Below are 228671 nucleotides of genomic sequence, written 5' to 3'. Positions count from 1 at the left end.
GAGGACGGTGACCGCCGTCAGCAGCAACGGGGTGACCGTGACCGGGCCGGCCTCCGGGCCCCGGGCCAGCGGAGCCCCGTGGCCCAGCAGCCAGAGCCCGAAGGCCAGCCGGGCGGCATCGGCGGCGGTGTCGTCCGAGTACGGGACCAGCACCCAGATCCCGAGCACCGGGACGGCCACCACGGAGAGCGTGAGAAGAGCGGTGCGCGCCCCCATGAGCAGGTCGGCCATGACCGAGCGGGAGCCCAGCTCGCTCGGCAGGCCCAGGATCGGACGGCCCATCAGCTGCGTCATGGGCTTCATGCTCCCAAGCGGGCCCACTACGTCGTGTCAACGCGCAAACCTTCGCCGTGTCCCGGATTATCGGTACATGTGCCTAAATTCGCCCTGGAGCCGGATCGAGGAAACACGGTGAACGCTCCCCCGACCAGCGGAAAGCGGTCCAGGAAGCCCACGCCCGCCACGCCCGACCGCACCCGGGCGCCGCAGGGTGCGCGGCGCGATCCGGCCCGCCTGCTGCGGCTGCTCACCGCCCGTGAGGCGGAGCTGCTGAGCAGGCTGGCGGCCGGCGAGGAGCTGCCCGCCATCGCCGCCGAGCTGCGGCTCTCCCCGTCGCTCGCCCGCACCCGGCTGCACCGGGCGTTGCGGAAGCTGGGCGTGCGGACGACGGCCGAGGCGGCGGCGCTGGTCGGCCGGGCGAGCGCCCCACCCGGCCGCGCGCGCCCGGTGGCACGTACGGCGGACGGGCCGGCCGGGAAACCGGCAGCCCGTCCGGGACGGCGCCCGGGTCCCGCCCGACCCGCGGCCGGACCCACTCCCCCACCCGCGCCCGCCCCCACAGCCCCCGCCATTGCCGGTGCACCCGAAGCACCGCCCGCCGCGACCCCCACCCCCGTCCCCGCACCCGCCGCGTTCGCCGACTTCTGCCTCGCCGTGCACGACCGGCTGGTCCAGCAGACCTTCCTGCTGACCGCCTGCCGGCACCGCGCGGTGCACTGCGCCCACCTGGCACTCGGGACGGCGTCCCGGCAGTGGGAGGAGGTTTCGGCGCTGCCCGACCCGGAGGGCTGGATCCGCGGCCGGGCGTTCGAGGCGGCGCTCTCCCCCTGGCGCCGCGGCGGTCCCCGGCGGGCCCATCTGTTCACCCTGCCGCACCGGCGGATCCGGGTCGGCCCGGCCGGGGTCGGCCCGGAGGATCGGCTGACCCCGCGCGACAAGGCCCTGCTGAAGGCGCTGCGCCGGCTGTCGCGCCCGCGGCGCTGGGCGCTGGTGCTGCACGACGCGCTGGGCGTGCCGGTCGAGGAGGTCGCGGTCGAGGTGGAGGCGAGCACCCCGGCCGCCGCCGGCCGGGTCCGGGCGGCCCGGGCGGCGCTGGCCCGCGAGGTGCCGGACCTGGTGGGTGCGGACCCGGCCGCGCCGGAGTTCGCGGACCGGCTGGGCGAGCTGCTGCACCGGGCGGCCGTGCACGGCTGCGCGACGCCGTGGAAGCCGTCCCCCAAGCTGCTGACCGCCGAGAGCCGGCTGCGGACGGGCGCGGTCACCGGCGGGGCGGCGCTGCTGACGGTGGCGGTGGGCGGCGCGGTGGTCGCCACGCTGCTCGGCAGCGGGCCGGCCGACCTGTTCCGCTCGACGCCGTCGGTGCCGCCGCCGCTGTGTTCGACGGCCGAGAGCGGCAGCGCGGGGCCGGTGCTGCCCGGCGCCGAGGCGGGGCTGCGCAGCCACTGGTGCGAGGTCGCGGGGGCCCGGCCGGTGGTGCTGGTCCGGGCGTCGCTGCGCTCCCCCGCGCCGCCGCCGCAGGCCGTGGTCTCGGCGGCGGCCGCCGCGGAGGTGCTGCCGGTGCCGGTCGGCTGCCCGCCGTTGCGGCCGTGCCCGGCCGGCACGCCGTCGGGTCTGCCGGCCCTCGCCGACCTGCTGCGCTGACGCCCCACCTGCCCCGGCCCGCACAGCCGGGCAGCGCCGGCAGAAACGCCGAGGGCGCCGCGGTCGGATCCCGACCGCGGCGCCCTCGGGCGTGGCTGCCTTACTTGGCGATCAGCTCACGGGCCAGGCGAGCGGTCTCGGACGGCGTCTTGCCGACCTTGACACCGGCGGCCTCGAGGGCCTCCTTCTTCGCCTGCGCGGTGCCCGAGGAGCCCGAGACGATGGCGCCGGCGTGGCCCATGGTCTTGCCCTCGGGGGCGGTGAAGCCCGCGACGTAGCCGACGACCGGCTTGGTGACGTGCTCGGCGATGTAGGCCGCGGCACGCTCCTCGGCGTCGCCGCCGATCTCGCCGATCATCACGATGATCTTGGTCTCCGGGTCCGCCTCGAACGCCGCGAGGGCGTCGATGTGGGTGGTGCCGATGACCGGGTCGCCGCCGATGCCCACGGCCGAGGAGAAGCCCAGGTCGCGCAGCTCGTACATGAGCTGGTAGGTCAGCGTGCCCGACTTGGAGACCAGGCCGATCGGACCGGAGGTCGTGATGTCCGCCGGGATGATGCCCGCGTTGGACTGTCCGGGGGAGATCAGGCCGGGGCAGTTCGGGCCGACGATGCGGGTCTTGTTGCCCTTGGAGCCGGCGTAGGCCCAGAAGGCGGCCGAGTCGTGGACCGGGACACCCTCGGTGATGACGACCGCGAGGCCGATCTCCGCGTCGATCGCCTCGACGACGGCGTCCTTGGTGAACTTCGGCGGCACGAAGATGACGGTGACATCGGCACCGGTCTTCTCCATGGCCTCGGCGACGGTGCCGAAGACGGGCACCTCGGTGCCGTCGACGTCAACGCTGGTGCCGGCCTTGCGCGGGTTCACGCCACCGACGATCTGGGTGCCCGAGGCGAGCATCCGACGGGTGTGCTTCATACCCTCGGAGCCGGTCATGCCCTGGACGATGACCTTGCTGTCCTTGGTGAGGAAGATAGCCATGATTCAGTCCTCTCCCTTACTTGTTGGCCAGCTCGGCGGCGCGGTCGGCCGCACCGTCCATGGTGTCCACCTGCTGAACCAGCGGGTGGTTGGCGTCGGTCAGGATCTTGCGACCCAGCTCGGCGTTGTTGCCGTCCAGGCGGACGACGAGGGGCTTGGTGACGGCCTCGCCCTTCTCCTCGAGGAGGGCCAGGGCCTGCACGATGCCGTTGGCGACCGCGTCGCACGCGGTGATGCCGCCGAAGACGTTGACGAAGACCGACTTGACGTCGGGGTCGCCCAGGATGATCTCCAGGCCGTTCGCCATCACCTCGGCGGACGCGCCGCCGCCGATGTCGAGGAAGTTGGCCGGCTTCACGTTGCCGTGCTGCTCACCGGCGTAGGCGACGACGTCGAGGGTGCTCATGACGAGACCCGCGCCGTTGCCGATGATGCCGACCTCGCCGTCGAGCTTGACGTAGTTGAGGCCCTTGGCCTTGGCCGCGGCCTCCAGCGGGTTCGCGGCGGCCTTGTCCTCGAGCGCCTCGTGCTCCGGCTGGCGGAACTCGGCGTTCTCGTCCAGCGAGACCTTGCCGTCGAGCGCGATGATCTTGCCCTCGCCGGACTTGATCAGCGGGTTGACCTCGACGAGGAGCGCGTCCTCGGCGATGAAGACCTTCCAGAGCTTCTGCAGGACCTCGGCGACCTGGTCGGCCACCTCGGCCGGGAACTTCGCCGCAGCGACGATCTCGGCGGCCTTCTCCGGGGTGCAGCCCTCGTTGGCGTCGACCGGGATCTTGGCCAGCGCGTCCGGGTTCTCCTCGGCGACGACCTCGATCTCCACGCCGCCCTCGACGCTGGCCATGGCCAGGAAGGTGCGGTTGGTGCGGTCCAGCAGGAACGAGACGTAGTACTCGTCCTTGATGTCCGCGGTCTGGGCCAGCATCACCTTGTGAACGGTGTGGCCCTTGATGTCCATCCCGAGGATCGCCTCGGCCTTGGTGACGGCGTCGGCCGGGTCGGCGGCGAGCTTGACGCCACCGGCCTTGCCCCGGCCGCCCACCTTCACCTGAGCCTTGACGACGGCGCGGCCGCCGAAGCGCTCCGCGATGGCGGCAGCGTCTGCGGCGGTCTCGATGACATCGCCGTCAAGCACGGGTACACCGTGCTTGGCGAAGAGGTCCCTCGCCTGGTACTCGAACAGGTCCACGTGTTTGTCCTTGTTCGTGGTCGCGGATTGTGTCTCTACGAGCGTGCCACGGCAGGATCTTCGCTGCGGGTCGTCGGGCTGCGCAGGTACGCAGAGTTACGGCCTTGCGGCCTACACAGCGCCGGGCGCACCGTCAATCAACACGCGCGTCACGTCCGTGTGGCAGGTTATCCCCGTACGACGGGCGTGTTTCGCCCGGGGCCGGGTCGGCTTTGGTGAGAACCGTCACAACAGGCCGTTCCGAGCGTGTCGCAGCACGTTTTCGCAGCCCTCGGGGCCGCGGGCCGGGCGGCGGGGTCGACTCACTCGTTCGGGTGAAGACGCTCACTTGTCGGCGGGCACCGGCAGCGGCCGCTTCTCGATCGCGGCGGCCATGATCTCCGGGAAGGCGTCCGGGGTGCAGGCGAAGGCCGGCGCGCCGAGCGCGGCCAGCGCGGCGGCGTGCGCGTGGTCGTAGGCCGGGGCGCCTTCGTCCGAGAGCGCCAGCACGGCGATGAACTGGACCCCGGAGGCCTTCATCGCGGCCACCCGCTTGAGCATCTCGTGCCGGATGCCGCCCTCGTAGAGGTCGCTGATCAGCACCACGATCGTCTCGGACGGCCGGGTGATCCTCGACTGGCAGTAGGCCAGCGCCCGGTTGATGTCGGTGCCGCCGCCGAGCCGGGTGGCGAACAGGACGTCCACCGGGTCGGTGAGCTGCTCGGTCAGGTCGACCACCGAGGTGTCGAAGACCACCAGCCGGGTGTTCAGGCTGGGCATGGAGGCGAGCACCGCGCCGAACACCGCCGAGTGCACCACCGAGGCGGCCATCGAGCCGGACTGGTCGATGCAGAGGATCACCTCCTTCTTGACCGACCGCTGCGCGCGGGCGTGGCCGATCAGCCGCTCGGGGACGACGGTGCGGTGCTCCGGCAGGTAGTTGGCCAGGTTGGCCCGGATCGTGCGGCCCCAGTCGATGTCGCTGTGGCGCGGCCGGTTCACCTTGGCGCTGCGGTCCAGCGCGCCGCCCACGGTCGAACGGGTGCGGTCGGCCAGCCGCCGCTCCAGCTCGGCCACCACCGCGCCGATCACCGCGCGGGCGCTCTCCCGGGTGCTCTCCGGCAGCGCGTGCTTGAGCGAGAGCAGGGTGCCCACCAGGTGCACGTCCGGCTCGACCGCGGCCAGCATCTCGGGCTCCAGCAGCAGCCGGTCGAGGCCGAGGCGGGTGATCGCGTCCTGCTGCATCAGCTGGACCACGGTGGTCGGGAAGTACGCGCGGATGTCGCCGAGCCAGCGCGCCACCTGCGGGGCGGAGCCGCCGAGGCCGGCGGTGCGGGTGCCGGTGCGCGGCCGGCCCGGGGCCGGTTCGGCGCCGGCGCCCCGGTAGAGCGCGGCCAGCGCGCCGTCCATCGCCGCGTCCCGGCCGGTGAGGGCGCAGCCCGTCCCGTCCGCCTCGCCGCCGAGCACCAGCCGCCAGCGGCGCAGGCGCTCGGCGGCCCGGTCGGCCGGGTCGACCGGGTGCCGGTCGCTCCCGGTGAGGCCGGTGAGGTCGGCGAGGTCGGTGGTGGGCCGGGGCGTGGGCTGGGGCGTGGTCATCTGACGCTCCTTCGAATCCAATTCGGTGCAGTGCGGTGCGTGCGGTCTGCGGGTACGGGGCGCCGGCCGGGTGGACCCCTCCACCACCCGGCCGAACGCCCGGTCTCAGCCGGCCCGGCGGTCCGCCTGGCGGGGGATCCGGGCCGGGGCGGTCGGCAGGCCGAGCAGCAGGGCGAGGATCGGCAGCGCCGCGTCCGCCCTGAGCCCGTCCAGTGCGGTGGTGTCCGCCGCCGCGGGGCCGGCGGGTGAACCGAGCGGGCCGGCCGCGACGCGTTCGCCGACGGTGCGCCGCACCCCCGCCTCCAGTGCGGAGAAGGTGCGCCGGAGCACCGGCAGCAGGTCGGTGAAGGTCCCCGGCCGGACTCCCGCCAGCCAGTCGTCGAGCAGCGCCAGCAGCCGGGTGTCGTGCAGCAGCAGGGCGCCGCCGCCGGCCAGGAAGCCCTCCACCCAGCCCGCCGCGTCGGCCGGGGTGCCGCCGGGCGAGAGCACCAGGCCGAGCCGGCGCCCGGCCTCCTCGGTCCCGAGCCGCCCGTCGTCCAGCAGCAGCCGGACGGCGCGCCCGCGCAGCAGCCCGGGGGCGCCGGTGGCCGGGCCGCCGGCGGGTTCGCGGGCGGCCAGCGCGTGCAGGGTCGAGGCCCAGCGGTCGGCGACCGGGTCCTCGGAGGTGTCCTCGGCGGCCAGCAGGGCGACGGCGGTGTGCACCGCGTCCAGGTGGGAGCGCATCGCGTTGGCGCCGTCCTGGTCCAGGCCGGTGCAGGCGGCCGGCAGGCCGACGCAGATCCGCTCGGCGAGCCCGCGGGCCACGCCGGCCAGGGCGCCGCCGTCGGTGCCGCGGACGTCGCCGTAGCGCAGCGCCCGGACCAACGCGGGCAGCGCGGCGGCGAGCTGCGCGACGTCGGTGTCCAGGGCGGCCCGGTCGGCGAGGGCCCGCATCACGGCGGGGAGGGCGGCCGGCAGGCCGGCGAGCAGGCAGCGTTCGACCAGCGCCGTCAGCTCGGCGAGCTCGCCGGCGCGGGCGGCTTCCGCGACGGCCTTGCCGGTGGCTGCTCCCTCGACGGTGGTGCCCCACTGCGCGGCCTCGACCACCCGGACGGCGTACTCGGGCTCCCACACCAGCCGCCAGGTCTCCCGGAAGGTGCCGGTGGAGTTGACGGCGGAGCGGCTGGGGGTGCCCCAGCCGATGCCGAGCAGGCGCAGCCGGTGCAGCAGGGTGGAGCGCTCGGTGTCGAGCTCCTTGCGCAGGTCGAGGACGAGTTCGCGCTCGGTGGGGTCGGGCTTGAGCCGCAGGCTGCGCTGGAGCCGGGCCAGGTCGCGCTGGAGCGGGACGGCGGGGGCCGAGTCGGGGACCTCGCCGAGCGCGTCGCCGACCACCAGCCGGTCGTGCACCAGGGCGAGGGCCACGTCGGAGCCGTCGCACATGACGGCCCGGACGGCGTCGAGCGTCTCGGTGAGCCCGGCGAGCGGGCGTCCGCGCATCGCCGCGAGCGTCTCGGCCAGCCGGACGGCCTCGATGACGTGCGCGGAGGAGACCGGGTGGTCCTCGGCCCTGAGCAGGTCGGCGACCGTGGTCAGCCAGCGGGCGACGGTGTCGCGCTCGGTGGTGAACAGGTGGTGGTACCAGCCGGGTGAGTCGATGCCGGCGCCGTAGCCGGTGTGCTGGGAGAGCCTGCGGTGGGTCCAGGGGACCCAGGTGAGCTCGGTGCGCACCTTCTTCGGGAGGCCGGCCAGCAGGGCCTTGTCCTGCGCCGCCGTGGGCATCTCGCGCAGGGCCGGGACGTGCCAGGCCCCGCAGACCACGGCGACCCGCCGGTGCCCGGCCCGGCGGGCGGCGCGCAGCTGCTGGCGCATGTACGCCTCGCGCAGCGCGTCGCGGCGGCCGGTCGGGGTGCCTTCGCGCAGGGCGGTCATCGCCTCGGCGACGGCCTCGAACGGCGCGAGCGCGTCGGTGCCGGGGCTGCGGTGCTCGACCACGTCCTCCCACCAGCGTTCGGGGTCGTCGTGGCCGGCGGCCACGGCGAGCGCGGCGATCGGGTCGGTCTCGCCGGCGCGGTCGCGCCCGGTGGCTGCCGGGCCGTCGGGGCCGTCGGGCGCGTCCGGCCCGTCCGCACGGTCCGGTTCGGCGAGGGTGTGGGCGGCGGGCAGGTCGATGAAGCGGACCGGCACCTGGTGCTCGACCGCGTACCGCAGCGCCACCCACTCCGGGGAGAAGACCGCGAACGGCCAGAACGCGGCCCGGGCCGGGTCGTCCACCACGTGGGCGAGCAGGGCCACCGGCGGCACCAGGTCCTTCTCGGCGGCCAGCGCCACCAGCGGGTCGGCCTCCGGGGGCCCTTCGATCAGCACGGCGTCGGGGCGCAGCTGCGCCAGCGCGGCGGCGACGGCGCGGGCCGAGCCGGGCCCGTGGTGCCGGATGCCGAGCAGCGTCGGTCCGTCGGTCATGTCGGCCTCCCTTCTGCGGGGTACGGGGTCGCTGCGGTCAGTTGGAGTGCTCGCGGGCGGCGCGGTAGAAGTCCTTCCAGCCGTCCCGCTCGCGGATCACGCCCTCGACGTACTCCCGCCAGACGGCGCGGTCGGCGACCGGGTCGCGGACGACGGCGCCGAGGATGCCGCCGGCGACGTCGCCGGCGCGCAGCACGCCGTCGCCGAAGTGGGTGGCGAGTGCGAGGCCGTTGGTGACCACCGAGATGGCCTCGGCGGTGGAGAGGGTGCCGCTCGGGGTCTTGACCTTGGTGCGACCGTCGGCGGTGACGCCGGCGCGCAGCTCGCGGAAGACGGTGACCACCCGGCGGATCTCCTCGGCGCCGCCGGGCAGTTCGGGCAGGTCGAGCGAGCGGCCGAGCTGGCCGACCCGGCGGGTGACGATGTCGACCTCCTCGTCCAGGGTGGCGGGCAGCGGCAGCACGACGGTGTTGAAGCGGCGGCGCAGCGCGCTGGACAGCTCGTTGACCCCGCGGTCGCGGTCGTTGGCGGTGGCGATCAGGTTGAAACCGCGCACGGCCTGGGTCTCGGTGCCGAGTTCGGGGATCGGCAGGGTCTTCTCGGACAGGATGGTGATCAGGCTGTCCTGGACGTCGGCGGGGATCCGGGTGAGTTCCTCGACCCGGGCGATCCGGCCGTCGGCCATCGCCCGCATCAGCGGGGAGGGCACCAGGGCGTCCCGGCTGGGGCCGTGGGCGAGCAGCCGGGCGTAGTTCCACCCGTACCGGACGGCCTCCTCGGGGGTTCCGGCGGTGCCCTGGACGAGCAGGGTGGAGTCGCCGCTGATGGCGGCGGCCAGGTGCTCGGAGACCCAGGTCTTGGCGGTGCCGGGCACGCCGAGCAGCAGCAGGGCGCGGTCGGTGGCGAGGGTGGTGACGGCGACCTCGACGATCCGGCGCGGGCCGATGTACTTGGGGGTGATCACGGTGCCGTCGGGCAGTTCGCCGCCCAGCAGGTAGGTGGCGACGGCCCAGGGGGAGAGCAGCCAGCGCTCGGGGCGCGGGCGGTCGTCCTGCGCGGCGAGCGCGGCCAGTTCGGCGGCGAAGGCGTCCTCGGCGTGCTGCCGGAGGACTTCGGTCGACGTTTCGGTGGTCATCATCGGCTCCTGGCGTGCGGGCCGGCCGGGCACGGCGGTGGCAGGGCCCGGGCGGCTCAGAGGGGTGCGGGGACCATCGGCGCAGAGGTCGTACAGGCGTTCTCGTCCTGTGGTGACCACCTTGCACCCGGGCACTGACAACCCGTCGGGACCGGGTGCGGGGCTCCGGCGGAACGGTCGCTTCCGCGGTTCGCCGTGCGCCTGCTGACGCCGTGCCGGTTGTCAGTGGGGGCGCCTAGCGTCCTCGGCATGGAGGAACGCTGGAGCACCGAACACGTCCTTTCCCTCGCCCCCGACCAGGCCTCGCTGAAGGCCGCCGGCAAGCTCTCCGGGCCCGCCCCGTGGTCCGGTGCGGGCTGCGAGCAGGGGGTGCTGTGGGGGCTGTGCAAGGGCAGCGGCAGCACCCCGTACCGGGCGGCGGTCGAGCTGGCCGCGCCCGCGTACAGCTGCAGCTGCCCGAGCCGGAAGTTCCCGTGCAAGCACGTGCTGGGCCTGCTGCTGCTGTGGAGCGCCGGCGCCGCGGAGATCGCCGACGGCGCCGAGCGGCCCGACTGGGTGGCCGAGTGGGTGGCGTCCCGTCAGGCCGCGGTCGAGCAGCGGGCCGCCCGGCAGCAGGCCAAGGCGGAGACCGCCGATCCGGTGGCCGCGCGGCGGCGCCTGGAGCGGCGGGCGGCCCGGGTCTCGGCCGGCGCCCAGGAGTTGCGGCTGCGGCTGGCGGACGGCGTGCGCCGCGGCCTGGCCGACCACGGCGCCGCGGCGGACGGGTGGGAGCAGGTGGCGGCCCGGATGGTGGATGCGCAGGCGCCCGGACTCGCCTCCCGGGTCAAGGAGTTGGCGCACACCCCGCAGCAGGGCCTGCTGACCGGGTACGCGCTGCTGCACCTGCTGGCCGGGGCCTGGGGCCGGGTCGACGAGCTGCCCGAGGAGCTGGCCGCGACGGTCCGCACCCGGGTCGGCTTCACCGCCGACACGGCCGAGCTGCTGGCCGGGCCGACCGTCCGTGACCGGTGGCAGGTGCTCGGCAGCCGGGACACCGCGGACGAGCGGCTGACCACCCGCCGGCTGTGGCTGCGCGGCGCCAAGACCGGCCGCTGCGCCGTCCTGCTGGCCTTCGGCCGGCCCGGTCAGGCGCCGGAACTGGCTTTGCCCGCCGGGCAGTTGCTGGAGGCCGAGCTCGCCTTCCACCCGGGGGCCCGCCCGCTGCGCGCGGTGCTCGGCCACCGCTACGGCGCGCCCGAGGCCGGGCCCGCCGGGCCGCCCGCCGGGCTCTCCCCCGCCGAGGCGGTGGCGGCGTACGGGGCGGCGGTGGCGGACGATCCCTGGCTGGAGTCCTGGCCGGTGGTGCTGAGCGAGGTGGTGCCGGTGCTCGGCCCGGAGGGCTGGCAGCTGACGGACGGCCGCAGCGCGGTGGCGGTGCGCCGGGGTTCGGTGCCGGAGGCGGCGCTGTGGCGGCTGGCCGCGGTCTCGGCCGGGCACCCGGTCACGCTGTTCGGCGAGTGCGGGCCGGCCGGGTTCACGCCGGTGACGGCGTGGTCGGGGCAGGACGCGCCGGTGGGGGTGGGCCAGTGACCGCCGCCCGCACCGGGCCCGACTCGCGCCCGTACCCCCGCCCGGACCCGCACCACCGCCCCCACCCCCACCCCTGCCCCGCAGCACCGACCAGCTCGTCCGCGGACCCGACCGGAGGCCGGCCATGACCATCCCCACCGTCACCCTCGACCCGGCCGCCGACGGCTGGGCCGAGCTGGAGAGTGCCGCGCTGCTGGGCACCGACCGCAGGCCGCTGCCCGAGCCGGCCGGGCCGCCCGCCCTGCTGGCCGCGGCGGCGGCCGTCGACCGCACCGACCCGGCGGTCGCGCTGCTCGACCTGGCCGCGCTGGTCGCGGTCCGGCGCCGGGCCGGGGCCACCGCGCTGCCGGCGCCCGAGCTGCCGCCGGTCGCCGGGCCGGACCCGCGCCCGGAGCTGCCCGAGGCCGCCGCCCGACGGCTGGCGGTGCTGGTCGGCGGGCGCGCCGCCGGCACCGCGCCGGCCAACCTGGCCGAGCTGCTGCCGCAGTGGCTGGAGGCGGCGCTGGCGCACGGGTACCGGCTGCCCGGCGCGCTGGTGCCGCCGCTGCTGGACACCGCCCGGGCCCGCAGCGAACTGCGCGCGCCCGCCGTCGCGCTGGCCGGGCCACTGGGCCGCTGGCTGGCCGACCGGAACCAGGACTGGCGCTTCGTGCACCGGACGGCCACCGAGCCGGTCGCGGCCGGCGCGGGGCCGCAGGTCTGGCAGGAGGGTCTGTTCGCCGAGCGGGTCACCCATCTGTCCCGGCTGCGCCGCGAGCGTCCGCAGGAGGCGCTGGAGCTGCTGGCCTCCACCTGGGCGACCGAGCGGGCCGAGGACCGGGTGCTGTTCCTGGACGCGCTGCAGGAGGGCCTGTCCGCGGCCGACGAACCGTTCCTGGAGGCCGCGCTGACCGACCGGAGCAAGAACGTCCGGGCGACGGCGGCCGAGCTGCTCTCCACCCTGCCCGGCTCCGCATTTGCCACCCGGATGGCGGAGCGCGCCCGAGCGGTCGTACGCCTGGAGGGGCGCCGACTGAGCGTCAGCCCGCCGGCCGCGTGCGACGCCGGGATGCAACGGGACGGCATAGCGGTCAAGTCGCCCACCGGACGCGGGGAACGGGCCTGGTGGTTCGGCGAGATCGTCGCCGCCGCGCCCCTGTCCCGGTGGGCCGCCGACACCGGCCTCGACCCCGAGCAGCTGCTGCGGCTCCCGGTCGGCGACGGCGGTACGGACTGGACGGACGACCTGCGGGAGGCGTGGGCCAGGGCCGCGGTCCGGCAGCAGGACGCCGACTGGGCCCGGGCGCTGCTCGGGCCGGTGCCGCGCCCGGGCCGGGCGGGGCGCGCGGCCGGCTCGCCGGCCCGGCTGCTCTCGGTGCTGCCCGCCGCCGAACGGGCCGCCTGGACGGCCGCGTTCGTGCAGACCCACGGGCTCGGCGACGCCTTCCAGCTGCTCGGCGCCTGCGCCACCCCGTGGACGCCGCCGCTGTCCACCGCCGTGGTCGCCGCCCTGGAGCGGGCCGCCCGTTCCGGTGCGTACCCGTGGAGCCACAGCGGCGTGCTGGGCATGACGGAGCGGGCGCTGGCCCCCGAGGCGGCCCCGGCGGTGGCGGCCCTGGCGGCGGACGCCGCCCCCGACACCGCGTGGGCGGAGACCTTCGACCGGCTCGCCGGGACGCTGCGGTTCCGGGCCGCGATGCTGGCCGAACTGGCCGGCTGAGCGGGGCCGGCCGGGCAGGTCGGGCGGGTCAGGTCGGGCGGGTCAGGCCAGGCGGGGAGCGGCCCGGGGCGCCGTTGCCCCGGGCCGGACCGGTCCTCGCGGGTCAGCCCGCGTGGCGCAGGTTCTCCTGGACCCAGGCCACCACGTCCTGGGTCGGGGTGCCCGGGGTGAAGATGTCGGCCACGCCGAGCGCCTTCAGCTCGACGATGTCCTCCGGCGGCACGATCCCGCCGCAGAACACCTTGATGTCCTCGGCGTCGCGCTCGCGCAGCAGCTCCAGCACCTTGGCGCACAGGGTCATGTGCGCGCCGGACAGGATCGACAGGCCGATGCCGTCGGCGTCCTCCTGGATCGCGGTGTCGACGATCTGCTCGGGAGTCTGGTGCAGGCCGGTGTAGATGACCTCCATCCCGGCGTCGCGCAGCGCCCGGGCGATCACCTTGGCACCCCGGTCGTGCCCGTCCAGCCCCGGCTTGGCGACCACCACACGGATCGGGCCTGACACGCCCATCACTGCCTCCTGGACCTCGTCGTCCACCACCCGGCCGGCTCGGCCGGGCTCGGGTGTGGCGTTAACCACTCTTAACAGACCTGAGGGGAGGGTAGCGCCAACCGCGCCCGGCGTCCGTTTCGCCTGTCGAGAGGAGGGGAAAATCACAGCACCGCCCGCCCGTCACCCCCGCGCCGTCCGCCGCGGGGGCCCCGCGCCACCCTGCCCGGGGGGAGCCGCATGCACCGTTTCCCGCCACCCGAAGGCCTGCCGCCCGATCCGCCGTCCCTCCCGTGCCCCGTCTCCGCCGTCGACCCGGCCGCCGTGCCCGAGCAGTCCCTCGGGTTCGACCGGGCCGCCGCCACCGTCCGGGGCGCCGGCGCGGAGGCCACCGCCCTCGCCCACCACCTGATCCGCTACCCGGCCGGCATCCCGGCCGAGCCGCGCCCGCACAGCTGCCCGGACGCGGCCCCGGGCCGGCCCCCGCGCGACGGCCCGCCGCAGCACGGTCCGGTGCTGCTGCTGCACGGGCTGGCCGACAACCGCGCGGTGTTCGGCCCGCTCCGGCGCGAGCTGCACCGGCAGGGCTGGACCCACCTGCACGCCCTCAACTACTCGCCGCTGACCCGGGACGTCCGGGCCGCCGCCGTCCTGCTGGCCCGTCACGTCGGCTGGGCCGCACGGGCCCACCAGGGCCGCCCGGTCACCCTGGTCGGCCACAGCCTGGGCGGGCTGATCTGCCGGTACTACGTGCAGCGCCTCGGCGGGGACGCCCTCGTGCCCACCGTGGTCACCCTCGGCACGCCGCACGAGGGCACCACCGCCGCGCTGCTGCCGATCCCGCTGCCGATCACCCGTCAGCTGCGGCCCGGCAGCCCCTTGCTGGCCGAGCTCCAACTCCCCGCACCGCGCTGCCGGGCCCGGTTCACCGCCCTGCGCGGCGAGCTGGACGAGGTGGTCCGGCCCGGGCGCAGCGCCCTGCTGCACCACCCCGATCTGCAGACCGACAATCTGACGATCCCGGGCGTCGGGCACATCGGGCTGCCCAGTCATCCGCTCGCCGTCGAGGCGGTCCGCCGCGCACTGGAGGCTACCGGGGACACCGGCCTGACGGAGCGACAGGCCTCCTGAGATGCACACTTTGTCCGAAATCGACTGAGAGGACTACAGTCCAGGCTGTTTCTCCCGATTCCGAGGAGGCGGCAGCGTGACCCTCAACTCCCGTACCGGCGCCCGCGCCCGGCAGCGCGAGCTGGCCCGGCGCGCCACCCGGGCCGCCGTGCTCACGGTGGCGCTGCCGTCCGCGGCCACCCTCGGGGTGTTCAGCGCCGCGGCGGTGGCCGTGCAGCACGAGGCCGGCCCACCCCCGGGGCCGTCCGCCGCCGACGGCACCCCGACGGGCGCCCGCAGTGCGCCGGCCGCTCCCCGGCCGGCCGCCGACACCCGGGCCGACCGCACCGGCCCCAGACCCGACCGGCCCGTGCCCGTCACCTCACCCCCCGCCGCCGCCGGGGAGCAGCAGCCGGCCCCCGACCGCCCGCACCACGTCCTGCCGGTCGCCGCGCACGGCCTGAGCGCCGGCTTCGGCCAGGCGGGCACCCGCTGGGCGGACCGGCACACCGGCATCGACTTCCCCGTCCCCGCCGGCACGCCCGTCCGGGCCGCCACCGACGGCATGGTCAGCACCCGCTGGAGCCCGGCGTACGGCTACCTGGCGACCGTCACCGACCGGGACGGCACCAGCACCTGGTACTGCCACCTGCGTTCGTACCGGATCCGCAAGGGCCCGGTCCGGGCCGGGGAGGTGATCGCCTACTCCGGCAGCACCGGCAACAGCACCGGCCCGCACCTGCACTTCGAGGTCCGCCCGGACGGCGTGGTGCCGGTCGACCCGCTGCCCTGGCTGCTCGCCCACGGCCTCGACCCGCGCTGAGCCCGCGCGCGGGCCGGGCCCGGACAGCGAGCGGCCCGGGACCGCGAGGCGCGATCCCGGGCCGGCCGTCCGACACCCGTCGGGTCAGAGCTTCTCCACCGGCGCGTACCGCAGCAGCAGCTGCTTGCGGCCGGTGGCGGCCCCGAAGTCGACCGTCGCCTGCGCCTTGTCGCCCACCCCCATGGTGGCCACCACCGTGCCGAGCCCGAAGGTGTCGTGGGTGACCCGGTCGCCGACCGCGAGGCTCGGCACGTCGCGCGCCGCCACTTCGCGGGCCGACCGGCCCCAGCCCGCCTTCGGCGAGGCCGCCGCACCGCCGCCCGAGGAGGACAGCCGCGAGGACGAGGAGCCGGACAGCCCGCGGGCGGCCGGCACCGCCGCCGCGCCCGTCCGCTTCCACTCCACCAGCGTCCCCGGGATCTCCTCCAGGAAGCGGGACGCCGGGTTGTACGAGGGCTGGCCCCAGGCGCTGCGCAGCACCGAGCGGGTCAGGTAGAGCCGCTGGCGGGCCCGGGTGAGGCCGACGTAGGCCAGCCGGCGCTCCTCCTCCAGCTCCTTGACCTGGTTGAGCGCCCGCATGTGCGGGAAGATCCCGTCCTCCATGCCGGTCAGGAAGACCACCGGGAACTCCAGGCCCTTGGCGGTGTGCAGGGTCATCATGGTGATGACGCCGCCGCCCTCCTCGTCGTCCGGGATCTGGTCGGAGTCGGCGACCAGCGCCACCCGCTCCAGGAAGTCGGCCAGCGAGCCGACCGGCGGGGTGCCGTCGCCCTCCTCGGCCTCGGGGCGCTCGCCCGGGTCCTTCTCGTACTCCAGGGCCACCGCGGCGAGCTCCTGGAGGTTCTCCACCCGGGTCTCGTCCTGCGGATCGGTGGAGGCCTGCAGCTCGGCCAGGTAGCCGGTCTCCTCCAGCACGGCCTCCAGCACCGCGGCCGGGCCGGCACCGGACTCGACCACCTGCCGCAGCCCCGCCAGCAGCGCGTTGAACTTCTTCACGGCGTTGGCCGAGCGCGCGGCCATCCCGTACGCCTCGTCGACCCGCACCAGCGCCTGGGCGAAGCTGATCCGCTCCCGGGCCGCCAGCGCGTCGATCATCGCCTCGGCACGGTCGCCGATGCCGCGCTTGGGCACGTTGAGGATCCGGCGCAGCGGCACGGTGTCCTCGGGGTTGGAGAGCACCCGCAGGTACGCCAGGACGTCCCGGACCTCCTTGCGCTCGTAGAAGCGCACCCCGCCGACCACCTTGTACGGCAGGCCGACCCGGATGAACACCTCTTCGAAGACGCGGGACTGGGCGTTGGTCCGGTAGAAGATCGCCACGTCGCCGGGGCGGGCGTCGCCCTTGTCGGTCAGCCGGTCGATCTCGTCCGCGATGAACTGCGCCTCGCCGTGCTCGTCGTCGGCGACGTAGCCGACCACCTTCTCGCCCTCGTCGCCGGCCGTCCACAGGTTCTTCTTGCGGCGGTTGGTGTTGCGCTCGATGACCGAGTTGGCGGCGGTGAGGATGGTCTGCGTGGAGCGGTAGTTCTGCTCCAGCAGGATCGTGGTCGCGTTCGGGTAGTCCTCCTCGAACTGGAGGATGTTGCGGATGGTCGCGCCGCGGAAGGCGTAGATCGACTGGTCCGCGTCACCGACCACGCACAGCTCGGCCGGGGAGATCTGCGCCAGCCGGGCGTCCGCCGGGTTGACGAAGTCGCCGTCGGCGGTCATCTTCGGCGCGTGGGCGGCGGCGCCGCCGCTGAGCTCGCGCACCAGCGTGTACTGGGCGTGGTTGGTGTCCTGGTACTCGTCGACCAGGATGTGCCGGAAGCGGCGGCGGTAGTGCTCGGCCACGTCCGGGAAGGCCTGGAGCAGGTTGACGGTGGTCATGATGATGTCGTCGAAGTCCAGCGCGTTCGCCTCGCGCAGGCGCCGCTGGTAGAGGAAGTACGCCTCGGCGAGCTTCTTCTCGGTCGGGTTGGCGGCCTGGTCGGCGTAGGTCTCCTCGTCGATCAGCTCGTTCTTGAGGTTGCTGACCTTCGCGGTGAAGGACTTCGGCGGGTACTGCTTCGGATCCAGGTCCAGATCGCGGCAGACCAGGCCCATCAGGCGCTGCGAATCCGCCGAGTCGTAGATCGAGAAGCTGGAGGTGAAGCCGAGCAGCTTCGACTCCCGGCGCAGGATCCGCACGCAGGCGCTGTGGAAGGTCGACACCCACATCGCCCGGGCCCGCGGGCCGACCAGCTGCTCGACCCGCTCGCGCATCTCGCCGGCGGCCTTGTTGGTGAAGGTGATCGCCAGGATCTCGCCGGGCTGCACCTGCCGGGCGCCCAGCAGGTACGCGATCCGGTGCGTCAGCACCCGGGTCTTGCCGGAGCCGGCGCCGGCCACGATCAGCAGCGGCGAGCCGTGGTGCTCCACCGCCTGGCGCTGCGGGTCGTTCATCCCCTCCAGCAGCTGCACCGGGTCGATCACCGTCCGCGCGGCGCCGTTGCGGTAGTAGGCGTCCCGCTCGGCGTCGGCCGCGTGATCGGTATGGAACAGCCCGTCCGGGATGGCCTCCTCGTACGGGGTGTAGTCGTGCGGAGCCTCCTCGTACGGGGGCTCCTCGTACGGCGGCTCGTCGGCGGCGGGGCGGCTCGACCCGACGGCTGGGTCCTCGAAGCCGGGGAGCGGGAGGTCGTCAAAGAGGCTACTCATGGCCCTCCGAGTGTATGACCCGCCACCGACACCCCGGGCGGCCCGCATCCCGGTACGGGCGCGGACGGCCGGAAACGACCGGGCCGGGCCCGGCCGCCGGGCAGCACGTGCCCGGCGGCCGGACGGACAGGCGTCAGACCAGGCGGCGGGCCGTCGCCCAGCGGGTCAGCTCGTGCCGGTTGCTGAGCTGGAGCTTGCGCAGCACCGCCGAGACGTGGCTCTCCACCGTCTTGACCGAGATGAACAGCTGCTTGGCGATCTCCTTGTACGCGTAGCCGCGCGCGATCAGCCGCAGCACCTCGCGCTCCCGCTGGGTGAGCCGGTCCAGGTCCTCGTCCACCGGCGGGGTGTCGGTGGCGGCGAAGGCGTCCAGCACGAATCCGGCCAGCCGGGGCGAGAAGACCGCGTCGCCGTCGGAGATCCGGAAGATCGCGTTGACCAGGTCGGTCCCGGTGATCGTCTTGGTGACGTAGCCGCGGGCGCCGCCGCGGATCACGCCGATGACGTCCTCGGCCGCGTCGGAGACCGACAGCGCGAGGAAGCGCACGCCGGTCGGGTCGGCCATCAGCGGCGCGGAACGGCGCAGCACCTCGACCCCGCCTCCGCCGGGCAGGTGGACGTCGAGCAGCACCACGTCGGGCCGGGTCTCGGCCACCACCTGCACCGCCGATTCGACGTCGTCGGCCTCGCCGACCACGTCGATGCCGGTGATCTCGGTGCGCCCGATCTCGGCCCGCACCCCCGTGCGGAACATCCGGTGGTCGTCGACCAGGACCACCCGCGCGGTGCGCTCCGGTCCGGCTGCCACGGTCTCGGCCTCAGACATCTGCTCTCTCCATCTCCAGCTCGACCTCGGTGCCGCCGTCCGGCGCCGGGCGCACCTTGGCGGTACCCCCGTTGCGCCGCATCCGGCCGATGATCGACTCCCGTACGCCCATCCGGTCCTCGGGCACGGTGTCGGGGTCGAAGCCTGGCCCGTGGTCGCGGACGAACACGGACACCGTCCGCCCCTCCACCTCCGCGTACACCTGGACCGGTCCTCCGCCACCGTACTTGGCCGCGTTGACCATCGCCTCCCTCGCGGCCTGCATCTGTGCGGAGATCCGCTCGTCCATCGGGCAGTCGCCGACGCAGACCAGCTCGACCGGGACCCCGTGCCGGTCCTCGACCTCGGCGACCACCTGCCGGATCCGCTCGGCCAGGGTGTCGGGGGCGTCCTCGGCGGCGGCCTCGGGCCGGTAGAGCCAGAGCCGCAACTCGCGCTCCTGGGCCCGGGCGAGGCGCAGCACCTCCTTGGCGTCGTCGGCGTTGCGCTGGATCAGGGTCAGCGTGTGGAGGACCGAGTCGTGCACGTGGGCGGCGATCTCGGCGCGTTCCTGGGCGCGGATCCGGGCGGTGCGTTCGGCGCCGAGGTCCTGCCACAGCCGCAGCGCGTACGGGCCGACCAGCACCAGCACGCCGGCCAGCACCGCCACCGAGGCCTCGATCACCGAGCCGAGGGTGGAGCCGCTGCCCTGGAGCACCAGGAAGGCCACGATGCCGGCGACCACCAGCAGCACGCCGCCGACCACCCTGGTGTAGGCGCCGCGCCGCCGGGTGGCCTCCTCCAGGCCGAACCAGCGCTGCCAGCGGGAGTCGTCGGCCTGCCGCCAGACCAGCGCGACCCCGACGCCGATGATCAGCAGCGGCCAGACGTACGGCTTGGCGGTCTGGATGTGCAGGGCGCTGAGCAGCGCCATGATGCCGACCACGAGCAGCAGCAGCGCGAACAGCTGGCCCACCCCGGTCCGGCTGCCGGCCTTGTCCGACGGGGTGCCGGGCAGGCCGCCGGCCGGTGCGGCGGCCGCGGGTTCGCCGTGGAAGGTGCGCTGGAGCAGGTCGCGCAGCCGGCCGAGGCCGGCCCGCCGTTCCTTGCTGATCTCGGCGGCGCCGGCCTGGTCGGCGTCGACCCGCACGAAGGCACCGTCCCGGTAGATCCAGCGGGTGGCGCTGCCGGGGGCCGGCTCGCCGATGCCGATCGGCACCACGAACCAGAAGGCGGCGTACAGCAGCACGCCGATGCCCTGGGCGAAGAAGAGCAGGATGAAGGCGACCCGGACCCAGGCGACCGGCAGCCCGAGGTGCACGGCGAGTCCGTGGGCGACGCCGCCGAGCATCCGGCCGTGCGGGCTGCGGTACAGCCTGCGGTAGGGCGGGCGGCTCCCGTCCGTGGCGGTCGGCTCGGTACCCGCCGGTGACGGGTTGTCAGGGACGGGGGGCTGGGATTCGATGCCGGGGGCTGCCACGCCACGAATGGTCACACGTACGCGGGTCCGGGCGCATCAGGGTAGGGCCCTGAGTGCCCTCTCAGGGACAGTTCAGGGTCGGTCCCGGGCCCCGGGCGGTTGGGCGCGGCCCGCGCAAGCACCAGGATGGTGCCATGACCGACGACCAGAGCACCGGCGCCCCGGACGCCCCTCCCCCGGGCGCGCAGCGGCCCCCGCTGACCCGCAGTGAGCGGCACCGGGTGGTGGCCGGGGTGTGCGGCGGGCTCGGCCGCCACCTGGACATCGATCCGGTGGTGTTCCGGGTGGTGGTGGCCGTGCTCTGCCTGACCGGCGGTCTCGGCCTGTTCCTGTACGGGCTGGCCTGGTTGATCGTCCCGCGCGAGCCGGAGGGGGCGGACGTCGGGCGGACCGAGTTGCAGCGGGTGCTGACCGGGCGGGTGGACGGGCAGTCGATCGGCGCGGTGCTGCTGACGGTGATCGGCACCGGGGTGTTCTTCTCCTCGATGGGCGACGGCGGGCAGCTGTTCCCGCTGCTGCTGCTCGGCGGCCTGGTCTTCCTGGCGGTGCGCTACGACCCGGAGCGCCGCCGCCGGGCGCGCGGGGAGGAGCCGCCGCGCGGGCCGGGCGGCCCGTACGACCGGCTCGTCGAGGAGAAGGAGGAGGAGCCGGGCGAGCGGCTGGACTGGAAGGGCTGGCAGCAGCAGTTCGGCGACGACATGCGGGCGCAGTGGGGGGAGCGCCGGGCGGTGATGCAGCAGCAGTGGCGGGCGGCCCGCGAGGAGCACGCCCGGGCCCGCGAGGCGGGCACAGTGCCCGGTGACACGCCACCGCCGGGGCCGAGCGGCTACCTCTGGGATCCGCGGCATCCGGAGCGCAACCCCTACGGCCAGCAGGCGCCGGGGGGCGCCGCGCAGCCGTGGTGGCAGCGGACGGACCTACCGACCGGGGATCCGCTGCGCAAGGCCGCGCCGCCCGCCGACCAGGTCCCGGTGCCGGTGCCGCCGGCCGCGGTGCCGGTCCGCCGGCACCGGTCCTGCCTCGGTCCGCTGGGCCTGCTGGCGGCGGTCGGCGCGGGTGCGGCGGTCTGGGCCGTCGGGACGCGGCACGGCGACGGGGTCAAGCTCTCGGTGCTGCTGGCGGTGCCGCTGCTGGTGCTCGGCCTGGTCATGCTGGTGGGGGCGAAGTTCGGCCGGGCCAAGGGCCTGGTGGTGCCGGCGCTGCTGCTGACGGTCGCGCTGGCGGGCGCCGGTACGGCGGTGGACACCCGGGTGCGGACCGGTTTCGGGGACCGTACCTGGGCGCCGGCCACGGCCGCCGACCTGCAGCGGGAGTACAGCCTGGGGGCCGGCGACGCCACCTTGGACCTGCGCGGGGTCGACCCGGCGGGCGGCACGCTGAGCACCTCGGTCCGGGTCGGCGCGGGCGACCTGCGGGTGACCGTGCCCCCGGACGTGGAGGTGCGGCTGCGGGTGGACAACCTGGTCGGTGACGTGCGGTTGCCGAACGACGAGCACCTGTCGGGCGGCGACAACAGCCGCGAGCTCGAGTTGCACCCGGTCGGCGGTCAGGCGTCCCGGGGCACGCTGGACCTGGAACTCAAGCTCGGGGTGGGCGACATGAAGGTGGTTCAGGGATGAGGAAGCACCGGCTCGATCCGTTCTCGCTGATCTCGGGTGCGCTGTTCACCGTGATCGCGGCGCTCTACCTGGTCTCCTCGCTCGACAACGACGCGGTGGACGGCCGGATCGTCATCCCGGTGACCTTCATCGTGCTGGGGGTGGCGGGGCTGACCGGTGCGGTGACGGCGATGTCCCGCCGGGGGCGTCCGGCGGCGGTCAAGGCACCGGCGCAGGCACCGGCGCGGGCACCCGAGGACGGGGCCGACGGGGAGCGCTGAACGGCGCGGGGCCGGGTCCGGACGCTCGCCCGGACCCGGCCCCGTCCGGCTCAGCTCTGGACGGGGCCGAGCTCCAGCTGGTCGCCGTTCTTGGTGACGGTGTACTTGGGCAGCGGCTTGGTGGCCGGCCCGTTGACCACGGCGCCGGTGGTGGCGTTGAAGCGCGAGCCGTGGCAGGGGCAGTACAGCTGGCCGTTCTTCGGCGCGTCGACCGCGCAGCCGGAGTGGGTGCAGATCGAGGAGAAGCCGCAGTACTGCCCGGCGGTGGGCTGCACGATGTAGACGGCGTCGCCGCTGGCCGGGTCCTTGACCTGGGCCGAGCCGCCGACCGGGACGGCCGAGGCGGCGACGGTGACCTTGGCGCCGCCGCCGGCGGGCGCGGAGCCCGAGGGCGCCGGGGTGCCGGGCAGCGGGGTGGCGGAGGGCGCCGGCTTGCGGTCCCGGCCGAACGTCGCGGTGAGCGAGCCGGAGAGCAGCCCCGCCCCGCCGATGGCGACGGCCGCGATGCCGCCGTCCAGCAGCGCCCGGCGGCGTACGGCGCCCTCGTCCACGCCCCGGGCGCGGTCCCGCCGGGCCCGGGTGGCGAGGTAGCCGTCGAGGGAGAGCACCGGGGTGCCGGCCAGCAGCAGCGGGGTCCAGGCCATCAGGTAGGCGAGGTCGTTGCCGTAGTAGTACGGCGTGACGTTCCAGCTGACGGTGAGCCAGAGGGTCAGGCTGATCACCGCGCCGCCGGCGGCGGCGAGCCGCCCCCAGAGGCCGAACAGCGTGCCGAGGCCGACGGCCAGCTCGCCGAAGGCGATCAGCAGCGCGAACAGGGTGGGCGCGTCGAGGGCGGGGCCGAGCGCCCAGCCGATCGGGCTGGCCGCCTTGACGGCCTGGGTCTGCGCCACGAAGGAGGCCGGATCGCCGGCGCCCGCCAGGTAGTGGGAGTCGGAGAGTTTGTCGAAAGCGGCGTACACGAAGGTGACGCCGAGGAAGAGGCGCAGCGGCAGCGTCGCGAAGCGCGTGCCGGTCTCCTTCCACCGGGCCAGCTGTGCCGATCTGCCCGACCGCTCCGGTCCGCCATGCCCCGCCGTCATGCCGATGCCTCCCGCTCGTGTCCTGCCAACTACTGACAGGTCCGGTCCGATTCTGCCCGTTGTTGCCCGCGTTCCGTCGCAAGGCCCACCTGTGGGACTGCCGCGTGGCCTTCACGGCAGACGGCCGCGCCGCCACTCCCTTGGATACGGAAGCAGCGGCGCGGCCGTTCAGCTCAGCGGGAGATTACTCCCACTCGATGGTGCCCGGGGGCTTGCTGGTGCAGTCCAGCACCACCCGGTTGACGTCCTTGACCTCGTTGGTGATCCGGGTCGAGATCTTGGCCAGCACCTCGTACGGCAGTCGCGACCAGTCCGCGGTCATGGCGTCCTCGGAGGAGACCGGGCGCAGCACGATCGGGTGGCCGTAGGTGCGGCCGTCGCCCTGCACGCCGACGCTGCGGACGTCGGCCAGCAGCACCACCGGGCACTGCCAGATCTCACGGTCCAGGCCGGCCAGGGTGAGCTCCTCGCGGGCGATGGCGTCGGCCTCGCGCAGCAGGTCCAGGCGCTCCTTGGTGACCTCGCCGACGATCCGGATGCCCAGGCCCGGGCCGGGGAACGGCTGGCGCTGGACGATCTCCTCGGGCAGGCCGAGCTCCTGGCCGACCATCCGGACCTCGTCCTTGAACAGCTTGCGCAGCGGCTCGACCAGCGAGAACTGCAGGTCCTCGGGGAGGCCGCCGACGTTGTGGTGGGACTTGATGTTGGCGGTGCCGGTGCCGCCGCCGGACTCCACCACGTCCGGGTACAGGGTGCCCTGGACCAGGAAGTCGACCGACTCGCCGCTCTCGCCGGCCTCGGCCACGATCTCTGCCTGGGCCTGCTCGAAGACCCGGATGAACTCCCGACCGATGATCTTGCGCTTCTGCTCCGGGTCGCTGACGCCCTTCAGCGCGTCCAGGAAGCGCTGCTCGGCGTCCACGACCTTGAGCTTGACGCCGGTCGCGGCCACGAAGTCCTTCTCGACCTGCTCGGTCTCGCCCTTGCGCATCAGGCCGTGGTCGACGTAGACGCAGGTCAGCCGGTCGCCGATGGCGCGCTGCACCAGGGCGGCGGCGACCGCGGAGTCCACGCCGCCGGACAGGCCGCAGATCGCGCGCTTGTCGCCGACCTGCTCGCGGATCAGCGCGACCTGCTCCTCGACCACGTTGACGGTGGTCCAGTCCGGGGCGATGCCCGCGCCGCGGTAGAGGAAGTGCTCCAGGATCTGCTGGCCGTGCGTGGAGTGCAGCACCTCGGGGTGGTACTGCACGCCGTACAGGCGGCGCTCGTCGTCCTCGAAGGCGGCGACCGGCACCACGTCGGTGGAGGCGGTGACGGTGAAGCCCTCCGGCGCGGCCGAGCAGGCGTCGCCGTGCGACATCCACACCGACTGCTCGGCGGGGGTGCCCTCGAACAGGGTCGAGCCGGTGCGGCTGACGTGCAGCTGGGTGCGGCCGTACTCGCGGGCGCCGCTGTTGTCGACGGTGCCGCCGAGGGTGATCGCCATCAGCTGGAAGCCGTAGCACATGCCGAAGACCGGCACCCCGGCCTCGAAGATCGCGCGGTCGAGCCGCGGGGCGCCGTCCTCGTAGACCGATGACGGGCCGCCGGACAGGATGATCGCCTTCGGGTTCTTGGCGAGCATCTCGGCCACCGGCATGGTGCTCGGCACGATCTCGCTGTAGACCCGGGCCTCACGCACCCGACGGGCGATGAGCTGGGCGTACTGGGCGCCGAAGTCGACCACCAGGACGGTGTCGTTCTCGGCTACGGACTGGTCGGGAAGAGCAGAGGACACGGACGGCCTTCCGGCATCGGTATCAGAAGGTGTCGCGCGCCACACGCCCCTGGCAGGGTGGCGACGGCGACCGGCGGGGGTATGCCCCGAGTCTACCGGGCTGCTCGAACGCCCCCGGTTCACCCGCTTGCCGCCCGGCCGTCCCGTGACCCGGCGCGCCGGCGGATCGTTGCACCCGACGACCGTCCGAGCGCTTGCGCACCTCCCAGGTGCGGCGGCGCCCGCCGGTCGGCAGGACCACGCGTGGAACTCTCGTCCAGTCCACCGGCGCGCGTGGCGGGCCCGGCCCGCCGTGGGACCGCGCCCCGGTGCTGTGGCCGGAACAGCAGGGGACAGCGGACCCGGCCACGACTGACCGGCCAGGGGGTGGCGGAGCGGGGTCCGGGGACGCCCGGGCGCCGCCCGCCGCTCCCTCGGCAGGCCGCTCCACCCCGGCGCGCTCCCCCGTGCGCCCCCGGCTTGCAACTACTACGCAGAGTAGTCGACGGCGCGGCCGGCGAACCGCGCCGCCGGGCGTCCCGACCGCTCCCCCGGCGTCCCCGCCGCACGGAGCCGCGCGAAATTGGACTGTGCCGAACTGTGTCGAATCGGTTGCACAGTAAGGGCTCCGTCCAGCACGATGCTGGTTGTGGGGGTTGGCCTGGTCGCCGTCGAAGGCGGTGCCGGGCCGGCGGTCCGCAGCCATGGTCCGCCCTGCGGCGGTGCCGCCCGGTGGATCACGCTCCGTGAGATCGGGTGCCACGCCGAGCCGTACGCCTTCGTCGGCGCCCCGGCGCCTCCCTGAGCCATTCGACCCGACGGCGCTCTTCCCCCGGCGCCGTCACCCCAGCACCGGTGCCGCCCTGACGCCGCGTGCTGAACGACAAAGGGCCCCGTTCCCCCGCGGGGCCCTTTGCCCTGTCCCGGGGCGGAAGGAGCGAGGCGGGAGGAGTGGGGCGGCGCGCGGCGTACGGCCCGGCGCACCCGCCAGCCTCACGCCCCGGCCGGCCGCCGGTACGCCTCGTGCGGGTCCGCCACCCCGGCACCCGCCGGCGCCGGGGCCGGGGGCAGCGATTCGGGCGCGGGCGCAGGTGCGGGCACCAGCGGCGGAGCGCTCGGCCGCGCGGGCGGCACGGGTGGAGCGGGCAGCACGGGCGGCGCGGGTGAAACAGGCAGCACGGGCCCCACCGGACCCACCGGCCGCACCGCGCCCAGCAGCGGCGGCAGCGCCAGCGCCCCGAGCGCCGCCCAGAGCAGGTTCGCCACCACCACCCCGGCCAGCGCCGGCCCGACCGCGGTGTGCGTCGTGCCGCCCAGGTCGATCCCCTGCCCGGCGAGCACCCCCGAGCCGCGCCCGGAGCGCCGCACCGCCACGTCCGTGCTCAGCCCGGCCACCGCCGTCGCGGCCGTGAGCAGCGCCGCGTGCACCACCGCCAGCCGGGTCCGGTCCGCCGCACCGAGCCCCCGGCGGTACGCCGACCACCCGAGCGCACCGGCCGAGACCAGCGCGAGCAGCACGGCCCAACGCCACCCGCCGCCGTGGCCCTGGAGGTCGAACAGCGAGGCCCGCAGCCCCTCCGACCGTTCGCCGCCGAAGCTGGTCAGGCCCTCGACCGCGGCGCCCGAGCCGAAGCCCAGCAGCACCAGCCCCGCGTTCGGGACGACCAGCAGCCACAGCGGCTCCACCGGGCCGGTGTCCAGCGCCGGCACCAGCACCGCGGCGGCCAGTGAGGCCACGCCGACCGGGACGGCCAGCGCCCGCGCGGCGACCCGGACGGCGAGTGCCCAGCCGCGCAGCGCGCGCCGGCGCCGGACGAGGTCACGGATCGCGCCCGCGCCGAGCACCGCGAACGCGAGCAGGAAGGCGAGCAGCACCGTCCCGGCCACCGACCGTCCGAGCGAGACGCCGAAGGTCTCCCGGGCGCCGATGGTCAGCCCGTACGGGCTCGCCCCACCGGGTGCGCCATTGCCGAAGTCGTCCGGCCGCAGCGCGGGCGCGTCCCCGGTGGTGGTGCCGGCGAGCAGCCCGAGCAGCGCGGTGGCCGCCCCCGCCAGGACCGCCACCCGGGCCGCCGCGACCAGCGCCGGCCGGAGCGCCGGCGGGTCACCGGCTCGGGGGTCACGGGCCCCGCGGCCACGGCGGGCCGGCCTCAGCCCCAGCCCCAGTCGCAGCGCGATCAGCCAGAGCACCAGGACGGTCATCGGCAGCAGCCGCAGGTCCGTGGCGAAGGTGTAGGCGGCCTGCCCGTCGGAGGTGCTGTGCAGCGGGCCGCCGAACGCCGCCAGGGTCAGGGCCAGCACGGCCCCGTACCGGTCGCCGAACGGGAAGCCGCCGCCGACCCAGTCCTCCGGCGCCGCGAACAGCAGCGGCAGCAGCACCAGCACGGCGGTGGCCGGAGCCAGCGCCCGCAGGGCGGGCAGCCAGTCCCGGGTCAGCAGCAGGCCCCACAGCGCGGAGCGGCCCGCCGAGGGGTCGTAGGGCACGCCGCGGCCCCAGCGGCCGAGCGGCGGGCGGGCGGCCGTCGCCGGCGGGGCGACGAACCCGGGTGCGGCACCGAGGCCGGCGTACGCACCGGAGCCGCCGACCTCGACCACCTCGCTGATCGCGGCGGCCGAGTCGTCCCAGGGGCGCCCGCAGGCGGCGCAGCGCCGGGCCCCGCCAGCAGAACTCGCGCCGCAGGCCGTGCAGATCGCCACCCGTAACCCCCCGGTCCTCGTCCGAAGGCCCTTTGTCCCACCGGCGCTCCGGCGGTGTCAAACGCTTCCGGTGCCGGGTGCGGCAGCGGCGCTCAGGCGCCCGACCCGTCGTCCGCCGCCCGCTTGGCCGGCACCTGCGGCACCGGCAGCAGCAGCGCGCCGAACGCCGTCGCCGGGACGGCGGGACGGTGCGGGGCGACCGCCGCCACCGGGCGGTACGGCTCCTGCTGGTCGGGGCGCCCGTCCGGCTCGCCCTTGTTCGGCCACATCGACAGGGCCCGCTCGGCCTGCGCGGTGATGGTGAGCGAGGGGTTGACGCCGAGGTTCGCGGAGATGGTCGAGCCGTCCACCACGCTGATCCCGGGGTGGCCGAACAGGCGGTGGTACGGGTCGACCACGCCGGTCGCGGCGGAGTCGCCGATCACGCAGCCGCCGATGAAGTGGGCGGTCAGCGGGATGTCGAAGATCTCGCCGGCGCTGCTGCCGGCGAAGCCGTTGATCGACTCGGCGAGCGCCTTGGCGGCCTGCTCGGCGGCCGGGATCCAGGTCGGGTTGGGGGCGCCGTGGCCCTGCCGGGAGGTGAGCTTGCCCTTGCCGAGGCCGGACTTCTTCAGCGAGACCGTGAGCGAGTTGTCCAGCGACTGCATGACCAGGCCGATGATGGTCTTCTCGGACCAGCGGTGCTTGTTCATCGACTGCGCGAAGACCACCGGGTGCTTGGCCGCGGTGAGCGCGTAGCGCAGCCAGCGCGGGCCCCGGCCGACCCCCGGCACCTGCTGGACGCTGAGCGCGCCCATCGCGTTGGAGCCCTTGCCGTAGCGGACCGGCTCGATGTGGGTGTTCTCGTCCGGGTGGATCGAGGAGGTGATCGCCACGCCCTTGGTGAAGTCGACCCGCCCGCTGTCGCCGGCCCGTGAGCCGGCCGCCGCGTACCGCCGGTCGGTGGTCGAAGCACCGACCAGCGCCTCGGAGTTGGTCCGGGTGAGCTCGCCGAGCCGGGCCGAGAGGCCGGGCAGGTGGCCGCCGTCGCGCATCCGGTGCAGCAGGGTCTGGGTGCCGTAGGTGCCGGCCGCGACCACCACCCGGGCGGCGGTGATGGTCCGGGCGCCGGCCTTGGCCGGGTCCTTGGACCGCGAGTCGGTGCGGCGCACGTCCACCGCGAAGGTGTCGCCGACGGGGCGGATGCGGGCCACCGTGGTGAGCGGGTGGATCTCGGCACCGCCCTGCTCGGCGAGGTGCAGGTAGTTCTCCACCAGGGTGTTCTTGGCGCCGTGCCGGCAGCCGGTCATGCACTCGCCGCACTCGATGCAGGCCTTGCGGCGCGGCCCGGCCCCGCCGAAGTACGGGTCCTCGACCTCCGTGCCGGGGGCGGCCTTGACCGAGCCGTCGCCGTCGCTGCCGTCGCCGAAGAACACGCCGACCGGCGCGAGGTGGAAGGTGTCGCCGACGCCCATGGTCTCGGCGGCGGCCTTGAGGTGGACGTCGGAGGGCGTCACGGTCGGGTTGGTGCGCACCCCGAGCATCCGCTGCGCCTGGTCGTAGAAGGGCGCCAGCTCCTGCTGCCAGTCGGTGATGTGCTGCCACTGGCGGTCCTCGAAGAACGCCTTCGGCGGCACGTACAGGGTGTTGGCGTAGTTCAGCGAGCCGCCGCCGACGCCGGCGCCGCCCAGCACCAGCACGTTGGCCAGCAGGTGGATCCGCTGGATGCCGTACATGCCGAGGGCGGGGGCCCAGAGGTAGTTCCGGGTGTCCCAGGAGTTCTTCGGCAGCTCGCCGGGCCCGAACCGGCGGCCGGCCTCCAGCACCGCGACCCGGTAGCCCTTCTCGGTGAGCCGCAGGGCAGCGACCGAGCCGCCGAAGCCCGAGCCCACCACGACCACGTCGTAGTCGAGACCGCTGTCCGCCATCTGCCCTTGCTCCTTCGAAACGTCGTGGGGGGTGCGCCGCGCGGGCGGAGAACCAGGCCGGCCGGCTTCCTGGGCCGGCCGGACCGGTCGGCTACTTCAGCCGGAACGCCTTCATCGCCTTCAGGCCGGAGGTCATCAGCGCCGCGAACCGCGCGTCGTCCAGCCCCATCGAGGGCGCCAGCGGGAGCACGGTCTGGGTGGCGATGGTCTGCGCCTCGGTGTAGCGCAGGATGCCCTCCGCCCCGTGCCGCCGGCCGAGGCCGGAGTCGCCCATGCCGCCCATCGGGGAGGCCACCGAGCCGTACGCGGCCGCGTAGGCCTCGTTCACGTTCACCGTGCCGGTGTGCAGCCGGGCGGCGACCGTCCGGCCGCGCCGCAGGTCCTTGGTCCAGACGCTGGAGTTGAGACCGTACGGGGTCGCGTTGGCGGCGGTGACGGCCTCGTCCTCGGTGTCGAAGCGGTAGATCGAGACGACCGGGCCGAAGGTCTCCTCGGCGCAGACCGCCATCGCGTCGGTGACGCCGTCCAGGATGGTCGGCTCGTGGAAGAGCGGGCCGAGGTCCGGCCGGGCCCGGCCGCCGGCCACCACCGTGGCGCCGGCCTTGACCGCCTCCTCGATGTGCCGGGTGACGGTCTCCAGCTGCCGATCGGAGACCAGCGAGCCCATGTCGGAGCCGTACGCCAGGCCGCCACCGAGCCGCAGCGCGGAGGTGCGCTCGGCGAACCGGGCCAGGAAGCGGTCGGCGATCGAGCGGTGCACGAAGAGCCGCTCGATCGAGATGCAGAGCTGTCCGGCCGAGGAGAAGCAGGCCCGGACGGCGCCCTCGACGGCCTTCTCCACGTCCGCGTCGGCCAGCACCAGCATGGCGTTCTTGCCGCCGAGCTCCAGCGAGGCGCCGACCAGCCGGCCGGCGGCCTGCTGGGCGACCTGGCGGCCGGTGCGGGTGGAGCCGGTGAACGAGACGTAGTCGGCGTGCTCCACCACGGCGGGGCCGATCACCGGGCCGTCGCCGATCACGATCTGCCAGCAGTCGGCCGGCAGCCCGGCCTCCACCAGCAGCTCGCGGGCCCACAGCGCGGTCAGCGCGGTCTGCGTGTCGGGCTTGTTGACCACCGCGTTGCCGGCCACGAAGGCGGGCAGGGCGTCGCCGACGGAGAGCTCCAGCGGGTAGTTCCACGGGGAGATCTGGCCGATCACGCCCTTGGGGCGGCGGGCCTCCACCGCCCGGGTGAGCACCGGGATGGCGCCGGAGCGGTGTCGGTCGCGCAGGTAGGACGGCGCCTTGCGGCCGTAGTGGCGGGCGGCCATGGCGGCCGCCATCACCTCTTCGAAGGCGTGCAGCCGGGCCTTGCCGGTCTCCGCCTGGATGAGGTCCAGCACCTCGTCCTGGCGGCGCAGCAGCAGGTCGTGGAAGCGCAGCAGCACGGCGGCGCGCCGGCGCACCGGCAGCGCGGCCCAGGCCTGCTGGGCCCGCCGGGCGAGCCGGTAGGCGACCTCGACGTCGGCCGGGGTGGACTGCGGGAGGCTGGCCAGCCGCTCGCCGGTGAGCGGCGCGGTGGTGTGCACCAGCTCCGGTTCGCCGGTCGCGGTGACGCCCTTGGCGAGCCGGGCCACCACGGCGGGCGTGACCGCCGAGGCGACCGTGCGCGCCGCGCCCGGAGCTGCGGGGTTGCGCCCGGGGCCGGCGGGGGAACCGGTCTGTGCGTCTGCCGTGATGTCCGTCATGAGCGCAGCCTAGGGCCTCGGCCGCCGGTTCGGTACCCGCCGGTAACAGGAAACTGTCGGTGGCAGAACCTTCCCCGCCGGCGCCCCGGAGCAGCCCTCAGCCCAGCACCGTGAAGTGGTTCAGCACGGTGGTGAAGCGCTTCTGGCTGTCGATGCGGTCCTTGTCCGGCCCGGCCGACAGCACGTCGTACGAGGTGCCGCTGCCGGTCTTGAACTCGGCCTCCTTCAGGTACCGGCGGGTGCCCGAGTTGTCGGCCGTGGTGTAGCTGAACTCCCAGACCGCGCCGGGGAAGCCGTTCACCTTGATCTCGGCCAGCTGCTCGCGCTTGTAGCCCTGCCGGTTCTTGTTGACGCTCTGCTCCATCTCCTGGAAGTGCTGGAGCGGGCTCAGCGACTGGCCGACGGTGACCGCGAACTGCAGGTAGTGCACCTTGGCGTCCGGGCTGTAGTAGATCTCGCTGTTGTCCACGCTGCGCACCCAGGTGCCCCCGGTGGAGGGCAGCAGGAAGCGGAAGCCCGCCGGGTCGTCCACCCACTGGTAGCCGGCCGGCGCCGGGTCGGGCGCGGCCAGCCCGGTCGGCGTGGGGTCGGGGCCGGACGGGGTGTCCTCGCCGGCGCCCTGGTGCTCCAGCACCACGTACGCGCCGCCGCCCACCAGCGCGGCGGTGACCAGCGCGATCAGGACGAAGCGCAGCCGGCGACGGCGGCGCGGTGCGGCGGGCGCCACCGGGGCCGACGCCACCGGGGTCGGCGCGGCGGCCTGGTGCTGCACCGGGACGGTCGGACCGGTCGGGCCGGTCGGATCCACCGGGGCCGGTGGCCCGTCCTGCGTGCGGTCGACCACCGGCACCAGTCCGGTGGGGATCTGCTCGGGCACCCGGGCCCGGATCCCCACGGTGTGCCCGGCGACCACCTCGGTCAGCATCCGCAGCGCCTCGTCCGCGCCGGGCCGCTGCTCCGGGTCCTTGGCCATCAGCGCGGCCAGCACCGGGCCGAGCGCGCCGGCCTTGGCGGACTCCGGCAGCGGCTCCTCGACCACGGCGGTCAGGGTGCTCAGCGGGCTGTCCCGGCGGAACGGCGACTTGCCCTCCACCGCGGCCCAGAGCGTCGCGCCCAGCGCCCACAGGTCGGAGGCCGGTCCCGGCCGCTCGCCCTGGGCGCGCTCCGGCGCCAGGTAGTCGGGGGAGCCCACCAGGTCGCCGGGGCGGGTGAGTTCGACCGCGCCCGCGCCCTCGAACTTGGCGATCCCGAAGTCCAGCAGCACCACCCGGCCGGTGTTGTGCTCCAGCAGCACGTTGGCCGGCTTGACGTCCCGGTGCAGCACCCCGAGCTGGTGGCCGCGGTGCAGCGCGGCCAGCACCTGGACGCCGACCTCGGCGGCCTCCTGCGGGCGCAGCTCGCCGTCCTGGCTGATCACGTCGGCCAGCGAGCGCCCGTCGACCAGCTCCATCACGATCCAGGGCCGGCCGTCCTGCTCGAGCACGTCGTGGATGGTGATCACACCCGGGTGCTTGATCCGGGCCGCGGCCCGCGCCTCACGCTTCATCCGGGTCTGCAGGATCTCCAGATCCTCCTCGGACAGGTGGCTGACGGTCAGCTCCTTGACCGCGACGTCGCGGTCCAACATCTCGTCCCTGGCCCGCCAGACGGTGCCCATCCCGCCGCGACCCAGGCGCTCCCCCAGCGCGTACCGCCCGGCCAGCAGCCGGCCCGTCCCCACCCCTGCCGACTGGTCCTGTCCGCCCATGGCGACCGCTCCCCCTCCTCAGTCCACCGTCACCCTGACGGAGGTTCCGGGGCACCGCAGACTCACCGCCCGGACATCTTCCGGGCCCAGCCTAGGCGTACCCCGGCAGGGCCGGAATCCCCGACCCGGCCCGGCCTGTCGATCGGCGGCCGGCGGCCGCTCAGCCCGCCACCAGTACCACCGCGGCGAGCGCCGCCACCAGCGCCACCAGCACGCCCCCCAGCAGCAGCGGTCCGAGCAGCGCCGGCGGTACCAGGGAGGCGCGGTGACGGTGCGTCAGCTCCTTCGACGGCTCCCCCTCGGCCCGCCGCCGGCCGCCCCCGCGCCGGTACGGCACCACCGGACCGTCCGGCCGGCGGACCGGGAGCAGCGGCGCCGCCGCCGCCGATTCGGGCCCGAACGGTTCGGGTGCGCCCGCCAGCAGCTCGCGCAGCTCACGCTGCACCTGCGCGGCGTCCGGCCGCCGGGCCGGATCGACCGCCAGCAGCCGCTCCACCAGGGGCCGCAGCGGGCCGCAGCCGTCCGACGGGTGCCGGCGGCCGTCCCGGACGGCGGCCAGCAGGGTCGGCAGGTCGTCCTCGGGGTAGGGCCCGTACCCGGTGAGCAGCCGGTGGAGCAGCACGCCGAGCGCCCAGCAGTCCGCGGCCGGCCCGCCGTCCGGCGGCCAGCGCTCGGCCTGCGGGCCGAGCAGCACCGCCCTGGCCTCGTACACCCGGCGCGGCACCGGCCCGCCGAGCGCCGAGCACAGCGTCTCCTCGGCCACCCCGAGCAGCAGGCCGCCGAGGAGGGCGGCGCCGTCCTCGCAGACCAGCACCGAGGCGGCGGTGACGTTTCCGTGCGGGATCCCGGCCTCGTGCAGCGCGCGCAGGGCGCCGGCCAGGTCCGCGGCCAGCTCCGCCACCCGGTACGGCGGCACCGGCCCGTCCTGCGCCAGCTCGGACAGCCGGGCGCCGGGCAGCCGCTCCTCGGCCACCCAGAGCGACTCGCCCTCCGCCACCGCCTCGACGCCGGCCAGCAGCCGCGGGTGGCGGGGCGCCCCGGCCACCTCCTGCGCCACCCGGAGGGCTATTCGCGGGCCGTACTCCGGGTCGGGTTCGGCGCCCGGCCGGCCGGGGACCAGCAGTTCCGGCAGCTCCAGCGCGTGCAGCAGCACCTGGCCCCCGGTCCGCAGGTCCTGCGCGGCCACGCCGACCTCCGGACGGTCCGTCACCCGGTACCGCCCGGCCACCACCTGCCCCGGGGCCGCTCGCATCGCATGTTCCTCTGGAAGGGGTCGGGCTGCTCGTACCGGCCAGGGTACGTGGCCCCGCCGCCGGTGGCCCGGCCCGCGGGCCGGGCGGCCACGTCGGCGCCGGCCCCGGTCTCCCCGGCACCGGCCGCCGGTGACTCCTCATCGAGGACGGCCTGCCCCCGCCGACGGTTGCGCCCCGCGCCGCCGCGCCGGGCCGCCGCCGGAGCGCCGTCAAGGCGCTGTCGGGGCGCGGGCCGTCAGGGCGCGGGCTGGAAGCTCTCGAAGCCGACCCGGCGGGCGTCCGCGTTGGCGGCCGATCCCCAGTCGGCGTCCGGGGTGGTCCAGTAGAGCGCGTAGCCGTACTTGCCGTCGCCGGTGACGAAGCCGCGGTTCAGCGAGTGCATCCGGGTCTTGCTGCCGAAGGTCCACTCCCAGTCGGCCGCGTTGGTCCACTGCCGGTAGGTGATCGCCTTCAGGTCCACCCGCTGGTAGTTGCTGCCGCCGTTGCCGTCCTTCTCGCTGCTCACCCAGTCGTCGTAGGCGCTGCCGTGCGCCGGCGTCGTCCAGTCGACCATCAGCTTGACGCCGTTGCCCTTGAACTGGCGGCTGGTCGCGTCGTAGTCGGGGCCCTGGTCGGTGAGCCAGTCCGGCAGGTTGATGCTGAAGCCGGACGGGTCGCGGTAGGTCTTGTAGCCGGCCGGAGCGGCCGGGGCTCCGCCGGTGCCGCTCCCACCACCGCTCCCGGAGCCCGTCCCGGTCCCGGTGCCGGTGCCCGCCGCGGAGTTGGACTGGCCGGTCGAGGGGGTGGCCGCGCTCGGCGCACCCGCGCCGGCGGCCGGGGACCCGGCGGTCGACGGGGTCGCGGCGCCCTGGCCGGCGGCGCCCGCGTCGGGGCTCTGGGCGGCCGGGCTCTGCGGGGCGGCCGAGGCGTCCGGGGCGGCGCCGGCCGGGGTGCCGGGGCCGCTCTGCGCGGTCGCGCCGTCGGTGCCCTTGCCACCGCCGTGCAGGGCCAGCGCCACCACGGCGATCAGCGCCAGCACGAACACCAGTGCGCCGACCACCATGCCGAGCCGGCGACGGTCGGGCCGGCGCGCCGCGACGGGCGGCAGGACGGCGGTGGCGGGTGCCGGGGCCGGCGCGGGGGCGGCGGGCACGGTCAGCGGCGGCGCGGGGATCGGTGCGTGCGCGGGCGTCGAGCGGCTTCCCACCCGGACGGTGCCGAGCAGCCCCATCGCCCCGCCCCGGCCGGCCTTCGCCGGGTCCTCGGCCGCGGGCTGCGCCGCCGTAGCGGGCTTCGCCCCGCCCTTCGGCTCGGGCTTCGAATCGGGCTTCGCAGCGTTCGCGGCCTCGGCGGCCTTCGCGGTCTTGGCGCCCGACTGCTGCGCGGGCACGGCCGGCTTCGCGGCCTTCGCCCCGGCCGCAGCCCCCGCCGCCTCAGCCGCCACACCCTTCGCAGCGGCCCGCTCCGGCTCCGCCGCCGCTGCCGGCGCGTTCGCGGCCTTCACCGGCACCGCCTGCTGCGTGGTGGCCTCGGCCCGGGCCACTCCCGCGGCGACGATCCGCTTGAGCTTGGAGCGGGTCTCGGAAGCGTCCAGCCGCAGCGCCGGGTCCTTCTCCATCAGCCCCTCGATCACCGGCCAGAGCGGCCCGGCCTTCTCGGAGGCGGGCAGGTCCTCGGTCATCACGGCGGTCAGGGTGGCCAGCGCCGAGCCCCGGTCGTACGGCGGCTTGCCCTCGACCATCGCGTACAGCGTGCCGCCCAGCGACCAGAGGTCGGACGGCGGCCCGGGCTTGTGGCCCTTGGCGCGCTCCGGCGCGATGTACGAGGGGGCGCCGACCAGCATCCCGGTGGAGGTGATCGAGGTGTCGCCCTCGACGCTGGCTATGCCGAAGTCGGTGAGCACCACCCGGCCGTCCTCGCCGATCAGCACGTTGGACGGCTTGACGTCGCGGTGCAGGATCCCGTGGCTGTGCGCCGCGCCCAGCACGCCCAGCAGGTCGAGCGCGATCTCGGCGGCGCGGACCGGGGTGAGCGGCCCGTCCTCCTTGATCACCTCGGCCAGCGAGCGGGACTCGACCAGCTCCATCACGATCCAGGGCCGCTCGTCCTCCTCGACCACGTCGAAGACGGTGACGGCGGCGGTGTGCCGGATCCGGGCGGTCGCCTTGGCCTCGCGCAGGGTCCGGACGATCAGACGGTGCTTCTCGTCCTCGTCCACCCCGCCGTGCATGCGCAGTTCCTTGACGGCGACGATCCGGCCGAGCATCTCGTCCTCGGCCCGCCAGACCGTGCCCATGCCGCCGCTGCCGAGCACCGCCTTGAGCCGGTAGCGCCCGGCCAGCAGTCGGCCGGTGGACTCCTGCGCCTGGGTCATCGGTGCGCTCCCCCATGTGTTGCTGGCCCGCGTGCAGCTGCCGGTCGAAGTGACGGCGCATCGGCCCGCGCGGGCACAACCCGGGGACGTCGCCCGCGCACCCGGCGCCCGGATCCAAGACGCCAAGTCTCCATCATCCCCTGTTCCTTCGGTCGCCGACCACCCGCCCCGGGGGTTGACCATGAAGATCCTTACCGGAGGCGGGCATTCCGTACCCGACCCGAGACCGGAAACGGCTGGTCAGAGCCGGCGCCGCGCACAGAGTCTCCCCCGTGCGGGCACCATCACCTCACCTGACGGCCGGTCGGACCGGCGCCCGGGAACGGCGCAGGGCCCCCGCCGGAGCAGGGGCCCTGTGCGTCGTCGTACGGACCGTCAGCCGTGGTGCAGCGCCGGGTTCACCGTCACCTCGACGCGCTGGAACTCCTTGAGCTCCGAGTAGCCGGTGGTGGCCATCGCGCGGCGCAGCGCACCGAACAGGTTCATGGTGCCGTCCGGGGTGTGCGACGGGCCGGTGAGGATCTCCTCGGTGGTGCCCACGGTGCCGAGGTCGACCCGCTTGCCACGCGGCAGCTCCTCGTGCACGGCCTCCATGCCCCAGTGGAAGCCCTTGCCGGGCGCGTCGGTGGCCCGGGCCAGCGCGGCGCCGATCATCACCGCGTCCGCGCCGCAGGCGATCGCCTTGGCCAGGTCGCCGCTGTAGCCGACGCCGCCGTCCGCGATCACGTGCACGTAGCGGCCGCCCGACTCGTCCATGTAGTCCCGGCGGGCCGCGGCAACGTCGGCCACGGCGGTCGCCATCGGGACCTGGATGCCGAGCACGGTGCGGGTGGTGTGCGCGGCGCCGCCGCCGAAGCCGACCAGCACGCCGGCCGCGCCGCTGCGCATCAGGTGCAGGGCCGCGGTGTAGGTGGCGCAGCCGCCGACGATCACCGGCACGTCCAGCTCGTAGATGAACTGCTTGAGGTTGAGCGGCTCGGCCGCGCCCGAGACGTGCTCGGCGGAGACGGTGGTGCCGCGGATCACGAAGACGTCCACGCCCGCGTCGACCACGGCCTTGGAGAACTCGGCGGTGCGCTGCGGGGAGAGCGCGGCGGCGGTCACCACGCCGGAGTCGCGGACCTCCTTGATCCGCTGCTTGATCAGCTCGGCCTTGATCGGCTCGGCGTAGATCTCCTGGAGGCGGCGGGTCGCGGCGGCCTCGTCGGGCAGCGCGGCGATCTCGTCCAGCAGCGGCTGCGGGTCCTCGTAGCGGGTCCACAGGCCTTCGAGGTTCAGCACCCCGAGGCCGCCCAGGTTGCCGATGGCGATGGCCTGCGCGGGCGAGACCACGCTGTCCATCGGGGCCGCCAGGAAGGGCAGCTCGAAGCGGTAGGCGTCGATCTGCCAGGCGATCGAGACCTCCTTCGGGTCACGGGTACGGCGGCTGGGGACGACGGCGATGTCGTCGAATGCGTACGCCCGGCGGCCGCGCTTGCCACGCCCGATCTCGATCTCAGTCACTTCGAGCCCTTCTGCTGCTTGCATCTGCCTGCCGGGTCACCCCGGCCGCCCCCCAGTATCCCGTACCGGCCCGCCGGGGCGCGGCACCCGGCCGAGGGGCGGACCGCGGGGCGGACCGGCAGCACGCCGAGGGGCCCGCCGCCGCTCGCGCGGTGACGGGCCCCGGATCCGGCCGGCCGGGTCAGCGGCTGTTGTAGTTCGGCGCCTCGACGGTCATCTGGATGTCGTGCGGGTGGCTCTCCTTGAGGCCCGCGGAGGTGATCCGGACGAACCGGCCCTTGCTCTCCATCTCCGCGACGCTGGCGGCGCCGACGTAGCCCATGGTCTGGCGCAGGCCGCCGACCAGCTGGTGCAGCACGGCGGCGAGCGGACCGCGGTAGGGCACCTGGCCCTCGATGCCCTCGGGGACGAGCTTGTCGTCCGAGGCGACCTCGGCCTGGAAGTAACGGTCCTTGGAGTACGAGCGGCCCTGGCCGCGGGACTGCATGGCGCCCAGCGAGCCCATGCCGCGGTAGGACTTGAACTGCTTGCCGTTGATGAACTGCAGCTCGCCCGGGGACTCCTCGCAGCCGGCCAGCAGCGAGCCCAGCATCACGGTGTCGGCGCCGGCGGCCAGCGCCTTGCCGATGTCGCCGGAGTACTGCAGGCCGCCGTCGCCGATCACCGGCACGCCGGCCGCCTGGCAGGCGAGCGCGGCCTCGTAGATCGCGGTGACCTGGGGGACGCCGATGCCGGCGACCACGCGGGTGGTGCAGATGGAGCCGGGGCCGACGCCGACCTTGACGCCGTCCACGCCGGCGTCGATCAGCGCCTGGGCGCCGTCGCGGGTGGCGACGTTGCCGCCGACCACGTCGACCGCCACGGCGGACTTGATCTTCTCGATCCAGGCCAGCGCGTTGTGGCTGTGGCCGTGCGAGGTGTCCACGACCAGGAAGTCCACGCCGGCGGCGACCAGGGCCTGGGCCCGGTCGAAGGCCTCGGCGCTGGCGCCGACGGCGGCGCCGACCAGCAGCCGGCCCTCGACGTCCTTGGCCGCGTTCGGGTACTTCTCGGCCTTGACGAAGTCCTTGACGGTGATCAGGCCCTTGATCCGACCCTCGTCGTCGACCAGCGGCAGCTTCTCGATCTTGTGGCGGCGCAGCAGCCCGATCGCGTCCTCGCCGGAGATCCCGACCTTGCCGGTGATCAGCGGCATCGGGGTCATGATCTCGCGGACCTTGCGGGCCCGGTCCGACTCGAAGGCCATGTCGCGGTTGGTGACGATGCCCAGCAGCTTGCCGTCGGGGTCCGCGATCGGCACGCCGCTGATCCGGAACTTGGCACAGAGCGCGTCCGCCTCGGCCAGCGTGGTCTCCGGGCCGACCGTGATCGGGTCGGTGACCATGCCGGACTCGGAGCGCTTCACCAGGTCGACCTGGTTGGCCTGGTCCTCGATCGACAGGTTGCGGTGCAGCACGCCGACGCCGCCCTGGCGGGCCATCGCGATCGCCATCCGGGACTCGGTGACCTTGTCCATCGCGGCGGAGAGCAGCGGGATGTTCACCCGGACGTTGCGGGACACCCGAGAGGAGGTGTCGACCTGGTTCGGCAGCACCTCGGAGGCCCCGGGCAGCAGCAGGACGTCGTCGTACGTGAGCCCGAGCATCGCGAACTTCTCGGGTACGCCTGCGGCGTTGTAAGACATCTGAAGGGACCTTCCGTGGCGTGGCCGTCGATCTCGGGCACGACCGGCGAGGGGTTACCGGCCGGGTGGCTCTCTCAGCTGGGCGGACGACCGCGGTACGGCCACGTCCCACCCGCGCGCACCGGCACAGGGCTTGGCCACCAAGACGCCGGGCGGCTGGAGGAACCTCCAAGGGATCCCCGAGCGCACCCACGGAACTTTGGCAACCTGACCAGGTGCCGATACCCCATGGTACTAGTGTCACGAGCCATCGACTCGCGCCCCCTTGACAACAAGGGGATCAGGAGGACTCTTCCGCCAGTGCCCGGAGCCGGCTGAGCGCCCGGTGCTGGGCCACCCGGACGGCGCCCGGCGACATGCCCAGCACCTCGCCGGTCTCCTCCGCGGACAGCCCCGCGGCCACCCGCAGCAGCACCAGCTCGCGCTGGCGGGCCGGCAGGTTGGAGAGCAGCTCGCGGATCCAGGCGGCGTCGCTGCTGAGCAGCGCCCGCTCCTCCGGGCCGAGCGACTCGTCCGGGGTCTCGGGCAGGTCGTCCTGCGGGATGACCGTGGAGCCGGGACCGCGCATCGCGGCCCGCTGCAGGTCGGCGATCTTGTGGGCGGCGATGCCGTAGACGAAGGCCTCGAACGGCCGCCCGGTGTCGCGGTAGCGCGGCAGCGCGCAGAGCACGGCCACGCAGACCTCCTGGACCACGTCGTCCACGTGGTGGCGGGCACCGCCCGGCAGCCGGACCAACCGGCCGCGGCAGTAGCGCAGCGCGAGCGGGTGGACGTAGGCGAGCAGCGCGTCGATCGCCGGGCCCTCACCGCGCACGGCGGCCGCGACCAGCGACGCGACCACCGGGGAGGTGCCGGCGCCGAGCACCGGGGCCCTGACCTCGGCGACCTCGGCCACGTCTACCTCGGCCGCATCGGCGTACGACGGGTCGACACCCTGGCCGTCGGGGACGGCCTCGTCGGCCTGGGCCGGCTCGGGCTGGGCCTCGCCCGAAGCGGTGCCCTCGTCGTCACGCATCGGTCCATGGTGCCTGGTCGGAGCGGAAAACGCGGCACCGCGTCCGGACTTGTGCATCGGAACGTTATGCGTCGCCACTGTGCGCACCGTGCCGCCTCCCGCCCCACTGGCTGCCGCCCGCTGCGGCAACTCTCGCTTCCGCAGCACCTGTCCGCTGGTCCCCGAGGTGCTCCACTCCTCCATGGTGCAGCCTCGGGACGACAACGTCACACGCCCGTACGGTTACCGTGTCGGATACCCAGCCGCCCGGGGCTCAGCGGACCAGGCCCCAGCGGAAGCCGAGGGCCACCGCGTGCGCCCGGTCCGAGGCGCCGAGCTTCTTGAACAGCCGGCGCGCGTGGGTCTTCACGGTGTCCTCGGAGAGGAACAGCTCGCGGCCGATCTCGGCGTTGCTCCGGCCGTGGCTCATCCCCTCCAGCACCTGGATCTCACGTGCCGTCAGGGTCGGGGCCGCCCCCATGTCGGGGCTGCGCAGCCGCCTGGGGGCGAGCCGCCAGGTCGGGTCGGCGAGCGCCTGGGTGACGGTGGCCCGCAGCTCGGCGCGCGAGGCGTCCTTGTGCAGGTAGCCGCGGGCACCGGCGGCCACGGCGAGCGCGACACCGTCCAGGTCCTCCGCGACGGTGAGCATGATGATGCGCGCGCCCGGGTCGGCGGACAGCAGCCGCCGGACCGTCTCCACCCCGCCGAGGCCGGGCATCCGGACGTCCATCAGGACGAGGTCGGAACGGTCGGCCACCCAGCGGCGGAGGACCTCCTCACCGTTCGTCGCAGTGGTCACCCGGTCGACACCGGGCACGGTCGCGACCGCCCGGCGAAGCGCCTCCCGGGCGAGCGGGGAATCGTCGCAGACGAGTACGGATGTCATGACCGTCCTCCGCAGCAGATCCGCGTCACGTTGAGCCTCCTGGCTGGTACGAACACTCTCCGACACGGCCGATTGGCGACGGACCTCGTACGGATCGCCGGGTGTCCCCGCGATCGTTCCCGACGTCCAGCGCCCGCTAACCGCCTCCGCACATCCAACGACCGTCACTCGAATGAGTTACGGCCTTCAGGGCCATCTCCACCACTGTACGTGGCCGGACCGTTACCGATCAGCCACCTCGCGGTGCACACGCCGCACTTTTGTGCTGATCGCGCGCGGTCCACGCGCCGCGCGCGCCACGGAGCGGAGGACGGCGCACCCGGGGCCACCCGGTTGTCAGAGCACGACCACTCAAACGTCCTGCCCCTTTTGCCCGTATTTATAGCTTCTAGAGGGTCATTGACTGTTGTGCCGGACTGTGGATGACTTGTTCCAGTAGGTGCCGTAAGTCATATTTCCAGGTGTCCGTACCGGTCCATCGCCGCCTCGCCGAACCGACGGGTCCGAGTCCTTGAAGGGAATGAGCCATGGCAGATTTCTCCCGCCTCCCCGGCCCCAACGCAGACCTCTGGGACTGGCAGCTCTCCGCCGCCTGCCGCGGCGTCGACAGCTCGCTCTTCTTCCACCCCGAGGGTGAGCGCGGGGCCGCCCGCAGCTCGCGCGAGGCCAGCGCCAAGGAGGTCTGCATGAGGTGCCCGGTACGCGCGCAGTGCGCGGCGCACGCCCTGGCCGTCCGCGAGCCGTACGGGGTCTGGGGCGGTCTGACCGAGGACGAGCGCGAGGAGCTGCTCGGCCGCGCCCGCCACCGGCTGGCCGAGGTCCAGCTGACCAGGCCGGCGGGCCTGCGGCACTGAGCGCGCCCTTCGAGGATTGAAGAAACGTTTCTGCACTGGATCCGGGCACGACGAGGCCTGCGAGGAGGCCCTGCGAGGCAGCCAGGCACGGCGAGGCGGCCCGGCACGACTCCCCGAACCGACCGGCGGGCCGGGCGGGCCGGGCGGACGTGTGCTCAGCGCTCGGCGGCGGCGCCGGTGAGCCGGTCCAGCATCAGCGCGACCGCCGGCACCTCGGCCAGGTCGGGCAGGGTCAGCGCGACCACCTGCCGCACCGCGGGCCCGCCCGTGGCCGCCCGGACCGGCACCGCCGCCACCCCGGGGTGGCGCACCGAGTCCAGCGCGAGCCGGGGCAGCACGGCGACCCCGAGGCCGGCCGCGACCAGGCCCACCACCGCGGGGTAGTCGTCGGTCGCGAAGTCGATCCGCGGCGAGAAGCCCGCCGCCTCGCACAGCTCCACCAGGTGGCCGCGGCACTGCGGGCAGCCCGCGATCCACTGCTCGTCGGAGAGTTCCGCGAGGTCGACCGGGCGGTCGGCCGCCGCCAGCGGGTGGGTGATCGGCAGCAGCCCGACCAGCGGGTCGTCCAGCAGCGGGCGGACCACCAGGTCCGACCAGTCGGTCGCGGCGGCCGAGGCGGCGGCCTCCAGGGTCGCCTCGGCGCGGGCCTCGCGGGCGGTGGCGTGCGGGGAGGCCTGCGGCACCCCGCCCTGCGAGTCGGGGTAGCGGAAGGCGAGCGCCACCTCGCACTCGCCGCCGCGCAGCATCGCCAGCGACTCCGGCGGCTCGGCCTCCACCAGCGACACCCGGACCCCCGGATGGGCGGCGCGCAACTGGGCGACCGAGGGCGGCACCAGGGTGGAACTCGCGGTCGGGAAGGACACCAGACGCACCCGCCCGGCCCGCAGGCCGGCGATCGCAGCCAGCTCCTCCTCCGCGGCGGACAACCCCGCGAGGATCCCGGTGGCGTGCTTGACCAGCACCCGGCCGGCCTCGCTGAGCTGCATCCCGCGGCCCGAGCGGACCACCAGGGGGGTCGCCACCGCCTTCTCCAGCGCCTTCATCTGCTGGCTCACCGCCGGCTGGGTGCAGCCCAGTTCGCGGGCGGCGGCGGAGAAGGAGCCGGTCCGGGCGACGGCGCGCAGGACGCGGAGGTGGCGAGCTTCGATCATGCCTCAGTTATAAGGCAGGCTTTGCCCCAGGTAAAGCTGCGCTGATGAGAGCCGGGCCGCCGAGACCCACCGTACCGGCGCCGGCGGGGTGCGCGGCGCCGGCGGCCGGACGGGAGCGGCCCGGGGAACGCCGGAGGCCCGGGCGCGCCGAAGGGCGCGACCGGGCCTCGGAGGCTACCGACCGGGGTCAGTGGGAGTGGCCGTGGCCGCCGTGCGAGTGCCCGTGGCCGTTGCCCTCCTCCTCTTCCTTCTTCTCCACCACGAGGGTCTCGGTGGTGAGCAGCAGGGAGGCGATGGAGGCGGCGTTCTCCAGGGCGGAGCGGGTGACCTTGACCGGGTCGATGACGCCGGCCTTCACCAGGTCGCCGTACTCGCCGGTGGCGGCGTTGTAGCCGAAGCCGGCCTCCAGGTCGGCGACCTTGGAGGTGATGACGTAGCCCTCCAGGCCGGCGTTCTGGGCGATCCAGCGCAGCGGCTCGGCCAGCGCCTTGCGGACGACCGCGACACCGGTGGCCTCGTCGCCGGAGAGGCCGAGGCCGTCCTCCAGCACCTTGGCGGCGTGCACCAGGGAGGCGCCACCGCCGGCGACGATGCCCTCCTCGACGGCCGCGCGGGTCGCCGAGATGGCGTCCTCGAGGCGGTGCTTGCGCTCCTTGAGCTCCACCTCGGTGGCGGCGCCGACCTTGATGACGCAGACGCCGCCGGCCAGCTTGGCCAGGCGCTCCTGCAGCTTCTCGCGGTCCCAGTCGGAGTCGCTGGCGGCGATCTCGGCCTTGATCTGGCCGACCCGGCCGGTCACGGCGTCGTGGTCGCCGGCGCCGTCGACCAGGATGGTCTCGTCCTTGGTGACGGTGACGCGGCGGGCGGTGCCGAGCACCTCGAGGCCGACCTGGTCGAGCTTGAGGCCGACCTCCTCGGAGATGACGGTGCCGCCGGTGAGGACGGCGATGTCGCCGAGGATCGCCTTGCGGCGGTCGCCGAAGCCGGGGGCCTTCACCGCGACGGCGTTGAAGGTGCCGCGGATCTTGTTGACCACCAGGGTCGACAGCGCCTCGCCGTCGACGTCCTCGGCGATGATCAGCAGCGGCTTGGAGGTTCCGCCCTGCAGGATCTTCTCGAGCAGCGGCAGGAGCTCCTGGATGGAGGAGATCTTGCCCTGGTTGATCAGGATGTACGGGTCGTCGAGGATCGCCTCCTGGCGCTCGGCGTCCGTGACGAAGTACGGCGACAGGTAGCCCTTGTCGAACTGCATGCCCTCGGTGAACTCGAGCTCGACGCCGAAGGTGTTGGACTCCTCGACGGTGATCACACCGTCCTTGCCGACCTTGTCGATCGCCTCGGCGATCAGCTCGCCGACCTGGGCGTCCTGGGCCGAGAGGCCGGCGACGGCGGCGACGTCGTCCTTGCCCTCGATCTCGCGGGCGATGGAGAGCAGGTGCTCCGACACGGCGGCGACGGCCTTGTCGATGCCCTTCTTCAGGGCGGCCGGGCCGGCGCCCGCGGCGACGTTGCGCAGGCCCTCGTTGACCAGGGCCTGGGCCAGCACGGTGGCGGTGGTGGTGCCGTCACCCGCGACGTCGTTGGTCTTGGTGGCGACCTCCTTGACCAGCTGCGCGCCGAGGTTCTCGTACGGGTCGTCGAGCTCGACCTCGCGGGCGATGGTCACACCGTCGTTGGTGATGGTGGGGGCGCCGAACTTCTTGTCGATGACGACGTTGCGACCCTTGGGGCCGATCGTCACCTTGACCGTGTCGGCCAGCTTGTTCACGCCGCGCTCCAGCGAGCGGCGGGCGTCCTCGTCGAACTGCAGGGTCTTCGCCATGATCCCGATTCCTCAGAAAGTGCCTGGTTACGTGAGCCAACAACCGCGCCCCGGGCCCCTGTCAGGTGCTGACACGGATCCGGGGCGGGCGGGAACGTCTTACTTCTCGATGATGGCGAGAACGTCGCGAGCCGAGAGGACCAGGTACTCCTCGCCCTGGTACTTCACCTCGGTGCCGCCGTACTTCGAGTAGAGAACGATGTCGCCGACGGCAACGTCGAGCGGAAGGCGCTGGCCGTCCTCGAAGCGGCCCGGGCCGACGGCCAGGACGACGCCCTCCTGGGGCTTCTCCTTGGCGGTGTCCGGGATAACCAGGCCGGAGGCCGTGGTGGTCTCGGCGTCGAGCGGCTGGACCACGATGCGGTCCTCGAGCGGCTTGATGGCAACCTTGCTGCTGGTGGTCACGTCCGAGCTCCCCTTCGGAGATTACGGGGTTGTCTAACAGGTAGGTGGCGATGTCCGCAGGTCTGCCGTCGCGGGGGTCAGACATGCTCCATCGCGTTAGCACTCACCCTGGGGAGAGTGCCAGGAATGACCTTAGGCGCCGGTTAGCACTCAGTCAACCAGAGTGCCAACGGCGCGGCCTGGCGTTCGAATCCGACTGAGCTTCCGTACTCATGTGCACCCGGCCGGACGGCGGGCAGACTGCGGGGGTGCCCGCATCCGACCCGATCCCACCACACCACGGCGGCAACGGACCTGACGCCGCGTCGACCGGCGGCGCCCGGCCCGCACCACTGCCCGCCGCGCCCCGGCCGGCACCGACCGGGCGGCTCGCGGTCGGCCTGCTGGTGCTGGCGCTGGACGTCTGGCTGGCCGGCCTGGCGGCGCTGCTGCTGGTGCTGGCCGCGATCGGCCACCCGTTCCCCTGGGTCGACCCGCCGGCCTCCGGCGGCCCCGCCCCGACGCAGCGCTCCGAGCACGCCCCGCTGCTGATCGCCGCCGCCACCGCCGCCGTGCTGGGCGTGAGCGCGCTGGTGCTCGGCCTGCGCGGGCGCCGGGCCGCGGCCGCCGTCCAGGGCGTCCTGCTGACCGTGCTGCTGGTGACGGTGCTCGCGCTCTGGGCCGCCCGCCCCGGGCCGCCCGCGGTCGGCCCGGTACCGGCGCCGCACACCTACTGCCACAGCGGCGGGAGCTGCACCGCCTGCGACGCCGACGGCAGCTGCCGCGAGGTGCCGCCGAACTGACGCCGCGCGCCCCGGCCCGGCGTGATCGCCGACGCGTGATCGCCGACAATGGGGCGGTGGAGATCGAATCGTTCCGGGCGCTGCTGACCGACCAGGGCCGGGCCCTGCTGACCGAACTGCGCGAGTTCACCCAGGCGGAGGAGCTCGCGCTGGCCACCCGGCTGCGCCGGGAGTACCCGGCCGAACTCGTCCGGGCGGCCTTCGAGCAGGCCCGGCTGCGGCAGCGGGCCCGGGCGAAGTTCGGCCCGGACGCCGACCTCATGTACTTCACCCCGGACGGCGTGGAGCAGGCCACCCGGCGCAGCGTGGCCGAGTGGCGGGCCGAGCGGTTCGCCGCACTCGGGGTGCGGCGGCTGGCGGACCTGTGCTGCGGGATCGGCGGCGACGCGATCGCGCTGGCCCGGGCCGGGATCGCGGTGCTGGCGGTCGACCGCTCCGCGCTGACCTGCGCGGTGGCCGAGGCGAACGCGGCGGCGCTGGGCCTGGCCGATCTGATCGAGGTGCGCTGCGCGGACGTCGCCGAGATCGACGTGAGCGGCTTCGACGCGGTCTTCACCGACCCGGCCCGGCGCACCGAGCGCGGGCGGGTCTTCGACCCGGAGGGGTACTCGCCGCCGCTGTCCTGGGCCGTCGAGGCGGCCCGCCGCACCCCGTTCGGAGCGCTCAAGGTGGCCCCGGGCATCCCGCACGAGCTGGTGCCGCCGGGCGCGGAGGCGGAGTGGGTCTCGGACCACGGCGAGGTGAAGGAGGCGGTGCTGTGGTTCGGCACCGGCGCCGCCGAGCCGCACCGGGCCACCCTGCTGCCCGGGGACCACAGCCTGACCGGCGGCCGGCTGCCCGACCCGGCGGCGGGCCCGGTCGGGCGCTACCTCTACGAGCCGGACGGCGCGGTGATCCGGGCCCACCTGGTGGCCGAGGTGGCCGGGCGGATCGGCGCCCGGCTGATCCACCCGATGATCGCCTACCTGACCGCCGACCGGCTGGTGCCGACCCCGTACGCGCACGCCTTCGAGCTGACCGACGTGCTGCCCTACAAGCCGAAGGCGCTCAAGGCGCTGGTGCGCGAGCGCGCCGTCGGCACCGTCGTGATCAAGAAGCGGGGGGTGTCGGTGGTCCCGGACGAGCTGCGCCGGCAGCTGCGGCCGGCCGGGCCGAACACGCTGACGGTGATCCTCTGCCGGACCGACGACGGGCCGCTGATGATGCTCGGTCAGCCGGTCGGCGGCTGGACGTAGTCCTCCAGCCGGGCCACCGCGAAGCCCTGCTCCTGGATCCGGGCGAGCAGTTCGCCGAACATCGCGGTCATGCTCTCGCCCTTGAGGTCCTTGGGCCCGCGGAAGTGCGCCAGGATGATGTCGCCGGGCCGCAGCTTCTTGTCGGCGGCCTGGTACTGCATGTCGTGGATCTGCATCGACTCGCGCCAGAGCACGATCCCGCGCGGACCGCACTGCTGGACGGCGGTGTTGAGCGCGGCGGTGTTGGCGCCGTCGCCGTACGGCGGGCGGAACAGCAGCGGGGCGGTGCCGTACTGCTGGGTGAGGGCGGACTGCGCGTCGCAGACCTCGCTGTGCAGCTTGTCCGGCGCCAGCTTGCTCATCACCGGGTGGTCCACGGTGTGGTTGTGGATCTGGTTGCCGAGCGCCTGGAGCGGCTTGAAGTAGCCGTAGTCGTCCTTGACGATGTCGCGGGTCAGGAACATCGAGACCGGCACCTTGAGGTCGGTCAGCATCTGGACGAACTTCGGGTCCTTCTCGGCCCCGTCGTCGAGGGTGACGAAGACGACCTTGTCGTGCGTCGGCACCTCGCTGAACACCGGCACCGGCCCGGTCCTGGTCAGCTTGATCGGCTTGTCGGCCGGCGCGGGCGGGGCCGGCGGCAGCGCGGTCAGCCCCCACTTGGCCCAGCCCGCGCCCGCGGGCGGGACGGCCCCCGGGCCGGTCGGTGCGCCGCCGGACGGAGCCCCGGACGAGGAGCCCGGGCCACCGGACGGGGTGCCGCCACCGGGCGTGGACAGGCTGGCCGCCCCCTGGCCCGCCCCCGAGTCGCACCCGCTCACCAACGCCAGCACAGCCAGCACCGCCAGGACGTACGTCCTCTTCACCCCTGCTCCCCCGTCGTTCAGCGAACTCTCAGGAATGAACGCTACTCGACGTGTTGACGGGTGAACGACCACCGGTGCACCGGCCTGGAGAGCAGCCCGGCCGGGGCCTCGGGCACCGGCCCGGGCCCGTCGGTCCACCAGCTGATCAGCAGGACCCGGTCGCCCGAGGCCGTCAGCAGCTCGGCCCGCTCCAGCCCGGCCGCCGCGCGCAGCGCGGGCAGCGCCTCGGCCAGCACCCAGGCCGCCAGCTCGGCGGCCCGGCCCTCGGCGGCCCGGGCCTCCCACATCGCGGCGACGGTCACCGGGTCAGCGCCTGGTGGGCGTGCGCGTGGACGTCACCGTGGCCGGCGCCGGGCACCGAGACCTCGGTGACCGGCAGCGAGGAGTCCGCCGACAGGTCGAAGGAGGAGGCCGCCCGGTTGCGCCAGACCATCTCGGAGCCGAGCGCGGCCACCATCGCCCCGTTGTCGGTGCACAGGCCCGGGCGCGGCACCCGGAGCACGATGCCGGCCTTGTCGCAGCGCTGCTGCGCCATCTCGCGCAGCCGGGAGTTGGCGGCCACGCCGCCGCCGATCATCAGGTGGTCGACACCGCTGTCCTTGCAGGCCCGCACGGCCTTGCGGGTGAGCACGTCGGTGACGGCCTCCTGGAAGGAGGCGGAGACGTCGGCGATCGGCACCTCCTCGCCGGCCCGGCGGCGCGCCTCGACCCAGCGGGCGACGGCGGTCTTGAGCCCGGAGAAGGAGAAGTCGTAGGCCGGGTCGTTGGCGTTGCTCAGGCCGCGCGGGAAGGCGATCGCCTTCGGGTCGCCCTCGCGGGCGGCGCGGTCGACCACCGGGCCGCCCGGGAAGCCCAGGCCGAGCACCCGGGCGACCTTGTCGAAGGCCTCGCCGGCCGCGTCGTCGATGGTGGCGCCGAGCGGGCGGACGTCGGTCGTGATGTCCGAGCTGAGCAGCAGCGAGGAGTGCCCGCCGGAGACCAGCAGCGCCATCGTCGGCTCGGGCAGCCGGCCGTGCTCCAGCTGGTCCACGCAGATGTGCGAGGCGAGGTGGTTGACCCCGTACAGCGGCTTGTCCAGCGCCCAGGCGTACGCCTTGGCGGCGCTGACGCCGACCAGCAGCGCGCCGGCCAGGCCCGGGCCGGCGGTGACGGCGATGCCGTCCAGGTCGGTGGCCTTGACCCCGGCGGTGTCCAGCGCCCGCTGGATGGTCGGGATCATCGCCTCCAGGTGCGCCCGGCTGGCGATCTCCGGGACGACGCCGCCGAAGCGGGCGTGGTCGTTGACGCTGGAGGCGACCGCGTCGGCGAGCAGGGTGGTGCCCCGGACGATGCCGACCCCGGTCTCGTCGCAGGAGGTCTCGATGCCGAGGACGAGCGGTTCGTCAGCCATGATCGGGGTCCTTCGAATCGTGCTTCGGTTCGTGCGAGGGGTGGTCGAGGCGCATCACCAGCGCGTCGACGTTGGCGGGCTGGTAGTAGCCGCGACGGACGCCCACCGGCTGGAAGCCGAAGCGCTCGTACAGCCGCTGCGCGCGCAGGTTGTCCACCCGGACCTCCAGCAGCAGTTCGGTGCAGCCGCGCCGGGCGGACTCCTCGACCAGGTCGGTGAGCAGCACCGCCCCGAGGCCGGCGCCCTGGTGGCCCGGGGCCACCGCGATGGTCTGGACGTCGCCCTCGACGCCGACCGCCATCAGGCCCGCGTAGCCGACCACGGAGCCGTCGGCGGCGGTGGCGACGGTGTAGTGCCTGGTGCCGCCGGGGTGCGCGTCGGCCAGCTCGGACCAGTACATGGCGGGCGACCAGGCGTCCTCGGGGAACAGCCGCAGCTCCAGTGCCATCACCGGTTCGATGTCCCACCAGCGCATCGGCCGCAGGCTGACGGCGGAGCTCACGCCGGGAGCACCGCCTTGTACCCGGCCGGCACCTGGGCGTCCGGGCGGCGCAGGTAGAGCGGCACGTTGGGCAGCAGCTCGCGGCCGGCCGCGAGTTCGGCGACGGCGAAGCCGGCCAGCGCCCCGGCCGAGACGTGCTCGGGGCCGCGGGCGCCGGGGAAGGCGTCCGGGTAGAGCAGCGCGCCCGCGCCGACGGCCTGCGCCTCGGGGGTGAGTTCGGCCGGGCGGTCCACCGAGGGCCCGGCGACCCGGGTGCCGTCCGCGTCGTAGGAGGCCCAGTAGACCTCCTTGCGCCGGGCGTCGGTGGCCGCGGTGAACGGGCCGGTCAGCCCCTCGGTGCGGGCCTGGTGGGCGATCGCGTCCAGGGTGCAGACCCCGTGCACGGGCAGGTCGAGCGCGTGGCCGAGCGCGGCGGCGGTGACCAGCCCGACCCGCAGTCCGGTGTACGGGCCGGGGCCGACGCCGACCGCGATGCCGGTCAGCCGGCGCTTGTCCACGCCCGCGGTGCGCAGCACCTCGTCGATGGTCGGGAGGAGCAGCTCGCCGTGGCGCCGGGCGTCCACCTGGTACGACTCGGCGAGGACGGTCGTACCGTCGTGGACGGCGGCCGTGACGGCGGGGGTGGCGGTGTCGAACGCAAGCAGCAGCACGGGTCCAAGGTTAGAGGGTCCACCGGGTGGGCCGTCCGTTCGAGGTGGGCCCGCGGCGTGGAACACGCGATCGGATCGATCCGAAAAGCCCGGCCGGACCTGGCACGATGGGCCGTGTTACCCGTCCCTGGCGAGCAGTGGGAGCAGACGTGGCGAAGCTGGGTGCTGGGCTGGTGGTCACCGGTCTCACGCTGGGGGCGATGGCCACGATCGGCCTGCTGGCCTTCCAGGCGAGCGGGGCCCAGGACCGGGCGCTCGCGGCCGGGTACGTGCCGCCGGTCGCCCCGCTCACCTCGCCGCAGCCGACCGTGCCGCCGGCGCCCCCGCTGCCGGCCAACTCGGGCACCGGGCTGCGGGTGGTCTACTCGCTCGGCGCCAAGCAGGTCTGGCTGGTCGACCCGCGCAAGAACCCGCAGGTCACGGCGTCGTTCGCGGTGGTCCCCGGCTCGGTCTCGCCGCCGGTGGGCAGCTACCCGGTGTACAGCCGCACGGCGGCCGGCACGGGCACCGACGGCCGGAAGATCGAGCACGTGGTGCGGTTCTCGCAGCAGGGTGCGGTCTTCGGTTTCAGCGCGGCGATCGACCAGGGTGCCGGCAGTGCCTCGCCCGGCGCCGTCCCGTCCGCCTCGGCCTCCGCGGCCGCCTCGACCGACCCGAACGCCAAGACCGGCGGGATCCGCTCCGGCCGGGCCGACGGCCAGCTGCTGTGGGACTTCGCGCCGACCGGCACCACCGTGGTCGTCATCCCCTGAGCACGGCCCCGGCTCGGGGCCGGGTGGCGGCTCAGGCCGCGCGGGGGTGTGCCGGCCGCGCGGCCGGGGCCTCGGCGCAGGCGGGACGTCCGTCGGCGGCGGGCCGGCGTTCCGGCGGGGTGGAGACCGCGGCGGCGGCCGCGCAGGCGGCCAGCAGCGTGCTCATCGGCACGGCCGCGGGTGCGGGCTCCGCGGCGGGGGCGGTGCCCCTGATGGTCGTGGTGCTCGTGGTGCTCGTCATGGTGCTCGTCATGGCGGGAGGCTCCCCAGTTAGGCATACCTAACCACAGCGGAACCATCCCATCACGCCCGGCGGCCCGCCCGCAACACCTTGCCGACAGCCTGTCGGGAAACTCCGCTACTCCTCACCCAGGCGGGCGAGGTCCACCCCGTCCCACCGGCCGCCGAGCCCCGTGAGGGTGACCGCGCGCGGGTCGCCGTCCTCGGTGATGGTGCTGCCGCCGAGGGCCCGCTCGATCCGCACCTCCAGCCGGTCCTCCGAGAGGTCCTCGACCTTGCCCTCGCCCCACTCGACCACCACCACCGACTCCGGCAGCGACACGTCCAGGTCGAGGTCCTCCATCTCGTCCAGCCCGCCGCCGAGCCGGTACGCGTCCACGTGCACCAGTGCCGGGCCGCCGACCAGCGAGGGGTGCACCCGGGCGATCACGAAGGTCGGCGAGGTGACCGCGCCGCGCACCTGGAGGCCAACCCCCAGGCCCCGGGTCAGGGTGGTCTTGCCGGCGCCCAGTTCACCCGAGAGCAGGACCAGGTCGCCGGGCCTGAGCAGGCCGGCCAGGTCCCGCCCGAGCCGGTTCATCCGCTCGGGGGTGGCGACGGTGACGGTGGTCTGGGTGCCCATGGCGCGTGCGGTGCCTCTCGTCCGGGTGCGCCGCCCTGCGACGGCGGCTCCCGCTACGGTGCCACACCGCGCGGCGGCCGCACGCACCGCTCAGTCGAGCAGGCTGCGGACGCCCTCCGGCAGCGGCGCCGCGTGCGCGTGGTCGGTGGCCCGGCGCAGCAGTGCGGCGAGCTCCCGGTCGACCACCTCGGGGCGCTCCAGCATCACCAGATGGCCGGCGTCCGGCACGAGCACCAGATCGGCGCCGGGCAGCGCCGCCGCGATCGCCTCGCTGTGCTCCGGCGGGGTGAGCAGGTCCTTGGTGCCGGCCAGCACCAGGGTCGGGACGCCCTCCAGCGCAGCGAGGGCGGCCGTCTTCTCGTGCGCGGAGAACGCCGGGTAGAACTCGGCCACCACGTCGATCGGGGTGGCGTCCAGCAGCTGCTCGGCGAACCGGGCCACCGACGGGTCGACGTCCTTGCCGCCGAAGGAGAACCGCCGGTAGAACACGCTCGCCACGTCCGCGCCGAAGCGCCTGGTCGCCTCCACCAGCTCGACCTGGCGGCCCAGCAGCCGCACCACCCCGGGCGCGACCCGGCGCATCAGCCGGGCGCCGACCAGCGGCAGTCCGAAGGTCACCGAGTCCCAGTCGCCCGCCAGGGTGCCCACCAGCGCGACCCCGGCCACCCGGTCCCGGAACAGCTCGGGGTGCTGCTCGGCCAGCGCCATCACGGTCATTCCGCCCATCGAGTGACCGACCAGCACGATCGGGCCCTCGGGCACCACCGCGTCCAGCACCGCCTTGAGGTCGGCGCCGAGCTGGTCGATCGAGGCGGGCTCGCCCGCCAGGTACGAGCGGGAGCGCTCGGAGCGGCCGTGGCTGCGCTGGTCCCAGAACACCAGCCGCAGGTCCTCGCGGAGCACCGCCCGCTGGAAGTGCCAGCTGTCCTGGCTGAGGCAGTAGCCGTGGCAGAAGACCACGGTGAGCGGCGGCGCCGCCGGGCCGGACGCCGGCCCGAAGCTCCGGCGGCTGCCCGCCCGCACCAGCGCGCCCGAACCGGCCAGCAGGCCGGGCAGCCCGGTGCGGTCGACCGGCCCCTCCCCGCGCCGCCGGGCGAACCAGCCGCGCCGGGTCGCCGGGCCCTCCTCGGGCACCACCTGGACCGGGTCCGGCCAGCCCGCGCCGTCCAGCTCCACGTACAGCTCGGTGCCGTCCGGTGCGGGGACGGTGCGCGGGCGGCCGCGCAGCGAACCGAACGGGGCGGCCGCGTCCAGCTCCGCGCGGGCCCGGCGGCGCATCGACCGGCCCACCGTCAACCGCTCCACCGCGACGCCGGCCGCCGCCCCGGCGGCCACCACGCCCAGCGAGATGCCGATCAGCCCGGCCCGGCTCACCCCGGCCGAGGCCGATCCGGCGGCCTTGGCCACCGCGGCCACCGGGTTGCTGCTCGCGCCGGGCTCGGTCATGAGGAGGTGCTACCCACGTAGCGGCGCGGTACCCGGGCGCCGATCCGGGTGATGATCTCGTACGAGATGGTGCCGCAGGCCCGGCCCCAGTCCTCGGCGGTCGGCTCGCCGTGCTCGCCGGTGCCGAACAGCAGGACCTCCTCGCCCACCACCGGGGTGTCGCCGCCGAGGTCGACCACGAACTGGTCCATCGCCACCCGGCCGGCCACCGTCCGCCACTTGCCGCCGATCAGCACCGGCCCGGTCCCGCTGGCGTGCCGCGGGATGCCGTCCGCGTAGCCGACCGGCACCAGGCCCAGGGTGGTCGGACCCGAGGTCGTGTAGTGGTGGCCGTAGCTGACGCCGTGGCCGCCGGGGACGGTCTTCACCAGGGCCAGCCGGGCGGTCAGCGACATCACCGGACGCAGCCCGAAGTCGGCCGGGGTGCCCACCTCGGGCACCGGCGACAGCCCGTACATCGCCAGGCCGGTGCGGACCAGGTCGTAGTGCGAGGCCGGCAGCAGCAGGGTGGCCGGCGAGTTGGCCAGGTGCCGCACCTCGGGGCGCACCCCGGCCCGCTCGGCGTACGCCAGGGCGGTCTCGAAGGAGTCCAGCTGGGCCTGGATCGACGGGTGGCCCGGCTCGTCGGCGGCCGCGAAGTGCGACCACAGACCGACCACCTCGATCAGGCCCTCGGCCTGCGCCCGCAGCGCGGCGGCCACCAGGTCCGGCCAGTCGTGCGGCTGGCAGCCGTTGCGGCCCAGGCCGGTGTCGGCCTTCAGGTGCACCCGGCCCGGCACACCGGTCTCCCGGACCGCCGCCACCAGCTCGTCCAGCGCCCAGCGCGCGCTCACCGAGACGTCGACGGCGGCGCACAGGGCCTGCTGCCAGGGGCCGCCCGGCGTCCACAGCCAGCACAGGATCCGGGCCTGCTCGGGGCCGATCCCGGCGGCGCGCAGCGCGAGCGCCTCCTCCGGCATGGCCGCGCCGAGCCAGCCGATGCCCGCCGCGACGGCCTCCTGGGCGCACCGCACGGCGCCGTGGCCGTAGGCGTCCGCCTTGACCACGGCCATCAGCGCGGGGCCGTCCGTCCGGGCGCGCAGTGCGGCCAGGTTGGCCCGCAGGGCGGCCAGATCGATGGTCGCCTCGGCTCGCGCCCCCTGCGCGAGGACGGCCGTACCGGTGGTGTTCGCAGTTGTCATCGCGTATCAGTCTCCCAGACGGCCGCCGGTGCCCCGTGAACGGCCCGCGGGGGTGGGGGCCGGACCTGCGAAGACGCTCCGCGGGGGCGGCGGGGTTCCGGCGGGACGCGGCGGGGCGGGGTGCCACCGGGCGCGGTGGGGACGGGACGGGAGGTGGGCTGCCGGGGCCGCGCAGTTCCCCGCGCCCCTGAGGTGGCCGGGGTCAGGGTTGGGTGGCTCGCCAGGCGGGGTGGAGGGCGGTGGCGATGGCCAGGGCGGTGGTCGGGGTGTCGCCTTGGGAGGCGGTGCGGCCGGCCAGGCCGTGGAGGTAGGCGGCGACGGAGGCGGCGTCGAAGGGGGTGAGGCCGGTCGCGAGGAGGGAGCCGGCCAGGCCGGAGAGGACGTCGCCGCTGCCCGCCGTGGCGAGCCAGGGGGTGCCGGTGGCGTTCACCCGGGCCGGGCCGGCCGGGTCCGCGACCACCGTGGTCGAGCCCTTGAGCAGCACGGTCGCGCCGTACGCCGCCGCCAGCCGCCGGGCGGTCGCCAGCCGCGCCGCGGCGAGCGCGTCCGCGGCCGGGGGCGCCCCGCCGTCCGCCCCGGCGAGCAGCCGGGCCGCCTCGCCGGTGTGCGGGGTGAGCAGCACCGGCGCCGACCGGCCGGCCAGCGCGGTCGGCCCGAGCCGGGCCAGCTCGGTCAGGCCGTCGGCGTCCACCAGTACCGGCACGTCGGTGGCGAGCGCCTGGGCGAGCGCGTCGGCGGCGCCGTCCCCGCCGCCCGGCCCGACCACCCAGGCCTGCACCCGTCCGGCGTCCGCCGGTCCGCCGGTGCTGACCAGCGTCTCGGGGAACCGCCGGACCACCTCCTCGACCGCCGTCCCGGCGTACCGCACGGCGCCCGCGCTGCCGCGCAGCGCGCCCGCCACGGCGAGCACCGCCGCACCGGGGTAGCGCGCGGAGCCGGCCGCGATGCCGACCACCCCGCGCCGGTACTTGTCGCTCTCCGCCGACGGCCGGGGCAGCAGCGCGGCCACGTCCGCGTGCTGGAGCGCCGTGACCGCCGCCTCGGGCAGCGCCAGCCCGATGTCCACCAGGTGCACCACCCCGGCGTACGAGGCGCCCGGGTCGATCAGCAGGCCGGGCTTGTGGGTGCCGAAGCAGACCGTGACGTCCGCCCGCAGCGCGACGCCGTCGACCTCCCCGGTGCCGGCGTCCACCCCGCTCGGCACGTCCACCGCGACCACCGGCCCGCGCCGGGCCATCGTGGCGTACGGCTGCGCCTCGGGCCGCAGCCCGCCGCGGCCGCCGATCCCGACGATGCCGTCCAGCACCAGGTCGGCCCGCTCGAACTCGGTCCGGTCCTCGGTCACCCGCCCGCCGGCGGCCCGCAGCGCGGCCAGCCCGTCCGCGTGCACCCGCTCCGGTGACAGCAGGACGGCCCGCACCCGCGCCCCGCGCCGGGCCAGCCGGGCGCCGGCGTACAGCGCGTCGCCGCCGTTGTCGCCGCTGCCGGCCAGCACCAGCACCCGGCCGCCGTAGACGCGGGGCAGCAGGCCCGCGCAGATCGCGGCGAGGCCGGTGGCGGCCCGCTGCATCAGCGTGCCCGCGGGCAGCCGGGCCATCAGTTCGGCCTCGGCCGCTCGGACCTGCTCGACGGTGTGTGCGTGGCGCATCTCGCTGCCTCCCGGGGCTCAGCCTTCGGCGATCACCACCGCCGACGCTACGCCCGCATCATGACTGAGCGACACGTGCCACGACCGGACGCCCAGCGCGGCCGCCCGGGCCGCCACCGTCCCGGTGACCCGCAGCACCGGCCGGCCGGAGGGCTCGGTGTGCACCTCGGCGTCGGTCCAGCGCAGGCCGGCCGGCGCGCCGAGCGCCTTGGCCAGCGCCTCCTTCGCGGCGAACCGGGCCGCCAGCGAGGCGATCCCGCGGCGCTGCCCCGAGGGCAGCGTCAGCTCGGCCGCGGTGAACAGGCGGTCCGCCAGCTGCGGCGTGCGCTCCAGGGACGCCTCGAACCGGTCGATGGCCGCCACGTCGATCCCGACCCCGATGATCACGCTGAACTCCTCCGTCGCAACCGTCCGTGGCCCGGACCTTACGGCACACTTCCGGGTGAGAACCCCTCCGATCGCCCGCCTGCCCCGGTCCGTACACCTACCGTGTTGCGCAGCAATCCCCGGCAGGAGGGAGAAGGGCCATGGTCGCCACGCCGGCCGTCGAGCACCCGTTGCCCGGGGACGATCTCCTCAGGGCGTTCCTGGAGCTGGACACCCCGGCCGGCTTCAAGACCGAGCTGATCGAAGGGGAGATCGTCGTGCGCCCACCACCGGACGGGTCGCACGAGACCGCGTTCGCCCTGGTCAACCGGCAGTTCATGCGTCACGCCGCGCTCGACCTGGACCTCTCGGGCACCAAGGGCCTCGTGACCCCCGGGGGCAGGTTCATCCCCGACGGCACGGTCAGCCCGGTGCGCCACTTCGAGTCCTCCGAGTCCTGGGCGGATCCGGCCGGGGTCCTGCTGGTCTTCGAGATCACCTCGACCAACCCGGGCAAGGACCGCGCGGCCAAGCGCCTCGGCTACGCCGCCGCCGGCATCCCCTGCTACCTGCTGATCGACCGCGACGAGGCGCACGCGACGCTCTGCACCGACCCGGCCGGCGGGGACTACACCGCCCACGTCGAGGTCCCGTTCGGCAAGCCGCTCGACCTGCCGGCGCCGTTCTCGTTCCCGTTGGACACCGCCGCGCTGCGCTGACCGGCCGCCCACCGGCCCCGTGCGGACGCAGCGGTGGGGCCCGCCGCGAGCGATCGCGACGGGCCCCACCCGGCCCTACGGGTCGTCCGCTCGACTACTCGACCGTGACGGACTTCGCCAGGTTGCGCGGCTGGTCCACCTCGTGGCCCTTGGCCGTGGCCAGCTCGCAGGCGAAGACCTGCAGCGGGACGGTCGCGACCAGCGGCTGCAGCAGCACCGGGGTGACCGGGATGCGGATCAGGTGGTCGGCGTACGGGACGACCGCCTCGTCGCCCTCCTCCGCGATCACGATGGTGCGGGCACCGCGGGCCCGGATCTCCTGGATGTTGGAGACGATCTTGTCGTGCAGGATCGAGCGCCCGCGCGGCGAGGGCACGACCACCACGACCGGCAGCCCCTCCTCGATCAGCGCGATCGGGCCGTGCTTGAGCTCGCCGGCCGCGAAGCCCTCGGCGTGCATGTACGCCAGCTCCTTGAGCTTGAGCGCACCCTCCAGGGCGACCGGGAAGCCGACGTGGCGGCCGAGGAAGAGCACCGACTTGGCGTCGGCCAGCGAACGGGCCAGGGCCCGCACCGGCTCCATGGTCTCCAGGACCTGCTCGACCTGCTTGGGCGCGTCCGAGAGCTCCTGGATGACCGCGGAGATCTCGTCGCCCCACTTGGTGCCGCGCACCTGGCCCAGGTACAGCGCGACCAGGTAGCAGGCCACCAGCTGGGTCAGGAACGCCTTGGTGGAGGCGACCGCGACCTCGGGGCCGGCGTGGGTGTAGAGCACCGCGTCGGACTCGCGCGGGATGGTCGAGCCGTTGGTGTTGCAGATCGCCAGCACCTTGGCGCCCTGCTCGCGGGCGTGCCGCAGCGCCATCAGGGTGTCCATGGTCTCGCCGGACTGCGAGATGGCGATCACCAGGGTCCGGTCGTCCATGATCGGGTCCCGGTAGCGGAACTCGGAGGCGACCTCGACCTCGCAGGGGACCCGGGTCCAGTGCTCGATCGCGTACTTGGCGATCATGCCCGCGTGGAAGGCGGTGCCGCAGGCCACGATGACGACCTTGTCGACCTCGCGCAGCACCTGGTCGGGGATCCGCAGCTCGTCCAGGTGGAGCCGGCCGTCGGTGCCGATCCGGCCGAGGAGGGTGTCGGCGACGGCCTTCGGCTGCTCGGCGATCTCCTTGAGCATGAAGTAGTCGTAGCCGCCCTTCTCGGCGGCGGAGGCGTCCCAGTCCACGTGGTACTCGCGGACCTCGGCGGGGGTGCCGTCGAAGTTGGTGACGGTCACCGCGCCGTGGCGCAGCTCGACCACCTGGTCCTGGCCGAGCTCGATCGCCTCGCGGGTGTGGGCGATGAACGCGGCGACGTCCGAGGCGAGGAAGTTCTCGCCCTGGCCGCGGCCGACCACCAGCGGCGAGTTGCGGCGGGCGCCGACCACCACGTCCGGGGCGTCCGCGTGCACCGCGACCAGGGTGAAGGCGCCGTCGAGCTGGCGGCAGACCACGCGCATGGCCTCGGCCAGGTCGCCGTCGTACGCCTCGCCGAGCAGGTGGGCGACGACCTCGGTGTCGGTCTCCGAGCGCAGGGTGTGGCCGCGCTCGGCGATCGCCGCGCGCAGCTGCGCGAAGTTCTCGATGATGCCGTTGTGGACCACCGCGACCCGCTCGGCGTCGTCCAGGTGGGGGTGGGCGTTGGCGTCCGTCGGGCCGCCGTGGGTGGCCCAGCGGGTGTGGCCGATGCCCGTGGTGCCGGCCGCGAGAGGGGTCTCGGCCAGCGACTTCTGGAGGTTGACGAGCTTGCCCGCCCGCTTGTCCGTCACGAGGCTCCACTGCCCGTCGGAGCCCTGCGTCTGCACCGCCACACCGGCCGAGTCGTACCCGCGGTACTCCAGCCGCTGCAGACCTGCGATCACTACGTCCAGGGCCTGCTGGGGGCCCACATATCCAACAATTCCGCACATGTGCGCCAGCATATGCGGGCATCCGTTCCCCCAGGTTCACGGTGGCCCGCCTGGCGGGTGACCGACACCACAGCACCCGCCCGGCCCGGCACGGCCCACAATGGACCACGTGCTGACCGAACTCTGTACCCGGGGCGCCGCCGCCACGCCCACGCCGTCGCCGTACGTCGACCTGGACCGGGCGGAGTGGAGCGCCCTGCGCGAACGGACGCCGCTGCCGCTGACCGCCGAGGAGGTGGAGCGGCTGCGCGGCCTCGGCACCGCCCTGGACCTGGACGAGGTGCGGGACGTCTACCTGCCGCTGTCGCGACTGCTGAACCTCTACATCCACGCCACCCACGAACTGCGCGGCGCCGTCGGCACCTTCCTGGACGTCGCCGACACCGAGCGGGTCCGGACCCCGTTCGTGATCGGGGTGGCCGGCTCGGTGGCGGTCGGCAAGTCGACCACCGCCCGCCTGCTGAAGGCCCTGCTGGCCCGCTGGCCGGAGCACCCGCGGGTCGAACTGGTCACCACCGACGGCTTCCTGCTGCCCAACGCCGAGCTGCGCCGGCGCGGCCTGATGGCCCGTAAGGGCTTCCCCGAGTCGTACGACCGCCGGGCGCTGATGCGCTTCGTGGCGGACGTGAAGGCCGGCAAGGAGCGCGTCTCGGCGCCGGTCTACTCGCACCTGGTGTACGACATCGTGCCGGACGAGCGGCTGACGGTGGAGCGCCCGGACATCCTGATCGTCGAGGGCCTGAACGTCCTCCAGCCGGCGCTGCCCGGCACCGACGGCCGCACCCGCCTCGCGGTGGCCGACTACTTCGACTTCTCGATCTACGTCGACGCCCGCACCGACGACATCGAGAGCTGGTACCTGTCGCGGTTCAAGAAGCTGCGGGACACCGCCTTCCAGGACCCGAACTCCTACTTCCGCCGGTTCACCGAGGTGCCGGAGGAGGAGGCGCTGGAGTACGGCCGCCAGGTCTGGCGCACCATCAACCGCCCCAACCTGGTCGAGAACGTGCTGCCCACCCGCGGCCGGGCCACCCTGGTGCTCCAGAAGGGCGGCGACCACAAGGTCCGCCGCGCCCTGCTGCGCAAGCTCTGACCCCTTCCGGAATTCCGCACGGTCGACCAAGGGGGGGTAAACAAATGAAAAAGCGGAGCTGATTTACGGTCAGCATCACGACTCGGTTCCGATGGGCGGCGGGGACGGGCGGCATATCCGCTATGCCGGAAATGCCGGAATCTTCACCATCTCGGCAGGCCATATCATCGATGGGCCCGCGCGCCGCAGGCCAGAGATGAAACGGATGACGGACTACCCCAGATGCTCGCCTTCTTGTTGGAAATCAGGCAATGGTGGACGGTCGGAGCCATCTACCCCTTCGCCGCCTTCATGGCAGCCATCTGGGCGCTCTGGTTCGTCCGGCTGGCGCTCGCCCGGCGCTACAAGCCGTGGGTCCGCCCGCACGCCGCCACCACCTCGGTCATCATTCCGGTCGTGGACGAGCCGGTCGACCTCTTCCACACCGTGCTCGACCGGATCATCGACCAGCAGCCCACCGAAATGGTGGTGGTCATCAACGGCAAGCGGAACGAGGTCCTCGAGTCGGTCTGCGACCAGCTCGGCGTGTACTGGGTGTGGACCGAGACCCCCGGCAAGCGCAATGCCCTGCGGGTCGGCCTCGAGGTCTGCACCGGCGACATCGCCGTCCTGGTCGACTCCGACACCATGTGGACCCCCACCACGCTGGTGGAGCTGGTCAAGCCCTTCCGTGACCCCGAGGTCGGCGGGGTGACCACCCGCCAGCGCATCCTCGACCCCGGGCGGTCGATCCTCACCCGGTGGGCCGACTGGCTGGAGAGCGTCCGCTGCCAGTACTCGCTGCCCGCGATGAGCGTGCTCGGCACGGTCGGCTGCCTGCCCGGCCGCACCATCGCCTTCCGCCGGCAGATCCTGCTGGACTGCATGGAGGACTTCCTCGGCGAGAAGTTCCTCGGAGTCTTCCTGGAGGTGAGCGACGACCGGACGCTCACCAACTACACCCTCAAGCAGGGCTACAAGACCGTCTACCAGGCCACCTCCCTGGTCTACACCGACGCCCCGCTGGAGCTGCGCAAGCTCGCCAAGCAGCAGTACCGCTGGGCCCGCGGCTCGCAGTACAACACCCTGCGGATGCTCCCCTGGATGCTCCGCCGGGCCAAGATGCTGGCGCTGTTCTACAGCGTGGACATAGCCGTCCCGTTCGTGCTGCTGGGCAGCTTCGCCTCCTGGGGCGTGGCGCTCTGGCACCGCACCGGGCCGAGCCTCTACTCCGACCTGCCGCTGCCGGTGACGCAGTGGAAGGCGGTCGCCCTGGTGCTGGTCCTGGCGGCGGTGATGTCGCTGCTGTCGGTGGCGGTCCGGTTCGGGCGCCACTTCGCCTACCGGGCGCAGGACCTGATCTACCTTCCGGTCTTCATGGTGATCAACACCTGCATCCTCCTGCCGGTGCGCCTGCTGGGCTTCTTCCGGATGGGCCACAACGCCTCCTGGGGCACCCGTAAGGACAGCTTCGCGGGCGAGCGCGCACGCAGCCCGAAGGTTGTCATCCCCTATCTCCTGGGCAGCGCGATGCTGATCGGCGCGGTGATGATGAGTGTCTGACACGATCCAGAATCAACTGACCACGGAGCGGGCCCAGGACCAGCAGACGGTCGCCCGCCGGCACCGCAAGAAGCTGCACTGGTGGTCACGCGGCAGCGGGATCCGGCTGCGGATCTGGATGGTGGTCAACATCCTGCTGCTGGGCGCGCTTTCGTACGGCGTGCTCGCCGCGCTCGGCACCGAGGCGCACGGCCCGCGGTACCAGGGGCTCGGCCGCCCGGCGGGCGTGCCCGGCATCCGCGAGCTGCTCGCACCGGCGCCCCCGAAGGTGCCGGACAAGTCGGTCTTCAGTTCCCCCGACGGCAAGTACTTCGGCGTCAGCACGGTCGAGGCCCCCTGGTCCGCCTCCGAGCTGGAGCAGGTCGCCGACCACGCCGGCGTCCGGCCGACGATGGCCGAGTACTTCGTCCGCTGGAACGCCGACTTCGACCCGAAGGCGGTCAGCAAGGCCTACGACCACGGCACCCTGCCGGTGCTCGCCTGGGAGCCCTGGGAGGGCGAGGAGGCCGGCCACACCGACCAGCCGCAGTACAGCCTGGCCAGCATCATCGACGGCTCGCACGACGACTACCTGCGGCGGTTCGCCGCGGCGGTGGCCGACCAGAAGTGGCCGATCGCGATCCGGTTCGCCCACGAGATGAACGGCACCTGGTACCCCTGGTCGGAACAGGAGAACGGCAACAAGAAGGGCGAGTACGTCCAGGCCTGGCGCCACGTGCACGACGTCTTCGACCGGGCCGGCGCCGCGAACGTGATCTGGGTGTGGAGCCCGAACATCCTGCGCCCGGTGCCCAACGTCGACCTCGCCCAGCTCTACCCCGGCGACGACTACGTCGACTGGATCGGGATGGTCGGCTACGGCACCAAGACCGAGAGCAAGGCCGAGCAGACCTTCGGCCCGACCATCTCCGTGCTGCGCGGGATCACCAAGAAGCCGATGCTGATCACGGAGACCGGCCGCGAGCCGAACACCACGCTGAAGGCCGAGTGGACCACGGACTTCCTCGGCTGGCTCGGCCAGCAGCCGGACGTCCTGGGCTTCATCTGGTTCCAGCGCGACACCGACCAGGGCGGCAAGGCCGACTGGCGGTTCGACGAGACGCCGGCGGCCCAGCAGGCCTTCTCCGAGGGCATCCGCAAGGTCAAGCTGGCGGACGGCCTGGGCTGAGCGCCGCGCCCACGAACGACTGTGCCGGGCCCCGCACGACGGGGCCCGGCACAGTCGTCGGATCAGCGGCCGGCCTGCGCGGCCTCCGGTGACAGGTAGACGTAGTAGGCGCCGTGGGTGGCCGTGTTGTCGGTCGGGATGGTCGCCAGCAGCTGGTAGCCGGCCTCCTTGACGACCGGTTCGACGGCCTTGTCGGTGGCCCGGGTCTGGGCGAAGTCGAGCACGATGATCCGGTACTTGTGGTCCCGGATCGCGGCCGAGAACGCGGGGACGCCGCTCAGCTTCCGGCCGGTGCCCGGCTCGGTGTACGTGCCCACCACCAGGTCGTGCCACTGCTGCCAGTTGCTCTCGTCCTTGAAGTAGTACGCGGCGACGTTGTAGTCCTCGATCAGGTAGTCGTCCTCGCCCTTGTGCACGTAGGGCCGGATCGCCTCGATCATCGGCGTCGAGTTGGGCCAGGCGCCCATCATGAAGCTCGCCTGGCCGGCACCGATCAGGCCGATCGGGGCCAGCGCCAGCACCCCGACCAGGGTGGTCACGGCGGCCCGGGGCATCAGCTCGGCCCGGACCACGGTCGTCACCGTCCGGGCCAGCAGGGCGCCGGCGACGATGCAGGCGAACCAGGCCCCGAAGTCGACGTGCTTCTGCAGCGACAGCCAGGTGTGGATCCGGATCTGGTTGACCGGGGCCGCGATCCCGCCGAGCAGCAGCACCAGGGCGAGCCACGCGGGCACCCGCGCCGCCGGCCCCCGCCCGCGGGCCGCGAGGAACGCCACCACCACACCCGCCAGGGCCAGCAGGACGAGCGCGCCGACCCACTCGGCCGCCTCCTCCGCCACGTAGGCATAGGTGTCCTGGGCGGGCTTGCGCAGCAGCGTGGTCTTCTCGAAGCCGCGGTAGTAGAGCTCGCCGGCGAGCAGCGCCGGGCCGGCCGCGATCAGGGCCCAGGCACCGGTGAACAGGAGTCCGTTCCGCCAGCGCGTGCGCTGCCAGGCCGCGTAGCCCGGCCCGGCCAGCACCGCCAGGCCCACGATCACGGGATTCCACAGCAGCGAGGCGTACTTGGTGAAGTTGGCCAGCACCAGCAGGGCCGCCCCGAGGACCAGGTAGCGCCGGCCGTCGCCGAACGCGAAGCGGACCGCGCCGTACGCCGCCCACGCCATGAGGGCGAGCGCCATCGCGTCGTAGGTGGCGAACGCGCCGAGGAACTGGGTCGGTCCCAACGCGACGAACAGCGCGGAGGCGAAGAAGGCGGCCCGGCCGTCGTGGAGCCGCCGGGTCACCAGGTGCACGGCGACCGTGGCGGACAGCATGAAGGCCAGGCTGAGCAGCCGGGCGCCCTCCAGCGAGGCCGCCTTGTCGACCAGCGCCACCAGTACCGGGTAGAGCACCGGGACGCCGGAGAAGAAGGTCTCGTAGGTGGCGACGTTCTCGCCGTGCACCAGGTGGTCGAACTCCTGGTGGCCGGCGTAGATGTAGGTGCCCTCGTCGATGAAGGCCGTGGTGGTGCCGATCAGCCGGGCGGAGAGCACCACCTGGACCACCAGCACCAGTCCGAGCGGGAGCCGGCGCAGCAGGCCGGCGGCCGCGCCCCCGACGTCCGCGCGGCCGTCGGCCCGTGGACCGGTACCGCCGGTTCTCTCCCCCAACTGCACACCGACGCCGGCCAACGGGTCCCTGCCATTCTTCTGCGGTGGAATCGGCCGTACCCGGCCGGGCACCATGCTAGGGCGCGCGTTCGACCACCGGTCGGGCGGCCCGGAGGTACGGCGGGTGCGAACCGGTGCCGCGTCAGGAGGCGGCGCGCAGCGGCCAGTCGGCCAGCCGCTGGGTGGCCAGGCCCGTGCTGAAGGCCCGCTGCGAATCAGCGGAGGTGGTGAACCGCCAGTCGTAGCGGCCGCGCCCCTCCTTGTTGTGCTGGAACCAGCAGAAGCCGATGACCTTCGGGTGGGAGCGCAGCCAGACGAACAACTCCGAGGTCCAGTCGGTGCGGTGCTCGCCGGGCTTGACCGAGGTCTCCCCGATGAAGATCGGTTTGTCGGCGATCGCGGTCAGGGCGTCGTAGGTGGCTTGGAGCGTGCGCTCGGCGCTCTCGTCACCGGTGCTGTAGGCATCGGTGCCGATCCAGTCCACGTAGTCGTGACCCGGGTAGTAGCCGGCCGGGTCGGCCTCGCTGTCCCCCACCGCGTCGGGGCACCAGAACCAGACCACGTTGGTCACGCCCTCGTCCCGGAAGAGGTCGTGGACGTGGCGCCAGGCCGCGACGTAGTCACCGGCCCGGTTGCCGTTGCGGCCCTGTGCCCAGGGGTACCAGTCGGCGTTCATCTCGTGCGCGAAGCGGAGCACCACCGGCTGCCCCTGCGCCTTGACGCCCTGGGCGAACCGGGTCAGGTAGCCGTCGTGCGCACCACTGGTGATCCGGCGCAGCGCGTACTGCGGCTGATCGACGTTCTGGTCGCCGCCGGCCCAGGGTTCCCAGGTCAGCAGCGGGACGGCGCCGAGCTCGTAGGAGCGCTCGACCGTGTCCGGGTCGAACTCCTCGTTCCACTTGACGAAGTACTCCTGGACGGTGGGGCGTTCGCCGGCCGCCGCGGCCACCTCGTCGGTCTCGGCCTGGTTGGGACCCTTCGGCGTGCTGACGCCGAACAGCAGCCCGTCGGGATGGACGACCGCCTTGCGGTCCACCTGCGCGACGGCCGTGCCGGTCGGGGCCGGCCTCGGCGCCAGCGAGGGGAACAGGCTCGGGAACGGCCCCGCCCCCGCTCCGCCGCCCGAGTCGTCCGACCCGGCGGCGACGAAGCCCAGGGCGCTGACCAGGGCGAGCGCCAGGACGGTCAGGAGCAGGATCCTCGGGCGCCGGATCCGCAGCTGCGGGACCGGCCGTCCGAACGGCGAGCGACGTACCACGGGCGGGTCAGCCGGAACTCTTCATCGCGGCGCGACCACGCTCCGTCAGAACGCCCAGCACGTACTTCTGCACGTCGGCGGCGGCCCGCGGGGCCGGCTTGTCCGGCGCGGAGGGGCTCAGGTCGCGGTTGCCCGAGGTGGTGAACGAGACGTAGCGGCCGATCGCCTTGTGCCCGATGTCGCACTTGGTGACGTCGGGGCAGACCTTCGGCACGGTGTCCTTCACCAGCACCTTGACGTTGCCGGCCGCGGCGCCCTCGGCCTTGTCCGCCTGGCCCTTGCTGTCGAAGACGGCGACGCCGACGGTCACCACGGCCCCGTCCGAGACGTAGGTGGCGAGGTAGACCCCGCGGCACTTCTGCGCGTCGAGGACGGCTCCGAGACCGTTGTTGGTGGCGTTGCCGCACAGGTCGGAGAACTCCGTCGCGCCGCGGGTGTAGGCCCGGCCGTCCACGGTGATCTGGGCCTCGGGGAAGAGCGTGTCCACGGTCATCGGCGCGGTGTCGGTGCCGGCCTTGGCCAGCGCCGCCTCCGGGCTGGTCGGCTGGGCACTGGGCGTGCCGCTCTTGCCACCGGGGGTGGACGGGCCGGACGACACCTTGGGGGCCGCCGGGTTGTCCGGCTTCTCGTCCTTGCCGGCCACGTGGATCACCACGGCGGCGATGCCGGCGAGCGCGACGGTGGCCAGCAGCGCGACGGCCACGGCGACGGTGCGCTTCTTCTTGCGCCCCTCCGCCTCGTGGCGCGCGGCCATCGCCGACCAGTCGGGCTCCTCCGCACCGTTCTGGAAGGTCGCCGGGCCGTACCGGCCCTCGACCGGCGGCTGGCCACCGGGGTACTGCCCGAACGCGGCCGGGTTGTACGGGGCCTGATAGGGCGGCGGGGTCTGCGCGGTGGCCGGCTGACCGGGGAAGCCTGGCTGCTGCGGCGGGTAGCCGTAACCGGGCTGGGCACCTTGGACGGGCGCGCCCTGGCCGGGGTGCGCCGGCACCGCCTGGCCGGGCACCGGCTGCTGCGGCGGGTACCCGTACCCCTGGGGCGGCACCGCTTGCCCGGGCTGCTGCGGCGGCTGTCCGGCCACCGGCTGCGACTGCTGCTCCTCGGACATCAGTAACACCCCCACCCTCTGCTCACGCGGAGCATATTATCGGTATTTGGATCAGTCTCCAGATCCGGGCCACGGTTGCGCCGCCCAGTTGTCATAACGCAACGCAACCGTGCCCGTTCCAGCATGCCCGGCGAGGCCGGGGACCACTCAGCCCAGGTGGGTGCGGACCGCCTCGGCCAGGCGCTCGGCGACGGCCTTGGCCTGGACCTCGTCGGCGGCCTCCACCATCACCCGCACCAGCGGCTCGGTGCCCGACGGGCGCAGCAACACCCGTCCGGTGGCGCCCAGTTCGGTCTCCGCCGCGGAGACCGCTGCGGCCAGCTCGACCGAGTTGGCGACCCGGGTGCGGTCGACGCCCTTGACGTTGATCAGGACCTGCGGCAGGCGGGTCATCACCTCGGCCAGCTCGGCCAGCGACTGCTTGGTCGCGGCCAGCCGGGCGCCCAGCATCAGGCCGGTGAGGGTGCCGTCACCGGTGGTCGCGTGGTCCAGCAGGATGACGTGGCCGGACTGCTCGCCACCGAGGGCGAAGCCGTGCTGCTTCATCTCCTCCAGCACGTAGCGGTCGCCGACCGCGGTCTGCACCAGCTCGATGCCCTCGCGCTCCATCGCCAGCTTGAAGCCCAGGTTGGACATCACGGTGGCGACCGCGGTGTTGCCGCGCAGGGTGCCGGCCTCGCGCATGGCGACCGCGAGGATCGCGAGGATCTGGTCGCCGTCCACCTCGTTGCCCTCGGCGTCGGCCGCCAGGCAGCGGTCGGCGTCGCCGTCCAGGGCGATCCCCAGGTCGGCCTTGTGCTCGCGCATCGCGGTGCGGAGCTTGTCCAGGTGGGTGGAGCCGACACCGTCGTTGATGTTCAGGCCGTTGGGCTCGGCGCCCAGCGTGTAGACCACCTCGGCGCCGGCCCGGGCGAAGGCCTCGGGGGCGACCCGGGCGGCCGCGCCGTGCGCGCCGTCGATGACGACCTTGACCCCGTCCAGCCGGTTCGGCAGCACGGCGACCAGGTGGGCCACGTACCGGTCGAAGCCCTCGGTGTACTGGCGGACCCGGCCGACGGCGGCGCCGGTGGGGCGCTTCCAGTCCTCGTCGGTGCCCAGGCCGTAGCGGTGGTAGTGCTCCTCGATCGCGTCCTCGATCGCGTCGTCCAGCTTGTGGCCGCCGCGGGCGAGGAACTTGATGCCGTTGTCCGGCATCGCGTTGTGGCTCGCGGAGAGCATCACGCCGAAGTCGGCGCCGAGCGCCCCGGTCAGGTACGCCACGGCGGGCGTCGGCAGCACGCCGACCCGCAGCACGTCCACGCCCGCGCTCGCCAGACCGGCGATCACGGCGGCCTCCAGGAACTCCCCGGAGGCCCGCGGGTCGCGCCCGACCACGGCGACCGGCCGGTGGCCGTCGAAGGCCCCCGCGTCACCGAGCACGTGGGCCGCCGCCACCGACAGGCCCAGGGCCAGTTCGGCGGTCAAGCCCTCGTTGGCCACACCGCGTACCCCGTCCGTACCGAAGAGTCGTCCCATGCTTCCGTCCTTTGTCGGCCCCTGCTGCCAAATCATCCGTCCGCTCCCGGCCACCCCACCGGGGCCGGGGAGCACGACGCCCCGGAGTACACGAGGTACTCCGGGGCGTACGAGGTGCACCCGAGGGCGCGCACCACCAGGGCGGCACGCACCCCCCGGGGCGCAATTAGCGCTTGCTGTACTGCGGCGCCTTACGGGCCTTCTTGAGACCGGCCTTCTTGCGCTCGACGGCACGCGCGTCACGCATCAGGAAGCCGGCCTTCTTCAGGGCGGCGCGGTTGTTGTCCACGTCGGCCTCGTTCAGCGCACGGGCGACGCCGAGGCGCAGCGCGTAGGCCTGACCGGAGACGCCGCCACCCGCGATGCGGGCCACGACGTCGTAACGGCCGTCGAGCTCGAGGAGCTTGAACGGCTCGTTCACGGTCTGCTGGTGCACCTTGTTGGGGAAGTAGTTCTCCAGGGTGCGACCGTTGATCTTCCACTTGCCGGTGCCGGGGACGATGCGCACGCGGGCGATCGCCTCCTTGCGGCGGCCGAGCCCGGCGCCCGGGGTGGCCTCGCCGAAGCGGCCGGCCAGCGACTCGGTGCTGTACTCGGTCTCGGAGGTGTACTCGTCGACGTTCTCGTCGAACTCGACCTCGAGGGTGTTCTCGATGGCAGTCTCGGCCACGGTGTTCCTCAGCTCCTGCTTTTCAGTGATGGGGTTGGGTGGCCGGAATTACTGCGCGACCTGGGTGATCTCGAACGGCACCGGCTGCTGCGCAGCGTGCGGGTGCTGGTCGCCCGAGTAGACCTTCAGCTTGGAGAGCATCTGGCGGCCCAGGCTGTTCTTGGGGAGCATGCCCTTGATGGCCTTCTCGACGGCCTTCTCGGGGTTCTTGTCGAGCAGCTCGTCGTAGCGGACCGAGCGGAGACCGCCCGGGAAACCGCTGTGGCGGTACGCCAGCTTCTGGGTCTTCTTGTTACCCGACAGGTGCACCTTGTCAGCGTTGATGATGATGACGAAGTCACCGGTGTCAACGTGCGGCGCGTAGATCGCCTTGTGCTTGCCCCGCAGGATGGAGGCGGCCTGGGAGGCCAGGCGGCCGAGCACGACGTCGTTCGCGTCGATGACGTGCCACTGACGCTGGACGTCGCCGGGCTTGGGGCTGTACGTACGCACGGTCGTAGCCTTCGCTTTTCAGTGAGTGTGTCCTTGACAGGAGCACGCTGGACGAGGAGATCAGCCTTGCCCGCTCTGGACGCAATTCAGAGGAGGGCCGCTGAACATCGGCCTGGTGTCTCCGGCGTACCGACCTCTCACGTGAGATGGAGCGAGCCAATACGCACAACAAGGGCCCACCCTACCGGCCCGCACGGCACCGGTCAAAAACGCTCGGGACCGCCCTCACCGATCACGCACCACCCGGGTCTCGTCCCAGACCGGCTCCGGCGCCTCGTACACCCGTCCGTCCGAGCCGAACACCAGGAACCGGTCGAAGGTCCGGGCGAACCAGCGGTCGTGGGTGACGCACAACACGGTGCCGTCGAACGCCTCCAGACCCTCCTGGAGCGCCTCGGCGCTCTCCAGGTCCAGGTTGTCGGTCGGCTCGTCGAGCAGCAGCGCCGTCACCCCGGAGAGCTCCAGCTTGAGGATCATCAGCCGGGCCTGCTGGCCGCCGGAGAGCGACTCGAAGCGCTGCTCCTCCTGCCGGTCCAGCTCGTACCGGCGCAGCGCGCCCATCGCGGCGCCGCGGCTGAGCGCGTGCTCCTCCTCGATGATCGAGCGCACGGTGCGCCCGAACAGCTCGGGGTGGGCGTGGGTCTGCCGGAAGTGGCCGGGCACCACCCGGGCGCCGAGCTTCCAGGTGCCGGCGTGCGCGACCGACTCGTCGCCGGCCAGCAGCCGCAGGAAGTGCGACTTGCCGGAGCCGTTGGAGCCGAGCACCGCGACCCGCTGGCCGTAGTAGACCTCCAGGTCGAAGGGCTTCATCAGGCCGGTCAGTTCCAGGCCCTCCAGGGTGAGCGCCCGCACGCCGGTGCGGCCGCCCTTGAGCCGCATGCTGATGTTCTGCTCGCGCGGCGGCTCCTCCGGCCGGCCGGCCTCCTCGAACTTCTTCAGCCGGGTCTGCGCGGCCGCGTAGCGGGTGGCCAGCGCGTGGCTGACGGAGGCCGCCTGGCGCAGGTTGACCACCAGCTTCTTGAGCTTGGCGTGCTCCTCGTCCCAGCGCCGACCGAGCTCCTCGAAGCGCGCGAACCGCTCCTTGCGGGCCTCGTGGAAGGAGTCGAAGCCGCCGCCGTGCACCCAGACGCTGCTGCCCCCGCCGCCGAAGCCGGACTCGACGCTGATGATCTTGTCGGCGGTCCGGGACAGCAGCTCGCGGTCGTGCGAGATGTACAGCACGGTCTTGGAGCTGGCCTTGATGGCCTCCTCCAGCCAGCGCTTGCCGGGCACGTCCAGGTAGTTGTCCGGCTCGTCCAGCAGCAGCACCTCGTCCGGGCCGCGCAGCAGGCACTCCAGCACCAGCCGCTTCTGCTCGCCGCCGGAGAGGGTGTTCAGCCCGCGGAACTGGGCCCGGTCGAACGGCATCCCGAGCGCGGCGGTGGTGCACACGTCCCAGTCGGTCTCGTAGTCGTAGCCGCCGACGTCCGCCCAGTCGGAGAGCGCCTGGGCGTACGCCATCTGCGTCTTCTCGTCGTCCTGGGCCATCATCGCCAGCTCGGCGGCGTCCACCGCGCGGGCGGCGACCGCGATCCGCGGCGGGGCGACCGAGACCAGCAGGTCGCGCACGGAGGCGTCCGGCGGCAGCGCGCCGGGGGTCTCGCGCAGGTCCTCGCGGCCGGTGGTGCCGACGAACTGGCGCATCACGCCGAGCCCGCCGCTGACCGTGACGGTGCCGCCGTGCGGCTGCACGTCACCGGCGATCATGCGGAGCAGGGTGGTCTTGCCGGCGCCGTTGGCCCCGACCAGGGCGACCGCGGCGCCCTCCCCGACCCGGAAGGACGCGTCGTCGAACAGCACCCGTCCGTCCGGCAGGTAGTACTCCAGGTGTGAAATCTCGACGTGTCCCATGGCGGCGATTGTGCCTGGGGCGGCGGCGCGGGCCAAACCGCTTTTCGGGCCGGGGCCGCTCAGCCCTCGACGCCCGGCAGGGTCCGCATCCGCCGGGCCGCGCGGTTGCGCTCGGCGAGCCGGTCGTCGGCCGGGTAGCCGACCTCCTCCAGGGTCAGCCCGTACGGCCGGATCACGTTCACCGCGGAGTTGCGCACCCCGCCGCGCAGCACCTCGCCGGGGAACTCCACCGGCCGGTGCCCGTCGCCGACCAGCAGCATCGCCCCGACCAGCGCCCGCACCATGTTGTGGCAGAAGGCGTCCGCGCGCACGGTGGCCACCGCCAGGCTGCCCTCCTGGGTGGCGTAGCCGTCCACCGGCACCCGGTCCCAGCGCAGCTCCAGCAGGGTGCGGATGGTGGTCGCGCCCTCGCGCTTCTTGCAGTACGCGGCGAAGTCGTGCTCGCCGACCAGCAGCCGGGCCGCCTCGTTCATCTTCTCGATGTCCACCGGCCGGTCGTGCCAGAGCACGTGGCCGCGCAGCAGCGGGTCCACCCCGCCCGGGTGGTCCGCCACCCGGTACGCGTACCGGCGCCAGATCGCCGCGAACCGGGCGTCGAAGCCGCTCGGGGCCTCCCCCACCCGGAAGATCCGGATGTCCGCGGGCAGCCGGCCGGCCAACCGCCGCAGCAGCTTCTCGCCGTGCCCGGCCCACAGCTCGCGCGGCAGGTCGACGTGGGCGACCTGGCCGCGGGCGTGCACCCCGGCGTCGGTGCGGCCGGCCACCGTGAGGTCGTAGGTCCGCTCGCTGCGGGTGACGATCCGCAGCGCGTCCTCGATCTCGCCCTGGACCGTGCGGCGTCCCGGCTGCCGTGCCCAGCCGGAGAACTCGCCGCCGTGGTAGGCGAGGTCGAGCCGGATCCGGACCAGGCCCTCGGCCGGGCCGTCCTGCTGCGCAGGCGTCTGCTCGCAATCCTTGGGCACTGCTGAACTCTCCCCGCTGGTACCGGAATTGGGTGCCGGAATCGATGCCGGAAGGGCTTCCGGACACAAGGAACGGGCCCGCCCCCCGCCGAAGCGGTGGGCGGGCCCGGACTCACACCTCGCGGTGTCAGGCGTTCTCGACCTCGGCGGTCTCGTCGGCCTTCGCCTCGGCGGCCTGGTCGGCCTCCTTGACGGCGCGCTTGGTGGCGCCCTCGGCCTCGCCGACGGCGGTCTGGGCGACGGTCAGGCCCTCGACCAGCTCGATCACGGCCATCGGGGCGTTGTCGCCACGACGGGGCATGATCTTGGTGATCCGGGTGTAGCCACCGGGACGGTTCTCGTAGCGCGGCGCGATCTCGGTGAAGAGAGTGTGCAGCACGGAGACGTCGGTGATCGTCTTGCGAACCAGGCGACGGTTGTGGATGTCGCCCTTCTTCGCCTTGGTGATCAGCTTCTCCGCCAGCGGGCGCATCCGACGGGCCTTGGCCTCGGTCGTGGTGATGCGGCCGTACTGGAACAGCTCCCGGCACAGACCGGCGAGCAGCAGCGGCTCGTGGTGCGGGCCGCCGCCGAGGCGGGCACCCTTGGTGGGACGCGGCATGGATGACTCCTTGTATCTCCGACTGCGGCCGTATCAGGTACCGCAGCGGGCGGCCGGGCACGGTTGCCCGGACGGCTTTCCTGCATTGAGCCGGGGGCGGCCCACCAGGGGACGCCCCCGCCACAAACTCTTAGTACTGCTCGGTCTCCGCGTAACCCGCGTCGTCCAGGTCGTCGGCGCCGAAGGCGTCGGCGGCGGCGGTCGGGTCGAATCCGGGCGGGCTGTCCTTGAGGGCCAGGCCCATGCCGGCCAGCTTCGCCTTGACCTCGTCGATCGACTTCGCACCGAAGTTGCGGATGTCGAGCAGGTCGGCCTCGGAGCGGGCGACGAGCTCACCCACGGTGTGGATGCCCTCGCGCTTGAGGCAGTTGTACGACCGAACGGTGAGCTCCAGCTCCTCGATCGGCAGCGCCAGGTCGGCGGCCAGGGCGGCGTCCGTCGGGGACGGGCCCATGTCGATGCCCTCGGCGTCGACGTTCAGCTCGCGGGCGAGGCCGAACAGCTCGACGAGGGTCTTGCCGGCCGAGGCCATGGCGTCCCGGGGGCGCATGGCGGGCTTGGTCTCGACGTCGACGATCAGCTTGTCGAAGTCGGTCCGCTGCTCGACACGGGTGGCCTCGACCTTGTAGGTGACCTTCAGCACGGGGCTGTAGATCGAGTCGACCGGGATCCGGCCGATCTCCTGGCCGGACGCCTTGTTCTGCACGGCGGAGACGTAGCCGCGACCGCGCTCGACGGTCAGCTCCATCTCCAGCTTGCCCTTGCCGTTCAGCGTGGCCAGGACCAGCTCGGGGTTGTGCACCTCGACACCGGCCGGGGGCGCGATGTCGGCGGCGGTGACCACACCCGGACCCTGCTTGCGCAGGTACATCACGACCGGCTCGTCGTGCTCCGAGGAGACGACCAGCTGCTTGATGTTGAGGATGAGGTCGGTGACGTCCTCCTTGACGCCCGGCACGGTGGTGAACTCGTGCAGGACACCGTCGATCCGGATGCTGGTGACAGCAGCGCCGGGGATCGAGGAGAGGAGCGTGCGGCGGAGCGAGTTGCCGAGGGTGTAGCCGAAGCCCGGCTCGAGCGGCTCGATCACGAACCGCGAGCGGAACTCGTCGACGACCTCTTCGGTCAGCGAGGGGCGCTGAGCGATCAGCATGTTTTCAGATCCTCCAGTTGTCTTCGGCACCCACTATTTGATGCCGAACAGAACCAAGCGTACGGGGTCCCGCGTGAAACGGGACCCCGTACGAGGTTTAAAGCACCCGCGTGCCCGAAGGCGCTGCGTCAGACGCGGCGGCGCTTCGGCGGACGGCAGCCGTTGTGCGGGGTGGGGGTGACGTCCTGGATCGAGCCCACCTCCAGGCCGGTGGCCTGGAGCGAGCGGATCGCGGTCTCGCGGCCGGAGCCCGGACCCTTGACGAAGACGTCGACCTTGCGCATGCCGTGCTCCTGCGCGCGGCGGGCGGCGGCCTCGGCGGCCATCTGCGCGGCGAACGGGGTGGACTTGCGCGAGCCCTTGAAGCCGACGTGGCCGGCAGAGGCCCAGGAGATCACGTTGCCCGAGGGGTCGGTGATCGAAACGATGGTGTTGTTGAACGTGCTCTTGATGTGGGCGTGCCCGTGAGCGACGTTCTTCTTCTCCTTGCGGCGGATCTTCTTCGCGCCGGCAGCCTGACGACCCTTGGGGGGCATAAGTCTGTATCTCCTACTGAGGTGGTCGGTCCGCTGACCCGCGGGCCGGAGGGATGTCCGGTTTACGGGACGGACTACTTCTTGCCCGGCTTCTTCTTACCGGCAATCGCGCGACGCGGGCCCTTGCGGGTACGCGCGTTGGTGTGGGTGCGCTGGCCGCGGACGGGCAGACCGCGGCGGTGGCGCAGGCCCTCGTAGCAGCCGATCTCGACCTTGCGGCGGATGTCGGCGGCCACCTCACGGCGGAGGTCACCCTCGACCTTGTAGTTGGCGTCGATGTACTCACGCAGCTTGACGAGGTCGTCCTCGGTGATGTCGCGGACGCGGACGTCCGGGCTCACACCGGTCTCGGCCAGCGTCTGCTGGGCGCGGGTACGGCCGATGCCGTAGACGTACGTGAGGGCGATCTCGATCCGCTTTTCGCGGGGGAGATCAACGCCGGCGAGGCGTGCCATTCATGGCTCCTGTGGTTCTTCAGAGGTCTTGCGGGGTACCTACTCCAACACCTCTCGGCGAGGGAGCCCCGGCCTCTGACCGGGGGTGGCAGTCCGTCCCTGGGACGGATCGGGCAGCCCGCGTTATGACGTTGTGCGCGTCGCGCGAAGTACTACGAGAAATGCGGGGAAGAGATCAGCCCTGGCGCTGCTTGTGGCGCAGGTTGTCGCAGATCACCATGACCCGGCCGTGACGGCGGATCACCTTGCACTTGTCGCAGATCTTCTTGACGCTCGGCTTGACCTTCATGGTTCAGGTTCTCCGGGTCTAGATCTGGCAGGTTCTTACTTGTACCGGTAGACGATCCGGCCGCGAGTCAGGTCGTAAGGGCTGAGCTCCACGACAACCCGGTCGTCCGGGAGGATGCGGATGTAGTGCATACGCATCTTGCCGCTGATGTGCGCGAGGACCTTGTGACCGTTCTGCAGCTCGACCTTGAACATGGCGTTCGGAAGAGACTCGATCACGGTGCCCTCGATCTCAATGGCGCCTTGCTTCTTTGCCATGAACTGCGAGATCCACCTTCCGGGGCCGGCTACCGCATGCGGCACGCTCGTGTGCGAGCCTGGGTCCACCCCAACCCTCACGGGAAGAGGGCGTGCCGAAGCACGCTACGAGTGAGCCGACGCATCAGTCTACGTCAGGCAGCAACCCGACGCCAAAACGATGCCGACCGGTCACGCTGCGCACCCGGGCTCAGTACTTGACCGCGACCGCGACCGGCTCGACCACCGCGGTGCAGGCCGAGCAGCGGCGGGCCGCCTCGGGGATCTCGGTCAGGCACTCCGGGCAGGGGCGCTTGGGGGTCCTGGGCTTCTTCGGCAGGTAGCGGGCGGTCGCCTTGGCGACCGGCAGCACCACGCAGAAGTACAGCACCGCGGCGGTCATCAGGAAGGCGATCAGCGCGTTCAGGAACTGGCCGTACGGGAACGTGACGCCCGCCACCGGGAACTTGTAGCTGCTGAAGTCGCCGGCCGCGCCGACCACCACGCCGACCAGCGGGGTGAGGAACGCGGACACGAAGCCGGTCACGACACCGGTGAACGCGGCACCGATGACGACACCGACCGCCATGTCGATCACGTTGCCGCGCATCATGAAGTCGCGGAAGCCCTTGAGCACTGCTCGCCCCTTGTGTTGTGGTGGCCGTCAAACGCCGGAGCCTAGCGAAAAGTCCGCCAGTGTCAAAATAGGACAAAGGGCCTGGAGGCCGAAGCCTCCAGGCCCTGATCCCGCGCCGGTCAGGCCAGCGGGTCCGGAGCTGCGGTGATGCCCAGCTTGGCGAGCTCGGCCCGGCCGCCGTCGAAGGCGGTCAGCACCAGCGGACCCTGCTCGGTCACGGCCACCGAGTGCTCCCAGTGCGAGGCCCAGGTGCCGTCGTTGGTCACCACGGTCCAGTCGTCCTCCAGCACGGTGGTGTGCGGGGTGCCGAGCCCGACCATCGGCTCGATCGCCAGCACGGTGCCCGGGATCAGCTTGGGGCCCTTGCCGCGGCCGGCCACGTAGTTCAGCACGTGCGGCTCCATGTGCATCGCGGTGCCGATGCCGTGGCCGCCGTACCCCTCGGTGATGCCCCACTTGCCCTTGGGCGGCAGCGGCTGGCGGCGGATGAAGCCCTCGATCGCCCGGGACACGTCGGCCAGCCGGTTGCCCTTCTTCATCTGGGCGATGCCGGCCCACATCGAGCCCTCGGTGACCCGGCTCAGCAGGGTGTGCTCGGGGGCCACCTCACCGACCGGGACGGTGATCGCGGCGTCGCCGTGCCAACCGTCCACGATCGCGCCGCAGTCGATCGAGATCAGGTCGCCCTCCTGGAGCACCCGCTCGCCGGGGATGCCGTGCACCACCTCGTTGTTCACCGAGGCGCAGATCACCCCGGGGAACCAGAGTCCGCCGTGGTCCGCGCGGAAGTTCGAGGTCGCGCCGTGGTCGGCGATCACCTTCGCCGCGATGTCGTTCAGCTCCTGGGTGGTCACCCCCGGGGCGACCGCCTCCCGGCAGGCCTTGAGCGCTTCGGCGACGACCAGCCCGGCCACCCGCATCTTCGCGATCTGCTCGGGGGTCTTGATCTCCACCATCCGGTCACGCCTTCCACTGTTCGTCGCGCGCCCGGTCCTTGCCGGGCGGCCGTGCTGCTTACCACCGTACGACGCCGGAAACGGCCGGGGCGCCCCGTGCGGGGCTCCCCGGCCGTTTCCTGGCACTGCGGGACGCTCAGGCGTCCTTGTTCTTCTCCAGCGCGGCGATCGCCCGCCCGGTGACCTCGTCCACCTTGCCCAGGGCCGGGATGGTCACCAGCAGGCTCTGCTGCGCGTAGTAGTCGATGATCGGCTCGGTCTCCGTGTGGTAGACCTCGAGCCGGGTCCGCACCTTGTCCTCGGTGTCGTCCGGACGCTGGTACAGCTCGCCGCCGCACTCGTCGCAGACGCCCTCCTCCTTCGACGGGTTGTAGACCACGTGGTAGACGTGGCCCCCGTCGTTGCGGCAGAGCCGGCGTCCGGCGATCCGGTTGACGACCTCGTCCTCGGGGACCTCGAGGTCCAGCACGCCGTCCAGGGCGATGCCCTGCTCGACCAGGAACTCGTCCAGCGCCTTCGCCTGGACCAGGTTCCGCGGGAAGCCGTCGAGGAGGAAGCCGCCGGCGGCGTCCGCCTGGAGCATCCGGTCCTTGGCCATGCCGATGGTGACCTCATCCGGCACCAGGCGACCCTCGTTCATGTACGCCTTGGCCTCGAGCCCCAGCGGGGTGCCCTGGCTGATGTTGGCGCGGAACAGGTCTCCGGTGGAGATGTGCGGGATGGACAGGGTCTTGGCCAGGACGTGCGCCTGAGTACCCTTCCCTGCCCCGGGAGGCCCGACGAGGACGATTCGCATCAGCGGAGGAACCCTTCGTAGTTACGCTGCTGGAGTTGGCTCTCGATCTGCTTGACAGTTTCGAGGCCCACGCCGACGACGATGAGGACGCTGGTGCCGCCGAACGGGAAGTTGGTCTGCTGTCCGAAGGCGACCAGGGCGATCATCGGGATCAACGCGATCAGACCCAGGTAGAGCGATCCCGGCCACGTGATGCGGGTGAGCACGTAGTTCAGGTACTCGGCCGTCGGTCGGCCGGCCCGGATACCCGGGATGAACCCACCATACTTCTTCATATTGTCGGCAACTTCTTCGGGGTTGAAGGAGATGGCGACGTAGAAGAAGGCGAAGAAGACGATCAGTACGAAGTACGTGACCATGTAGACCGGGTGGTCACCCTTGACGAAGTGGTTCTTGACCCAGACCGCCCAGCCCGCCTGGCTGTTGGTGAGCTGGACCACCAGCGCCGGGATGTAGAGGAGCGAGGAGGCGAAGATGACCGGGATCACGCCGGCCTGGTTCACCTTGAGCGGGATGTAGGTCGAGGTACCGCCGAACGCCCGCCGCCCGATCATCCGCTTCGCGTACTGCACCGGGATCCGGCGCTGCGCCTGCTCCACGAAGATGACCAGGCCGACCACGACGATGCCGACCGCGATGACGCTGAAGAACTCGACCCAGCCGCCGCCGATGGTGCCGGACTGCTTGATCTGCCACATCGAGCCGGGGAAGCCGGCCGCGATCGAGGTGAAGATCAGGATGGACATGCCGTTGCCGATGCCGCGGTCGGTGATCAGCTCACCGAGCCACATGATCACGGTGGTGCCCGCGGTCATCGTGATGACCATGGTGGCGATCCGGAAGACGGACTGGTCCGGCACGACCTGGTTGGCGTACGCGCAACCACTGAACAGGGCGCCGCTGGAGGCCGTCGCCACGATGCCGGTGCCCTGGAGCACGGCGAGCGCGATGGTCAGGTAGCGGGTGTACTGGGTGATCTTCGCGGTACCGGCCTGGCCCTCCTTCTTCAGCGCCTCGAGCCGCGGGATGACCACGGTGAGCAGCTGGAGGATGATGCTGGCCGTGATGTACGGCATGATGCCGAGCGCGAAGATCGTCAGCTGGAGCAGCGCATTACCGCTGAAGAGGTTCACCAGGGCGAACAGACCACCCGGGGTGTCCTTCAGGCACTGGTTGACGGCAACGAAGTTGACGCCCGGTACGGGAATGTGCGCGCCCGCCCTGAACAGCACCATGATGCCCAGCGTGAACAGCAGCTTCTTGCGCAGGTCGGGCGTCTGGAACGCCCGCGCGAACGCACTGAGCACGGTGCCTCCTGCGCCTCCCGCACATCGTCGGCGGGAGGGTCGGTCCTGAATGGGGAGTGGATTGCGCGCCCCGGTACGGGCTGGCGCAGGCAAGCCTGGCGCCAGCGTACAAGGGAACTCCACGGACTCTAACAGTGCTCGGCCACCGGGCAGAAGCTTGAGCCGCTGCTCCCCCACTGACGGGGTACGGCTTGCCCGGTTTTGGCACACAATTCGTCTGCAAAATGCAGCAGGCCCCGCAGCTCCCTTTCGGGAACTGCGGGGCCCTGGGTCAGCAGGCTCAGAGGAGCTCGGTGACGGTGCCGCCGGCAGCGGTGATCTTCTCGGCCGCGGAGCCGGAGACGGCGTCGACCGTCACCTGCAGCGCCACCGCGATGTCGCCCTGGCCGAGGACCTTGACGAGCTCGTTCTTGCGAACGGCGCCCTTCGCGATCAGGTCGGCCACGGTGACCTCGCCACCCTGCGGGTAGAGCTCGGCCAGCTTGTCCAGGTTCACGACCTGGAACTGCTTGTGGGCCGGGTTCTTGAAGCCCTTCAGCTTCGGCAGGCGCATGTGGAGGGGCATCTGGCCACCCTCGAAGCGCTGCGGAACCTGGTAGCGGGCCTTGGTGCCCTTGGTACCACGACCTGCGGTCTTACCCTTGGAACCCTCACCACGACCCACACGGATCTTGGCGGTCTTGGCACCCGGGGCAGGCTTCAGGTTGTGGACCTTCAGCGGATTGTCCGCCATGTCAGTCGACCTCCTCAACCGTGACGAGGTGACGGACGGTCTGGGCCATCCCGCGGATCTCGGGACGGTCCTCCTTCACGACCACGTCGTTCATCCGCTTGAGACCAAGCGAACGAAGGGTGTCACGGTGGTTCTGCTTGCTACCGATGTAGGACTTGGTCTGCGTGATCTTGAGGCGAGCCATCAGGCGCTCACCCCGGCAGCACGCGCCCGCAGCAGAGCGGCGGGAGCCACGTCCTCCAGCGGCAGGCCACGGCGGGCGGCGATCTCCTCGGGGCGCACGAGGCCCTTCAGAGCAGCCACGGTGGCGTGCACGATGTTGATCGCGTTGTCCGAGCCGAGCGACTTCGACAGGATGTCGTGGACGCCGGCGCACTCCAGGACGGCACGCACCGGGCCACCGGCGATAACGCCGGTACCGGGGGACGCCGGCTTCAGGAGCACGACGCCGGCGGCCTTCTCACCCTGGATCGGGTGCGGGATGGTGCCCTGGATACGGGGGACCTTGAAGAAGTTCTTCTTGGCCTCCTCAACACCCTTGGCGATGGCGGCCGGAACCTCCTTCGCCTTGCCGTATCCGACACCCACGGTGCCGTCACCGTCGCCCACCACGACCAGCGCGGTGAAGCTGAAACGACGACCACCCTTGACAACCTTGGCGACACGGTTGATCGCTACGACGCGCTCAACGTAAGCAGTCTTCTCGACGGCGGGAGCGTTGCCCCGGTCGTCACGCTTACGGTCACGCCGCTCGCCACCGCCGGTGCCGCCGCCGGCGCCGCTACCGCGGCGCTGGGGTCCAGCCATTGGAATTACCTCTCTCGATTACGTCCGTCGACTAGGCCGACGAGCGGCTTAGAAGTCGAGCCCGGCCTCACGGGCCGCGTCCGCCAGGGCGGCGATGCGGCCGGCGTACCGGTTGCCCGCGCGGTCGAAGACGACCGACTCGATGCCGGCGGCCTTGGCGCGCTCGGCGACCAGGGCTCCGACCTTCTTGGCCAGCTCGGTCTTGTCGCCCTCGTTGCCACGGATGGAAACATCGAGGGTGGACGCCGACGCCAGGGTGTGACCCTTGGCGTCGTCGATGACCTGGGCGACCATGTGACGGTTCGAGCGGGTCACCACGAGCCGCGGACGCAGCTCGGTGCCGGTGACGCGCTTGCGAACGCGGATGGCGCGGCGCTTGCGGGCGGCGTTCTTGTAGGCGTTGCCCTTGCCGATCTTGACAGAGACGCTCATCGCTTACTTACCACTCTTTCCGACCTTGCGGCGGATGACCTCGCCCGCGTACTTGACGCCCTTGGCCTTGTACGGGTCAGGCTTGCGCAGCTTGCGGATCTTGGCCGAAACCTCACCCACGAGCTGCTTGTCGATCCCGTCCACGTGGAACTTGGTGGGCGACTCGACCACGAAGGAGATGCCCTCCGGGGCCTCGATCAGGATCGGGTGGCTGTAGCCGAGCTGGAACTCCATCGCGGAGCCCTTCGCAGCGACTCGGTAACCAACACCGCTGATCTCCAGCGACTTGCGGTAGCCCGCGGTCACGCCGGTGATCATGTTCGCCACCAGCGTCCGCGACAGGCCGTGCAGGGCCTTCGACTGACGCTCGTCGTTCGGGCGGGTGACGAGCAGGTTGCCGTCCTCGCCCTTGCCGATCTCGATCGGCGCGGCGACGACGTGGGTGAGGGAGCCCTTGGGGCCCTTCACCGACACCTCGCGGCCATCGATGGTGACGTCCACGCCGGCGGGAACCGGGATGGGCAGCCGTCCAATGCGAGACATTGCTGTACCTCCGTTTCCCGAATTACCAGACGTAGGCGAGAACTTCTCCGCCTACGCCCTTCTTGGCGGCCTGCTTGTCGGTGAGGAGACCCGAGGACGTGGAGATGATCGCCACGCCCAGGCCGCCGAGCACCTTCGGCAGGTTGGTGGACTTTGCGTAAACGCGCAGACCCGGCTTGCTGATGCGCTTGATGCCGGCAATGGAGCGCTCACGGTTCGGGCCGAACTTGAGCTCGATGGTCAGCTTCTTGCCGACCTCGCCCTCAACCGGCTCCTCAACCTTGTAGGAGGAGATGTACCCCTCCTGCTGCAGGATCTCGGCGACGTGCGCCTTGATCTTGCTGGCCGGCATCGCCACGGAGTCGTGGTACGCCGAGTTCGCGTTACGCAGACGCGTGAGCATGTCTGCGATGGGGTCGGTCATGGTCATGATGGCCTCAGGCCTCTCTCGCCGTGGTTTCTCCGCGCCAGGTCCCCCTCCGCGCACTCGCAAAAGAGTGCGAAAGGGGCACAAGCGCAGGGGACCTGCGGCGGTAGTAAGACTGGGTGCGAGCCCTCAGAAGAGAGCCGCGAGCACCTATAGGAGATGCTGCGGCAGGGGGCCCGACCCCACTACCTTACGGGATTCCGTACGGAGACCCAAAAGGAGGGGGTCGGGCACCACTGCGTCGCGTTGCTGTGCCTGGTGCTCCGGGGTTACCAGGAGCTCTTGGTCACACCCGGCAGCTCGCCGCGGTGCGCCATCTCACGGAGGCACACACGGCACAGGCCGAACTTGCGGTACACCGAGTGCGGACGGCCGCAGCGCTGGCATCGGGTGTACGCCCGGACGCCGAACTTCGGCTTACGCTCGGCCTTTGCGATCAGGGCCTTCTTCGCCATGCTCACGCCTCCTTGAACGGGAAGCCCAGGGCGCGCAGCAGCGCCCGGCCTTCATCGTCGGTCTGAGCGGTGGTCACGACGGTGATGTCCATACCGCGCTGACGGTCGACCTTGTCCTGGTCGATCTCGTGGAACATGACCTGCTCGGTCAGACCGAAGGTGTAGTTGCCACGGCCGTCGAACTGCTTGGGCGAGAGGCCGCGGAAGTCACGGATACGCGGCAGAGCCAGCGACACCAGACGGTCCACGAACTCCCACATGCGGTCACCACGGAGGGTGACGTGGGCGCCGATCGGCTGCCCCTCGCGGAGCTTGAACTGCGCGATGGACTTGCGGGCCTTGGTCACGGCCGGCTTCTGGCCGGTGATCGCGGTCAGGTCCTTGATCGCGCCCTCGATCAGCTTGCTGTCACGGGCGGCCTCGCCGACACCCATGTTGACCACGACCTTGACCAGGCCGGGGATCAGCATGACGTTCTCGTACGAGAACTGCTCGTGCAGCTGGCCCTTGATCTCGGAGTTGTAACGCTCCTTGAGGCGGGGGGCCACCTTCTCAACAGTCGTCTCAGACATCAGATGTCCTCACCGGTTCGCTTGGCAACGCGGATCTTGTTGCCCTCGTCGTCGAAGCGGTAACCAACGCGGGTGACGACCTTCTTGCCGTCCTTCTCAACGACCAGCTGGACGTTGGAGACGTGCACGGGAGCCTCGACGGTGACGATGCCACCCTGGGTGCCCGGGCCCGGCTTGGTGTGCTTCTTGACCCGGTTCACACCCTCGACGAGGACCTTGTTCTCGGCGGGGAGGGCCTGGATGACCTTGCCCTGCTTGCCGCGGTCCTTGCCGGTGATGACCTGAACCAGGTCACCCTTCTTGATCTTCATGCTGTTCGCCATGGGTTAGAGCACCTCCGGCGCCAGCGAGATGATCTTCATGAACTTCTTGTCACGCAGCTCGCGGCCCACCGGGCCGAAGATGCGGGTGCCACGGGGGTCACCGTCGGTGTTCTTCAGAACGACCGCAGCGTTCTCGTCGAAGCGGATGTACGAGCCATCCGGACGACGACGCTCCTTGACGGTGCGGACGATGACGCACTTGACGACGTCACCCTTCTTCACCGAACCGCCGGGGATCGCGTCCTTGACGGTGGCGACGATGACGTCCCCGATACCGGCGTAGCGGCGACCGGAGCCACCGAGAACACGGATGCAAAGGATCTCCTTGGCACCAGTGTTGTCGGCGACGCGCAGTCGCGACTCCTGCTGGATCACAGCTTTCTCCTGATCGTCAACGAGAGTCGACGGGCCGGCCGCTGCTCACTCGATCGTCTCGCGACATCGAGCACATACGGCCGTACCACATCGGCTTCGTTACTTGGCCTTCTCGAGGATCTCGACGACGCGCCAGCGCTTCGTCGCGGACAGCGGGCGGGTCTCCATCAGGAGGACCCGGTCGCCGATGCCGCAAGCGTTCTGCTCGTCGTGCGCCTTCAGCTTGTTCGTACGGCGGATGACCTTGCCGTACAGAGCGTGCTTGACGCGGTCCTCGACGGCGACGACGACGGTCTTGTCCATCTTGTCGCTGACGACGAGACCCTCACGGGTCTTGCGGAAACCGCGCGTCTCGTTGGTGTTCTCAGTCATCAGGCGTTCTCCACCGTCTCGATGCCCAGCTCGCGCTCGCGCATCAGGGTGTAGATCCGCGCGATGTCCTTCCGGACGAGCTTGAGCCGTCCGTGGTTGTCGAGCTGCCCGGTCGCCGCCTGGAAGCGGAGGTTGAACAGCTCCTCCTTGGCCTCGCGGAGCTTGGCAACGAGACCCTCGTTGTCCAGCTCGCGCAGCTCAGCAGCCTTGGTGCCGGCCGACATCAGCTCTCACCTGCCTCGCGCCGGACAATCCGGCACTTCATCGGGAGCTTGTGAGCTGCGCGGGTCAGCGCCTCACGAGCCACCTTCTCGTTGGGGTACGACAGCTCGAACATGACCCGACCCGGGTGCACGTTCGCGATCCACCACTCGGGCGAACCCTTACCGGAACCCATGCGGGTCTCGGCCGGCTTCTTGGTGAGCGGGCGGTCCGGGTAAATGTTGATCCAGACCTTGCCACCACGGCGGATGTGACGGGTGATCGCGATACGAGCGGACTCGATCTGACGGTTCGTCACGTAGGCCGGGGTGACGGCCTGGATGCCGTACTCGCCGAACGCGAGCTCGGTGCCACCCTTGGCAGCGCCGCGGCGCTTGGGGTGGTGCTGCTTGCGGTGCTTGACCCTACGAGGGATCAGCATGGGTCAGGCCTCCGTTCCGGTGTTCTCTGCAGCCGGAGCCTCGGTCACCGGGGCGGCAGCCTCGGTGCCCTGGGGGCGACGGCCACGGCCACCGCGCTCGCCACCACGGGCGCCGCCACGCTCGCCGCGCGCGGGGCGGGCGTCGTTGCGGGCCGGGCGGTTGCCCGAGCGGGCAGCAGCGTTCTCAGCGCGGACCTCGGCGATGTTCTTGACGTCGCCCTTGTAGATCCAGACCTTCACGCCGATGCGGCCGAAGGTCGTCTTGGCCTCGAAGAAGCCGTAGTCGACGTTCGCACGAAGGGTGTGCAGCGGCACACGGCCCTCGCGGTAGAACTCCGAACGGCTCATCTCGGCGCCGCCGAGACGACCGGAGCACTGGACCTTGATGCCCTTGGCGCCGGCCTTCATGGTGCTCTGCATCGACTTGCGCATCGCACGACGGAAGGAGACGCGGGAGGACAGCTGCTCCGCGACGCCCTGAGCCACGAGCTGGGCGTCCAGCTCGGGGTTCTTGACCTCGAGGATGTTCAGCTGGACCTGCTTGCCGGTCAGCTTCTCCAGGTTGCCCCGGATCTTGTCGGCCTCCGCGCCGCGGCGACCGATGACGATGCCCGGACGAGCGGTGTGGATGTCGACGCGGACGCGGTCGCGGGTGCGCTCGATCTCAACCTTCGAGATGCCGGCGCGCTCCATGCCCTTCGTCATCATGCGACGAATGGCAACGTCTTCCTTGACGTAGTCCTTGTACAGCTTGTCGGCGTACCAGCGGGACTTGAAGTCCGTGCTGATGCCGAGGCGGAACCCGTGCGGGTTAACCTTCTGGCCCATTACCGGGTCCCTTCCTTGCTGCTGACGACCACGGTGATGTGGCTGGTCCGCTTGCGGATCCGGTAGGCGCGGCCCTGGGCACGCGGCCGGAACCGCTTCAGGGTCGGGCCCTCGTCAACGTACGCCTCGGAGATCACGAGGTCGTCCACGTTGTTGTGGTTGTAGTTGTGCACGGCGTTGGCGATGGCGCTGTCGAGCACCTTGCCGACCGGCACGGTGGCGGCCTGCGGAGCGAAACGCAGGACCGCCTGGGCCTCCGTGGCGTTAAGGCCACGGATGAGGTCCACCACGCGGCGGGCCTTCATGGGCGTGACGCGGATGTACCGCGCCTGGGCCCTGGCTTCCATGGTTGTCCCCTTGCTGGTGTAAGTCATGTGAGTCTTGCTGGCGCTCAAGCTCGCGAGCACCCGCTGCGAAGCTTCGAACTGGTGCTTAGCGACGCTTCGACTTGCGGTCTTCCTTCACGTGCCCCTTGAAGGTGCGCGTGGGGGCGAACTCGCCGAGCTTGTGGCCGACCATCGACTCGGTGACGAACACCGGGACGTGCTTGCGGCCATCGTGCACCGCGATCGTGTGGCCGAGCATGGCCGGCGAGATCACGGAACGACGGGACCAGGTCTTGATGACGTTCTGCGTGCCCGCCTCGTTCTGGACGTCCACCTTCTTCTGAAGGTGGTCGTCGATGAAGGGGCCCTTCTTGAGACTGCGCGGCATCTGACCTGCTCCTAGCGCTTCTTGTTGGTCTTGCGGCGGCGCACGATGAGCTTGTCCGACGCCTTGTTCGGGCGACGGGTGCGGCCCTCGGGCTTACCCCACGGCGAGACCGGGTGGCGACCACCGGAGGTCTTACCCTCACCACCACCGTGCGGGTGGTCGATCGGGTTCATGGCCACACCACGCACGGTCGGGCGGACGCCCTTCCAGCGCATACGGCCGGCCTTGCCCCAGTTGATGTTCGACTGCTCGGCGTTGCCGACCTCGCCGATGGTCGCGCGGCAGCGCGCGTCCACCAGGCGGATCTCACCGGAGGGCATGCGCAGGTGCGCCATGCGACCCTCACGGGCGAGCAGCTGGATGCCGGCGCCGGCGGAGCGGGCCATCTTGGCACCGCCACCGGGACGCAGCTCCACCGCGTGGATGGTGGTACCAACCGGGATGTTGCGCAGCGGCAGGTTGTTGCCCGGCTTGATGTCGGCGCCAGCGCCGTTCTCGATCCGGTCACCCTGCGCAACGCCGCGGGGGGCGATGATGTAGCGCTTCTCGCCGTCCGCGTAGTGCAGGAGCGCGATGCGCGCGGTGCGGTTGGGGTCGTACTCGATGTGAGCGACCTTGGCCGGCACGCCGTCCTTGTCGTGACGACGGAAGTCGATCACGCGGTAGGCGCGCTTGTGACCGCCACCCTGGTGGCGAGCGGTGATACGACCGGCGTTGTTACGGCCGCCCTTGCTGTGCAGCGGGCGAACCAGCGACTTCTCCGGCGTGGACCGCGTGATTTCGACGAAGTCGGCCACGCTGGAGCCACGACGGCCCGGCGTAGTCGGCTTGTACTTGCGGATACCCATTTTCGTCCTCGTCCTTATCGACGATCACGACCCCGTCAGGCGGAGGCCGGACCACCGAAGATGTCGATGCGGTTGCCCTCGGCCAGCGTCACGATGGCGCGCTTGGTGTCCTTGCGCTTGCCAAAGCCCGTCTTGGAGCGCTTGCGCTTGCCCTGACGGTTGAGCGTGTTGACGGCCTCGACCTTGACCGAGAAGACCGCCTCGACAGCCTGCTTGATCTGGGTCTTGTTGGCACCCGGCGACACGATGAACGTGTACTTGTTCTCGTCGAGGAGCGAGTAGCTCTTCTCGGAGATGACCGGCTTCACCAGGACGTCACGCGGGTCCGTGTACGTCTTGCTCGTGATCTCTGCAGCCATCAGGCGGCGCTCCCTTCGAGCTCGCCCTCAGCGGCAACAGCCTTGGCGGACGCGGCCGGACCGGCCACGAAGCGCTCGAAGGCAGCCTGGGTGAAGACCACATCGTCGGAGACGAGCACGTCGTAGGTGTTCAGCTGGCCGGCGTCCAGGATGTGCACGTTCGGCAGGTTACGAGCGGACTTGAGGCCCAGCTCGTCCGCACGCTCGACGACCAGGAGGACGTTCTTGCGGTCGGTGATCTTGCCGAGCAGACCCTTGGCGGCCTTGGTCGACGGCGCCTCGACCGCGACCACGTCGGTGACGACGTGGATGCGGTTGTGGCGGGCCCGGTCGGTGAGCGCACCGCGGAGCGCGGCGGCGATCATCTTCTTCGGGGTCCGCTGCGAGTAGTCACGCGGCACGGGACCGTGCACGACGCCACCGCCGGCGAACTGCGGGGCGCGGGTCGAGCCCTGACGGGCGCGGCCGGTGCCCTTCTGGCGGTACGGCTTCTTGCCGCCGCCACGGACCTCGCCACGGGTCTTGACCTTGTGGGTGCCCTGACGGGCGGCAGCGAGCTGCGCCACGACGACCTGGTGCATCAGCGGAATGCTGACCTTGGCGTCGAAGATCTCGGCGGGCAGCTCGAGGCTGCCGGCCTTGTCGCCGGCCGGCGACAGGATGTCAATGGTGCTCATATCCTCACAGCCCCTTCGCCGCGGTGCGGACGAGGACGAGGCCGCCGTTCGGGCCCGGGATTGCGCCCTTGATCAGGAGCAGGCCCTTCTCCGCGTCAACGGCGTGCACGGTCAGGTTCTGGGTGGTCACACGCTCGTGGCCCATCCGACCCGCCATCCGCATGCCCTTGAACACGCGGCCCGGGGTGGCGCAGCCACCGATGGAACCGGGCGAACGGTGCTTGCGCTGGGTGCCGTGACCGGCGCCGAGGCCCTTGAAGTTGTGACGCTTCATGACACCGGCGAAGCCCTTGCCCTTGGAGGTGCCGGTCACGTCGACCTTGACACCCGCCTCGAACAGCTCAGCGGTGATCTCCTGGCCGAGGGTGTACTCGGACGCGTCCGAGGTACGCAGCTCGACCAGGTGGCGGCGCGGGGTGACACCGGCCTTGGCGAAGTGGCCCGCGAGGGGCTTGTTCACCTTGCGGGGGTCGATCTCGCCGAAGCCGATCTGCACGGCGTCGTAGCCGCTCGCGCTGTCGGCGGTGTGGACCTGGGTAACGACATTGGGCCCGGCCTTGACGACGGTCACCGGAACGATCCGGTTGTTCTCGTCCCAGACCTGGGTCATGCCGAGCTTCTCGCCCAGGATGCCCTTAATCTGCTTTGCCATCTTCGTCGCGCCTCTCAGAGCTTGATCTCGATGTCGACGCCGGCCGGAAGGTCGAGGCGCATCAGCGAGTCAACGGTCTTCGGGGTCGGGTCGAGGATGTCGATCAGACGCTTGTGAGTGCGCATCTCGAAGTGCTCGCGCGAGTCCTTGTACTTGTGCGGCGAGCGGATGACGCAGTACACGTTCTTCTCAGTGGGCAGCGGCACCGGGCCCGCGACCTGCGCACCAGTGCGAATGACAGTCTCGACGATCTTCTTCGCCGAGGAGTCAATCACCTCGTGGTCGTAGGCCTTGAGCCGGATGCGGATCTTCTGTCCCGCCATGGCTACTCAGTAGTCCTTTGTCTCGTCTGCTGCTTCTGCTGCCGGCTTCGTCCGGGTGGACTCCGCCGGTGGCGCCTCCGGGTGATTGCCTTCCGACCCACGCGGTCGGGCGTGTCGCACTCCCGCTTGCAAAAAATCCGATCTAGGTTTCCCCGGAATCAGATTTCCGCCGGTTCGGCAGGTCTTGCACCCACCAGGCGCCGGATCGAGGCCCCGCACACGCTTCCCGGAAGATTCCCGTACGTCCGCCCCGCAGCTGCCGCGGTGTCGACTACACACCACTGCATTCACACACAGCACGTGAACACATGAACGGCCATCACGGGAACGACGAGTACATGGGACTCGCTTCCGGTCCTCCCGACGGGAGGCGCGCAGCATCGGCACTCAACCGAGCAACTTGGACATCTTGCCACATCCGAGCCCCGTTAAGCCAATCGGGCCCGGAGCGGTGTGCACCGCTCCGGGCCCGATCAGACGGGTTCGGATCCGCTCAGCCGATGGCCGGGCCCTGCCGACCGCAGAGCACCTGCCACTCGACCGGCTCCGCGTTGCCGCAGTAGAGCTTGTAGTCGTCCGGGCCGAAGGTGTACTCGTGCAGCTCCATGTTGATCGGGCTGCACCCGGTGGTGCCCCCGTACTTGGGGCACTTGCCGTCCTGCTGCTGGATGAAGTGCGCCCGGTAGGCGTCCAGGCCCATGTCCTCGACACCCTTCTCGGTGCTCGGCATGTAGCGGTTGGCCGACCAGGAGGCGCCCATGGTGGCGAACAGCGCCAGCGCGCAGAGCACGCCGGAGGTGACCCGGACGACGCTCTTGGCGGAGATCCGGCTGGCGGGCGAGTCGCCGCTCGCCTTCGCCACCGCGCGCAGCCAGGCCAGGCCGCTGCGGCCGGCCAGCATCACGCCGAAGACCGCGAGGATCATGAGGCTGTACATGATGATCCAGGTCGTCCGCGGGTACAGCTGGACGGCCTGGTCGTGCTGCATGTGCGAGGCGAACCAGAAGCGCAGCAGCCAGGCGCTGATCAGGCCGGCCGCCGCGGTGCGGACCACGGTGTTGCGCAGGCCGAACCCGATGCCCAGCGCCACCGCGGCGAGCAGCGCCAGGGTCAGCCCGCCCTGCCCGGCGAGACCGCCGGCGCCGGGGACGGTGTGGTAGCTCTGGTGGCCCTGCCGGTCCGAGACCCAGCCCATCACGTACGCCGGGTCGGTGTACGTCATCACGTAGGCGTAGCGGTCCTTGGTGGTGGCCCCGAGCCGGACCATCTGGACCAGCAGCGGAGCGCCCACGACGCCGGCGGAGAGCAGGGTCACGCCCAGGAAGACCAGGGCCCGGCGCAGCGCGGCGGCGCCGCGGCGCCACGGCACCAGGAACAGCGCGAGCACCATCACGCCGGGGGCGGTCCACACGAACCAGCCGGAGTACCAGAGGAAGAGCAGCCCGAACGCGGCGCCGAAGCCGGCCGCGCGCAGCAGGGCGGAGCGCAGCGGGAGGTCGTTCACCCGGCGCAGCTCGCGCAGGCAGCCGGCCACCATCGGGACCATCACGATCATGGTGACGTGGCTGTACGGGCGGATCGGGTCCATGAAGACGACCGCCGACGGGATCGCGATCAGCGCGGCCCAGAACGGGCGCAGCAGCAGCCGCCAGGCGAGGTAGGCCATCGGGCCCGCCAGCGCGGTGCAGATCAGCTGGAGGTCCTTCATGGCGTAGCCGACGCCGGCGACGCCGTGGTGGAAGGTGTCGGCCACCAGCGCGAGGACGGCGGGGAACAGCGGGGGGTACACGCCGGGCAGGCCGTCGCCGCGGATCATGTCGTTCGCCATGCCCATGACGTTGCCGGGGTCGCCCTCCTGGCCGCCCAGGCCGAACGGCGTGCCGTGCAGGCCGACCGCGATGCCACCGGCCAGCACCCCGGTGGCGAGCCCGGCGAGTGCCGCGCAGACCAGCCGCTGGAGCACCTGGTAGCGCTGCAGGCTGCCGCGGTAGGCGGCGTACAGCAGCGCCGCGAGCAGCGGCAGGCCGATGAACGCGGCGTACTGCTGCACCTTGGCGAGACCGCTGACCTGGCCGACCCGGATCAGCGGGTTGACGCTGATGTGCATGCACAGCCGCAGGAACACCAGCGCGACGACGACACTGATCGCACCCTCGGCGAGTCGCAGCTGCCAGGGCTTGAACCGGGCGCTGCGGCCCGCCCCGTCCTCGGCGACCGGCTCCGCGGGGCGGTCCGGCCCGAGGGCGGCTCCGCTCACCGGGTCATCGACCAGGTCCGTCATATCGATCACTTTCATGAGGCGGCGTCCTGCCGCGGATGAGGGCGGCTCCTCCGTCGGATGCCGCCGCCGACGCCGGCCCGGTGGCGAATCCGCCGGGCCGGCGCCCGCTCAGCTTCTGGCCACGAGCTCGCGCTGGACCACCGAGGAACGGTCGGCAGCGGCGATGTTCTTCAGGTGCTTGGGCATCCGGCGGATCATCGCGAGCAGCAGGACGAGGCCCGCGCGCGCGAGGTAGACGGTCGCCTTGAAGGGCGAGGCGCTGGGGGTGCCGGTGGTGCGCTCGCGCATCGCCACCGGCACCTGGCGCACGACGAAGCCGCAGCGGGCCGCGCCGACCATGCTCTCGATGGTGTCGCCGAGGTACTCCACCGGGTACCACTGGGCGAAGAACTCGATCAGCTGACGGTTGCAGGCCCGGAAACCGGAGGTGGTGTCCGTGAGCCTGGTGCGGGTTATCCGGGAGAGGACGAAGGAGAGCAGGCCCATGGCCCACTTCCGGGGTCCGCGGACGGTGTAGTCGCCCTCGCCGTCGAACCGGGCACCGATCGCCAGGTCGGCTTCCTTGAGCTTCTCGAGCAGCAGCGGCACGTAGACCGGGTCGTGCTGGCCGTCCGAGTCCACCTGGATCGCCACGTCGTACCCGTGCAGGTAGGCGTAGCGGTAGCCGAGGCGCATCGCCCCGCCCACGCCGAGGTTGTACGGCAGCTGGACGACCGGCGAGCCGCAGGCCGTCGCCACGGCGGCGGTGCCGTCGGTGGATCCGTCGTCCACCACCAGGGTGTCGACGCCGGGCAGCTGGGTCTTGATCTCCTTCAGCACGCCCGGCAGGCCGTCGGCCTCGTTGAGGGCGGGCAGGATGATGAGGACCCGCAGGCCGTCGATCATGAGTGCACCTCGGAGTCGTCGGCGAGCGCCGGGGTCGGGTCCTGCTTGCGCACCGGGTAGCCGTGGTGCTCGACGAGGTGGGACCGCAGCAGTGCCACTTCCTCGGACAGGCTCCGGGTCTCCGCCTCCAGCTGGCTCGCCTCCCAGCTGAGGTGGAGGCAGACCAGGAGGACCAGGACGAAGCCCGCGAACAGCACCAGGCTCACGCCGGAGGCGATGCCGAGCCGGCGGGCGGTGGAGTCCAGGACGGTGGGGAAGAAGCCCAGGGGGGCGACGGCGAGGCCGATCAGGAGCCAGATCGCCGCGTACTTCTCGCGCAGTTGCTGCCGCCGCAGCAGTTCGAGGATGTAGGCGACCACCAGCACGCCGGTGATCGAGGTGATGATCGTTAGTCGCACGACGGATTTCGCCTTTCAGCGGCAGTGGGCGTGGCGATCACTGACACATCATAGAGGTGTCGAACGCACATTCCTCACACGCACTGCGCATGACTGTCTCAGGGGCCGGGTATCACGGACGCGGGGTTCTGCCCATCGGCGTTGGCGTGGTCGGCGACGACCGCCTGCCGCACTCGGGGCAACGAGCGGAACAGCGACCACAGCATGCCAGCCGCGCTCACCGCTGCACCAGCCAGGTAGCCGAGTTCCGCGCGGGTGCCGACGGCGCCCGGCAGCAGGGTCACGACCACGAGGACAACGGTGCCCGCCACCCAGGACAACAGCTGGTGGCGGTGGCGGCCCAGGGACATCAGCGCCTGTCCGAAGACCGTCGCCAGCATGAAGAAGAGGGTGCCCAGCACCAGCCAGAGGAAGTCGGCCGACCCCAGGACCGGCTGGGCGTTGAACAGCAGTTGGATCAGCCACGGACCGAGCAGCACCGTGGGCAGCCCGGCCACGGTGCACATCCCGGCCACGATGGCCGCGGTGCGCGAGAGCACCTTGCGGAACTCCTGGTGGTCGCCGGCGGCGGCCGCCCCGGAGAGCGCCGAGACCAGCGACGCCTGGATCGCGGCGTAGGCGAACAGCGGCACCCGGGCCAGGACCACCGCGTTGAGCAGGGCGCCGACCAGGACCACCTCCTGCGCCGAGAGCAGCTTCACGCTGACCACGGCCGCGTTCACCATCAGCTGGGCGAGCAGGGTCGAGCCGGTCAGCAGGCCGATCCCGCGGACCAGACCGGACCAGGCCGGGGCCGGGCCGCCGCGCCGGTCGGCGAGCACCGAGCGGAGCCCGATCACCGAGGCGGCCAGCGGTGCCACCACCAGGATCAGGCTGAAGGCCAGCGCCGAGTGCAGGCCGAACACCGGCAGCAGCCCCGCCAGCCCGATCCGCAGGCCGCCGTCCACCGCCAGCTGGGCGCCGTACGAGCGGAAGTTGCCCAGGCCCGCCAGGGCGCCACGGACCACCGAGCTGACGGCCAGTCCGACCATGGCGCCGCCGAGACCGGCCACCAGGGCGATGTCGCCGCCGAACAGCCGGTCGGCCAGCGGGCGCGCGCCGAACGCGATCGCCGCCAGCACGACCGCCAGCACGCCGCCGGCCAGCAGCAGCACCCGGCGCACCGCCGGGAGCGGACCCCGGCCCGCGACGTCCCGGGCGGAGACCAGCCGGGTGAGTTCCAGCTCGACCGGGGAGAACAGCCCGTAGCCGACGGACATCACCACGGTCCACAGCACGGAGACACCGGCCACCTGGGCCGTGGTCAGGCTGTAGCCCGCCAGGGCGAGGTAGATGTAGGACGACGCTCCCAGCACCACGGTGCCACCGGCGACCAGCCGGACTCCGGGCGGGAGCGCGCCGAACACCTTTGCAATCGGGCTGCCCACGGTCGTGTCCCCGGGATCAGCCGTGCAGGGCGGTGCGGGCCTTGAGCGGCTCCCACCAGTCGCGGTTGTCGCGGTACCAGGCGATGGTCGCCGCGAGGCCGTCCTCGAAGCGGACCTGCGGCGCGTAGCCGAGCTCCTCGCCGATCTTGGTGATGTCCAGCGAGTAGCGCAGGTCGTGGCCCTTGCGGTCGGCGACCGGCTCGACCATGTCCCAGCCCGCCCCGGCCGCGTCCAGCAGCAGGCCGGTGAGCTCCTTGTTGGTGATCTCGGTGCCGCCGCCGATGTTGTAGACCTCGCCGGCCCGGCCCTTGCGCATGGCCAGCTCGATGCCGCGGCAGTGGTCCGAGACGTGCAGCCAGTCGCGGATGTTGCCGCCGTTGCCGTACAGCGGCACCTTCCTGCCGTCCAGCAGGTTGGTGGTGAACAGCGGGATGACCTTCTCCGGGAACTGGTAGTGCCCGTAGTTGTTGGAGCAGCGGGTGACCACGACGTCCATGCCGTGGGTGCGGTGGTACGCCAGCGCCAGCAGGTCCGAGCCGGCCTTGGAGGCCGAGTACGGCGAGTTGGGGGCCAGCGGCCAGGTCTCGGTCCAGGAGCCCTCGGAGATCGAGCCGTAGACCTCGTCGGTGGAGACGTGGACGAAGCGGCCCACCCCGTGCTTGCGGGCGGCGTCCAGCAGCACCTGGGTGCCGACCACGTTGGTCAGGACGAACGGGCCCGCGCCCTCGATCGAGCGGTCGACGTGGGACTCGGCGGCGAAGTGCACGACCACGTCGTGGCCGGCCATCGCCTGGTCCACCGCGTCGACGTCGCAGATGTCACCGCGGACGAAGGCGTAGCCGGGGTGGCCGGCGACCGGTGCGAGGTTCGCCTCGACGCCCGAGTAGGTCAGCTTGTCGAAGACGGTGATCTGGGCGGACTCGTCCGCGCCCAGCAGCTGACGGACAAATTCTGAACCGATGAATCCGGCGCCGCCGGTCACGAGGATGCGCATAGTACGGCGCAGTCTACCCGCCGACCGTTCGCGGCCGACCCCGGGTCAGCGGGCGGCCCGCGGCCTCACATAAGCTGCCGACATGCGTGGAATCCTCCTGGCGGGCGGTACCGGCTCGCGACTGTGGCCGCTGACCCGAGCCGTCTCGAAGCAGCTGCTGCCGGTCTTCGACAAGCCCATGATCTACTACCCGCTCTCGACCCTGGTGATGGCGGGGATCCGCGAGATCCTGATCATCACGACCCCGCAGGACCAGGAGCAGTTCACGCGCCTGCTCGGTGACGGGTCCCAGTTCGGCCTCAAGCTGGAGTACGCCGTCCAGGAGCGCCCCGAGGGCATCGCCCAGGCGTTCGTGCTGGGCGCGGACTTCATCGGGGACGAGCCGGTGGCGCTGATCCTCGGCGACAACATCTTCCACGGCAGCGGTCTGGGCACCCGGCTGGCGCAGCACACCGAGCCGGTCGGCGGCCGGGTGTTCGCGTACCCGGTGGCGGACCCGACCGCGTACGGCGTGGTGGAGTTCGCGGAGGACGGCCGGGTGCTGTCGATCGAGGAGAAGCCGACCACCCCGAAGTCCCGCTACGCGGTGCCCGGGCTCTACTTCTACGACAACCAGGTCGTGAAGATCGCGGCGGGCCTGAAGCCCAGCGCCCGCGGCGAGCTGGAGATCACCGCCGTCAACGAGGCCTACCTGCAGGCCGAGCAGCTGCACGTCACCATCCTCGACCGCGGTACCGCGTGGCTGGACACCGGCACGTTCGTGTCGATGGTGCAGGCCTCCGAGTTCGTCCGGGTCATCGAGGAGCGCCAGGGCTTCAAGATCGGGTGCCTGGAGGAGACCGCCTGGCGGGCCGGCCTGATCAGCTCGGACCAGCTGCGCGAGCTCGCCGAGCCGCTGTGCAAGAGCGGGTACGGCGAGTACCTGCTGGCCCTGCTCGACGAGGAGAACGCCCGATGAAGTTCCGCGAGCTGTCGATCCCCGGCGCCTTCGAGGTCACCCCGCAGCAGCACGGCGACCCGCGCGGCCTGTTCATGGAGTGGTACCGCTTCGACCGCCTCGCCGAGGTGGTCGGCCACCCGCTGCGGATGGCCCAGGGCAACCTGTCGGTCTCCGCCAAGGGCGTCGTGCGCGGCATCCACTTCGCCGACGTGCCGCCCGGCCAGGCCAAGTACGTCAGCTGCGTGCGCGGCGCGGTCCTGGACGTGGTGGTCGACCTGCGGGTCGGCTCCCCCGCCTTCGGCACCTGGGAGTTCGTCCGGCTGGACGACGAGGACCGGCGCTCGGTGTACATCCCCGAGGGCGTCGGGCACGGCTTCTGCGCGCTGAGCGACGACGCCACGCTCTCCTACGTCTGCTCCGAGACCTACAACCCGACCGGCGAGCACGCCGTGCACCCGCTCGACCCGGACCTGGGCATCGAGTGGCCGGTCGACACCCCGCAGCTCTCCGCCCGGGACGACGCGGCGCCCTCGCTGGCCGAGGCGCTGGCCGGCGGCCTGCTCCCGGACCACCAGGCCTGCCAGGACTTCTACCGCACCCTGCGGACCGGCTGAGCCGGCGCCCCGTCCGACGCGCACCCCGTGACCGCACCGGTCGCGGGGTGTCGTGTTTGCGGCGTTCGGCCGAAGGGTCCGTTCAGCGCCGGTCAGTATGATGACCCCGCCGGAGGACCTCCTTCGGCTGCCCCTCTACCAGCGGATGTGCCTGAGACCATGACCACACTGGATGTGCTGCTCCCGTACTACGGCGATGTCGCGCTGATGAAGGCGGCGGTCCGCAGCGTGCTCGCGCAGACCGACGAGGACTGGCGCCTGACCGTCGTGGACGACGGCAAGGAGCCCGGTGTCCCGGAGTGGTTCGCGGAGCTGGGCGACCCGCGGGTGCGGTACTTCCGCAACGAGCGGAACCTCGGCGTGACCGGCAACTACCGCAAGTGCCTGGGGCTCGCCGAGCACGAGCACATGGTCTTCATGGGCACCGACGACATCATGCTGCCCAACTACGTGGCCACGGTCCGGGCCTGCCTGGCCGAGCACCCGGGCGCCGCGATCGTCCAGCCCGGTGTCGAGGTGATCGACAGCACCGGCAAGCCGGGCACCACCCTGGCGGACGAGGCCAAGCGGCGGCTGTACGCGCCCAAGCTGCGGGGCCGCACGGTGATGGGCGGGGAGGAGCTGGCGACCAGCCTGCTCAAGGGCAACTGGCTGTACTTCCCGTCGCTGTGCTGGCGCACCGAGGCCGTCCGGGCCATGGGCTTCCGCGACGACGTCGAGATCATCCAGGACCTGGCGCTGGTGATCGACCTGCTGCAGGCCGGCGAGCAGGTCGTGATCGACGACACCCGCTGCTTCCAGTACCGCCGGCACAACGTCAGCGTCTCGGCCACCTCGGCCTTCTCCGGCGCCCGCTTCGCCGAGGCCCGCCGCTACTTCCTCGACGTGGCGGACCGGCTGGACCAGCAGGGCTGGCACCGGGCGGCGAAGGCCTCCCGGCTGCACCTCTCCGCCCGGATCCACGCCCTCACCCTGGTGCCCGGCGCGATCCGCGCCAAGCAGTGGGACGGGGCCAAGGCCCTGGTCCGCAACGCCACCTCCACCGCCGCCCAGCCCCGCTGAGCCCTCGCGCCCTAGGAGCAACCCCGCAATGTCCGCACCTCACGCGGCACCGGCCCGCGTCGCCGTCCTGGGTGGTACCGGCTTCATCGGACGGGTGCTCGTCGGCCGCCTGGTGGAGCAGGGCCACGAGGTCCTCTCGCTCGCCCGCACCGAGCCCGCCGTCCCCGTCCCGGGCCGCTTCGCCCGGGTGGACCTGAGCTCGACGGCCCCGGCCGAACTCGCCGCCCTGCTCGACCGCGAGCGGATCGACGCCGTGGTCAACGCGGCCGGCGGCATGTGGGGCCTGAACGACGAGCAGATGTACGAGGCCAACGTCGTGCTGGTCGACCGGCTGGTCGAGGCCGTCGGCGCGATGGCCTCCCCGGCCCGGCTGATCCACCTCGGCACCGTCCACGAGTACGGCATGGCGCCGATCGGCGTCAGCCAGCACGAGGACGACTCCCCGGCCCCGGTCATGGAGTACGGCAAGCTCAAGCTCGCCGCCAGCGAGTCCGTGGTCCGCGCGGTCGCCGCCGGCCGGGTCGACGCGGTGGTGCTGCGGCTGGGCAACGTGGTCGGCGCCGGGCAGCCGGGGCACAGCCTGCTCGGCGTGATGGCCGGCAAGCTGGACGCGGCCCGCCTCGACGGGTCGACCGCCCAGCTGTCGCTCGCCCCGCTCACCGCGCAGCGCGACTTCGTGGACCTCACCGACACCGTGGACGCCGTGCTGGCCGCCATCGCCACGCGGACCACCGTCGCTGTGATCAACATCGGCACCGGCTCCGCCAGCGCGGCCCGGCTGCTGGTCGAGCTGCTGATCGAGGAGAGCGGGGTGCCCACCGAGATCACCGAGGTGCCGGCGCCCGAGGGCAGCGGCCCGGAGACCGAATGGCAGCAGCTCGACGTCACGCTGGCCGCCGAGCAGCTCGGCTGGGCGCCCCGCCGCACGCTGCGCGAGGCCGTCGCCGACCTGTGGCGCGCGCAGCTCGGTTCCTCGGCCGGATAGCCGCCCTGCCGGGCCGCCCTGCGGGGTGGCCCGGCCCGGCGCCCCGAGCGGGCCGGCACCGGCCCGCGCCGCCCCCGTCCCCCGATCCGAGGCCCGATTGCGACTCGCCGGACTGCTCCGCTCCCGAGGAACGCTCGCGGACCTGCTGTCCCCGCGCTCCGACAGCTTCGGCTTCCTGCGGCTGGCGCTGGCGGTCACGGTCGTCGTCTCGCACGTCTACCCGCTCGCGTACGGGCGGCTCGACCCGCTCTGGCAGCGCAGCGGTCAGCAGACCGACCTCGGCAAGCTGGCCGTGCTCGGCTTCTTCGTCCTGTCGGGCTACCTGATCACCGGCAGCGCCCGGCGCACCCGCCCCGGCCGCTACGTGTGGCACCGGGCCCTGCGGATCCTCCCGGGCCTGTGCGGATCGCTGCTGGTCTCCACCCTCGTCCTGATGCCGCTGGTCCGCTGGCACCAGCACGGCAGCCTGGCCGGCTTCTGGACCGGCACCTGGGGCCCCTTCCAGTACCTCGGCAGCGCCTGGGACAGCCCGATGCGCGGCGGCTGGGACGTCTCCGGGGTGATCGCGGAGGGCATCCGCCGGGGCACCAACTTCGACGGCAGCGTCAACGGCGCGCTGTGGTCGCTCAAGTACGAGCTGCTCTGCTACCTGCTGGCCGGTCTCGCCGCCCTCGCCGGGGTGCTCGGCCGGGGCCGGCGGCTGGTGCCGCTCACCGCCGCCGCCCTGCTGGCCCTGGTCACCACCGACTGGTTCGACGCGCCGGGGCCGCGCGGCATGCCGGGCGACCTGACCACGCATCTGGACCTGCCGCTGGCCGGTGAGCTGTCCCTGCACTACCTGGTCCACCTCGGCCTGGTGTTCCTGCTCGGCGCCACCCTGCGGCTCTACCGGGAGCGCGTCCCGGTGCACGACGGGCTCGCGGTGCTGGCCGCCGTCACCCTGCTCGCCACCCTGCGCTGGGGCGCGCTGCCGGTCCTCGGCTACCCGGCACTGGCCTACCTGCTGCTCTGGCTCGCCGTGCGGCTCCCCCGCCCCTGCCGGGCCGTCGGCCGCGACCGCGACCTGTCGTACGGGATCTACATCTACGGCTTCACGGTGGAACAGGTGCTGGCCGCCTACGGGCTCGCGCGGCTCGGCCCGGCGGGCTTCCTCGCTGCCGCGCTGGCCGCGACGACCGCGCTCGCGGCCTTCTCCTGGTACGCCGTCGAGGCCCCGGCGCTGCGGCTCAAGGACCGGCTCCCGCCCGCCGTCCTGCGCCGGCAGGCCCGCCGCCCGGACCCCGGCCGGGCGGCCGGGACCTGAGCGGCGGCGCCCGTCAGCGCTTGATCGGGGCGTCCACCACCGTGACGGTCTTGCCCGGCAGCGCGGCCAGGTCGTGCCGCAGGTCGTTCGCGGTCTGCGGGTCGGACACCAGCAGGGTCACCTTCTGGTCCGGGATGCCGGCCAGCACCGTCTTGAGCGAGCGCAAGGAGTTGGTGTACTGCTGCGGGTTGACCGGCCCGCCGCCGATGACGACGTTCATCAGCTCGGGGAAGCCGGCCGCGAGCCCGGCCCGGTGGATCAGCGAGGAGGCCAGGAAGCTGGTGCGCCAGTTCACGTAGCCGTCGTTGGCGTACAGCGTCAGCACCGGGACGGTGCGGTCGATCCTCGGCAGGTCGCGCTCGACCAGCGGGATCACCACCGGCGCGAGTTCCTTGCCGTTGGCCTTGCTGTAGTGCACCAGCGGGGTGCCCTGCCAGGCCGTCGGCTGGCCACCCACCGAGGGGACCCCCCACTGGACGCCCGCGAACAGGCTCAGCGCGGCGGCCGAGACCGCCACCGCCACGACGCCCTCGGTCCACCAGCGCCGCCGCAGCACCTTGGCCGCCGGCCCCATCGGCCGCAGCACGCTGCCCAGCAGTCCCAGCGTGCTCAGGGCGATCACGAAACCGCCGTTGGCCAGCTTCTCGAAGTAGTACGAGAGCTTGCCGATCTGGTGCATCTGCCAGTAGCCGAAGCCGCCGAGGATCAGGGTGGACACCGCCAGGACGACCAGCACCGCCCGGGCCACCGGGGTGCGCCGGTTGCGCGGCAGCAGGGCGACCGCGGCCACCAGCAGCGCGACGCCCAGCAGCACCGAGCGGTCCAGCGGGAGCTGCCAGCCGAACGCGTTGGCCTGGGCCTCCATGTTCAGCTTGGACCTGGTCGAGATCGCGCTCGGCACCACCGCGATCAGGCAGCCCGCCAACTGGACCGCGTACAGCGGCCAACGCCGGCCGCGCTGCCGGCGGCGGTGGACCACCGCGCCGCCGACCATGGCCAGGCCCAGGAAGGCGGCCAGGATGTTGTACGAGAACGCGACCGTGATCATGCCGGCCGCCGTGGCCAGGGCGTACGTCCCGAGGTCCATCGCCGGCCGGATCACCAGCGCGACCGTGACCACCAGGAAGATCAGCGCGAAGATCTGCGAGTCGAAGCAGTACTCGACCATCGAGCCGAGGCCGCTGGCCACCGCGAGGGCACCGACCGTGGTGCACACGGCGGCGGTGCGCCAGCCGGTCAGCCGGGGCCCGCCGATCCAGCGCGCGGCCCAGACGATCATGCCGCAGAGGATGGCGAACGCCGCTATCACGTAGAGCGCGTAGCGGTTGTAGGCCGCCACCGGGTCACCGGTCGACGTGGTCGAGCGCACGAAGATGTCGAACCAGGCCCACAGGTAGTGCGAGCCCAGCGGGTAGACGGCCTCGGTCGGGGTGCTCACCAGCACCCGGGCCTGGTCCTGGTCCAGGAAGAGGAAACCGCCGAGCCGGTGGATCGCGTCGAAGATGGAGAAGTGGGTGATCCGGTCCTCGACCGACAGGGAGACCGGCAACCGGCCGACCACCGAGTGCCCGATGAGCGGGTGGTGCACGTAGTGCCAGACCGCGGCGGCGGTACCGACCACCAGCAGGTCCGAGGTGCGCAGCCGCAGCGGCAGCCGGGGAACCCGGCGCGCGGTCCACGCCCCCACACTGATCACCGAGAGGATCACACCGGCGCTCGGCACCGGCTCCATCCCCCACGGCCAGAAGGAGGTGATCAGCCCCATCGCCAGCACGCCGCCGCAGAGCACCACGGTCGCCACCACCAGCCGGTCCAGCAGCACCCCGCCGACCCGCAGCACGGAGGCCACCGCCAGCAGGAACACCGGCAGCAGGACGACCGTCAGGTTCAGCGCGCCCAGCACCGCGGGCAGCGCCCAGGAGACCACGAGCGCTCCGGCGAGGACGTCCCAGCGCCGGCGGGGCGGGCCCGTCCGGTCACCGGACCGGGACGCCGCGGAGCTGCTCAGGCGCGCACGGATCCCCGCCAGTTGGGCTGTCATCTCGCAGGGTCTCCTCAGGTCTGCTCGCGGACCGGGCTCCGCGCAGGGGTGATTCGGGGCGGAATCCCGCCGGCATCGCGTCCCGCGGGAGGAATCGCCGCTCCGCCGAATCGACGGCGGCCATGCTACTGCACGGCCGCCGCCCGGCCGCGGGCACCTGGACTCCGACGGGTCAGCGGGACCTGAACACCCACACCCGCATCAGCAGGAACCGGCACAGCGTGGCCAGGCCGTTCGCCACGACGAGACCGGCCACCTCGACCACCTTGGAGGCGTCCGGCACCGTCCGGTGCAGCAGCGCCAGCACCCCGGCACTGAGCCCGAGCCCGATCACGAAGGCGACACCACCCTGCGCCTGGTGGCGCAGCGCGCCCTTGGACCCGGTGATGCCGAAGGTGAACCGGCGGTTGGCCGCGGTGTTGGCCACCGCGCTCACCAGCAGGGCGATCAGGTTGCCGGCCTGCGGGCCGACCACCTGGCGCGCGGCCACGTAGAGCAGCAGGTAGAACAGCGTGCTCAGCACGCCGATGACCAGGAACGCCGGCAGCTGGCGCCGCGTGCCGCCGGCCGACGGCGGGCCCGGGTCGGCCTGCTGCGCCGCGGTCGGTTCTTCGGTGCTCACCATCTGGGATCCCACGCTCTGTCCATGTCGGGTCGGTCGGGTCGGTCTGGTCGGTCGGGTCTGACGGGTCTGACGGGTCGGCCGGTTCGGTCTGCCGGGTCCGCCGGAGCGGCGGGGCCGGTCAGCGGAGCTCGTAGACGGCCACCCGGCCGTTGTCGTAGCGCCGCTCGGCGAGGCCGGCCAGCGCGGGCGACTCGGGGCCGATCCTGCGGTCGACCACCAGGTAGCGGACGTGGTGCCGCTCGTGCAGCACGCGCAGCACGTCCGCCGTCGGGTGGTAGACCGCGTCCTCGTTGAGCTGGAGCAGCGGCTGGTCCCAGAAGGTGGCGGACTGGTCCGAGACCAGCCGGGGCGCGTACGCCCAGCCCTCGACCAGCACCGAACGCTCGGAGTACCCGCTGAGCCAGAAGGAGAGCGCGTTCGGGCAGGACTCGCCGGGGACCGCCCAGTCGTCGACGGACCGGCAGTGGCTGTTGGTGGCCAGCACGTCCGAGGGCGCGCTGTGCGACCGGACCCACCGGGCGGCCTCGACCTGGCTGCCCGGCAGCGGCCACGCGCCCGGCCAGTCGAACTGGCGCGCCTGCGCCACGTCCAGCAGCAGGGTCGGTCCGCCCGCCAGCAGGACCGCCGTGAGCAGCACCACCCCACCGCGCCCGCGCAGCCCGCGGACGGCGCGGCCGGCCGCCCACCACAGCACGCCGCCGACCGCGGCGATCGCGGCCAGGGCTGCCGCGGCCGCCAGCGCCGGCAGGATCGGGGCGTAGGACGGCGGCTGCGCGCCGTCCTGGAAGCGCGCCAGCACCCAGCCGGCCCAGCGGGCCGAGTAACGGTGGACGGCCCAGGTCAGCACGGCCACGAAGACCACCGAACCGACCGCCAGCAGGGCCTTCGCCCGGGTGGAGAGCCGGGCGCGCTCGAAGACCTCGCAGTAGCCCCAGACCGACAGCAGCACCCCGAACGGAAGCCCGGCGATGGTGAAGTAGCTGGAGTTGAAACCGTTCACCACCAGGTACGCGGCCGGGCCGGCCAGCGCACCGCCGAGCAGGAACCACTGGACCGGCTCCAGCCGCAGCCGGCGCCGCCAGATCAGCGGGATCGCGCCGGCCATCCGCAGCTGGTGGTTGAGCGCGAACGCGGCCAGCGTCGCGGCGACGACGGCGCCCTGCGCCAGCGAGTCCCGGCTCCCCGCGGGGTCCTGCCAGTACCGGCTGACGTTGCCGAACGGGACGACCTCCAGGCCGTAGCTCTCGAACCGGAACAGCACCGCGGTGGCGAACAGCTGCGCCCCGCCGAGGATCGCGCCCAGGCCGACGATCGTCCAGGGGATCCGCCGGGTGAGGACCAGCACCAGCAGCCCGGCCGCGGCCAGCGCGGCCACGGTGACCGGCAGCGAGCTGGCCTTGGCCGCGCTGGAGGCCACCGCGAACATCGCCGCCAGGACGAACGCGCCGCGGCCCAGCGGCGGCACGCCGGCACCGGCCGGGTCGGCGCCGGCCGGGTCGGCGCCGCGCCGGCGCAGGAGATCGCCGACCACGCCGATCAAGGCCATCAGCAGCGGCTGGCTGTAGGTCAGCGACAGGCTCGCCCAGGACATCAGCGGGACCGCGGGCGCCCCGAAGGTCCAGCTGAAGACGTCGTTCGGGTAGATCGCGTTGAACTCACCGATGCCGAAGACCAGCAGCGCGGCGGCCGGACCGGCCCAGGCGCGACCGGTGAGCCGACCGGCCACCACCGCGGTGATCACCATCGCGAGCGCGCACAGCGCCGGGACCATCAGCCGCATCTGGACCACCGGCAGGTCGATGTGTCCGACCATGCTGGTCATCGCCATGTGGACGAAGGTGAACCAGTGGTAGTGCAGCGGCTCGCCGGCGGCCTGCGGGAAGGTCAGCGGGAAGTCGTGCTTGGCGTTGCCGGCCAGCGACAGCAGGTACGGCAGGTCGATGTACTGCCGGGTGGCGTCCCCGGTCGGCAGGACCGGGTTCTTGCGCAGGAACACCTCGTACAGGTACGCGCTGGTGACGGCGACCGTCCCGGCCACCGCCCAGGACCAGCCGAGCGACGGGCGCGTGTAGCCGCGCGGGGCCCAGTGCCGCCGCAGCGCCGGCACCGCCGCGAACGGGACGACCACCAGCAGCGGCCAGGCGATCGCCGCGCCCTGCAGGCCGAGCGGCATCAGTACCGCCCAGGCGGCCAGCTCCAGCACCAGGCCGGTGACCGCGCCGAAGGCGAGGTCCTCGACCAGGGTGTGCGGGCGCCGGCGCAGCGCGCGGAAGACCAGCGTGCCGGGGAGGAGCACGCCCCACAGCACGTACCCGGTGTAGCGGGCGATGTCGCCCGGCGAGGTGTCGGCCGCCAGCAGCAGCGCCACCAGGAAGAGGTAGGCGGCCGCCGCCGGCAGGTAGCGCCACGGCGTCCCCGCCGGCCGGCCGCCGCGGCCACGCTGCTGCGCCGCCCGGTCCGCCGGGGTGCCCGTCGACGGAGTGGTCCGGTCAGTGCTGCCCATCGTGTGGATCTCCCCGTGCGTTCCGGCCTCGAACGGCGCGCCCGCCCGTGCGGCCGCGTCCCGTCGACGGCGGCCGGCCGCCGACGGGATTGTCAGGATGTCAGGCCACGTACTGCGGAGCCGTGGAAGGCGCGACCGTGTTGCGCTCGTCGGCCGAGTCGTAGCCGACGAAGTAGGCCGGCCGGGCCTGGGCCGCGGAGTAGATCCGGCCCACGTACTCGCCGAGCAGGCCGATGCAGATCAGCTGCACGCCGCCGAGGAAGAGCATCGCGATGAACAGCGAGGCCCAGCCCGGGACGGTGGCGCCGGCGACGTACTGCACGGTGGTGTACACGGCCAGCACGAAGCAGATCAGGAAGCTGCCCGCGCCCAGCCAGGTGGCGAGCCGCAGCGGGGCCGCGGAGAAGTTGGTGATGCTGTCGAGCGCCAGTCGGAGCATCTTCGACAGCGGGTACTTGGTGCTGCCGGCGACCCGCTCCTCGCGGTCGTAGACCACCTCGCCGCTGCTGAAACCGAGCCACGGCACCAGCAGCCGGTACACCGGCTGGTGCTCGGGCAGGGACTTCAGCGCGTCCACCGCGGCCCGGCTGAGCAGCCGGAAGTCGCCCGCGTGCGCCGGCATCTTCTTGCCGACGAGCTTGCGCATCAGCCAGTAGTAGCCGCCGGCGGTGCGGCGCTTGAAGAAGGTGTCGGTGTTGCGGTCGCCGCGCACGCCGTAGACGATGTCCAGCCCCTGCTCGCGGGCGAGCGAGAGCATCTCCGGGATCTTCTCCGGCGGGTCCTGGAGGTCGGCGTCGATGCTGACGACGTACTGGCCGAAGGCCCGGTGGATGCCGGCGGTCAGCGCGGCCTGGTGGCCGGAGTTGCGGGCGAAGCGGACGATCCGCAGCTCGGGCCACTCCTGCCGGAGCTTGTGCATGATCTGCGGCGTGGCATCGGTGCTGCCGTCGTCGATGCCGACGACCTCATAGGTGATGTCCAGCGAGTCCAGGATCGGACGCAGCCGCTGCACCGTCAGGGGCAGGGCCTCCTGCTCGTTGTATATGGGGATCACGACCGACAACAGCGGCGCGGGCGGAACGGCCGCCTGGTCTGCCGTGACTGCTGCGTTGTGCATCGTTGTTCGCCTGTCCCTATGTGTCGGAGAGCGTTCGACCGTGCTCGGGAGGTTCCGTACCGGGCCGGTGGCTCCGGTTCACTGCAAACGGCCGGCGGGCGGCCACCCCGGCCGGTGGGCGACGGGCGGGTCTCGGCGCCGCCGCCTGCGGTTCACGGCAGGGACGGGCACGGACCGCCAGGCTAGCAGTTGGATCACGACGGGGCTTTCCCGGCGGGACGGCCCCACGGCGGCCGCCCGGGCGGGGCGGCGGGCCCGGCCGGGCGCGCCGCGCCACGGTGCCGGTCCGCCCGTCCCCGCGGGGTCAGCCCCTGATCTGCGGCGGCTCCGCGGACCTGTTGCGCAGGGTCGCCATCGAGCCGTCCAGTGCCTTCTTCATCACCTTGGAGAGCGGCCGTTCGACCAGACGGTGGATCAGCCAGGCCGTGGTCAGGGCCGCGACCAGCGCCACCGCGAGCGCCGCGCGGACGCCCAGGCCGCGGGTCTGCAGGAAGTGGATCAGCGTCCACCCGGCCTCCTGGTGGATCAGGTACAGCGGGTAGGTGAGCGCGCCCGCGACCGTCAGCCACTTCCAGTTGGCCCAGTTGAACAGGCCGAGCGCGGCGGCGAGCACCATCGCGAAGGCGAGCGTGACGCAGGCCGCCATCACCTTCCAGGACAGCGGGTGGCCCAGCACGTTCACGTAGATGCCCTGGATCGACGACAACCGGGTGAGGGCCAGCAACCAGGAGAAGCCGACGATCCCCCAGAGCAGCAGGTTCTGGCCGAAGCGGTACATCAGGAACATGCCGATGCCGGCGATGAAGAACGGCGACTCGTCCGGCATGGCGAGCGTGGTCAGCAGCGGGATGCCCGCCTGCGGGGCGAGCACGGCCAGGATGGTCCAGATCCCGCAGAAGGCGACCACCTTGCGGTAGGTCAACCCGGTCGCCACCACGATGGCGAAGATCAGGTAGAAGCGCATCTCGACCCAGAGGGTCCAGTAGACGCCGTCGACGTGCCGCATCCCGAGCGGCGTCTGGAGCATCGTCAGGTTGCCCAGGACCGTCTTGACGTTGAGCCCGTCCGCCGCGCCCCAGCGGGCGAACTGCTTGAAGTTCAGCACCACCAGGGTGGTCAGGGCGATGCCCGCCCAGTACGCGGGGTACAGCCGCACCACCCGGGACACGAAGAACTCGCCCGAGCGCTTGCCCCAGCAGCTCATGCAGATCACGAAGCCGCTGATGAGGAAGAACAGCTCGACGCCGAGCCAGCCGTAGGAGGCAACCCGGTTCAGCGTGGGCAGCACCTGCTTGGGGGTGTCGCCCTCCCAGACTCCCGCGATGCCGACGTACGCGGTCCAGTGGAAGGACATCACGCTCAGCGCGGCGAGCAGTCGCATCCCGTCCAGCGCGTACAGCCGCGGACGCCGACCCGAGCCCTCGGCCTTCCCCTTGCGGGCCGCCTGCCGGCGCCGTGCGAGCCAGGCCTTGGGCATGGCGGGGGCATTGGGGGCATAGGTCATGTCGGCAGCGCTTTCGGCGAGTGGGCTGAGAGCCTCGGTCGGCCCTCGCGCCGGGCGAAGGCTCAGGGGCACAGCCTAGCTGCCCCCCTGCGGCGGAACCCGTGGTGGGCCGGGGTATCGAACGGCGCCGCACATGCCGAGGGCCTCGGGCCCGTCCTGGTGGACGGACCCGAGGCCCTCGAACCGCACAGTGCGGGCGAACCCGCTCGGTACGGGCAGGTCAGATCGTCAATTACTTGATGATCTTGGTGACCTGGCCGGCGCCGACGGTCCGGCCACCCTCACGGATGGCGAACTTCAGGCCCTCCTCCATGGCGATCGGCTGGATCAGCGCGACCGTCATGGCGGTGTTGTCGCCCGGCATGACCATCTCGGTGCCCTCGGGGAGGGTCACGACGCCGGTCACGTCCGTGGTACGGAAGTAGAACTGCGGGCGGTAGTTGTTGAAGAACGGGGTGTGACGGCCACCCTCGTCCTTCGACAGGATGTAGGACTGGGCCTCGAAGTCGGTGTGCGGCGTGACCGAACCCGGCTTGATGATGACCTGGCCGCGCTCGACGTCCTCGCGCTTGATGCCACGGAGGAGCAGACCGACGTTCTCGCCCGCCTGGCCCTCGTCGAGCAGCTTGCGGAACATCTCGATGCCGGTGACCGTGGTGGTGGTCTTGGTCTCCTTGATGCCGATGATGTCGACAGTCTCGTTGACCTTGAGGACACCACGCTCGATGCGGCCGGTGACGACGGTGCCACGACCGGTGATCGTGAAGACGTCCTCGATCGGCATCAGGAACGGCTGGTCCACGGCACGGGCCGGGGTCGGGATGGCCTCGTCCACGGCCTCCATCAGGCCGAGGAGCTTCTGGCCCCACTCGGCGTCGCCCTCGAGCGCCTTCAGCGCCGAGACGCGCACGACCGGCAGGTCGTCGCCCGGGAACTCGTACTCCGAGAGGAGCTCGCGGACCTCGAGCTCGACGAGCTCCAGGATCTCCTCGTCGTCCACCATGTCGGACTTGTTCAGCGCGACGACGATGTAGGGGACGCCGACCTGGCGGGCCAGGAGGACGTGCTCCTTGGTCTGCGGCATCGGGCCGTCGGTGGCGGCGACGACGAGGATCGCACCGTCCATCTGGGCCGCACCGGTGATCATGTTCTTGATGTAGTCCGCGTGACCCGGGCAGTCAACGTGGGCGTAGTGACGCGCCTCGGTCTGGTACTCGACGTGCGCGATCGAGATGGTGATACCGCGCTGACGCTCCTCCGGGGCCTTGTCGATCTGGTCGAACGGCGTGAAGGGGTTGATCTCCGGGTACGCGTCGTGCAGCACCTTGGTGATGGCCGCGGTAAGGGTCGTCTTACCGTGGTCGATGTGACCGATGGTGCCGATGTTGACGTGGGGCTTCGTCCGCTCGAACTTCGCCTTCGCCACTGCAGTCCTCCTGAGGACAGTTCTGTACGCCGTACGACGTCAGTTGGTCTTTGATCGGGTTGGGTACGGGGCGCTGGGTTGCGCTCCATGCCGTCCCGCGGGTTGGGGCGGAGGGCCCGGGGGGATCTGGGTAGATCCCCCCGGTACACCTCCTAATAGCCTAAGGGGTCCCGAAACGTCCCGATTGCGGGAGGCTCCGGCACGAGCAGGGAACCGGTGCGAACCGGTCCTTACTCGCCCTTGGCCTTGGCGATGATGTCGTCCGCCACGTTCCGCGGAACCTCGGCGTACGAGTCGAACTGCATCGAGTAGCTTGCGCGACCAGAGGTCTTGCTGCGCAGGTCACCGACGTAGCCGAACATCTCGGAGAGCGGCACAAGCGCCTTGACGACGCGAGCACCGTGACGCTCCTCCATGGCCCGGATCTGGCCACGGCGGGAGTTGATGTCGCCGATCACATCGCCCATGTAGTCCTCGGGCGTGGTGACCTCGACGGCCATCATCGGCTCGAGCAGGGCGGGGGACGCCTTGCGGGCGCCCTCCTTGAAGGCCATCGAGCCGGCGATCTTGAACGCGAGCTCGGAGGAGTCGACGTCGTGCGAGGCACCGTCGAGCAGCGTCACGCGGACACCCTGCAGGGCGTAACCCGCGAGGACACCGAACTCCATGGCCTCCTGGCAACCGGCGTCGACCGAAGGGATGTACTCCTTCGGCACGCGGCCACCGGTGACCTTGTTCACGAACTCGTAGCCCTCGCCGGACTCGAGCGGCTCGATCGCGATCTGGATCTTCGCGAACTGGCCGGAACCACCGGTCTGCTTCTTGTGCGTGTAGTCGATACGCTCGACGGCCTTGCGGATCGTCTCGCGGTACGCGACCTGCGGCTTGCCGACGTTGGCCTCGACCTTGAACTCACGCTTCATACGGTCGACCAGCACCTCGAGGTGCAGCTCGCCCATACCCGCGATGATGGTCTGGCCGGTCTCCTCGTCGGTGTTGACCTGGAAGGACGGGTCCTCCTCGGCCAGCCGCTGGATCGCGGTGCCCAGACGCTCCTGGTCGCCCTTCGACTTCGGCTCGATCGCGACGCGGATGACCGGGGCCGGGAAGTCCATGGACTCCAGGATGACCGGCTGCTTCTCGTCGGACAGGGTCTCGCCGGTGGTGGTCTGCTTGAGACCCATGACGGCGACGATGTCGCCGGCGCCCACCGAGTCGATCTCCTCACGCTTGTTCGCGTGCATCCGGTAGATCTTGCCGATGCGCTCCTTGCGGCCCTTCACCGAGTTGAGGACGGCGGTGCCGGCCTCGAGACGCCCGGAGTAGACGCGGACGAAGGTGAGCTTGCCCAGGTGCGGGTCGGACATGATCTTGAACGCAAGCGCGGCGAGCGGCTCGTCGTCCGAAGCCTGGCGGACGATCTTCTCTTCGTCGTTGCCCGGCTTGGTGCCCTCGATGCCCTCGATGTCGAGCGGCGACGGCAGGTACTTCACGACCGCGTCGAGCAGGGGCTGGACGCCCTTGTTCTTGAACGCGGAGCCGCAGAAGATCGGCGTGAAGGACGAGTCCAGGGTGCCCTTGCGGATCGCGGCGACCAGCAGCTCCTCGGGGATGTCCTCGCCCTCGAGGGCGAGCTCCATCACCTCGTCGCTGACGTTCGACACGGTGTCCAGCAGCGCCTCGCGGTACTCGGCGGCCTTCTCGGCGAGGTCGGCCGGGATGTCGACGGTGTCGTACATCTCGCCCTTGGTCGCCTCGGGCGACCAGACCAGCGCCTTCATCTTGACCAGGTCGACGACGCCGACGAAGTCGGCCTCGGCACCGATCGGGAGCTGCATGACCAGCGGGGTGGCGCCGAGGCGGTCCACGATGGTCTGGACGCAGAAGTAGAAGTCCGCGCCCGTGCGGTCCAGCTTGTTGATGAAGCAGATGCGCGGGACGCCGTAGCGGTCAGCCTGCCGCCACACGGTCTCGGACTGGGGCTCGACACCGGCGACGCCGTCGAACACCGTCACGCCACCGTCGAGCACGCGCAGCGAACGCTCCACCTCGACGGTGAAGTCGACGTGGCCCGGGGTGTCGATGATGTTGATGGTGTTGTCGACGTCGTCGAGCGTCCAGTGGCAGGTCGTCGCGGCCGACGTGATCGTGATGCCGCGCTCCTGCTCCTGCTCCATCCAGTCCATGGTGGCAGCGCCATCGTGGACCTCACCGATCTTGTACGAGACACCGGTGTAGAACAGGATCCGCTCGGTGGTGGTGGTCTTGCCCGCGTCGATGTGCGCCATGATCCCGATGTTGCGGACCTTGGCGAGGTCAAGGGAGGTTGCAGCCATGGTGGCTCGTTCTCTCTCTGTCTAGTGACGGGGTTCGGACTACCAGCGGTAGTGCGCGAAGGCCTTGTTGGACTCGGCCATCTTGTGCGTGTCCTCGCGACGCTTCACGGAAGCGCCCAGGCCGTTGCTGGCGTCGAGGATCTCGTTGAGCAGACGCTCGGTCATGGTCTTCTCGCGACGGGCGCGGGAGTAACCGACCAGCCAGCGCAGCGCCAGGGTGTTGGCGCGGCCCGGGCGGACCTCGACCGGCACCTGGTAGGTGGCGCCACCGACGCGGCGGGACTTGACCTCAAGGGTCGGCTTGACGTTCTCCAGCGCGCGCTTGAGCGCGATCACCGGGTCGGCGCCGGTCTTCTCACGGACGCCCTCGAGGGCGCCGTAGACGATCCGCTCGGCGGTGGAGCGCTTGCCGTGCAGCAGGATCTTGTTGACCAGCGAAGTCACCAGCGGGGAGCCGTAAACCGGGTCGATGATGACCGGGCGCTTCGGGGCGGGGCCCTTACGAGGCATTCTTACTTCTCCTTCTTGGCGCCGTAGCGGCTGCGAGCCTGCTTGCGGTTCTTGACACCCTGGGTGTCGAGGGAACCGCGGATGATCTTGTAGCGGACACCAGGAAGGTCCTTCACACGACCACCGCGCACCAGCACGATGGAGTGCTCCTGCAGGTTGTGGCCCTCGCCCGGGATGTAAGCGGTGACCTCGATCCCGCTGGTGAGGCGCACACGGGCGACCTTACGAAGCGCCGAGTTCGGCTTCTTCGGGGTGGTCGTGTACACACGCGTGCAGACCCCACGGCGCTGCGGGGAACCCTTCAGCGCGGGAGTCTTGTTCTTCTCGACCTTGTCCTGCCGGCCCTTTCGGACCAGCTGCTGGATCGTAGGCACCGTTTCTCCGTTTTCTGTGTGCCAAGGCTGGGTGTAACTAACCTGCGGTGTTCCCTCCACTCACCGACCCACGCGGTCGGGTGTGTTGGGCCTCTTCGGGGGAAGAATCGCGGAATCCCATGAGCTCGTGTGCAGCGACCACGCGGGCGGAGCGGGTGAACCACTCCGCAACGGCGACCGGTCTGCTGGCACGCACAAGGACCCGGGCACACCCCAGGCACAAGGTCAGAGCGTACCTAGCGCATCGGCGGCGGTCAAAACAAATGCATCGTCGCAGGTCGCGCCCACCATGGTGGGCGGAGCCCGCGGAGCACCCCGGGGACGGGCCGCACTACCACAGATCCGGACCGGCCGCACGCCGGGGGCGGGGCGGGTCGGCCGGATCACACCGTCCGGCGGGCGCGGCCGTCAGGAGACCGCGCTGCCGAGCACGCCGAGCAGCAGGAGCAGCCCCCATCCGGCGGTGCACAGCCAGCCGATCACCAGGCCGGCGCCGGCCATCCCGTCGCCCTCCTCGCCCGACCTGCGGATCTGCGCCCTGGCCAGGTGGCCGGTGATCACCGCGGGCACCGCGGTGCTGCCGAACGACACCAGGCAGAACAGCCCGAGCACCAGCGAGGTGACCGCCAGCCGGTTGGTCGCCGGCCGCGGCGGCGGGGGCGGCGGCAGGAAGGTCTGCGGCACCGGCTGCGCCTGCGGGGTGACGAACGGCACCGGCATCGGCCCGGCCGGCAGGTCCGCCACCAGCTGGCTGAGCTGACCGTACGTCTGCGCGCGGTGGACGGCGTCGAAGCGCTGGGAGTACTCCTCGGCGGACAGCCGGCCCTCCGCGTAGGCGGCCTTGAGCACGTCGACGGTGCGCTCCCGGTCCGCGTGCGAGGCGCGCATCGCGGCCTGCAGGGCGGCCTGCGAGGCGACCGGCTGGACGGGGGCCTGGTAGACGACCGGCGGCGGCTGCTGCTGGTACGGCGCCGGGTACTGCGGCGGCGGACCGAACTGCCCGTACGTCGGGGCCTGCGCCTGCTTCGGCTGCTGCCACCACGGCTGTCCGGCCATCCGGGCCACCTCCCCAAGCACGGCGCGCACGTGCGCCCACCCGTCGCGCGGCGATCGCGCTCCCTCAGCATGCAGGACGATCGGCGGGCCCAACTAGTTCGCCGCCGCGCCGTGGTTCGCACCGGCGGCCCCCGCCGGGTGGGGGCTGCCGCGGGCCGACGGTCGGTGAGAAGGTGGGGGCACCGCGCCGCCCGTGGGGCGGAACCCGTCCCAGGAGGAGAGAGACCGCCCATGCAGGCGCCGTCCGCACCGCCGTCCGTCGCCGTCAGTCTGCAGGGCCTGTGGAAGAGGTTCGGCGAGCAGACCGCCGTGGCGGGCCTGACCCTCGATCTGCCGGCCGGCTCGTTCGTCGGTCTGGTCGGTCCGAACGGGGCCGGCAAGACGACCACGCTGTCGATGGCCACCGGACTGCTGCGCCCCGACCAGGGCACCGTGCTGATCCACGGCGCGGACGTGTGGCGCGATCCGGTCGCGACCAAGGCCCGGATCGGCATCCTGCCGGAGGGGCTGCGGATGTTCGAGCGGCTCAGCGGCCGGGAGCTGCTGCAGTACAACGGACGGCTGCGCGGCCTGCCCGCGGCCGAGGTCGACCGGCGGGCCGAGGACCTGCTGACCGTGCTCGACCTGGCGGCGGCCGGCGACAAGCTGGTGGCCGACTACTCGACCGGCATGCGCAAGAAGATCGGCCTGGCCGCCGCGCTGCTGCACAACCCCGACGTGCTCTTCCTGGACGAGCCGTTCGAGGGGGTCGACCCGGTCTCCGCGCAGACCATCCGCGGCGTGCTCGGCCGGTACGCGGCCTCGGGCTCCACGGTGGTCTTCTCCAGCCACGTGATGGAGCTGGTGGAGCAGCTGTGCGACTGGGTGGCGGTGATCAGCGCCGGGCAGGTGATCGCCCAGGGGCCGCTGGACACCGTGCGCGGCGGGCGCTCGCTGCACGCCGCCTTCCTGGAGCTGATCGGCGTCCGCGCGGACGCCGGCGGGCAGCTCGACTGGCTCGGCGGCGCCCGGTGAGCGCGGCGGCGGACGCGGCCCCGGCCGGCGCCGCGGCGGCCGGCACGGCACCGGCGGGCGGCGCCGTGCCGCCGGGCCGCGCGGTGGTGCGCGCGCTGGTCTCGCTCAAGCTCCGGCTGCTCGGCAACGGCCTGCGGCGCAGCCCCGGCCGGCGGGCGGTCTACCTGATCGGCTCGCTGCTGGGGCTGCTGTTCACCGCGCTGGTGGCGGCGGCGGTGGCGTCGCTGCACGGGCACGCGGGCGCGGCGGACGCGGCCGCGCTGCTGGCCGCCGCGCTGACCATCGGCTGGGCCGCGGTGCCGCTGTTCCTGTTCACCGGCGACGAGAGCGCCGACCCGACCCGGCTGACCATGCTGCCGCTGCGGCCCGGGCCGCTGCTGCGCGGTTCGGTGCTGGCCGCCCTGATCGGGCCGGGGCCGGTGCTGTCGCTGCTGCTGCTCGCGGGCGGCGCGGTGGCGGCGGCGGACGGGGCCGGCTCCGTGGTGGTCGCGGTGGTCGGCGTGCCGCTGGCCGCGGTGACCCTGGTGGTGCTCTCCCGGGCGGTCGCGGCCGGCAACGCGCAGCTGCTGTCCAGCCGGCGCGGCAAGGACTTCGCGATCTTCGGCGGGCTGCTGTTCGCGGTGCTGATCCAGGTCGGGAACCTGGTCTTCCAGAGCGCCTTCGGCCGGCCGGGCGCCTCGCTGGACCTCTCGCCGCTGGAGCCGTACGCGGCGGTGCTGCGCTGGATCCCGCCGGTCGCGGCGCTGGACGCGGTGCGCAGCGCGGGCGAGGGCTCGTACCCGGTGGCGGTGGCCCAGCTGGCGCTGACCGCCGGGCTGCTGGCGCTGCTGCTGCGCTGGTGGCACGCCAGCCTGCGGCAGCTGATGGTGACCACGGACGCCTCCACCCTGGTGGCCACCCGCGGGGCGGGCAGCACGCGGGCCTGGGGGCTGCTGCCGGACGGGCGGCCGGGCGCGGTGATGCAGCGGCACCTGCGGTACGCCTGGCGGGAGCCGCGGGCCAAGGCCGCGATCTTCACCAGCGTCGGGATGGCGGTGGTGTTCTGCCTGCTGTCGATCGTCCAGGGCTGGTCCTCGGTGTACGTGGTGGCGCTGGCCGGGCTGATGCTCGGGCTCCAGATGGTGAACCTGTTCGGGATGGACGGTTCGGCGTTCTGGATGGTCGCGGCGAGCCTCGGCACCCGGGCGCAGGCCCGGGACGAGCTGCGCGGGCGGGCATACGCGGTGCTCTCGTACGCGGTGCCGCTGGTGCTGGTGCTCGGGGTGGTGCTGGCCGCGGCCACCGGTCAGTGGGGCTCGCTGGCACCGGCGCTGGGGCTGACCCTGGCTGGTCTGGGCTGCGGGATCGGGCTGGGCGCGCTGCTGAGCGTGCTGGCGCCGTACGCGATGCCGGCCGACGGCAACCCGATGCGGGGCGCGGCGCCCGGGCAGACCGGGGTGGTGCTGCTGAACAGCTTCGGCTCGATGGTCGGGGTGGCGGTGCTGACGCTGCCGGTCGGCGGGCTGCTGCTGTGGCTGCTGGACTCCGGCGGCCCGGCCTGGACGGTGCTGCCGGCGGGCCCGGTGTACGGGGCGCTGGTGGCGGTGGGCGGGCTGCGGTTCGCCGCCGGGCGGCTGCTGGACCGGCTGCCGGAGATCCTGGCCGTGGTGACCGAGCGCTGAACCCGGGCGAAGCCCCGTCCCGGCGGCCGTCGCGCCGCTATCATCCTGCTCGCTGGGGGGCCGGCAGCCGGGCACGCGGCCGGGCTGGGCCACCTCCCGGGGGAGGCCGCGGCCGATGAGGCTGACCGAGTACGGCTGGCTGGACAGCCCCGCCTGGGGTCAGGTGCTGCTGCCGCTGCTGGTGGCGGGGGCGGTGCTGCGGGTGCTGGGCCTCGGGGTGCTGCGCGGCAGCCAGCGCGGCCACCGGTTCCGGCTGGTCGGCCGGGAGCGCCGGCGCGAGATCCGCACCCGGTACGCCGAGGACGCCTCCCGGCGGCAGAGCGCGCTGCGGCAGCTGAACGCCGACTGGCCGCCGCACCGGATCGCGTCGGCGGTGGAGCCGGTGCTCACCGGGCTGGTGTTCGCCGGCGCGGTCGTGCTGGCGCTGGCCGGCGCCTGGGTGCGGCAGCGGACCGGCCTGCTGGGGCCGTCGGACTGGACCGCGTACCGGGAGAGCCCGCCGTGGCCGGCCTCCTCGGCGCTCGCGGCGCTGACCGGCGGTGCGCCGGGCGGCCCGGCGGCGGCGGTGCTGGCGCTGGTGCTGGCGGCGGCGTGGCTGGCGCTGTGGGCGCGGACCAGGTTCCTGGTGCTGTGCTCGCGGATGCCCTCCGGGACCTGGGAGCACTCTGCGGTGCGGCGCTACCTGGTGCCGCTGCTGGCGGGCGCCCTGGTGCTGTCCCTGGCGCTGGTGCCGGTGGCCGTGCTGGCCGCGGCGGCGCTGTGGCAGCTCTGCTCGCTGTTCCAGGCCCGGACGCTGCACCACGCGCCGCCGGTGCGCACCCCTCCCCCGCTGGACGGCGGCCCGGCCGCCGCCAAGGCGCCGCCGGGGGCGACCCGGCGCACCGTCGACGGGATCGGCGAGCGGTTCGAGCAGGCCCGGGCGGCCCGGGCGACGCGGCGGGTGCAGGAGGAGCGCGAGCACCGGGCACGGCTCGCGGCGGCCGAGGCCCGGGCGCAGGTGGACGCCCGGGATGCGGAGATCGCGGCGATGGTGCTGGCGCGCTCGCAGGCGCTGCGCGATCAGGCCCGGGCGGCGGCGGGCCCGGCACCGGCCCCCACCGCGCCGGACCCGACCGCGCGCGACGCTGCCCGCGACGCCCCGGTGCGGGAGGCCACCGCACGCGATCCGGGCCCGCAGGACGACCGGCCGGCCCCCGTGGTGTCCTGCGGGCCGCTGCCGCCGGGCGCGCCCGCCGCCATCGGCTCGTACCGCCTGCTGGGCCTGATCGGCGCGGGCGGCATGGGCACGGTGTACCTGGCCCGGCGGCACGGTTCGGCGACCCAGGTCGCGCTGAAGACCCTGCACGCGGACCTGCTCGGCGACGCCGAACTGCTGCGGCGCTTCGAGAACGAGGCCGCCGTGCTGGCCCAGGTGCCGGAGGCGTACACGGCCAAGGTGCTCGGCAGCGGCGTCGCCGACGGCGTGCCCTACATCGCGATGGAGCTGCTGGACGGCCGGCCGCTCGGCAGCCACCTGCGCGCCCACGGCGCCTTCGGCTCCGGCGAGGCGCTGCGGGCGCTGGCCCTGGCCCTGGCGGTGGCGCTGGACGGGCTGCACGGGCGCGGCCTGGTGCACCGCGACCTGAAGCCGGCCAACATCATGATGACCACCGACGGTCCCAAGCTGCTCGACTTCGGCATCGCCCGGATGATCGACCAGACCCGGATCACCCGCACCGGCGGCAGCATCGGCACCCCCGCGTACATGGCGCCCGAGCAGATCCGGGACGGCGCGATCGGGCCCGCCGCGGACGTCTGGGCCTGGGGCTGCTGCGTGGTCGCGGCCGCGTACGGCAACAGCCCGTTCACCGCCGAGAACCTGTTCGCGATCTACCCGAAGGTGCTGGAGCAGCCGCCCGAGCCGGCCGCGCTCGGCGCCGTCCGGGCGCTCGACCCGGCGCTGGCCGCGGTCGTCGAGCGGGCGCTGGCCAAGGCCCCGGCGGACCGGCCGGCCGACGGCGCGGCCCTGCTCGACCTGCTGCGCCCGGGGGCCGTGCAGGGCGCGATCGGTTCGGAGATCGTGCTGGGCTGGCGGACGCTGCGGCTGTGAGGCGACACCGGGCACGCGGGGTTCCCGGGCGCGCTCGGGCATCATGGCTGGGGTGCCCGGGACCGGGTACGCGGGCGAGCAGAGGCGAAGAGACCGTGGGCAAGCGCAGCAGGGACGAGCAGGGCTCGGCCGCCGGAGGACTGCTGGCGCAGGCCGTGCAGCAGGTGGTGGCGGCGCCCGCGGACCGGCTGGACCACGCGCTGGACGGCGGTGCCTCGCTGCTGGCCGCCTCCGCCGAGCAGTGGCCGCAGGTCAGCCGCGCGGTGCTGGCGCACGCCGAGCAGGCCGTCGGCAGCCGGTGGACGGCGGGCTGGCGGCCGGCCGACCTGGTCCGGGTGGTGCGGCGGGCGCTCGGGCCGGTGCACCTGGCGCTGGCGGTGGACCTGATCGCGGCCGAGGGGCGCCGGCACCCGGCGACCACGCTGGACCGGCGCTGGCAGGAGCAGCTGCGCGAGCTGGCCGCCGAGGCGTGGTGGCCGGGCGACGAGGAGTACCTCGGCGCGTTCGCCGACCGGCACCGGCTGGACCGGTTCGCCCTGGCGACCGCGGTCCTCGAACTGCTGCGGGCCTGGGCGCACCTGCCGCCGATCGCGCCGGTCGGGCCGGTGCCCGGGCGGGCGCCGGTGCGGGCGAGCGGTCCGGTGGCCGGCGAGCCGCGGATGCTCGGGCGGATCCGGGCCCTGCTGGCCAAGGCCGAGTCGACCGAGTACCCGGAGGAGGCCGAGGCGCTGACCGCCAAGGCCCAGCAGCTGATGGCGCAGCACTCGATCGACGAGGCCCTGCTGGCGGCCGGGGCGCCGGGCAAGGACGCCCCGGGGGCGCTGCGGATCGGCGTGGACAACCCGTACGAGAGCCCGAAGGCGATGCTGCTGGACGCCGTCGCGGCGGCCAACCGGGCGCGGGTGGTGTGGGCCAAGGAGTTCGGCTTCTGCACGATCATCGGCTTCGACGCCGACCTGGACGCGGTGGAGCTGCTGTACACCTCGCTGCTGGTGCAGGCGACCTCGGCGATGCACCGGGCGGGCAGCCGCAAGCACCAGGACGGCGCGCCGCGGACCAAGGCGTTCCGGCAGTCCTTCCTGGTGGCGTACGCGGCGCGGATCCGGGAGCGGCTGACGGCCGCCACCGAGCGGACCGTGGAGCAGGCCGCGGCCGGCCGGCACCTGCGCGAGGACGGCAGTTCGGAGCAGCTGGTGCCGGACGAGCGGCTGCTCCCGGCGCTCGCCGCGCGCGAGGCGGCGGTCGACGACACGGTCGGCAAGATGTTCCCGAAACTCACCTCGCAGCGGGTGCGGGTGAGCGATGGTGAGGGCTGGGCGGCCGGGCGGGCCGCCGCGGACCGGGCCGCGCTGCACGGGCGGGCCGGCTCGATCGCGCGCTGAGGCGCGCCGCCGGGCCCCGTACGACAGGACGGCAGGACCGATGGACGGACAAGGGGCGGGTGGGGCGGGTATGACGACGGGTTTCACGGAACGGGTGCGCGGGTCGCTGCTGGGCGGGGCGGTCGGTGACGCGCTCGGCTGGCCGGTGGAGTTCCAGCGGCTGGACCTGATCAGGGAGCGGTTCGGCCCCGCCGGGGTGACCGGCCTGAACGGGTCCGAGGTCACCGACGACACCCAGATGACGCTGTTCACCGCCGAGGGCCTGCTGCGCGGCGGCACCGCGGCCGCGGTGAAGGCGGCCTACCAGCGCTGGCTGCTGACCCAGCGGTTGTCCGGCCCGGAGCGGGAGCCGGACGGCTGGCTGCTCGGCCTGCCGTTCCTGTACGCCTCGCGGGCCCCGGGCAACGCCTGCCTGAGCGGTCTGATCGAGTGGCCGCGCCACGAGCCGGCCGCGCCGTTCGGGCAGGAGGGCCCGATCAACCCGCACTCCAAGGGCTGCGGCACGGTGATGCGCTCGGCGCCGTTCGGGCTGCTCCGGCTGGGGCCGCAGCGGGCGTTCGAACTGGCCGCGGAGTGCGCGCAGTTGACGCACGGACACCCGACCGGGTACCTGGCCGCCGGCGCGTTCGCCGCGCTGCTGGACCGGGTGGCGGCCGGGACGCCGCTGCGGGAGGCCGTGACGCTGACCATCGAGCAGACCGCCGGTTACCCGCGCGGCGGGGAGACCGTGCGGGCCCTGGAGCGGGCGGGGCGGATCGCCGACGAGGGCCCGGGGACGGCGGAGGCGGTGGAGCGGGTCGGGCTGGGCTGGATCGCCGAGGAGTGCCTGGCCGTCGCGGTGTACGCGGCGCTGGCCGGCGCCGACGCCCGGGGGGCCCTGCTGCTCTCGGTGAACCACTCCGGCGACAGCGACTCCACCGGCGCGGTCTGCGGCAACCTGGTCGGCGCGGTGTACGGCGAGGCCGCGCTGCCGGCCGGCTGGACGGGCGCGGTGGAGGGCCGGGAGACGGTGCTCCAGGTCGCCGACGACCTGGCCGCGGTGGCAGCGGGCGCCGACCCGGCGGACCTCGACGGGCGGTACCCGGCATGGGTCTGAGCCTGGAGAAGGTGTCGGCCGTCGCGCCCGGCCTGGTGAACCTCTCCAAGTCGGCGCAGGTCAGCCTGGACAAGGCCGGCCTGGACGGCGCCCGGGCCGCCGTGTACCTGGTGCTGGACCGCTCCGGCTCGATGCGGCCGTTCTACCGCGACGGCACCGTGCAGCGCTTCGCCGAACAGGTGCTCGCGCTCTCCACCCGGCTGGACGACGACGGCGTGGTGCCGGTGGTGTTCTTCTCCACCGGCGTGGACGGCGTCGCGGAACTCGCCCTGACCGGCTACCAGGGGAGGATCGGCAAGCTGCACGCCGCGTACGGGCACCTCGGCCGGACCAACTACCACCTGGCCATGAAGGCGGTGATCGCGCACTACCAGCGCTCCGGCGCGGTCGACCCCGGCCTGGTGATCTTCCAGACGGACGGTGGGCCGACCTCGCGCGCCGCGGCCCGGGACATGCTCTGCCTGGCCGCCGAACTCCCGCTGTACTGGCAGTTCGTCGGCTTCGGCGACCCCGACGACCAGGAGTTCGGGTTCCTGCGCCGGCTGGACGAGCTCCCGGTGCCCCGGCGCCGGCCGGTCGACAACGCGGGCTTCTTCCCGGCCAGCCGCGCCCCCGGCACGGTGCCCGACCGCGAGCTGTACGACCGCCTGCTGGACGGCTACCCGCAGTGGCTCGACGCGGCACGCGCGGCCGGGATCCTGCCGGCCCCCTGACCGGCCGCCCGGTCAGGGGGCCGGGCACGGCGCGCCCGGCCTCGGTCAGTCCCAGAGCGCGCCGAGCGCCAGGAGCTCCTCGCGGTACTCGATCCGCTCCGCCCACTCCCGCGGCCAGGCCGCCTCGCCGTGCCGGGCGCCGGCGAACGCCCCGGCCAGGCAGGCCAGCGAGTCGGAGTCGCCGGAGGAGTACGCGGCCCGGCGCACCGCCGCCACCGGGTCGTCGGGCAGCAGCAGGAAGCACAGCAGCGCGGTGCCGAAGGCCTCCTCCGCGATCCAGCCCGCCCCGGTGACCTCGCACGGGTCGGCGTCGACCTCCGGCCGGGCCAGCGCGGCGTCCACCCGGTCCAGCTCGACCAGGCACTCGTCCCAGCCCCGGGCGATGAACTCCTCGGGCGAGTGGTCGTGCGCGTGCGCCGCCAGGTCGCCCAGCCAGAACGCGTCGTAGCGGGTGCGGGCCGCCGTCGCGTGCGCCCGCAGCAGGGCGGGCAGCTCGCCCGGCTCCGCGCCGGCCACCAGCAACCGCACGGTGAGCGCGGTGAGTTCACTGGCGGCGAGCGCGGTCGGGTGGCCGTGCGTCAGCGCCGACTGGAGCTGCGCCACCCCGGAGAACTGACGGCCGGTGAGGCCGGGCAGCAGCCCGACCGGGGCGACCCGCATGTTGGCGCCGCAGCCCTTGGAGCCGAGGTCGCTCGCCTCCTGCCAGCGGCGCTCGGGCCGGCTGAGCCGGAAGCAGGCCTTCAGACAGGTCATCCCGGGGGCACGGTCGTTGTCCGGGGAGCGCCACCAGTCCACGAACTCCTCCCGCACCGGGTGCTCGACCCGCAGCGGGGTCAACGGACCGCGCTGCGCGGCGGTGCGCAGGCCCCGGGCGAGGGCCAGCGTCATCTGGGTGTCGTCGGTGACGCGGGCCTTGCCGGGCAGCGGCAGCTGCCGCCAGTCCGGGCACGACCGGGCGATCTCCTCGTAGGTCAGGAATTCGGTCGGGTGCCCCAGCGCGTCCCCGATCGCCAGGCCCAGCAGGGTGCCCGTCGCGCGTCCCATGGTCTCTTCCCCTCAGATCTCGACCTGCAGGCCGGCCAGCCCGCGGATCACGTAGCCCGGCCGCCACTCGGGCTCGCGGACCAGCCGCAGCCCGGGTGCCCGTCGCAGCAGCGCCCCGAACGACTCGGTCAGCTCCATCCTGGCGAGCGGGGCGCCGAGGCAGAAGTGAATTCCCGCGCCGAAGGTGATGTGCGGGTTGTCGGTGCGCCCGAGGTCCAGCCGGTCCGGGTCGGCGAAGCGGGCCGGGTCGCGGTTGGCGGACCCGAACAGCAGCGCCACCTCGGAGCCGCGCGGGATGGTCGTCCCGGCCACCTCGATGTCCTCCAGCACCCAGCGCTCGAACATCTGCAGCGGGGTGTCCCAGCGCATCAGCTCCTCGACCGCGGTGGGCAGCAGCTCGTCCACCGCCCCGCGCAGCCGGGCGAGTTCGCCGGGGTTGCGGAACAGTGCCCACCAGCCGTTCCCGGTGGTGTTGACGGTCGCCTCGTGGCCCGCGTTGAGCAGCAGCACGCAGGTGGACACCATCTCCTGCTCGCTGAGCGCGTCCGTACCCTCCTGGGCCTGGATCAGCGCGCTGATCAGGTCGGGGCCGGGCGCCGCCCGCCGCTCGCGGATCAGGGCGCGCAGGTAGTCGGAGAACTCCACGCTGGCCCGCACCGCCCGGGTGGCCGTCTCGGCCGACGGGTTCAGCTCGAACATCCCGGTGATGTCGGCCGACCAGGGCCGCAGCAGGTGCCGGTCGGACTCCGGGACGCCCAGCATCTCGGCGATCACCGCGACCGGCAGCGGCTCGGCGACGGCGGCGATCAGGTCGCCGCCGCCGTCCGCGAGCAGGCCGGTGACCAGGTCGTCGGCCAGCCCGGCCACCGTCGGGCGCAGCGACTCCACCATCCGCGGGGTGAAGGCCTTGGACACCAGCCGGCGGATCCGGGTGTGGTCCGGGGCCTCCAGGTCGAGCAGCCCGTGGTCGTTGAGGGTGTGGAACGGCTCGTGCGCCGGGTCGGGCGCCGGGCGGCCGAATTCCTCGTGGCCGTAGCGGTGCGTGTAGGTGCGGCCCAGCCGCCGGTCCCGCAGCAGCGCGCTGACGTCGGCGTAGCGGGCGACCAGCCACTGCCCGGTCGGCTCGTAGTGGCTGACCGGGTCGTGCTCGCGCAGCCGGGCGTAGGCCTCGTACGGGTGCGCCACGAACTCGGCCGACCACGGGTCGAAGGTGTCGATCGCCATTGACCACTCCTGTTCGTCGGGCTGCCCATGCTATTGACCGACCGGACCGAAGTGATCACCCGGCGGCCGATCCTTTCGGTCCCGGCCGGCCGTTCCAGCGGGGTTGCCCGGGGGCGATCACTCCCCCGCGATCAGCCGGCGCACCAGTTCCGGCAGCGCGGTGGAGATCGGCTCGCGGATCAGCTCGTCGGCCGCCGGGTCGTACGGGGTGGGCTCGGCGTTCATCACGATCAGCCGGGCGCCGTGCTCCAGCGCGATCCCGGGCAGCGCGGCCACCGGGTGCACCTGCAGGGTGCTGCCGACGGCGACGAACAGGTCGCAGGCCTTGGCGATGGCCTCGGCCTGCCCCAGCACCGCCGGGTCCAGGGTCTCGCCGAACATCACCGTGCAGGGCTTGAGCACCCCGCCGCAGTCCGGGCAGGCCGGGTCCGGCTCGCCCGCGGCCACCCGCTCCAGGGCGGCCGCCATCGCGCTGCGCACCCGGCAGCGCAGGCACTGCACCTGGTGCGCGGTGCCGTGCAGTTCGAGCACCTTGCGCGCGGGGAGTCCGGCCCGCTGGTGCAGACCGTCGACGTTCTGGGTGAGCACCCGCACCGGCAGCCCGCTGCGCTCCAGCTCGACCAGCGCCAGGTGGCCCGGGTTGGGCTCGGCCGCGAGCGCACCGGTCCGCGCGCGCAGCTGCCAGGCCCGACGGCGCACCTCGGGATCGGCCCGGTACGGACCGATGGTGACCAGCTCCTGCGCGCTCGGATCGCGCTGCCACAGGCCGTTCGGGCCGCGGTAGTCGGGGATGCCGGAGTCGGTGGAGATGCCCGCGCCGGTCAGGACGGCGATCAGGGGGCGGTTCGCGTTCACACCCCCGGACGGTACGGGCCGGGCCGCCGTGGGCGCGACCGGTTTGCGCGCGGCCGGGCGCGGGGCTGTCGCCCAGGTGGGCGCCGCCCCGAAAACCGGGTGCGGCCGGGCTCCGACGGCCCCAGACTGCACGGGAATCCACGACCCGGAGGAGTTCCGTGCAGGGTGCCGTCGCCGTCTCACCGTCCGAGGTCCCCGAGCTGCTGCTCGGCCTGGCCACCGTCCGGCCGGTGTTCCTGTGGGGAGCGCCGGGCATCGGGAAGTCCTCGCTGGTACGGGAGTTCGCCGACTCGCTGGGGCTGGAGTGCGTGAGCCTGATCGGCACCCAGCTGGCCCCGGAGGACCTGATCGGCGTCCCGCAGATCACCCCGCAGGGCCGCTCCCGGTTCTGCCCGCCGGAGTCGATCGCCCGCGACGAGCCGTACTGCCTGTTCCTGGACGAGCTCAACGCGGCCACCCCGGACGTCCAGAAGGCCTTCTACTCGCTGATCCTGGACCGCCGGATCGGCTCATACGAGCTGCCGCCCGGCTCGATCGTGATCGGCGCCGGCAACCGCGCCACCGACGGCGCGCTGGCCCGCCCGATGGCCTCCGCCCTGGTCAACCGGCTGGTCCACGTACACCTGCGGGCCAGCGCCACCGACTGGCTGCGCTGGGCCGCCGGCCACGGCATCCACCCCTGGGTCACCGACTACCTGACGGACCGCCCCGACCACCTCTGGTCGGCGCCGCCCAGGACCGAGGAGCCGTTCTCCACCCCGCGCGCCTGGCACATGCTCTCCGACGCCCTGCACTCCTTCGGCCCGACCCTGGAGGAGCCCACCCTCAAGGTGCTCGCGCACGGGCTGCTCACCCCGCAGCACGCGGTCGGCTTCTGCGGCTACGCCAAGATCGTCCGCAACTCCTACGGCCTGGACGCGATCCTCAAGGGCGACGCCCGCTGGCCGCACCGGCCGGAGGACCGCGACCTGCTCCACTACCTGGCCGACTCCTTCCGCACCCGCCTGGTCAAGGAACTGCCCGCCCGCAAGGAGCACGCCTCCAACGCGCTGCGGCAGACCGCCTACCGGGCCAAGACCCTGCTGGTCCAGCTGGCCGAGATCTCCGTCGAGGTGGCCCAGACCGTGATCGCGGACGGGCCGGACGGCAACCCCGTGCTGCCCGCCTGGTTCCTGGTCGAGGCCGCCCGCGACATGCCCCGCCTGGTCGAGGCCCGCCGGTGACACCCCGCACCCGCCGGACGGGCCGGGCCGGCCGGGCCGAGGAGCCGGCCGCCGACCCGACCGCCGAGGCCTTCGCCGCCGGCGTCCGGCTGCTGCAGGCCAACCACGCGCTCGCCGCGGTGGACGCCCGGATCTGCCGGTCGCCCGAGTGCGCGCGGTGCCCCACCGACGGCTGGGCCGTCGCCGACTCCAACGGCACCGTGCACGCGAACCCCCGCCGCCGGGCCGAACCCGCCGAGTGGGCCTGGGTGCTGGCGCACTGCCTGCTCCACCTCGGCTTCGGCCACGTCCCGGCCGCCGAGGGCCGCCGCACCCCGCCCGACCAGCACGACCTGGCCGCCCGCTGCGCGGTGGTGATCCGCTTCCAGGCCACCTTCGGCCCCGGACGCGCCCCGTTCGACCTGCCCGCGCTCCCCGGCGGGGACGAGGAGGAGCTCGCCGCCCGCTGGCGCCGTGACGGCCCGCCGCCGCTGCCGAACCCGGGCGGCGCCGGCGGCGACCAACTGCTGCTGCCCTGGGACCGGCAGCGCCCGCCCGAGGACTGGACGCTGGCCTTCGCCGCCGCGCTCACCCGCACCATGTCCGCCGCGATGGACGTGGCCGGCGGCCGCCGCGACGAGCTGACCGGCGAGCGCGTCCCCGAGCGGCCCTGGCACCGGGCGCTCAACTGGTTCATCTCCTCCTACCCGCTGCTCGGCGGCCTGGCCGCCGGCATCACCCTGGTCGCCGACGCCGAACTGGCCCGCGCCCAGGGCATCGCCGTCGCCGCCGTCAACGCCGAGGCCGGCGAGATCTACCTCAACCCGCTGCGCCACCACACCGACCTGGAGTGGCGGTTCGTCCTCGCCCACGAGATGCTGCACGCCGCCCTGCGGCACGGCGACCGCTGCGGGGCCCGCGACCCGTTCCTGTTCAACGTCGCCGCCGACTACGTGATCAACGGCTGGCTGCTGGAGATGGGCGTCGGCGAGATGCCCGAGGGCCTGCTGCACGACCCCGCGCTGGCCGGCCTGTCGGCCGAGGAGGTCTACGACCGGATCGTCCGCGACCAGCGCCGGATCCGCCGCCTCGCCACCCTGGCCGGCAAGGGGCGGCCCGACCTGCTCGGCGAGCCGCTCGGCCCCCCGCGCGACTACGTCGACCTGGACACCTTCTACCGCCGCGGCCTCCAGCAGGGCTTCGAGCTGCACCGGCGCGAACGCGGGCTGCTCCCCGCCGGCCTGGTCGAGGAGATCCGCGCCCTCGCCCACCCGCCACTGCCCTGGGACGCCCGGCTGGCCCGCTGGTTCGACGCGTACGTGCCCTCCCCGGTCGCGCACCGCAGCTACGCGCGCCCCTCGCGCCGCCAGGCCGCCACCCCGGACATCCCGCGGGCCGGACGGTACTTCCCGCCGGAGGAGGTGGCCCGCTGCACCTTCGGCGTCGTCCTGGACACCTCCGGCTCGATGGACCGCCGGCTGCTCGGCAAGGCGCTCGGCGCGATCGCCTCCTACGCCGCGGCCCGCGAGGTCCCGGCCGCCCGGGTGGTGTTCTGCGACGCCGCCGCGTACGACGCCGGGTACCTGCCGCCCGAGCAGATCGCCGGCCGGGTCCGGGTCCGCGGCCGGGGCGGCACCGCCCTGCAGCCCGGCATCGACCTGCTGGAGCGGGCGGAGGACTTCCCGCCCGGCGCGCCCGTCCTGGTCATCACCGACGGCGAGTGCGACGTGCTGCGGATCCGCCGCGAGCACGCCTACCTGCTCCCCCGGGGCGCCGCCCTCCCGTTCACGGCCCGCGGCCCGCTCTTCGCCGTGCACTGACCCGCGCGCCGCCGGACCCGCGAACGCCGCAGGGCGGCCACCCCTGGTGGGGTGACCGCCCTGCGGCGTGACCGTGGACTCAGCCGGTGTACGGGCCGTAGTCGTAGTCGTCCAGCGGGACCGCCTGGCCGGAGCCGGCGCCGAAGGGCGACAGGTCGTAGTCGTCGTAGCCGACGGCCGAGTACATCGCGGCCTTGGCCTCCTCGGTCGGCTCGACCCGGATGTTGCGGTAGCGGGGCAGACCCGTACCGGCCGGGATGAGCTTACCGAGGATGACGTTCTCCTTGAGGCCCAGCAGCGGGTCCGACTTGGCGTGGATCGCCGCGTCGGTGAGCACCCGGGTCGTCTCCTGGAAGGAGGCGGCCGACAGCCAGGACTCGGTGGCCAGCGAGGCCTTGGTGATACCCATCAGCTGCGGACGGCCGGAGGCGGGGTGGCCGCCCTCGGACACCACGCGACGGTTCTCGGTCTCGAAGCGCCCACGCTCGACGAGCTCGCCCGGGAGCAGCTCGGCGTCGCCCGACTCGATGATCGTCACGCGGCGGAGCATCTGCCGGATGATGATCTCGATGTGCTTGTCGTGGATCGACACACCCTGCGAGTTGTAGACCTTCTGGACCTCGGCCACCAGGTGGATCTGGACGGCACGCTGGCCCATGATGCGCAGGACGTCGTGCGGGTTCATCGTGCCGGCCGTCAGCTTCTGGCCGACGGAGACCGCCTCGCCCTCGCTGACCAGCAGCTTGATGCGCTTCGAGATCGGGTAGGCGATCTCGTCGGTGCCGTCGTCGGGGGTGACGACGATCTTGCGGGTCTTCTCGGTGTCCTCGATGCGGACCCGGCCGTCGGCCTCGGAGACCGGGGCGACACCCTTCGGGGTACGCGCCTCGAAGAGCTCGACGACACGCGGCAGACCCTGGGTGATGTCGTCACCGGCCACACCACCGGTGTGGAAGGTACGCATGGTCAGCTGGGTACCGGGCTCACCGATGGACTGGGCGGCGATGATGCCGACCGCCTCACCGATGTCGACCAGCTTGCCGGTGGCCAGCGAGCGGCCGTAGCACATGGCGCAGGTGCCGACCGCCGACTCACAGGTGAGGATCGAGCGGGTCTTGACCTCGCTGATGCCGTGCCGGATCAGCTCGTCGATCAGCACGTCACCGAGGTCGGTGTTGGCGGTGGCAAGGAGCTTGCCGTCCACCGTGATGTCCTCGGCGAGCATGCGGGCGTAGACGCTGGTCTCGACGTCGTCGGCCTTGCGCAGGATGCCGTCCGCACCCACGGAACCGATCGGCAGCTTGAGGCCGCGCTCGGTGCCGCAGTCCTCCTCGCGAATGATGACGTCCTGGGAGACGTCGACCAGACGACGGGTGAGGTAGCCGGAGTCGGCGGTACGCAGGGCGGTGTCGGCCAGACCCTTACGGGCACCATGGGTGGAGATGAAGTACTCCAGCACGGACAGGCCCTCACGGAACGAGGCCTTGATGGGACGCGGGATGGTCTCGTTCTTGGCGTTCGACACCAGACCACGCATACCGGCGATCTGCCGCATCTGCATCATGTTTCCACGGGCACCCGAGTCCACCATCATGAAGATGGGGTTGGTCTTCGGGAAGTTCGCGGACATGGCCTCGGCGACCTCGTTGGTCGCGCGGGTCCAGATGCCGATGAGCTCGCTCTTGCGCTCGTCGTTGGTGATCAGACCGCGCTCGTACTGCTTCTGGACCTTCTCCGCCTGCGCCTCGTAGCCCTCGAGGATCTGGGGCTTGCTCGGCGGGACGATGACGTCCGAGATCGAGACGGTGACACCGGAACGGGTCGACCAGTGGAAGCCGGCCGCCTTCAGGTTGTCCAGCGTCGCGGCGACGACGACCTTGGGGTAGCGCTCGGCCAGGTCGTTGACGATCGCGGAGAGCTGCTTCTTGCCCACCTCGTAGTCGACGAACGGGTAGTTCTCCGGCAGCAGCTCGTTGAAGAGCGCCCGGCCGAGGGTGGTGCCGAGCCGGAACGACTCGCCCTCGAACCAGGTCGGCTGACCCTCCTCGTCCACCGGCACGGTCCAGCCGCGCGGCGGCACGGTGCCGGCGGGCAGGCGCAGGTCGATGGCGGCCTGGACGTCCAGCTCGCGGGCGTCGAAGGCCATGATCGCCTCGGCGGTCGAGGAGAAGGAGCGGCCGGCGCCCTTCACCTCGTCGCGGTCCGAGGTGAGGAAGAACAGACCGAGCACCATGTCCTGGGTCGGCATGGTGACGGGGCGACCGTCGGCCGGCTTCAGGATGTTGTTCGAGGACAGCATCAGGATGCGGGCCTCGGCCTGCGCCTCCGCGGAGAGCGGCAGGTGGACGGCCATCTGGTCACCGTCGAAGTCCGCGTTGAACGCGGTGCAGACGAGCGGGTGGATCTGGATGGCCTTGCCCTCGACCAGCTGCGGCTCGAAGGCCTGGATGCCGAGGCGGTGCAGGGTGGGCGCACGGTTCAGCAGCACCGGGTGCTCGGCGATGACCTCTTCGAGGACGTCCCACACCACGGGGCGGGCGCGCTCGACCATGCGCTTGGCCGACTTGATGTTCTGCGCGTGGTTCAGGTCGACCAGGCGCTTCATCACGAACGGCTTGAAGAGCTCCAGCGCCATGGCCTTGGGCAGACCGCACTGGTGCAGCTTGAGCTGCGGGCCGACGACGATGACCGAACGGGCCGAGTAGTCGACGCGCTTGCCGAGCAGGTTCTGACGGAAACGACCCTGCTTGCCCTTGAGCATGTCGGACAGCGACTTCAGCGGACGGTTGCCGGGGCCCGTGACCGGGCGACCACGACGGCCGTTGTCGAAGAGCGCGTCGACGGCCTCCTGGAGCATGCGCTTCTCGTTGTTCACGATGATCTCGGGCGCGCCGAGGTCGAGAAGCCGCTTCAGGCGGTTGTTGCGGTTGATCACGCGGCGGTACAGGTCGTTCAGGTCGGAGGTCGCGAAGCGGCCACCGTCCAGCTGCACCATCGGACGCAGGTCCGGCGGGATGACCGGGACGCAGTCCAGCACCATGCCCTTGGGCTTGTTGCTGGTCTGCAGGAACGCGGAGACGACCTTGAGGCGCTTGAGCGCACGGGTCTTCTTCTGGCCCTTGCCGGTGCGGATGATCTCGCGGAGGCGCTCGGCCTCCTCGGCGAGGTCGAAGCTCTCCAGGCGGTCCTTGAGCGCCGCGGCGCCCATCGAGCCGGAGAAGTAGGTGCCGAAGCGGTCGCGCAGCTCGCGGTAGAGCAGCTCGTCGCCCTCGAGGTCCTGGACCTTGAGGTTCTTGAAGCGGGCCCACACCTCGTCGAGGCGGTCCAGCTCGCGCTGGGCGCGGTCGCGCAGCTGCTTCATCTCGCGCTCGGCACCCTCGCGCACCTTGCGGCGCACGTCGGCCTTGGCACCCTCGGCCTCGAGCTCGGCCAGGTCGGTCTCGGCCTTCTTGGCCCGGCCTTCCAGGTCGGCGTCGCGGCGGTTCTCGATCTGCTGGCGCTCGACCGAGATGTGCGCCTCGAGGGACGGCAGGTCGCGCTGGCGACGCTCGTCGTCCACCCAGGTGATCATGTAGGCGGCGAAGTAGATGACCTTCTCGAGGTCCTTCGGCGCCAGGTCCAGCAGGTAGCCCAGGCGGGACGGGACACCCTTGAAGTACCAGATGTGGGTGACCGGGGCGGCCAGCTCGATGTGGCCCATCCGCTCACGGCGCACCTTGGCGCGGGTCACCTCGACGCCGCAGCGCTCACAGATGATGCCCTTGAAGCGGACGCGCTTGTACTTACCGCAGTAGCACTCCCAGTCCCGGGTGGGACCGAAGATCTTCTCGCAGAAAAGGCCATCCTTTTCCGGCTTCAGCGTGCGGTAGTTGATGGTCTCCGGCTTCTTGACCTCGCCGTGGGACCACTGGCGGATGTCGTCGGCGGTGGCCAGGCCGATGCGGAGCTCGTCGAAGAAGTTGACGTCAAGCACTGGTCGTCAAGCCCTCTTTCGTAATTCGAGAGTTTGTCTGTGGTCTGAGGGGGGCCTGGGGGCGGGCCGGCTGCCTAGGAGGGGCAGCCGACCCGGCCTCCGTCAGACCTCTTCGACGCTGCTCGGCTCGCGCCGGGACAGGTCAATACCGAGCTCCTCCGCGGCGCGGAACACGTCCTCGTCGGAGTCCCGCATCTCGATGGACTGGCCGTCCGAGGACAGCACCTCCACGTTGAGGCAGAGCGACTGCATTTCCTTGATGAGCACCTTGAAGGACTCGGGAATGCCGGGCTCGGGGATGTTCTCGCCCTTGACGATGGCCTCGTAGACCTTCACGCGGCCGAGGACGTCGTCGGACTTGATGGTGAGGAGCTCCTGCAGCGCGTACGCGGCGCCGTACGCCTCGAGGGCCCACACCTCCATCTCACCGAAGCGCTGACCACCGAACTGCGCCTTACCACCCAGCGGCTGCTGGGTGATCATCGAGTACGGACCGGTCGAACGGGCGTGCAGCTTGTCGTCGACCAGGTGGTGCAGCTTGAGGATGTACATGTAGCCGACCGAGACCGGCATCGGGAACGGCTCGCCGGAGCGGCCGTCGAAGAGCCGGGCCTTGCCGGTGGAGTTCACCAGGCGGTCACCGTCGCGGGTGAGCGTGGTGTGGTCCAGCATGCCGGTGATCTCGTCCTCGCGGGCGCCGTCGAAGACCGGGGTCGCGAGGTTGGTGCCGCCCTCGACCTGGTCCGCGCCGATCGCCTGCAGGCGCTGGGCCCACTCCTCCGCGAGGCCGGAGACGTCCCAGCCCTGCTTGGCGAGCCAGCCGAGGTGGATCTCCAGGACCTGTCCCGGGTTCATTCGGGACGGGACACCCAGCGGGTTCAGGATGATGTCGACCGGGGTGCCGTCCTCCAGGAACGGCATGTCCTCGACCGGCAGGATCTTGGAGATGACGCCCTTGTTGCCGTGACGGCCGGCGAGCTTGTCACCGTTCGTGATCTTGCGCTTCTGGGCCACGTAGACGCGGACCAGCTGGTTGACGCCCGGGGGGAGCTCGTCGCCCTCCTCGCGGTCGAAGACGCGGACGCCGATGACCTTGCCGGACTCACCGTGCGGCACCTTCAGCGAGGTGTCACGGACCTCACGGGCCTTCTCGCCGAAGATCGCGCGCAGCAGGCGCTCCTCCGGGGTCAGCTCGGTCTCGCCCTTGGGCGTGACCTTGCCGACCAGGATGTCACCGGTGACGACGTCGGCGCCGATCCGGATGATGCCGCGCTCGTCGAGGTCGGCGAGGACCTCCTCGGAGACGTTCGGGATGTCCCGGGTGATCTCCTCGGGGCCCAGCTTGGTGTCACGGGCGTCGACCTCGTGCTCCTCGATGTGGATCGAGGAGAGGACGTCGTCCTGCACGAGGCGCTGCGACAGGATGATCGCGTCCTCGTAGTTGTGGCCCTCCCACGACATGAAGGCCACGAGCAGGTTCTTGCCGAGGGCCATCTCGCCCTCGTCGGTGCAGGGGCCGTCGGCCAGCACCTGGTTGACCTCGACCCGCGAGCCCTCGTCCACGAGCACCTTCTGGTTGAAGGCGGTGCCCTGGTTCGAGCGGGTGAACTTGGCGGCGCGGTACGTGGTGTAGGTGCCGTCGTCGTTGGCCACGGTGACGTAGTCGGCCGAGACCTCCTGGACCACGCCCGACTTCTCGGCGGTGATCACGTCGGCGGCGTCGACCGCGCAGCGGTACTCCATGCCGGTGCCGACCAGCGGGGCCTCGCTCTTCAGCAGCGGCACCGCCTGGCGCATCATGTTCGAGCCCATGAGCGCACGGTTGGCGTCGTCGTGCTCGAGGAACGGGATCATGGCGGTCGCGACCGACACCATCTGGCGCGGCGAGACGTCCATGTAGTCGATCTCGGTGCCCGGGATGTAGTCGATCTCGCCGCCACGGCGGCGGACCAGCACGCGGGGCTCGGCGAAGTGGAGGTCGTCCGTCAGCGGGGCGTTGGCCTGCGCGATGACGAAGCGGTCCTCCTCGTCGGCGGTGAGGTAGTCGACCTGCTCGGTGACGACACCGTCGATGACCTTGCGGTACGGGGTCTCGATGAAACCGAACGCGTTGACCCGGCCGTAGGAGGCGAGCGAGCCGATCAGACCGATGTTCGGGCCTTCGGGGGTCTCGATCGGACACATGCGGCCGTAGTGCGACGGGTGCACGTCTCGGACCTCGAAGCCGGCCCGCTCACGGGACAGACCACCGGGGCCGAGGGCGGACAGGCGGCGCTTGTGGGTCAGGCCCGACAGCGGGTTCGTCTGGTCCATGAACTGCGACAGCTGGCTGGTGCCGAAGAACTCCTTGATGGAGGCGACGACCGGCCGGATGTTGATCAGGGTCTGCGGCGTGATCGCCTCGACGTCCTGGGTGGTCATGCGCTCGCGCACGACCCGCTCCATGCGGGCGAGGCCGGTGCGGACCTGGTTCTGGATCAGCTCGCCGACGTTGCGCAGGCGGCGGTTGCCGAAGTGGTCGATGTCGTCGACCTCGACGACGATGTCGCGACCGTCCTCGTCACGCCACTCGACCTCGCCGGCGTGCAGCTTCACCAGGTACTTGATCGCACCGATGATGTCGGGCTCGGTGAGCACGCCGGAGTCGAGCGACTCCGCGTTGCCGAGCTTGCGGTTGACCTTGTAGCGGCCGACCTTGGCGAGGTCGTAGCGCTTGGGGTTGAAGTAGAGGTTCTCCAGAAGGGTCTGGGCGGCCTCACGCGTCGGCGGCTCGCCCGGACGCAGCTTGCGGTAGATGTCCAGCAGCGCGTCGTCCTGGCCCTGGGTGTGGTCCTTCTCCAGGGTGGCGCGCATCGACTCGTACTCGCCGAACTCCTCGAGAATCATCTCGTTGGTCCAGCCGAGGGCCTTGAGCAGGACGGTGACCGACTGCTTGCGCTTGCGGTCGATGCGGACACCGACCATGTCGCGCTTGTCGATCTCCATCTCCAGCCAGGCACCACGCGAGGGGATGACCTTGCAGGAGTAGATGTCCTTGTCGGACACCTTGTCCAGGCTGGAGTCGAAGTAGACGCCGGGAGAGCGCACCAGCTGGGACACGACGACACGCTCGGTGCCGTTGATGATGAACGTGCCCTTGTTGGTCATGAGCGGGAAGTCGCCCATGAAGACCGTCTGGGACTTGATCTCACCGGTCTCGTTGTTGGTGAACTCGGCGGTGACGAAGAGCGGGGCCGCGTAGGTGAAGTCGCGGTCCTTGCACTCGTCGATGGAGTTCTTCGGCGGCTCGAAACGGTGGTCGCGGAAGGTCAGCGACATCGAACCGGAGAAGTCCTCGATCGGAGAGATCTCCTCGAAGATCTCCTCCAGACCGGACTTGGTCGGGACGTCCTGACCACTGTCCAGGGCCGCCTCGACCCGGGACTTCCAGGCCGCATTGCCGAGCAGCCAGTCAAAGCTCTCGGTCTGCAGGGCCAGGAGGTTCGGGACCTCAAGAGGCTCCTTGATCTTCGCGAACGAGACGCGGAGCGGGGCGGTGGATGCGGCGGAATTGTTCGAGGCGTTGCGCGGCGCGGCCAAGAGGGGGGTCCTTCCGAGGGCTCGGAGCTCACTACGCGCATACCGGCCGGACCTTAGACGAGCCAGGATCCACCTCCGCCCGCCGACCCCGCCGAGGGTGAATCCCCAGGTCAGAGCCGCTGTACGGAGGCGGTGCCAGGCCCCTTCAGGGCAACGCCGACTCCGGGCGACGAGTCACGGAGCAGCTAACAGGCAGCGCAAAGGGACAGTGTAGCCAAAAGGCACACTGCTGACAAGCCCTGATTCGGAGACCGAATCGGACGCTCCCTCCGGTCGCGACCCGAGCGCCGGCCGCCCCTGTCAAGGGGCTCCGCCGCAGGGGTTGCCCTGCCCTCGTACAACCGGACGACCCGGGACTCCCGGGCCGTCGCACCTCACATGTAGTCAGTTCCCAGCGGGGCCCCTGAATAACCATCCGGGGCGCTCCGGCCGACGGTGAACCGCCATCCACGCTGCGGCGCGCGCCTTGAGAATCGCGCGCCGGGTGCCGTTCGTCAAGGCCCCCACCACAGTGCGGACCTCGCACGGACCATCGCTCCAGGACCCCGGCGCGTTACACATCACCCGAGGCCGGGGCGGGTGGCCACGACAGCGATCACCATACCGGGGCGCACCGACAGCGCCCAGTCCACGCTGGGCCGGACCGGCGACACACGATCGGCGGGCCGCCCGGCCGGCAACGGAAAAAGGCCGGGCCGACCACCCGCAGGGGTGATCGGCCCGGCCTCCGCGCCCTCTCAGAGAGGGCGAGAAGTCACTTGACGGTGACCTTGGCGCCAGCGGCCTCGAGCTGGGCCTTCGCCTTCTCGGCGGCGTCCTTGGCAACCTTCTCCAGGACCGGCTTCGGGGTGCCGTCAACGAGGTCCTTGGCCTCCTTCAGGCCGAGGGAGGTCAGGGCGCGCACCTCCTTGATGACCTGGATCTTCTTGTCGCCGGCCGACTCGAGGATGACGTCGAACTCGTCCTGCTCCTCGACGGCCTCGACGGCGGCAGCAGCGCCACCGGCGGCGGCAACGGCGACCGGGGCGGCAGCCTTGACGTCGAACTTCTCCTCGAACGCCTTGACGAACTCGGAGAGCTCGATCAGGGTCAGGGTCTCGAACTGCGCGAGCAGCTCGTCCTGGGACAGCTTCGCCATGGTGGCGTCCTTCCACTTAATCGGCAGGTTGGTGCCGGATGTACGGGATGGCGGGCGTACGGGCCCGCAGCGAGGCGTGAGCCTGCGGAATTACTCCGCGGCCTCGTCCTCGGCGGCGGGAGCCGGCGTACCGGCACCGCCCTGCTCGACCTTCGCGCGCAGCGCCTCGGCGGTGCGGGCGAACTCGACCAGCGGAGCCTGGAAGGTCGCCGCGGCCTTGGCCATGGACGCCTTCAGGCCGCCGGCCAGCTTGGCGAGCAGCACCTCGCGGGACTCGAGGTCCGCGAGCTTCTTGATCTCATCGGCGGACAGCGCCTTACCGTCAAGGACACCGCCCTTGATGATGAGAGCGGGGTTGTCCTTGGCGAAGTCACGCAGAGCCTTCGCCGACTCCACCGGGTCACCGGTGACGAAGGCGACAGCCGTCGGACCGGCGAACAGGTCGTCCAGCGCAGAGATCCCGGCTTCGTTCGCCGCGATCTTGGTCAGCGTGTTCTTCACCACGGCGTACTGGGCGTTGTCACCCAGCGAGCGACGCAGATTCTTCATCTGCTTCACCGTCAGACCGCGGTACTCGGTCAGCACGGCCGCGTTCGAGGCACGGAACTTGTCCGTGATCTCGGCGACGTCAGCAGCCTTGTCAGGCCTTGCCATAGGCTTACGCCTCCTTCCGTGATGTCGAAGTCGGGCCGACCTTTGAGGAGTCGACCATCGATCACCTGGGACGCACCGGCCGGAAGGAAGAGGCCCTGCGGAATGCTCCGCAAAAACAAATCGAGCCCCAGTGCGCAGTCGCACGGGGCTCATGACGACCTCGACGGTCGCACGGCGAACCGTACGGACCGGAAGTCAAAGCTCCAAACACTCCTGCGCGGGCCGTCTGCGCAGTGCGCAGATCCTTCGGTCGTCCACTCCCGTGAAGGCGTGGAACGACAACCAGCGGTCTTTGGCAAGCCCTACCGTACTCGACGCCTGCCGAACCGGGCAAATCCGCTCCGGCCGCCTGCGACTCGCAGGCCCCGCGGGCCCCGCGGGGCGGCCGGAGGACCTACAGGCCGCCGAGCGCCGGCAGCGCGCTGCCGGTCCGGTCGACGGTGTCGGCCTCGGCGGGCGCCTGGAGCGACAGCGGGCCGGCGATCTCGCTGTACGCCACGGTGGCCGCGGTGCTCCCGGCCTGGCCGGTGCGGCGGAGCTGGACCAGCTGGTCCTTGTCGTTCAGCCAGAGGTCCAGGGTGAGCACCCGGCCGCTGTCGGCGCCCAGGGTCTCGGCCAGCGCCTGCCGGCGGGACTCGCTCAGCTGGGTCTGCGCGGCCACGTACCCGGCGACGCCGATGGTCACCCGCAGGTGGGTCACGGTGGCGTCCTGGAGCTCCTCCTCGCCGACCAGCTCCGGGTCCTCGGCCGCACAGGCCGCGGTGAGCGCCACCACCGGGTTGAGCTGGTCGATCAGCCCCGCGTACGGGGTGTCCTTGCTGCCGGCGCCGCCGTACTTCTCCCAGTGCCGGCCGCCCAGCCGCGCCGCCGCCTCCGGGTCGCCGCCCAGGTAGGCCGCGGTGTCCAGGACGATCAGCTGCTCGGTGGTGGTCGGCCGGTTGAGCCGCAGGCCGGTCTTGGGGGCCCAGAAGATCATGCCGTCCGCGCCCTGCTGGGGCAGCCGGAACTTGGCCCGCCGGGCGTCGTGCATGGCCAGCTGGGCGGAGAGCAGCACACCGTGCGGCGAGCGGTCGGTGGGAGTGGCGAGCGCGGAGCTGGCGGCCGGGGTGCTGGCCGTGGGGCCGGGGCCGGGCTGTGCGGCCCCGCCGCACCCGGCCGCGCCGGCCAGCAGCAGCACCAGCGCCGTGACCGCGGCCTTGCGCCGGACCGGCATGCGGTGTCCTCCCTGCTTCGATTGCTCGTTCCCCACCCTGTCATGCCCGCCCACCGGGCATCCCGGCGGCTCCGCCCGGGCGCGGGCCGGGAACGGCCCCGGGCGCGGCGGAGCGCCGCGCCCGGGGCCGTGCGGGCCGCCGTCGGCGGCCCGCCGGGTGGTTCAGCTGGTGGTTCAGCTGGTGCCGAGGCTCTTCAGCAGCTCGGACATGTCCGCCACCTCACCGGCCGGCGGGGCGGCCGGCACGGCCGCCTTGCCCAGGTCGGTGTACTTGAGGGTGGTGACGGCGTTCGCCGCGGCCGAGGCCGCGCCCTTGCCGGGGCTCAGGTCGGTGCCGCCCATCTGGACCAGCTCGCCCTGGGCGTTGATCCAGAAGTCCATGGTGGACTCCGTGCCGGTCGAGGTGAGCTCCTTGAGGACCGAGGCCTTCAGCGCGTCGCTCAGGCCGGTCATCGCGGCGACCAGGTCCTTGGCGGCGATGGTGCTCTTGTAGTGCACGGTGTCGACGCCGTCGACCTTCTCCGGGCCGACCTTGCTGAGCTTGCCGGCCTGCGCGTTGGCGGCCAGCTCGACGGCCGGGTTGAGCAGCTGCAGCATGCTGCCGAAGGCGTTCAGGTCCTCCATGCCGGGGGCGGCGCTGCCGGCCTTCGGGTCCAGCTTCAGCCACTTCTTGCCCGGGAACATCGCGCCCATCTCGGCGTCGACGCCGACGTACATGACGTCGCCCGCGAACAGGACCTTGGTCTCCTTGCCCTCGTCCTGCACCGAGAGCTCCAGCGCCTGCGGGCTCTTCCAGGCGAACAGGCCGGTGCCGCTGTCGTCGGGGGTGGCGCCGGTCATCACGAGCTTGGCGTTGCCGGCCTTCTCCATCACGGCGGCCGAGGCGGCGAGGGCGGCCTTCGGGTCCAGGTCCTTCGCGCCGGCCGCGGGAGCCGATCCGCCCGCGGAGCCCCCGGCGGAGGCGCCGGCCGAGGCGGCCGCACCGGACGGCGCGGCGGCGGCGTCGGCGCCGGACTTCTTGTCCCCGCTGTTGCAGGCCGACAGGGCGCCGATGAGCACGGTGGAGACGACCACTGCGGAAGCGATCCGAAGGTTACGCACAGTTCCCCCTCTTAATGTTTCTCTCATACTTATTGCGCCCCGGACTCTAGCCGATTCGGGCGACAGGTCCTGATCCGGATGTGCAACCGTCCTGCCACGGCCGCGCCCCGGGAACGCCGACGGGCCCGCACCCCCTTCTGCAGGGGGTGCGGGCCCGTCGGTCGGAATCAGACGCGCCAGGACGCGGCCGGTCGGAGCACGGGGGCTCAGACGGAGGCCGGGTCCTCCTCGACGAGGAGGTTGCGGGTGCGGTTCGGGTCGACCTGGATGCCGGGGCCGATCGTGGTGGAGACCGCGGTCTTCTTGATGTAACGGCCCTTGGCGGCGGCCGGCTTGGCCCGGAGGACCTCCTCGAGCGCGGCGCCGTAGTTCTCGACCAGCTGCTCGTCGGTGAAGGAGACCTTCCCGATGATGAAGTGCAGGTTCGAGTGCTTGTCGACGCGGAACTCGATCTTGCCGCCCTTGATGTCGTTGACAGCCTTGGTGACATCGGGGGTGACGGTGCCGGTCTTGGGGTTCGGCATCAGACCACGGGGACCGAGCACGCGGCCGAGGCGGCCGACCTTGCCCATGAGGTCCGGGGTGGCGACGACGGCGTCGAAGTCCAGACGACCCTTGGCGACCTCGTCGATGAGCTCGTCGGAGCCCACGATGTCGGCGCCCGCAGCACGCGCGGCCTCGGCACGGTCACCGGTCGCGAAGACCAGGACCCGAGCGGTCTTACCGGTGCCGTGCGGGAGGATCACGGTGCTGCGGACCATCTGGTCGGCCTTGCGCGGGTCGACGCCCAGACGCATGGCAACCTCGACGGTGCCGTCGAACTTGGTGGTGGAGGTCTCCTTCGCGAGGCGGATGGCCTCGAGGGGAGCGTAGATCCGGCTGCGGTCGACCTTGGCGTCCGCGGCCTTGAGAGCCTTGCTGCGCTTCACTGCTTCTCCTGAAGATTGGGCCCCTCCGGGCCCTGGCGGGCGAGGAGGGCGGAGGAGTCGTGGTGTGTACGGGCCGCGCGGGCCCTACCACGGGGGACTGACGGGCTGATCAGCCCTCGACGGTGATGCCCATCGACCGGGCGGTGCCGGCGATGATCTTCGCCGCGGCGTCCAGGTCGTTGGCGTTCAGGTCGGGGAGCTTGACCGTGGCGATCTCGCGGACCTGGGCGCTGGTGAGCTTGGCGACCTTGGTCTTGTGCGGCTCCGCCGAGCCCTTGTCCACGCCCGCGGCCTTCAGGATGAGGCGCGCGGCCGGCGGCGTCTTCGTGATGAAGGTGAAGGAGCGGTCGTCGTAGACCGTGATCTCCACCGGCACGATCATGCCGCGCTGCGACTCGGTCGCAGCGTTGTAGGCCTTGCAGAACTCCATGATGTTCACGCCGTGCTGGCCCAGCGCGGGGCCGACCGGCGGGGCCGGGTTCGCGGCGCCGGCGTTGATCTGGAGCTTGATGAGCCCCGTGATCTTCTTCTTCTTGGGAGGCATTTCTCTCCGGGTCCTTCCGAGAGGTGATTGCTGGTGCGTCCGCGGCAGGCGCGACACCCGGCCGGGCGGACACACATCGGACCAGGCTAACGCGGATGCGCCGCTGGACCAAAACGGATTGAGGGCGGAGCAACCGCTCCGCCCTCAATCCGAAGCTCAGTACTAGTTCTTCTGGATCTGGTCGAAGGAGAGCTCGACCGGGGTCTCCCGGCCGAAGATCTCGACCAGGCCCTTGACCTTCTTCGAGTCCGGGTTGATCTCGTTGATGGTCGCCTGCAGGGTGGCGAACGGGCCGTCGGTGACGGTGACCGAGTCGCCGACCTCGAAGTCGAGGACCTGGACCTCGACCGGGCGGACCGGGGAGGCCTTGCCCGCGTCCTTGGCCGCCTGGCGCTCGACGTCCGGGGCGAGCATCTTGACGACCTCGTCCAGGGTCAGCGGGTACGGGTCGTAGGCGTTGCCGACGAAGCCGGTGACGCCCGGGGTGTTGCGGACCACGTTCCACGACTCGGCGTCCAGCTCCATCCGGACCAGCACGTAGCCGGGGAGCTTGTTCTGCCGGATGGTCTTGCGGTCGCCGTTCTTGATCTGGACGACCTCTTCCTGCGGCACGGCCGACTCGAAGATGCGGTCCTCGACGTTCAGCGAGACCGAGCGCTGCTCGAGGTTCTGCTTCACGCGGTTCTCGTAGCCGGCGTAGGTGTGGATGACGTACCACTCGCCCGGCGCGAGGCGCAGCTGCTCGCGGAACTCGGCGACCGGGTCGCTCTCGCCCTCGGCCTCCTCGTCCGCCGCACCCTCCTCGGCGTCCTCGGCGAGCTCGGCCTCGTCGGCCTCCTCGACGTCGTCGGCCTCGGCGACGGCCTCGTCCTCGGCCACCTCGTCCGCCGCGGCCTCCTCGGCGGGCTCGCCCGCCTCGGCCTCGTCGGCAGCCTCGACCTGGTCCTCGTCGGCGTCGGCGGCGTCCGGGATGTCCTCGACGGCCTCGGCGTCGGCCTCGGCCGCGACATCCGCCTCGCGGACGGTCTCGTCGGCGTCGTACAGGGGGGACTCAGACACGGTCGCTGCTTCTTTCCTGGTTGTGGAGATGGAACGGCTCCGGCCCACCCGGTCGCCGGCAGGCGTACGGGCGGAAAAGTCTCGGATACCTCAACAGTACCGAGTCAACGGTAGCGGGCTCGTCCGGTCGGCGCAGACAGCTCGACCCGGGCAGCTCCGTCCGTGTGGACGGTGCCGACCCGGGTCGGTGGTGACTGGCTGGATTCCGCGGGCTGCCGAGCAGGTCAGCCGAAGATCCACAAGCTGAGCTTGGAGAAGCCGTAGTCGACGCCGTAGACCAGCATCATCATCACGATGACGAAGGTCACCACGACGGTGGTGTACTGGATCAGCTCGTTGCGGGTCGGCCAGACGACCTTGCGCAGCTCGGCGATGATCTGGCGGTAGAAGATCGCCGCCCGGGCGAAGACGCCCTTCTTGGCCCGCTTGCCGGGCTTCCTGCCGCCGTCGCCACCGGCCGCCTTGTTGGCACGCCGGCGCTCGCGTCGGGACAGCGCCTTGTCGTCGGCAGGCGTGGTTTCGTCCGCCGCGCCGTCGGCCCCCTCGGGGTTGCCGCTCTCAGGCGTTGCGGTGGAGCCCGTGGTCTCCGTCACTCGTCCTCACCTGAATCCGGGTCCTGCCGAGCGCGCCCGCGTGCGTGTGCCGCACGAGCGATCCGGCGAAAGCAGTGCTTGGTGGGGCCCTCTCCGCATCAAGCCCGCTCGCTCTGTGGAGCGAACGGGCTCGTTACGGATCAAGCTGCAGGGCACGAGGGACTCGAACCCCCAACCGCCGGTTTTGGAGACCGGTGCTCTACCAATTGAGCTAGTGCCCTTCGGCGCCTCGCGGCACCGGACTGCGCCCAAACCTACCGCATCCGGGGCGCCGCGTGCGGTACGCGGCGGCGGATCCGCACTTCGGGAGCCATCGAGCAGTGAGTGTACGTGTTCTTGAGCGTTTGGTCGAACCTCATTCACCGCTGCCTCACCCGCCACCTCGTCAGGGACACACCCGGGCCCGGGAGATCGCCGGCCCGGGCCGCCCGGGGGCGGACCTGCGGCGGACGGTCCGCGGACCAGGAGCGGACCGGGAGCGGAGCGGTGGCGGACCGGCGGCGGCGCGGGGGCGACAGCATGCGGACCGAGCGGTACGCATGGTGAAACCGTCGTACCCGGCGGGGGGCAACTCTGGGACGATGCAGTCATGAGCGCTTCCACCCCCGCCAACCGTCCTGCCGACCGCCGGGTCTCCGCCCGGGTCGGCGCCATCGCCGAGTCCGCCACCCTCGCCGTGGACGCCAAGGCCAAGGCCCTCAAGGCGGCCGGCCGTCCCGTGATCGGCTTCGGCGCCGGAGAGCCGGACTTCCCGACCCCCGGCTACATCGTCGACGCCGCCGCGGCCGCCTGCCACGACGCGAAGAACCACCGCTACACGCCGGCCGGCGGCCTGCCCGAGCTGAAGGCCGCGATCGCCGCCAAGACCCTGCGGGACTCCGGCTACCAGGTGGACGCCTCCCAGGTGCTGGTCACCAACGGCGGCAAGCAGGCGATCTACGAGGCCTTCGCCGCGATCCTCGACCCGGGCGACGAGGTGATCATCCCGGCGCCGTACTGGACCACCTACCCGGAGGCCGTGAAGCTGGCCGGCGGTGTCCCGGTCGACGTGGTGGCGGACGAGACCACCGGCTACAAGGTGTCGGTGGAGCAGCTGGAGGCGGCCCGCACCGAGCAGACCAAGGTGGTGCTGTTCGTCTCGCCGTCCAACCCGACCGGCTCGGTGTACACCCGCGCCGAGGCCGAGGCGATCGGCCGCTGGGCGCTGGAGCACGGCCTGTGGGTGCTGACCGACGAGATCTACGAGCACCTGGTGTACGGCGACGCGGAGTTCACCTCGCTGCCGGCGCTGCTGCCCGAGCTGGCCGACAAGTGCATCGTGGTCAACGGCGTGGCCAAGACCTACGCGATGACCGGCTGGCGGGTGGGGTGGCTGATCGGCCCGAAGGACGTCGTGAGTGCCGCCACCAACCTGCAGTCGCACGCCACCTCCAACGTCTCGAACGTGGCGCAGCAGGCCGCGCTGGCCGCCGTCTCCGGCGACCTGTCGGCCGTGGACGAGATGAAGGCCGCGTTCGACCGCCGCCGCCGCACGATCGTGCGGATGCTGAACGAGATCGACGGCGTGCTCTGCCCCGAGCCCGAGGGCGCGTTCTACGTGTACCCGTCGGTCAAGGCGCTGCTGGGCAAGGAGATCCGCGGCCGCCGTCCGGCCAGCTCGGCCGAGCTGGCCACGCTGATCCTGGAGGAGGCCGAGGTCGCGGTCGTCCCCGGTGAGGCCTTCGGCACCCCGGGTTACCTGCGGCTGTCGTACGCGCTGGGCGACGCCGATCTGGCGGAGGGCATCGGCCGGGTGCAGAAGCTGCTGGGCGAGGCCCGGGACTGATCCGCGCCGCCGCCCGCGGCGGGCCGCCCCCTCTCATCCCTTCGGGGGATGTACAGGGGGCGGTTCCCGTTTCGGGCCCGGATGCGGCAGGATCGGCCAATGGAACGCCAGCGTGATGTCCGAGGCCTCCCGAAGGCCCACCTGCACCTGCACTTCACCGGTTCGATGCGCCCCGCCACCCTGCTGGAGCTGGCGGACAAGCACGGGGTCCGGCTGCCCGAGGCGCTCAGTTCGGGCGAGCCGCCGCAGCTGCGGGCCACCGACGAGCGCGGCTGGTTCCGCTTCCAGCGGCTGTACGACACCGCGCGCTCGGTGCTCCGGGACGAGCAGGACATCCGGCGGCTGGTGCTGGAGACGGCGCAGGACGAGCGGCGGGACGGCTCGCGCTGGCTGGAGATCCAGGTCGACCCCACCTCGTACGCGCCGCGGCTGGGCGGGCTGACGCCGGCGCTGGAGCTGGTGCTGGACGCGGTCCGGGTGGCCTCCGAGGCGACCGGGGTGGGGATCCGGGTGCTGGTCGCGGCGAACCGGATGAAGTCCCCGATGGACGCCCGCACGCTGGCCCGCCTCGCGGTCCGGTACGCCGACCACGGGGTGGTCGGGTTCGGGCTGTCGAACGACGAACGACGGGGCATGGCGCGGGACTTCGACCGGGCGTTCAAGATCGCCCGGGACGGCGGGCTGCTGGCCGCGCCGCACGGCGGCGAGCTGGCCGGCCCGGAGTCGGTCCGGGACTGCCTGGACGACCTGGGGGCCGGCCGGATCGGCCACGGGGTCCGCGCGGCGGAGGACCCGCGGCTGATGCAGCGGCTGGCGGACCGGCAGGTCACCTGCGAGGTGTGCCCCTCCTCCAACGTCTCGCTCGGGGTCTACGAGAGCGCCGGTCAGGTGCCGATGCGCACGCTGTTCGACGCCGGGGTGCCGATGGCGCTGGGCGCGGACGACCCGCTGCTGTTCGGCTCGCGGCTGGCGGAGCAGTACCGGCTGGTGCGCGAGGTGCACGGCTTCTCGGACGCCGAACTGGCCGAGCTGGCCCGGCAGTCGGTGCGGGGCTCACGAGCACCGGAGGGCGTCCGCAAGGAGCTGCTGTCGGACATCGACGCCTGGCTGGCCGGGTGACCGGCCGCCGGGAGTTCAGAGCTTGACGCCGACCATCACCGGCTCGTTGACCAGCTCCACGCCGAAGGCGGCGAGGACGCCGTCGCGGACCTCGCGGGCCAGCGCGAGCAGGTCCTCGGTGGTGGCCGCGCCGCGGTTGGTGAGGGCCAGGGTGTGCTTGGTGGAGAGGGTGGCCGGGCCCTCGCCGTGGCCCTTGCGGAAGCCGGCGTGGTCGATCAGCCAGGCGGCGGAGGTCTTGGTGCAGCCGTCCGGTGCCGGGTAGGCGGGGGCGGTGCGGTCGCCGAGCCGGGCGGCGAAGGCCGCGTACTGGTCGGCGGTCAGGACCGGGTTGGTGAAGAAGGAGCCCGCCGACCAGGTGTCGTGGTCGGCCGGGTCCAGCACCATGCCCTTGCCGGCCCGCAGCCGCAGCACGGTGTCGTGGGCGGTGCGCAGGTCGACCCGCTGCTCGGCCTCGACCCCGAGGGTGCGGGCGACCTCCGCGTACTTGACCGGCGAGGACTGCCCGGCGGCGTCCTCCAGCGCGAAGCGCACCCGCAGCACCACGTAGCGGTCGGGGTCGGCCTTGAACCGGCTGTGGCGGTAGGAGAACGCGCAATCGGCGTTGGTGAGGGTGACCCGCTCGCCGGTGGCGCGGTCGTAGGCGAGCACCTCGGTGACGGTGCTCGCCACCTCCTGGCCGTAGGCGCCGACGTTCTGCACGGGCGTGGCGCCGGCCGAGCCGGGGATGCCGGCCAGGAACTCGATGCCGGCCAGGCCGTGGTCGACCGTGCGGGCGACCGCCTCGGCCCAGACCTCACCGGCGGCCAGCTCCAGCCGGGCACCGTCGAGCTCGAAGCCGGTGGTGGCGATCCGCAGCACGGTGCCGGCGAACCCGGCGTCCGCGATGACCAGGTTGGAGCCGCCGCCGAGGATCAGCAGCGGCTCGCCCGCGGCGTCCGCCTCGCGCACGGCGGCGACCACCTCGTCGTCGGTCCGGGCGGTGACCAGCCGGCGGGCCGGGCCGCCGAGCCGGAGGGTGGTCAGCGGGGCCAGCGGCGCGTTCTCGAGTACCTGCACGCCCACCACGGTATACGGGCGCATCGGCTGGTCCGTCCAGGCTCCTCCAGGATTTTGGAGAGATACACTATCCATGTGGCCCGCCCGGGCCCGACGGCTTCGGGAACGGGGACGCGATGCGGATCGGGGAGTTGAGCCGGCGGGCCGGGGTGCCGGTGCCGACCATCAAGTACTACGTGCGGGAGGGCCTGATCCCCGGGGGCGAGCGGATCGGCCCCAACCAGGCCCGGTACGACGAGGCGCACATCCACCGGCTCAAGCTGGTGCGCGCGATGGTCGAGGTCGGCAAGCTCTCGGTGGCGACCACCCGGGAGGTGCTGAGCGCGATCGACTCCCCCGGCAGCAGCCTGCACGAGGTGCTCGGGATCGCCCAGGCCGCCGTCACCCCGCAGGTCACCGCCTCCGACCGGGCCGGCTGGACGCTCGCCGAGCAGGTGGTGACGGAGCTGGTGGCGCGGCGCGGCTGGGTGGTCAAGGAGAGCAACCCGGCCCGGCAGGCGCTGGCCCAGCTGGTGGTCACCTTCCGGGATCTGGGCCAGGACGACCTGTTGGGCGTGCTGGAGGACTACGCGGCCGTCGCCGAACGGCTGGCGGCCGCCGAGCTGGCGGCGATCGGGCACCGGGAGGGCGTGGACAGCAAGGTCGAGGGGGCGGTGCTGGGCACCGTGCTCGGCGACGCGCTGATCGGCGCGATGCGCCGGCTGGCCCAGGCGGACGCCTCGCACCGGGCCTTCGAGGGCGCCGCCGGCCGCGCCCCGGACCCGGCCGCGCGCTGACCCGACACGGCAGCGGGGCGGCCCGCGGCCCTCCCGGCGGAGGGTCGCGGGCCGCCCCGCGGCGCGGTCGGCGCCGTCAGACGCCGGCCGGTGCCGGCTGGTCGGCGCTGCGCGGCTCGGCGGCCTCGGCGGCCGGCCGCGGCGGGCGCGGGATGAACAGCGCGCAGACCCCGCCGAACACCACCACGCCGACGCCGACCCAGACCGCCGGGTGCAGGCCCCGGACGAAGTCGGCGGCGCTCGCCTCGCTGCCGTGCGCCAGGAAGACGCTGCTCAGCACCGCGATCCCGAAGGCCCCGCCGATCTCCCGGACGGTGGTGTTGGCCCCGGAGGCCTTGCCGCGGTGCTCCGGACCGACCGCACCGAGCACCACCGCGGCGGTCGGCGCGATCGCGAAGCCCATGCCGGCGCCGGCCACCAGCATCGCGCCGACCAGCCGGGAGTACGGGGTGTCGTCGGTGGCCGCCAGGTTGATCCAGGCCAGGCCGGCGGCCTGGAGGAACAGGCCCAGGGCCATCAGCCGGCCGCCGCCCACCCGGTCGGTGAGCGCCCCGGCGATCGGGGCGATGAACATCGGCATCAGGGTCCACGCCAGGGTCAGCACGCCGGCGTGCAGCGGCGTGCGGAACGGGGCGATCTGGAGGTACTGGGAGAGGAAGAAGATCGACCCGAACACCCCGAAGTACATGGTCGCCGAGACGATGTTGGTCAGGGTGAACGCGCGGATCCGGTAGAAGGACAGCGGCAGCAGCGGGTGGGTCTGCCGGCGCTCCCAGAGCACGAAGGCGGCCAGCAGCACGGCGCCGGCCACGAAGGCGGCGACGATCCGGGTGGAGGTCCAGCCGTCCGTGCTGCCGTTGACGATGCCCCAGACCACCGCGAGCAGGCCGGCCGAGGCGAGCAGCATGCCGATCAGGTCGAGGGGCGCCTTCTCCCCCTTGCTCTCCTTGAGCACCTTGAGGATCAGCGGGACGGCCAGGATGCCCACCGGCACGTTGATCCAGAAGATCCACTCCCAGGCGAGCCCGTCCACCACCGCACCGCCGACCACCGGGCCGAGCGCGATGGCCAGACCGCTGACCGCACCCCACAGGCCCAGCGCCAGGCTGCGCATCTTCTCCGGGACGGCCTGCGAGAGCAGGGTGAGCGAGAGCGGCATGACCGCGGCGGCGCCGAAGCCCTGCACCGTCCGGGCGGTGATCAGTTCGGCGCTGGTGTCGGCCAGTCCGCAGGCGATCGAGGAGAGCGTGAAGATCGCGATGCCGATGGTGAAGACCTTCCGGCGGCCGAACCGGTCACCGAGCGCGGCGCCGATCAGCAGCAGGCAGGAGAAGCTGAGCACGTACGCGTTGACGAACCACTGGAGGTCCTGGGTGTCGGCCTTGAGGTCGATCGCCAGGGTGCGCAGCGCGGTGGAGACGACCAGGTTGTCCAGCGCCACCATGAACATCGGCACGCTGCACGCGACGATCGACAGCCAGAGCGGGACCTTCGGCCCCTGGGCGGCGGGGCTCGGGGAGCCGACCGCCGTCGGATCGGACGTAGCCATGACTTCTACTCCTCGGGAAGCGGTGCGGGGTCTCGGGGTCGGCTCAGGCGCCGGCGGCGTCGGCGTCCGCCCGGGCCTGGTCGGCGAGGTGCTGCTTGGCGTCGGGCCAGGCGATCGGGAGCTGCTCGACCGGGACCTCCCAGAAGGTGAAGGTGGAGTCCTTCATGGTCGGGCGCAGCGAGGTCATCACGCTGTAGTGCGGCTCGGTCTTGGCGTAGGTGTAGAGGGCCTCCCGGGTCTCCCAGGCGGAGAGGGTCCAGAAGGTCCGCCGGAGCGGCTGGGCGATGAGCGAGGCGCCCAGTGCGCCGGGGGCGGTGCGGACCTGCTTCCAGGCGGCGAGCGACTTGAGGAAGAAGCGCGGCACGTCCTTGAACGAGCGCACCTCCAGCCGGGAGGCCATCACCAGGGCGCGGGTCTGCGGCCGGGCCGGGTTCGGGGTGGTCCAGGGGAGCGTGGGCATGGCGGTGGCCTTCCTCGGTCGCCGGCTCGGCGTGAGTGGCGGGCGGGGCGTCCCGGGGGCGCCCCCGAGTCGATAGTGGAACCTAGCGCTATCCATTATAGGGAGCAGGGATCCTTGAGTGCCAGTACCCATATCGGGACGGGGCCGACCCCTTTCGGGCCGGCCCCGCTCGGGCGCCGCGGGCCCGCCGCGGCGCCCCCGGACGTCGACGTCAGGCGTCGAGTTCGCGCAGCAGCTGCTCGGCCGCCTCCAGGCCGGAGGAGAACGCGGCCTCGTGCGAGCCGATCTGGTCGTGGTGCAGCTGCTTGGAGTGGAAGTAGGAGCCGGCCAGCTTGATCCGGGTGCCCTCGTTGACCTGGTAGATGGTCCGCTGCAGGGTGCGCAGGTCCATGTCGATCACCGGGTGCTCGTAGTGCAGCTCCTTGATCACCAGCTCCTCGCGCAGCGGGAGCGGGTAGTCCAGGGTGACGAAGTAGTCCAGCTCGGACTCGAAGCCGTGCAGCCGGTTCATGTAGTAGACGACGTACGGGCGCACCTCGGCGTCCACCACCACCTTGCCGTAGTTCCAGTTCTCCCAACGGTCGCGGTCGGCCGGCATCACCGAGGCGTCGGTGTGCAGCACCACGCTGGACGGGTTGTAGCGGATCCGGGCCAGGGTCTCCCGCTGCAGCTCGGTGGGCTCCGCGAGCAGCGCCCTGGCCTGGTCGCCGTGGACGGCGAGCACCACGTGGTCGAAGTGCTCGGTGCCGGCCGCGGTGGTCACCGCCACGCCGTCGGGCAGCTCCCGGACCTCGGTGACCTCCTCGTTCAGCCGCAGCTTGGGGTCGATGGCCGCGAGCGCCTTGCGGACGTAGGAGATCGAGCCGCCGCCGACGGTGCGCCAGTCGACCCGGGCGCCGCCGAGGCCGCCCTCGTCGTGCGCCATGAAGAAGGCGATCACGGTGGTGGCCGGCATCTCCCAGATCAGCTCGGCCGGCACCGACCAGACCGCGGTGCACAGCAGGATCACGTAGCCGTGCCGGAACGCCTGGCTGTAGCCGCCGCGGTCCAGGTACTCGCCGAGCGGGAGGTCGGTGCGCTTGCGCAGGAAGTCCTTGCGGCCCTCCTCGTGGAAGCGGCGGGCCTCGCGGCGGATGGTCAGGAACTCCTCCGGGTAGCGGCCGGCCACCTCCTCCTCCGGCAGCGCCATCTCCTCGGTGCCGAACTGCAGGCCGGTGTCCAGGTCGAAGAAGTTGAAGCCGCCCCGGTGCTCGCGGAACGGCACGTCCAGCTCGTCGAAGAAGCGGGTGAGGTTCGGGTAGCTGGGCCGGTTGAAGATCACGAACGCGGTGTCGATGCCGAGCGTGCGGCCGGCGTCCGTCACCTCGACGGTGTTGGCGTGGCCGCCCGGCCGGTCGTCCTGCTCGAAGACGGTGAGCTCGGCGCGCTCGCGCAGGCGGTAGGCGGCGGAGAGGCCGGAGACGCCGGCGCCGATGACCGCGACCCGGGGCTTGAGCGGTGCTGACATGGCAGAGTCCTTAGCTGGCTGGGGAGATGGGGGTGTCGGTGCGGGAGCCGGCCTCCAGGACCGGCCCGAGGACGGCGAGGCCGGCCAGCTGCTGGAGCCAGGCACAGGTGTCCCGGCGCAGTTCCTGGCGGCAGGCGGGGCAGACCTTGAGGTCGCGGTCGAGCCGGCCCGCGGGGACCTCGGCCCGGCAGGCCGGGCAGGGCAGCGGGCGGTTCGCGGCGGGTCCGGGGCGGTGGCCGGGCATCCGTCGGCTCCTTCCTGGGACGCGGCGTGCGGCCCTCAGGCCTGCGCGAGGGTGAGGTCGCCGCGCTCGGCGAGCCGGAACTGCCAGTGCGAGAAGAGCCGGTTCTCCCGGTGCAGGCGGCGCAGCACCGCCATCACCTCGTCCACCACCCCGCTGTCGGTGACCGCCTGGTGCGGGTACAGCTGCCGGCGCAGCCGCTCCAGCTGGAGCAGCAGCAGCGCCGGGTCGGGCAGCGGGTCGGCGAGCTCCCCGGCCGAGTGCAGGTAGGTGTGCAGGCAGGCGGCCGTGGCGTGCAGCAGGCAGTACTGCTTGGCCAGGTCGAAGAGTTCGGCGGACTGGCCGTACTCGCGGCCGAGTTCGGCCCGCAGCCGGGCGCACTCCTCGCGCAGCACGTGGGCCCGGCCGAGCAGCTCGCCGGCCACCTTGGCGGCGGCCAGCAACCGGGCGCGCCCCGGGACCTCGGCCCCGGCCGCCAGCCGCTCCAGCTCGGCCAGCGCGGCCGGCGCCGCGAGCAGCGCGTCGTCCCGGCCGCGGCTGAACAGCTGCTGGTCCCACGGTCGGTAGAGCGGCAGCTCGCGGCCGAGCCCGTACAGCGTGCCGACCCGCTGCTCGGCGGTGGCCCGGGCCGCGGGCTCCGGGTCGGTGGCGGCGGCGAGCAGGCCCTCCAGTTGCAGCGCGAGGTTCTTGAGGTTCACCACCGTGTTGCCGTCGGCGAAGTTGGCCACCAGCATGTCGCGGAGCATCTTCTGGTGGATGCCGTAGTGCGGCTCGGCCCGCAGGTAGAAGCGCGCCCCCAGCACCACGTTGAGCTGGGACATGGTGCTCTCCAGCACGGTCGGCACGTAGTACTTGGCCACCGACGACCAGACGCTGGTCTGCTCGGGCACCAGCTGGAGGCTGCGCACGGCGCCCAGGCTGACCGCGTCGGCGATCATCAGATCGGCGAAGCACTCGGCCAACTGGCGCCGGGAGTACGGGATCTCGCTGACCGTGCGGCCGAAGATGACCCGGCGCTCGGTGAAGTCCAGGGTGATCCGCAGGGCGGTGTCCACGGCCGACAGGGCGATCGAGCCGATCAGGGTGCGGGCCACCTGGGAGGTCTGCAGGGCGATCTCCAGCCCGGCCCCCTCGGCGCCGATCCGGGCGGAGTCCGGCACGAACACCCGGTCGAGCCGGATCCCGCTCATGTCCAGTGCGCGCAGGCCGTGCAGCCGCTCGTTCGGCAGCTCCTCGACGGCGCCGGCCGGCGTGCGGCGCTTCTCCAGCAGGAAGATCGAGTAGCCCGCCGGGCCGCCGCTCTCCTTCGTCCGGGCGAACACGCTCAGGCCGTCCGACACCCGGGCGTTGCCGATCAGCCACTTCTCGCCGGTGAGCAGGTACCCGCCGGGGACCTTCTCGGCGGACAGCTCGTTGCTGAGCACGTCGCTGCCGTGGTTGCGCTCGGACAGGCCCCAGGCGTACCGGCTGCCCTGGCGCATGGCGTCGCTCAGGTACTGCTTCTGCTCCTCGGTGCCGGCGATCCAGGCCGGCAGGAAGGCCAGGCTGGTGATGATCAGCGCGGTGGCGGTGGTCGGGTCGCGCCGGGCGATCAGCCGCAGCAGGTTGAAGCCGGTCTCCACGTCGCCGGCCCGGCCGCCCTGCGCCTCGGGGATGTTGTACTCGTGCACGCCCCAGCGCTGGAGCAGGTTGACGAAGCCGTACGGGTACTCCTCGCGCTCGTCGTGGTCGAGGATCCGCTCGTACGGCATCCGGCTCGCCGGGTCGTGCGGGTCGCCCAGGTAGTCCTCCAACTCGGCTGCGAGGCTGCGCAGTTCTGAGCTGTTCACCGGTCCTCCAGTCGGGGAAAGGTCCATCGGTCACACCACCGGCCGGGCGAGCGGCACCGGGACCGCGGAGAACAGCCGGTGGTCGGCCCGCAGGTCGAGCAGCACGTCCAGGGCGGGCAGCAGCTGTTCGGCGGCGCGGCGCACCGGCCGCTGGTCGGCCCGGGCGAGCAGGTAGCCGAGGCAGGCGGTGAGCCAGTCGGCCGAGCCGGGCTTCTGCCCGTACAGCGGCAGGTGCCGGCCGGCCCACCAGAGCTGGAGGCAGCAGGCGGCGGCGTGCAGCCAGGCGAACCGCTCGGCCAGGTCGATCGGGCCGGTGCCGGTGCCGGCCGCCGCGCTCTCCTCGGGCAGGCCGCGGACGGCGGCGAGCAGCTGCTCGGCCAGCGCCGCCGCCACCGGGGCGCCGGCCTCGGCGAGCGCCTCGGCGGCCGGGCCGGCCACCGCGCCGAGGGTGCCGGTGGGCAGGTCCCGGCCCCGGGCGTTCAGGTCGAGCCGGGCCGGGTCGTACGGGGGCAGCGGCTCGTCCGGTGCGAAGACCGTCCGGGCCGCCCGCCCGTCGCCGCCCGGCCCGGCCGCCGCCGCGGCCAGCGCGGGCAGCTGACCGGCGAAGGAGCGCAGGTTGGCCAGGGTGCTGGTGTCGACCACCCGGACCAGCGCGGCGTCCCGCTGGAGCTTCTGGAACAGCCCGCCGCCGGGGCCCTCGGTGCGCAGCACCGAGCGGGTCGCCAGGGTGGCGCCGCAGCGGGCGATCGCGTCCTCGACCGCCTCGGCGACCACGTGCTTGGCCGCGCAGCCCCAGACGCTGAACTGCTCCGGCGCCACGTGGATGCCCCGGGCGGCCACCAGCGCCACCGCGTCGGCCGCCAGCAGCGCCGCCGAGGCGATCGCCAACTCCCGGCGCTGGTAGGGCGTCTCCAGCAGGCCGCTGCGGCCGGTGCGGCGCTCGGCGGCGAAGCCGAGGGTGAGCCGCAGCGCGGTGTCGGCGCAGCCCAGGCTGCCGGCGGTGCTCATCAGCCGGACCACCTGCTGGGCCTTGACCGCCACCTCCAGCGCCTCGCCCGGCCGGCCGACCAGCTGTTCCCGGGCGACCGGCAGCCGGTCGAAGCGCGGGTGGGCGAAGTCGATGCCGCGCATCCCGGAGGTCGGCACCCAGGCGCCCCGGTCCAGCCGGTGGGTGCTCTCGGCCAGGTCCAGCAGGACGGCGGTGAAGGCGCCGGGGCCGCGCTCGCCGGTGCGGGCCACCACGTACATCGCCTCGCAGCGCTGTCCGAGGCCGACCATCCACTTCTCGCCGTCCAGCCGCCAGCCCTCGCCCTCCGGCTCCAGCCGGACGGTGTTGGCCAGCAGGTCGCTGCCGTGCCCGGCCTCGGACAGCGCGAAGCCCACCGAGCCGCCGCGGCGCAGCAGTTCGGCCACCCGGCGGTGCTGCTCGGGCGAGCCGTGCAGCCGTACGCAGGTGGCGGCGGTGATCGAGAACATGGTGGCCGGCATGACGTTGAGGTCCCGGCGGGCCGCCGTGCGGACCAGCAGCAGGCTGCGGTCGAAGGACTCGAAGCCGCCGCCCCACTCGGCCGGCAGGTGGTCGAGGTGGAAGCCGGACTCGCGCAGCACCCCGGCCAGTTCGTCCGGGAACTCCCCGCGCTCGTCGCGGCGGACCGCGGCGGCGAAGCCGTACGGGCCCGCCGGGTCGTCCGGGTCGCCGAGCAGCAGCTCCAGCGCGGCGGCCTTCGCGGCGACCCGCTCGATCACAGCGCACCGCCCAGGGCCGCCACCGGGGACTCCAGCGGCACCGGCCGGTAGTCGGCCACGGCGGCCGGCAGCTGCACGCCCGCGGTGCGCAGCGCGGCCACCCGGGTGTGGAAGGCGGCGCCGCGCATCAGGTGGTGGGCGACGTCGGCGACCCGGCGGTTGCCGGGCGCCTTGAGGTAGCTGGCGGTGACCCAGTCGTTGAAGCTGCCCATCGCCGGGCCGCACCAGACCTGGTAGTCCAGGGTGCGGTCCGGGTCGCCGACCGTGGACCAGCGCGAGGACATCCCCAGGTACCAGCGGAAGACCAGCGCCATCCGGCGCTTGGGGCTGTCCTGGGCCCGGGCCAGCTGCTCGGGGTCACGGCGGCCGAAGTAGCCGACGCACTCCTGCCAGACCTCCTCCAGCGGGCGGCGGAAGACCTGCGCCTCCAGCCGGGCGCGCTCCCCCTCGGGCAGCTCCTCCAGGCCGCCGTGCGCCTGGTAGAGCTCGTACAGCTTCTTGGCCCGCATCGGGAACAGGGTGCCCTTCTTCAGCACCTGGAGCTCCACGCCCAGCTCGAACATGTCGGCGGCCGGCGCCATCTCGCAGTCCGCGATGCCGGCCTCGGCCAGCAGCGCCTTGGTCGCCTTGGAGGCGCCGGACTCGACGCAGGACTGGTTGACCGAGCCGGTCACCACGTAGGCCGCGCCCATCGCGAAGGCGGCGGCCACCGCGATCGGGGTGCCCAGGCCCCCGGCCGCGCCGACCCGGATCTGCGCCGGGTAGCGGTGCTCGCGCTGCACGCCGTCGCGCAGCCGCAGGATGCTGGGCAGCAGCGCGGGCAGCGGCCGGCGGTCGGTGTGGCCGCCGGAGTCGGCCTCCACGGTGATGTCGTCGGCCATCGGCACGTACTTGGCCAGTTCGGCCTGGAGCGGGGTGATCAGGCCCTGGGCGAGCAGCGCGCTGACGGTGGCGGCGGGGGCCGGCCGCATGAAGCGCTCGGCGGTCTCGGTCCGGGAGATCTTCGCGATCACCCGGTGCTCGGCGACCGGCTGCCCGTCCGGGCCCTGCCGCAGGCCGGCCAGCCGGTAGCGGACGATGTGCGGGCTGAGCGCCATGAAGGCGGAGGCCTCCACGCAGCGCACGCCGTGCCGCAGGAACAGCTCGACGGCCTCGCGCTCCAACCGCTCCTCGCTCGGGCTGTGGATCAGGTTCACCGCGTACGGCAGGCCCGGGATCTCGGCGGCGAACCGGCCGAGCGCCTTCTCGATGCTCTCCGGCAGCAGGCCGGCCGCGCCGAAGGAGGCGAGGAAGCCCTCCCGGGCGAGTGCGATCACCAGGTCGGCGGAGGCGATCCCGCCGGCCATCGCCCCGGCCAGGTACGGCTGGCGGACGCCGTGCGCGGCCAGGAAGGCCGCCGAGCCCAGCCGGTGCGGGGGCAGCGGGGCGACCGCGGCCAGCAGCGGCAGGCCGTCGGCCGAGCCGGCGGCGAGGGCCCGGCCCTCGGCGGCGGCACCGATGCCGCGCGGGGTGCGGACCACGAAGCAGGGCCGTTCGAGTTCGGCGAGGACCTGGTAGACCCCGGCGGGGTCGGTACTCGGATACTGCTCCCCCTGCCAGAGCAGTGGTGTCTGCGGGCGGTTCATGTCGTTCGGTCTCCTCAGGCAGGGGTGGTCAGGCGGTGGCCGGGAGGACCTCGATCGCCACGCCGGTGAGCTCGTAGATCCGCAGGCCGGGCTTCCACAGGTCGGCGTCGGCGATCACCACGACCCGGCCGGCCTCCCGGCGGACCTCCCGGACGTGCACGTCGAAGCGCAGCTCCCGGTCGTGGCGCAGGATCTGGCCCCGGTACTTCCAGGCCGTCTCGACGTCGGTGGCCAGGGCGAAGCGGGGCCGCTCGATGCCCTCGGCCAGGCCCTGCTCCAGCACGAACAGCCGCAGCGCCTGGAGCACCGCCTCCACCCCGAGCGAGCCCGGCATCACCGGGTCGCGGTGGAAGTGGCAGTCGAAGTACCACTCGTCGGGGCGGACCTCGCGCCGCCCGTGCAGGTAGCCGAGCCCGTGCCGGCCGCCGTCGGCGACCAGGTCGACCTCGTCGACCAGGTGGAAGTGCTCGCCGGGCAGGCGCAGCCCCTCCCCGGTGAAGGCCGGGGAGCCGGCGTCGAGCGCGATCCGCCGCACCCGGTCGGCGGCGGGCTGCTCCTGCTCGATCCAGGGCGCCACGTACCGGCCGGCGTCCAGGCCCGCCTGGTTGGCGAGCGCGGCCTCGCTGAAGTAGCCGAAGAGCGACTCGCCGGTGTAGAACACCTCGCCGTCGGCGGAGAGTTCGTAGCTGAAGTTCTGCAGGACGGCGCCCTGGACGGCGCTGGTCATCAGCAGCTTGGAGTGGTGCCGGATGGTCTTGCCGCGCAGGTCCACGTCCTTGACCAGGGTGGCCCGGCCGTCCAGGTTGCGGATCGAGTACTCCGTCCGCGGCTGCTTGAGGGTGGCGCCGAGGTAGTAGCCGAGCAGGATGGCGGCCTGCAGCGAGGTCTCCATGTAGACGCAGTTCGGCATGTGGGGGTGCGAGTTCTGGGTGTAGTACCAGGCGTCGGCCGGCGAGTCGTACTCGGTGACCATCTCGGAGCCCGGACCGAGCTCGCCGCGGGTGCCCTGCAGGGACATGATCCGGTCGACGAACTGGAAGTCCCCGTTGGGGATGTACGGCGCCCGGCTGTCCCGGTAGACGTCGAACTCCGGGCCCATCGCGGTGCCCAGGTCGCCCTTGGCCGCGTGCGCCAGGTGCAGTTCGTTGATCATCGCGGCTTCGCCGGAGCGGTTGCGCCGGCCCAGGAAGGCCGGGACACCGCCGAGTTCGGGCCGGTAGGGGGTGCCCTCCTTCTCCCGGATCTGGATGCCGAAGTTGCGCATCCGGATCACCGGCTTGTCGCCCAGGTACACCAGGATGTCGGCGATCACCGAGGGGCGCGGGAGCAGGGTCAGCTCCATCACCTCGATCTCGTACCGGATCTCCCGGTGCGCGGGGGTGATCTGGCCGCGGACCTGCACCTCGGTCTGCAGGCCGACGATGGTCTGGAAGCGGGCGTCGGGGAGCACCAGGTGCATGCCCTGGTGCAGCAGGTACGCCTGCAGGGCCTGCACCGCGCCCTCGGCCACCATGGAGCCGGCCAGCACCGGGTCGTCCGGGAAGTGGCACTCGAAGTACCAGGCGTCGGGCTGGAGTTGCTTGCTCGCGGTGAGGGCGCCGAGACCGCGCGGGCCGCCGGTGCGGTCGATCCGCAGCTCGTCGATCATCCGCAGCCGGGCGTCCGGCAGCCGCAGCGCCGGGTTGAGGCCCGGGTCCTGGGCGTGCTCGGGGCCGAACACCTCACCCGGGCGGCCCTGGGCCAGCAGCTCCAGGTCGGCGGCGGTGAGGTGGTCGCGGTCGGTGCGGGCGAGCGGCTTGAACCAGGCCTTGGTGAGCGCCGCCCGGGCCGCCTTCTCCTTCTCGGTGATCACCACGCCGAGCGGGGTGTCCAGCTCGGCCTGGCTGAAGAACCCGGCCGAGGCGTCCTTCAGCTCCAGGATCAACTCGCCGTCGGCGTAGCAGAGGTAGCTGAAGAAGAAGAGGGTGGTGTCGCCCTGGGTGACGAACCGGTTGATCGAGATGTCGTACCGCAGGGTCTGGCCGGCCCGCGGCAGGTCGCCGTGGAAGACCAGGGTGGAGTCGAGCAGCCGGTAGACCCGCTCGCCCTTGTTGCGGAAGTCGATCCCCAGGTAGCTGATCAGCAGCAGGTCGCACTGGCCCGCCTCGATCGCCACCGCCGGCGGCACCCCGTCGTCCACCGTGTACCAGGCGTCGGTCGGCACGTCGTACTCGGTGCGGATGAAGGACGGCTTCATGACACCGGTCTCGGCGCGCAGCTCGGTGACCCGGGTGACGAAGTGGTACGGCGGGGCGGGCAGCCGCACCCGCTTGCCGTAGCCGTCGATCTCGGCGAAGGCCGGGCCGAACACCGCGGCCAGCGAGCCGGTGGCGAACTCCAGCAGGTCGGCCTCGTCCCAGATCACCCCCGGCGCCTTGCCGGGTGCGGCGGCGGGTACCGGGGCCGGCGTGGGCGCCGGTACGGGTACCGGGGCCGGCGCGGGCGGGAGTTCGGCCCGCGGGGTGAAGGCGATCGGCTCCGGCGCCGGGGCGGGCGGCAGCTGCGCGGGCGCCGCGGGCGGGCCGGCGAGCAGCGCCTCGGTGCGGGCCAGCGTGCTCTCCTGGAGCACCCGCTGGGTCTCCATCACCACCGAGTGGGTGGCCACCATCTGCTGGCGCAGCTCGCGCACCAGGTCCCGGGCGCGGTCGCCGGTCGCGGGCGGCGCGGTGGCCGGGACCGGCCGGGGGTCACCCGTCGGGCGCCCGCCGGGGTGGCGGCCCGCGGCGCGGTCGGCCGGCCCGGCGGGCGGGTCGGCGGCCGGCTCGGCCCAGGGCAGGAAGGCGATCGGCTCCCCGTCGAAGGTGATGACCTCGGGGTCGGCGAGGGTCGGGTCTGCGGGCATCTGGTCCTCCGGCGGAACGGGACCGGCTGGTCCGGTAGGGCCGGCCGGGGTCGGGCCGACCGGGAGCGGGCGGGAGGTGCCGGGGCCACCGGGCCCCGCACCGAGGGCGGCCAGGACCGGCGCGGCGAAGGCGGGCGGCGCGCTCGCCGGCAGCTCCTCGGCTCCGGCCAGGGCGGCGGCCGGGGTGGGCGCGGCGGCCAGCAGCTCGGCCGTCCCGGTGGCGATCCGCTCCGGGACGGACGGCCCGCCACCCACCGGGAACACCGCCCGGGCGGCCCGGGCCGGGGCGGCGGCCACCGGTCCGAGCAGGCCGACCAGGTCCAGCGGCACCCCGTGCGCGACCAGCCGGGCCGCCAGCTGCGCGACCGAACGGGCCGCCGGCACCCCCCGGCGGTCGACCGAGACCGCCACGTGCGGCGCGCCGCCGAGCGTCTCGCGCACCCAGCGGGTGCAGGTGGCACCCGGCCCGACCTCGACGAAGTACCGGAAGCCCCGGTCGTACGCGGTGCGCACCAGCCGCGGGAAGTCGATCGTGGAGCGCAGCGTGTGGGCGATCCGGTCGGCGATCCGCTGCTGGTCGAAGTCCTCGACCGGGCCGTAGTCGTACGCGCTGAGCAGGTCGAGACCGCCGGTCGACCCGGTCGGGTGGCTGTTCAGCTCGGCCAGGCCGGCCACCTCGCCGTCCACCACCGGGCAGTGCATCACGCCGTTGACCGGCGAGCGGGCCGCCGGGCAGCCCAACTCCTCGATCAGCGCCCGGCACTGGGCCGGGTCGCCGGCCACCACCAGCTCGCCGGGGGTGTTCACATGGGTCAGGAAGACCCGGTCGTAGCGGGGCAGCGCCGCCCGGACCGTCTCCGGGTCGGTGAGCAGCACGTGGCCGGACCAGACCTCGGCGTCCGGGGTGCCGGCGGGCAGCCGCCACAGCTCGCGGACGGTGTCCCGGCGGCCGTTCAGCCGGTGCTTGAACAGCGGGGTGGCGCTGATCCGGTCGTCCCGGCGGGCCGAGCGCCGCCAGCCGCCGGTGGCGAACAGCATGCTGCTCTCGCCCAGGCTGTAGCCGAAGGCGCCGTGCACCGGGACGCCCAGCAGGTCCCGCACCAGGTCGGTGTTGAGGATCGCGAAGGTGGTGCCGGTGGCCAGCATGAACGGCAGGTCGTCGGCGAGTTCGGCCTCCAGCCCCATCAACTCCCGCCGGCCGGGGGCGATCTGGGTGCGCGGGTGCAGCCTGGCGGTCCGGAAGGTCCGGTCCGGTTCGGCCACCTCCGCCTCGAACCGTTCCAGCAGGCCGGGGAAGGCCCGGAACAGGTCGCGGCCCAGGCCCGGGTAGGAGTTGACGGCGCCCGGGTAGACCAGCGCGACCTTGCCGTCCGGCCCGATCGGTCGGGGGGTGAAGCAGCTGCCCGCCGGGGTGGCCCAGTCCTCGCCGCGCTCCTGCGCGCCGGGCAGGTCCCGGGCGGCCAGCTCCAGCTGCCCCAGCAGCTCGGCGTGGTCCCGCCCGACCAGGACCACCCTCGGCGTGCCCACCGGCAGCCGCCCGGCCGCCTGCCAGGCCAGCTCGTACGGATCCGCGCCGGCGGCCAGCAGCGCGCGGTGGCGCTCGACCTCGGCGAGCAGCCCGGCCGGCTCGGCCGCGCCGAGCGCCAGCAGGACGGGCGCGCCGGCCCGCTGCCAGTCGCGCTCCTCGGTCCGGCCGCGGGTGCGGTCGGCGGAGAGCACCAGCTGCCCGTGCGCACCACCGCCGCCGATGAAGGAGACCGCCGCGTACCGGCGACCCGAGCGTTCGGCGCGCAGCCAGGGCCGGGAGGCGTCCGGCAGGTAGCAGCCGGTGGCGGCCAGCGGCCCGGCCCACTCCTCGGCCGGCGCGCGCCAGCCGGGCACCCCGGGCAGGTAGCCGTGGTGCAGGCTGAACACCGCGCGCAGCAGGCCGGCCATGGCGGCCGCGCCCTGCGCGTCGCCGAGCTGCGCCTTGGCGCTGCCGAGCGCCGGGCCGGGCGTACCGGCCGGGTGGAGTCGGGCCAGCGCGGCCAGCTCGGCGGCGTCCTGGGCCGTGGTGCCGCCGGCGTGCAGCTCCAGGTAGCCGAGGTCGGCGGCCGCGATGCCGGCCTCCGCGAGGGCCTGCCGGCCGGCGGCGGCGAGCGCCTCGGCGTCCGCCTCGGGCAGCTCGCCGTCCACCGGGACGGCGTGCCGGACCGCGACCGCGTCCAGCCGGGCGTACGCCGGCCGGGCCCCCTCGCCGGTCCGGGTGAGGACCACCGCGCCGGCGCCCTCGCCGATCCGCCAGCCGCCAGTGCCCTCGCCGAAGGTCAGGCCGGGGCCGGCCACCGGCGCGCCCGCGCCGCCCTCGACCCGCAGCAGCAGGCTCTCCGGCGAGCCGGCCAGGTCGACCGCGCCGACCAGGACGGCCTCGATGCTGTCGTCCAGCAGCAGCAGCCGGGCCAGCTCCAGCGCCTGCGCGGTGCCGGCGGCCTCCGCCGAGATGGTGAACGAGGGGCCGGTGAGGTTCCACAGCGAGGAGATCCGGCTGGCCATGATGTTGCCGATGTAGCTGAGCACCTCGTTGGCGACGATCGGCTCGTGCACGCCCGCGCGGGCCAGCTCGGTGAGCCGCTCCCGCTGGGCCCCGGTCAGGTCGAGGCCGGAGGCGTCGAACAGCTCGCGCAGGTGGCCGCCGAGCGTGTGCCGGGCCAGGTGCAGGTGGGCGCTGGGCTCGATCTCCATCGCCACCACCACGGCGACCCGCCGGGGGGCGGGGCCGCCCTGCCCGGGCGCCGCCTCGCGGCTGTACCCGGCGTCGCCGAGCGCCTCGTCGGCGACCTGGGACATCAGCGCGTGCTGGAGGTTGTAGTTGCGCAGGTCGGCCGGCGGGATCCGGTGGTCGACCGGGTCGAGGCCGACGGTGTCCACGAACGCGCCCTCGGGGAGCGCGTCCCGGCCCAGCCCGGCGGCGGCGAGCGCGCCCGAGGCGGTCCGCTCCAGGCCCCGCCAGCGGCGCTCGGGCAGCGGGCCGAAGGCGTCGGACCCGTCGTGCACGGCCCGTTCGAAGGCCGCGGCGGAGCTGAACGAGCCGAAGTGCGCGCCCACGCCGACCACGTCGAGCGCGGGCGGGGCGACCGCGGCGGCCGCCGGTCCGGCGGTGGCCAGGGGCGCCGGACCCGCGGTGGCCGCGTCCGAGAGCACCACGTGCGCGTTGGTGCCGCCGAAGCCGAAGGCGGAGACCGCGCCGCGGCGCTCCCCCGCCGGCGCCGGCCAGGCCCGGCCGGTGCGCACCAGGGCTCCGGCCACCGGACCGTCCGGGGCGGTGAGCGGCTCGGTGACGCCGATGGTCGGCGGCAGCTCGCCGTGCCGCATCGCCAGCACCACCTTGAGCATGCTGCTCAGGCCCGCGACGGTGAGCAGGTGGCCGATGTTGCCCTTCACCGAGCCGAGCAGCGGCACCTTGCCGGCCGGCCCGAAGAACTCGGCCACCGAGGCCGCCTCGGTGGCGTCCCCGATCGGGGTGCCGGTGGCGTGGCACTCCAGGTAGTCGATCTCGCCCGGCGCCACCCCCGCGTCGGCGTAGGCGAGTTGGTAGGCCCGGTGCTGGCCCGCCCCGCTCGGCACCAGCAGGTGGCGCCCGGCGCCGTCGTTGGACAGGCCGATGCCGTCGATCACGGCGTGGATCCGGTCGCCGTCGCGCTGCGCGTCGGCGAGCCGCCGGACCGCGAACATCCCGGCGCCCTGACCGGTCAGGATGCCCGCCGAGCGGCTGTCGAAGGGCTGGCTGAACCCGTTCTCCGGATAGGCGTGCAGGTCGGAGAAGGAGAGGTGGATCAGCGTCGGGTCCGGCGCGCAGACGCCGCCCGCGAGCACCAGGTCCGCCTGGCCGGCGGCGAGGTGGTCGCAGGCCAGCTTCAGCGCGTACAGCGCCGAGGAGCACGCCGCGTCCAGCGCGTACCGGGGGCCGCCGAGGCCGAGCGCGGCGCCGACGATCCGCGCCGGGGCGCCGCTGACGTGGGCGTCCGCCGGGTCGGCGGCGGGCCCGCCGGCCGGGGCCGCGAGCCCGCTCAGGCCGCCGGACACCAGCCCGTCGCGGACCGCCTGCTGCACCAGCGGCAGGCTGATCCGGGCCGAACCCGGCGTCGGGAAGGAGTAGTTGCCCAGCACCAGGCCGGTCCGGGCGAGCAGCTCGGGCCGCTCCAGGTGGCCGCCGTCGCGCAGCGCCTCGCGGGCCACGTAGAGGGACCAGTGGAACACCCGGTCCAGCCGGGCCAGCCGGTCGGCCGCCAGCCGGTAGCCGGTGGGGTCGAAGGTGAAGTCGCGGACGAAGCCGCCCCTGGTGCAGGTGATCGGGTGCTGCGGATCGAGGTCGCGGGGGTCGCCGGGCGGTCCGAAGACCTCCGGGCCGCCCTCGGTGCGGCTGTCCGCACCCGCGCTGAGGTTCTGCCAGAACTCCTCGGGGGTGGCCGCACCCGGGAAGAGGCAGGAAAGTCCGACGATGGCGTACTTGCTCATGGAAGCCGGGTCCCTCCGGGCTGTGGGAGGTCCGGCCGGCCGCGCTCGGCGGCCGGCCGGACCAACCGGGTCGGGTACGTCAGCTGCTGACGAACTTGGCGGCCAGCTGCGGGGTGGAGACCAGGCTCACGCCGGTCAGCCGGGCCAGCACCCGGCCGCCGTCGCCGACGGCGGTGACCGTCAGGCTGGCCGAGGTCCCGTTCACGGCGCCGGGCTCCACCACCACGAGGAAGGTCCCCTGGTCGGGCAGCGCCTGGTGGAACTCCGCACGGGCCACCGACAGCGGCAGGCTGGCGGTCGACCGGAACAGCCGCATCCAGACCAGGCCGGCCTGGAGCAGCAGGTCCGCCGCGCCCGGCCGGTAGAGCCGCCCGGCGTACGCGCCGCCCGCCGGCCGCGGCTCGACCAGCGAGCACTCCAGCACCAGCCGGCCCTCGTCCTCGGCCAGCACCCGGCGCACCCCCTGCAGGGCGGGGCCGTGGAACAGCGTGCCGTCGGTGTAGAACCCGGCGGCGTCCCGGCCCCGGCCCGGGGCGGGCAGGCCCGCCATGGTCGGGTGGTTGAGCTCGGACGCCGGGTCCGCGCCCAGCACCACCCCGGCCGCGTAGTGCGGGCGGACCGTGCCGTCCGCGGCCACCGAGCGGATCACCACCTCGGTGGTCGCCTGGTCGCCGGCCGGCGTGGCCGCCAGCTGCAGCCGGGCCGGCTCCGCGCCGTCCAGCACCAGGCCCTTGTGCACCGCGAAGTCCCGGACCTGGCGGACCGTGCCGCCGCTCAGCCGCTCCACCGCGCCGATCGCCCAGCCGAGCGCGACCGCGGCCGGCAGCACCGGCACCCCGCCGATCAGGTGGTCGGCGACGATCGGCTCGGCCACCAGGCCGGCCGTCACCCGCTCCAGCACCGCGGCGGCGGGCGCCGCGGGCGGGCGCACCGACAGCGGCGTGGTCGGGCCGAGCACGGTCACCGTGTCGTGGCCGTGCGCGGCGTCGAACTGGCCGGTGAACAGCGCGGTGCCGGTCTGCTCGGGGATCAGCGTGATGCCGCGCTCCTGGAACACCGCCTTGACCTGCGGCGATACCATCCCGCTGTCCCAGGCGCCCCAGTTCAGCGCGGAGACCCGCACGTGCGGGTGACGCCGCTTGAACGAACTCGCCCAGGCGTTCAGCACCTCGTTGGCCATCGCGTAGTCGGACTGCCCCTGGTTGCCGAAGAACCCGGCCACCGAGGAGAACAGCACCACGTGCCGCAGCCGGTCCACCGGCAGCGCCTCGACCACCGCGCGCAGCCCGCCGAGCTTGGGCGCGAAGACCCGCTCGATCTCGGAGGCCCGCTTGTTGGCTATCAGCTGGTCGGCGAGCACCCCGGCGCCGTGCACCAGGCCGGTCACCCGCCCGGCGTACGGCGCGAGCGCGGCCGCGGTGGCCGCCGCGTCGGTGATGTCGACCGCCAGGTACTCGGCCTCGGAGCCCGCCGCGCGCAGCTCGGCCAGGGTCCGCCGGATCTCGCGCTCACCGGCCACCGCCTGGTAGAGCTGCTCCACCCGCTTCGGGGTGGGCTTCTCCCCCGCCGCCTTCAGCTGCGCCGCGGCGGCCGCCTTCAGCTCGGGTTCGGTGACCAGGCCGAGCGCCCACCCGGGCTCCTCGCCGAGCGCCGTCCGGCCGAGCAGCAGCAGCCCGGGGCGGTACGCGGCGGCCAGGTCGACCACGCAACGGGCGGTGATGCCGCGGCCGCCGCCGGTGACCACCAGCAGGTCCTGCGAACCGAGTTCGGCCACCGGGGTGGCCGGGTCGGCGGCCAGCGCGGTCGGCGCCTGGCCGAGGGTCAGGGCGACCCGGCGGACACCGTCCCGGCCGACCTGGACCGGCTCGGCCGAGGCGTCGTCGACCTCGGCGAGCAGCAGTTCCGCCGCCGCCTGCGGCTCCAGCCCGGGGGCCAGGTCGACCGCGCGGCAGAACAGCTCGGGCGCCTCCACCGCGAGCGTCTTCACCAGGCCGCCGAAGCCACCGGCCGGCACCTGCTCCTCGGCGACCCCGGTCAGCCCGAAGACGCCGTCCAGCCGGGTGGCCGTGAGGAAGCCGGCCCGTCCGGTGGCCGCCTCCTTGGTGAGCGGCTCCACCAGGTGCTTGGCGACCAGCAGCGCGTGCGAGAGCCGGCGGATGCCGTCGGCCCAGTCGAGGTCCTGCCGGGTGGCCAGGTTCACCACCAGGCGCACCGGCCGGGCGAGGATCCCCTCGACCCGCTCGGTCAGCTCGGTGACGCCCCAGCCGGCGAGCGCGAAGTCCTCGACACCCTCGATCCGGCGGGTGACGGCGGGCAGCCGCAGCACCCGCACGTCCCAGCCGCCGGCCCGCAGCCCGGCGGCGACCAGCGGCGTCAGCTCGCCGCCGTCGTCCACCAGCAGCGCTCCGGAGCCGGCCGGGTAGGCGCCCACCAGGGCGTCCGGGGACGGGAGTTCGAGCAGGGCGGCCTGGGCTCGGCCGATCACCCCGCGGTGCACGGGGGCGGCGGGGGCGGCGGGGGCGGCCGGCGCCGCGGGCGCAGCCGGTGTGCTCGGCTCGCGGACGGGCTCGGCGGCGGTTGCGGCGGCCCCGGTGACACCTGCCATGAAGTCGACGATCTGGCCGAGCGTGCGCAGCTCACCGAGCTGCTCCGGACCGACCGGCGTGTCACTCGGGAAGCGCTCCGACAGCACCCCCAGGATCTCCACCCGCTTGATCGAATCGATGCCGAGATCCGCCTCGACATCCATCCCCAACTCCAGCATCTCCACCGGATAACCGGTCTTCTGTGCCACCACCTCCAACAGCGCCGCCGACACCTCCGCCGGACCGGCAACCGCAGCGGCAGCGACCGGGGCCGAGGCCGGGGCCTGGGCCACGCTGCTCATGAAGTCGACGATCTGGCCGAGCGTCCGCAGCTCACCCAACTGCTCCGGACCGACCGGCGTGTCACTCGGGAAGCGCTCCGACAGCACCCCCAGGATCTCCACCCGCTTGATCGAATCGATGCCGAGATCCGCCTCGACATCCATCCCCAACTCCAGCATCTCCACCGGATAACCGGTCTTCTGCGCCACCACCTCCAGCAACGCCGCCGACACCTCCGCCGGCCCGGCAACCGCAGCAACCGGGGACGGGGACGAGGCCTGCGCCACGCTGCTCATGAAGTCGACGATCTGGCCGAGCGTCCGCAGCTCACCGAGCTGCTCCGGACCCACCGGCGTGTCACTCGGGAAGCGCTCCGACAGCACCCCCAGAATCTCCACCCGCTTGATCGAATCGATGCCGAGATCCGCCTCGACATCCATCCCCAACTCCAGCATCTCCACCGGATAACCGGTCTTCTGCGCCACCACCTCCAACAACGCCGCCGACACCTCCGCCGGACCCACCGCCGGAGTGGTGGCAACCGGGGCCGGGGCCACCTGCGGAGCCACCGGAGCAGCCGGAGCAGCCGGAACAACCGGAGCGGCGGGCAACGCGGCGGGCGCCGGCGCGGCCACCACCGGGGCGGGAGCGGCGAGCGCCGGAGCGGTCAGCGGCGCCGGAGCTGCCGCCGGGGCCGAGGCCGGCGCCGGGGCGGGAGCCGCGCCCGTACCGGTACCGAGCTCCAGGGCCGCCAGGTCGCGCAGGATCTCGTTGGCCCGCAGGTGCGTCCGGCCGATCGCCAGACCGTGCTCCTTGACCGCCGTCACACCGGCCAGCACGTCGTCCACCCGGCCCTGACCGGCCGCGTTCTCCAGCAGTCCGGCCAGCCGCTCGGCGCTCTGCAGCTGCCCGTTGAGGTAGTCGTCGTGCAGCGCGAGGTGATCGGCGATCAGCTCGGGCAGCCGGTCGGACGCCGGCGCGGAAGGGTGTTCGTGGTCCACGGATTCGCTCTCCAAGACGACGGGAACGGCGGGAACGGGGGGTGCCGGCGGGGCCACCCGGGCAGCGGCCGGCTCGGCGACGGGTACGGGGACGGACACCGGAACCGGCGCCGGCGCGACCGACCCCGGACCGGTCACGGTCGCAGCGGTCACAGGGGTCACGGCGGTCACGGCGGCCGCCGCGGTCGGGCCGGCGGCCACGGCCACGGTCGCGTCCGCCCCCGGCAGCCGCGGCTCGGCGATCCGGTAGCCGTTCTCCAGGGCGTCCCGGTACGCCGCCTTGCGCGCGTCGGAGACGTAGTTGATGCCGTTGAGCAGCACCGTCATCCCCTTGCTCGGCGCGGTCTCGGGCACCGGCGCCACGTACCGGTCGGCGACCGTCAACGGCAGCCCCAGCACAGCGAGTTCGGCGACCGCGCGCTTGAGCGCCAGGTCCGCGTCGGCGCCCGGTCCGCCGTCCAGCCGGACGGCCCGGTGCGGGCGGTCGCCGAGGATCCGGCCCACCAGCTGGGTGAGCACGCCCTTCGGGCCGAACTCGACGAAGGTCCGGTAGCCCTCGGCGTACATCTGCTCCACCCGGTCGGCGAAGTGCACCGGGTTGATCAGCTGCTCGGCCAGCAGGGTGGCGTTGGCGGCCGGGTCGGCGCCGTACTCCCCGCCGGGGGTGTTGGCGAACACCGGGCGCTGCGGCTCGCGGACCTCGACCCCGGCCACCGCGCCCCGGAAGGCCTCCACGGCGTGCGCCACGAACGGGGTGTGGAAGGCCGCCGAGACCGGCAGCCGGCTGATCCGCAGCCCGCTGCCCGCCGCCGAGGCGAGCAGCCGCTCGATCGCCGCGGTCGACCCGCCGAGCACCACCTGGTCCGCCGCGTTGCGGTTGCAGACCACCAGCTCGGGGTGGTCGGCGAGCAGGCCGGCGAGCTGCTGCTGATCGGCGCCGACGGCCGCCATCGCCCCGGCGTCGAAGTCCGGATCGGCCGGCGGGGCCATTGCGGCGCCGCGCGCCCGGGCCAGCGCGAAGTAGGCCTCGTCGGCCAGCGCGCCGGCCGCCCACAGCGCCGTCAGCTCGCCGAAGCTGTGCCCCAGGTACCCGTCGGCGGCGAAGCCGAGGCCGGTCAGGTAGCGGTACTGGCCGGCCGAGAGCGCGCCGATCGCCGGCTGGGCGTACTCGGTGCGCCGCAGCGACTCCTCCTGCGCGCGGCGGGTGGCGTCGTCGAAGGCGGGGGCCGGGAAGGCGATCCGGGAGAGCGGTTCGGCCCCGGCGAACTGCCGGTTGGCCTGGTCGAAGGCGGCCCGCAGCGGCGGCAGCGCCAGCACCGCCCGGTGCCCCGGGTTCACGTACTGGCTGCCCTGGCCGGCGAACAGCGCGCCCACCTTGCCGAGTTCGGCCTCCTGCCGGCGGTACCGGACGCCCTTCGGGTGCGCCCACTCCTGCGCGTCCGGCTGCGCCCGCAGCTCCCGGACGGCGAGCGCGCGCAGCGCGTCCAGCTCCGCCGGGTCGGCCGCCACCAGCGCCAGCCGTGCGTGCCCGGCCGGCACCGGGCCCTCGGACCCCACCGCGCCGCCGGCCACCAGCTCGGCCAGCGCCTCCGGGTCGGGCGCGTGCCAGAGGTGGACCCGGGCGACCGGGAACATCACCTTGAGGTCCTCGCCCTCACCGTGCTCCTGCAGCACGAAGTGGAAGTTGGTGCCGCCGAAGCCGAACGAGGAGATCGCGGCCCGCCGCTCGGCCCGCTCCGGGTCCTTGATCCACGGGCGGCTCTCGGTGTTGACGTAGAACGGCCCGGACGCGAAGTCGATCGCCGGGTTGGGCTCGTCCACATTGATGGTGGGCGGCAGCACCTTGTGGTGCAGGGCCAGCGCCAGCTTGATCATGCCGGCCGCGCCGGCCGCCGCCTTGGTGTGCCCGATCTGCGACTTCACACTGCCCACGGCCGCGTACCGGCGCTGCTCGGTGGACTCGGTGACCACCGCCGCCAGCGCCGACAGCTCGGTCGCGTCGCCGACCGCCGTACCGGTGCCGTGCGCCTCGAACAGCTCCACCGTGTCCGGCGTGCAGCGGGCGTCCTCGTACGCGCGCCGCAGGGCGACCATCTGGCCCTCCTTGCGCGGGGCGTAGATGGACTTGAACCGCCCGTCGCTGGAGGAGCCGATGCCCCGGATGACGGCGTAGATCTCGTTGCCGTCCCGCTCCGCGTCGGCCAGCCGGCGCAGCGCCAGCATCCCGATGCCCTCGCCGATCAGCGTGCCGTCCGCGTCCTTGTCGAACGGGCGGATCCGGCCCACCTTGGAGAAGGCCGGGGTCTTGCTGAAGCACAGGTACATGAAGATGGTGTTCTCGGCGTCGCAGCCGCCGGCCAGCATGGTGTCGGCCCGGCCCTCCAGCAGCTCGCTGACCGCCGCCTTGGTGGCCGCCAGCGAGCTGGCACAGGCCGCGTCGATGGTCATGTTGGTGCCGCCGAGGTCCAGCCGGTTGGCGATCCGGCCGGCCACCACGTTGCCGAGCATGCCGGGGAAGGAGTTCTCCTCCCAGGGCGCGAACGCCAGCTTGAACTTCTCGGCGATCTCCTCGGCGTCCCGCTCGGTCAGCCCGCAGCTGCGCACCACCTCCTTGAGCACCGGGGTCTGCAGGCGCGCGGAGAGCGGCTGGGTGAGCTGGTTCGCGCCGGTGATGCCGAGGATCACGCCGGTGCGCTCGGGCCGGTACCAGGGCTGTTCCGCGCCGGCGTCCTTCAGCACGTCGCGGGCGACCACCAGGCTGAGCAGCTGGAGCACGTCGGTGACCTCGAGGGCGGTCGGCGGCAGGCCGAACTCCATCGGGTTGAAGGCGACGGACGGGATGAACCCGCCGCGCCGGGAGTAGGTCTTGTCCGGCGCGGACGGGTCCGGGTCGTAGTGCTCGGCGATGTCCCAGTGGGTGCTCGGCACGTCCTGGATGCAGTCGGCGGCGGCCACCACGTTGCCCCAGAACTCTCTGAGATCACGGGAGTTGGGGTAGAGCGCGGACAGGCCCACGATGGCCACGGGCTCATCGGCGAGCCGGCGGCCGAAGTCGTCGTCGGAGCTGGTGGGGATGGGCTGCGAGGTGTTCACGGCAGGGCTCTCTTGGTCTCGGAGGGCCGGCCCCCGGGGCCGCCGCCGTACGGTCGGCGGCCCGGGGTCCGTGCGGAGGACGGGGCCTGCGTCAGACCTTCTGGGCGCCGGTCCCCGCGGGGACCGGGGTGGGTCGGACCAGGCGCGCGATCAGCTCCGCGGCGTCCGGTCGGGTGAGCATCGTGTAGTGGTCGCCCGGACTCCGGTGGACCTCCAGGCCGTGCGGCGCCAGCGGCCGCCAGCCGAGGGTCGGGTCGTCGGGGATCAGGCTCCGCTCGGCGGTCACCAGCACCAGCGGCACCGCGGCCGGCTCCGGCCGGTACGGCGCGGTCAGCCGGTTGTTGCGCAACAGGCCGTCCACGTACGTGTCGTACAGCTTCCGCAGGCCGGGCAGCGGGGTGTCGGGGGCGAGCGCACCGCCCGCGACCGCCGCGTCCAGCACCAGCGGCAGCCCGTCGTCCACCCCGCGGCCGGCCGTGCGGCCCGGCTCCAGCCGTACCGGGCGGCCCCGCTTGGCGCCCAGGTACATCGCGAACCAGCCGAGCAGCAGTTCCGGTTCGAGCGCCTCGTCGGGCTGCTGGTACTCCCCGGTCGGGGCGATGCTGTCGAGCAGCACCAGCCGGTCCGGCCGGTCCGCGGGCGACTGCTGCTGCACCATCGCCTGGGCCACCACGCCGCCGAAGGACCAGCCCGCCAGCGCGTACGGCCCGCCGTCGTACGCACCGGTGAACTCCGCCAGCAGCCGTGCCGCCAGGGCCTCGACCGTGGTCTCGGCCCGGCCGCCGGTGAGCGCCGCCTCCCAGTAGTCGGGCAGGGCGGACAGGTCGAGCACGGTGAGCCCGGTGCCGTCCGGCAGCGCCTCGGCCAGGGTGGCGTGCACCCCGGCGGCGAGGGCTCCCGGGTGTACCAGGTGGACCGTGCCCGCACCCGCCGCCGCCGGTCTCAGCCGGTTGACCGGGAGCGGGATCCGGCTAGGCCGACGCGACATGCTGCACCCCGGCGCGGGCGGCCGACTCCTCGGCGATGTGGGCGGCCAGCTCCTTGATGCTCGGGTGGTACCAGAGCGCCGTGGTGCCGAGCTCGAAGCCGAGCCAGCTCTCCATCTCGCCGGCCAGGATCAGCGCCTCGGTCGAGTCGAGTTCGAGTTCGTCGAAATACTGTTCCGGCGACACCGCGGACGGCTCCACCCCGAGCCGGTGCGCGATCTTCTCGATCAGCCAGTTCTGCGCGTCAACTGCTTTGATCAGAGCCATGGTTGCTCCTCCAGGGATGCGTCGACCCGGGCGGGGCCGTCGAGGGGATGGCTCCGAGGGAACCCGTCAGCGAGAACACCTGTCAGCACCAGGCGCACACTGCTAGGGTCCCGGGGGAGCCGTCACGGCCGCGGCGCACTGGACGTGCGGGCGCGAACGGGCATGGCTCGGCCGGGGCCTCGGAGATTCGTAGGTCAACAGTCAACATCTGCCATTGGCGCGGTGGTTGCAGCACCGCCCCTGGCGCGGTGGTTGCAGCACCGCACGCCCTTCGCTCCGCGGCAGCACCTACGGAACGACGGACCGCCTCGACCTGCCCGGCCGGCGGGGTTACGAGTGACGGCATCCGGCGCGGGGCGCCGGAACACATCACTACGGAGCAGGACCGTACGCGAGTTCAGGTTGAGCGTGCAACCAACCGATCGTGTTTGAACGGTCCTTGACCCGTACGGCGCACCAACAGCCGCTCTCCGCAAGCAGGTTGACCATGTGCAGCGAAACCGGCTGCGACCTGCGGCGATCCCGCCGGGACCCGGCCGCGGCGAGCGGGCGCCGAACGACCTTCGAACGTCTGGTGCACACCGGGCGCACTTCGGGGGGCACAGTGCGCCGGGGCGCACGCCGGGCCGTCTACGCGCGTGAACTCACCCATGTGAACTCGGAGTTAATGCTCGGGCCCTCGCTTGCCGCTTCGCTCGGACGGTGGATATGGTCACCTCAGCTATCCGTTGACCTGCCCGGCAACACCCTCCCTGCACCGCCGGCCCATGACCACGGAACGAGGACTGCCATGTCCGCGGCCCACCGGACACCACCCGGTGGCCGAGCGACCCCGGCCCCCGGGACCGCCCGACCGAACAGCACAGCAGCGTCGAACAGCACCGCAGTGCCGAACCGCACCACCAGGACCGCCCGACCCACCCGACCCGCGGGCCCCGTCCACCACCGGGTCACGGCACCCCGCCGGCCCGCGGCACCCGGCCGCCACCGGCCCCCGGCCCGGACGCACGAAGGCCCGGGCCGGCAACTGCCCGGCCCGGGCCCACAGTGGCTCCGCCCGACCTGACCGGCCGGGCGGAGCGGACGCATCAGCCCAGCTGGACCACCGCGCGGGACATGCCCAGCACCTTCTGGCCCTCGAAGGTGGCCAGCAGGTCCACCCGCACCCGGCGGTCGTCCAGCAGCGCGGCGACCTTCCCGGACACCTCGACGACCGAACCGTCCTCGTCGTTCGGCACCGGCACCGGCCGGGTGAACCGCACGCCGTAGTCGACCACCGCGGCCGGGTCACCGATCCAGTCGGTCACCACCCGGACCGCCTCGGCCATGGTGAACATGCCGTGCGCGATGACGTCGGGCAGCCCGACCTCCTTCGCGAACTTCTCGTTCCAGTGGATCGGGTTGAAGTCGCCCGACGCCCCCGCGTAGCGCACCAGTGTGGCGCGGGTCACCCGGAACGACTGCGCCGGCAGCTCGGTGCCGACCTCGACCTCGTCGAAGTTGATCGCCATCGCGCTACTTCCCCTCCTCGTCGGCCGCCCGGGCCACCAGGGACATGACGGACGTCACCACGTGCTCGCCGGTCGCGTCGTGCACCTCGCCACGCACGGTCAGCACGTCGTGGCCGGCCAGCGACTTGATCGCCTCGATCGAGACCGTCACCGACAGCCGGTCACCGGCCCGCACCGGGCGGGTGTAGCTGAACTTCTGGTCGCCGTGCACCACCCGGCTGTAGTCCAGCCCCAGCTCCGGGTCGCTGACGACCTGGCCGGCCGCACCGTAGGTGATGACGAACGGGAAGGTCGGCGGCGCGATCACATCGGGGTGGCCGAACGCCTTGGCCGCCTCCGCGTCGGTGTACGCGGGGTTCGCGTCGCCGATCGCCTCGGCGAACTCACGGATCTTCTCCCGGCCGACCTCGTAGGGCTCGGTGGGCGGATACGTCCGCCCGATGAAGGAGGGATCGAGCGGCATGAGCTACTCCTCGGAATGTGTCGTTACACAGAAACGACTCCAGGCCGCGCCCCTTGCGGGGTGCGGCCTGGAGTCAGTGCAAAGTCAGCGGGTCTCGCGGTGCGCGGTGTGCGAGTTGCAACGCGGGCAGTGCTTCTTCATCTCAAGACGGTCCGGGTCGTTACGCCGGTTCTTCTTGGTGATGTAGTTCCGCTCCTTGCACTCCACGCAGGCCAGCGTGATCTTCGGGCGGACGTCAGTGGCAGCCACGGGAGTGCCTTCCTGGGACAACGAATAAGAACACGACAAGAGTAGCCGATCGGGAGAGTTCCCCCCGATCGACTACGCGGAGTAGCGGTGACCGGACTTGAACCGGTGACACAGCGATTATGAGCCGCTTGCTCTACCAACTGAGCTACACCGCTTTGATGATCGGATCCGACGCCGGAGCGACGGAACTTCCCACCAGAGCCCCCATGCGGAATCGAACCGCAGACCTTCTCCTTACCATGGAGACGCTCTACCGACTGAGCTATAGGGGCGAACGAGGAAGAGATTACACGGTTCCCGGCCAGAGGTGAAATCCGTATCCGCGGCGGATCACCGCAGGTCGGCGCAGGCGCACTGACGATCCCTCGGGCCACGCACGTTCGAGGAGGTCACGCCACCTGGAGCTGCACCCGTACGACTTATGCCGCCGGCCGCCCCCGCCTCCGAGCCTCCCGGCCCCCGGCAGCCTAGGCTCGACCGGCAGTGATCATGCGGTCCCCAGGGGCGCCCGGAGCGCCGCAGAGCGCGCGGGGCCCGAGCAGCGGGGGCCGAGCGCCCCGGAGAGTGAGGAGCCGGCCGATGAGCGCGGACAGCGCACCAGCCGAGGAGCCGCACCCCGGCCCGGCCACCAACCCGCTCGGCCACGGACCCGTCCTGCTGCTCACCAACGCCCGGCTGGCCGACGGGCGGGTGGTCGACGTCCGGATCAGCGGCGACCGGATCCAGGCCGTCGGCACCGCGGGCAGCCTCGGACCGCTGCCGGTGGTGCCCGGACGCCCCGCCGTCACCACCGGCGCCCGGATCGACCTCGCCGGCTACCTGCTGCTGCCGGCCCCGGCCGAACCGCACGGCCACTACGACACCGCCTTCACGGCCGCGCTGCCCGCCGGCCCCCCGGCGGACCCGGCCGACCTGGTCCGCCGGGTCACCGAGGCCGCGCTCACCGCGCTCGGCTACGGCGCCACCGCCCAGCGCACCCACGTCCGGATCGGCGACGTGCACGGGCTCGGGCGGCTGGAGGCGGTCCTGGTCGCCCGGCAGGCCCTGAGCGGGCTGGCCGACCTGCAGACCGTCGCGATGCCCCGGCTGCTCACCGGACGGGCCGGCGCCGACGGGCGGGCCCAGCTGCGCGAGGCGCTCAAGCTCGGCGCCACCGCGGCCGGCGGCTGCCCGGAGCTCGACCCGGACCCGGTCGGGTACGCGCAGACCCTGGTCGAGGCCGCCCGCGAGGCGGACTGCCCGGTCGACCTGCACACCACCGGCCGCGACCTCGCCCAACTGGCCCGCATCACCGGGGTGCTGGCGCCGCTGCGGCCCCGGGTCACACTCGGCCCGTGCAGCGCCCTGCCGGCGAACGGCGTGCACCTGCTCGGCTCCGCGGGGGTACGGGTGGTCTGCCTGCCCCAGAACGGCGGCTGCACCGGCCTGGAAGGCCCGCCCCAGGGGCTGCGGCCCACCCTCGCACGGGAGTTGACCGACGCTCGGGTGCCGCTGGCGGCCGGCGGCGGCAGCCTGCGCGACCTCGCCAACCCGGTCGGCCGGGCGGACCCGCTCGAAGCCGCCTTCCTGCTCGCCGCGAGCGGCACGCTCAGCCCGGAGGCCGCCTACGACGCGGTCAGCAGCCAGGCCCGGCTCACCCTGGGCCTGCCGGCCGTCCGGGTCGACGCGGGCTTCCCCGCCGAACTGCTCGCCATCCGCGGCGACAGCCTCCGCGGCGCCCTGGCCGGCGGCCACAGCCGCCTGGTCGTCCACAGCGGCCGCGTGGTCAGCCGCACCAGCGCCGTCCGCGAGTTCGCCGACACCGTCGCCCTCGCCCTCCCCCGCCAGACCAACCAGACCTGACCCCGCGCCGACCCATGCGGGGCCGCGGAAGACCCGCTGGGACGACACGGGGCGCGCCACTAGGGTGTGGGCCCGAACGGCTCCGCGAGCGTCGTGCGGCAGCCCACCGGCCCTCACACTTCTTCCGACGGGGTACCACCACCATGGCTCTCAAGTCCCGGATCGCCGCAGCCCTGCTCGGGGCAGGTCTCGCCCTCACGGCAGGCGCGCCCACCGCCGGCGCAGCCGGCTCCTCGTTCACCCGACTGCCGTACCGAACGTCGTCGTCCTGGGGGTCGCCAGCGGCCCGCACTGCCTGGAGATCGCCGACTGGCGCACCGACAACGGCGCACCGGCCCGCCAGTGGGACTGCCACTACGGCGCGAGCCAGCGGTGGAGCCTGACGGTCGGTCCCGCCGGCTCCCTGGTCGACGAGCAGAGCGGCAAGTGCCTGGAGATCGCCGACTGGCGCACCGACAACGGCGCACCGGCCCGCCAGTGGGACTGCACCGGTGGCGCCAACCAGCAGTGGTCGTGGACCCACGTCCCCGGCACCGGCTACGTCCTGCGCAACGGCAACAGCGGCAGGTGCCTGGAGATCGACGGCCGCCGCACCGACAACGGCGCCCCCGCCCAGCAGTGGGACTGCTGGAACGGCAACAACCAGATCTGGTACCCGTTCGCCCCGACCCGCTGACCGACACCACGTCAGTCGGCTTCCGGATGGAACGCTACCGGTCGGAAGCATCCGGAGTGGCGAACAGGTCCCGGAGGGTCTGGGTCGCCAGGTTGAGCAGCCAGGTGTGGGCGGGGTCGTCGTCGTAGCGCTGGTGCCAGAGCAGATAGAGCGGTACGGGCGGCAGCTCGAACGGCAACGGCACCATGGTCAGGCCCAGTTGGTCGCGGGCGGAGCGGGTGACCGCTTCGGGGAGGGTGACCACGACGTCGGTGTCACGGGCGAGTTGCAGTGCGGTGTCCGTCGCAGGGGCGGAGACGATGACACGGCGCTCGTGGCCGAGGGCGGCGACGACGTCGTCGACCCGGTCGCGCAGCTCTCCACGTCGGGAAACGGTCACGTGATCAGCGGCCGCGTACCTCTCGACGGTCACCGGCCCTTCGGTGAGCGGATGTCCCGGTCGGAGCGCAAGGATGATCCTGTCCTGGCCGATGAGCCGGTGACGGATGTCGGGCTGGGGCGGCGGTCCGGCGCTGGAGGCCACATCGACCTCGCCGCGACGCAGCTCGGGGCTGTCGTGACCCGGCTCGACCGTGAGACGCATCCTCACCTTCGGGGCCTGGCGGCGCACCGCGGCGACGAGAGCGGTCCCGCAGGCGGTGGTGAGGGCGTCGTGCAAGCGAATGGTGAACACCCGCTCCAGCCCCGCCAGGTCGAGGTCCGTACGGGAGGACAGCAACTGGTGAGCTTGCTGCACCAGGCCATGGACCTCCGTACGCATGGCCAGCGCGCGAGGGGTGGGCGTCATGTGGCGTCCGGTGCGAACCAGGATCTGGTCACCGGTGGCCTTGCGTATACGGCCCAGCGATCGGCTCATCGCCGGCGCGGTGACGTGGAGCCGCTCTGCGGCTCCGGCCACGCTGCCCTCTTCCAGCAGCGCGTCGAGGGCCGTGAGCAGGTTCAAGTCCAATTGCATGCCGGTCACTATACGAGCGGAAAGCATGCACTCTTTGTTAACAGTTGGGCGCTTCGGCAGTGCCGTCAGGTTGAGCGTCGGCTCGGGTGGGTGGGCTGGTCGAGGAGCGCGTCCGCCCGGACCGTCGGCGCGGTTCAGGATGATCATCTCGGTGCGGTGGCAGCCGGCCGTCATGAGGTGTCGTCGCCACGCACCGGCCAGCGCGACACATCCCGAACCGGCCTCGCTCGCGAAGCTCGACCGACATGCAAAAAGAAGGGCCCTGATCAGCGTTTCCGCTGGCCAGGGCCCTTCTTGCTATCCGGTGGCTGGTGCAGGGTTCGAACCTGCGTAGCTTGCGCGACAGATTTACAGTCTGCTCCCTTTGGCCGCTCGGGCAACCAGCCAGGGATGGTGTCTCGCGGGGGGCTGCCCCGTTCGACGTCGTAAACGATACCTGATGGACGGGGGTGCTCCGCCACTCGATTGGTCAGGTGGTGATCAAGGGCGGGTCGAGGCTGTCGGCCGCGGGGCGGGGGCGGGGCTGGATAGGCTGGGGCGGCGGCCGTCCGGGAGGGTGGCCCCTGACCGTGAAGCCAGTACCACAAGGAGACCAACACCCATGGCCGACTCCAGTTTCGACATCGTCTCGAAGGTCGAGTGGCAGGAGGTCGACAACGCGATCAACCAGACCTCCCGCGAGATCTCCACCCGCTTCGACTTCAAGAACGTCGGCGCCGAGATCAAGCGCTCGGGCGAGAAGATCGAGATGAAGGCCAACGGCGAGGAGCGCGTCAAGGCGATCCTGGACGTGCTGAAGGACAAGTTCATCAAGCGGAACCTGTCCCTGAAGGCGATGGACGCCGGCGAGCCGCAGCTGTCCGGCAAGGAGTACAAGATCTCCGTCGACATCAAGGAAGGCATCACGCAGGACGATGCCAAGAAGGTCGCGAAGATCATCCGCGATGAGGGCCCCAAGGGCGTCAAGGCCCAGGTCCAGGGCGAGGAGCTGCGGGTCAGCTCCAAGTCCCGGGACGACCTGCAGGCCATCCAGGCGCTGCTCAAGGGCAAGGACCTGGACTTCGCGATCCAGTTCGTGAACTACCGCTGACCCCGGCGTCCCGAGGACGCGGCGCGGCATCGAGGCCCCCGGACCGTACGCGGTCCGGGGGCCTCCGGCGTTGCCGCCGCAGTGGGCTAGTGGCGCGCCGTGAAGTCCGGTACGGCGTGGCCGCGGTCGATCGCGCCCGCGGCGCCGGTGACCTTCGCGACCAGCGCGGCCACGTCCTGCTGCGCCTTCTTCAGCGCCTCGGCCGCCTGCGCCGGCATCGCGGCCGGCAGCTGAGCAGCCGGCAGCTGACCGGCCGGCAGCTGCGCGGCGCCGGGCTGCTGGGTGACCGACTGCTGGGTGGTCCCGGTCGGCAGGTCGACCGGCAGGTCCGGGGTGTCCACCGGGAGTTCCGGGGTGTCGACCGGCAGCTGCGGCAGGTCGACCGGCAGGCCGCCCGTCAGGCTGCTGACCAGCCCCGTGACGGCGGCCGTCAGCTCGTCGACCTTCTTCTGCAGGTCCGCCGGGTCGGGCGCCCCCGCGGACGAGGTGACCAGCGAGAGGATGCTGTTGACCAGGCCGAGGACGCTGCCGAGCGCGCCGGCGGCGTCCCGGGGCTGGGCCTGGACGGCCGCGGGACGGGCCGCCACGCCGGGGAACGGCTGGGCGGCCGCGACGGTGCGGGCGGTGGTCGCGGGGGCGGCCTCGGCCGCGTACGCGAAATCGACGGTCGCCAGGGAGACTGAGGTGAGGCCCACTGCTGCAGTCAGCGCGGCGGCCGTCCGGATGGCACGCATGGGAAAGCTGTTTCCTTTCGGTGGAGTTCAGGCATCTCGCCTGCACCACACGTTGGGCCAGCCCCCGCACCCCGGCGACCGCAGCTACGCCGAACGGTGCGTGACGCTTCGTAGGCGCTGCCGCCGCCTCCCGCCGCCTCCCGTAGCCCGTCGACCGGGTCAGCCGGCGGCCGCGATCCAGTCCGCCATGTGCCGGCGCCGGCCGAGCCCGACCGTCTCGAACTCGTCCAGGCCGGGCCCGCCGCGGGCGCCGAGCCGCCGCAGCGCCTGGGAGATCGGGGTGCCCTCGGCGGCGTCGGGGTCGTCCTCGGCGAGCCGGAGCGGGCCGAGGGCGATCCGGCCGTCGATCCAGACGGCGGCGCTCTGGCTGCCCTCACCGCCGAAGTAGGCGGCCTCCAGGTAGGCGATCGGGGCCGACTGGGACCAGGCCTCCAGCCGGCGACCCAGCCCGCCGGGAAAGTGGTCGAAGCCTTCCTGGCCGGCCGCGGCCGGCTGGTGCAGGGCGGCGTGGAGCCGCTCGGTCATGGGGATGACGGCGAGCCCCTGCTCCAGTCGCACGACCCGCGCGACCGGTACCTCCGCCGCCACCACGTTGAGCAGTTCGGTGGTCGCGGCCATCGCGTTCAGTTCGTATGACATCTCATCATTCTCCGCATCGGGCCCGCCCGGGGCAGCAGATTAATCGAACTGGATATCCAGCCGGCCGGCCTGTGGCAGTGCCCCGGGCCCCGGTACGACTGCGTCCCGGGCCGCCGGTACGGCAGAGTGGGCCGGGTGACGAGGACCGCGTACCGCCCCACCCCCGAGGAACTGGCCGCCGCCCAGGACACCACCATCCCGGACGTGGTGGCGCCGGGGCTGCGGGTGCTGTTCTGCGGCATCAACCCGGGCCTGTGGTCGGGCGCGACCGGCCGGCACTTCGCCCGGCCGGGCAACCGGTTCTGGCCCGCGCTGCACCTCTCCGGCTTCACCCCGCGCCGGCTCGGGCCGGACGAGCAGCAGGAACTGCTCGCGCTCGGCCTCGGCATCACCAACGTGGTGGCCCGGACCACCGCCAAGGCGGCCGAGCTGACGCCCGAGGAGTACCGGGTGGGCGGCGCCGAGCTGGTCGCGCGGGTGGAACGGCTGCGGCCGCGGGCCCTGGCGGTGCTCGGCATCGGCGCGTACCGGACCGCCTTCGCCCGGCCGAAGGCCGTGGTGGGGCCGCAGCAGCACGTCATCGGCGGGACCAGGGTCTGGGTCCTGCCCAACCCCAGTGGGCTCAACGCGCACTACAGCCTGGACGGGATCGCGGCCGAGTTCCGCACCCTGCGCGAGGCGGTCGCGGACGGGGACGGCCCCGGCCCCACCTGACCGGCCGCCCGAAAGGCAGGTGGCCGGCTCGGCCCCGGCCTACGGATACCGGCCTCCGGATACCGACGACCGTCTCGGGGCGCGGGGCCGACGACCGTCTCGTTACGATTGCTCTGGACTCGGGGCAAGCGAGCGATGAAGGGCCTCGCCATGACACCTCCTACCCCTGGCCAGGCGATTCCGATCAGCGGGGTGCCCAATCTGCGTGATCTCGGCGGGTGGGCGACGCCCGGCGGGAGGGTCGTCCGCGGACAGGTGTTCCGGTCGGCCGAGTTCTCCACGCTCCAGGGCGATGACGCGACCTCCTTCGCCGCGCTCGGTATCCGCTCGGTCTACGACCTGCGGACCGACGACGAACGGGCCGCACAGGCGAACCTGCTCCCGGACGGCGTCGCGTACGTCATCGTCGACGTCCTCGCCGACCACGCCGGCGCCGGACCGGCCCAGCTGTTGCAGGTCATGGGCGATCCGCAGGGCGCCGAGCAGATGCTCGGAGGGGGCAAGGCGGTCAAGATGTTCGAGGCCAGCTACCGCGAGTTCCTGTCCCTGCCCAGTGCGACGGCCGGATTCCGGCAGTTCTTCGACGCCATCGCGAAGGACGAGAACCGGCCGGCGCTGTTCCACTGCACCACGGGCAAGGACCGCACCGGCTGGGCGGCGGCGGCGCTGCTGATGCTGCTCGGCGTCGACGACGACGACGTACTCGCCGACTATCTGCTCACCAACGAGCAGCTGCTGCCCTCGCTGCAGCCGACGATCGACAAGTTCGCCTCGGTCGGCGGCGACCCGGAGCTCCTGCAGCCCGTCCTCGGCGTCCGCAAGGAGTACCTCGACGCCGCCCGGGACGAAATGGTCACCAGGTATCGGAGCATCGACGGGTACTTCTCCGACGGCCTCCGGTTGGACACGGCGACCATCGACCGGCTGCGTTCTTCCCTCGTGGAGTCCGAATGAACGAGCTCATGGCAGTCGACGTCCTGCTCAACCCGGACGAGAGCATGATCGCGCTCGCGAAGCAGGTCAACGCGCGCATGCTCACCAGCGTCCCCGCGCCGACGGGCTTCGCCCTCGACGAGCACCACCAGCCGCACGTCACCACGCTGCAGCGCTACGTGCAGGCCGCCGCCCTCGACCAGGTGTACGCCGCGATCGACGGCGTGGTCGCCTCGGTGGACCTCTCGGCCCTGAAGCTGACCACCCACAGCATCGCCCACATGGAGGTGCAGCCCTCGATCGGGCTGGCCGCGATCGTCGTCAAACCCGGGCCCGAGGTGCTCGACTTCCAGGCCCGCCTCATCGACGCCCTGCGGCCCTGGACCGGCAGCGGCGGCACCGCGGACGCCTACGTCCGCACCGATGCCGAGCCCGACATCAACACACCCACCCTCACGTACATCGAGAACTACGTTCCCGACCACAGCGGCGAGAACTACCTCCCCCACATCACCGTCGGCCTGGCCACCCTCACCGACCTCACCGTGTTCGAAGCCGAGCCGCTCGACCCGCTCACCTTCTCCGTGCGCGGCATCAGCATCTACCAGCTCGGAAACAACGGCACCGCCGCCCGACCGCTCAAGAGCTGGGGCATGTAGGGCGACGATCACGTCCAGGAGCATCGGCCGCCCCCAGGCGCCGGTGGTCCGTAGCGGTGGCAACCTCACCCGCGGCACAACGGTCGCCGGTACCACCACAGTCGGCCATGGCGCCTGCGAAGCCGCGGGTCAGACCAGCCGCCCCCCGCCGTCCACGTGCAGCACCGTGCCGGTGACGTACGGGCTGAGCATCGCGAACAGCACCGCCTGCACCAGGTCGTCCACCGAGCCGACCCGCCGGGCCGGGTTGCGCTCGGCGACCGTCCGCAGGAAGCCCTCCTTGCCGGCGCCGAGGCCGTCCCAGCTGCCGGTGTCGACGATGCCCGGCGAGACGGCGTTCACCCGGCCCGGCGCGATCTCCACCGCGAGCGCCTGCACCAGGAAGGCGAGCGCCCCGTTGGTGGTCGCCATCACGGTGCGCGCGGGCGCCGGGCGCCAGGCGGCGACGCCGGAGAAGAAGGTGAACGAGCCACCCTCGGCCACCTGCCCGGCCAGGTGCTTGGCGAGCAGCAGCGGACCGATCACCTTGGCGTCGAAGGCCCGCCGGACGGCGGCCGGCTCCAGCTCGGCCAGCGGACCGTTGGCCGGCATCGCGGCGGTCGACACCAGGTGGTCGAACGGGCCGACCACGGCGGCGAGTTCCGCGATCGACGCCTCGTCCGTCAGATCTACCCGGGCCACCTCGACCCGGCCGGGCAGGTCCGCGGCCCCGGTGCCCGCCAGCTCCCCGGCGGTCCACTCCAGCTTGCGCGGGTCGGGCCCGGCCAGCACCAGGTCGGCGCCGGCTGCCGAGGCGGCCAGTGCGAGCGCGCGGCCGGTGTGCGAGCCGGCGCCGATCACGACGACCCGGCGCCCGGCGAGCGACCTCGCGCCGGGCACGGCGCCCGGAGCGACGGCGGGCGCAGGAGCAGCGGAACGGCTGTCAACGGCGGCGGAAACGGACGGAGACACCATGGATCGACTCCTCGAAGCGGTGCGGAACGGTCGGAACTGTCCCCACGAGCCTGCGCCGACCAGCACCCATGCGTCCAAGGACTCTTTTCTCTCCTTGCCATAAACTCCCTGCATGGCAACGCTGCGACAGCTCGAATACCTGGTGGCGGTGGTCGACACCGGCTCCTTCACCCGCGCGGCCGAGCGCCTGCACGTCACCCAGCCCGCCCTCTCGCACCAGATCCGGGCGCTGGAGCGCAGCGTCGGCGGCCCGCTGCTGGAGCGCCTGCCGCGCGCCGTCCGGCTCACCCCGACCGGCCGCGCCACCCTCCCGCACGCCCGGGCCGCGCTGGCCGACGCCGAACGCCTGCGGACGGCCGCCGCCCGCGCCGCCGGCCTCGAGGAGGGCGAACTGGAGGTCGCCACCGTGTACTCGGTGAGCATCGGCCCGGTCCCGGCCGTGCTGCGCAGCTGGCGCGAGCGGTATCCGGGGGTGCGGATCAGGCTGCGCGAGTACCCGCACGCCGATCTGCTGCGGGCCGCGATGGCCGCCGGCCAGGCCGACCTGGCCGTCGGGCCGGCCCCGGCGGACTGGGAGGGGCCGGTGCGGGAGCTGGGCGTGGAGGAGTTCGTGGTGGTGCTGCCGGCCGGGGAGGACGCGGCGGGGCCGGTGCGGCTGGCCGAGCTCGCCGAACGCGACTGGGTGCACTACGCCCCGGGCAACGGGCTGGCCGAGGTGCTCGACCAGGCCTGCGGCGCGGTCGGGTTCCGGCCCCGGATCGCGGTCCGGACCGAGCAGACCGCCGCCGCACCGCTGCTCGCCGCCGCCGGGCTCGGGCCTGCCCTGGTCCCGGCCAACATGCTGCCGCCGGGCTTCGACGGCGCGGTCCGGCACCCCGAGCCGCCGGTGCGGCGCACCCTGACCGCGTACACCCGCACCCGGCCGGACCGCCTGACCACCGCTTTCGCCGAACTGCTCGCCCGCGAGATCCGGGTCGGCCGGCCGCCGGCCTGACCGGGCCACCCAGCTCAACCGGGCCACCCAGCTCAACCGGGCCACCCGGCAAACCGGGCCCCGCAGCACCGGGCCCGCCCGTGAGGGTGCCCCGCGCGGCCGCCGTGGCCGCGCGGGGCACCCCCACCCGGTCCTCAGAGGCCGCCGGTGTACAGCAGCCGGTTGGGCGAGCCCTTGGTCACCGCGAGCGTGTCCTTGGTGGACTGCTCGAACAGCCACTGTGCGACGTCCGAGCTGCTCGCATCGGGGTTCCTGGCCTTGTAGAGCGCCGCCACCCCGGCCACGTGCGGGCTGGCCATCGAGGTGCCGTCCAGGGCGACCGAGCCGCCGCCGAGCTTGGCGGAGACGATCGCCTTTCCGGGGGCGTACATCGACAGGCACGGGCCGAAGTTGCTGAAGTTCGCCTCCTGGTCGTTGTGGTCGGTGGCGCCGACGGTGAGCACCCGCGCCGCGCTGGCCGGGGAGACGCCGCAGGCGTCGACGGCGTCGTTCCCGGCGGCGATGACCGGCAGGACGCCGCGGTCGGACACGGCGGTCGCGGCGGCGTTCACCGCGTTGGTCCGCCCACCTCCGAGCGAGCCGTTGAGCACGGCGCCGGGCCTGGCGTTCTTGGCGACCCAGTCGAAGCCGGCGATGATCCCGGACCAGCTGCCCCGGTTGTCGCAGCCCAGCACGCGCACGCTGACCAGGGTGGCCTCACGTGCGACACCGTAGGTGGCACCACCGACGGTGCCGGCGACGTGGGTGCCGTGACCGTTGCAGTCGGTGCCCGCACGGCCGTCGCCCACGGAGTCGAAGCCGGCCACCGCCCGTCCGCCGAACTCGCTGTGCGTCAGGTCGATCCCGGAGTCGACCACGAAGACCACGGCGCCCTTGCCGGTGCTGTTCACGTTGAACTGCTGGTTGAGCGGCAGGTAGGCCTGGTCGATCCGGTCCAGCCCCCAGCTCGCGGCCGCGGCCCGCCGGCCGGCCGCGGGCGCCGTGCTCCCGGTGACCGGCGTGCCGGTCGCGACGCCGTCCTCCTCGACGGCTTCCACGCTCGGCAGCGCCCGGACGGCCGCCAGCTGGGCCGGGGTGAGCCGCGCGGCGAAGCCGTTGAGCGCGCTGGTGTACGAGAAGAGGGTCTGCACGCCCGGCAGCGCCGTCTCGGCGAAGGCGCCCGGCTCGCCCGTCACGTCCTTCTTCAGGGTGACGATGTACTGGCCGGGGATCGCCTGGGCCGACCGGTACAGCGGCGCGGGCGTCGCCCGGGATGTCGGGGCACCGGCCGCCGCAGCGGTGGGGGCGACGGCGAGCGGGACCAGAAGGACGAGTGCGGCGGACGCGCGGCGCGCGGAAGGTCGCATGGTGACTCCGTTCGGACGAAGGTGGGATCGCTCCGGACGAGAGCTCGCCGGACGTACGATCACCTGATGATTCGTCCACGGACCTATCGCACTTGAGTTCTACGACCCGGTCGGCCCAGCCATCGGCCCAGTCACCGGCCCGGGGTCCGCCTCACCGGCTCCGGCGCGCCCGGCCCAGGATCCGCAGCGGCGCCAGCACCCCGTAGCCGACGTCCCGGCGCAGCGCCCGCACGCCGGCCCGCTCCACCGCCGTCAGCTGGTGCGCCATCAGCTCCGTCATCATGCGGCCCACTGCCCGCAGGCCGGGGTCCGCCAGCTCGACCACGTCCGCCGCCGCGTCCAGCGCCGTCCGGGCCCGCGCGCACTGGTCGGCCAGCAGCGCCCGCACCCCGGCGCCGTCCCGCCCCTGCTCCAACTCGGCCCGGGTCACGCCGTGTTCGGCGAGCCGGGCACGCGGGATGCAGAGCCGGCCGTCGGCCAGGTCCCCCGCCAGGTCGGCCAGGAAGTCCACCCGCTGCGCCGCGTCGACGAACCGCCGCCACCCCGCGGCCGCCGCCTCGTCCGGGCCGCCCCGGTACTGCAGACCGGTGAACACCACCACCCCCGGCCAGGCGTAGGCGTCCAGGTAGGCCTGGAAGTCCGGCTCGTCCTCGAAGCCCGTGAACGCGGCCTCCGCGCTCGCCGCCCCGGCCAGGAAGTCCGTCACCCAGTGCGCCGGCAGACCCCGGACGGCCACCGCGTGCGCGTACGCCCGCAGCACCGGGTCAGGGCTCTGCCCGGTCGCCAGCGCCTCGTCCACCCGGGCGCCCAACTCCGCCAGTCCGCGCTGCCGTTGCTCCGGCGAGCCGGTCTCGGCCACGTCGTCCACCAGGTTCATGAACGCCAGCCCGGCCGCCAGGTACGGCACCAGCGGTGGCGCGGCCAGCAGCCGCAGCGCCAGGTACGGGGCCTGCTCGCGCCGCAGCACCCGCCGGGCCGCGGCGGTGTAGTCGGCCCGCAGCGGGGCCTCGGTGATCTCGGCGGCGGTGAGGGTGCTGCGCCAGCTGGGCAAGGCGGCCGGTTCTCCTTCGCGGGGTGCATCGCGCCGGGTGGGCCCCGGATCCGCGCCCACCGTATCCACCCGGGCGGGCCTGCCCCGCCGCCGGGTGACGGTGCGCAACACTGCTGCCCATGAGCGAGGACAGCCACAGCAAGGACAGCCGAAGCGAAGGCCCGACGGCCGGCGGACCCCTGATCGAGGCGGTACGCGGCGGGGACCGCCGGCACGCCGAGGAGCTGCTGGCCGCCGGCACCCCCGCCGGCCCGACCGCCCCCGGCGCCGCCGTCCCGCTGGCCGTCGCCGCCGCGGCCGGCGACGCCCTGATGGCCGAACTGCTGCTGGAGCACGGCGCCGACCCGGACCAGGGCGCCCCGCTGGCGCTCGCCGCCGAACGGGGCGCCTTCGGGGTCGCGCAGGTGCTGCTCGCCTCCGGCGCCGACCCGCTCGCCCCCGACGCCGAGGGCCGCACCCCCGCGCAGCTCGCCCGCCGCTGGCAGGGCATCGACCCCGAGCAGGAGCTGCGCCGCCGGCTGGCGACGGCCGGGCCGGGCCCGGTGAGCGTCCACCGCGAGGAGCAGCCGGACGAGACCGTGCTGATCGTCGCCGAGCTCGACGCCGGGCCCGCGCCCCGGGCCCGGGCCGAGGTGCAGGACGGGCACGCGGCGGTGCTCTGCCTGCTGGAGGAGTCGCTCGGGGTGGACACGCCCTTCGACGAGCTGGCCGCCCGGGCCCTCGCCGCTCCGGACTCCGAGCACCCGGCCTGGTGGGAGCCGGTCCGGGCGCTGCACCGCCGCGGCGGGGAGGAGGCCTACGCGGCGGCCGAGCGGCTGTGCGGCGACGACCGGCCGCGGGCCAGGGAGTTCGGCGTCGACGTGCTGGCCCAGTTCGACTACCTGTCGCGGGAGCGGCCGTACGCGGAGCGGATCGTCGCGCTGCTGCGGCGGATGGCGGACCAGGAGCAGGACCCGGAGGTCCTCCAGTCGGTACTGGCCGGGCTGGGGCACCAGCGCGACCCGGTGGCGCTGCCCGAGCTGGCCCGGCACGTCGGGCACCCGTACGCCCCGGTCCGGCACAGCGTCGCGGTGGCCCTGGTCGGGTTGGTGCCCGGCGACCACGCGGAGGCGATGGCCGCGGTGCTGGCCCTGGTGGCCGACCCGGACGAGGGCGTCCGGGACTGGGCGGCCTTCGCGCTCGCCTCGGTGGAGGCCGACACCCCCGAGATCCGGGAGACCCTGGCGGGGCTGCTGGCGGACCCGTCGGTCCCGGTGGTCGCCGAGGCCGCCCGCGGGCTCGCCCACCGTGGCGACCCGCGCGCGGTCGAACCGCTGCTGCGGCTGCTGCGGGAGAGCGACCCCGACGAGTACGCCTGGGACGTCGCCCTGGAGTCGGCCGAGAGCTCGGCCGACCCGCGGCTGCGCGCGGCCGCCCGGACGGCCGCGGCCGGCACCTGGGCCGAGCTGCGCCACCACCCCTGAGCGGGTGGGTGCGTCCCTCGGACCGGCGCTCGGCGAGCGGCTACCAGCCGGCGAACCGCTGGTCCGAGGGGACCACCTCGCGGCCGAGCGGCATCAGCGAGATCGGGATCATCTTCAGGTTGGCCCAGCCGAACGGGATCCCGATGATCGAGACGAACAGCGGGATGCTGGTCGCGATGTGCGCGAGCGCCAGCCACCAGCCGGCGAACACCAGCCAGATCACGTTCCCCACGCACGACGCGGCGCCCGCGTCCGCCCGGACCACGGTCGAGCGGCCGAACGGCCACAGGACGTACCCGGCGATGCGGAAGCTGGCAATTCCAAATGGAATTGTAATAATGAGGATGAAACAGATGATTCCGGCAATTGCATAAGCAATAGCCATCCAGATGCCGCAGAAGATCAGCCAGAGGACGTTCAGGATGCCTTGTATCACCGTCATGACATCAGCCTCCCACGCACGACACCGGCTCGCCTGCGATCGCGGATCTGACCCTTCCCGCGTCCGGACGGGTGCGATCGTGCGCGCCGCGTCGGGCCGCGAGCAGCGCCGGTGACACCCCGGGGCGGCGCCTACCGCTGCTCCGGGGCGGCCGGGGGTACGGGCAGGGCGCCGGAGTTCTGCAGCCGGTCGAATTCGGCGACGTCCGGGTGGTGCAGGTCGAAGGCGGGCGATTCGGAGCGGATCCGCGGCAGGGTGACGAAGTTGTGCCGGGGCGGCGGGCAGGAGGTGGCCCACTCCAGCGAGCGGCCGTAGCCCCACGGGTCGTCGACCTCGACCTTCTCCCCGTCCTTGGTGGTCTTCCAGACGTTGTACAGGAACGGCAGCGTGGACAGGCCGAGCAGGAAGGATCCGATGGTGGAGACGGTGTTGAGCGTGGTGAAGCCGTCCGAGGCGAGGTAGTCGGCGTAGCGGCGGGGCATGCCCTCGGCGCCGAGCCAGTGCTGCACCAGGAAGGTGGTGTGGAAGCCCACGAAGAGGGTCCAGAAGTGGATCACCCCGAGCTGCTCGTCCAGCAGCCGTCCGGTCATCTTGGGCCACCAGAAGTAGAAGCCCGCGAACATCGCGAAGACCACCGTCCCGAAGACCACGTAGTGGAAGTGGGCGACCACGAAGTAGCTGTCCGAGACGTGGAAGTCGATCGGCGGGGAGGCCAGCAGCACCCCGGTCAGGCCGCCGAACAGGAAGGTGACCAGGAAGCCCACGCTCCACAGCATCGGGGTCTCGAAGCTGAGCGAGCCGCGCCACATGGTGCCGATCCAGTTGAAGAACTTCACCCCGGTCGGGACCGCGATCAGCAGCGTCATGATCGAGAAGAACGGCAGCAGCACCTGTCCGGTGACGAACATGTGGTGCGCCCAGACGGTGACGGAGAGTCCGGTGATCGCGATGGTGGCGGCGATCAGCCCGGTGTAGCCGAAGATCGGCTTGCGGCTGAAGACCGGGATGATCTCGGTGATGATGCCGAAGAACGGCAGCGCGATGATGTACACCTCGGGGTGGCCGAAGAACCAGAACAGGTGCTGCCAGAGCATCACCCCGCCGTTGGCCGGGTCGAAGGCGAGGGCGCCGAACTTGCGGTCCGCCTCCAGCACGAGCAGCGCGGCGGCCAGCACCGGGAACGCGAAGAGCACCAGGATGCTGGTGAAGAGGATGTTCCAGACGAAGATCGACATCCGGAAGAGCGTCATCCCGGGCGCCCGCAGGCAGACGATGGTGGTGATGAAGTTGACCGAGCCGAGGATCGTCCCGAAGCCGGAGAACGCCAGCCCCATGATCCACATGTCGCCGCCGATGCCCGGACTGTGCTGGATCCCGGACAGCGGCACGTAGGCGAACCAGCCGAAGTCCGCCGCCCCGTCGGGGGTCAGGAAGCCGGCCACCACGATCAGCGAGCCGAACAGGTAGAACCAGTACGCCAGCGCGTTCAGCCGGGGGAAGGCCACGTCCGGGGCGCCGATCTGGAGCGGCATGAACCAGTTGGCGAAGCCCGCGAAGAGCGGGGTGGCGAACATCAGCAGCATGATCGTGCCGTGCATGGTGAACGCCTGGTTGAACTGCTCGTTCGTGAGGATCTGGGTCCCCGGCCGGGCCAGTTCGGCCCGCATCACCAGCGCCAGCACCCCGGCGATCAGGAAGAACCCGAACGAGGTGGCCATGTACAGCGTGCCGATCTGCTTGTGATCGGTGGTGGTCAGCCAGACCGCCAGGGCCCGGCCGCGGCGGGCCCGGCGGGCGGCCCGCCGGCGACCGCGCTGGGTCGGTGGGCGGCGCGGGGTGCGCAGGTCTTCCTGGGGCAGAATCGTCACGGCGGTGCACCTTCCGGGGGCGGATCCGCCCCAGCACTACCAGCCGCGCCACGCCGGCACCCGGAACGCGCCCGACCGCCCGCCCGCGGTACGCCCGTCCGGGGCAACGCCCGCAACGAGAAACCTAGCGGCCGGCCATCTGCTCCAGGCGGGCGATCCGCTCCCGCATCGGCGGGTGCGTGGAGAACAGCTTCGCCCCGAACTCCCCCGGCCGGAACGGGTTGGCGATCATCATGTGACTGGCCGTCTGGAGCTGCGGCTCCGGCGGCAGCGGCAGCCGCTGGGTCCCGGCGTCCAGCTTGCGCAGCGCGCCGGCGAGGGCGAGCGGGTCCCCGGTGATCCGGGCGCCGTCGGCGTCCGCCTGGTACTCCCGGGAGCGGCTGACCGCCATCTGGATCAGCCCGGCGGCGAGCGGGCCGAGCAGCATGATCAGCAGCATCCCGAACAGGCCGGGCCCGTCGTCGTCGTCGCTGCGGCCGATCGGGATCAGCCAGGCGAAGTTCACCAGGAACATGATCACCGAGGCCAGCGCGCCGGCCACCGAGGAGATCAGGATGTCGCGGTTGTAGACGTGGCTCAGCTCGTGCCCCAGCACGCCGCGCAGCTCGCGCTCGTCCAGCAGCTGCAGGATGCCGTCGGTGCAGCAGACCGCCGCGTTGCGCGGGTTGCGGCCGGTGGCGAAGGCGTTCGGCGCCGGGGTGGGCGAGATGTACAGCCGCGGCATCGGCTGCCGGGCCGCGGTGGAGAGCTCGCGGACGATCCGGTACAGCTGCGGCGCCTCGATCTCGCTCACCGGGCGGGCCCGCATCGCCCGCAGCGCGAGCTTGTCGCTGTTCCAGTACGCGTAGGCGTTGGTGCCGATCGCGACCACCAGGGCCACCAGCAGGCCGGTGCGGCCGAAGAAGCTGCCGATCAGCAGGATCAGCGCGGACAGGCCGCCGAGTAGTACGGCCGTCCTCAACCCGTTGTGCCCGCGGTGCACGGCAGACCCTCCATGTGGTGCGCGTGGGAAGCCGTCCGTCCCAGCCCTCTGCCCAGCTCAACGGCAGGGTGGGCCGGGTTCGTTCCCTCGTGCACCGGAGGCTACCCGGGCCCGCCCGGGGCGGCAGGTCAGAACAGGCTGCCGGAGACCACCTGGAGGACCAGCTGCGGCGCCACCGACAGGACGGCCGCGCCGACCGCGGTCAGACCGAGCGTGGCGGCCAGCGGTCGGGGCACCCGGTGGGCCGGCGCGGCGTCCGCGGCCGGGGCCGGGGACGCCGCAGGGGTGAACAGCTTCGCGGTCCACAGCAGGTAGTAGTACAGCGCGATCGCCACGTTGGCGGCCATGATCACGGCCAGCCAGCCGAGACCGGCGTCCACGGCGGCCCGGAACACCACCACCTTGCCGAACAGGCCCACCAGGCCGGGCGGCAGACCCGCCAGGCAGAGCAGGAAGAACGCCAGCGCGAGCGCGTTCCAGCGGTCCCGGGCGTACAGGCCGCGGAAGTCGTCCAACCGGGTGGCCCCGGAGCGCTGGACCACCGCGACCACCCCGAAGGCACCGAGGTTGACCAGCCCGTAGATCAGCGCGTACGCGACCGTGGCGCCCAGCGGGTCCCCCGACCCGGCGTACCCGGCGGCGGCCACCGGCACCAGCAGGTACCCGGCCTGGCCGACCGAGGACCAGGCGAGCAGCCGCACCGCGCTGTGCGCCGTGTCGGAGCGCTGGCGCAGCGCGCCGACGTTGCCGACCGTCATGGTGAGCGCGGCGAGCACCGCGAGCGCCAGGCCCCAGGTGTGCCCGTACGGCCGGAAGGCGACCGTGCTGACCAGCGCCAGGCCGGACAGGCCCGCCGCCTTGCCGACCACCGAGAGGTAGCCGGCCACCGGCGTCGGCGCGCCGGTGTAGGTGTCGGGCACCCAGAAGTGGAAGGGGACGGCGGCGACCTTGAAGGCGAAGCCGACCAGGGTGAGCACCGCGCCGGCCTCCGCCAGCGGCCGCAGCTGCCCGGGGGCGTGGGCGAGGCCGTCGGCGACGGCGGAGAGGTGGACGGAGCCGGTGGCGGCGTAGACGAAGCTGACGCCCAGCAGCATCACGGCGGTGGCGGTGACGGAGGACAGGAAGAACTTCAGCGCGCTCTCCGCGCCCCGGCCGTCGCGGCGCAGGCCGACCAGCGCGAAGACCGGCAGCGAGGCCACCTCCAGCGCGATGATCAGGGTGGCCAGGTCGCGGGCGGCGGGCAGCAGGGCGGCGCCGGCGGCGCTGGAGAGCAGCAGGAACCAGTACTCGCCACCGGGCAGCCGCTCCTCGTCCACGGTGTGCAGCGACAGCAGCGCGGCGATCAGGGCGCCGCCGAGCGCGAGCAGCTGGAAGGCCAGCGCGTAGTGGTCGGCCACGTACGAGCAGCCGGCGCCGCCGGGCAGGCAGAAGGTGGTCCGGGCCTCGCCGCGGGTGAGCGGGAGCAGCGCGGCGAGCGCCAGCACCAGGCCGCCCACGGCGATCCACCCGAGCGCCTTGCGGCCGCGCGCGGGCAGCAGCAGGTCGGCGAGCAGGACGGCCAGCGCGGCCAGGGCGGCGACCAGCGGCGGGGCGACCGCCACCCAGTCGACGGACTGGATCAGGCTGCCCGGGTCGGTGACGGCGAGTGTGCTCATGGCGGGCTGCCCCAGGAGGTGAGTGCCGGTCGGGTGGCTGAGCACGGGTCAGCCACCCCCGAGCAGGTGCTTGACGGCCGGGTCGGACAGGCTCAGCAGCAGCGCCGGCCACAGGCCCGCGACCAGGGTGAGTGCGGCCAGCGGGGTCCAGCTGACGGCCTCGTACGGCCTGAGGTCGGGCAGGTCGGCGACCGGGGAGGGCTGCTTCGGGTCGCCCATGCAGACCCGCTTGACCACGACCAGCAGGTAGGCGGCGGTGAGCAGGGTGCCGAGGCCGGCCAGCACCAGGTAGGTCAGGAAGGCGGGCCGGGACAGTCCGGCGGCCGGTTCGAACGCGCCGAACATGGCGAGCAGCTCGCCCCAGAAGCCGGCCAGGCCCGGCAGGCCGAGGCTGGCGACGGCGGCGAAGGCGAGCAGCGCGCCGATCCGCGGCGCCCGCCCGTACAGGGCCGCGCCGGTGGCGCCGGACAGGGTGTCCAGGTCGGCGGTGCCGTAGCGGTCCTTGACCGCGCCGACCAGGAAGAACAGCAGGCCGGTGATCAGGCCGTGCCCGATGTTGGCGAACAGCGCGCCGTTGACGCCGACCTGGGTGAGCGAGGCGATGCCCAGCAGCACGAAGCCCATGTGGCCGACCGAGGAGTAGGCGATCAGGCGCTTGAGGTCGCCCTTGGCGCCGGGCCGGGCCAGGGCCAGGGCCAGGCAGGCCAGCGAGCCGTAGACGATGCCGACGGCGGCGAACGCCCCGAGGTAGGGGGCGAAGGTCTCGGCGCCCTGCGGCACGATCGGCAGCAGCACCCGGACCAGGCCGTAGGTGCCCATCTTCAGCAGCACGCCGGCGAGCAGCACCGAGCCGACCGTGGGGGCGGAGGTGTGCGCGTCCGGGAGCCAGCTGTGCAGCGGCCAGGCCGGGGCCTTGACCGCGAGGCCGACCAGGACGGCCAGCGCCGCGATCACCTGGGTGGTGTGGGTGAGGCCGCTGCCGTGCGCCTCGGCGAGCCGGGTCATGTCGAAGGTGCCGGCGTTCAGGCCGATCAGCAGGAAGCCGAGCAGCATCACGGCGGAGCCGAGCAGGGTGTAGAGGATGAACCGGCCGGCCGAGGCCACCTTGCGCCCGCTGCCCCAGCGCGCGATCAGGAAGTACATCGGGATCAGCACGGTCTCGAAGGCCAGGAAGAACAGCACCAGGTCCAGCACCGCGAAGGTGGCGAGCATGCCGACCTCCAGCAGGAGCAGCAGCCCGGTGAAGGCCCGCCCGCCCGGGATACCGCCGCCGCTGGGCAGCCGCTTGGTGGAGTACACCGCGCAGAGCAGCGTGAGCAGCGCGGTCAGCACCAGCAGCGGCAGCGAGATGCCGTCCACGCCGAGGTGGAAGCGGACCCCGATGGCCGGGATCCAGTCGGTGTCGGTGACGGCCTGCATCCGGGCCGGCCGGTCGTGGTCGAAGCCGGCGGCCAGCGCGACGGCCAGGGCCAGCACGCCGCCGGTGACGGCGACGCCGAGCCGCAGCGCGCGCCGGTCGGAGGTCTCCCGGTCGGGGCCGAGCGGGACCAGCGTGGCGGCGGCGCCGAGCAGCGGCAGCAGCAGGAGGGCGATGAGGACCGCGTTCATCGGGTGCTCCAGGTTCGGGCTGCGGGTCGGCGGTGGCGGTGGTGGTGCGGGTACGGGTGACGGTTCATGAGCCGACCGCCACCAGGACGGCGAGCAGGACGGCGCCGGCCAGCAGGGCGCTCAGGTAGGTCTGGGCGTTGCCGGTCTGGGTCCGGCGGACCAGCCACCCGAGCAGGTTGGTGCCCTGGCCGGCGCCCCGGACGTAGGTCTCGACGACCTCACGGTCCAGGAAGCGGACCAGCCGGGCGGCCGCGGTGGTGGGCCGGACGAACAGCGCGCTGTACAGCCGGTCGACGCCGAAGCCGTGCTGGGCGGGCCGGTAGAGCGGGCCCAGCAGCCGGCGGCCGGGATCGCCGGGCACGTGCTCGACGGCCGGCGGGCCGGCCTGTTCGGGCACCCGTTCCTCGCCGGCCCGGCGGGCGGTCGCCGGCCGGACGGTGGTCGCCCGCCAGGCGGCGTACGAGACCAGGATGCCGACCAGGGCCAGTCCGGTGCCGATCACCGCGGTGGCGGTGGAGGGGCGCAGCGGGCCGCCGTCGAGCAGTTCGGGGAGCCAGTCGGTGCGCAGGCTGGTGATGCCGAAGGCCATGGTGGGCACCGCCAGCACCCACAGCGGCCAGCGCATCGCGGGCGGCTCGACCTGGCCGGGGTCGACCTCGTCGGGCTCGGGCGAGTACGGCGCGCCCTGTTCGGGAGCGGTGGCCTGCGGGCCGGCGGCGGGCTTGCCGTGGAAGGCGACCAGCCACATCCGGGTGGCGTAGGCGGCGGTGAGGACCGCGGTGAGCCCGGCCGAGACCAGGACGATCCAGCCGGCCGCGGCGGGCACCGCGTCGGCCGGGCCGAGCCCGTTGGTGAGCGCCTCGCCGGTGGCGGCGTGCTCGGCGGCGGTGAACACCGCCTCCTTGCTGAAGAAGCCCGAGAACGGCGGCAGGCCGACCAGCGCGACCAGCGCGATGCCCATCGTCCAGTAGGCGTCCGGCACCTTGGTGCGCAGGCCGGGGATCCGGGACATCGCCGAGATGGAGTTGGTGTGCGCGGCGTGGATGACCACGCCGGCGGCGAGGAACAGCAGGGCCTTGAAGGCGCCGTGGCTGACCAGGTGGAAGACGGCCGCCTCGCGGTCGCCGGCGGCCAGCGCGCCGGCCATGTAGCCGAGCTGGCCGACGGTGGAGTAGGCGAGCACCCGCTTGAGGTCGTCCTGGGCGAGCGCGCACAGCGCCGAGCCGACCATGGTGACGGCGGCCATCACGGCCAGCACCACCAGGGCCGCGCCGGAGAGCAGGAAGACCGGCAGCAGCCGGGCCACCAGGTAGATGCCGGCGGCGACCATGGTGGCCGCGTGGATCAGCGCGGAGACCGGGGTCGGGCCGGCCATCGCGTCCGGGAGCCAGGTGTGCAGCGGGAACTGCGCGCTCTTGCCGGCCACGCCGGCGAGCAGCAGCAGCGCGGTCAGGGTGGGGTGGCCGAGCCGTCCCTCGGCGGCGGCGGCGAGCACCCCGTCGATCCGGAAGGTCCCGGCGTCGGCGCCGAGCAGGAAGATGCCGAACAGGAACGGCACGTCACCGAGCTTGGTGACCAGGAACGCCTTCAGCGAGGCGCCCCGGGCGTCCGCGCTCTCCCAGTGGTGGCCGATCAGGAAGTACGAGCAGATGCCCATCACCTCCCAGCCGACCAGCAGCACGATCAGGTCGCCGGAGTAGACCACCAGGAACATGGCGGCCGTGAACAGCGAGACCAGCGCCGCGTACGAGGGGTAGCGCGGGTCCTCCTTCAGGTACGCGGTCGAGTAGACCTGCACGCAGACGGCGACCAGGCCGACCAGCACCGAGATCAGCGAGCTGTAGCCGTCCAGGTGGACGGAGAGGAAGATGCCGGGGCCGCCGGTGGGGGCGAGCCGGGTGGAGGCGTCGAAGCTGTGGCCGGTGCCCAGCTGGAGGGCGACCACCAGGGCCAGCACGGCGGCGGCCGCGACCGGCAGGACGGCCAGCGGCCGGACGAAGCCGGGGGCGCGGCGGCCGGTGGCCAGGGTGGCGGCCGCGCCGAGGGCGGGCAGCACGGGGACGAGGACGGGCAGCGCGAGGTTCATGCGGCGGGCCGACCCTTCAGCTCGGCGGCCGGCTCCCCGACGGCGGGGGCGTCCTCGGCCGGGTCGCCGAGCGCGGTGATCCGGTCGATGTCGGCGGTCCCCCGGGTCCGGAAGACCAGCAGCACGACGGCCAGGCCCAGGCCGATCTCGGCGGCGGCGACGGTGATGGTGAACAGGGTGAGTGCCTGTCCGGCGTGCAGGGTGTCGCGCAGCCAGACGTCGAAGGCGACCAGGTTGAGGTTGACGGCGTTGAGCATCAGCTCGACCGACATCAGCACCAGGACGACGTTCCGCCGGGCGAGCACGCCGTACACGCCGACGCAGAACAGCAGCGCGGCGAGGACGGCCGGGTAGGCGAGATGCATCGGGTCAGCGCTCCTGCGTGGGGGCGGCGGCGGGGGGCGCGGCGGCGGGGGCGGCGGATGCGGGGGCGGTCGCGGGGGCCGCGGCGGGGGTGCGGGGGGCGCCCACGGGCTTGCCCGCCCGCAGCTTGCCGGCCCGCGGCCGGGGCACCCGTCCGGTGCCGGTCCGGGAGAGCACGATCGCGCCCACCAGTGCGGCCAGCAGCAGCACGGACAGCGCCTCGAAGGGCAGCACCCAGTACCGGAAGAGCATCTCGCCGGTCGCACCGGTGCTGCCGCCGCCGGCGCCGAGGTCGACCCAGCTGGAGCGGAACGCGTCCACCACGAGGGTGACCAGGGTGGCGGCGGCCGCGACGGCGACGCCGAGCGCCGCCCAGCGGTTGCCGGAGTCGGCGTCGGGCGAGCGGCCGATCGGCGCCTTGGTCAGCATCAGCCCGAACAGCACCAGCACCACGACCGAGCCGAGGTAGATCAGCACCTGGACCCAGGCGATGAACTCGGCGGTGAGCAGCAGGAACTCCACCGCCAGGCCGCCGAGCGCGACCACCAGCCACAGCGCGGCGTGCACCAGCTGCTTGGTGGTCACCGAGACCACGGCGGAGCCGAGCACCACCAGGCCGACCAGCAGGAAGACGATCTCCGCCCCGGTCGGGGAGAGGAAGGAGCGGGCGGCCGGTTCCAGCGATCCGGCGGCGGCGAGCAGGCGGCCCGTCACCGGTCACCCCCCGGGGCCTCGGGCGCCTGCGCGGCGGCATCGGCAGCGGCTGCGGCAGCAGCGGCCAGCTTGTCGGCGGCCTTGCGCGCCATGCCGATCTCCTTCGGCTCCTCGGCCGCCGGGTCGTGCGCGGGCGGCGGCGGGACGGTCCACATCCACTCGCGCAGCCGGTCGCGCTCGTGGGTGAGTTCGAGGATGTCGGTCTCCGCGTACTCGAACTCCGGCGACCAGAAGAGCGCGTCGAACGGGCACACCTCGATGCAGATGCCGCAGTACATGCAGAGCGAGAAGTCGATCGCGAACCGGTCCAGCACGTTGCGGGTGCGGGCCCGGGCGTTCGGATCGGCGGCCGGCAGCGTCTCCTTGTGGGAGTCGATGTAGATGCACCAGTCGGGGCACTCGCGGGCGCAGAGCATGCAGACGGTGCAGTTCTCCTCCAGCAGCGCGATCACCCCGCGGGTGCGCGGCGGCAGTTCGGGCTGCACGTCGGGATACTGCGCGGTGACGGTCTTCTTCGTCATCGTCCGCAGCGTCACGGCCAGGCCCTTGGCCAGGCCACTTCCTGGGATGCGCATCAGGAGATCGCCACCTTGATGATGCCGGTGAGGGCCAGCTGGAGGAGCGCGAGCGGGATCAGGCCGGTCCACGCGAACTTCATCAGCTGGTCCTCGCGCAGCCGGGGGTAGGTGACCCGGAGCCAGATCACCACGAAGGCCAGCGCGAAGGTCTTGAGGAGCGTCCACAGCCAGCCCAGCGAGTCCGGGCCCGGGCCGTGCCAGCCGCCGAGGAAGAGCACCGCCGTCAGGGCGGAGACCACCAGGATGCCGGCGTACTCGGAGAGCAGGAACAGCGCGAAGCGCAGGCCGGTGTACTCGGTGTACGCGCCGAAGATGATCTCGGAGTCGGCCACCGGCATGTCGAACGGCGGGCGCTGCAGCTCGGCCAGACCGGCCGTGAAGAACACGAACGCGCCGATCGCCTGCCAGGGCAGCCACCACCAGTGGAACCCCTCCACGATGCCGGTCAGCGAGACCGTCCCGGCGGCCATCGCCACCGAGGCGGCGGCGAGCAGCATCGGCAGCTCGTACGACATCAGCTGGGCGGCCGTGCGCAGGCCGCCGAGCAGGGAGAACTTGTTGGCCGAGGCCCAGCCCGCCATCAGCGAGCCGAGCACGCCGATGCCCATCACGGCCAGGACGAAGAACAGCCCGGCGTCCACCGCCTGGCCGACCAGCCCGTTCGGGCCGACCGGGATCACCAGCAGCACCACCAGGTACGGCAGCAGGGCGACGGCGGGCGCCAGCTGGAAGACCCGACGGTCGGCGCCGGCCGGGACGATGTCCTCTTTCTGGGCGAACTTCACACCGTCGGCCACCAGCTGCGCCCAGCCGTGGAAGCCGCCGGCGTACATCGGGCCGAGCCGGCCCTGCATGTGGGCCATCACCTTGTGCTCGGTCTGGCCGATCACCAGCGGCAGGGTCAGGAAGGCGACCAGGGTGCCGAGGCAGCGCAGCAGCGTGTCGATCAGGTTCACGCGCCGTCTCCGTCCTGGTCGGTCGTCTGCGGGGTCCCGTCCGGCGGGGTCCCGTCCTTCGGGGGCTCAGGGGTCTCAGGGGCCTCAGGGGTCTCGGCCGGCTCGGGCCGCGCGGGCGGCTCGGCCTCGGGCGCCTCGGGCGCCTGCGGCTTCGGCTGCTCGGGTTCGGCCGGGCCGTGCGCGGGCACCGGCGAGTGCCAGGGCGCGTCCGAGGACCGGGGTGCGGCGGGCCGCTCCGGCCGCTGGGGCCGTTCGGCCGGCTCCGGCCCGGCCGGTGCCTCGGCGGCGCCGGCCTGGCTCGTGGACCCGTCGCCGGCACTGCGGGTGCGGCGCGGCCGGTCGGCCCGGACCTCGGGGGCCCCGGCCGGGGCCGTCCCGGGCTCCGCCTGGCTGACCGAGCCCGCCTCGACGCTGCGGGCCCGGCGCGGCCGGACCTCGCCCGCCGCCCCTTCCGCCGCGGGAGCCCCGGCCGCCCCGGCAGCTCCGGCTGCGGCCGCGGCGGCCCGCGGGGTCCGGGCGGCGGCGCCGGCCCGGGCCGCCCGCGCGGGGCGCTCGGCGACCGGCGGCAGGGTGCCCTTGAGCGGCCCCCACTCGTTCGGGTCGGGGACGCCGGGCGGCTGCATCTTGCGCCGGGCCGGACCGTCGCCCTCGGACTCGCCGGGCTCCTTGGCGCCGGGCCAGGCCTTGGCGACCCGGGCCGCCAGCACGAAGTCCTTGCGCAGCGGGTGGCCCTCGAAGCCGTCCGGGAGCAGCAGGGTGATCAGGTGCGGGTGCCCGGCGAAGTCGATGCCGAACATCTCGTGGGTCTCGCGCTCGTGCCAGCCGGCGCCGGCGTAGACCTCGACGGCGGTCGGCAGCACGGCCTTGTCCCGCGGGATCCGGGTGCGGAGCAGCAGGTGGCGGACGGTCGGCTCGCCGAGCGCGGCGAGGTGGGCGCAGACCGTGTAACCGTCGGCGAGCTCGTCGACGGCGCTCAGCCAGTCGAAGTAGCTCAGGCCGAGGCGGTCGCGAGCGGCGGTGAGCGCCTCGATCCAGTGCTCGGCCGGGACGTCGACGGTGAGCAGCTGGTACGCCTCGGCGGCGGTGGCCCACTCGCCGATCGCGGCGGCGGTCTCCTCGGGGGTGCGGCTCATCGCGCGGCCTCCCCGGGGCCGGCCACCAGCGGGCGGCGCAGCGCGGAGTCGGGTGCCGCGTAGCGCTCGGGGAGCGATTCGGCGGCGATCTTCTCCTGGAGCTTGAGGATGCCCTGGAGCAGCGCCTCGGGACGGGGCGGGCAGCCGGGCACGTAGACGTCCACCGGGATGATCTGGTCGACGCCCTTGGTCACCGAGTAGGAGTCCCAGTACGGGCCGCCGGAGTTGGAGCAGGCGCCGAACGAGATGACGTACTTGGGCTCGGGCATCTGCTCGTAGAGGCGCTTGACCGCGGGGGCCATCTTGTCCGTGACGGTCCCCGAGACGATCATCAGGTCGGCCTGGCGGGGGCCGGGCGCGAACGGGATGACACCCATCCGGATGAAGTCGTGCTTGGCCATCGACGCGGCGATGAACTCGATCGCGCAGCAGGCGAGGCCGAAGTTGAAGCACCAGAGGCTGTAGCGGCGGCCCCAGTTGAGCACCACCTTGACCGGGTCCGGCGCGAGCCGGGCGAGCGGGCCCAGGCGCCGCTGTTCGAGGGCCGCGCCGGGCCGCCCCGGATCGGGCATCCCGAGCGGCACGGGGCCGCCGGCGGAGCCGTGCGAGTGGGTCACGTCCATTCCAGAACGCCCTTCTTCCAGGCGTAGAGCAGCCCGACCGCGAGGAAGGCGATGAAGACGAACATCTCCACCAGCGTCGTCGCGCCGTAGCCGGCGGCGGCGAACACGGTCGCCCAGGGGAACAGGTAGATCGCGTCGACCGCGAAGATCACGTACAGGAAGGCGTAGACGTAGTAGCGGACCTGGGTGTGCGCCCAGCCCTCGCCCACCGGGTCGACCCCGCACTCGTAGGTGAGCAGTTTCTCCGGCGAGTACACCACCGGCCGCAGCAGGCGGTTGGCGGTGAACGCCACCGCGACGAAGAGCACGCCGATGACCGCCAGCAGGCCTACCGCCGCATACGCGTCGAAGTAGCCGCTGCCCACGGCAGGGTCGGCAGCGACCAGCTGCCCCTCCATGCGTTCGCCTCCACATCGGGCGGCCCGCCGGACCCACGGCCCGATCGGATCACCGCTCTTCTATACACACCCATAACCATCACTCAGGCGTGAGTCTAAGTGCACGGCCCGCTTGCTCCGGAACCTGCCCGCCCCGCAAGACGGCCCGGGACGGCGCCGGCCGGCGGGGGTGGGGTTATCCCCAGGGTGGGGACGGAGATCACCCCCATGGCCCCGGGCCGGGTCGACCCGGGATGCTGGTGCCACCTGGTCGACCGAGAGGGTGGAAGCCGATGAGTACCGCGGAGCACCGGCCGGCGGAGCCCCGCCGCCCGTCGTTGTACGGAGCGCAGCTGTGGGGTCAGGTGCAGCACCTGCTGCTCAACCTGCCGATCGGGATCGCCGGGTTCGTCTTCACCGTGGTCACCCTGACCGTCGGGCTGGCCCTGTCGGTGACCGTGGTCGGGCTGCCGCTGCTGGCCCTCGGGCTGACCGGCTGCCGCTGGCTGGGCTCGGTGGAGCGGACCAGGGCGCGGGCCGCGCTGGGCGCCACCGCGCAGGAGCCGGGGCCGCTGGTCCGGCGCCGCCAAGGGGTGTCCGGCTGGGTCACCGCCGTGTTGACGGACTCGCTCGGCTGGCGCTCCGCGCTGTTCAACGTGGTGCTGCTGATCTGGGGGATCCTCAGCTTCGCGCTGACCCTGGTGCTGCTGGTGGTCGGCTGGCCGGTGCTGCCCTGGGCGATGCGCTGGCTGTCCGGGCTGGAGCGGATGCTGGTGGACAGCCTGCTGGCGCCGAACGCGCTGGCGCAGCGGGTGCACGAGCTGGAGGAGGACCGCGGGGCGGTGGTGGACACCGCCGCGGCCGACCTGCGCCGGATCGAGCGCGACCTGCACGACGGGGCGCAGGCCCGGCTGGTCGCGCTGGCGATGGACCTCGGCCTCGCCAAGGAGAAGCTGGCCGAGACGGAGAGCCCGGAGGGGATCGCCGCCGCCACCGCGATGGTGGGGGCCGCGCACGGCGAGGTGAAGCTCGCCCTCCAGGAGCTGCGCGACCTGGCCCGCGGCATCCACCCGGCGGTGCTGACCGACCGCGGGCTGGACGCGGCGCTGTCCGCGGTGGCGGCCCGCTGCACCGTCCCGGGCGGGGTGAAGGTGCACGTCGACCTGAAGGGCGCCGAGCGCCCCGACTCGGCGGTGGAGGGGATCGCCTACTTCACCGTCAGCGAGCTGCTGACCAACATCTCCAAGCACGCGGCCGCCCGCACGGCCACGGTGGACGCCTGGCGGGTCGAGGACCGGCTGATGCTGCTGGTCCAGGACGACGGCAAGGGCGGGGCGGCCGCCTATCCGGGCAGCGGGCTGGCCGGACTGGCCGAGCGGATCGGTGCGGTGGACGGGGTGCTCCTGGTGGAGAGCCCGGCCGGCGGGCCGACCAGCATCACCGTCGAACTGCCGTGGCGGACCAGGGCCGCCCGCAGCTGACCCGAGCCGCACCCGCGCACCCTGCCGGGCCCGACCCCTACCCCCGGCCCGCACCCTGCCGGGCCCGACCCCTACCCCCGGCCCGCACCCTGCCGGGCCCGACCCCTACCCCCGGCCCGCACCCTGCCGGGCGCGGGCGTGGTTCGGGCCCGGCGGTCCGCCTCCCTTGCGCGGTACGGTCCGCCGGGCCCGGGTCCTGGGCCCCGCCCTACAGGCTGCCGAGGGTCACGTCGGCGGTCTTGGTCTGCCCGTCCCGCTGGTAGGTGACGGTGGTCTTCGCGCCCGGCTGGAGCGAGGCCAGCGCGGTGGTCAGCCCGGCGATGGAGGTGATCTGGGTGTCGCCCAGCTTGGTGATCACGTCCCCCGGCTGCATCCCGGCCGCCGCGGCGGCGCCGCCGTCCACCACGGAGACGACCGCGGCCCCGGCGGGCTGGAAGTTGCTGTCGAAGTAGGTCCGGGCGGTGACGCCGAGCGCGGCCCGGCCGGAGTTGGCCACCGTGCCGGTCTTGATCAGCTGGTCGGCGATGCTGGTGACGGTGGCCGCCGGGATGGCGAAGCCGATGCCGGGCGCGGCGGCGCCGTTCAGCTCCTGGTCGACGGCGGCCAGGGTGTTGATGCCGATCACCTGGCTGGAGAGGTTGACCAGGGCGCCGCCGCTGTTGCCCGGGTTGATGGCGGCCGAGGTCTGCACCATGTTGCCGATGGTCGCCCCCGGCGAGCCGGCGTTCTGCGGCTCGGTGACGGTCCGCCCGGTCGCCGAGACGATGCCCTGGGTGACGCTGCTGGCCAGGCCCAGCGGGCTGCCCATGGCCAGCACGATCTGCCCGACCTCGACCTTGCTGCTGTCGCCGAACACGGCCGGCTTGAGACCGCCCGGCACCTGGGACAGCTTGATCACCGCGAGGTCGGACTCCGGGAAGCTGCCGACCAGGGTCGCGTCCAGCGCCTTGGTGCTGTTCGCCAGGGTCACGCTGAAGGTCTTGGCGTCGCCGACCACGTGCGCGTTGGTGACGATGTCGCCCTTGTCGTCGTAGACGATGCCGGAGCCGAGGCTGTCGCCGGCGGTGATCTGGACCACCGAGGGCAGCACGTCGGTGATCACCCGCCGGTAGTCGTCCTGCAGCTCGTTGCTGGTGGACGGCGCGGCCGAGGCGGGCGCCGAGGAACCCGAGGAGCCCGAGGAGGCGGACGCGGACGAGGAGGACGGCCCGCTGGAGCACCCGGCGAGGAGCAGCCCGGCGAGCGCGAGCGCGGCGGCCGGGATCAGCCGGACCTTCGGCCCGGTCGGGCGGGGACCGGCCGGGATCGGTCGGGTCGGTTCCTTCTTGGGGCGCACCTGGGGTCCCTCCGGAAGTGTGCGTATGCGGTCGGCCGCTCGCCCCTGGCGCTCCAGGACCCGGCAACGGGCCGAACTTTGTCAGCATTTCACCTTTATGTCCGATTCCTCGGTACGACGCGCCCCATAGGATGCGCCGTATGACTTGGTTGATCACCGGTGGGGCCGGCTACATCGGCGGGCACGTCACGCGCCAGCTGGTCGAGGCCGGCGAGCAGGTCGTCGTCCTCGACAACCTCAGCAGCGGCGCCGCGGAGCGGCTCCCCGCCGGGGTGCCGCTGGTGGTCGGCTCGACCATGGACCGGGCCGCCCTCGACCGGGCGATCGAGCAGCACGGCGTCACCGGCGTGCTGCACATCGCGGGCAAGAAGCAGGTCGGCGAATCGGTCGCCGAGCCGCTGCACTACTACCAGGAGAACGTCGAGGGCCTGCGGGTGGTGCTGGAGGCCGCGGTCGCCGCCGGGGTGCGCCGGGTGCTGTTCTCCTCCTCCGCCGCCGTCTACGGCATGCCGGACGTCGACCTGGTCACCGAGCGGACCCCCTGCGAGCCGATCAACCCGTACGGCGAGACCAAGCTGGTCGGCGAGTGGCTGATCAACGCCGCCGCCAGGGCGTACGGCCTGTCCAGCGTCTCGCTGCGGTACTTCAACGTGGCCGGCGCCTCCTCGCCGGAACTCGCCGACGAAGGCGTCACCAATCTGGTCCCGATGGTCTTCGAACGGCTGACGGCCGGCCGGCCCCCGCGCGTCTTCGGCGCCGACTACCCCACCCCGGACGGCACCTGCGTCCGCGACTTCATCCACATCGCCGACATCGCCTCGGCCCACCTGGCCGCCGTCAGGCGGCTCGACGAGGCCGACGAGCAGATCAACCTGACCCTCAACATCGGTCGCGGCGAGGGCGTCTCGGTGCAGGAGATGCTCGCCGTGATCGGCCGCGTCACCGGGCACGACACCACCGCCGAGGTCACCGCGCGCCGCCCGGGCGACCCGGCCCGGGTGGTGGCCTCCGCCGACCTGATCCACCGGGAGCTGGGCTGGACGGCGCAGCACGACGTCGAGGCGATGGTGGCCTCCGCATGGGAGGGTTGGTGCGCCCGCCACCCGGAGGCCCGCCGCTGAGCCCGGCCCGCACCGTCGCGGCCCCTCCCGCGGCCTACGGCACCGCCGTCCCGTAGAACGAGTCGAGCGCGTACACGCAGCGGTCCTTGCTGCCGACGAAGACCCGGCCGCCGACCGCGACCGGGGAGCCGGTCAGCTCGCCCTTGGTGCCGAGCTCCCAGCGCAGCCGTCCGGTCGCCAGGTCCACCGTGTGCAGCGAGTGGTCCTTGCTGCCGATGTGCACCAGCCCGTCGGCGACCGCCGGCAGGCCGACGATCTCCCCGCGGGTGGTGTAGCGCCAGCGCTCGCGGCCGGTCGCGGTGTCGAAGGCGAACACGGTGTCGCCCGAGCCGAGCAGCGCGGTGTCCTCGGCCAGCACCACCGGCTCGGCGCCCTGCCGGCCCGCGGTGCGGCCGCGCCAGCGCTCCCGCCCGGTGGCCGCGTCCAGCGCGTACAGGGTGCCCAGGTAGTCCGCGACGTAGACGGCACCGGCGTCCACCGCCGGCGGGGTGAACAGCACCACCGGCGCGTCGAACCGCCAGCGCTCGGCGCCGGTGGCGGCGTCCAGCGCGTGCACCCTGGTCCCGGCGGTCAGGTGGACCACCCCGGCCCGGCCGACCGGACGCGACGGCACCTCCTCGCCGACCTGGAAGGACCACCGCAGGCCGCTGCCGCGCGGGTCGACGCAGCGCAGCCGGCCGGCGCCGTAGTAGTACGCGCTGCCGCCGACCAGGGCCGGGCCGGACTGCGGGTTCTCGTAGTCCTGCTGGGCGTCGTCGGCCCGCCACAGCTCGGCGCCGCTGGCGGCCGAACGCAGCTGCACCCCGCCGCCCCTGATCCCGCAGCAGAGCACCCCCTCGGCGGCGTCCAGCGAGTAGATCCAGCCGTCCAGCGAGCTGCGCCAGCGCTCGGTGCCGTCCGCGACGTCCACCGTGTACAGGTGCGGGCCGTCCGCAGCGTGCACCCGGCCGGCGTCCACCGCCAGCGCCCAGGCCACGTCCCGGGTCTTGTAGCGCCGCTCGCCGGAGGCGATGTCCAGCGCGTGCACCTCGAAGCTGGAGACGAACAGCGTTCCGTCGGCCACCACCGGGGTGCCCCAGACGTCGTTGGACATCCGGAACCGCCAGGGCCGCCAGCGGGCCACCTGCCCGGCCTGGGAGGGCACCGCGGCCGGCGGGGCCACCGGTGCGTGCGAGACGCCCGTGCGGCGCACCCAGTCCGTACCGGCCGGCGGGGCTGCGGGGGCGACGCTGCCGGTCTGGTCGGCGCGCGGCCCGGGCCCTATCCGTACCGAGGCGCCGGGCAGCCGCACCTCGGCACCCTGGGCGCCGGCGCGGTTGCCGCGGATCTTCTCGGTGGCGGCCTCCGCGCCGAGCGGTCCGCCGAGCGAACCTGCGTGCGAACCGCTGTCCGTCCGCGGGTCGGCCAGGTGGGCGGGCGGCGCCGGCGGATGGGCCGGCTGCGGCAGCCGGACCGGCGGCGGGGGCGCCTGGTGGACCGGCGGCGGCTGCACCGGCGCCGGCGGCACCGGGCGGCGGGTGCGCTTGCGCTCGATCAGGTCCAGCGCGGCGGGCGGCAGCCAGTCCCCGGCCTCGCCGGCGGCATCGTCCCGGGAGAACAGGTGCGGCGCCAGCTCGGCCTGCAGCTGGGCGGGGGTCGGCCGGTGCTCGGCGGCGGGCCGCATGCAGGCCCGGACCAGGTCGACCAGCTCCAACGGCAGCCCGGACAGGTCCGGCTGGTCCCGCAGCAGCTGGAACACCGTCTCCACCGGGTTGGCGCCCCGGTACGGGGGGTGACCGGTGGCGCAGAAGACGATCAGCGAGCCGAGCGAGAAGATGTCGCTGGCGCCCTTGACGCTGCGGCTGTCCCTGGCCTGCTCGGGCGACATGTAGGCGGGGGTGCCGACCGCGACGTTGGTCATGGTCAGCCGGGTGTTGGAGACGCCGGCCGCGATGCCGAAGTCGATCACCCGCGGGCCGTCCTCGACCACCAGCACGTTGGAGGGCTTCAGGTCGCGGTGCACCAGCCCGGCGTGGTGGATCGACTGCAGCGCCTCGGCGATCCCGGCGGTGAGCCAGCGCACCGCGTCCACCGGCAGCGGACCGCACTCGTTGACCAGGTCCTCCAGCGAGGGCGCCGGTACGTAGGCGGTGGCCAGCCACGGCACCGCCGCGTCCGCGTCCGCGTCGACCACCGCCGCGGTGTAGAAGCCGCCGACCGTCTTGGCCGCCGCGATCTCCCGGGCGAACCGCACCCGGAACAGGTCGTCCTCGGCCAGTTCGCTGCGCACGGTCTTGATGGCGACCCGCCGCCCGGAGGCCGACCGTGCCAGGTAGACCAGGCCCATCCCGCCCGCGCCGAGCCGCCCGAGCACCTCGAAGGGCCCGATCCGTCTCGGGTCGTGCGCCGTCAGCTGGTCCACTCCGTTGCCACCTCCCCGTCTGCCGCACCCGTCGGGTGCCGGACCGATTGTCCAATGCCCACCCCCCGGGATCCAATCTCCCCCGCCCACACCGTGCCGCCGGTTGCCCCCGCCCGGAAGACCGCCCCGCGCCGCCGGCGGGTCCCGGGGCGATCTGACGGTTCGCCGATCGTCACCCTCGGTCATCCGACCGCCCTTCAGCCGACCCCTCGTCACGCTGTGGGGTCATCAGTGCACGGGGGGGCTTCAAGAGCATCGGCGCAGTCCGTTGCAATTCCGTCCGTACTCTCCCGGGGTCCCCTGCTTTAGCACCCCCGAGCGGCGTAATAGTCGCATCACCGAATCGCGCCAAGATCTCGCCACGGTAAGCTGACGGCATGACAGGACAAGTTCGCACCGTCGACGGTCGCGTCGCCGGGCGACGCGGACAGGAGACGCGGCAGAAGCTGCTCGACTGCCTCCGCGAGATGCTCAGCACGTCGCCGTATCGGGACGTCAAGGTCATCGACGTCGCCCGTATGGCGGGTACCTCCCCCGCGACCTTCTACCAGTACTTCCCGGATGTCGAGGGCGCTGTCCTCGAGATCGCAGAGGAAATGGCCGAGGACAGCGGCGGGCTCAAAGAGCTCGTCGATGGAAAGTCCTGGGCGGGAAAGACCGGCTACACCACTTCGGAAGATCTGGTGGACGGATTCCTCGCCTTCTGGCGCAAGAACGACGCCATTCTGCGCGTCGTCACTCTCGGTGCAGCCGAGGGGGACAAGCGGTTCTTCAAGCTCCGCATGAAGGTCCTCAACTCGGTGGCCGGCCCGCTGGCCGAGGCGGTGAAGGCGAACCAGGGCAAGACCGACAAATCGGTTGATCCGGCAGCATTCGCCGGCGCACTGGTCTCGCTGCTGGCCGCGGCGGCCGAGCATCAGAAGGCGTTCACCTCCTGGGGCGTGAAGGTCAAGGACCTCAAGCCCAACCTGGCGCTCCAGGTGTACCTGGGCGTCGCCGGGAAGAAGCCGCCCAAGTAGCGAGGCCCGCACCCACCACCCGTCCATCCAGCGCGCAGCTCCCGGCCTCCTGTCCGGGGTGTGTCGGACGGCGGCCGTGTCCTCGGGGGAGGTCCGCCGACGTACCGTGACGCGCGCACCAACGAGCCCAGCACGCCCGTGGGGCGGCCCGGACCGCGTCGGTCCTGGCCGCCCCACGGGCGTGTGCGGGTACGGCCGCGCCGCTACGGGCAGCGCACCACCTGGCCGGCGTAGGCCAGACCGCCGCCGAAGCCGAAGAGCAGGACCGGGTCGCCGGAGACCAGCTCGCCCCGCTCGACCAGCTTGGACAGCGCCAGCGGGATGGAGGCGGCGGAGGTGTTCCCCGAGTCCACCACATCGCGGGCCACCACCGCGTCCGGCGCGCCGAGCTTGCCGGCGATCGCGTCGATGATCCGCAGGTTGGCCTGGTGCGCGACGAAGCCCTTCAGCTCGGACGGCTCCAGCCCGGCCTTGCGGCAGGTCTCCCGGGCCAGCGGGGCGATCGCGGTGGTCGCCCAGCGGAACACCGCCTGGCCCTGCTGGCTGATGGTCGGGTCCCAGCCGGTGATCACCACGGCGTCGCCCTTCTCCGGGGTGGAGCCCCAGACCACCGGGCCGATCCCGGACTGCTCGTCCGGCACCGCCTCGACCACGGCCGCGCCGGCGCCGTCCCCGAAGATCACGCAGGTGGAGCGGTCGGTCCAGTCGATGGTGTCCGACATCCGCTCCGCGCCGATCACCAGCGCCCGGGTGGCCGAACCGGCCCGGATCGCGTGGTCGGCGGTGGCCAGCGCGTAGGAGAAGCCCGAGCAGACCGTGTTGATGTCGTACGCGGCCGGGGAGGGCACGCCGAGCCGGGCGGCGACGGCGGCGGCCGTGTTGGGGCTGCGCTCGATCGCGGTGCAGGTGGCGACCACCACCAGGTCGATCTCGGCGGCCTGGAAACCGCTGCCGGCCAGCGCCTTCTGCGCGGCTTCGGTGGCCAGGTCGACCAGGGTCTCGTCGACCGCGATGTGCCGGGTGCGGATGCCCACCCGGGAGCGGATCCACTCGTCGTCGGTGTCGACCAGCTTCGCCAGGTCGTCGTTGGTGAGGACCTTGGGCGGCTGGTAGTGGCCGAGCGACACGATGCGGGAGGCGGTCATACCGCAACTCAACCCGGTTACCGACGGGTCGGGCGGTGACGCCCTCAGACAGGATCCGGTGGCGGAAGCTGTAGGGGCCGGACAACACCCCTTGCCGCGCCCGGCCCCGACGACCCAGGTCAGGTGGCCAGCGCGGCCGAATCCCCCATGGCGATCATCGGATGGGCGGCCGGATCGAGCGTCTTGATCAGCTCGACCATGTGGTCCTCGGTCAGCGAGATGCAGGCGTGGGTCGGGCCGCCGTGGTCCAGGTGGATCCAGATCCCGCCACCCTTGGCCTTGCCCTCGGGCTTGGCGGTGTCCAGCGGCGAGCGGCCGGTCGCCCGGTTGTAGTCGATCGCCACCACGTAGTCGAAGGACCCGGCGAGCGGCTCCCCGTTGAAGCCCCGGCCGCCCATCACGAAGTTGTCGTCCTGGGTGTACGGGAGCTTGCCGCCCGGGTCGGCCTTGCGGCCGCCGGCGTCGCTGAGCGAGAACATCCCGATCGGGCTGCGCAGGTCGCCCTCGGTGTGCTTCTCGGTCCAGCCCTTGAGCGCGTTGTGGGCCGGCCAGCTCTGGCCCGCCTGCCAGTGGCCGTCCGGGGTGCGGGTCCAGATCGTCACGGTGGAGTCCGAGGAGTCCTTGCCCTGGCCGGAGACCAGCACCAGCTGGTTGGTCTGGGCGGGCACCTTGGCCATCCACCCCGGGCCCAGCCCGGCGATCGCCGCCAGGCCGCCCTCGGTGCGGGTGGAGCGGTCCGCGGCCGGTGCCTCGGTACGGCCGGCGGCCGGGTCGCCCGCCTGCGGGGAGCCGGTGTCCGGGCCCGTCCGGTCCGGGGAACCCGCCGCTATCGACTCGGGCAGGCTCCGCCCGGGGCCGACCGCGAACCAGCCCGCCGCGGCGGCCAGCAGCATCGCGGCACCCACCGTCAGCTTCCCGCCCCGCCGCTTGGGCTTCGCCCGCCGGCGCCGCCCGCTGCTGCGCGGGCCGGACTGCTCGGCCCGGGCCTGCGCCGCCGGCTCACCCCGCCCCGCGGCGGGGGCGGGGGCCGAGCGGCGGTGCGAAGTGGCGCGGCGGGTACCGGACATGCGGACGATCCTTCCAAAACCACGGGCCGATGCGAAAGCCGTGGCGTGTGGTGAGCCTGTGAGCATACGCGCCCACTTTCATGAACGGTCCCGGCGCGAGCGGGCCGTCCCGGACTGCCGCAGGCCCCCCGACCGGCACGGTCGGGGGGCCTGCGGGCCGGGATCAGAGGCGCATCGCCTGCGGGGCCTCGCGACGCTGCAGGTCCGGGCCGTCGTACTCGCGGATGACCTCGTAGCGGGTGTTGCGCTCGACCGGGCGGAAACCGGCGTCCCGGATCAGGTCGAGCAGATCGGCGCGGCCGAGCTTGTTCGGCGTGCCGAAGTTGTCCGCGTCGTGGGTGATCTTGTACTCGACCACCGAACCGTCCATGTCGTCCGCACCGTGGCTGAGCGCCAGCTGCGCGGTGGTGACGCCGTGCATCACCCAGAAGACCTTGACGTGCGGCACGTTGTCGAGGAGCAGCCGGGAGACCGCGAAGGTCTTCAGCGCCTCGGCGCCGGTGGCCATCTCGGTGCGCGCCATCAGCTTGTTGCGGACCACGCCGTCCTTGGAGTCGTGGAAGTCGTGCTGGTAGCGCAGCGGGATGAAGACCTGGAAGCCGCCGGTCTCGTCCTGGAGCTCGCGCAGCCGCAGCACGTGGTCGACCCGGTGCCGGGGCTCCTCGATGTGCCCGTACAGCATGGTGCACGGGGTCTTGAGGCCCTTCTCGTGCGCCAGGCGGTGGATCCGCGACCAGTCCTCCCAGTGGGTCTCGTGGTCGACGATGTGCTGGCGGACCTCCCAGTCGAAGATCTCCGCGCCGCCGCCGGTCAGCGACTCCAGGCCGGCGTCGATCAGCTCGTCCAGGATCTCGCTCGCGGACAGGCCGCTGATCCGCTCGAACCAGTGGATCTCGGTCGCGGTGAACGCCTTCAGCGAGACGTTCGGCAGCGCCGCCTTCAGCTCGCGCAGGGAGCGCGGGTAGTAGCGCCACGGCAGGGTCGGGTGCAGGCCGTTGACGATGTGCAGCTCGGTGAGGGAGTCGACCTCCATCGCCTTGGCGAGCTTCACCGCCTCCTCGATCCGCATCGTGTAGGCGTCCTTCTCGCCCGGCTTGCGCTGGAACGAGCAGTACGCGCAGGAGGCGGCGCAGACGTTGGTCATGTTGAGGTGGCGGTTGACGTTGAAGTGGACCACGTCGCCGTTCTTGCGGGTGCGCACGTGGTGCGCCAGGCCGCCCAGCCAGGCCAGGTCGTCGCTCTCGTAGAGCGCGATGCCGTCCTCGCGGGTCAGTCGCTCACCCGCGTAGACCTTCGCCTCCAGCTCGCGCTTGAGCCCTGCGTCCATGCGGTGCTCCGCCTCCTCGACTTCCGATCAGTGCCGCCCCTGAGACTACGCCCCGCTACCCGGCCGGGGCCCCAGGGGGCGCCGGGGCGCCGCGGGCGCCCCGGCCGGGATCAGAGCGCGAGCAGCTCGGCGAGCAGGGCGGGGTCGAGGTTGCCGCCGCTCACCACGGCGGCGAAGACCCGGCCCTCCAGTTCAGCCGCGCGGTGGAAGTACGCCGCCGCCGCGACCGCGCCCGAGGGCTCCGCGACCAGCCGGCCGCGGCGGGCCAGCAGGGCCACGGTGGCGCGGATCTCGTCCTCCGAGACCGTCACGATGTCGTCCACGTAGGCCTGCAGGTGCTCGAACGGCAGCTCGCCCACCGACGGGGTGCGCAGGCCGTCCGCGATCGTCCGGTAGGTGTCGGCGACCGGCCAGGCGACGTGCCGCCCGGTGCGCAGGCTGGCCTGCGCGTCGGCGGCCAGCTCCGGCTCCACCCCGATCACCCGCACGCCCGGGCAGGCCAGCTTGAGGGCCGCCGCCGTACCGGAGATCAGGCCGCCGCCGCTGACCGGGACGAGCACGGTGTCCAGCTCGTCCGGGGCGTCCTCGGCGATCTCCAGGCCGACCGTGCCCTGCCCGGCGATGATGTACGGGTCGTCGTACGGCGGCACCCACACGTACCCGTGCCGGGCCACCAGCTCGGCCGGCAGCACGTCCCGCTCGCCGGGGGCGACCAGCACCACCTCGGCGCCGAACGCGCGGGTGTTCTCGACCTTGACGGCCGGTGAGGTGTCGGGCATCACGATCACGGCCTTGATGCCGAGGATCCCCGCCGCGTAGGCCACCGCCTGCGCGTGGTTGCCGCTGGACTGGGCGACCACGCCGCGGGCCCGCTCGGCCTCGCTCAGCGAGGCGAGGCGGTTGTAGGCACCGCGGATCTTGAACGCCCCGGTGGGCTGGAGGCCCTCCGGCTTGAGCCAGAGCGCACGGGTGCCGTCCGCCGCCCACGGGCACGGCAGCAGCGGGGTGCGCACCGCGACCCCGGCGATCCGCTGCTGCGCCGCGCGCAGCTCCTCCAGTCCGACCAGCGACATCCCGCTCACTCCCCCACTTCGGTCAACGGCAGTTCACTCACCCGGTTCTCCCACTTGGTGGAGAGCACCACCGTGGTCCTGGTCCGGGCCACACCCTTGGTCCCCGAGATCCGCTTGACGACCGACTCCAGGCCCTCCACGTCCGGCACCCGGACCTTGAGCATGTACGAGTCGTCGCCCGCGATGAACCAGCAGTCCTCCACCTCCGGGAGGTCCTTCAGCCGGTGCGCCACGTCCTCGTGGTCGGCGGCGTCGGTCAGCTGAAGGCCGATCAGCGCGGTCACGCCGTAGCCCAGCGAGGCCGGGTTGACGGTCGCCCGGTAGCCGGTGATCACTCCGGCCTGCTCCAGCCGGTTGATCCGGTCGGTCACGCTGGGGCCCGACAGGCCGACCAGCCGGCCCAGCTCGGCGTACGAGGCGCGGCCGTTCTCCCGGAGCGCCTGGATGAGCTGTCTGTCCACTGAGTCCATATGCCTGCCCGCGTCCTTCCGAACCTCTCCAGACCCACTGATCATTATCCGAAATCAAAGGCGTTACACGCGGATCGACCCGGATATCGCAAAGAACATACTCTCCCGTTCACCGCCCGCTCACCCAGCCCGGCCCGGTGCCTTCACCGCCCCGCCGAGTTCGCCCTCCCAACGGCGGTACAGCCCGTGCCGCACCCCGACCGCGTCGAGCACCCGCCCGGCCACGAAGTCGACCAGCTCACGGGCGGTGGAGCCGCCCGCGTAGAACCCCGGCGAGGCCGGCAGCACCACCGCGCCCCGGGCGTCCAGGTCGACCAGATGGCGCAGCGTCCCCCCGTCGAGCGGCGTCTCGCGCAGGCACACCACCAACGGCCGGCGCTCCTTCAGGGTCACCGCGGCCGCGCGCTGCAGCAGGTCCTTGGACAGGCCCAGGGCGATCCCGGCGACCGCCCCGGTGGTGGCCGGGACGACCAACATCCCCTTGGCCGGGTACGAGCCGCTGGACGGGCCGGCCGCGAAGTCCCCGGCCGCCCAGTACCGGACCGCGGAGAGGTCCTCGACCCCGGTCCAGGCCGTCAGGTCCGCGCGCCAGTGGGCGTCCCGGAAGGCGATGCCGGTCTCGTCCAGGATGGTGAGCCGGGCCGCGCGGCTGACCACCAGGTCCACCGCCTCGCCGGCCGCCAGCAGCGCCCGGATCACCGACGCCGCGTACGGCGTCCCCGACGCGCCCGAGACCCCGACCACCCACGGCTGCCGCACCTGATCACTCATACCGGCACCCTAGGCCTTGTCCGAGCCGCCCGACCGCGCCCGGGCGGGCCGGGGGCTGGGGGAGGATGGGCCGCATGGTGGCGACGCTGATCGATCTCACGCATCCGGTGGTCACCGGGATGCCGGTGTACCCCGGCGACCCCGAGGTGGAGCTGCGGCCCGCGCTGACCTCGGCGGCCGACGGGGTGAACGTACTGGGCCTGCACCTGGGTTCGCAGTCGGGCACGCACGTGGACGCGCCGTACCACGTGGACGTCACCTGGCCGACCCTGGACGGGCTGCCGCTGGAGCTGTTCACCGGCCCGGCCGTGGTCGCCGACCTGCGCGGGCTGGCGCCACGGTCGGCGGTGACGGCGCAGCAGCTGGCGCCCGCGCTGGAGCGCGCCGCCCCGGGCACGGTGCTGCTGCTGGCCACCGGCTGGCCCCGGTACTGGGGCACCGACCGCTACCTGGCGCACCCCTACCTGAGCGTGCCGGCCGCCGAGGCGGTGGTGGCGGCCGGGATCCGCACCGTGGGCGTGGACGCGCTCTCGGTGGACCGCACGCCCGACCCCGGGCCCGCCGACCCGGCGGTGGCCGAGCTGCTGGCGCAGCTGACGGACGAGCACGACCCGGCACCCGAGGAGCCGGGGCTGGCGGCGCACCGGGTGCTGCTCGGGCCGGCCGGCGGCGCGGTGATCGCCGAGAACCTGACCGACCTGTCCGCGCTGCTGGCGGCGCAGGCGGCCGGCCGGGCGCTGGAGGTCTCGCTCTTCCCGCTCCGGCTGGTGGCCGCGGACGGCGCCCCGGTGCGGGCGGTCGCCCGGCTGGGCTGAGGCGGCCGGTCCGTCCCGGCCGGGCCCGCGCACCGCCCCTGGGCCGGGCCCACGCGCCGCCCCTGCATAGGTCTAGACCAACCTGGGGCCCGCCGCTAGGCTCGCGCCATGGCAGAGATCATCGGAGTCGTGGAGCGGCTCTGGCGGTACCCGGTGAAATCCACCGGCGGCGAGCCGCTCGACGCCGTCGAGGTCGACGGGCGCGGTCTCGCCGGCGACCGCCTCTACGCCGTCCGCGACGGCGCCGGGAAGCTCGGCTCGGGCAAGAACTCCCGTCGCTTCCGCCGGATGGACGGCCTGCTGCGGCTCGGCTCGCGGCTCGGCAGCCGGATCGACGCCCCCGAGCTGTTCGACCCGCTCGGCAGCCCGGTCGGCGACCCGAACGCCTTCCTGCGCGCCTACCTGGAGCGCGAGGACGTCGAACTGGCCCGCGAGGACGCCGTCCCGCACCTCGACCAGCTCCCGGTGAGCGTGCTCACCACCGCCACCCTGGACTGGGTCCGCACGGCCGTCCCGTCCGCCGTGGTGGACGAGCGGCGCTTCCGCCCCAACATCCTGCTGCGCACCCCGCCCGGGACCCCGGCCTTCGTCGAGGACGGCTGGTTCGGCCGCGAGGGCTGGTTCGGCCAGGAGGATGCCGGACCGGACGGCGGCGGGCCGGAGGGCGCCCGGCTGGCGTTCGTGCGCGCCGTCGAGCGCTGCGCGACGGCCGGCGCCGCCCAACCCGGGCTGCCGCACGCCCCGGAGATCCTCAAGGCGATCGCCCAGGCCCACGGCACCCGCCTCGGCGCCCTGGCCACCGTCGGCCGCCCGGGCCGGATCCGGATCGGCGACCGGCTCGCGCTGGGCTGAGCGTCCGAGCCGACCCGCCCCGGCCCGGCCGACCCGCCAGCGCCGGCGCCGGACCGCCGGCGCTCAGGCCGCGTGCCGGACCAGGCAGAACGGATGGCCGGCCGGGTCCGTGTACACCCGCCACGACTCCTCGCTGAACTTGTGCACGCCGCCGAGCTCCAGCACCCTCGCCTCGCCCTCGTCCAGGTCCGCCACCTCGATGTCCAGATGCAGCTGCTGCGGGTGGGCCGGGTCCGGCCACATCGGCGGCCGGAAGTCCTCGACCCGCTGGAAGGCCAGCACCATCCCGCCCGGGACGTGCACGGTGGACCACTCCTCGTCCAGCTCCCAGCGCGGGTCCGGGCGGTCGACCTCGCCGCCGAGCAGGGCGGCGTAGAAGTGCGCCAGCCCCGCCGGGTAGTGGCAGTCCAGCACCACGCACTGCAGCTTGCCGATCATCGGTTCCACCTCTCCGCGGTCATGGACGGACCGGGACACCGGCCCCTGCCGCCATGATCCCCCGCCCGGGGCGGGCGCCGGGGCAGGACGCGGCCGGCCCGCTCGGGCGCCGTCCGGGTGCCGTCCGGGTGCCGTCCGGGCGCCGTCCGAGGTGGCGGTTCGCCTCCGCCGCGGCCCTGCCGCCCAGGTCGGAGCGGGGTCGGACGGCCCGTCAGGTGGCGTAATGCTGCGGCAACCCAAAACCCCCGCGTGCCGCCCTAGGGTTCTGCCGAACGCCGCCGCCCGACCCCGGAGCAGACCTGATGAGCAGCGAGAACCCGTCCCGCCCCGGACCCCGGAGGCTGCGCGCCGACCGGGCCCGGCAGGTCGCGGACGTGCTGCGCCGGCAGGTGCTGAACGAGGTCTGGGCGGCCGGCCCGCTGCCCCACGAGGACGCGCTGGCCGAGGAGTTCGGCGAGACCCGGAACACCATCCGGGAAGCCCTGGACCTGCTGCGCGCCGAGGGCCTGGTCCGCCGGGTGCCGGGCTCGGGCACGCTCGCGGTCGCCGACAAGGTGCCGCACGGCCTGAACCGCCTGCAGGGCCTCGCCGAGACCCTGCACGAGCACGGCGAGGTCGTCAACGAGGTCCGCGCCCTCGGCCCGGTCCGCGCCCCGGGCCCGGTGGCCCGCCGGCTCGGCCTGCCGGACGGCGCCGAGGTGGTCTACGTCGAACGGCTGCGCCGCCTGAACGGGCTGCCGCTCTCGCTCGACCTCACCTACCTGGCCCCCGACATCGGTGCCGCCCTGGACCGGGCCGACCTCGCCCACCAGGACATCTTCCGGCTGATCGAGGAGCTCACCGGCCACCCGCTCGGCCGGGCCGACATCACCCTGGAGGCCGTCAACGCCGACGCGCACTCCGCCACCGTTCTCGAAGTGCCGCGCGGCGCCGCCCTGTTGATGCTGGAGCGGCTCACCACGCTGGCCGACGGCCGGCCCGTCGACCTGGAGTACGTCCGCTTCTGCGGCGACCGGATCGCCATGCAGGGCCGACTGCTGCGCGACCTCCCGTAGGCCCGCACCCCGCCGCCGATCGCCCGCCGATCGGCCCGACCCACCCCAGGGACTGACCCGATGGCACTCGCCGACCACCGCTCCGACGTGCCCGTGACCATCGACGCCTCGCTGTGCGTCGCCGGCTGCACCCTCTGCGTCGAGATGTGCCCGCTGGACTCGCTGGCCATCGACCCGGACACCGACAGGCCTACATGCACGTGGACGAGTGCTGGTACTGCGGCCCCTGCGCCGCCCGCTGCCCCACCGGGGCGGTCACCGTCAACATGCCCTACCTGCTGCGCTGAGGAGCCGTCAGAATGCCTCGCCCGAAGTACCGCCGGAGAGCCGCCCTGGCCGCAGCCGCCCTGCTGGGCGCCGTCGGCTGCTCCTCCACCGCCGGCCCCGGCAGCACCGTCGACGTCGTGGTCGGCTACCAGTCCAAGACCATCAACACCGTCACCGCCGGCACCCTGCTGCGCGCCCGGGGCTATCTGGAGCAGCAGCTCGCCGAGCAGGGGCGCAAGGACGGGAAGACCTACCGGGTCAGCTGGCAGGACTACGACTCCGGGGCGCCGATCACCGCCCAGATGCTGGCCGACAAGATCGACATCGGCTCGATGGGCGACTACCCGCTGCTGATCAACGGCTCCCGGGCCCAGGAGGCCGGCGGCCCCGGCACCCGGCTGATCTCGGTCACCGGCTACAACCTGCTCGGCGCGCTCAACAGCGTGGTCGTGCCCACCGGCTCCCCCGCCCGCACGCTGGCCGACCTGCGCGGCCGCAAGGTCTCCACCTCGGTCGGCTCCGCCGCCGACGGCACCCTGGTCCAGGCGCTGCGCAAGGCCGGCGTCCCCGACGACGCCGTCCGGAAGCAGAACCAGCAGCCCGCCGTCGGCGCCTCCGCCCTCACCGCCGGCAGCGTGGACGCGCTGGCCCAGTTCGTCGCCTGGCCCGGCGCGGTGGTCTTCGCCGGCGACGCCCGGCTGCTCTACGACGGCGCCGCACTCGCCCGGCCCACCCTGCACGGCGTGGTGGTCCGGCAGGCGTACGCCACCCGGCACCCCGAGGTGGTCCAGGCCTTCCTGCGCGCCCAGGCCGACGCCACCCGCTACCTCAACGAGCACCCGCTGGACGCCAGCCGCGAGGTGGCCGCCGCGACCGGGCTGCCGCCCGAGGTGGTCCACCTCTACAACGGCCCGAACGGCATCGCCACCTTCGCCACCGGCCTGCGCCCCGACCTGCTCGCGGCGCTGCGCGAGGACGTGCCCTTCCTGGCCTCCGTCGGTGTGCTGAAGGCGCTCGACCTCGACCGCTTCGTCGACCCCGCCCCGCTGCAGCGGGCCGACCTGCCGGAGATCCCCGCCGCCCGGATCACCGGCACCGACGAGGTCTGCGGACGGCCCGTCACCGACCCGGCGACGGCAGGCGAGATCTGGTACCAGGGCGAGGAGACCACCCACCCGGCCGCCGACCCCGGCTGCCTGCTGAAGGCCGTCAAGCGGTCCGGCCGGCCGGCGCGCGCCCTGTACGTCCCGGACGCGGCCACCGGCACCCGCTGGTTCGCCGACCGCGACCAGTGGGTCCAGGACGGCGCCGCCCTGCTGCCCTTCACCACCGAGGACGGCGCCCGCGGCTACCTGGCCGCCCACCCCGGCGCCCGCATACTCAGCTACCAGGAAGCGCTGGCCGCCTCGTGACCACCCTCCAGCAGGCCCCGCCGGCCACCACCCCCGCGGCGCCGCCCGCACCCCGCCGGCCCGGCCCCTGGCGCCGTCGGGCGCTGCGGGCCGCCGCCCTGGCCGCCTTCGCCGGCCTGTGGCAGCTGCTCACCGCCCGGCACGTCCGGCTCTGGGTGCGCTTCGACCACCTGCCCACCGCCGTCCAGGTCTGGCAGGCCTTCGGGCAGCAGCTCGGCACCGACCAGTACTGGACGGACCTGGCGGACAGCCTGCGGCGGATCGGCAGCGGCTTCCTGCTGGCCGCCGCCCTCGGGGTGGCCGCCGGCGTGCTGACCGCCCGCTCGCGGCTCGCGGCCGACCTGCTCGGGCCGGTGCTCGAAGTCGTCCGGCCGATCCCGGCGATCGCGCTGGTCCCGGTCGCCATCATGCTCTTCCCGGAGAACGAGCAGGGCATCGTCTTCATCACCTTCGCCGCCGCGTTCTTCCCCGTCACCGTCGCCACCCGGCACGCCGTCCGGGCCGTGCCCCCGGCCTGGGAGGACGCCGTCCGCACCATGGGCGGCACCCGCGTCCGGGTGCTGGCGAGCGTGGTGCTGCCCGGCGCCCTGCCCGGGGTGGTCGGCGGGCTGTCCGTCGGCATCGGGGTGTCCTGGATCTGCGTCATCTCCGCCGAGATGGTCTCCGGCCAGTACGGCGTCGGCTACCGCACCTGGCAGGCGTACACCGTGGTCGACTACCCCGGGGTCTTCGTCGGCATGGCCACCATCGGACTGCTGGGGTGGCTCACCTCCGGCGCCGTCGAACTGCTCGGCCGCCGGCTCACCCGCTGGCTGCCGCCGCACCCGGGGAGCAGCACATGAGCCTCGCCCTGACCGCCCGCGGCCTCAGCCTCGGGCACCCCGGCCACCCGGTGCTCAGCGGCGTCGACCTGGCGGTCGAGCCGGGCGAGCTGCTCACCGTGGTCGGCTCCTCGGGCGGCGGGAAGTCCACCCTGCTGCGCGCCCTGGCCGGGCTGCTGACGCCCACCGGCGGGGAACTGCTGGCCGGCGGCTCGCCGGTGCGCGGGCCGTCCGCCGATCGGGCCCTGGTGTTCCAGGAGGACGGCCTGCTGCCCTGGCGCAGCGTCCGGCGCAACGTCGAACTGCCGCTGGCGGTCCGGCGGGTGCCGCGGGCCCGGCGCCGCGGCCCGGTGGCGGAGTGGATCGAGCGGGTCGGCCTGGGCGACCACCAGGACCGGCTGCCGCGCGAGCTGTCCGGCGGCCAGCGCCAGCGGGTCCAGCTCGCCCGGGCCCTGGTCGGCGCGCCGCGGGCGGTCCTGATGGACGAGCCGTTCGGCGCGCTCGACGCGCAGACCAGGGCCGCGATGCAGCAGCTGCTGCTGACCGTCCGGGAGCGGGAGCGCTGCACGGTCGTCTTCGTCACCCACGACGTGGACGAGGCGCTGCTGCTCGGCGACCGGGTCGCCGTGCTCGGCGGCGGCACGCTGGCCGCCGTCCACCCCGTGCCGCACCCGCGCGACCCGGCGGCCCGCACCGCGCCGGCCGTGCTGCGGCTGCGCGAGCGGGTGCTCGCCGAGCTCGCCGGCTGACCCGCCCGCCCCCGCACCGCCCGCCCGGAAACCCTCCCGACACCCTCCCGGACCCCTTCCGAAGCCCTCCCCCGCCCGAAAGGCCGCGCCATGCAGATCCCCGACCTCGCCGACGCCCGCCGGCTGCGCTGCGACGTGCTGGTCGTCGGCGGCGGCACCGCCGGCTCGATGGCCGCGATCACCGCCGCCGAGGCCGGGGCCGACGTGCTGCTGCTGGAGAAGGCGCACGTACGGCACTCGGGGGCGCTGGCGATGGGGATGGACGGCGTCAACAACGCCGTCGTCCCCGGCCGGGCCGAGCCGGACGACTACGTCGCCGAGATCACCCGCGCCAACGACGGCATCGTCGACCAGCGGACCGTGCGCCGCACCGCCACCCGGGGCTTTGCCATGGTGCAGCGGCTGGAGCGGTACGGGGTGAAGTTCGAGAAGGACGAGCACGGCGAGTACCAGGTCCGCCAGGTGCACCGGTCGGGCAGCTACGTGCTGCCGATGCCGGAGGGCAAGGACGTCAAGAAGGTGCTCTACCGGGTGCTGCGGCAGCGGCACATGCGGGAGCGGATCACCATCGAGAACCGGGTGATGCCGGTCCGGGTGCTGACCTCCGGCGGCCGGGCGGTCGGCGCGGCCGGGTTCGACACCCGCAGCGGGGAGTTCGTCACCGTCTCGGCCGGCGCGGTGGTGCTGGCCACCGGGGCCTGCGGCCGGCTCGGCCTGCCCGCCAGCGGCTACCTCTACGGCACGTACGAGAACCCGACCAACGCGGGCGACGGCTACGCGATGGCCTACCACGCGGGCGCCGAGCTCAGCGGGATCGAGTGCTTCCAGATCAACCCGCTGATCAAGGACTACAACGGGCCGGCCTGCGCGTACGTCGCCAACCCGTTCGGCGGCTACCAGGTGAACCGGCACGGCGAGCGGTTCGTCGACTCCGACTACTGGTCGGGGCAGATGATGTCCGAGTTCGCCGCCGAGCTGGCCTCCGACCGCGGTCCGGTCTACCTGCGGACCACCCACCTGCCGGAGGAGAGCATCCAGGCGCTGGAGTCCATCCTGCACACCACCGAACGCCCCAGCCGGGGCACCTTCCACGCCGGGCGCGGCCACGACTACCGCACCCACGACGTCGAGATGCACATCTCCGAGATCGGTCTGTGCGGCGGCCACTCGGCGAGCGGGGTGTGGGTGGACGAGAACGCCGCCACGACCGTCCCCGGCCTGTACGCGGCCGGCGACCTGGCCTGCGTCCCGCACAACTACATGATCGGCGCCTTCGTCTTCGGCGACCTGGCCGGCGGCCACGCGGCCGCGCACCTGCCCGTCGAGCGCGCCGAGCTGCCCGAGGACCAGGTCGCGGCCGCCCACGCCCTGGTCTACCGCCCGCTGCGGCACCCGGACGGCCCGCCCCAGCCGCAGGTCGAGTACAAGCTGCGCCGGTTCGTCAACGACTACGTCGCCCCGCCCAAGACCGGGGCCCGGCTCTCCGTCGCGCTGGACCACTTCGAGCGGATGCGCGGCGAGATCGCGGGCCTGGGCGCCCGCACCCCGCACGAGCTGATGCGGGCCGTCGAGGTCGACTTCATCCGGGACTGCGCCGAGATGGCCGCCCGCTCCTCGCTGGCCCGCACCGAGAGCCGCTGGGGCCTCTACCACGAGCGGATCGACCACCCGGGGCGCGACGACGAGCGCTGGTTCAGCCACCTCAACCTGCGCAGGAACGCGGCCGGCGCGATGGAGTTCCTGACCCGCCCGGTCGCCCCCTACCTGGTGCCGGTCGAGGGCCTGGAGCCGCCCGACCTCCCGGTCACCGTGCTCGGCGAGGTGCACCCCGTCCCGGTCGGGCGCACCGGCGCCGCCGCCCCCGCTGCCGCCCCGGACACCGCGGCCACCGCCCCCGCCTCACCCCGGCTGCGGGACCTGCTGCGGCTCGGCGAGGACCAGCCCACCCTCGACCAGCTCGCCGGCTACCTGCGGGACCCGGCCGCCGAGGTCCGGCGCACCGCCGTCGGCGTGCTGACCGAGGCCGCACCGCCCGGCACCGGACCGGCCCTGGCGGCCGCCCTGGACGACCCGGACCAGCAGGTCAGGGCCGCGGCCGTGGCGGGCCTGCGGGAGCTGGTCGAGGTGCTCGACGGCTCGCTCGGCCCCGCCCTGCGCACCGCCGCCGGCTCGGACGACCCGCAGGTGCGGGCCGGGGCGCTGGAGCTGGCCCGGGTGCTGCGCACCGGCTCGGTGGCGGGCTTCGCGACCGCCCTGGCCGACCCCGCCGTACCGGTGCGCCTGCAGGCCGTGCGCGGCCTGGTGTCGCTGGACGCGGCGCCGGAGCTGGCTGCGGCGGCCGGGGACGGCGCCCGGGAGGTCCGGGTGGCCGTCGGCGAGGGGCTCGGCACCATCGGCGACGGTCGGGCCGCCGCCGCCCTGCGGGCGCTGGCCGCCGACCCGGACCCGCTGGTGCGGGCCGCCGCGTTCCAGGGCGCGGCGGGCATCGGCTGCCCGCCGCCGCTGGACGCCCTGGCCGCCGCCCCGGACGAGGCCTGGCAGGTCCGCCGGGCGGCCGCCGCCGCCCTCGGCGCGGCCGGCGCCACCGGGCGGCTGGTCGAGCTGCTGGCCGACGGGCACATGGACGTCCGCCGGGCCGCCGTGCGCGCGCTGACCCCCGCGGCGGGCCGGCCCGAGGTCTCGGCCGCGCTGCGCGAACGCCTCGCCGACCCGGACGCGGACGTGCGCGCGTACGCCAGGCTGGCGCTGCGCGACGCCCGCTGACCGTGCGGGGACGGGCCGTCAAATGCCGAGGCCGCGGATCACCAGGTCGACCAGGGTGAAGGCGAACAGCGAGATGCCGACGAACCCGTTGGTGGTGAAGAAGGCCCGGTTGAGCCGGGAGAGGTCACCGGGCTTGACGATGGTGTGCTCGTAGCAGAAGGCGGCGGCCACCACGGCGAGGCCGACCCAGTACGCCGGCCCCGCGCCGGTCAGCAGCCCGTACCAGAGCAGCAGGCCGGTGGTGACGGCGTGGCAGCCGCGGGCGCCGTAGAGGGCGGCCGGGATGCCGTACCGGGCGGGCACCGAGCGGACGCCCTCGGCGCGGTCGGCGGCCACGTCCTGGGTGGCGAAGATCAGGTCGAACCCGCCGATCCAGATGCCGACCGCCAGGCCCAGCACCACCGCGTCCCAGGACCAGGAGCCGGTCACGGCCAGCCAGGCGCCGATCGGGCCGATGGCCTGGGCGAGCCCGAGGATGGCGTGCGGGAAGTCGGTGAACCGCTTGCCGTACGGGTAGACCACCATCGGCACCACGGCGATCGGGGCCAGCACCAGGCAGAGCGGGTTGAGCAGGGCGGCCGCGCCGAGGAAGACCACCAGCGCGACCGCCGAGCCGAGGTAGGCCGTGCGCAGCGAGACCGCGCCGGTGACCAGCTCGCGGCCGGCGGTGCGCGGGTTACGGGCGTCGATCTCCCGGTCGATGATCCGGTTCGCGGCCATCGCGAAGGTGCGCAGGCCGACCATGCAGACGGTGACCAGCAGCAGCACGCCCCAGCGCACCTCGCCGTACTTCACGAACATCGCCGTCAGCGCGGCGATGTAGGCGAACGGCAGGGCGAACACCGAGTGCTCGATCATCACCAGGCGCAGGAAGGCCTTGGCCTTGTTCGGGGAGGCTTCGAAAGCGGCCGTGGTCACAGCCCGTACTCCTTCCAGCGCTTGGTCACCAGGGCGGCGGTGGTCGGGTCGGAGCTGACCATCTCGGGCCAGCCGCCGTCCCGGGTGTAGCCCTCCTCGGGCAGCTTGCGGGTGGCGTCGATGCCCGCCTTGCCGCCCCAGAACTGCTGGTAGGAGGCGTGGTCGAGGTGGTCCACCGGGCCCTCGACCACCGAGAGGTCCCGGCTGTAGTCGACGTTGCCGAGCGCCCGCCAGGCGACCTCGTGGTAGTCGTGCACGTCGCAGTCGGAGTCCACCACGATGATCAGCTTGGTCAGCGACATCATGTGGGCGCCCCAGATCGCGTGCATCACCTTCTGGGCGTGCTTGGGGTACTTCTTGTCGATCGAGACGATCACGCAGTTGTGGAAGCCGCCGGCCTCGGGCAGGTCGTAGTCGACGATGTCCGGGATGATCACCTTGAGCAGCGGCAGGAAGAACCGCTCGGTGAACTTGCCCAGCGGGCCGTCCTCGGTCGGCGGGCGGCCGACCACGATGGACTGGAGCAGCGGGCGCCGCCGCATGGTCACGCAGTCGATGGTCAGCGCCGGGAACGGCTCCTGCGGCGTGTAGAAGCCGGTGTGGTCGCCGAACGGCCCCTCCGGCAGCATCTTCCCGGGCTCCAGCCAGCCCTCCAGCACCACCTCGGCGTCGGCGGGCACCTGGAGCGGGACGGTCCTGCAGTCGACCATCCGGGTGCGCTCCCCGGCCACGAAGCCGGCGAACAGGTACTCGTCGATGTCCCCCGGCAGCGGCGCGGTGGCCGCGTAGGTGACGGCCGGCGGGCAGCCGAAGGCGATCGCCACCGGCAGTCGCTCGCCCCGCGCGGCGGCGACCGCGGCGTGGTTGCGGCTGTCCTTGTGGATCTGCCAGTGCATGCCGATGGTGCGCCGGTCGTGCCGCTGGAGGCGGTAGAGGCCGAGGTTGCGCACCCCGGTGTCCGGGTCCTTGGTGTGGGTCAGGCCCAGGTTGAAGAAGGACCCGCCGTCCTGCGGCCAGGTGAACAGGGCGGGCAGCTCGTCCAGGTTGACGTCGTCACCGGTGAGCACGACCTCCTGGACCGGGGCCTCGCCGGCCTTCACCTTCTTCGGCGGGACGTGCGTCATCGAGGCGAGCTTGCCGAAGGCCTCGCGGATGCCGGTGAAGCCGTTCGGCAGCTCGGGCTTGAGCAGGCCGCCGATCTTCTCGGAGATCTCGTCGGGGGACTTCAGGCCGAGCGCCTTGGCGAGGCGCCGCTCGGTGCCGAAGACGTTCATCGCCAGCGGCATCGAGGCGCCCTTGACGTTCTCGAAGAGCAGCGCCGGTCCCTTGGCCTTCTGCACCCGGTCGACGATCTCCCCGACCTCCAGGTACGGGTCCACCTCGGCCTTGATCCGCTTGAGGTCTCCCTCGCGCTCCAAGGCCCTCAGAAACGAACGGAGATCGTCGTATGCCATGCCAGCCAGTATCCGGTACGGACTAACCTGGCCCCGCCAACAGGGTCCCCTCCAGCCGTCCGGGGCCGCTGCCGATCTTTCCGGGGGAGTTCACCGCCGTGCTGAGGAACCTGCCTTTCCTGCTCGCGCTCGCGTTCTGGGTGTGGGCCTTCATCGACTGCCTGACCACGCCGGAGGAGGAGGTGCGGTACCTGCCGAAGGTGGTCTGGGTGATCATCGTGCTGCTCTTCCCGCTGGTCGGCTCGATCGCCTGGCTCGCGGTGGGCAAGGACCGCCGCGCGGCCCGGGGCCGCGCCGCGCAGTGGTCCCCGGAGTCCGCCGGCGGCCGTCCCGGGACGGCCCGGCCGGGCGGCCGGCAGCTCGCCCCGGACGACGATCCGGAGTTCCTCGCGTCGCTGCGCAAGGACAACCAGCGGCACGAGGACATGCTCAAGCAGTGGGAGGCCGATCTGCGTCGCCGCGAGGAGGACCTGCGCGGTTCGGAGGACCCCGATCAGGGGCCTCGGGCCTGACCAGAAGGATTTTGGCGCTTCCCTACGAGTCACCGCCCGTTTGCCGCACCGTTCACCGCCCGTCCCGCCGCCCCGGCACCCCCGGCACCGGCCGGCCGCCGGGGCGCCGTTTTCTCCCCCTCGCACGCCGCTGACCAGCCGGTTCCCCCTCCCGTCCGACCACCGGAACGCCGTTCGGACGGTCGTGCGAGGGGCGGGGGCCGGTCCGGGGTGCGCAACGCCGTTCTGTTCAGGCTGCACATCTATTGGCGCCCGACCTTGTACGGAATCGACGCCGAAACGCGGCGGCCCGGCCTCGTAGTGTCGTAAGTGAAGAAGTGTTCGCAGCAGCAGCCGCCCACCGCAGGTCCGGCTGTCGGACAGTTCCCGCGACTTGGAGTGGTTTCGAGATGACGGTTCTGCACGAGGCGCCGATCGGCGACGAGGTCCCCGAGACCCCCGCTGACGCGCGGGGGCGGGTGGCCGAGCTGCACGAGCTTCGGGAGCAGGTCCGCCGGGGTCCGAGTGAGAAGGCGACCGAGGCGCAGCATGCCAAGGGGAAGCTGACCGCTCGGGAGCGGATCGCGCTGTTGCTGGACGCGGATTCGTTCCGTGAGGTGGAACCGTTGCGGCGGCACCGGGCGCAGGGTTTCGGGCTGGAGGCGAAGAAGCCGCACACCGATGGTGTGGTGGTCGGTTGGGGGACGGTGCACGGGCGGACGGTGTTCACGTACGCGCATGATTTCCGGATCTTCGGTGGTGCGTTGGGTGAGGCCCATGCGCAGAAGATCCACAAGATCATGGACATGGCGATCGCGGCGGGTGCGCCGTTGGTGTC

The 228671-nt window shown here is 73.0% G+C and carries 200 protein-coding genes, 4 tRNA genes and 1 pseudogene (1 of these 205 running past the window's edge); 52 read left to right on the top strand and 153 right to left on the bottom strand.

What is annotated here, in order from left to right; translation table 11 throughout:
* On the bottom strand, positions 1-294 hold the start of the coding sequence (locus tag ABT014_RS10520; protein WP_350638288.1) for a cell division protein PerM. The gene continues 1149 nt to the left of window position 1, outside the view; only the first 294 of its 1443 coding nucleotides appear in the window; the start codon lies at positions 292-294; its stop codon lies beyond the left edge, outside the window.
* A gap of 117 nt (positions 295-411) precedes the next feature.
* Between ABT014_RS10520 and ABT014_RS10515 the strand changes: the two genes are divergently transcribed.
* Positions 412-1920, top strand: coding sequence for a LuxR C-terminal-related transcriptional regulator (locus ABT014_RS10515; protein WP_350638287.1), 1509 nt, complete (start codon positions 412-414; stop codon positions 1918-1920).
* A gap of 100 nt (positions 1921-2020) precedes the next feature.
* On the opposite strand, the gene sucD is transcribed toward ABT014_RS10515, so the two are convergent.
* From sucD to ABT014_RS10490, 5 genes are all read right to left on the bottom strand, one after another.
* Positions 2021-2905: a succinate--CoA ligase subunit alpha gene (sucD, locus tag ABT014_RS10510; protein WP_350638286.1), complete on the bottom strand. Its 885-nt coding sequence runs from the start codon at positions 2903-2905 to the stop codon at positions 2021-2023.
* Between the two features lie 16 nt (positions 2906-2921).
* Positions 2922-4094 carry an ADP-forming succinate--CoA ligase subunit beta gene (sucC, locus tag ABT014_RS10505; RefSeq protein ID WP_350638285.1) on the bottom strand — a complete coding sequence of 391 codons (1173 nt, stop codon included), beginning with the start codon at positions 4092-4094 and terminating at the stop codon, positions 2922-2924.
* Positions 4095-4418: 324 nt separating this feature from the next.
* Positions 4419-5669 (bottom strand): VWA domain-containing protein, encoded by a 1251-nt coding sequence (locus ABT014_RS10500; protein WP_350638284.1) that lies wholly within the window; start codon positions 5667-5669, stop codon positions 4419-4421.
* Positions 5670-5774: 105 nt separating this feature from the next.
* Complete coding sequence (locus tag ABT014_RS10495; protein ID WP_350638283.1) at positions 5775-8108, bottom strand: DUF5682 family protein; 2334 nt, start codon at positions 8106-8108, stop codon at positions 5775-5777.
* 37 nt (positions 8109-8145) lie between these two features.
* The gene (locus tag ABT014_RS10490; RefSeq protein ID WP_350638282.1) at positions 8146-9246 is read right to left on the bottom strand and encodes an ATP-binding protein; all 1101 of its coding nucleotides are present in this window, start codon (positions 9244-9246) and stop codon (positions 8146-8148) included.
* A 246-nt stretch (positions 9247-9492) separates the two neighbouring features.
* Here ABT014_RS10490 and ABT014_RS10485 point away from each other — a divergent pair, with 246 nt between their 5' ends.
* Together ABT014_RS10485 and ABT014_RS10480 are read left to right on the top strand one after the other, a co-directional pair.
* Entirely contained in the window at positions 9493-10812 is a 1320-nt protein-coding gene (locus ABT014_RS10485) for an SWIM zinc finger family protein (RefSeq protein WP_350638281.1), read from the top strand.
* Positions 10813-10936: 124 nt separating this feature from the next.
* Positions 10937-12511, top strand: a complete 1575-nt coding sequence (locus tag ABT014_RS10480) for a DUF5691 domain-containing protein (protein WP_350638280.1) — start codon at positions 10937-10939, stop codon at positions 12509-12511.
* A 103-nt stretch (positions 12512-12614) separates the two neighbouring features.
* Here ABT014_RS10480 and icmB read toward each other — a convergent pair whose 3' ends face one another.
* The gene (gene icmB, locus ABT014_RS10475; RefSeq protein WP_350638279.1) at positions 12615-13022 is read right to left on the bottom strand and encodes a coenzyme B12-dependent isobutyryl CoA mutase small subunit; all 408 of its coding nucleotides are present in this window, start codon (positions 13020-13022) and stop codon (positions 12615-12617) included.
* Between the two features lie 219 nt (positions 13023-13241).
* On the opposite strand from icmB, the gene ABT014_RS10470 reads away from it, so the two are divergent.
* Both ABT014_RS10470 and ABT014_RS10465 read left to right on the top strand, forming a co-directional pair.
* On the top strand, positions 13242-14132 hold the full coding sequence (locus tag ABT014_RS10470; protein ID WP_350638278.1) for an esterase/lipase family protein: 891 nt from the start codon (positions 13242-13244) through the stop codon (positions 14130-14132).
* Positions 14133-14208: 76 nt separating this feature from the next.
* Complete coding sequence (locus ABT014_RS10465) at positions 14209-14934, top strand: M23 family metallopeptidase (protein ID WP_350638277.1); 726 nt, start codon at positions 14209-14211, stop codon at positions 14932-14934.
* Between the two features lie 84 nt (positions 14935-15018).
* Here ABT014_RS10465 and pcrA read toward each other — a convergent pair whose 3' ends face one another.
* The 3 genes from pcrA to ABT014_RS10450 all read right to left on the bottom strand — a co-directional run bounded on the left by pcrA (position 15019) and on the right by ABT014_RS10450 (position 19793).
* Positions 15019-17613, bottom strand: a complete 2595-nt coding sequence (pcrA, locus tag ABT014_RS10460; protein WP_350638276.1) for a DNA helicase PcrA — start codon at positions 17611-17613, stop codon at positions 15019-15021.
* 133 nt (positions 17614-17746) lie between these two features.
* Positions 17747-18439, bottom strand: coding sequence for a LuxR C-terminal-related transcriptional regulator (locus ABT014_RS10455; RefSeq protein WP_350638275.1), 693 nt, complete (start codon positions 18437-18439; stop codon positions 17747-17749).
* Positions 18432-19793 (bottom strand): PspC domain-containing protein, encoded by a 1362-nt coding sequence (locus tag ABT014_RS10450; RefSeq protein ID WP_350638388.1) that lies wholly within the window; start codon positions 19791-19793, stop codon positions 18432-18434. Before ABT014_RS10450 ends, ABT014_RS10455 begins: the two co-directional genes overlap by 8 nt.
* Positions 19794-20032: 239 nt before the next feature.
* On the opposite strand from ABT014_RS10450, the gene ABT014_RS10445 reads away from it, so the two are divergent.
* Positions 20033-21517 (top strand): PspC domain-containing protein, encoded by a 1485-nt coding sequence (locus ABT014_RS10445; protein WP_350638274.1) that lies wholly within the window; start codon positions 20033-20035, stop codon positions 21515-21517.
* Entirely contained in the window at positions 21514-21777 is a 264-nt protein-coding gene (locus tag ABT014_RS10440; RefSeq protein ID WP_350638273.1) for a hypothetical protein, read from the top strand. Before ABT014_RS10445 ends, ABT014_RS10440 begins: the two co-directional genes overlap by 4 nt.
* A gap of 50 nt (positions 21778-21827) precedes the next feature.
* Here the strand turns inward: ABT014_RS10440 and ABT014_RS10435 are convergent, their stop codons facing one another.
* The 12 genes from ABT014_RS10435 to ABT014_RS10380 form a co-directional block, all read right to left on the bottom strand.
* The gene (locus tag ABT014_RS10435) at positions 21828-22856 is read right to left on the bottom strand and encodes a Rieske 2Fe-2S domain-containing protein (RefSeq protein ID WP_350638272.1); all 1029 of its coding nucleotides are present in this window, start codon (positions 22854-22856) and stop codon (positions 21828-21830) included.
* A 184-nt stretch (positions 22857-23040) separates the two neighbouring features.
* Complete coding sequence (guaA, locus tag ABT014_RS10430) at positions 23041-24636, bottom strand: glutamine-hydrolyzing GMP synthase (RefSeq protein ID WP_350638271.1); 1596 nt, start codon at positions 24634-24636, stop codon at positions 23041-23043.
* A 972-nt stretch (positions 24637-25608) separates the two neighbouring features.
* Complete coding sequence (locus ABT014_RS10425) at positions 25609-27312, bottom strand: hypothetical protein (RefSeq protein WP_350638270.1); 1704 nt, start codon at positions 27310-27312, stop codon at positions 25609-25611.
* 92 nt (positions 27313-27404) lie between these two features.
* Positions 27405-29219 carry a GMC oxidoreductase gene (locus ABT014_RS10420; RefSeq protein WP_350638269.1) on the bottom strand — a complete coding sequence of 605 codons (1815 nt, stop codon included), beginning with the start codon at positions 29217-29219 and terminating at the stop codon, positions 27405-27407.
* Between the two features lie 91 nt (positions 29220-29310).
* Complete coding sequence (locus ABT014_RS10415) at positions 29311-30945, bottom strand: succinic semialdehyde dehydrogenase (protein ID WP_350638268.1); 1635 nt, start codon at positions 30943-30945, stop codon at positions 29311-29313.
* A 97-nt stretch (positions 30946-31042) separates the two neighbouring features.
* Complete coding sequence (locus ABT014_RS10410; RefSeq protein WP_350638267.1) at positions 31043-32692, bottom strand: serine/threonine-protein kinase; 1650 nt, start codon at positions 32690-32692, stop codon at positions 31043-31045.
* 160 nt (positions 32693-32852) lie between these two features.
* Positions 32853-33944 carry a protein kinase domain-containing protein gene (locus tag ABT014_RS10405; RefSeq protein ID WP_350638266.1) on the bottom strand — a complete coding sequence of 364 codons (1092 nt, stop codon included), beginning with the start codon at positions 33942-33944 and terminating at the stop codon, positions 32853-32855.
* 236 nt (positions 33945-34180) lie between these two features.
* Positions 34181-36298, bottom strand: a complete 2118-nt coding sequence (locus ABT014_RS10400; protein ID WP_350638265.1) for a serine/threonine-protein kinase — start codon at positions 36296-36298, stop codon at positions 34181-34183.
* Between the two features lie 375 nt (positions 36299-36673).
* Positions 36674-37801 (bottom strand): GuaB3 family IMP dehydrogenase-related protein, encoded by a 1128-nt coding sequence (locus ABT014_RS10395; RefSeq protein WP_350638264.1) that lies wholly within the window; start codon positions 37799-37801, stop codon positions 36674-36676.
* 181 nt (positions 37802-37982) lie between these two features.
* On the bottom strand, positions 37983-39485 hold the full coding sequence (gene guaB / locus ABT014_RS10390; protein ID WP_350638263.1) for an IMP dehydrogenase: 1503 nt from the start codon (positions 39483-39485) through the stop codon (positions 37983-37985).
* A 280-nt stretch (positions 39486-39765) separates the two neighbouring features.
* Positions 39766-40350: an RNA polymerase sigma factor ShbA gene (gene shbA, locus ABT014_RS10385; protein ID WP_350638387.1), complete on the bottom strand. Its 585-nt coding sequence runs from the start codon at positions 40348-40350 to the stop codon at positions 39766-39768.
* Between the two features lie 403 nt (positions 40351-40753).
* Complete coding sequence (locus tag ABT014_RS10380; protein ID WP_014136228.1) at positions 40754-41365, bottom strand: response regulator transcription factor; 612 nt, start codon at positions 41363-41365, stop codon at positions 40754-40756.
* Between the two features lie 527 nt (positions 41366-41892).
* Between ABT014_RS10380 and ABT014_RS10375 the strand changes: the two genes are divergently transcribed.
* On the top strand, positions 41893-42219 hold the full coding sequence (locus ABT014_RS10375; protein WP_033817678.1) for a WhiB family transcriptional regulator: 327 nt from the start codon (positions 41893-41895) through the stop codon (positions 42217-42219).
* Between the two features lie 155 nt (positions 42220-42374).
* Here ABT014_RS10375 and ABT014_RS10370 read toward each other — a convergent pair whose 3' ends face one another.
* The 3 genes from ABT014_RS10370 to groES form a co-directional block, all read right to left on the bottom strand.
* On the bottom strand, positions 42375-43370 hold the full coding sequence (locus tag ABT014_RS10370; RefSeq protein ID WP_350638262.1) for a LysR family transcriptional regulator: 996 nt from the start codon (positions 43368-43370) through the stop codon (positions 42375-42377).
* Between the two features lie 187 nt (positions 43371-43557).
* Positions 43558-45192: a chaperonin GroEL gene (gene groL, locus ABT014_RS10365; RefSeq protein WP_350638261.1), complete on the bottom strand. Its 1635-nt coding sequence runs from the start codon at positions 45190-45192 to the stop codon at positions 43558-43560.
* 99 nt (positions 45193-45291) lie between these two features.
* Entirely contained in the window at positions 45292-45597 is a 306-nt protein-coding gene (gene groES / locus ABT014_RS10360) for a co-chaperone GroES (protein WP_014136232.1), read from the bottom strand.
* 248 nt (positions 45598-45845) lie between these two features.
* Here groES and ABT014_RS10355 point away from each other — a divergent pair, with 248 nt between their 5' ends.
* Together ABT014_RS10355 and ABT014_RS10350 are read left to right on the top strand one after the other, a co-directional pair.
* A complete protein-coding gene (locus ABT014_RS10355; RefSeq protein WP_350638260.1) occupies positions 45846-46379 on the top strand; it encodes a hypothetical protein in 534 nt (177 codons plus the stop codon).
* Positions 46380-46435: 56 nt separating this feature from the next.
* Complete coding sequence (locus tag ABT014_RS10350) at positions 46436-47614, top strand: class I SAM-dependent methyltransferase (RefSeq protein ID WP_350638259.1); 1179 nt, start codon at positions 46436-46438, stop codon at positions 47612-47614.
* On the opposite strand, the gene ABT014_RS10345 is transcribed toward ABT014_RS10350, so the two are convergent.
* The 5 genes from ABT014_RS10345 to tsaB are packed head-to-tail and all read right to left on the bottom strand — an operon-like array spanning position 47590 to position 51022.
* Positions 47590-48480, bottom strand: a complete 891-nt coding sequence (locus ABT014_RS10345) for a polysaccharide deacetylase family protein (RefSeq protein WP_350638258.1) — start codon at positions 48478-48480, stop codon at positions 47590-47592. The genes ABT014_RS10350 and ABT014_RS10345 overlap by 25 nt on opposite strands.
* A gap of 41 nt (positions 48481-48521) precedes the next feature.
* Positions 48522-48782, bottom strand: coding sequence for a hypothetical protein (locus ABT014_RS10340; RefSeq protein ID WP_350638257.1), 261 nt, complete (start codon positions 48780-48782; stop codon positions 48522-48524).
* Positions 48779-49870 carry a tRNA (adenosine(37)-N6)-threonylcarbamoyltransferase complex transferase subunit TsaD gene (tsaD, locus tag ABT014_RS10335; RefSeq protein ID WP_350638256.1) on the bottom strand — a complete coding sequence of 364 codons (1092 nt, stop codon included), beginning with the start codon at positions 49868-49870 and terminating at the stop codon, positions 48779-48781. The genes ABT014_RS10340 and tsaD overlap by 4 nt, the downstream gene beginning before the upstream one ends.
* Positions 49863-50345, bottom strand: a complete 483-nt coding sequence (rimI, locus tag ABT014_RS10330) for a ribosomal protein S18-alanine N-acetyltransferase (protein ID WP_350638386.1) — start codon at positions 50343-50345, stop codon at positions 49863-49865. Before rimI ends, tsaD begins: the two co-directional genes overlap by 8 nt.
* A 23-nt stretch (positions 50346-50368) precedes the next feature.
* A complete protein-coding gene (gene tsaB, locus ABT014_RS10325; protein ID WP_350638255.1) occupies positions 50369-51022 on the bottom strand; it encodes a tRNA (adenosine(37)-N6)-threonylcarbamoyltransferase complex dimerization subunit type 1 TsaB in 654 nt (217 codons plus the stop codon).
* Positions 51023-51171: 149 nt separating this feature from the next.
* Here tsaB and ABT014_RS10320 point away from each other — a divergent pair, with 149 nt between their 5' ends.
* Complete coding sequence (locus ABT014_RS10320; RefSeq protein WP_350638254.1) at positions 51172-51774, top strand: hypothetical protein; 603 nt, start codon at positions 51172-51174, stop codon at positions 51772-51774.
* 31 nt (positions 51775-51805) lie between these two features.
* On the opposite strand, the gene ABT014_RS10315 is transcribed toward ABT014_RS10320, so the two are convergent.
* The 6 genes from ABT014_RS10315 to ABT014_RS10290 form a co-directional block, all read right to left on the bottom strand.
* On the bottom strand, positions 51806-52027 hold the full coding sequence (locus ABT014_RS10315) for a hypothetical protein (RefSeq protein WP_350638253.1): 222 nt from the start codon (positions 52025-52027) through the stop codon (positions 51806-51808).
* Between the two features lie 105 nt (positions 52028-52132).
* Positions 52133-52636: a tRNA (adenosine(37)-N6)-threonylcarbamoyltransferase complex ATPase subunit type 1 TsaE gene (gene tsaE / locus ABT014_RS10310; RefSeq protein WP_350638252.1), complete on the bottom strand. Its 504-nt coding sequence runs from the start codon at positions 52634-52636 to the stop codon at positions 52133-52135.
* Between the two features lie 90 nt (positions 52637-52726).
* Positions 52727-54082 carry an alpha/beta fold hydrolase gene (locus tag ABT014_RS10305; RefSeq protein WP_350638251.1) on the bottom strand — a complete coding sequence of 452 codons (1356 nt, stop codon included), beginning with the start codon at positions 54080-54082 and terminating at the stop codon, positions 52727-52729.
* Positions 54079-55263, bottom strand: coding sequence for an alanine racemase (gene alr / locus ABT014_RS10300; protein ID WP_350638250.1), 1185 nt, complete (start codon positions 55261-55263; stop codon positions 54079-54081). Before alr ends, ABT014_RS10305 begins: the two co-directional genes overlap by 4 nt.
* A gap of 202 nt (positions 55264-55465) precedes the next feature.
* A complete protein-coding gene (locus ABT014_RS10295; protein WP_350638249.1) occupies positions 55466-56911 on the bottom strand; it encodes an NAD(P)H-hydrate dehydratase in 1446 nt (481 codons plus the stop codon).
* Between the two features lie 18 nt (positions 56912-56929).
* Positions 56930-57298: a holo-ACP synthase gene (locus ABT014_RS10290; RefSeq protein ID WP_350638248.1), complete on the bottom strand. Its 369-nt coding sequence runs from the start codon at positions 57296-57298 to the stop codon at positions 56930-56932.
* Positions 57299-57438: 140 nt separating this feature from the next.
* Between ABT014_RS10290 and ABT014_RS10285 the strand changes: the two genes are divergently transcribed.
* Entirely contained in the window at positions 57439-57996 is a 558-nt protein-coding gene (locus ABT014_RS10285) for a Uma2 family endonuclease (protein ID WP_350638247.1), read from the top strand.
* A 94-nt stretch (positions 57997-58090) separates the two neighbouring features.
* Here the strand turns inward: ABT014_RS10285 and glmS are convergent, their stop codons facing one another.
* Entirely contained in the window at positions 58091-59947 is a 1857-nt protein-coding gene (gene glmS, locus ABT014_RS10280; protein ID WP_350638246.1) for a glutamine--fructose-6-phosphate transaminase (isomerizing), read from the bottom strand.
* A 100-nt stretch (positions 59948-60047) separates the two neighbouring features.
* On the opposite strand from glmS, the gene coaA reads away from it, so the two are divergent.
* The 3 genes from coaA (at position 60048) to ABT014_RS10265 (ending at position 63750) form a co-directional block, all read left to right on the top strand.
* Positions 60048-61040 carry a type I pantothenate kinase gene (gene coaA, locus ABT014_RS10275; RefSeq protein WP_350638245.1) on the top strand — a complete coding sequence of 331 codons (993 nt, stop codon included), beginning with the start codon at positions 60048-60050 and terminating at the stop codon, positions 61038-61040.
* 237 nt (positions 61041-61277) lie between these two features.
* Positions 61278-62582: a glycosyltransferase family 2 protein gene (locus ABT014_RS10270; RefSeq protein WP_350638244.1), complete on the top strand. Its 1305-nt coding sequence runs from the start codon at positions 61278-61280 to the stop codon at positions 62580-62582.
* The gene (locus ABT014_RS10265; protein WP_350638243.1) at positions 62575-63750 is read left to right on the top strand and encodes a glycoside hydrolase family 26 protein; all 1176 of its coding nucleotides are present in this window, start codon (positions 62575-62577) and stop codon (positions 63748-63750) included. Before ABT014_RS10270 ends, ABT014_RS10265 begins: the two co-directional genes overlap by 8 nt.
* A gap of 62 nt (positions 63751-63812) precedes the next feature.
* Here the strand turns inward: ABT014_RS10265 and ABT014_RS10260 are convergent, their stop codons facing one another.
* From ABT014_RS10260 to rfbB, 44 genes are all read right to left on the bottom strand, one after another.
* Positions 63813-65399, bottom strand: coding sequence for a glycosyltransferase family protein (locus ABT014_RS10260; RefSeq protein ID WP_350638242.1), 1587 nt, complete (start codon positions 65397-65399; stop codon positions 63813-63815).
* A 142-nt stretch (positions 65400-65541) separates the two neighbouring features.
* Complete coding sequence (locus ABT014_RS10255; protein ID WP_350638241.1) at positions 65542-66657, bottom strand: glycoside hydrolase family 26 protein; 1116 nt, start codon at positions 66655-66657, stop codon at positions 65542-65544.
* Positions 66658-66664: 7 nt separating this feature from the next.
* Positions 66665-67765, bottom strand: a complete 1101-nt coding sequence (locus ABT014_RS10250; RefSeq protein ID WP_350638240.1) for a hypothetical protein — start codon at positions 67763-67765, stop codon at positions 66665-66667.
* Positions 67766-67912: 147 nt separating this feature from the next.
* Positions 67913-69280 carry a phosphoglucosamine mutase gene (glmM, locus tag ABT014_RS10245; protein WP_350638239.1) on the bottom strand — a complete coding sequence of 456 codons (1368 nt, stop codon included), beginning with the start codon at positions 69278-69280 and terminating at the stop codon, positions 67913-67915.
* Positions 69281-69446: 166 nt separating this feature from the next.
* The gene (gene rpsI, locus ABT014_RS10240) at positions 69447-69950 is read right to left on the bottom strand and encodes a 30S ribosomal protein S9 (protein ID WP_035981606.1); all 504 of its coding nucleotides are present in this window, start codon (positions 69948-69950) and stop codon (positions 69447-69449) included.
* 48 nt (positions 69951-69998) lie between these two features.
* On the bottom strand, positions 69999-70442 hold the full coding sequence (rplM, locus tag ABT014_RS10235) for a 50S ribosomal protein L13 (protein ID WP_033824211.1): 444 nt from the start codon (positions 70440-70442) through the stop codon (positions 69999-70001).
* Positions 70443-70667: 225 nt separating this feature from the next.
* Complete coding sequence (locus ABT014_RS10230; protein WP_350638238.1) at positions 70668-72332, bottom strand: ABC-F family ATP-binding cassette domain-containing protein; 1665 nt, start codon at positions 72330-72332, stop codon at positions 70668-70670.
* A 59-nt stretch (positions 72333-72391) separates the two neighbouring features.
* Positions 72392-73294: a tRNA pseudouridine(38-40) synthase TruA gene (gene truA, locus ABT014_RS10225; protein ID WP_350638237.1), complete on the bottom strand. Its 903-nt coding sequence runs from the start codon at positions 73292-73294 to the stop codon at positions 72392-72394.
* A 127-nt stretch (positions 73295-73421) separates the two neighbouring features.
* Positions 73422-73895 (bottom strand): 50S ribosomal protein L17, encoded by a 474-nt coding sequence (rplQ, locus tag ABT014_RS10220; RefSeq protein ID WP_350638236.1) that lies wholly within the window; start codon positions 73893-73895, stop codon positions 73422-73424.
* Between the two features lie 130 nt (positions 73896-74025).
* Positions 74026-75048, bottom strand: a complete 1023-nt coding sequence (locus ABT014_RS10215) for a DNA-directed RNA polymerase subunit alpha (RefSeq protein ID WP_033824215.1) — start codon at positions 75046-75048, stop codon at positions 74026-74028.
* Between the two features lie 128 nt (positions 75049-75176).
* Positions 75177-75584 (bottom strand): 30S ribosomal protein S11, encoded by a 408-nt coding sequence (gene rpsK / locus ABT014_RS10210; RefSeq protein WP_014136257.1) that lies wholly within the window; start codon positions 75582-75584, stop codon positions 75177-75179.
* 74 nt (positions 75585-75658) lie between these two features.
* Positions 75659-76039: a 30S ribosomal protein S13 gene (rpsM, locus tag ABT014_RS10205; protein WP_350638235.1), complete on the bottom strand. Its 381-nt coding sequence runs from the start codon at positions 76037-76039 to the stop codon at positions 75659-75661.
* 175 nt (positions 76040-76214) lie between these two features.
* Positions 76215-76328 carry a 50S ribosomal protein L36 gene (gene rpmJ / locus ABT014_RS10200; RefSeq protein ID WP_003956441.1) on the bottom strand — a complete coding sequence of 38 codons (114 nt, stop codon included), beginning with the start codon at positions 76326-76328 and terminating at the stop codon, positions 76215-76217.
* 35 nt (positions 76329-76363) lie between these two features.
* The gene (gene infA / locus ABT014_RS10195; protein ID WP_003956442.1) at positions 76364-76585 is read right to left on the bottom strand and encodes a translation initiation factor IF-1; all 222 of its coding nucleotides are present in this window, start codon (positions 76583-76585) and stop codon (positions 76364-76366) included.
* Positions 76586-76775: 190 nt separating this feature from the next.
* Entirely contained in the window at positions 76776-77201 is a 426-nt protein-coding gene (mscL, locus tag ABT014_RS10190) for a large conductance mechanosensitive channel protein MscL (protein WP_350638234.1), read from the bottom strand.
* A gap of 119 nt (positions 77202-77320) precedes the next feature.
* Entirely contained in the window at positions 77321-78157 is an 837-nt protein-coding gene (gene map / locus ABT014_RS10185) for a type I methionyl aminopeptidase (protein WP_350638233.1), read from the bottom strand.
* A gap of 136 nt (positions 78158-78293) precedes the next feature.
* Complete coding sequence (locus ABT014_RS10180) at positions 78294-78953, bottom strand: adenylate kinase (RefSeq protein ID WP_350638232.1); 660 nt, start codon at positions 78951-78953, stop codon at positions 78294-78296.
* The gene (secY, locus tag ABT014_RS10175; protein WP_350638231.1) at positions 78953-80260 is read right to left on the bottom strand and encodes a preprotein translocase subunit SecY; all 1308 of its coding nucleotides are present in this window, start codon (positions 80258-80260) and stop codon (positions 78953-78955) included. Before secY ends, ABT014_RS10180 begins: the two co-directional genes overlap by 1 nt.
* Positions 80261-80540: 280 nt before the next feature.
* Entirely contained in the window at positions 80541-80993 is a 453-nt protein-coding gene (gene rplO / locus ABT014_RS10170) for a 50S ribosomal protein L15 (protein ID WP_350638230.1), read from the bottom strand.
* 1 nt (position 80994) lies between these two features.
* Positions 80995-81177, bottom strand: coding sequence for a 50S ribosomal protein L30 (gene rpmD / locus ABT014_RS10165; protein WP_073924296.1), 183 nt, complete (start codon positions 81175-81177; stop codon positions 80995-80997).
* Positions 81177-81800 carry a 30S ribosomal protein S5 gene (gene rpsE, locus ABT014_RS10160; RefSeq protein ID WP_033824222.1) on the bottom strand — a complete coding sequence of 208 codons (624 nt, stop codon included), beginning with the start codon at positions 81798-81800 and terminating at the stop codon, positions 81177-81179. Before rpsE ends, rpmD begins: the two co-directional genes overlap by 1 nt.
* Before the next feature lie 48 nt (positions 81801-81848).
* Positions 81849-82232 (bottom strand): 50S ribosomal protein L18, encoded by a 384-nt coding sequence (rplR, locus tag ABT014_RS10155; RefSeq protein WP_350638229.1) that lies wholly within the window; start codon positions 82230-82232, stop codon positions 81849-81851.
* Positions 82233-82235: 3 nt separating this feature from the next.
* Positions 82236-82775, bottom strand: a complete 540-nt coding sequence (gene rplF, locus ABT014_RS10150; RefSeq protein ID WP_350638227.1) for a 50S ribosomal protein L6 — start codon at positions 82773-82775, stop codon at positions 82236-82238.
* Positions 82776-82797: 22 nt separating this feature from the next.
* A complete protein-coding gene (rpsH, locus tag ABT014_RS10145) occupies positions 82798-83205 on the bottom strand; it encodes a 30S ribosomal protein S8 (RefSeq protein WP_030055831.1) in 408 nt (135 codons plus the stop codon).
* Positions 83206-83471: 266 nt separating this feature from the next.
* Positions 83472-83657, bottom strand: a complete 186-nt coding sequence (locus ABT014_RS10140; protein ID WP_030263476.1) for a type Z 30S ribosomal protein S14 — start codon at positions 83655-83657, stop codon at positions 83472-83474.
* Between the two features lie 2 nt (positions 83658-83659).
* Positions 83660-84229, bottom strand: a complete 570-nt coding sequence (gene rplE / locus ABT014_RS10135) for a 50S ribosomal protein L5 (RefSeq protein ID WP_033824225.1) — start codon at positions 84227-84229, stop codon at positions 83660-83662.
* Positions 84229-84540: a 50S ribosomal protein L24 gene (gene rplX, locus ABT014_RS10130; RefSeq protein ID WP_148644962.1), complete on the bottom strand. Its 312-nt coding sequence runs from the start codon at positions 84538-84540 to the stop codon at positions 84229-84231. The genes rplE and rplX overlap by 1 nt, the downstream gene beginning before the upstream one ends.
* A 15-nt stretch (positions 84541-84555) precedes the next feature.
* Positions 84556-84927 carry a 50S ribosomal protein L14 gene (rplN, locus tag ABT014_RS10125; RefSeq protein WP_030263487.1) on the bottom strand — a complete coding sequence of 124 codons (372 nt, stop codon included), beginning with the start codon at positions 84925-84927 and terminating at the stop codon, positions 84556-84558.
* Positions 84928-85026: 99 nt separating this feature from the next.
* Positions 85027-85299 (bottom strand): 30S ribosomal protein S17, encoded by a 273-nt coding sequence (rpsQ, locus tag ABT014_RS10120; protein ID WP_033824226.1) that lies wholly within the window; start codon positions 85297-85299, stop codon positions 85027-85029.
* Positions 85299-85523 carry a 50S ribosomal protein L29 gene (rpmC, locus tag ABT014_RS10115; RefSeq protein WP_030055825.1) on the bottom strand — a complete coding sequence of 75 codons (225 nt, stop codon included), beginning with the start codon at positions 85521-85523 and terminating at the stop codon, positions 85299-85301. Before rpmC ends, rpsQ begins: the two co-directional genes overlap by 1 nt.
* Positions 85523-85942: a 50S ribosomal protein L16 gene (gene rplP, locus ABT014_RS10110; protein ID WP_033824227.1), complete on the bottom strand. Its 420-nt coding sequence runs from the start codon at positions 85940-85942 to the stop codon at positions 85523-85525. Before rplP ends, rpmC begins: the two co-directional genes overlap by 1 nt.
* Positions 85943-85945: 3 nt before the next feature.
* The gene (gene rpsC / locus ABT014_RS10105; protein ID WP_350638223.1) at positions 85946-86770 is read right to left on the bottom strand and encodes a 30S ribosomal protein S3; all 825 of its coding nucleotides are present in this window, start codon (positions 86768-86770) and stop codon (positions 85946-85948) included.
* Entirely contained in the window at positions 86770-87117 is a 348-nt protein-coding gene (rplV, locus tag ABT014_RS10100; protein WP_033824229.1) for a 50S ribosomal protein L22, read from the bottom strand. Before rplV ends, rpsC begins: the two co-directional genes overlap by 1 nt.
* 85 nt (positions 87118-87202) lie before the next feature.
* The gene (gene rpsS / locus ABT014_RS10095; protein ID WP_014136283.1) at positions 87203-87484 is read right to left on the bottom strand and encodes a 30S ribosomal protein S19; all 282 of its coding nucleotides are present in this window, start codon (positions 87482-87484) and stop codon (positions 87203-87205) included.
* An 11-nt stretch (positions 87485-87495) separates the two neighbouring features.
* A complete protein-coding gene (rplB, locus tag ABT014_RS10090; protein ID WP_350638220.1) occupies positions 87496-88332 on the bottom strand; it encodes a 50S ribosomal protein L2 in 837 nt (278 codons plus the stop codon).
* Between the two features lie 35 nt (positions 88333-88367).
* Positions 88368-88691, bottom strand: a complete 324-nt coding sequence (gene rplW / locus ABT014_RS10085; protein ID WP_033824232.1) for a 50S ribosomal protein L23 — start codon at positions 88689-88691, stop codon at positions 88368-88370.
* Positions 88691-89368, bottom strand: a complete 678-nt coding sequence (gene rplD / locus ABT014_RS10080; protein ID WP_350638218.1) for a 50S ribosomal protein L4 — start codon at positions 89366-89368, stop codon at positions 88691-88693. Before rplD ends, rplW begins: the two co-directional genes overlap by 1 nt.
* Before the next feature lie 4 nt (positions 89369-89372).
* Complete coding sequence (gene rplC / locus ABT014_RS10075; RefSeq protein WP_033824234.1) at positions 89373-90020, bottom strand: 50S ribosomal protein L3; 648 nt, start codon at positions 90018-90020, stop codon at positions 89373-89375.
* 14 nt (positions 90021-90034) lie between these two features.
* A complete protein-coding gene (gene rpsJ, locus ABT014_RS10070; RefSeq protein ID WP_012785157.1) occupies positions 90035-90343 on the bottom strand; it encodes a 30S ribosomal protein S10 in 309 nt (102 codons plus the stop codon).
* 493 nt (positions 90344-90836) lie between these two features.
* Complete coding sequence (locus ABT014_RS10065; RefSeq protein ID WP_350638216.1) at positions 90837-92639, bottom strand: hypothetical protein; 1803 nt, start codon at positions 92637-92639, stop codon at positions 90837-90839.
* 93 nt (positions 92640-92732) lie between these two features.
* Positions 92733-93509: a glycosyltransferase family 2 protein gene (locus ABT014_RS10060; protein ID WP_350638214.1), complete on the bottom strand. Its 777-nt coding sequence runs from the start codon at positions 93507-93509 to the stop codon at positions 92733-92735.
* Complete coding sequence (locus ABT014_RS10055; protein ID WP_350638212.1) at positions 93506-93907, bottom strand: DUF2304 family protein; 402 nt, start codon at positions 93905-93907, stop codon at positions 93506-93508. Before ABT014_RS10055 ends, ABT014_RS10060 begins: the two co-directional genes overlap by 4 nt.
* 98 nt (positions 93908-94005) lie before the next feature.
* The gene (locus tag ABT014_RS10050; protein ID WP_350638211.1) at positions 94006-95334 is read right to left on the bottom strand and encodes a lipopolysaccharide biosynthesis protein; all 1329 of its coding nucleotides are present in this window, start codon (positions 95332-95334) and stop codon (positions 94006-94008) included.
* A gap of 16 nt (positions 95335-95350) precedes the next feature.
* Positions 95351-96328, bottom strand: a complete 978-nt coding sequence (gene rfbB, locus ABT014_RS10045) for a dTDP-glucose 4,6-dehydratase (RefSeq protein ID WP_350638210.1) — start codon at positions 96326-96328, stop codon at positions 95351-95353.
* Positions 96329-96410: 82 nt separating this feature from the next.
* Between rfbB and rfbA the strand changes: the two genes are divergently transcribed.
* From rfbA to ABT014_RS10020, 5 genes are all read left to right on the top strand, one after another.
* Positions 96411-97286 (top strand): glucose-1-phosphate thymidylyltransferase RfbA, encoded by an 876-nt coding sequence (gene rfbA, locus ABT014_RS10040; protein ID WP_350638209.1) that lies wholly within the window; start codon positions 96411-96413, stop codon positions 97284-97286.
* Positions 97283-97882: a dTDP-4-dehydrorhamnose 3,5-epimerase gene (gene rfbC, locus ABT014_RS10035; protein ID WP_350638208.1), complete on the top strand. Its 600-nt coding sequence runs from the start codon at positions 97283-97285 to the stop codon at positions 97880-97882. Before rfbA ends, rfbC begins: the two co-directional genes overlap by 4 nt.
* A gap of 159 nt (positions 97883-98041) precedes the next feature.
* On the top strand, positions 98042-98944 hold the full coding sequence (locus ABT014_RS10030) for a glycosyltransferase family 2 protein (protein ID WP_350638207.1): 903 nt from the start codon (positions 98042-98044) through the stop codon (positions 98942-98944).
* A gap of 28 nt (positions 98945-98972) precedes the next feature.
* A complete protein-coding gene (locus ABT014_RS10025; RefSeq protein WP_350638206.1) occupies positions 98973-99929 on the top strand; it encodes an NAD-dependent epimerase/dehydratase family protein in 957 nt (318 codons plus the stop codon).
* 97 nt (positions 99930-100026) lie between these two features.
* Positions 100027-101232 carry an acyltransferase family protein gene (locus ABT014_RS10020; protein ID WP_350638205.1) on the top strand — a complete coding sequence of 402 codons (1206 nt, stop codon included), beginning with the start codon at positions 100027-100029 and terminating at the stop codon, positions 101230-101232.
* Between the two features lie 13 nt (positions 101233-101245).
* Here the strand turns inward: ABT014_RS10020 and ABT014_RS10015 are convergent, their stop codons facing one another.
* From ABT014_RS10015 to ABT014_RS09970, 10 genes are all read right to left on the bottom strand, one after another.
* Entirely contained in the window at positions 101246-103273 is a 2028-nt protein-coding gene (locus ABT014_RS10015) for a hypothetical protein (protein ID WP_350638204.1), read from the bottom strand.
* A 172-nt stretch (positions 103274-103445) separates the two neighbouring features.
* Positions 103446-103898 carry a GtrA family protein gene (locus ABT014_RS10010; protein ID WP_350638203.1) on the bottom strand — a complete coding sequence of 151 codons (453 nt, stop codon included), beginning with the start codon at positions 103896-103898 and terminating at the stop codon, positions 103446-103448.
* A 118-nt stretch (positions 103899-104016) separates the two neighbouring features.
* Complete coding sequence (locus tag ABT014_RS10005) at positions 104017-106401, bottom strand: hypothetical protein (protein ID WP_350638202.1); 2385 nt, start codon at positions 106399-106401, stop codon at positions 104017-104019.
* 100 nt (positions 106402-106501) lie between these two features.
* Positions 106502-107518, bottom strand: a complete 1017-nt coding sequence (locus tag ABT014_RS10000; protein WP_350638201.1) for a glycosyltransferase family 2 protein — start codon at positions 107516-107518, stop codon at positions 106502-106504.
* A 304-nt stretch (positions 107519-107822) separates the two neighbouring features.
* A complete protein-coding gene (locus ABT014_RS09995) occupies positions 107823-109022 on the bottom strand; it encodes an acyltransferase family protein (RefSeq protein WP_350638200.1) in 1200 nt (399 codons plus the stop codon).
* 232 nt (positions 109023-109254) lie between these two features.
* The gene (tuf, locus tag ABT014_RS09990; protein ID WP_350638199.1) at positions 109255-110448 is read right to left on the bottom strand and encodes an elongation factor Tu; all 1194 of its coding nucleotides are present in this window, start codon (positions 110446-110448) and stop codon (positions 109255-109257) included.
* A 230-nt stretch (positions 110449-110678) separates the two neighbouring features.
* On the bottom strand, positions 110679-112784 hold the full coding sequence (gene fusA / locus ABT014_RS09985) for an elongation factor G (RefSeq protein WP_350638198.1): 2106 nt from the start codon (positions 112782-112784) through the stop codon (positions 110679-110681).
* 39 nt (positions 112785-112823) lie between these two features.
* Positions 112824-113294: a 30S ribosomal protein S7 gene (gene rpsG, locus ABT014_RS09980; RefSeq protein WP_033822197.1), complete on the bottom strand. Its 471-nt coding sequence runs from the start codon at positions 113292-113294 to the stop codon at positions 112824-112826.
* 2 nt (positions 113295-113296) lie between these two features.
* Complete coding sequence (gene rpsL, locus ABT014_RS09975; RefSeq protein ID WP_014144289.1) at positions 113297-113668, bottom strand: 30S ribosomal protein S12; 372 nt, start codon at positions 113666-113668, stop codon at positions 113297-113299.
* 408 nt (positions 113669-114076) lie between these two features.
* A complete protein-coding gene (locus tag ABT014_RS09970) occupies positions 114077-114724 on the bottom strand; it encodes a DUF1707 and DUF4190 domain-containing protein (RefSeq protein ID WP_350638197.1) in 648 nt (215 codons plus the stop codon).
* 231 nt (positions 114725-114955) lie between these two features.
* Between ABT014_RS09970 and ABT014_RS09965 the strand changes: the two genes are divergently transcribed.
* The 6 genes from ABT014_RS09965 (at position 114956) to ABT014_RS09940 (ending at position 122679) form a co-directional block, all read left to right on the top strand.
* Entirely contained in the window at positions 114956-115738 is a 783-nt protein-coding gene (locus tag ABT014_RS09965; RefSeq protein ID WP_350638196.1) for an ABC transporter ATP-binding protein, read from the top strand.
* Positions 115735-117399 carry a transporter gene (locus tag ABT014_RS09960; protein ID WP_350638195.1) on the top strand — a complete coding sequence of 555 codons (1665 nt, stop codon included), beginning with the start codon at positions 115735-115737 and terminating at the stop codon, positions 117397-117399. Before ABT014_RS09965 ends, ABT014_RS09960 begins: the two co-directional genes overlap by 4 nt.
* Before the next feature lie 115 nt (positions 117400-117514).
* The gene (locus ABT014_RS09955) at positions 117515-119488 is read left to right on the top strand and encodes a serine/threonine-protein kinase (protein WP_350638194.1); all 1974 of its coding nucleotides are present in this window, start codon (positions 117515-117517) and stop codon (positions 119486-119488) included.
* 95 nt (positions 119489-119583) lie between these two features.
* On the top strand, positions 119584-120870 hold the full coding sequence (locus tag ABT014_RS09950) for a DUF2786 domain-containing protein (protein WP_350638192.1): 1287 nt from the start codon (positions 119584-119586) through the stop codon (positions 120868-120870).
* Between the two features lie 70 nt (positions 120871-120940).
* Positions 120941-121966: an ADP-ribosylglycohydrolase family protein gene (locus ABT014_RS09945; RefSeq protein WP_350638191.1), complete on the top strand. Its 1026-nt coding sequence runs from the start codon at positions 120941-120943 to the stop codon at positions 121964-121966.
* Positions 121957-122679, top strand: coding sequence for a VWA domain-containing protein (locus ABT014_RS09940; RefSeq protein WP_350638190.1), 723 nt, complete (start codon positions 121957-121959; stop codon positions 122677-122679). Before ABT014_RS09945 ends, ABT014_RS09940 begins: the two co-directional genes overlap by 10 nt.
* Before the next feature lie 45 nt (positions 122680-122724).
* Here the strand turns inward: ABT014_RS09940 and ABT014_RS09935 are convergent, their stop codons facing one another.
* The 3 genes from ABT014_RS09935 to ABT014_RS09925 all read right to left on the bottom strand — a co-directional run bounded on the left by ABT014_RS09935 (position 122725) and on the right by ABT014_RS09925 (position 125802).
* Entirely contained in the window at positions 122725-123723 is a 999-nt protein-coding gene (locus ABT014_RS09935) for an ADP-ribosylglycohydrolase family protein (protein ID WP_350638189.1), read from the bottom strand.
* A gap of 12 nt (positions 123724-123735) precedes the next feature.
* The gene (locus ABT014_RS09930; protein WP_350638188.1) at positions 123736-124947 is read right to left on the bottom strand and encodes a cytochrome P450; all 1212 of its coding nucleotides are present in this window, start codon (positions 124945-124947) and stop codon (positions 123736-123738) included.
* 117 nt (positions 124948-125064) lie between these two features.
* Positions 125065-125802 (bottom strand): SIR2 family NAD-dependent protein deacylase, encoded by a 738-nt coding sequence (locus ABT014_RS09925; RefSeq protein WP_350638187.1) that lies wholly within the window; start codon positions 125800-125802, stop codon positions 125065-125067.
* A 158-nt stretch (positions 125803-125960) separates the two neighbouring features.
* Here ABT014_RS09925 and ABT014_RS09920 point away from each other — a divergent pair, with 158 nt between their 5' ends.
* A complete protein-coding gene (locus ABT014_RS09920; protein WP_350638185.1) occupies positions 125961-127025 on the top strand; it encodes an ATP-binding protein in 1065 nt (354 codons plus the stop codon).
* Positions 127022-128824: a vWA domain-containing protein gene (locus ABT014_RS09915; RefSeq protein ID WP_350638184.1), complete on the top strand. Its 1803-nt coding sequence runs from the start codon at positions 127022-127024 to the stop codon at positions 128822-128824. The genes ABT014_RS09920 and ABT014_RS09915 overlap by 4 nt, the downstream gene beginning before the upstream one ends.
* A 79-nt stretch (positions 128825-128903) precedes the next feature.
* Here the strand turns inward: ABT014_RS09915 and ABT014_RS09910 are convergent, their stop codons facing one another.
* The 11 genes from ABT014_RS09910 to ABT014_RS09860 form a co-directional block, all read right to left on the bottom strand.
* A complete protein-coding gene (locus ABT014_RS09910; protein WP_350638183.1) occupies positions 128904-132797 on the bottom strand; it encodes a DNA-directed RNA polymerase subunit beta' in 3894 nt (1297 codons plus the stop codon).
* Positions 132798-132899: 102 nt separating this feature from the next.
* Complete coding sequence (gene rpoB / locus ABT014_RS09905; protein ID WP_350638182.1) at positions 132900-136376, bottom strand: DNA-directed RNA polymerase subunit beta; 3477 nt, start codon at positions 136374-136376, stop codon at positions 132900-132902.
* A gap of 754 nt (positions 136377-137130) precedes the next feature.
* A complete protein-coding gene (rplL, locus tag ABT014_RS09900; protein WP_350638181.1) occupies positions 137131-137514 on the bottom strand; it encodes a 50S ribosomal protein L7/L12 in 384 nt (127 codons plus the stop codon).
* Between the two features lie 90 nt (positions 137515-137604).
* A complete protein-coding gene (gene rplJ / locus ABT014_RS09895; protein WP_350638180.1) occupies positions 137605-138168 on the bottom strand; it encodes a 50S ribosomal protein L10 in 564 nt (187 codons plus the stop codon).
* Between the two features lie 394 nt (positions 138169-138562).
* Positions 138563-139381 carry an SCO4651 family lipoprotein gene (locus ABT014_RS09890; RefSeq protein WP_350638179.1) on the bottom strand — a complete coding sequence of 273 codons (819 nt, stop codon included), beginning with the start codon at positions 139379-139381 and terminating at the stop codon, positions 138563-138565.
* 174 nt (positions 139382-139555) lie between these two features.
* Positions 139556-140455 (bottom strand): SCO4651 family lipoprotein, encoded by a 900-nt coding sequence (locus ABT014_RS09885; RefSeq protein ID WP_350638178.1) that lies wholly within the window; start codon positions 140453-140455, stop codon positions 139556-139558.
* Positions 140456-140688: 233 nt separating this feature from the next.
* On the bottom strand, positions 140689-141411 hold the full coding sequence (gene rplA, locus ABT014_RS09880; RefSeq protein WP_350638177.1) for a 50S ribosomal protein L1: 723 nt from the start codon (positions 141409-141411) through the stop codon (positions 140689-140691).
* 109 nt (positions 141412-141520) lie between these two features.
* Positions 141521-141955: a 50S ribosomal protein L11 gene (rplK, locus tag ABT014_RS09875; RefSeq protein ID WP_350638176.1), complete on the bottom strand. Its 435-nt coding sequence runs from the start codon at positions 141953-141955 to the stop codon at positions 141521-141523.
* A 162-nt stretch (positions 141956-142117) separates the two neighbouring features.
* On the bottom strand, positions 142118-143014 hold the full coding sequence (gene nusG / locus ABT014_RS09870) for a transcription termination/antitermination protein NusG (protein ID WP_350638175.1): 897 nt from the start codon (positions 143012-143014) through the stop codon (positions 142118-142120).
* A gap of 224 nt (positions 143015-143238) precedes the next feature.
* Positions 143239-143607 carry a preprotein translocase subunit SecE gene (gene secE, locus ABT014_RS09865; RefSeq protein WP_502894918.1) on the bottom strand — a complete coding sequence of 123 codons (369 nt, stop codon included), beginning with the start codon at positions 143605-143607 and terminating at the stop codon, positions 143239-143241.
* A gap of 148 nt (positions 143608-143755) precedes the next feature.
* Positions 143756-143828 (bottom strand) — tRNA-Trp (locus ABT014_RS09860).
* A gap of 368 nt (positions 143829-144196) precedes the next feature.
* Here ABT014_RS09860 and ABT014_RS09855 point away from each other — a divergent pair.
* Together ABT014_RS09855 and ABT014_RS09850 are read left to right on the top strand one after the other, a co-directional pair.
* A complete protein-coding gene (locus tag ABT014_RS09855) occupies positions 144197-145432 on the top strand; it encodes a pyridoxal phosphate-dependent aminotransferase (protein WP_350638174.1) in 1236 nt (411 codons plus the stop codon).
* Between the two features lie 99 nt (positions 145433-145531).
* Positions 145532-146551, top strand: coding sequence for an adenosine deaminase (locus tag ABT014_RS09850; RefSeq protein WP_502894917.1), 1020 nt, complete (start codon positions 145532-145534; stop codon positions 146549-146551).
* 15 nt (positions 146552-146566) lie between these two features.
* Here ABT014_RS09850 and ABT014_RS09845 read toward each other — a convergent pair whose 3' ends face one another.
* The gene (locus ABT014_RS09845) at positions 146567-147607 is read right to left on the bottom strand and encodes a UDP-N-acetylmuramate dehydrogenase (RefSeq protein ID WP_350638172.1); all 1041 of its coding nucleotides are present in this window, start codon (positions 147605-147607) and stop codon (positions 146567-146569) included.
* A gap of 116 nt (positions 147608-147723) precedes the next feature.
* Between ABT014_RS09845 and ABT014_RS09840 the strand changes: the two genes are divergently transcribed.
* Positions 147724-148383, top strand: a complete 660-nt coding sequence (locus ABT014_RS09840; protein WP_350638171.1) for a MerR family transcriptional regulator — start codon at positions 147724-147726, stop codon at positions 148381-148383.
* Between the two features lie 76 nt (positions 148384-148459).
* Here ABT014_RS09840 and ABT014_RS09835 read toward each other — a convergent pair whose 3' ends face one another.
* From ABT014_RS09835 to ABT014_RS09760, 16 genes are all read right to left on the bottom strand, one after another.
* Entirely contained in the window at positions 148460-149932 is a 1473-nt protein-coding gene (locus ABT014_RS09835) for a DHA2 family efflux MFS transporter permease subunit (RefSeq protein ID WP_350638170.1), read from the bottom strand.
* 43 nt (positions 149933-149975) lie between these two features.
* Positions 149976-150392, bottom strand: a complete 417-nt coding sequence (locus ABT014_RS09830; protein WP_350638169.1) for a DUF3291 domain-containing protein — start codon at positions 150390-150392, stop codon at positions 149976-149978.
* Positions 150393-150603: 211 nt separating this feature from the next.
* Positions 150604-151899, bottom strand: coding sequence for an NAD(P)/FAD-dependent oxidoreductase (locus ABT014_RS09825; protein ID WP_350638168.1), 1296 nt, complete (start codon positions 151897-151899; stop codon positions 150604-150606).
* Between the two features lie 10 nt (positions 151900-151909).
* Positions 151910-152143, bottom strand: coding sequence for a hypothetical protein (locus tag ABT014_RS09820; RefSeq protein ID WP_350638167.1), 234 nt, complete (start codon positions 152141-152143; stop codon positions 151910-151912).
* Positions 152144-152178: 35 nt separating this feature from the next.
* The gene (locus ABT014_RS09815) at positions 152179-153969 is read right to left on the bottom strand and encodes an acyl-CoA dehydrogenase family protein (protein WP_350638166.1); all 1791 of its coding nucleotides are present in this window, start codon (positions 153967-153969) and stop codon (positions 152179-152181) included.
* A 30-nt stretch (positions 153970-153999) separates the two neighbouring features.
* Entirely contained in the window at positions 154000-155715 is a 1716-nt protein-coding gene (locus ABT014_RS09810) for an acyl-CoA dehydrogenase family protein (RefSeq protein WP_350638165.1), read from the bottom strand.
* Complete coding sequence (locus ABT014_RS09805) at positions 155712-157340, bottom strand: PfaD family polyunsaturated fatty acid/polyketide biosynthesis protein (RefSeq protein ID WP_350638164.1); 1629 nt, start codon at positions 157338-157340, stop codon at positions 155712-155714. Before ABT014_RS09805 ends, ABT014_RS09810 begins: the two co-directional genes overlap by 4 nt.
* A 28-nt stretch (positions 157341-157368) precedes the next feature.
* Positions 157369-164715, bottom strand: a complete 7347-nt coding sequence (locus ABT014_RS09800; protein ID WP_350638163.1) for a beta-ketoacyl synthase N-terminal-like domain-containing protein — start codon at positions 164713-164715, stop codon at positions 157369-157371.
* Between the two features lie 79 nt (positions 164716-164794).
* Positions 164795-171676 (bottom strand): SDR family NAD(P)-dependent oxidoreductase, encoded by a 6882-nt coding sequence (locus ABT014_RS09795; RefSeq protein ID WP_350638162.1) that lies wholly within the window; start codon positions 171674-171676, stop codon positions 164795-164797.
* A gap of 91 nt (positions 171677-171767) precedes the next feature.
* Positions 171768-172664 (bottom strand): thioesterase domain-containing protein, encoded by an 897-nt coding sequence (locus ABT014_RS09790; protein ID WP_350638161.1) that lies wholly within the window; start codon positions 172662-172664, stop codon positions 171768-171770.
* Positions 172648-172929: an acyl carrier protein gene (locus ABT014_RS09785; RefSeq protein ID WP_350638160.1), complete on the bottom strand. Its 282-nt coding sequence runs from the start codon at positions 172927-172929 to the stop codon at positions 172648-172650. The genes ABT014_RS09790 and ABT014_RS09785 overlap by 17 nt, the downstream gene beginning before the upstream one ends.
* A 1088-nt stretch (positions 172930-174017) precedes the next feature.
* Positions 174018-174440, bottom strand: a complete 423-nt coding sequence (locus tag ABT014_RS09780) for a MaoC family dehydratase (RefSeq protein ID WP_350638159.1) — start codon at positions 174438-174440, stop codon at positions 174018-174020.
* 4 nt (positions 174441-174444) lie between these two features.
* The gene (locus tag ABT014_RS09775; protein ID WP_350638158.1) at positions 174445-174903 is read right to left on the bottom strand and encodes a MaoC family dehydratase N-terminal domain-containing protein; all 459 of its coding nucleotides are present in this window, start codon (positions 174901-174903) and stop codon (positions 174445-174447) included.
* Between the two features lie 84 nt (positions 174904-174987).
* Entirely contained in the window at positions 174988-175152 is a 165-nt protein-coding gene (gene rpmG, locus ABT014_RS09770; RefSeq protein ID WP_006604855.1) for a 50S ribosomal protein L33, read from the bottom strand.
* 82 nt (positions 175153-175234) lie between these two features.
* Positions 175235-175307, bottom strand: a tRNA-Met gene (locus ABT014_RS09765).
* Between the two features lie 44 nt (positions 175308-175351).
* Positions 175352-175424 (bottom strand) — tRNA-Thr (locus ABT014_RS09760).
* A 307-nt stretch (positions 175425-175731) separates the two neighbouring features.
* Between ABT014_RS09760 and ABT014_RS09755 the strand changes: the two genes are divergently transcribed.
* Positions 175732-176994 (top strand): amidohydrolase family protein, encoded by a 1263-nt coding sequence (locus ABT014_RS09755; protein WP_350638157.1) that lies wholly within the window; start codon positions 175732-175734, stop codon positions 176992-176994.
* A gap of 64 nt (positions 176995-177058) precedes the next feature.
* A complete protein-coding gene (locus ABT014_RS09750) occupies positions 177059-177670 on the top strand; it encodes an RICIN domain-containing protein (RefSeq protein ID WP_350638156.1) in 612 nt (203 codons plus the stop codon).
* Between the two features lie 34 nt (positions 177671-177704).
* On the opposite strand, the gene ABT014_RS09745 is transcribed toward ABT014_RS09750, so the two are convergent.
* Complete coding sequence (locus ABT014_RS09745) at positions 177705-178625, bottom strand: LysR family transcriptional regulator (protein WP_350638384.1); 921 nt, start codon at positions 178623-178625, stop codon at positions 177705-177707.
* 305 nt (positions 178626-178930) lie between these two features.
* Positions 178931-179011 (bottom strand) — tRNA-Tyr (locus ABT014_RS09740).
* A 215-nt stretch (positions 179012-179226) separates the two neighbouring features.
* On the opposite strand from ABT014_RS09740, the gene ABT014_RS09735 reads away from it, so the two are divergent.
* Complete coding sequence (locus ABT014_RS09735) at positions 179227-179715, top strand: YajQ family cyclic di-GMP-binding protein (RefSeq protein ID WP_350638155.1); 489 nt, start codon at positions 179227-179229, stop codon at positions 179713-179715.
* An 86-nt stretch (positions 179716-179801) separates the two neighbouring features.
* Here the strand turns inward: ABT014_RS09735 and ABT014_RS09730 are convergent, their stop codons facing one another.
* Positions 179802-180449: a hypothetical protein gene (locus tag ABT014_RS09730; RefSeq protein ID WP_350638154.1), complete on the bottom strand. Its 648-nt coding sequence runs from the start codon at positions 180447-180449 to the stop codon at positions 179802-179804.
* A gap of 159 nt (positions 180450-180608) precedes the next feature.
* Positions 180609-181088 carry a hypothetical protein gene (locus tag ABT014_RS09725; protein WP_350638153.1) on the bottom strand — a complete coding sequence of 160 codons (480 nt, stop codon included), beginning with the start codon at positions 181086-181088 and terminating at the stop codon, positions 180609-180611.
* A gap of 135 nt (positions 181089-181223) precedes the next feature.
* Between ABT014_RS09725 and mug the strand changes: the two genes are divergently transcribed.
* The 3 genes from mug (at position 181224) to ABT014_RS09710 (ending at position 183394) form a co-directional block, all read left to right on the top strand.
* On the top strand, positions 181224-181802 hold the full coding sequence (gene mug / locus ABT014_RS09720; RefSeq protein ID WP_350638152.1) for a G/U mismatch-specific DNA glycosylase: 579 nt from the start codon (positions 181224-181226) through the stop codon (positions 181800-181802).
* Positions 181803-181937: 135 nt separating this feature from the next.
* Positions 181938-182756 carry a tyrosine-protein phosphatase gene (locus tag ABT014_RS09715; protein ID WP_350638151.1) on the top strand — a complete coding sequence of 273 codons (819 nt, stop codon included), beginning with the start codon at positions 181938-181940 and terminating at the stop codon, positions 182754-182756.
* 8 nt (positions 182757-182764) lie between these two features.
* Positions 182765-183394: a 2'-5' RNA ligase family protein gene (locus tag ABT014_RS09710; RefSeq protein WP_350638150.1), complete on the top strand. Its 630-nt coding sequence runs from the start codon at positions 182765-182767 to the stop codon at positions 183392-183394.
* A gap of 129 nt (positions 183395-183523) precedes the next feature.
* Here ABT014_RS09710 and ABT014_RS09705 read toward each other — a convergent pair whose 3' ends face one another.
* The gene (locus ABT014_RS09705) at positions 183524-184273 is read right to left on the bottom strand and encodes an SDR family oxidoreductase (protein WP_350638149.1); all 750 of its coding nucleotides are present in this window, start codon (positions 184271-184273) and stop codon (positions 183524-183526) included.
* A 187-nt stretch (positions 184274-184460) separates the two neighbouring features.
* Between ABT014_RS09705 and ABT014_RS09700 the strand changes: the two genes are divergently transcribed.
* The gene (locus ABT014_RS09700; protein ID WP_350638148.1) at positions 184461-185342 is read left to right on the top strand and encodes a LysR family transcriptional regulator; all 882 of its coding nucleotides are present in this window, start codon (positions 184461-184463) and stop codon (positions 185340-185342) included.
* Positions 185343-185476: 134 nt separating this feature from the next.
* Here ABT014_RS09700 and ABT014_RS09695 read toward each other — a convergent pair whose 3' ends face one another.
* The gene (locus ABT014_RS09695) at positions 185477-186688 is read right to left on the bottom strand and encodes a S8 family peptidase (protein ID WP_350638147.1); all 1212 of its coding nucleotides are present in this window, start codon (positions 186686-186688) and stop codon (positions 185477-185479) included.
* A 151-nt stretch (positions 186689-186839) separates the two neighbouring features.
* Positions 186840-187739 (bottom strand): phytoene/squalene synthase family protein, encoded by a 900-nt coding sequence (locus tag ABT014_RS09690; protein WP_350638146.1) that lies wholly within the window; start codon positions 187737-187739, stop codon positions 186840-186842.
* 119 nt (positions 187740-187858) lie between these two features.
* On the opposite strand from ABT014_RS09690, the gene ABT014_RS09685 reads away from it, so the two are divergent.
* On the top strand, positions 187859-189202 hold the full coding sequence (locus ABT014_RS09685) for an ankyrin repeat domain-containing protein (protein ID WP_350638145.1): 1344 nt from the start codon (positions 187859-187861) through the stop codon (positions 189200-189202).
* A gap of 40 nt (positions 189203-189242) precedes the next feature.
* Here the strand turns inward: ABT014_RS09685 and ABT014_RS09680 are convergent, their stop codons facing one another.
* The 13 genes from ABT014_RS09680 to ABT014_RS09620 form a co-directional block, all read right to left on the bottom strand.
* Positions 189243-189644: a YccF domain-containing protein gene (locus tag ABT014_RS09680; RefSeq protein WP_350638144.1), complete on the bottom strand. Its 402-nt coding sequence runs from the start codon at positions 189642-189644 to the stop codon at positions 189243-189245.
* 131 nt (positions 189645-189775) lie between these two features.
* Positions 189776-191488, bottom strand: coding sequence for an aa3-type cytochrome oxidase subunit I (gene ctaD, locus ABT014_RS09675; protein WP_350638383.1), 1713 nt, complete (start codon positions 191486-191488; stop codon positions 189776-189778).
* Positions 191489-191636: 148 nt separating this feature from the next.
* Positions 191637-192494 carry a zinc metalloprotease HtpX gene (htpX, locus tag ABT014_RS09670; protein WP_350638143.1) on the bottom strand — a complete coding sequence of 286 codons (858 nt, stop codon included), beginning with the start codon at positions 192492-192494 and terminating at the stop codon, positions 191637-191639.
* 128 nt (positions 192495-192622) lie between these two features.
* Positions 192623-194149, bottom strand: coding sequence for an NADH-quinone oxidoreductase subunit N (locus tag ABT014_RS09665; protein WP_350638142.1), 1527 nt, complete (start codon positions 194147-194149; stop codon positions 192623-192625).
* A 48-nt stretch (positions 194150-194197) separates the two neighbouring features.
* The gene (locus ABT014_RS09660; RefSeq protein ID WP_350638141.1) at positions 194198-195757 is read right to left on the bottom strand and encodes a complex I subunit 4 family protein; all 1560 of its coding nucleotides are present in this window, start codon (positions 195755-195757) and stop codon (positions 194198-194200) included.
* A gap of 64 nt (positions 195758-195821) precedes the next feature.
* Positions 195822-197843: an NADH-quinone oxidoreductase subunit 5 family protein gene (locus tag ABT014_RS09655; protein WP_350638140.1), complete on the bottom strand. Its 2022-nt coding sequence runs from the start codon at positions 197841-197843 to the stop codon at positions 195822-195824.
* Positions 197840-198208, bottom strand: coding sequence for an NADH-quinone oxidoreductase subunit NuoK (gene nuoK / locus ABT014_RS09650; RefSeq protein ID WP_350638139.1), 369 nt, complete (start codon positions 198206-198208; stop codon positions 197840-197842). Before nuoK ends, ABT014_RS09655 begins: the two co-directional genes overlap by 4 nt.
* 4 nt (positions 198209-198212) lie before the next feature.
* The gene (locus ABT014_RS09645; RefSeq protein WP_350638138.1) at positions 198213-198920 is read right to left on the bottom strand and encodes an NADH-quinone oxidoreductase subunit J family protein; all 708 of its coding nucleotides are present in this window, start codon (positions 198918-198920) and stop codon (positions 198213-198215) included.
* Positions 198917-199498 (bottom strand): NuoI/complex I 23 kDa subunit family protein, encoded by a 582-nt coding sequence (locus ABT014_RS09640; protein WP_350638382.1) that lies wholly within the window; start codon positions 199496-199498, stop codon positions 198917-198919. Before ABT014_RS09640 ends, ABT014_RS09645 begins: the two co-directional genes overlap by 4 nt.
* On the bottom strand, positions 199495-200448 hold the full coding sequence (gene nuoH, locus ABT014_RS09635; protein WP_502894934.1) for an NADH-quinone oxidoreductase subunit NuoH: 954 nt from the start codon (positions 200446-200448) through the stop codon (positions 199495-199497). Before nuoH ends, ABT014_RS09640 begins: the two co-directional genes overlap by 4 nt.
* A gap of 2 nt (positions 200449-200450) precedes the next feature.
* On the bottom strand, positions 200451-201587 hold the full coding sequence (locus tag ABT014_RS09630) for an NADH-quinone oxidoreductase subunit C (RefSeq protein ID WP_350638136.1): 1137 nt from the start codon (positions 201585-201587) through the stop codon (positions 200451-200453).
* Positions 201584-202210 carry an NADH-quinone oxidoreductase subunit B gene (locus ABT014_RS09625; protein WP_350638135.1) on the bottom strand — a complete coding sequence of 209 codons (627 nt, stop codon included), beginning with the start codon at positions 202208-202210 and terminating at the stop codon, positions 201584-201586. The genes ABT014_RS09630 and ABT014_RS09625 overlap by 4 nt, the downstream gene beginning before the upstream one ends.
* The gene (locus tag ABT014_RS09620; protein ID WP_350638134.1) at positions 202201-202608 is read right to left on the bottom strand and encodes an NADH-quinone oxidoreductase subunit A; all 408 of its coding nucleotides are present in this window, start codon (positions 202606-202608) and stop codon (positions 202201-202203) included. The genes ABT014_RS09625 and ABT014_RS09620 overlap by 10 nt, the downstream gene beginning before the upstream one ends.
* 272 nt (positions 202609-202880) lie before the next feature.
* Between ABT014_RS09620 and ABT014_RS09615 the strand changes: the two genes are divergently transcribed.
* Entirely contained in the window at positions 202881-204068 is a 1188-nt protein-coding gene (locus ABT014_RS09615; protein ID WP_350638133.1) for a sensor histidine kinase, read from the top strand.
* A 208-nt stretch (positions 204069-204276) separates the two neighbouring features.
* On the opposite strand, the gene ABT014_RS09610 is transcribed toward ABT014_RS09615, so the two are convergent.
* Entirely contained in the window at positions 204277-205374 is a 1098-nt protein-coding gene (locus tag ABT014_RS09610) for a S1C family serine protease (RefSeq protein ID WP_502894933.1), read from the bottom strand.
* A 170-nt stretch (positions 205375-205544) separates the two neighbouring features.
* Between ABT014_RS09610 and galE the strand changes: the two genes are divergently transcribed.
* Positions 205545-206525 (top strand): UDP-glucose 4-epimerase GalE, encoded by a 981-nt coding sequence (galE, locus tag ABT014_RS09605; protein WP_350638132.1) that lies wholly within the window; start codon positions 205545-205547, stop codon positions 206523-206525.
* A 34-nt stretch (positions 206526-206559) separates the two neighbouring features.
* On the opposite strand, the gene ABT014_RS09600 is transcribed toward galE, so the two are convergent.
* Positions 206560-208926 (bottom strand): serine/threonine-protein kinase, encoded by a 2367-nt coding sequence (locus ABT014_RS09600; RefSeq protein ID WP_350638131.1) that lies wholly within the window; start codon positions 208924-208926, stop codon positions 206560-206562.
* 377 nt (positions 208927-209303) lie between these two features.
* Here ABT014_RS09600 and ABT014_RS09595 point away from each other — a divergent pair, with 377 nt between their 5' ends.
* A complete protein-coding gene (locus ABT014_RS09595) occupies positions 209304-209945 on the top strand; it encodes a TetR family transcriptional regulator (protein WP_350638130.1) in 642 nt (213 codons plus the stop codon).
* Positions 209946-210148: 203 nt separating this feature from the next.
* On the opposite strand, the gene ABT014_RS09590 is transcribed toward ABT014_RS09595, so the two are convergent.
* From ABT014_RS09590 to ABT014_RS09565, 6 genes are all read right to left on the bottom strand, one after another.
* A complete protein-coding gene (locus ABT014_RS09590; RefSeq protein WP_350638129.1) occupies positions 210149-211090 on the bottom strand; it encodes a beta-ketoacyl-ACP synthase III in 942 nt (313 codons plus the stop codon).
* A 119-nt stretch (positions 211091-211209) separates the two neighbouring features.
* Complete coding sequence (locus ABT014_RS09585; RefSeq protein WP_350638128.1) at positions 211210-212157, bottom strand: hypothetical protein; 948 nt, start codon at positions 212155-212157, stop codon at positions 211210-211212.
* Positions 212158-212320: 163 nt separating this feature from the next.
* The gene (gene mqnE / locus ABT014_RS09580; RefSeq protein WP_350638126.1) at positions 212321-213484 is read right to left on the bottom strand and encodes an aminofutalosine synthase MqnE; all 1164 of its coding nucleotides are present in this window, start codon (positions 213482-213484) and stop codon (positions 212321-212323) included.
* A gap of 110 nt (positions 213485-213594) precedes the next feature.
* Entirely contained in the window at positions 213595-214557 is a 963-nt protein-coding gene (locus ABT014_RS09575) for a threonine ammonia-lyase (RefSeq protein WP_350638125.1), read from the bottom strand.
* Between the two features lie 5 nt (positions 214558-214562).
* A complete protein-coding gene (locus tag ABT014_RS09570) occupies positions 214563-215027 on the bottom strand; it encodes an Lrp/AsnC family transcriptional regulator (RefSeq protein ID WP_350638124.1) in 465 nt (154 codons plus the stop codon).
* A 120-nt stretch (positions 215028-215147) separates the two neighbouring features.
* On the bottom strand, positions 215148-215798 hold the full coding sequence (locus ABT014_RS09565) for a UbiX family flavin prenyltransferase (RefSeq protein ID WP_350638123.1): 651 nt from the start codon (positions 215796-215798) through the stop codon (positions 215148-215150).
* Positions 215799-215872: 74 nt separating this feature from the next.
* Here ABT014_RS09565 and ABT014_RS09560 point away from each other — a divergent pair, with 74 nt between their 5' ends.
* The gene (locus tag ABT014_RS09560) at positions 215873-216613 is read left to right on the top strand and encodes a cyclase family protein (protein ID WP_350638122.1); all 741 of its coding nucleotides are present in this window, start codon (positions 215873-215875) and stop codon (positions 216611-216613) included.
* A 108-nt stretch (positions 216614-216721) separates the two neighbouring features.
* A complete protein-coding gene (locus ABT014_RS09555) occupies positions 216722-217465 on the top strand; it encodes an MOSC domain-containing protein (RefSeq protein ID WP_350638120.1) in 744 nt (247 codons plus the stop codon).
* Between the two features lie 63 nt (positions 217466-217528).
* Here ABT014_RS09555 and ABT014_RS09550 read toward each other — a convergent pair whose 3' ends face one another.
* Complete coding sequence (locus tag ABT014_RS09550) at positions 217529-217903, bottom strand: VOC family protein (RefSeq protein WP_350638118.1); 375 nt, start codon at positions 217901-217903, stop codon at positions 217529-217531.
* Between the two features lie 302 nt (positions 217904-218205).
* Here ABT014_RS09550 and ABT014_RS09545 point away from each other — a divergent pair, with 302 nt between their 5' ends.
* From ABT014_RS09545 to ABT014_RS09520, 6 genes and pseudogenes are all read left to right on the top strand, one after another.
* The gene (locus ABT014_RS09545; RefSeq protein WP_350638117.1) at positions 218206-218958 is read left to right on the top strand and encodes a GntR family transcriptional regulator; all 753 of its coding nucleotides are present in this window, start codon (positions 218206-218208) and stop codon (positions 218956-218958) included.
* Positions 218959-219018: 60 nt separating this feature from the next.
* Positions 219019-219245, top strand: a pseudogene (locus ABT014_RS09540) (4Fe-4S dicluster domain-containing protein).
* Positions 219246-219257: 12 nt separating this feature from the next.
* Complete coding sequence (locus ABT014_RS09535; RefSeq protein WP_350638116.1) at positions 219258-220637, top strand: ABC transporter substrate-binding protein; 1380 nt, start codon at positions 219258-219260, stop codon at positions 220635-220637.
* Positions 220634-221479, top strand: a complete 846-nt coding sequence (locus tag ABT014_RS09530; protein WP_502894915.1) for an ABC transporter permease — start codon at positions 220634-220636, stop codon at positions 221477-221479. The genes ABT014_RS09535 and ABT014_RS09530 overlap by 4 nt, the downstream gene beginning before the upstream one ends.
* Positions 221476-222207, top strand: coding sequence for an ABC transporter ATP-binding protein (locus ABT014_RS09525; RefSeq protein ID WP_350638115.1), 732 nt, complete (start codon positions 221476-221478; stop codon positions 222205-222207). The genes ABT014_RS09530 and ABT014_RS09525 overlap by 4 nt, the downstream gene beginning before the upstream one ends.
* Before the next feature lie 90 nt (positions 222208-222297).
* Positions 222298-224970, top strand: coding sequence for a fumarate reductase/succinate dehydrogenase flavoprotein subunit (locus ABT014_RS09520; RefSeq protein ID WP_350638114.1), 2673 nt, complete (start codon positions 222298-222300; stop codon positions 224968-224970).
* 18 nt (positions 224971-224988) lie between these two features.
* Here ABT014_RS09520 and mqnP read toward each other — a convergent pair whose 3' ends face one another.
* Together mqnP and ABT014_RS09510 are read right to left on the bottom strand one after the other, a co-directional pair.
* Entirely contained in the window at positions 224989-225888 is a 900-nt protein-coding gene (mqnP, locus tag ABT014_RS09515; protein ID WP_350638113.1) for a menaquinone biosynthesis prenyltransferase MqnP, read from the bottom strand.
* Entirely contained in the window at positions 225885-227342 is a 1458-nt protein-coding gene (locus ABT014_RS09510) for a menaquinone biosynthesis decarboxylase (RefSeq protein WP_350638112.1), read from the bottom strand. The genes mqnP and ABT014_RS09510 overlap by 4 nt, the downstream gene beginning before the upstream one ends.
* 98 nt (positions 227343-227440) lie before the next feature.
* Here ABT014_RS09510 and ABT014_RS09505 point away from each other — a divergent pair, with 98 nt between their 5' ends.
* Positions 227441-227854, top strand: coding sequence for a PLD nuclease N-terminal domain-containing protein (locus ABT014_RS09505; RefSeq protein WP_350638111.1), 414 nt, complete (start codon positions 227441-227443; stop codon positions 227852-227854).
* Between the two features lie 389 nt (positions 227855-228243).
* Positions 228244-228671 (top strand): carboxyl transferase domain-containing protein (locus tag ABT014_RS09500; protein ID WP_350638110.1); only part of this gene is annotated, 428 nt, incomplete at its 3' end.

It is taken from the genome of Kitasatospora sp. NPDC094015, assembly GCF_040304075.1.
GTDB lineage: Bacteria > Actinomycetota > Actinomycetes > Streptomycetales > Streptomycetaceae > Kitasatospora.
The sequence above is the reverse complement of the archived record's forward strand: the minus strand, read 5'-3'. Positions and strand labels throughout refer to the sequence as shown.

Excerpts from the sequence above, each read along its gene's own strand:
- sucD (WP_350638286.1), bottom strand. The coding sequence starts at position 2,905 with ATGGCTATCTTCCTCACCAAGGACAGCAAGGTCATCGTCCAGGGCATG.
- ABT014_RS10500 (WP_350638284.1), bottom strand. The coding sequence starts at position 5,669 with ATGACCACGCCCCAGCCCACGCCCCGGCCCACCACCGACCTCGCCGAC.
- ABT014_RS10495 (WP_350638283.1), bottom strand. The coding sequence starts at position 8,108 with ATGACCGACGGACCGACGCTGCTCGGCATCCGGCACCACGGGCCCGGC.
- ABT014_RS10490 (WP_350638282.1), bottom strand. The coding sequence starts at position 9,246 with ATGATGACCACCGAAACGTCGACCGAAGTCCTCCGGCAGCACGCCGAG.
- ABT014_RS10485 (WP_350638281.1), top strand. The coding sequence starts at position 9,493 with ATGGAGGAACGCTGGAGCACCGAACACGTCCTTTCCCTCGCCCCCGAC.
- ABT014_RS10480 (WP_350638280.1), top strand. The coding sequence starts at position 10,937 with ATGACCATCCCCACCGTCACCCTCGACCCGGCCGCCGACGGCTGGGCC.
- icmB (WP_350638279.1), bottom strand. The coding sequence starts at position 13,022 with ATGGGCGTGTCAGGCCCGATCCGTGTGGTGGTCGCCAAGCCGGGGCTG.
- ABT014_RS10470 (WP_350638278.1), top strand. The coding sequence starts at position 13,242 with ATGCACCGTTTCCCGCCACCCGAAGGCCTGCCGCCCGATCCGCCGTCC.
- pcrA (WP_350638276.1), bottom strand. The coding sequence starts at position 17,613 with ATGAGTAGCCTCTTTGACGACCTCCCGCTCCCCGGCTTCGAGGACCCA.
- ABT014_RS10455 (WP_350638275.1), bottom strand. The coding sequence starts at position 18,439 with ATGTCTGAGGCCGAGACCGTGGCAGCCGGACCGGAGCGCACCGCGCGG.
- ABT014_RS10445 (WP_350638274.1), top strand. The coding sequence starts at position 20,033 with ATGACCGACGACCAGAGCACCGGCGCCCCGGACGCCCCTCCCCCGGGC.
- ABT014_RS10440 (WP_350638273.1), top strand. The coding sequence starts at position 21,514 with ATGAGGAAGCACCGGCTCGATCCGTTCTCGCTGATCTCGGGTGCGCTG.
- ABT014_RS10435 (WP_350638272.1), bottom strand. The coding sequence starts at position 22,856 with ATGACGGCGGGGCATGGCGGACCGGAGCGGTCGGGCAGATCGGCACAG.
- ABT014_RS10420 (WP_350638269.1), bottom strand. The coding sequence starts at position 29,219 with ATGGCGGACAGCGGTCTCGACTACGACGTGGTCGTGGTGGGCTCGGGC.
- ABT014_RS10415 (WP_350638268.1), bottom strand. The coding sequence starts at position 30,945 with ATGACGGACATCACGGCAGACGCACAGACCGGTTCCCCCGCCGGCCCC.
- ABT014_RS10410 (WP_350638267.1), bottom strand. The coding sequence starts at position 32,692 with ATGGGCGGACAGGACCAGTCGGCAGGGGTGGGGACGGGCCGGCTGCTG.
- ABT014_RS10405 (WP_350638266.1), bottom strand. The coding sequence starts at position 33,944 with ATGCGAGCGGCCCCGGGGCAGGTGGTGGCCGGGCGGTACCGGGTGACG.
- ABT014_RS10400 (WP_350638265.1), bottom strand. The coding sequence starts at position 36,298 with ATGACCCAGGCGCAGGAGTCCACCGGCCGACTGCTGGCCGGGCGCTAC.
- guaB (WP_350638263.1), bottom strand. The coding sequence starts at position 39,485 with ATGTCTTACAACGCCGCAGGCGTACCCGAGAAGTTCGCGATGCTCGGG.
- ABT014_RS10380 (WP_014136228.1), bottom strand. The coding sequence starts at position 41,365 with ATGACATCCGTACTCGTCTGCGACGATTCCCCGCTCGCCCGGGAGGCG.
- ABT014_RS10375 (WP_033817678.1), top strand. The coding sequence starts at position 41,893 with ATGGCAGATTTCTCCCGCCTCCCCGGCCCCAACGCAGACCTCTGGGAC.
- ABT014_RS10370 (WP_350638262.1), bottom strand. The coding sequence starts at position 43,370 with ATGATCGAAGCTCGCCACCTCCGCGTCCTGCGCGCCGTCGCCCGGACC.
- groL (WP_350638261.1), bottom strand. The coding sequence starts at position 45,192 with ATGGCGAAGACCCTGCAGTTCGACGAGGACGCCCGCCGCTCGCTGGAG.
- tsaD (WP_350638256.1), bottom strand. The coding sequence starts at position 49,870 with ATGGCTGACGAACCGCTCGTCCTCGGCATCGAGACCTCCTGCGACGAG.
- rimI (WP_350638386.1), bottom strand. The coding sequence starts at position 50,345 with ATGCGCTGGTGGGACATCGAACCGGTGATGGCACTGGAGCTGCGGCTG.
- ABT014_RS10315 (WP_350638253.1), bottom strand. The coding sequence starts at position 52,027 with ATGACGAGCACCATGACGAGCACCACGAGCACCACGACCATCAGGGGC.
- tsaE (WP_350638252.1), bottom strand. The coding sequence starts at position 52,636 with ATGGGCACCCAGACCACCGTCACCGTCGCCACCCCCGAGCGGATGAAC.
- ABT014_RS10305 (WP_350638251.1), bottom strand. The coding sequence starts at position 54,082 with ATGACCGAGCCCGGCGCGAGCAGCAACCCGGTGGCCGCGGTGGCCAAG.
- alr (WP_350638250.1), bottom strand. The coding sequence starts at position 55,263 with ATGACAACTGCGAACACCACCGGTACGGCCGTCCTCGCGCAGGGGGCG.
- ABT014_RS10295 (WP_350638249.1), bottom strand. The coding sequence starts at position 56,911 with ATGCGCCACGCACACACCGTCGAGCAGGTCCGAGCGGCCGAGGCCGAA.
- ABT014_RS10285 (WP_350638247.1), top strand. The coding sequence starts at position 57,439 with ATGGTCGCCACGCCGGCCGTCGAGCACCCGTTGCCCGGGGACGATCTC.
- glmS (WP_350638246.1), bottom strand. The coding sequence starts at position 59,947 with ATGTGCGGAATTGTTGGATATGTGGGCCCCCAGCAGGCCCTGGACGTA.
- coaA (WP_350638245.1), top strand. The coding sequence starts at position 60,048 with ATGGACCACGTGCTGACCGAACTCTGTACCCGGGGCGCCGCCGCCACG.
- ABT014_RS10250 (WP_350638240.1), bottom strand. The coding sequence starts at position 67,765 with ATGTCCGAGGAGCAGCAGTCGCAGCCGGTGGCCGGACAGCCGCCGCAG.
- glmM (WP_350638239.1), bottom strand. The coding sequence starts at position 69,280 with ATGGGACGACTCTTCGGTACGGACGGGGTACGCGGTGTGGCCAACGAG.
- ABT014_RS10230 (WP_350638238.1), bottom strand. The coding sequence starts at position 72,332 with ATGGGACACGTCGAGATTTCACACCTGGAGTACTACCTGCCGGACGGA.
- rplQ (WP_350638236.1), bottom strand. The coding sequence starts at position 73,895 with ATGCCGCGTCCCACCAAGGGTGCCCGCCTCGGCGGCGGCCCGCACCAC.
- ABT014_RS10215 (WP_033824215.1), bottom strand. The coding sequence starts at position 75,048 with ATGCTGATCGCTCAGCGCCCCTCGCTGACCGAAGAGGTCGTCGACGAG.
- rpsK (WP_014136257.1), bottom strand. The coding sequence starts at position 75,584 with ATGCCCCCCAAGGGTCGTCAGGCTGCCGGCGCGAAGAAGATCCGCCGC.
- rpsM (WP_350638235.1), bottom strand. The coding sequence starts at position 76,039 with ATGGCACGCCTCGCCGGCGTTGATCTCCCCCGCGAAAAGCGGATCGAG.
- rpmJ (WP_003956441.1), bottom strand. The coding sequence starts at position 76,328 with ATGAAGGTCAAGCCGAGCGTCAAGAAGATCTGCGACAAGTGCAAGGTG.
- infA (WP_003956442.1), bottom strand. The coding sequence starts at position 76,585 with ATGGCAAAGAAGCAAGGCGCCATTGAGATCGAGGGCACCGTGATCGAG.
- map (WP_350638233.1), bottom strand. The coding sequence starts at position 78,157 with ATGGTGGAGATCAAGACCCCCGAGCAGATCGCGAAGATGCGGGTGGCC.
- ABT014_RS10180 (WP_350638232.1), bottom strand. The coding sequence starts at position 78,953 with ATGCGAATCGTCCTCGTCGGGCCTCCCGGGGCAGGGAAGGGTACTCAG.
- rplO (WP_350638230.1), bottom strand. The coding sequence starts at position 80,993 with ATGGCGGACAATCCGCTGAAGGTCCACAACCTGAAGCCTGCCCCGGGT.
- rpmD (WP_073924296.1), bottom strand. The coding sequence starts at position 81,177 with ATGGCTCGCCTCAAGATCACGCAGACCAAGTCCTACATCGGTAGCAAG.
- rpsE (WP_033824222.1), bottom strand. The coding sequence starts at position 81,800 with ATGGCTGGACCCCAGCGCCGCGGTAGCGGCGCCGGCGGCGGCACCGGC.
- rplR (WP_350638229.1), bottom strand. The coding sequence starts at position 82,232 with ATGAGCGTCTCTGTCAAGATCGGCAAGGGCAACGCCTACAAGAACGCC.
- rplF (WP_350638227.1), bottom strand. The coding sequence starts at position 82,775 with ATGTCTCGCATTGGACGGCTGCCCATCCCGGTTCCCGCCGGCGTGGAC.
- rpsH (WP_030055831.1), bottom strand. The coding sequence starts at position 83,205 with ATGACCATGACCGACCCCATCGCAGACATGCTCACGCGTCTGCGTAAC.
- ABT014_RS10140 (WP_030263476.1), bottom strand. The coding sequence starts at position 83,657 with ATGGCGAAGAAGGCCCTGATCGCAAAGGCCGAGCGTAAGCCGAAGTTC.
- rplE (WP_033824225.1), bottom strand. The coding sequence starts at position 84,229 with ATGTCTGAGACGACTGTTGAGAAGGTGGCCCCCCGCCTCAAGGAGCGT.
- rplX (WP_148644962.1), bottom strand. The coding sequence starts at position 84,540 with ATGAAGATCAAGAAGGGTGACCTGGTTCAGGTCATCACCGGCAAGGAC.
- rpsQ (WP_033824226.1), bottom strand. The coding sequence starts at position 85,299 with ATGACTGAGAACACCAACGAGACGCGCGGTTTCCGCAAGACCCGTGAG.
- rpmC (WP_030055825.1), bottom strand. The coding sequence starts at position 85,523 with ATGTCGGCCGGCACCAAGGCTGCTGAGCTGCGCGAGCTGGACAACGAG.
- rplP (WP_033824227.1), bottom strand. The coding sequence starts at position 85,942 with ATGCTGATCCCTCGTAGGGTCAAGCACCGCAAGCAGCACCACCCCAAG.
- rpsC (WP_350638223.1), bottom strand. The coding sequence starts at position 86,770 with ATGGGCCAGAAGGTTAACCCGCACGGGTTCCGCCTCGGCATCAGCACG.
- rplV (WP_033824229.1), bottom strand. The coding sequence starts at position 87,117 with ATGGAAGCCAGGGCCCAGGCGCGGTACATCCGCGTCACGCCCATGAAG.
- rpsS (WP_014136283.1), bottom strand. The coding sequence starts at position 87,484 with ATGCCGCGCAGTCTCAAGAAGGGCCCCTTCATCGACGACCACCTTCAG.
- rplB (WP_350638220.1), bottom strand. The coding sequence starts at position 88,332 with ATGGGTATCCGCAAGTACAAGCCGACTACGCCGGGCCGTCGTGGCTCC.
- rplW (WP_033824232.1), bottom strand. The coding sequence starts at position 88,691 with ATGGCTGCAGAGATCACGAGCAAGACGTACACGGACCCGCGTGACGTC.
- rplD (WP_350638218.1), bottom strand. The coding sequence starts at position 89,368 with ATGAGCACCATTGACATCCTGTCGCCGGCCGGCGACAAGGCCGGCAGC.
- rplC (WP_033824234.1), bottom strand. The coding sequence starts at position 90,020 with ATGGCAAAGCAGATTAAGGGCATCCTGGGCGAGAAGCTCGGCATGACC.
- rpsJ (WP_012785157.1), bottom strand. The coding sequence starts at position 90,343 with ATGGCGGGACAGAAGATCCGCATCCGGCTCAAGGCCTACGACCACGAG.
- ABT014_RS10065 (WP_350638216.1), bottom strand. The coding sequence starts at position 92,639 with ATGAAAGTGATCGATATGACGGACCTGGTCGATGACCCGGTGAGCGGA.
- ABT014_RS10060 (WP_350638214.1), bottom strand. The coding sequence starts at position 93,509 with ATGATCGACGGCCTGCGGGTCCTCATCATCCTGCCCGCCCTCAACGAG.
- rfbB (WP_350638210.1), bottom strand. The coding sequence starts at position 96,328 with ATGCGCATCCTCGTGACCGGCGGCGCCGGATTCATCGGTTCAGAATTT.
- rfbA (WP_350638209.1), top strand. The coding sequence starts at position 96,411 with ATGCGTGGAATCCTCCTGGCGGGCGGTACCGGCTCGCGACTGTGGCCG.
- rfbC (WP_350638208.1), top strand. The coding sequence starts at position 97,283 with ATGAAGTTCCGCGAGCTGTCGATCCCCGGCGCCTTCGAGGTCACCCCG.
- ABT014_RS10030 (WP_350638207.1), top strand. The coding sequence starts at position 98,042 with ATGACCACACTGGATGTGCTGCTCCCGTACTACGGCGATGTCGCGCTG.
- ABT014_RS10025 (WP_350638206.1), top strand. The coding sequence starts at position 98,973 with ATGTCCGCACCTCACGCGGCACCGGCCCGCGTCGCCGTCCTGGGTGGT.
- ABT014_RS10015 (WP_350638204.1), bottom strand. The coding sequence starts at position 103,273 with ATGACAGCCCAACTGGCGGGGATCCGTGCGCGCCTGAGCAGCTCCGCG.
- ABT014_RS10010 (WP_350638203.1), bottom strand. The coding sequence starts at position 103,898 with ATGGTGAGCACCGAAGAACCGACCGCGGCGCAGCAGGCCGACCCGGGC.
- ABT014_RS10005 (WP_350638202.1), bottom strand. The coding sequence starts at position 106,401 with ATGGGCAGCACTGACCGGACCACTCCGTCGACGGGCACCCCGGCGGAC.
- ABT014_RS10000 (WP_350638201.1), bottom strand. The coding sequence starts at position 107,518 with ATGCACAACGCAGCAGTCACGGCAGACCAGGCGGCCGTTCCGCCCGCG.
- ABT014_RS09995 (WP_350638200.1), bottom strand. The coding sequence starts at position 109,022 with ATGACCTATGCCCCCAATGCCCCCGCCATGCCCAAGGCCTGGCTCGCA.
- fusA (WP_350638198.1), bottom strand. The coding sequence starts at position 112,784 with ATGGCTGCAACCTCCCTTGACCTCGCCAAGGTCCGCAACATCGGGATC.
- rpsG (WP_033822197.1), bottom strand. The coding sequence starts at position 113,294 with ATGCCTCGTAAGGGCCCCGCCCCGAAGCGCCCGGTCATCATCGACCCG.
- ABT014_RS09970 (WP_350638197.1), bottom strand. The coding sequence starts at position 114,724 with ATGGCCGGACAGCCGTGGTGGCAGCAGCCGAAGCAGGCGCAGGCCCCG.
- ABT014_RS09965 (WP_350638196.1), top strand. The coding sequence starts at position 114,956 with ATGCAGGCGCCGTCCGCACCGCCGTCCGTCGCCGTCAGTCTGCAGGGC.
- ABT014_RS09955 (WP_350638194.1), top strand. The coding sequence starts at position 117,515 with ATGAGGCTGACCGAGTACGGCTGGCTGGACAGCCCCGCCTGGGGTCAG.
- ABT014_RS09945 (WP_350638191.1), top strand. The coding sequence starts at position 120,941 with ATGACGACGGGTTTCACGGAACGGGTGCGCGGGTCGCTGCTGGGCGGG.
- ABT014_RS09940 (WP_350638190.1), top strand. The coding sequence starts at position 121,957 with ATGGGTCTGAGCCTGGAGAAGGTGTCGGCCGTCGCGCCCGGCCTGGTG.
- ABT014_RS09935 (WP_350638189.1), bottom strand. The coding sequence starts at position 123,723 with ATGGGACGCGCGACGGGCACCCTGCTGGGCCTGGCGATCGGGGACGCG.
- ABT014_RS09930 (WP_350638188.1), bottom strand. The coding sequence starts at position 124,947 with ATGGCGATCGACACCTTCGACCCGTGGTCGGCCGAGTTCGTGGCGCAC.
- rplL (WP_350638181.1), bottom strand. The coding sequence starts at position 137,514 with ATGGCGAAGCTGTCCCAGGACGAGCTGCTCGCGCAGTTCGAGACCCTG.
- rplJ (WP_350638180.1), bottom strand. The coding sequence starts at position 138,168 with ATGGCAAGGCCTGACAAGGCTGCTGACGTCGCCGAGATCACGGACAAG.
- ABT014_RS09890 (WP_350638179.1), bottom strand. The coding sequence starts at position 139,381 with ATGCCGGTCCGGCGCAAGGCCGCGGTCACGGCGCTGGTGCTGCTGCTG.
- rplK (WP_350638176.1), bottom strand. The coding sequence starts at position 141,955 with ATGCCTCCCAAGAAGAAGAAGATCACGGGGCTCATCAAGCTCCAGATC.
- ABT014_RS09855 (WP_350638174.1), top strand. The coding sequence starts at position 144,197 with ATGAGCGCTTCCACCCCCGCCAACCGTCCTGCCGACCGCCGGGTCTCC.
- ABT014_RS09850 (WP_502894917.1), top strand. The coding sequence starts at position 145,532 with ATGGAACGCCAGCGTGATGTCCGAGGCCTCCCGAAGGCCCACCTGCAC.
- ABT014_RS09840 (WP_350638171.1), top strand. The coding sequence starts at position 147,724 with ATGCGGATCGGGGAGTTGAGCCGGCGGGCCGGGGTGCCGGTGCCGACC.
- ABT014_RS09835 (WP_350638170.1), bottom strand. The coding sequence starts at position 149,932 with ATGGCTACGTCCGATCCGACGGCGGTCGGCTCCCCGAGCCCCGCCGCC.
- ABT014_RS09830 (WP_350638169.1), bottom strand. The coding sequence starts at position 150,392 with ATGCCCACGCTCCCCTGGACCACCCCGAACCCGGCCCGGCCGCAGACC.
- ABT014_RS09825 (WP_350638168.1), bottom strand. The coding sequence starts at position 151,899 with ATGTCAGCACCGCTCAAGCCCCGGGTCGCGGTCATCGGCGCCGGCGTC.
- ABT014_RS09820 (WP_350638167.1), bottom strand. The coding sequence starts at position 152,143 with ATGCCCGGCCACCGCCCCGGACCCGCCGCGAACCGCCCGCTGCCCTGC.
- ABT014_RS09805 (WP_350638164.1), bottom strand. The coding sequence starts at position 157,340 with ATGAACCGCCCGCAGACACCACTGCTCTGGCAGGGGGAGCAGTATCCG.
- ABT014_RS09800 (WP_350638163.1), bottom strand. The coding sequence starts at position 164,715 with ATGAGCAAGTACGCCATCGTCGGACTTTCCTGCCTCTTCCCGGGTGCG.
- ABT014_RS09790 (WP_350638161.1), bottom strand. The coding sequence starts at position 172,664 with ATGTCGCGTCGGCCTAGCCGGATCCCGCTCCCGGTCAACCGGCTGAGA.
- ABT014_RS09785 (WP_350638160.1), bottom strand. The coding sequence starts at position 172,929 with ATGGCTCTGATCAAAGCAGTTGACGCGCAGAACTGGCTGATCGAGAAG.
- ABT014_RS09780 (WP_350638159.1), bottom strand. The coding sequence starts at position 174,440 with ATGGCGATCAACTTCGACGAGGTCGAGGTCGGCACCGAGCTGCCGGCG.
- ABT014_RS09775 (WP_350638158.1), bottom strand. The coding sequence starts at position 174,903 with ATGCCGCTCGATCCCTCCTTCATCGGGCGGACGTATCCGCCCACCGAG.
- ABT014_RS09755 (WP_350638157.1), top strand. The coding sequence starts at position 175,732 with ATGAGCGCGGACAGCGCACCAGCCGAGGAGCCGCACCCCGGCCCGGCC.
- ABT014_RS09745 (WP_350638384.1), bottom strand. The coding sequence starts at position 178,625 with ATGCAATTGGACTTGAACCTGCTCACGGCCCTCGACGCGCTGCTGGAA.
- ABT014_RS09735 (WP_350638155.1), top strand. The coding sequence starts at position 179,227 with ATGGCCGACTCCAGTTTCGACATCGTCTCGAAGGTCGAGTGGCAGGAG.
- ABT014_RS09730 (WP_350638154.1), bottom strand. The coding sequence starts at position 180,449 with ATGCGTGCCATCCGGACGGCCGCCGCGCTGACTGCAGCAGTGGGCCTC.
- ABT014_RS09725 (WP_350638153.1), bottom strand. The coding sequence starts at position 181,088 with ATGTCATACGAACTGAACGCGATGGCCGCGACCACCGAACTGCTCAAC.
- ABT014_RS09715 (WP_350638151.1), top strand. The coding sequence starts at position 181,938 with ATGAAGGGCCTCGCCATGACACCTCCTACCCCTGGCCAGGCGATTCCG.
- ABT014_RS09710 (WP_350638150.1), top strand. The coding sequence starts at position 182,765 with ATGGCAGTCGACGTCCTGCTCAACCCGGACGAGAGCATGATCGCGCTC.
- ABT014_RS09700 (WP_350638148.1), top strand. The coding sequence starts at position 184,461 with ATGGCAACGCTGCGACAGCTCGAATACCTGGTGGCGGTGGTCGACACC.
- ABT014_RS09695 (WP_350638147.1), bottom strand. The coding sequence starts at position 186,688 with ATGCGACCTTCCGCGCGCCGCGCGTCCGCCGCACTCGTCCTTCTGGTC.
- ABT014_RS09685 (WP_350638145.1), top strand. The coding sequence starts at position 187,859 with ATGAGCGAGGACAGCCACAGCAAGGACAGCCGAAGCGAAGGCCCGACG.
- ABT014_RS09680 (WP_350638144.1), bottom strand. The coding sequence starts at position 189,644 with ATGACGGTGATACAAGGCATCCTGAACGTCCTCTGGCTGATCTTCTGC.
- ABT014_RS09665 (WP_350638142.1), bottom strand. The coding sequence starts at position 194,149 with ATGAGCACACTCGCCGTCACCGACCCGGGCAGCCTGATCCAGTCCGTC.
- ABT014_RS09660 (WP_350638141.1), bottom strand. The coding sequence starts at position 195,757 with ATGAACGCGGTCCTCATCGCCCTCCTGCTGCTGCCGCTGCTCGGCGCC.
- ABT014_RS09655 (WP_350638140.1), bottom strand. The coding sequence starts at position 197,843 with ATGAACCTCGCGCTGCCCGTCCTCGTCCCCGTGCTGCCCGCCCTCGGC.
- nuoK (WP_350638139.1), bottom strand. The coding sequence starts at position 198,208 with ATGCATCTCGCCTACCCGGCCGTCCTCGCCGCGCTGCTGTTCTGCGTC.
- ABT014_RS09630 (WP_350638136.1), bottom strand. The coding sequence starts at position 201,587 with ATGAGCCGCACCCCCGAGGAGACCGCCGCCGCGATCGGCGAGTGGGCC.
- ABT014_RS09625 (WP_350638135.1), bottom strand. The coding sequence starts at position 202,210 with ATGGACGTGACCCACTCGCACGGCTCCGCCGGCGGCCCCGTGCCGCTC.
- ABT014_RS09620 (WP_350638134.1), bottom strand. The coding sequence starts at position 202,608 with ATGGAGGGGCAGCTGGTCGCTGCCGACCCTGCCGTGGGCAGCGGCTAC.
- ABT014_RS09615 (WP_350638133.1), top strand. The coding sequence starts at position 202,881 with ATGAGTACCGCGGAGCACCGGCCGGCGGAGCCCCGCCGCCCGTCGTTG.
- galE (WP_350638132.1), top strand. The coding sequence starts at position 205,545 with ATGACTTGGTTGATCACCGGTGGGGCCGGCTACATCGGCGGGCACGTC.
- ABT014_RS09595 (WP_350638130.1), top strand. The coding sequence starts at position 209,304 with ATGACAGGACAAGTTCGCACCGTCGACGGTCGCGTCGCCGGGCGACGC.
- ABT014_RS09590 (WP_350638129.1), bottom strand. The coding sequence starts at position 211,090 with ATGACCGCCTCCCGCATCGTGTCGCTCGGCCACTACCAGCCGCCCAAG.
- ABT014_RS09585 (WP_350638128.1), bottom strand. The coding sequence starts at position 212,157 with ATGTCCGGTACCCGCCGCGCCACTTCGCACCGCCGCTCGGCCCCCGCC.
- mqnE (WP_350638126.1), bottom strand. The coding sequence starts at position 213,484 with ATGGACGCAGGGCTCAAGCGCGAGCTGGAGGCGAAGGTCTACGCGGGT.
- ABT014_RS09575 (WP_350638125.1), bottom strand. The coding sequence starts at position 214,557 with ATGTCGCTGGTCGGACTGGAGGAGCTGCGCGCGGCGCAGCAGCGGATC.
- ABT014_RS09570 (WP_350638124.1), bottom strand. The coding sequence starts at position 215,027 with ATGGACTCAGTGGACAGACAGCTCATCCAGGCGCTCCGGGAGAACGGC.
- ABT014_RS09565 (WP_350638123.1), bottom strand. The coding sequence starts at position 215,798 with ATGAGTGATCAGGTGCGGCAGCCGTGGGTGGTCGGGGTCTCGGGCGCG.
- ABT014_RS09560 (WP_350638122.1), top strand. The coding sequence starts at position 215,873 with ATGGTGGCGACGCTGATCGATCTCACGCATCCGGTGGTCACCGGGATG.
- ABT014_RS09555 (WP_350638120.1), top strand. The coding sequence starts at position 216,722 with ATGGCAGAGATCATCGGAGTCGTGGAGCGGCTCTGGCGGTACCCGGTG.
- ABT014_RS09550 (WP_350638118.1), bottom strand. The coding sequence starts at position 217,903 with ATGATCGGCAAGCTGCAGTGCGTGGTGCTGGACTGCCACTACCCGGCG.
- ABT014_RS09545 (WP_350638117.1), top strand. The coding sequence starts at position 218,206 with ATGAGCAGCGAGAACCCGTCCCGCCCCGGACCCCGGAGGCTGCGCGCC.
- ABT014_RS09535 (WP_350638116.1), top strand. The coding sequence starts at position 219,258 with ATGCCTCGCCCGAAGTACCGCCGGAGAGCCGCCCTGGCCGCAGCCGCC.
- ABT014_RS09525 (WP_350638115.1), top strand. The coding sequence starts at position 221,476 with ATGAGCCTCGCCCTGACCGCCCGCGGCCTCAGCCTCGGGCACCCCGGC.
- ABT014_RS09520 (WP_350638114.1), top strand. The coding sequence starts at position 222,298 with ATGCAGATCCCCGACCTCGCCGACGCCCGCCGGCTGCGCTGCGACGTG.
- ABT014_RS09510 (WP_350638112.1), bottom strand. The coding sequence starts at position 227,342 with ATGGCATACGACGATCTCCGTTCGTTTCTGAGGGCCTTGGAGCGCGAG.